Source organism: Pseudomonas sp. GB2N2, from assembly GCF_054897705.1.
The window spans coordinates 1,261,679-1,492,364 of the sequence record NZ_CM142701.1 but is presented as its reverse complement, the minus strand read 5'-3'; the positions used below and the strand labels follow the sequence as shown (position 1 = coordinate 1,492,364).

At 59.5% G+C, this 230,686-nt stretch carries 196 protein-coding genes, 2 tRNA genes, 6 pseudogenes and 2 riboswitches (2 of these 206 cut by a window edge); of the genes and pseudogenes, 94 read left to right on the top strand and 110 right to left on the bottom strand.

Features of this window, described 5'->3' with window-relative positions; genetic code table 11:
• The 5 genes from ACYZT4_RS06850 to ACYZT4_RS06830 all read right to left on the bottom strand — a co-directional run.
• Nucleotides 1-291 carry the 5' portion of an NAD(P)H-dependent flavin oxidoreductase gene (locus tag ACYZT4_RS06850; protein WP_461986346.1) on the bottom strand. 690 nt of this gene lie to the left of the window's left edge, so the window shows 291 of its 981 coding nt (coding positions 1-291); its start codon is at nucleotides 289-291; the stop codon falls past the left edge of the window.
• 153 nt (nucleotides 292-444) lie between these two features.
• Entirely contained in the window at nucleotides 445-1,614 is a 1,170-nt protein-coding gene (locus ACYZT4_RS06845; RefSeq protein WP_461986344.1) for a Gfo/Idh/MocA family protein, read from the bottom strand.
• A 60-nt stretch (nucleotides 1,615-1,674) separates the two neighbouring features.
• On the bottom strand, nucleotides 1,675-2,586 hold the full coding sequence (locus ACYZT4_RS06840; RefSeq protein WP_461986342.1) for an SDR family NAD(P)-dependent oxidoreductase: 912 nt from the start codon (nucleotides 2,584-2,586) through the stop codon (nucleotides 1,675-1,677).
• On the bottom strand, nucleotides 2,583-3,227 hold the full coding sequence (locus ACYZT4_RS06835; protein ID WP_461986340.1) for an EthD domain-containing protein: 645 nt from the start codon (nucleotides 3,225-3,227) through the stop codon (nucleotides 2,583-2,585). Before ACYZT4_RS06835 ends, ACYZT4_RS06840 begins: the two co-directional genes overlap by 4 nt.
• Before the next feature lie 8 nt (nucleotides 3,228-3,235).
• A complete protein-coding gene (locus tag ACYZT4_RS06830) occupies nucleotides 3,236-4,048 on the bottom strand; it encodes an SDR family NAD(P)-dependent oxidoreductase (RefSeq protein WP_461986338.1) in 813 nt (270 codons plus the stop codon).
• A gap of 184 nt (nucleotides 4,049-4,232) precedes the next feature.
• On the opposite strand from ACYZT4_RS06830, the gene ACYZT4_RS06825 reads away from it, so the two are divergent.
• On the top strand, nucleotides 4,233-4,901 hold the full coding sequence (locus tag ACYZT4_RS06825) for a TetR/AcrR family transcriptional regulator (protein ID WP_461986336.1): 669 nt from the start codon (nucleotides 4,233-4,235) through the stop codon (nucleotides 4,899-4,901).
• A gap of 60 nt (nucleotides 4,902-4,961) precedes the next feature.
• Here ACYZT4_RS06825 and ACYZT4_RS06820 read toward each other — a convergent pair whose 3' ends face one another.
• From ACYZT4_RS06820 to ACYZT4_RS06810, 3 genes are read right to left on the bottom strand one after another with little or no spacing between them, the layout of a single operon-like run.
• Nucleotides 4,962-5,762 (bottom strand): enoyl-CoA hydratase/isomerase family protein, encoded by an 801-nt coding sequence (locus tag ACYZT4_RS06820; protein WP_461986334.1) that lies wholly within the window; start codon nucleotides 5,760-5,762, stop codon nucleotides 4,962-4,964.
• 49 nt (nucleotides 5,763-5,811) lie between these two features.
• Nucleotides 5,812-6,726, bottom strand: coding sequence for an NmrA family NAD(P)-binding protein (locus ACYZT4_RS06815; protein ID WP_461986332.1), 915 nt, complete (start codon nucleotides 6,724-6,726; stop codon nucleotides 5,812-5,814).
• Nucleotides 6,727-6,755: 29 nt separating this feature from the next.
• On the bottom strand, nucleotides 6,756-7,520 hold the full coding sequence (locus tag ACYZT4_RS06810; protein ID WP_461986331.1) for an IclR family transcriptional regulator: 765 nt from the start codon (nucleotides 7,518-7,520) through the stop codon (nucleotides 6,756-6,758).
• Between the two features lie 116 nt (nucleotides 7,521-7,636).
• On the opposite strand from ACYZT4_RS06810, the gene ACYZT4_RS06805 reads away from it, so the two are divergent.
• The 4 genes and pseudogenes from ACYZT4_RS06805 to ACYZT4_RS06790 all read left to right on the top strand — a co-directional run.
• Entirely contained in the window at nucleotides 7,637-8,410 is a 774-nt protein-coding gene (locus ACYZT4_RS06805; RefSeq protein WP_461986330.1) for an SDR family NAD(P)-dependent oxidoreductase, read from the top strand.
• A gap of 21 nt (nucleotides 8,411-8,431) precedes the next feature.
• Entirely contained in the window at nucleotides 8,432-9,643 is a 1,212-nt protein-coding gene (locus ACYZT4_RS06800; protein WP_461986328.1) for an acyl-CoA dehydrogenase family protein, read from the top strand.
• Between the two features lie 12 nt (nucleotides 9,644-9,655).
• On the top strand, nucleotides 9,656-10,822 hold the full coding sequence (locus ACYZT4_RS06795; protein ID WP_461986326.1) for an acyl-CoA dehydrogenase family protein: 1,167 nt from the start codon (nucleotides 9,656-9,658) through the stop codon (nucleotides 10,820-10,822).
• A gap of 75 nt (nucleotides 10,823-10,897) precedes the next feature.
• Nucleotides 10,898-11,443: pseudogene (locus ACYZT4_RS06790) on the top strand (Rossmann-fold NAD(P)-binding domain-containing protein); the annotation flags it as partial.
• Nucleotides 11,444-11,623: 180 nt separating this feature from the next.
• On the opposite strand, the gene ACYZT4_RS06785 reads toward ACYZT4_RS06790, so the two are convergent.
• The 3 genes from ACYZT4_RS06785 to ACYZT4_RS06775 all read right to left on the bottom strand — a co-directional run bounded on the left by ACYZT4_RS06785 (nucleotide 11,624) and on the right by ACYZT4_RS06775 (nucleotide 13,689).
• Nucleotides 11,624-12,394 carry a molybdopterin-dependent oxidoreductase gene (locus ACYZT4_RS06785; protein WP_461986324.1) on the bottom strand — a complete coding sequence of 257 codons (771 nt, stop codon included), beginning with the start codon at nucleotides 12,392-12,394 and terminating at the stop codon, nucleotides 11,624-11,626.
• Nucleotides 12,391-13,011 carry a cytochrome b/b6 domain-containing protein gene (locus ACYZT4_RS06780; protein WP_461986322.1) on the bottom strand — a complete coding sequence of 207 codons (621 nt, stop codon included), beginning with the start codon at nucleotides 13,009-13,011 and terminating at the stop codon, nucleotides 12,391-12,393. The genes ACYZT4_RS06785 and ACYZT4_RS06780 overlap by 4 nt, the downstream gene beginning before the upstream one ends.
• A gap of 72 nt (nucleotides 13,012-13,083) precedes the next feature.
• The gene (locus ACYZT4_RS06775) at nucleotides 13,084-13,689 is read right to left on the bottom strand and encodes a hypothetical protein (RefSeq protein WP_461988576.1); all 606 of its coding nucleotides are present in this window, start codon (nucleotides 13,687-13,689) and stop codon (nucleotides 13,084-13,086) included.
• Between the two features lie 224 nt (nucleotides 13,690-13,913).
• Between ACYZT4_RS06775 and ACYZT4_RS06770 the strand changes: the two genes are divergently transcribed.
• The 3 genes from ACYZT4_RS06770 to ACYZT4_RS06760 all read left to right on the top strand — a co-directional run bounded on the left by ACYZT4_RS06770 (nucleotide 13,914) and on the right by ACYZT4_RS06760 (nucleotide 17,244).
• Nucleotides 13,914-14,609 carry a heavy metal response regulator transcription factor gene (locus ACYZT4_RS06770; protein WP_461986320.1) on the top strand — a complete coding sequence of 232 codons (696 nt, stop codon included), beginning with the start codon at nucleotides 13,914-13,916 and terminating at the stop codon, nucleotides 14,607-14,609.
• The gene (locus tag ACYZT4_RS06765) at nucleotides 14,582-15,976 is read left to right on the top strand and encodes a heavy metal sensor histidine kinase (protein WP_461986318.1); all 1,395 of its coding nucleotides are present in this window, start codon (nucleotides 14,582-14,584) and stop codon (nucleotides 15,974-15,976) included. Before ACYZT4_RS06770 ends, ACYZT4_RS06765 begins: the two co-directional genes overlap by 28 nt.
• A 272-nt stretch (nucleotides 15,977-16,248) precedes the next feature.
• Entirely contained in the window at nucleotides 16,249-17,244 is a 996-nt protein-coding gene (locus ACYZT4_RS06760) for a membrane dipeptidase (RefSeq protein ID WP_461986316.1), read from the top strand.
• 501 nt (nucleotides 17,245-17,745) lie between these two features.
• On the opposite strand, the gene ACYZT4_RS06755 is transcribed toward ACYZT4_RS06760, so the two are convergent.
• Together ACYZT4_RS06755 and ACYZT4_RS06750 are read right to left on the bottom strand one after the other, a co-directional pair.
• Nucleotides 17,746-18,300 carry an SDR family NAD(P)-dependent oxidoreductase gene (locus ACYZT4_RS06755; protein ID WP_461986314.1) on the bottom strand — a complete coding sequence of 185 codons (555 nt, stop codon included), beginning with the start codon at nucleotides 18,298-18,300 and terminating at the stop codon, nucleotides 17,746-17,748.
• Nucleotides 18,301-18,513: 213 nt separating this feature from the next.
• Nucleotides 18,514-19,131, bottom strand: a complete 618-nt coding sequence (locus ACYZT4_RS06750) for a dTMP kinase (protein ID WP_461986312.1) — start codon at nucleotides 19,129-19,131, stop codon at nucleotides 18,514-18,516.
• 345 nt (nucleotides 19,132-19,476) lie between these two features.
• On the opposite strand from ACYZT4_RS06750, the gene ACYZT4_RS06745 reads away from it, so the two are divergent.
• Nucleotides 19,477-21,540, top strand: a complete 2,064-nt coding sequence (locus ACYZT4_RS06745; protein WP_461986310.1) for an acyltransferase family protein — start codon at nucleotides 19,477-19,479, stop codon at nucleotides 21,538-21,540.
• 40 nt (nucleotides 21,541-21,580) lie between these two features.
• Here ACYZT4_RS06745 and ACYZT4_RS06740 read toward each other — a convergent pair.
• Nucleotides 21,581-21,928 (bottom strand): annotated as a pseudogene (locus ACYZT4_RS06740) (GMC oxidoreductase); the annotation flags it as partial.
• 56 nt (nucleotides 21,929-21,984) lie between these two features.
• Between ACYZT4_RS06740 and ACYZT4_RS06735 the strand changes: the two are divergent.
• On the top strand, nucleotides 21,985-22,125 hold the full coding sequence (locus ACYZT4_RS06735) for a hypothetical protein (protein WP_461986308.1): 141 nt from the start codon (nucleotides 21,985-21,987) through the stop codon (nucleotides 22,123-22,125).
• A gap of 24 nt (nucleotides 22,126-22,149) precedes the next feature.
• On the opposite strand, the gene ACYZT4_RS06730 is transcribed toward ACYZT4_RS06735, so the two are convergent.
• From ACYZT4_RS06730 to ACYZT4_RS06720, 3 genes are all read right to left on the bottom strand, one after another.
• A complete protein-coding gene (locus ACYZT4_RS06730) occupies nucleotides 22,150-23,088 on the bottom strand; it encodes an aliphatic sulfonate ABC transporter substrate-binding protein (protein WP_461986306.1) in 939 nt (312 codons plus the stop codon).
• Nucleotides 23,089-23,154: 66 nt separating this feature from the next.
• Nucleotides 23,155-24,474, bottom strand: coding sequence for an LLM class flavin-dependent oxidoreductase (locus ACYZT4_RS06725; protein WP_461986304.1), 1,320 nt, complete (start codon nucleotides 24,472-24,474; stop codon nucleotides 23,155-23,157).
• Between the two features lie 2 nt (nucleotides 24,475-24,476).
• Nucleotides 24,477-26,702 (bottom strand): TonB-dependent receptor, encoded by a 2,226-nt coding sequence (locus ACYZT4_RS06720; RefSeq protein WP_461986302.1) that lies wholly within the window; start codon nucleotides 26,700-26,702, stop codon nucleotides 24,477-24,479.
• Between the two features lie 217 nt (nucleotides 26,703-26,919).
• Here ACYZT4_RS06720 and ACYZT4_RS06715 point away from each other — a divergent pair, with 217 nt between their 5' ends.
• Entirely contained in the window at nucleotides 26,920-27,960 is a 1,041-nt protein-coding gene (locus tag ACYZT4_RS06715) for a LacI family DNA-binding transcriptional regulator (RefSeq protein ID WP_461986300.1), read from the top strand.
• 143 nt (nucleotides 27,961-28,103) lie between these two features.
• On the opposite strand, the gene ACYZT4_RS06710 is transcribed toward ACYZT4_RS06715, so the two are convergent.
• Nucleotides 28,104-29,192, bottom strand: coding sequence for an AI-2E family transporter (locus tag ACYZT4_RS06710; protein WP_461986298.1), 1,089 nt, complete (start codon nucleotides 29,190-29,192; stop codon nucleotides 28,104-28,106).
• A gap of 152 nt (nucleotides 29,193-29,344) precedes the next feature.
• Here ACYZT4_RS06710 and ACYZT4_RS06705 point away from each other — a divergent pair, with 152 nt between their 5' ends.
• From ACYZT4_RS06705 to ACYZT4_RS06680, 6 genes are all read left to right on the top strand, one after another.
• Nucleotides 29,345-29,998, top strand: a complete 654-nt coding sequence (locus ACYZT4_RS06705; RefSeq protein ID WP_461986296.1) for a hydrolase — start codon at nucleotides 29,345-29,347, stop codon at nucleotides 29,996-29,998.
• A 146-nt stretch (nucleotides 29,999-30,144) separates the two neighbouring features.
• Nucleotides 30,145-31,458, top strand: a complete 1,314-nt coding sequence (locus ACYZT4_RS06700; protein WP_461986294.1) for an OprD family porin — start codon at nucleotides 30,145-30,147, stop codon at nucleotides 31,456-31,458.
• Between the two features lie 86 nt (nucleotides 31,459-31,544).
• On the top strand, nucleotides 31,545-32,702 hold the full coding sequence (locus tag ACYZT4_RS06695; RefSeq protein WP_461986292.1) for a MalY/PatB family protein: 1,158 nt from the start codon (nucleotides 31,545-31,547) through the stop codon (nucleotides 32,700-32,702).
• Nucleotides 32,703-32,866: 164 nt separating this feature from the next.
• Nucleotides 32,867-34,210 carry a cation:proton antiporter gene (locus ACYZT4_RS06690; RefSeq protein WP_461986290.1) on the top strand — a complete coding sequence of 448 codons (1,344 nt, stop codon included), beginning with the start codon at nucleotides 32,867-32,869 and terminating at the stop codon, nucleotides 34,208-34,210.
• Between the two features lie 160 nt (nucleotides 34,211-34,370).
• Entirely contained in the window at nucleotides 34,371-34,676 is a 306-nt protein-coding gene (locus ACYZT4_RS06685) for a hypothetical protein (protein WP_461986288.1), read from the top strand.
• A 172-nt stretch (nucleotides 34,677-34,848) separates the two neighbouring features.
• Nucleotides 34,849-35,322 carry a hemerythrin domain-containing protein gene (locus ACYZT4_RS06680; RefSeq protein WP_461986286.1) on the top strand — a complete coding sequence of 158 codons (474 nt, stop codon included), beginning with the start codon at nucleotides 34,849-34,851 and terminating at the stop codon, nucleotides 35,320-35,322.
• A gap of 190 nt (nucleotides 35,323-35,512) precedes the next feature.
• On the opposite strand, the gene ACYZT4_RS06675 is transcribed toward ACYZT4_RS06680, so the two are convergent.
• The 4 genes from ACYZT4_RS06675 to ACYZT4_RS06660 form a co-directional block, all read right to left on the bottom strand.
• Complete coding sequence (locus ACYZT4_RS06675; RefSeq protein ID WP_461986284.1) at nucleotides 35,513-36,049, bottom strand: hypothetical protein; 537 nt, start codon at nucleotides 36,047-36,049, stop codon at nucleotides 35,513-35,515.
• An 86-nt stretch (nucleotides 36,050-36,135) separates the two neighbouring features.
• Nucleotides 36,136-37,671 (bottom strand): ATP-binding protein, encoded by a 1,536-nt coding sequence (locus ACYZT4_RS06670; RefSeq protein ID WP_461986281.1) that lies wholly within the window; start codon nucleotides 37,669-37,671, stop codon nucleotides 36,136-36,138.
• Between the two features lie 87 nt (nucleotides 37,672-37,758).
• Nucleotides 37,759-40,047, bottom strand: coding sequence for an ATP-dependent DNA helicase (locus ACYZT4_RS06665; RefSeq protein WP_461986279.1), 2,289 nt, complete (start codon nucleotides 40,045-40,047; stop codon nucleotides 37,759-37,761).
• Nucleotides 40,044-41,648, bottom strand: coding sequence for a VRR-NUC domain-containing protein (locus ACYZT4_RS06660; protein WP_461988574.1), 1,605 nt, complete (start codon nucleotides 41,646-41,648; stop codon nucleotides 40,044-40,046). Before ACYZT4_RS06660 ends, ACYZT4_RS06665 begins: the two co-directional genes overlap by 4 nt.
• Nucleotides 41,649-41,908: 260 nt before the next feature.
• Here ACYZT4_RS06660 and ACYZT4_RS06655 point away from each other — a divergent pair, with 260 nt between their 5' ends.
• On the top strand, nucleotides 41,909-42,133 hold the full coding sequence (locus tag ACYZT4_RS06655) for a YgdI/YgdR family lipoprotein (RefSeq protein ID WP_461986277.1): 225 nt from the start codon (nucleotides 41,909-41,911) through the stop codon (nucleotides 42,131-42,133).
• Nucleotides 42,134-42,255: 122 nt separating this feature from the next.
• Here the strand turns inward: ACYZT4_RS06655 and ACYZT4_RS06650 are convergent.
• The 5 genes and pseudogenes from ACYZT4_RS06650 to ACYZT4_RS06630 form a co-directional block, all read right to left on the bottom strand.
• A pseudogene (locus ACYZT4_RS06650) lies at nucleotides 42,256-42,682 on the bottom strand (REP-associated tyrosine transposase).
• Between the two features lie 119 nt (nucleotides 42,683-42,801).
• Entirely contained in the window at nucleotides 42,802-43,887 is a 1,086-nt protein-coding gene (locus tag ACYZT4_RS06645) for a polyamine ABC transporter substrate-binding protein (RefSeq protein WP_461986275.1), read from the bottom strand.
• 47 nt (nucleotides 43,888-43,934) lie between these two features.
• Nucleotides 43,935-44,276, bottom strand: coding sequence for a cupin domain-containing protein (locus ACYZT4_RS06640; RefSeq protein WP_262166214.1), 342 nt, complete (start codon nucleotides 44,274-44,276; stop codon nucleotides 43,935-43,937).
• A 19-nt stretch (nucleotides 44,277-44,295) separates the two neighbouring features.
• Nucleotides 44,296-45,699: an NAD(P)/FAD-dependent oxidoreductase gene (locus tag ACYZT4_RS06635; RefSeq protein ID WP_461986273.1), complete on the bottom strand. Its 1,404-nt coding sequence runs from the start codon at nucleotides 45,697-45,699 to the stop codon at nucleotides 44,296-44,298.
• Nucleotides 45,700-45,749: 50 nt separating this feature from the next.
• Nucleotides 45,750-46,568, bottom strand: a complete 819-nt coding sequence (locus ACYZT4_RS06630; protein ID WP_461986271.1) for a helix-turn-helix domain-containing protein — start codon at nucleotides 46,566-46,568, stop codon at nucleotides 45,750-45,752.
• Between the two features lie 211 nt (nucleotides 46,569-46,779).
• Between ACYZT4_RS06630 and ACYZT4_RS06625 the strand changes: the two genes are divergently transcribed.
• Nucleotides 46,780-47,052 (top strand): DUF1652 domain-containing protein, encoded by a 273-nt coding sequence (locus tag ACYZT4_RS06625; protein ID WP_150711725.1) that lies wholly within the window; start codon nucleotides 46,780-46,782, stop codon nucleotides 47,050-47,052.
• A 53-nt stretch (nucleotides 47,053-47,105) separates the two neighbouring features.
• On the opposite strand, the gene ACYZT4_RS06620 is transcribed toward ACYZT4_RS06625, so the two are convergent.
• Nucleotides 47,106-49,526, bottom strand: coding sequence for a UvrD-helicase domain-containing protein (locus tag ACYZT4_RS06620; RefSeq protein WP_461988572.1), 2,421 nt, complete (start codon nucleotides 49,524-49,526; stop codon nucleotides 47,106-47,108).
• A 300-nt stretch (nucleotides 49,527-49,826) separates the two neighbouring features.
• Here ACYZT4_RS06620 and ACYZT4_RS06615 point away from each other — a divergent pair, with 300 nt between their 5' ends.
• A complete protein-coding gene (locus ACYZT4_RS06615; protein WP_461986268.1) occupies nucleotides 49,827-50,522 on the top strand; it encodes a pirin family protein in 696 nt (231 codons plus the stop codon).
• A gap of 156 nt (nucleotides 50,523-50,678) precedes the next feature.
• Here ACYZT4_RS06615 and pgm read toward each other — a convergent pair whose 3' ends face one another.
• The 4 genes from pgm to ACYZT4_RS06595 form a co-directional block, all read right to left on the bottom strand.
• Nucleotides 50,679-52,328, bottom strand: coding sequence for a phosphoglucomutase (alpha-D-glucose-1,6-bisphosphate-dependent) (gene pgm / locus ACYZT4_RS06610; RefSeq protein WP_461986266.1), 1,650 nt, complete (start codon nucleotides 52,326-52,328; stop codon nucleotides 50,679-50,681).
• Nucleotides 52,329-52,437: 109 nt separating this feature from the next.
• On the bottom strand, nucleotides 52,438-53,838 hold the full coding sequence (locus ACYZT4_RS06605; protein ID WP_461988570.1) for an aminotransferase-like domain-containing protein: 1,401 nt from the start codon (nucleotides 53,836-53,838) through the stop codon (nucleotides 52,438-52,440).
• Nucleotides 53,835-55,316 (bottom strand): hypothetical protein, encoded by a 1,482-nt coding sequence (locus tag ACYZT4_RS06600; protein WP_461986264.1) that lies wholly within the window; start codon nucleotides 55,314-55,316, stop codon nucleotides 53,835-53,837. The genes ACYZT4_RS06605 and ACYZT4_RS06600 overlap by 4 nt, the downstream gene beginning before the upstream one ends.
• 557 nt (nucleotides 55,317-55,873) lie before the next feature.
• Entirely contained in the window at nucleotides 55,874-56,896 is a 1,023-nt protein-coding gene (locus ACYZT4_RS06595; protein WP_461986262.1) for a zinc-dependent alcohol dehydrogenase family protein, read from the bottom strand.
• A 269-nt stretch (nucleotides 56,897-57,165) separates the two neighbouring features.
• Between ACYZT4_RS06595 and ACYZT4_RS06590 the strand changes: the two genes are divergently transcribed.
• On the top strand, nucleotides 57,166-58,080 hold the full coding sequence (locus ACYZT4_RS06590; protein WP_461986260.1) for a LysR family transcriptional regulator: 915 nt from the start codon (nucleotides 57,166-57,168) through the stop codon (nucleotides 58,078-58,080).
• Nucleotides 58,081-58,122: 42 nt separating this feature from the next.
• Here the strand turns inward: ACYZT4_RS06590 and ACYZT4_RS06585 are convergent, their stop codons facing one another.
• Nucleotides 58,123-59,382 carry a type II toxin-antitoxin system HipA family toxin gene (locus tag ACYZT4_RS06585; protein WP_461986258.1) on the bottom strand — a complete coding sequence of 420 codons (1,260 nt, stop codon included), beginning with the start codon at nucleotides 59,380-59,382 and terminating at the stop codon, nucleotides 58,123-58,125.
• Nucleotides 59,375-59,692 (bottom strand): helix-turn-helix domain-containing protein, encoded by a 318-nt coding sequence (locus tag ACYZT4_RS06580; RefSeq protein WP_461986256.1) that lies wholly within the window; start codon nucleotides 59,690-59,692, stop codon nucleotides 59,375-59,377. Before ACYZT4_RS06580 ends, ACYZT4_RS06585 begins: the two co-directional genes overlap by 8 nt.
• 377 nt (nucleotides 59,693-60,069) lie before the next feature.
• On the opposite strand from ACYZT4_RS06580, the gene mexE reads away from it, so the two are divergent.
• The 3 genes from mexE to ACYZT4_RS06565 are packed head-to-tail and all read left to right on the top strand — an operon-like array spanning nucleotide 60,070 to nucleotide 65,952.
• On the top strand, nucleotides 60,070-61,323 hold the full coding sequence (gene mexE, locus ACYZT4_RS06575) for a multidrug efflux RND transporter periplasmic adaptor subunit MexE (RefSeq protein WP_461986254.1): 1,254 nt from the start codon (nucleotides 60,070-60,072) through the stop codon (nucleotides 61,321-61,323).
• 16 nt (nucleotides 61,324-61,339) lie between these two features.
• A complete protein-coding gene (locus tag ACYZT4_RS06570; protein ID WP_461986252.1) occupies nucleotides 61,340-64,534 on the top strand; it encodes an efflux RND transporter permease subunit in 3,195 nt (1,064 codons plus the stop codon).
• Nucleotides 64,531-65,952, top strand: a complete 1,422-nt coding sequence (locus ACYZT4_RS06565; protein ID WP_461986250.1) for an efflux transporter outer membrane subunit — start codon at nucleotides 64,531-64,533, stop codon at nucleotides 65,950-65,952. Before ACYZT4_RS06570 ends, ACYZT4_RS06565 begins: the two co-directional genes overlap by 4 nt.
• A 210-nt stretch (nucleotides 65,953-66,162) precedes the next feature.
• Here ACYZT4_RS06565 and ACYZT4_RS06560 read toward each other — a convergent pair whose 3' ends face one another.
• The 4 genes from ACYZT4_RS06560 to ACYZT4_RS06545 form a co-directional block, all read right to left on the bottom strand.
• Entirely contained in the window at nucleotides 66,163-67,128 is a 966-nt protein-coding gene (locus ACYZT4_RS06560; protein ID WP_461986248.1) for an HlyD family secretion protein, read from the bottom strand.
• 4 nt (nucleotides 67,129-67,132) lie between these two features.
• Nucleotides 67,133-67,333 (bottom strand): DUF1656 domain-containing protein, encoded by a 201-nt coding sequence (locus ACYZT4_RS06555; RefSeq protein ID WP_461986246.1) that lies wholly within the window; start codon nucleotides 67,331-67,333, stop codon nucleotides 67,133-67,135.
• Nucleotides 67,323-69,458, bottom strand: coding sequence for an FUSC family protein (locus ACYZT4_RS06550; RefSeq protein ID WP_461986244.1), 2,136 nt, complete (start codon nucleotides 69,456-69,458; stop codon nucleotides 67,323-67,325). Before ACYZT4_RS06550 ends, ACYZT4_RS06555 begins: the two co-directional genes overlap by 11 nt.
• 220 nt (nucleotides 69,459-69,678) lie before the next feature.
• Nucleotides 69,679-70,788: a PilT/PilU family type 4a pilus ATPase gene (locus tag ACYZT4_RS06545; protein WP_461986242.1), complete on the bottom strand. Its 1,110-nt coding sequence runs from the start codon at nucleotides 70,786-70,788 to the stop codon at nucleotides 69,679-69,681.
• A gap of 111 nt (nucleotides 70,789-70,899) precedes the next feature.
• On the opposite strand from ACYZT4_RS06545, the gene ACYZT4_RS06540 reads away from it, so the two are divergent.
• Together ACYZT4_RS06540 and ACYZT4_RS06535 are read left to right on the top strand one after the other, a co-directional pair.
• Nucleotides 70,900-73,437 (top strand): PAS domain-containing hybrid sensor histidine kinase/response regulator, encoded by a 2,538-nt coding sequence (locus tag ACYZT4_RS06540; RefSeq protein WP_461986240.1) that lies wholly within the window; start codon nucleotides 70,900-70,902, stop codon nucleotides 73,435-73,437.
• 55 nt (nucleotides 73,438-73,492) lie between these two features.
• A complete protein-coding gene (locus tag ACYZT4_RS06535) occupies nucleotides 73,493-73,768 on the top strand; it encodes a peptidylprolyl isomerase (RefSeq protein ID WP_007898282.1) in 276 nt (91 codons plus the stop codon).
• Nucleotides 73,769-73,817: 49 nt separating this feature from the next.
• Here the strand turns inward: ACYZT4_RS06535 and ACYZT4_RS06530 are convergent, their stop codons facing one another.
• From ACYZT4_RS06530 to ACYZT4_RS06470, 13 genes are all read right to left on the bottom strand, one after another.
• On the bottom strand, nucleotides 73,818-74,750 hold the full coding sequence (locus ACYZT4_RS06530; RefSeq protein ID WP_461988568.1) for a sugar kinase: 933 nt from the start codon (nucleotides 74,748-74,750) through the stop codon (nucleotides 73,818-73,820).
• Nucleotides 74,751-74,820: 70 nt separating this feature from the next.
• Complete coding sequence (locus ACYZT4_RS06525; RefSeq protein ID WP_461986238.1) at nucleotides 74,821-76,038, bottom strand: amino acid deaminase; 1,218 nt, start codon at nucleotides 76,036-76,038, stop codon at nucleotides 74,821-74,823.
• A 39-nt stretch (nucleotides 76,039-76,077) separates the two neighbouring features.
• Nucleotides 76,078-76,842 carry an IclR family transcriptional regulator gene (locus ACYZT4_RS06520; protein WP_461986236.1) on the bottom strand — a complete coding sequence of 255 codons (765 nt, stop codon included), beginning with the start codon at nucleotides 76,840-76,842 and terminating at the stop codon, nucleotides 76,078-76,080.
• Between the two features lie 173 nt (nucleotides 76,843-77,015).
• Nucleotides 77,016-77,405: a RidA family protein gene (locus tag ACYZT4_RS06515; RefSeq protein ID WP_461986234.1), complete on the bottom strand. Its 390-nt coding sequence runs from the start codon at nucleotides 77,403-77,405 to the stop codon at nucleotides 77,016-77,018.
• A 43-nt stretch (nucleotides 77,406-77,448) separates the two neighbouring features.
• A complete protein-coding gene (locus ACYZT4_RS06510; protein ID WP_461986232.1) occupies nucleotides 77,449-78,261 on the bottom strand; it encodes an amino acid ABC transporter ATP-binding protein in 813 nt (270 codons plus the stop codon).
• Nucleotides 78,258-78,920 carry an amino acid ABC transporter permease gene (locus ACYZT4_RS06505; RefSeq protein ID WP_461986230.1) on the bottom strand — a complete coding sequence of 221 codons (663 nt, stop codon included), beginning with the start codon at nucleotides 78,918-78,920 and terminating at the stop codon, nucleotides 78,258-78,260. Before ACYZT4_RS06505 ends, ACYZT4_RS06510 begins: the two co-directional genes overlap by 4 nt.
• 8 nt (nucleotides 78,921-78,928) lie before the next feature.
• Nucleotides 78,929-79,591 carry an amino acid ABC transporter permease gene (locus tag ACYZT4_RS06500; RefSeq protein WP_461986228.1) on the bottom strand — a complete coding sequence of 221 codons (663 nt, stop codon included), beginning with the start codon at nucleotides 79,589-79,591 and terminating at the stop codon, nucleotides 78,929-78,931.
• Between the two features lie 50 nt (nucleotides 79,592-79,641).
• Nucleotides 79,642-80,490 carry a transporter substrate-binding domain-containing protein gene (locus ACYZT4_RS06495; protein WP_461986227.1) on the bottom strand — a complete coding sequence of 283 codons (849 nt, stop codon included), beginning with the start codon at nucleotides 80,488-80,490 and terminating at the stop codon, nucleotides 79,642-79,644.
• 256 nt (nucleotides 80,491-80,746) lie between these two features.
• Nucleotides 80,747-81,586, bottom strand: a complete 840-nt coding sequence (locus ACYZT4_RS06490) for a DUF6216 family protein (protein ID WP_461986226.1) — start codon at nucleotides 81,584-81,586, stop codon at nucleotides 80,747-80,749.
• 51 nt (nucleotides 81,587-81,637) lie between these two features.
• Nucleotides 81,638-81,919 (bottom strand): type II toxin-antitoxin system RelE family toxin, encoded by a 282-nt coding sequence (locus ACYZT4_RS06485; RefSeq protein WP_461986224.1) that lies wholly within the window; start codon nucleotides 81,917-81,919, stop codon nucleotides 81,638-81,640.
• Nucleotides 81,909-82,157 carry a type II toxin-antitoxin system Phd/YefM family antitoxin gene (locus ACYZT4_RS06480; protein WP_461986222.1) on the bottom strand — a complete coding sequence of 83 codons (249 nt, stop codon included), beginning with the start codon at nucleotides 82,155-82,157 and terminating at the stop codon, nucleotides 81,909-81,911. Before ACYZT4_RS06480 ends, ACYZT4_RS06485 begins: the two co-directional genes overlap by 11 nt.
• 234 nt (nucleotides 82,158-82,391) lie before the next feature.
• Entirely contained in the window at nucleotides 82,392-83,981 is a 1,590-nt protein-coding gene (locus tag ACYZT4_RS06475; protein WP_461986220.1) for a TerC family protein, read from the bottom strand.
• Nucleotides 83,982-84,301: 320 nt separating this feature from the next.
• Nucleotides 84,302-85,168, bottom strand: coding sequence for a LysR family transcriptional regulator (locus ACYZT4_RS06470; protein ID WP_461986218.1), 867 nt, complete (start codon nucleotides 85,166-85,168; stop codon nucleotides 84,302-84,304).
• A gap of 163 nt (nucleotides 85,169-85,331) precedes the next feature.
• On the opposite strand from ACYZT4_RS06470, the gene ACYZT4_RS06465 reads away from it, so the two are divergent.
• Nucleotides 85,332-86,873: an MFS transporter gene (locus tag ACYZT4_RS06465; RefSeq protein ID WP_461986216.1), complete on the top strand. Its 1,542-nt coding sequence runs from the start codon at nucleotides 85,332-85,334 to the stop codon at nucleotides 86,871-86,873.
• On the opposite strand, the gene ACYZT4_RS06460 is transcribed toward ACYZT4_RS06465, so the two are convergent.
• Nucleotides 86,857-87,267, bottom strand: a complete 411-nt coding sequence (locus ACYZT4_RS06460; RefSeq protein WP_461986214.1) for a MerR family transcriptional regulator — start codon at nucleotides 87,265-87,267, stop codon at nucleotides 86,857-86,859. The two genes, ACYZT4_RS06465 and ACYZT4_RS06460, sit on opposite strands and share 17 nt — an antisense overlap.
• A 77-nt stretch (nucleotides 87,268-87,344) precedes the next feature.
• On the opposite strand from ACYZT4_RS06460, the gene ACYZT4_RS06455 reads away from it, so the two are divergent.
• Nucleotides 87,345-88,568: an NADH:flavin oxidoreductase/NADH oxidase family protein gene (locus tag ACYZT4_RS06455; RefSeq protein WP_461986212.1), complete on the top strand. Its 1,224-nt coding sequence runs from the start codon at nucleotides 87,345-87,347 to the stop codon at nucleotides 88,566-88,568.
• Nucleotides 88,569-88,651: 83 nt separating this feature from the next.
• On the top strand, nucleotides 88,652-90,376 hold the full coding sequence (gene poxB / locus ACYZT4_RS06450; RefSeq protein ID WP_461986210.1) for a ubiquinone-dependent pyruvate dehydrogenase: 1,725 nt from the start codon (nucleotides 88,652-88,654) through the stop codon (nucleotides 90,374-90,376).
• 106 nt (nucleotides 90,377-90,482) lie between these two features.
• Here the strand turns inward: poxB and ACYZT4_RS06445 are convergent, their stop codons facing one another.
• The 4 genes from ACYZT4_RS06445 to cobW form a co-directional block, all read right to left on the bottom strand.
• The gene (locus ACYZT4_RS06445) at nucleotides 90,483-91,028 is read right to left on the bottom strand and encodes a vWA domain-containing protein (RefSeq protein ID WP_461986208.1); all 546 of its coding nucleotides are present in this window, start codon (nucleotides 91,026-91,028) and stop codon (nucleotides 90,483-90,485) included.
• 119 nt (nucleotides 91,029-91,147) lie between these two features.
• Entirely contained in the window at nucleotides 91,148-92,158 is a 1,011-nt protein-coding gene (locus ACYZT4_RS06440; protein WP_461986206.1) for an ATP-binding protein, read from the bottom strand.
• A gap of 149 nt (nucleotides 92,159-92,307) precedes the next feature.
• Nucleotides 92,308-96,147 carry a cobaltochelatase subunit CobN gene (gene cobN, locus ACYZT4_RS06435; RefSeq protein ID WP_461986204.1) on the bottom strand — a complete coding sequence of 1,280 codons (3,840 nt, stop codon included), beginning with the start codon at nucleotides 96,145-96,147 and terminating at the stop codon, nucleotides 92,308-92,310.
• 3 nt (nucleotides 96,148-96,150) lie between these two features.
• Nucleotides 96,151-97,218: a cobalamin biosynthesis protein CobW gene (cobW, locus tag ACYZT4_RS06430; protein WP_461986202.1), complete on the bottom strand. Its 1,068-nt coding sequence runs from the start codon at nucleotides 97,216-97,218 to the stop codon at nucleotides 96,151-96,153.
• Between the two features lie 96 nt (nucleotides 97,219-97,314).
• A riboswitch (cobalamin riboswitch) is annotated at nucleotides 97,315-97,527 on the bottom strand.
• An 88-nt stretch (nucleotides 97,528-97,615) separates the two neighbouring features.
• A riboswitch (cobalamin riboswitch) is annotated at nucleotides 97,616-97,843 on the top strand.
• A 120-nt stretch (nucleotides 97,844-97,963) separates the two neighbouring features.
• Here cobW and ACYZT4_RS06425 point away from each other — a divergent pair.
• From ACYZT4_RS06425 to cobM, 4 genes are all read left to right on the top strand, one after another.
• Nucleotides 97,964-98,158: a CbtB domain-containing protein gene (locus tag ACYZT4_RS06425; protein ID WP_461986200.1), complete on the top strand. Its 195-nt coding sequence runs from the start codon at nucleotides 97,964-97,966 to the stop codon at nucleotides 98,156-98,158.
• An 11-nt stretch (nucleotides 98,159-98,169) separates the two neighbouring features.
• Complete coding sequence (locus ACYZT4_RS06420) at nucleotides 98,170-98,874, top strand: CbtA family protein (protein ID WP_461986198.1); 705 nt, start codon at nucleotides 98,170-98,172, stop codon at nucleotides 98,872-98,874.
• Entirely contained in the window at nucleotides 98,871-99,296 is a 426-nt protein-coding gene (locus ACYZT4_RS06415) for a cobalamin biosynthesis protein (protein ID WP_461986196.1), read from the top strand. Before ACYZT4_RS06420 ends, ACYZT4_RS06415 begins: the two co-directional genes overlap by 4 nt.
• Before the next feature lie 72 nt (nucleotides 99,297-99,368).
• Entirely contained in the window at nucleotides 99,369-100,115 is a 747-nt protein-coding gene (cobM, locus tag ACYZT4_RS06410) for a precorrin-4 C(11)-methyltransferase (RefSeq protein ID WP_461986194.1), read from the top strand.
• 154 nt (nucleotides 100,116-100,269) lie between these two features.
• Here the strand turns inward: cobM and nfuA are convergent, their stop codons facing one another.
• From nfuA to ACYZT4_RS06395, 3 genes are all read right to left on the bottom strand, one after another.
• Entirely contained in the window at nucleotides 100,270-100,854 is a 585-nt protein-coding gene (gene nfuA, locus ACYZT4_RS06405) for a Fe-S biogenesis protein NfuA (RefSeq protein ID WP_461986192.1), read from the bottom strand.
• 57 nt (nucleotides 100,855-100,911) lie between these two features.
• Nucleotides 100,912-101,946: an acyltransferase family protein gene (locus tag ACYZT4_RS06400; protein ID WP_461986191.1), complete on the bottom strand. Its 1,035-nt coding sequence runs from the start codon at nucleotides 101,944-101,946 to the stop codon at nucleotides 100,912-100,914.
• A 115-nt stretch (nucleotides 101,947-102,061) separates the two neighbouring features.
• On the bottom strand, nucleotides 102,062-104,344 hold the full coding sequence (locus ACYZT4_RS06395) for a fatty acid cis/trans isomerase (RefSeq protein WP_461986189.1): 2,283 nt from the start codon (nucleotides 104,342-104,344) through the stop codon (nucleotides 102,062-102,064).
• 155 nt (nucleotides 104,345-104,499) lie between these two features.
• Between ACYZT4_RS06395 and metH the strand changes: the two genes are divergently transcribed.
• Complete coding sequence (gene metH, locus ACYZT4_RS06390) at nucleotides 104,500-108,210, top strand: methionine synthase (protein WP_461986187.1); 3,711 nt, start codon at nucleotides 104,500-104,502, stop codon at nucleotides 108,208-108,210.
• A gap of 188 nt (nucleotides 108,211-108,398) precedes the next feature.
• Nucleotides 108,399-108,617 (top strand): DUF2970 domain-containing protein, encoded by a 219-nt coding sequence (locus ACYZT4_RS06385; RefSeq protein ID WP_461986185.1) that lies wholly within the window; start codon nucleotides 108,399-108,401, stop codon nucleotides 108,615-108,617.
• Here ACYZT4_RS06385 and ACYZT4_RS06380 read toward each other — a convergent pair.
• Nucleotides 108,614-109,699 (bottom strand): ABC transporter substrate-binding protein, encoded by a 1,086-nt coding sequence (locus ACYZT4_RS06380; protein WP_461986184.1) that lies wholly within the window; start codon nucleotides 109,697-109,699, stop codon nucleotides 108,614-108,616. The genes ACYZT4_RS06385 and ACYZT4_RS06380 overlap by 4 nt on opposite strands.
• Before the next feature lie 521 nt (nucleotides 109,700-110,220).
• Here ACYZT4_RS06380 and ACYZT4_RS06375 point away from each other — a divergent pair.
• Both ACYZT4_RS06375 and ACYZT4_RS06370 read left to right on the top strand, forming a co-directional pair.
• Nucleotides 110,221-111,879 carry a nitrite/sulfite reductase gene (locus ACYZT4_RS06375; RefSeq protein ID WP_461986182.1) on the top strand — a complete coding sequence of 553 codons (1,659 nt, stop codon included), beginning with the start codon at nucleotides 110,221-110,223 and terminating at the stop codon, nucleotides 111,877-111,879.
• A complete protein-coding gene (locus ACYZT4_RS06370; protein WP_461986180.1) occupies nucleotides 111,863-112,357 on the top strand; it encodes a DUF934 domain-containing protein in 495 nt (164 codons plus the stop codon). Before ACYZT4_RS06375 ends, ACYZT4_RS06370 begins: the two co-directional genes overlap by 17 nt.
• Nucleotides 112,358-112,402: 45 nt before the next feature.
• Here ACYZT4_RS06370 and ACYZT4_RS06365 read toward each other — a convergent pair whose 3' ends face one another.
• Complete coding sequence (locus tag ACYZT4_RS06365) at nucleotides 112,403-116,263, bottom strand: leucine-rich repeat domain-containing protein (protein WP_461986178.1); 3,861 nt, start codon at nucleotides 116,261-116,263, stop codon at nucleotides 112,403-112,405.
• A 183-nt stretch (nucleotides 116,264-116,446) separates the two neighbouring features.
• Nucleotides 116,447-117,469, bottom strand: coding sequence for a protease SohB (sohB, locus tag ACYZT4_RS06360; RefSeq protein WP_461986177.1), 1,023 nt, complete (start codon nucleotides 117,467-117,469; stop codon nucleotides 116,447-116,449).
• A gap of 201 nt (nucleotides 117,470-117,670) precedes the next feature.
• Here sohB and ACYZT4_RS06355 point away from each other — a divergent pair, with 201 nt between their 5' ends.
• The 3 genes from ACYZT4_RS06355 (at nucleotide 117,671) to ACYZT4_RS06345 (ending at nucleotide 120,913) form a co-directional block, all read left to right on the top strand.
• Entirely contained in the window at nucleotides 117,671-118,381 is a 711-nt protein-coding gene (locus ACYZT4_RS06355; protein ID WP_461986175.1) for a histidine phosphatase family protein, read from the top strand.
• A 64-nt stretch (nucleotides 118,382-118,445) separates the two neighbouring features.
• On the top strand, nucleotides 118,446-118,760 hold the full coding sequence (locus tag ACYZT4_RS06350) for an SCP2 sterol-binding domain-containing protein (protein WP_007976511.1): 315 nt from the start codon (nucleotides 118,446-118,448) through the stop codon (nucleotides 118,758-118,760).
• Nucleotides 118,761-119,065: 305 nt separating this feature from the next.
• Nucleotides 119,066-120,913, top strand: coding sequence for an amidohydrolase (locus tag ACYZT4_RS06345; RefSeq protein ID WP_461988567.1), 1,848 nt, complete (start codon nucleotides 119,066-119,068; stop codon nucleotides 120,911-120,913).
• A 143-nt stretch (nucleotides 120,914-121,056) separates the two neighbouring features.
• Here ACYZT4_RS06345 and ACYZT4_RS06340 read toward each other — a convergent pair whose 3' ends face one another.
• A complete protein-coding gene (locus tag ACYZT4_RS06340; RefSeq protein ID WP_461986172.1) occupies nucleotides 121,057-123,687 on the bottom strand; it encodes an MGH1-like glycoside hydrolase domain-containing protein in 2,631 nt (876 codons plus the stop codon).
• 221 nt (nucleotides 123,688-123,908) lie between these two features.
• Here ACYZT4_RS06340 and ACYZT4_RS06335 point away from each other — a divergent pair, with 221 nt between their 5' ends.
• The 3 genes from ACYZT4_RS06335 (at nucleotide 123,909) to ACYZT4_RS06325 (ending at nucleotide 127,121) form a co-directional block, all read left to right on the top strand.
• Nucleotides 123,909-124,772: a LysR family transcriptional regulator gene (locus ACYZT4_RS06335; protein WP_461986170.1), complete on the top strand. Its 864-nt coding sequence runs from the start codon at nucleotides 123,909-123,911 to the stop codon at nucleotides 124,770-124,772.
• Between the two features lie 106 nt (nucleotides 124,773-124,878).
• Nucleotides 124,879-126,024 (top strand): SRPBCC family protein, encoded by a 1,146-nt coding sequence (locus tag ACYZT4_RS06330; protein WP_461986168.1) that lies wholly within the window; start codon nucleotides 124,879-124,881, stop codon nucleotides 126,022-126,024.
• Nucleotides 126,021-127,121: an SMP-30/gluconolactonase/LRE family protein gene (locus ACYZT4_RS06325; protein WP_461986166.1), complete on the top strand. Its 1,101-nt coding sequence runs from the start codon at nucleotides 126,021-126,023 to the stop codon at nucleotides 127,119-127,121. The genes ACYZT4_RS06330 and ACYZT4_RS06325 overlap by 4 nt, the downstream gene beginning before the upstream one ends.
• 216 nt (nucleotides 127,122-127,337) lie before the next feature.
• Here ACYZT4_RS06325 and ACYZT4_RS06320 read toward each other — a convergent pair whose 3' ends face one another.
• Nucleotides 127,338-127,571, bottom strand: coding sequence for a DUF465 domain-containing protein (locus ACYZT4_RS06320; RefSeq protein WP_461986164.1), 234 nt, complete (start codon nucleotides 127,569-127,571; stop codon nucleotides 127,338-127,340).
• 217 nt (nucleotides 127,572-127,788) lie between these two features.
• Between ACYZT4_RS06320 and ACYZT4_RS06315 the strand changes: the two genes are divergently transcribed.
• From ACYZT4_RS06315 to ACYZT4_RS06285, 7 genes are all read left to right on the top strand, one after another.
• Nucleotides 127,789-128,310: a DUF4142 domain-containing protein gene (locus tag ACYZT4_RS06315; protein WP_461986162.1), complete on the top strand. Its 522-nt coding sequence runs from the start codon at nucleotides 127,789-127,791 to the stop codon at nucleotides 128,308-128,310.
• Nucleotides 128,311-128,537: 227 nt separating this feature from the next.
• Nucleotides 128,538-129,389, top strand: coding sequence for an STAS domain-containing protein (locus tag ACYZT4_RS06310; protein WP_461986160.1), 852 nt, complete (start codon nucleotides 128,538-128,540; stop codon nucleotides 129,387-129,389).
• Nucleotides 129,390-129,393: 4 nt separating this feature from the next.
• On the top strand, nucleotides 129,394-129,756 hold the full coding sequence (locus ACYZT4_RS06305) for an STAS domain-containing protein (RefSeq protein WP_461986158.1): 363 nt from the start codon (nucleotides 129,394-129,396) through the stop codon (nucleotides 129,754-129,756).
• A complete protein-coding gene (locus ACYZT4_RS06300) occupies nucleotides 129,753-130,157 on the top strand; it encodes an anti-sigma regulatory factor (protein WP_461986156.1) in 405 nt (134 codons plus the stop codon). The genes ACYZT4_RS06305 and ACYZT4_RS06300 overlap by 4 nt, the downstream gene beginning before the upstream one ends.
• The gene (locus ACYZT4_RS06295) at nucleotides 130,154-131,164 is read left to right on the top strand and encodes an ATP-binding protein (RefSeq protein WP_461988565.1); all 1,011 of its coding nucleotides are present in this window, start codon (nucleotides 130,154-130,156) and stop codon (nucleotides 131,162-131,164) included. Before ACYZT4_RS06300 ends, ACYZT4_RS06295 begins: the two co-directional genes overlap by 4 nt.
• Nucleotides 131,157-132,032, top strand: coding sequence for a sensor histidine kinase (locus tag ACYZT4_RS06290; protein WP_461986154.1), 876 nt, complete (start codon nucleotides 131,157-131,159; stop codon nucleotides 132,030-132,032). Before ACYZT4_RS06295 ends, ACYZT4_RS06290 begins: the two co-directional genes overlap by 8 nt.
• Nucleotides 132,022-133,965, top strand: coding sequence for a response regulator (locus ACYZT4_RS06285; protein WP_461986152.1), 1,944 nt, complete (start codon nucleotides 132,022-132,024; stop codon nucleotides 133,963-133,965). Before ACYZT4_RS06290 ends, ACYZT4_RS06285 begins: the two co-directional genes overlap by 11 nt.
• 32 nt (nucleotides 133,966-133,997) lie before the next feature.
• Here ACYZT4_RS06285 and ACYZT4_RS06280 read toward each other — a convergent pair whose 3' ends face one another.
• The 15 genes and pseudogenes from ACYZT4_RS06280 to ACYZT4_RS06210 form a co-directional block, all read right to left on the bottom strand.
• Nucleotides 133,998-136,631, bottom strand: a complete 2,634-nt coding sequence (locus tag ACYZT4_RS06280; RefSeq protein ID WP_461986150.1) for an excinuclease ABC subunit UvrA — start codon at nucleotides 136,629-136,631, stop codon at nucleotides 133,998-134,000.
• 124 nt (nucleotides 136,632-136,755) lie between these two features.
• Nucleotides 136,756-136,956, bottom strand: a pseudogene (locus tag ACYZT4_RS06275) (hypothetical protein); the annotation flags it as partial.
• Between the two features lie 54 nt (nucleotides 136,957-137,010).
• Nucleotides 137,011-140,109 (bottom strand): error-prone DNA polymerase, encoded by a 3,099-nt coding sequence (locus ACYZT4_RS06270; RefSeq protein ID WP_461986149.1) that lies wholly within the window; start codon nucleotides 140,107-140,109, stop codon nucleotides 137,011-137,013.
• Nucleotides 140,085-141,500, bottom strand: a complete 1,416-nt coding sequence (locus ACYZT4_RS06265) for a Y-family DNA polymerase (RefSeq protein ID WP_461986148.1) — start codon at nucleotides 141,498-141,500, stop codon at nucleotides 140,085-140,087. Before ACYZT4_RS06265 ends, ACYZT4_RS06270 begins: the two co-directional genes overlap by 25 nt.
• 7 nt (nucleotides 141,501-141,507) lie before the next feature.
• Nucleotides 141,508-142,125 (bottom strand): translesion DNA synthesis-associated protein ImuA, encoded by a 618-nt coding sequence (imuA, locus tag ACYZT4_RS06260; protein WP_461986146.1) that lies wholly within the window; start codon nucleotides 142,123-142,125, stop codon nucleotides 141,508-141,510.
• Nucleotides 142,125-142,742 (bottom strand): transcriptional repressor LexA, encoded by a 618-nt coding sequence (lexA, locus tag ACYZT4_RS06255; protein WP_461986143.1) that lies wholly within the window; start codon nucleotides 142,740-142,742, stop codon nucleotides 142,125-142,127. Before lexA ends, imuA begins: the two co-directional genes overlap by 1 nt.
• 95 nt (nucleotides 142,743-142,837) lie before the next feature.
• Nucleotides 142,838-143,122, bottom strand: a complete 285-nt coding sequence (locus ACYZT4_RS06250) for a DUF971 domain-containing protein (protein WP_461986141.1) — start codon at nucleotides 143,120-143,122, stop codon at nucleotides 142,838-142,840.
• On the bottom strand, nucleotides 143,119-144,081 hold the full coding sequence (locus tag ACYZT4_RS06245; protein WP_461986139.1) for a HEAT repeat domain-containing protein: 963 nt from the start codon (nucleotides 144,079-144,081) through the stop codon (nucleotides 143,119-143,121). Before ACYZT4_RS06245 ends, ACYZT4_RS06250 begins: the two co-directional genes overlap by 4 nt.
• A complete protein-coding gene (locus ACYZT4_RS06240) occupies nucleotides 144,078-144,926 on the bottom strand; it encodes an ABC transporter ATP-binding protein (RefSeq protein ID WP_461986137.1) in 849 nt (282 codons plus the stop codon). The genes ACYZT4_RS06245 and ACYZT4_RS06240 overlap by 4 nt, the downstream gene beginning before the upstream one ends.
• Complete coding sequence (locus ACYZT4_RS06235) at nucleotides 144,926-145,708, bottom strand: ABC transporter permease (protein ID WP_461986135.1); 783 nt, start codon at nucleotides 145,706-145,708, stop codon at nucleotides 144,926-144,928. Before ACYZT4_RS06235 ends, ACYZT4_RS06240 begins: the two co-directional genes overlap by 1 nt.
• A gap of 24 nt (nucleotides 145,709-145,732) precedes the next feature.
• A complete protein-coding gene (locus ACYZT4_RS06230; RefSeq protein ID WP_461986133.1) occupies nucleotides 145,733-147,139 on the bottom strand; it encodes an ABC transporter substrate-binding protein in 1,407 nt (468 codons plus the stop codon).
• Between the two features lie 231 nt (nucleotides 147,140-147,370).
• Nucleotides 147,371-147,616, bottom strand: coding sequence for a 4Fe-4S dicluster domain-containing protein (locus ACYZT4_RS06225; protein WP_007946457.1), 246 nt, complete (start codon nucleotides 147,614-147,616; stop codon nucleotides 147,371-147,373).
• Between the two features lie 25 nt (nucleotides 147,617-147,641).
• Entirely contained in the window at nucleotides 147,642-149,387 is a 1,746-nt protein-coding gene (locus tag ACYZT4_RS06220) for a fumarate reductase/succinate dehydrogenase flavoprotein subunit (RefSeq protein WP_461986131.1), read from the bottom strand.
• Entirely contained in the window at nucleotides 149,384-150,136 is a 753-nt protein-coding gene (locus ACYZT4_RS06215) for a GntR family transcriptional regulator (protein WP_461986129.1), read from the bottom strand. The genes ACYZT4_RS06220 and ACYZT4_RS06215 overlap by 4 nt, the downstream gene beginning before the upstream one ends.
• Nucleotides 150,137-150,291: 155 nt before the next feature.
• Nucleotides 150,292-151,179 (bottom strand): Dyp-type peroxidase, encoded by an 888-nt coding sequence (locus tag ACYZT4_RS06210; RefSeq protein ID WP_461986128.1) that lies wholly within the window; start codon nucleotides 151,177-151,179, stop codon nucleotides 150,292-150,294.
• Nucleotides 151,180-151,365: 186 nt separating this feature from the next.
• Between ACYZT4_RS06210 and ACYZT4_RS06205 the strand changes: the two genes are divergently transcribed.
• Together ACYZT4_RS06205 and ACYZT4_RS06200 are read left to right on the top strand one after the other, a co-directional pair.
• Nucleotides 151,366-152,991: an NADP-dependent glyceraldehyde-3-phosphate dehydrogenase gene (locus ACYZT4_RS06205; protein ID WP_461986126.1), complete on the top strand. Its 1,626-nt coding sequence runs from the start codon at nucleotides 151,366-151,368 to the stop codon at nucleotides 152,989-152,991.
• Between the two features lie 68 nt (nucleotides 152,992-153,059).
• Complete coding sequence (locus ACYZT4_RS06200; RefSeq protein ID WP_461988563.1) at nucleotides 153,060-154,079, top strand: FUSC family protein; 1,020 nt, start codon at nucleotides 153,060-153,062, stop codon at nucleotides 154,077-154,079.
• Here the strand turns inward: ACYZT4_RS06200 and ACYZT4_RS06195 are convergent, their stop codons facing one another.
• On the bottom strand, nucleotides 154,080-154,973 hold the full coding sequence (locus tag ACYZT4_RS06195; RefSeq protein WP_461988562.1) for a DMT family transporter: 894 nt from the start codon (nucleotides 154,971-154,973) through the stop codon (nucleotides 154,080-154,082).
• A 135-nt stretch (nucleotides 154,974-155,108) separates the two neighbouring features.
• Between ACYZT4_RS06195 and ACYZT4_RS06190 the strand changes: the two genes are divergently transcribed.
• Nucleotides 155,109-155,546 (top strand): Lrp/AsnC family transcriptional regulator, encoded by a 438-nt coding sequence (locus tag ACYZT4_RS06190; protein WP_461986124.1) that lies wholly within the window; start codon nucleotides 155,109-155,111, stop codon nucleotides 155,544-155,546.
• 65 nt (nucleotides 155,547-155,611) lie between these two features.
• On the opposite strand, the gene ACYZT4_RS06185 is transcribed toward ACYZT4_RS06190, so the two are convergent.
• On the bottom strand, nucleotides 155,612-156,283 hold the full coding sequence (locus ACYZT4_RS06185) for a Bax inhibitor-1/YccA family protein (protein WP_461986122.1): 672 nt from the start codon (nucleotides 156,281-156,283) through the stop codon (nucleotides 155,612-155,614).
• A gap of 123 nt (nucleotides 156,284-156,406) precedes the next feature.
• Here ACYZT4_RS06185 and ACYZT4_RS06180 point away from each other — a divergent pair.
• The 6 genes from ACYZT4_RS06180 to ACYZT4_RS06155 all read left to right on the top strand — a co-directional run bounded on the left by ACYZT4_RS06180 (nucleotide 156,407) and on the right by ACYZT4_RS06155 (nucleotide 159,203).
• A tRNA-Ser gene (locus ACYZT4_RS06180) sits at nucleotides 156,407-156,494 on the top strand.
• A gap of 213 nt (nucleotides 156,495-156,707) precedes the next feature.
• A complete protein-coding gene (locus ACYZT4_RS06175; RefSeq protein WP_461986120.1) occupies nucleotides 156,708-157,430 on the top strand; it encodes a zeta toxin family protein in 723 nt (240 codons plus the stop codon).
• A 3-nt stretch (nucleotides 157,431-157,433) separates the two neighbouring features.
• Complete coding sequence (locus ACYZT4_RS06170; RefSeq protein ID WP_461986118.1) at nucleotides 157,434-157,610, top strand: hypothetical protein; 177 nt, start codon at nucleotides 157,434-157,436, stop codon at nucleotides 157,608-157,610.
• A gap of 149 nt (nucleotides 157,611-157,759) precedes the next feature.
• Nucleotides 157,760-157,987: a DUF6555 family protein gene (locus tag ACYZT4_RS06165; protein ID WP_461986117.1), complete on the top strand. Its 228-nt coding sequence runs from the start codon at nucleotides 157,760-157,762 to the stop codon at nucleotides 157,985-157,987.
• 106 nt (nucleotides 157,988-158,093) lie between these two features.
• Entirely contained in the window at nucleotides 158,094-158,714 is a 621-nt protein-coding gene (locus ACYZT4_RS06160; protein ID WP_461986115.1) for a hypothetical protein, read from the top strand.
• A gap of 6 nt (nucleotides 158,715-158,720) precedes the next feature.
• On the top strand, nucleotides 158,721-159,203 hold the full coding sequence (locus ACYZT4_RS06155; protein ID WP_461986113.1) for a hypothetical protein: 483 nt from the start codon (nucleotides 158,721-158,723) through the stop codon (nucleotides 159,201-159,203).
• A gap of 145 nt (nucleotides 159,204-159,348) precedes the next feature.
• Here the strand turns inward: ACYZT4_RS06155 and ACYZT4_RS06150 are convergent, their stop codons facing one another.
• On the bottom strand, nucleotides 159,349-159,546 hold the full coding sequence (locus ACYZT4_RS06150) for a YbdD/YjiX family protein (protein WP_007900300.1): 198 nt from the start codon (nucleotides 159,544-159,546) through the stop codon (nucleotides 159,349-159,351).
• A gap of 15 nt (nucleotides 159,547-159,561) precedes the next feature.
• Nucleotides 159,562-161,619: a carbon starvation CstA family protein gene (locus ACYZT4_RS06145; protein WP_461986111.1), complete on the bottom strand. Its 2,058-nt coding sequence runs from the start codon at nucleotides 161,617-161,619 to the stop codon at nucleotides 159,562-159,564.
• A gap of 348 nt (nucleotides 161,620-161,967) precedes the next feature.
• On the opposite strand from ACYZT4_RS06145, the gene ACYZT4_RS06140 reads away from it, so the two are divergent.
• Entirely contained in the window at nucleotides 161,968-163,329 is a 1,362-nt protein-coding gene (locus ACYZT4_RS06140) for a cache domain-containing protein (RefSeq protein WP_461986109.1), read from the top strand.
• A 26-nt stretch (nucleotides 163,330-163,355) separates the two neighbouring features.
• Nucleotides 163,356-163,988 (top strand): response regulator, encoded by a 633-nt coding sequence (locus tag ACYZT4_RS06135; RefSeq protein WP_461986107.1) that lies wholly within the window; start codon nucleotides 163,356-163,358, stop codon nucleotides 163,986-163,988.
• Nucleotides 163,989-163,994: 6 nt separating this feature from the next.
• Here ACYZT4_RS06135 and nirD read toward each other — a convergent pair whose 3' ends face one another.
• From nirD to ACYZT4_RS06085, 10 genes are all read right to left on the bottom strand, one after another.
• Nucleotides 163,995-164,375, bottom strand: coding sequence for a nitrite reductase small subunit NirD (nirD, locus tag ACYZT4_RS06130; RefSeq protein WP_461986105.1), 381 nt, complete (start codon nucleotides 164,373-164,375; stop codon nucleotides 163,995-163,997).
• Nucleotides 164,375-166,936: a nitrite reductase large subunit NirB gene (gene nirB, locus ACYZT4_RS06125; RefSeq protein WP_461986104.1), complete on the bottom strand. Its 2,562-nt coding sequence runs from the start codon at nucleotides 166,934-166,936 to the stop codon at nucleotides 164,375-164,377. Before nirB ends, nirD begins: the two co-directional genes overlap by 1 nt.
• Before the next feature lie 90 nt (nucleotides 166,937-167,026).
• Complete coding sequence (locus ACYZT4_RS06120; protein ID WP_461986102.1) at nucleotides 167,027-167,239, bottom strand: hypothetical protein; 213 nt, start codon at nucleotides 167,237-167,239, stop codon at nucleotides 167,027-167,029.
• A gap of 137 nt (nucleotides 167,240-167,376) precedes the next feature.
• Entirely contained in the window at nucleotides 167,377-168,987 is a 1,611-nt protein-coding gene (locus tag ACYZT4_RS06115) for a gamma-glutamyltransferase family protein (protein WP_461986100.1), read from the bottom strand.
• Between the two features lie 25 nt (nucleotides 168,988-169,012).
• Nucleotides 169,013-170,104: a polyamine ABC transporter substrate-binding protein gene (locus ACYZT4_RS06110; RefSeq protein ID WP_461986099.1), complete on the bottom strand. Its 1,092-nt coding sequence runs from the start codon at nucleotides 170,102-170,104 to the stop codon at nucleotides 169,013-169,015.
• A 20-nt stretch (nucleotides 170,105-170,124) separates the two neighbouring features.
• Entirely contained in the window at nucleotides 170,125-170,904 is a 780-nt protein-coding gene (locus tag ACYZT4_RS06105; RefSeq protein ID WP_461986097.1) for an amino acid ABC transporter ATP-binding protein, read from the bottom strand.
• 2 nt (nucleotides 170,905-170,906) lie between these two features.
• A complete protein-coding gene (locus tag ACYZT4_RS06100; protein ID WP_461986095.1) occupies nucleotides 170,907-171,683 on the bottom strand; it encodes an amino acid ABC transporter permease in 777 nt (258 codons plus the stop codon).
• Nucleotides 171,684-171,695: 12 nt separating this feature from the next.
• Nucleotides 171,696-172,502 (bottom strand): ABC transporter substrate-binding protein, encoded by an 807-nt coding sequence (locus ACYZT4_RS06095; RefSeq protein ID WP_461986093.1) that lies wholly within the window; start codon nucleotides 172,500-172,502, stop codon nucleotides 171,696-171,698.
• A 79-nt stretch (nucleotides 172,503-172,581) separates the two neighbouring features.
• Entirely contained in the window at nucleotides 172,582-173,250 is a 669-nt protein-coding gene (locus ACYZT4_RS06090; protein ID WP_461986092.1) for a GntR family transcriptional regulator, read from the bottom strand.
• Between the two features lie 252 nt (nucleotides 173,251-173,502).
• Nucleotides 173,503-174,435 carry a helix-turn-helix transcriptional regulator gene (locus ACYZT4_RS06085; protein WP_461986090.1) on the bottom strand — a complete coding sequence of 311 codons (933 nt, stop codon included), beginning with the start codon at nucleotides 174,433-174,435 and terminating at the stop codon, nucleotides 173,503-173,505.
• A 584-nt stretch (nucleotides 174,436-175,019) separates the two neighbouring features.
• Between ACYZT4_RS06085 and ACYZT4_RS06080 the strand changes: the two genes are divergently transcribed.
• The 4 genes from ACYZT4_RS06080 to ACYZT4_RS06065 all read left to right on the top strand — a co-directional run bounded on the left by ACYZT4_RS06080 (nucleotide 175,020) and on the right by ACYZT4_RS06065 (nucleotide 178,965).
• Nucleotides 175,020-176,369, top strand: coding sequence for an MFS transporter (locus ACYZT4_RS06080; RefSeq protein WP_461986089.1), 1,350 nt, complete (start codon nucleotides 175,020-175,022; stop codon nucleotides 176,367-176,369).
• A gap of 114 nt (nucleotides 176,370-176,483) precedes the next feature.
• Nucleotides 176,484-177,176 (top strand): fumarylacetoacetate hydrolase family protein, encoded by a 693-nt coding sequence (locus tag ACYZT4_RS06075; protein WP_461986087.1) that lies wholly within the window; start codon nucleotides 176,484-176,486, stop codon nucleotides 177,174-177,176.
• 43 nt (nucleotides 177,177-177,219) lie between these two features.
• Nucleotides 177,220-177,978 (top strand): SDR family oxidoreductase, encoded by a 759-nt coding sequence (locus tag ACYZT4_RS06070; protein WP_461986085.1) that lies wholly within the window; start codon nucleotides 177,220-177,222, stop codon nucleotides 177,976-177,978.
• A gap of 30 nt (nucleotides 177,979-178,008) precedes the next feature.
• Complete coding sequence (locus ACYZT4_RS06065) at nucleotides 178,009-178,965, top strand: 2-hydroxyacid dehydrogenase (RefSeq protein WP_461986083.1); 957 nt, start codon at nucleotides 178,009-178,011, stop codon at nucleotides 178,963-178,965.
• A gap of 45 nt (nucleotides 178,966-179,010) precedes the next feature.
• Here ACYZT4_RS06065 and ACYZT4_RS06060 read toward each other — a convergent pair whose 3' ends face one another.
• Nucleotides 179,011-180,312: an Nramp family divalent metal transporter gene (locus ACYZT4_RS06060; RefSeq protein WP_461986081.1), complete on the bottom strand. Its 1,302-nt coding sequence runs from the start codon at nucleotides 180,310-180,312 to the stop codon at nucleotides 179,011-179,013.
• A 105-nt stretch (nucleotides 180,313-180,417) separates the two neighbouring features.
• On the opposite strand from ACYZT4_RS06060, the pseudogene ACYZT4_RS06055 reads away from it, so the two are divergent.
• Nucleotides 180,418-180,781, top strand: a pseudogene (locus ACYZT4_RS06055) (lactonase family protein); the annotation flags it as partial.
• 216 nt (nucleotides 180,782-180,997) lie between these two features.
• Here ACYZT4_RS06055 and ACYZT4_RS06050 read toward each other — a convergent pair.
• The 5 genes from ACYZT4_RS06050 to ACYZT4_RS06030 form a co-directional block, all read right to left on the bottom strand.
• A tRNA-Gly gene (locus tag ACYZT4_RS06050) sits at nucleotides 180,998-181,073 on the bottom strand.
• Between the two features lie 63 nt (nucleotides 181,074-181,136).
• Nucleotides 181,137-181,697, bottom strand: coding sequence for a CDP-diacylglycerol--glycerol-3-phosphate 3-phosphatidyltransferase (gene pgsA / locus ACYZT4_RS06045; RefSeq protein ID WP_461986080.1), 561 nt, complete (start codon nucleotides 181,695-181,697; stop codon nucleotides 181,137-181,139).
• 32 nt (nucleotides 181,698-181,729) lie between these two features.
• Nucleotides 181,730-183,553 carry an excinuclease ABC subunit UvrC gene (gene uvrC, locus ACYZT4_RS06040; RefSeq protein WP_461986078.1) on the bottom strand — a complete coding sequence of 608 codons (1,824 nt, stop codon included), beginning with the start codon at nucleotides 183,551-183,553 and terminating at the stop codon, nucleotides 181,730-181,732.
• 2 nt (nucleotides 183,554-183,555) lie between these two features.
• The gene (gacA, locus tag ACYZT4_RS06035; protein ID WP_008015884.1) at nucleotides 183,556-184,197 is read right to left on the bottom strand and encodes a response regulator transcription factor GacA; all 642 of its coding nucleotides are present in this window, start codon (nucleotides 184,195-184,197) and stop codon (nucleotides 183,556-183,558) included.
• Nucleotides 184,198-184,323: 126 nt separating this feature from the next.
• Nucleotides 184,324-184,767 carry a GNAT family N-acetyltransferase gene (locus ACYZT4_RS06030; RefSeq protein WP_461986076.1) on the bottom strand — a complete coding sequence of 148 codons (444 nt, stop codon included), beginning with the start codon at nucleotides 184,765-184,767 and terminating at the stop codon, nucleotides 184,324-184,326.
• A 127-nt stretch (nucleotides 184,768-184,894) separates the two neighbouring features.
• Between ACYZT4_RS06030 and ACYZT4_RS06025 the strand changes: the two genes are divergently transcribed.
• From ACYZT4_RS06025 to ACYZT4_RS05955, 15 genes are all read left to right on the top strand, one after another.
• Nucleotides 184,895-185,023 carry a hypothetical protein gene (locus ACYZT4_RS06025; RefSeq protein ID WP_461986074.1) on the top strand — a complete coding sequence of 43 codons (129 nt, stop codon included), beginning with the start codon at nucleotides 184,895-184,897 and terminating at the stop codon, nucleotides 185,021-185,023.
• A gap of 335 nt (nucleotides 185,024-185,358) precedes the next feature.
• Nucleotides 185,359-186,432, top strand: coding sequence for a 3-deoxy-7-phosphoheptulonate synthase (locus ACYZT4_RS06020; RefSeq protein WP_461986072.1), 1,074 nt, complete (start codon nucleotides 185,359-185,361; stop codon nucleotides 186,430-186,432).
• A gap of 224 nt (nucleotides 186,433-186,656) precedes the next feature.
• Entirely contained in the window at nucleotides 186,657-187,538 is an 882-nt protein-coding gene (locus ACYZT4_RS06015) for an esterase/lipase family protein (protein WP_461986070.1), read from the top strand.
• Between the two features lie 129 nt (nucleotides 187,539-187,667).
• Nucleotides 187,668-187,949, top strand: coding sequence for a peptidylprolyl isomerase (locus ACYZT4_RS06010; protein ID WP_461986069.1), 282 nt, complete (start codon nucleotides 187,668-187,670; stop codon nucleotides 187,947-187,949).
• Between the two features lie 122 nt (nucleotides 187,950-188,071).
• Nucleotides 188,072-189,934 (top strand): extracellular solute-binding protein, encoded by a 1,863-nt coding sequence (locus tag ACYZT4_RS06005; RefSeq protein WP_461986067.1) that lies wholly within the window; start codon nucleotides 188,072-188,074, stop codon nucleotides 189,932-189,934.
• Entirely contained in the window at nucleotides 189,934-191,007 is a 1,074-nt protein-coding gene (locus tag ACYZT4_RS06000) for a microcin C ABC transporter permease YejB (RefSeq protein ID WP_461986065.1), read from the top strand. Before ACYZT4_RS06005 ends, ACYZT4_RS06000 begins: the two co-directional genes overlap by 1 nt.
• Nucleotides 191,007-192,029, top strand: coding sequence for an ABC transporter permease (locus tag ACYZT4_RS05995; RefSeq protein WP_461986063.1), 1,023 nt, complete (start codon nucleotides 191,007-191,009; stop codon nucleotides 192,027-192,029). Before ACYZT4_RS06000 ends, ACYZT4_RS05995 begins: the two co-directional genes overlap by 1 nt.
• Before the next feature lie 29 nt (nucleotides 192,030-192,058).
• On the top strand, nucleotides 192,059-193,630 hold the full coding sequence (locus tag ACYZT4_RS05990) for an ABC transporter ATP-binding protein (RefSeq protein WP_461986061.1): 1,572 nt from the start codon (nucleotides 192,059-192,061) through the stop codon (nucleotides 193,628-193,630).
• A 58-nt stretch (nucleotides 193,631-193,688) separates the two neighbouring features.
• Nucleotides 193,689-195,104, top strand: coding sequence for a sigma-54 interaction domain-containing protein (locus tag ACYZT4_RS05985; protein ID WP_461986059.1), 1,416 nt, complete (start codon nucleotides 193,689-193,691; stop codon nucleotides 195,102-195,104).
• 284 nt (nucleotides 195,105-195,388) lie between these two features.
• The gene (locus tag ACYZT4_RS05980) at nucleotides 195,389-196,780 is read left to right on the top strand and encodes a GntP family permease (protein ID WP_461986057.1); all 1,392 of its coding nucleotides are present in this window, start codon (nucleotides 195,389-195,391) and stop codon (nucleotides 196,778-196,780) included.
• A gap of 7 nt (nucleotides 196,781-196,787) precedes the next feature.
• Nucleotides 196,788-197,573 (top strand): 3-hydroxybutyrate dehydrogenase, encoded by a 786-nt coding sequence (locus tag ACYZT4_RS05975; protein WP_461986055.1) that lies wholly within the window; start codon nucleotides 196,788-196,790, stop codon nucleotides 197,571-197,573.
• A gap of 150 nt (nucleotides 197,574-197,723) precedes the next feature.
• Nucleotides 197,724-199,679 (top strand): acetoacetate--CoA ligase, encoded by a 1,956-nt coding sequence (locus tag ACYZT4_RS05970; protein ID WP_461986053.1) that lies wholly within the window; start codon nucleotides 197,724-197,726, stop codon nucleotides 199,677-199,679.
• A gap of 100 nt (nucleotides 199,680-199,779) precedes the next feature.
• Complete coding sequence (locus tag ACYZT4_RS05965; protein WP_461986052.1) at nucleotides 199,780-200,835, top strand: tetratricopeptide repeat protein; 1,056 nt, start codon at nucleotides 199,780-199,782, stop codon at nucleotides 200,833-200,835.
• Nucleotides 200,836-201,099: 264 nt separating this feature from the next.
• A complete protein-coding gene (locus ACYZT4_RS05960) occupies nucleotides 201,100-202,602 on the top strand; it encodes an ATPase domain-containing protein (RefSeq protein WP_461986050.1) in 1,503 nt (500 codons plus the stop codon).
• A complete protein-coding gene (locus ACYZT4_RS05955; protein WP_461986048.1) occupies nucleotides 202,599-204,269 on the top strand; it encodes an ATP-binding protein in 1,671 nt (556 codons plus the stop codon). The genes ACYZT4_RS05960 and ACYZT4_RS05955 overlap by 4 nt, the downstream gene beginning before the upstream one ends.
• Nucleotides 204,270-204,390: 121 nt before the next feature.
• Here the strand turns inward: ACYZT4_RS05955 and ACYZT4_RS05950 are convergent, their stop codons facing one another.
• The 5 genes from ACYZT4_RS05950 to ACYZT4_RS05930 form a co-directional block, all read right to left on the bottom strand.
• Nucleotides 204,391-204,768 (bottom strand): response regulator, encoded by a 378-nt coding sequence (locus ACYZT4_RS05950; RefSeq protein ID WP_010460444.1) that lies wholly within the window; start codon nucleotides 204,766-204,768, stop codon nucleotides 204,391-204,393.
• Between the two features lie 77 nt (nucleotides 204,769-204,845).
• Nucleotides 204,846-206,027, bottom strand: coding sequence for a hybrid sensor histidine kinase/response regulator (locus tag ACYZT4_RS05945; RefSeq protein WP_461986045.1), 1,182 nt, complete (start codon nucleotides 206,025-206,027; stop codon nucleotides 204,846-204,848).
• On the bottom strand, nucleotides 206,021-206,614 hold the full coding sequence (locus ACYZT4_RS05940; protein WP_461986044.1) for a chemotaxis protein CheB: 594 nt from the start codon (nucleotides 206,612-206,614) through the stop codon (nucleotides 206,021-206,023). Before ACYZT4_RS05940 ends, ACYZT4_RS05945 begins: the two co-directional genes overlap by 7 nt.
• An 18-nt stretch (nucleotides 206,615-206,632) precedes the next feature.
• Nucleotides 206,633-207,466 carry a CheR family methyltransferase gene (locus ACYZT4_RS05935; protein ID WP_461986042.1) on the bottom strand — a complete coding sequence of 278 codons (834 nt, stop codon included), beginning with the start codon at nucleotides 207,464-207,466 and terminating at the stop codon, nucleotides 206,633-206,635.
• Nucleotides 207,466-210,957, bottom strand: coding sequence for a response regulator (locus ACYZT4_RS05930; protein WP_461986040.1), 3,492 nt, complete (start codon nucleotides 210,955-210,957; stop codon nucleotides 207,466-207,468). The genes ACYZT4_RS05935 and ACYZT4_RS05930 overlap by 1 nt, the downstream gene beginning before the upstream one ends.
• Nucleotides 210,958-211,217: 260 nt before the next feature.
• Here ACYZT4_RS05930 and ACYZT4_RS05925 point away from each other — a divergent pair, with 260 nt between their 5' ends.
• The 11 genes from ACYZT4_RS05925 (at nucleotide 211,218) to ACYZT4_RS05875 (ending at nucleotide 223,142) form a co-directional block, all read left to right on the top strand.
• Nucleotides 211,218-211,583, top strand: a complete 366-nt coding sequence (locus tag ACYZT4_RS05925) for a response regulator (protein WP_461986038.1) — start codon at nucleotides 211,218-211,220, stop codon at nucleotides 211,581-211,583.
• Between the two features lie 103 nt (nucleotides 211,584-211,686).
• The gene (locus ACYZT4_RS05920; protein WP_461986036.1) at nucleotides 211,687-212,991 is read left to right on the top strand and encodes a glycosyltransferase; all 1,305 of its coding nucleotides are present in this window, start codon (nucleotides 211,687-211,689) and stop codon (nucleotides 212,989-212,991) included.
• A 78-nt stretch (nucleotides 212,992-213,069) separates the two neighbouring features.
• Complete coding sequence (locus tag ACYZT4_RS05915) at nucleotides 213,070-213,975, top strand: AraC family transcriptional regulator (RefSeq protein WP_461986034.1); 906 nt, start codon at nucleotides 213,070-213,072, stop codon at nucleotides 213,973-213,975.
• Between the two features lie 337 nt (nucleotides 213,976-214,312).
• A complete protein-coding gene (locus ACYZT4_RS05910) occupies nucleotides 214,313-215,623 on the top strand; it encodes an ABC transporter substrate-binding protein (RefSeq protein WP_461986032.1) in 1,311 nt (436 codons plus the stop codon).
• Nucleotides 215,624-215,794: 171 nt separating this feature from the next.
• Nucleotides 215,795-216,721 carry a carbohydrate ABC transporter permease gene (locus ACYZT4_RS05905; RefSeq protein ID WP_461986030.1) on the top strand — a complete coding sequence of 309 codons (927 nt, stop codon included), beginning with the start codon at nucleotides 215,795-215,797 and terminating at the stop codon, nucleotides 216,719-216,721.
• 10 nt (nucleotides 216,722-216,731) lie between these two features.
• Nucleotides 216,732-217,562, top strand: coding sequence for a carbohydrate ABC transporter permease (locus ACYZT4_RS05900; RefSeq protein WP_461986028.1), 831 nt, complete (start codon nucleotides 216,732-216,734; stop codon nucleotides 217,560-217,562).
• A gap of 43 nt (nucleotides 217,563-217,605) precedes the next feature.
• Complete coding sequence (locus ACYZT4_RS05895) at nucleotides 217,606-218,709, top strand: ABC transporter ATP-binding protein (RefSeq protein ID WP_461986027.1); 1,104 nt, start codon at nucleotides 217,606-217,608, stop codon at nucleotides 218,707-218,709.
• 16 nt (nucleotides 218,710-218,725) lie between these two features.
• Nucleotides 218,726-220,198, top strand: coding sequence for a mannitol dehydrogenase family protein (locus tag ACYZT4_RS05890; RefSeq protein ID WP_461986025.1), 1,473 nt, complete (start codon nucleotides 218,726-218,728; stop codon nucleotides 220,196-220,198).
• 51 nt (nucleotides 220,199-220,249) lie between these two features.
• The gene (gene xylB, locus ACYZT4_RS05885) at nucleotides 220,250-221,746 is read left to right on the top strand and encodes a xylulokinase (RefSeq protein WP_461986023.1); all 1,497 of its coding nucleotides are present in this window, start codon (nucleotides 220,250-220,252) and stop codon (nucleotides 221,744-221,746) included.
• Nucleotides 221,747-221,759: 13 nt separating this feature from the next.
• Nucleotides 221,760-222,704, top strand: a complete 945-nt coding sequence (locus ACYZT4_RS05880; protein ID WP_461986022.1) for a carbohydrate kinase family protein — start codon at nucleotides 221,760-221,762, stop codon at nucleotides 222,702-222,704.
• Nucleotides 222,705-222,875: 171 nt separating this feature from the next.
• Nucleotides 222,876-223,142: a DUF2790 domain-containing protein gene (locus ACYZT4_RS05875; RefSeq protein ID WP_461986020.1), complete on the top strand. Its 267-nt coding sequence runs from the start codon at nucleotides 222,876-222,878 to the stop codon at nucleotides 223,140-223,142.
• A gap of 70 nt (nucleotides 223,143-223,212) precedes the next feature.
• Here ACYZT4_RS05875 and ACYZT4_RS05870 read toward each other — a convergent pair whose 3' ends face one another.
• The 4 genes and pseudogenes from ACYZT4_RS05870 to ACYZT4_RS05855 all read right to left on the bottom strand — a co-directional run bounded on the left by ACYZT4_RS05870 (nucleotide 223,213) and on the right by ACYZT4_RS05855 (nucleotide 227,584).
• A complete protein-coding gene (locus tag ACYZT4_RS05870) occupies nucleotides 223,213-223,482 on the bottom strand; it encodes a DUF1652 domain-containing protein (RefSeq protein ID WP_461986018.1) in 270 nt (89 codons plus the stop codon).
• Between the two features lie 329 nt (nucleotides 223,483-223,811).
• Nucleotides 223,812-224,807, bottom strand: a pseudogene (ilvA, locus tag ACYZT4_RS05865) (threonine ammonia-lyase, biosynthetic); the annotation flags it as partial.
• A 364-nt stretch (nucleotides 224,808-225,171) separates the two neighbouring features.
• Entirely contained in the window at nucleotides 225,172-226,095 is a 924-nt protein-coding gene (locus tag ACYZT4_RS05860) for a magnesium transporter CorA family protein (protein ID WP_461986016.1), read from the bottom strand.
• 7 nt (nucleotides 226,096-226,102) lie between these two features.
• Nucleotides 226,103-227,584, bottom strand: coding sequence for a RimK family protein (locus ACYZT4_RS05855; protein WP_461986014.1), 1,482 nt, complete (start codon nucleotides 227,582-227,584; stop codon nucleotides 226,103-226,105).
• Between the two features lie 185 nt (nucleotides 227,585-227,769).
• On the opposite strand from ACYZT4_RS05855, the gene ACYZT4_RS05850 reads away from it, so the two are divergent.
• Entirely contained in the window at nucleotides 227,770-228,873 is a 1,104-nt protein-coding gene (locus ACYZT4_RS05850) for a peptidase C39 family protein (RefSeq protein WP_461986012.1), read from the top strand.
• A gap of 24 nt (nucleotides 228,874-228,897) precedes the next feature.
• Here the strand turns inward: ACYZT4_RS05850 and ACYZT4_RS05845 are convergent, their stop codons facing one another.
• Both ACYZT4_RS05845 and ACYZT4_RS05840 read right to left on the bottom strand, forming a co-directional pair.
• Nucleotides 228,898-230,049 carry a PQQ-dependent sugar dehydrogenase gene (locus ACYZT4_RS05845; protein WP_461986010.1) on the bottom strand — a complete coding sequence of 384 codons (1,152 nt, stop codon included), beginning with the start codon at nucleotides 230,047-230,049 and terminating at the stop codon, nucleotides 228,898-228,900.
• Nucleotides 230,050-230,100: 51 nt separating this feature from the next.
• Nucleotides 230,101-230,451 carry a hypothetical protein gene (locus ACYZT4_RS05840; protein WP_461986008.1) on the bottom strand — a complete coding sequence of 117 codons (351 nt, stop codon included), beginning with the start codon at nucleotides 230,449-230,451 and terminating at the stop codon, nucleotides 230,101-230,103.
• A 190-nt stretch (nucleotides 230,452-230,641) separates the two neighbouring features.
• Between ACYZT4_RS05840 and ku the strand changes: the two genes are divergently transcribed.
• Nucleotides 230,642-230,686, top strand: the start of a protein-coding gene (ku, locus tag ACYZT4_RS05835; RefSeq protein WP_461986006.1) for a non-homologous end joining protein Ku. The gene runs 825 nt beyond the window's last position; the window shows 45 of its 870 coding nt (coding positions 1-45); the start codon lies at nucleotides 230,642-230,644; the stop codon falls past the right edge of the window.

Sequence of the window (230,686 nt, the reverse complement as noted above, 5' to 3'; positions counted from 1 at the left end):
GAACTTGACCTGGCTGCCAACGATTGCACGCACATAACCGTCATAGTCGAGGTCATGAGCATGGGGTAAAAGCGTGAGGTTTATGCCAAAGGGCTTGTCCGTAAGGATACGTACCCTGTCGATCTGCTGTCGCAGGGCGTCACCTGTCGGGGAGCTGTGCGCGGACAGAAAACCAATACCGCCCGCATTGCCGACAGCGGCCACAAGTTCAGGCCGTGCGACCCAACGCATGCCGCCCTGAACGATGGGGTACTTGATGCCAAACAGTTGTGTAATCCGGTTTTCAAGCATGGGGCACTCCTTGAACGATCAATTGTCTGCTGTGCCAGGGCGAAAAGCCGCAATCGCATCAGCTCTGCGCCTTCAGCTTATAGCAGTTGATGCGCTTATGTGAACATCGTTCAGGAAGCCAGTGGCAAATCACGCAGCATATTACTCCCAGGGTTAGTGGATTTCTTCGACACGTACCCAGCGGCGCTCTTCTTGCGAAAGGAGGGCGGCTTCGACGACTCTTTGGGCGTGATAGGCCTCGGTAAAATCAGGCGAACCTTTGCGGCCTTCTTCGATTGACTTGAGCATGTCGTGGAACATCCAGCCCATTGAGACCATATAGGGCGGAGCATTTTCTTTACTAAACGAGGTACCCGGGACCTGGAAATAATGCCCAGGTATATCCAGCCACTGGCCGGCCTCAGAGCCATAGACGAATGGCATTTGGTCTGCACCTCCGGCATAAAGCCGTGCAGAAACGCCATCGCCGAAGCTTGGATCAGCAAGTAGTAGGCGGCCTTTTTCACCCCAGATTTCAACGCGTAAACCCGCTGTGTCCGGTACGGCCCAGCCAGTTTGCAGATTGCCAATAACGCCGTTTTTCAGGCGCAACGTGGCGCAACCGAGATCTTCATTGTCAGCAGTTAGAGTGCTTTCGTCGGGCAGCGTCCACTGTTTGATTCCCGTGCTTTGCATCCCGACGACTTCTTCTACTTCGCCGAGCAGGTGAGTCAGAAATAAAACACTGTGGGTCGCAAAATTACGCCAGCCACCCGCACCGCTGTTCTTGTCGGCCAACCAGCGATATGGACTGATACCATTGCCGGGCCAGACTGAATGCGGATATAGGAACCCGTCGTGATTGCGCAACGGCAGCATGAGTTGAGCGTTGAAACCCAGTGGTTTTCCCAAAAAACCGTCGTCGAGCAGTTGCTTCATGTACATCGCCGCCGGTACCCAGCGGAACTGAGCATCCACCACGCCCACGCGTCCGCTTGCGGCTTGTGCCTCATGCATCTTCTTGGCTTTCTGTGCGTTGACCGCAAAAGGCAGGGCGTTGTAAACGTGTTTACCATTTTTTAGTGCTGCCAGGACCATGTCGTAGCGGAACGATGGCTGACTGCCAACATCGATAATGTCGATATCAGGATCGGCGGCCATTTCATTGACATTCCAATAGGCCTTGCCGATGCCGAACTGCTGGGCTGCGGCTTCTGCAGTTTCGCGATGCGCAGTGCAGATGGCTGCGACTTCGACATTGGGCAACATGCGCCATGCCGTGCCGTGTACTTTAAGGCTCCAGTTGGCGCCGATAATGCCTATCTTGTAGGTTTTGCCGTTCATACATTATCCCTCTGGTCAGGTTCGGTTGCTTAATCCCAAGCGCATCAGTGTTGCTACCAATTACACCTGGTCTGCGGAGTAATCATCACCGGCCAAGATTTTGAGGGGGACCCGATTGCGAAAGCCCAACGCTGGGAACTTGAGCCATCCCGCTGACGCCATTGCCCCGCCATCAACGTGTAGAGTCTGGCCCGTCAAATAGCTGGAAAGGTCCGAGGCGAGGTACAGCACGGCGTTCTCGATATCTTCGACACGCCCCATGCGGCCCATCGGGATGGCGTTACGGGCTTGCTCCTCAACCAGCGCCATTATTTGGGCCAGGTTCAAATCCGCCGGTGGCGGGTCATAGCTCGTAGGGTCCACGCAGCGGATCAGTCCAGGCGTGGGGGTCTGGTCTGGAGCAACGCAATTGATACGGATGCCGTGAGGCGCAAGTTCGACGGCCAGTGACCTTGAGAAATTGGACACTCCAGCTTTGAGTCCGGCATACACACTGAACCCCGGCGCTGCTCTAGAACCTTCAATAGTCGTGAGATTGATAATGCTGCCCGGGCGCTGTGCCGCGGACATACGTCTGGCTGCCTCTTGGCAGCTGTTCACCACATAACCGAAGTTCAGGTTGTATACCTCGTCCCAATCATCCGGTTGGCTGTCGAGGAATGCTTTATGACGAACACCACCCACCACGTTCACCAGGATATCGATGTGCTGGAAGTGGAGGTCCACGTTTTGCCAGAACGTAACCAGCGCACCACGTTGCTGGACGTCGACCTGTTGAGTAAGCACGTCAGGCTGGAAAGGCTTGAGCAGGCGCCGGGTCTCGTCCAATGCTTGCTCATCTATATCGCAAATTGCCAGTTTGACCCCGGCTTCAGCGAGAGCAAGGCTGATGCCACGGCCCATTCCATCTGCACCGCCGACCACCACAGCAACCTTGCCGCATAAACGTGCACGCTCTTCCCAAATGCTCATGAAACGGCCCTCGGCGGATTAAGTACGTGTTCTCGGCATACAAAGACGTCAAAACGTTCGATGAACTCAGAGGTGTCATCTACGATCTGTTGAACGCTCTCAGGACTGTCGAACATGCGATTCTGCAGATCGTCGACTGTAAGGAAGTATTGGAAGGCGATACCCTGGTAGGGCGGGGAAGGGCGCGACGCTGTCATGGATCGGACCCAGTGGCGCACATAACGCATGCAACCAATGTGGACCCGATTGGCCAACGGAACGTGCTCATCCCAGTGCCGCCTGGCTTCGGCGGCATTAATATCCAATCGGCGCTCCCACGCTGCAATCTGCTTGACGGCGGGAGTCAGTAGGCTGCCAGGCACCAGTTTGGTTTTCTCAAGGTGCTCACTGACGGAGTAACACGCCAATTCGCTGATCACGCCTAAAGATTGCGCAAGGTTCAAAGACGCCAGTGACATTTTGTCGTCCAGCCAAATTTCAACGATGGCGTTCCAGCGAGTAACGGGCAGCGCATCGACCAAGTTAACGATGCACCCCGAACATCGTTCAGCCAATGCGGGGCCCGTTTCACGCAGCAATATGCGTTCAAACTGGGGTGTATCCTGTTCGGGATGAGCTGAAATAAAAATGATGTGTTTCACCGTCCCCCCTAATTCACTGACCGGCACTGACCGCCGTCAACTCTATAGTTGGCGCCACTGATATAGCCGGAAAGAGGGCTGGCCAATAGCGCAACCACACGGCCAATGTCTTCAGGCTCGCCAAGGTGATCGACGCAAAGAGGGATGTATTCACTGGTAAAGCGTCGTTCAATTTCCGCACCGTCACCGGCCCAGCCGTTTTGCTGCGCGACATGCGCAAGCCATTGGCTCACCGCTGGCGTGTGGATTGTGCCTGGCGTCACTGTATTGACCGTAATCCCGGTGTGACCAAGGGAGCGTGCAAGCCCGACCGATAAGTTAATCATCGCGGCTTTAGCTGATTGATATTCGCCAAGTCCGGCTTCTGGTTGCACCCCTGAGGCGCTGGCAATCTGAATAATGCGCCCCCACTTTCGGGCTTTCATGAGGGGAGCCAATTGCTGAATCAAACGTACGGCGGCCCCGACGTTTTGTTCGTAGGTGCCTATCCAGTCAGTCCAAGGGACATCGAACCAGTCCGGATTACCCAGAGTGGTTTTGCCTCCGGCGTTGTTCACAAGGATATCGATGACTCCCACCTCGGCCAGAGTCTGTTCGACCACTGCGTTGCATCCGGCAACAGTCAACAAGTCGCCTAGTGCAACGTGTGCGGTGCCACCACTGTCGTTGATTTCTTTCGCCACGGCTTGGGTGCGTTGGACATCACGACCGTGGATTATCACCGTCGCGCCTTCTGCGGCAAGGACCCGGGCAATACCGGCTCCAATGCCTGAGCTGCTGCCGGTAACCAGAGCGCGTTTGCCGTTGAGTTGTAAGTCCACCGCTATTCCTTTTTTGTGGTTTTATCGGAACGGCAACAGTGACAGGAGATTAATACGTCACTAGCGTCGTATTAATATAAGTTTGCAGTGGTGCATGGTCAAGTGCCAAACACTCAAAAGGTATTTAAAATACTGTCGCTTCGACAAGAAGAGACTTAAAACTGGCAGGTTCGGACTGCAATCCATGACGACTGAAAAAATGGTATTCCCTATAGCAACGCCTGCTCGTAATGCGGGTCGGCCCACGCGTGCAGCGGCAGCCGACTTACGTCGCCGAATTCTGGAGGCGGCGTTGCAGGGGTTTATAGAGAAAGGATTCGAAGGGGCGACCATCGACGGGATAGCCCGTGCAGCTAATACTCATCGCGACACTATCTATCGTCAGTTTTCCTCCAAGGAACAGCTCTACCGCGAAACGCTGCTGGCGGGAATGGACCAGCATCGAGAAGATATCAGGGTGGCGTTGAGCATAGGGGGTAGCCCGGAGGTGATTCTGCGCCACTGCCTGCATCAACTTTATCGATCGCTGATGACGCCCATCTCTTTGGCGATCATCCGGTTATCGATCACAGAAGCATCGCGCTTTCCTGACCTCACCGAAGCAGCGCTCCAGGACTCGCAACAGAACCTTGCTGCCTTGGCCAATTACTTGGGCCAGTTGAATGAGCAAGGTGTCCTGACACTCGAAGACGCGCAGGAATCAGCGATGATGTTGGCAACGTGCGCCCACGGTGGATTTCGTCTGGTGCTGGAAAAGCCTATGGCGGGAGAAGTGCTGGATACGTGGCTGGAGCGGGTGTTAAAGCTGTTTCTGCGCGGTTGGAACTATCAGCCGGAACGCCTTTCCTGCTGAAAGCCGGCCAAGCTGCAGATCAAACACGCCTGCAGCTGGGAGCCCAATGGACGTTTTCAATCAGGGTTTATGCTGTTGACGCTTTTGCTGTGCAATAAACTCAGTCGCGATGCTGTGATGCTCTTCACTCAGGGTGGCCGCGAGTTGTCGGCCCAAGGTGGTGTCGAGTACCTGTGCAGCGCTGCGATGCAGATAGCTGTTCATGATTTTTTTGGTTTCACGTAGGGCTTGGCTCGGTTGCTTGAGCAGTTTTTCAGCCAGCGCGCGCGCTTCTTCCATCAACTTATCCGGCGCTACTACGCGATTAGCCAAGCCGTAATCCACGGCCTGCTGTGGGGTAATGCGATCGCCGGTAAAGATTAATTCCTTGGCTCTTAACAGGCTGGTGTACAGCGGCCAGGCCACCGAGATGCCGTCGCCCACCACCAAGCCGATATTGATGTGCGGCTCGGCCATGAACGATTTTTCCGACATCAATACGATGTCGCACAGGGTGGCCATGGTCGCGCCCCAACCCACGGCCGGGCCGTTCACCGCGGCAATAATCGGAATGGGCAAATCGATGAAACTGAGGATCGTGCGACGGGCATTCTCCTGCACCGCCCGCGCAAAATCCGAGTTTTCCAGCGTTTTGACGAAGTGCTGAAAGTCGCCGCCCGCACTGAAGGCACGGCCGGCGCCCGTCAGGATGGCAACACGGGCTTCACTGTCTTCGGCCAACGCGCGAAACAGTTTCGGATAGGCGAATAACATATCGGTGGTTGACGCGTTAAGGTCGTCAGGCCGATTGAGCGTGATCAAGCGTAGGCCGCCTTCGGCGGTTACCTGAATTTCCGGGGGCAAGTCATAAAGATTGGACATGGCATGGCTCCTTGAGTGTGTCGACGCGCACCGACAGGTGTTTTTGCAATCAACCTGGAAACCCACTGGCATGGGTCTCTACCCACTGCTCTAGTGGTGTCAGTGGCACGTCGTAGGCGGCGAGCGCCTGTATGTCGGCGCGATAACCAACTTCGTTGGTCCATTCTTGCGAACGAACCCAGCCTGGAAAGAGCCCTGCCGCGACAGCTTGTTCAGGAGACACCGATTCACTGATGACGGTTCTATGAAGCACTCGGCTCAGCAGTGCGGCAACTTCATCCATCGACAGCGCCTCGTTAGCCAGATCGATGTTCTTTCCTTTGTACAGGTCAGGGTGTTCAAATGCAGCCCGCGCAAAGGCGCCAACGTCATCCGCCGTGGTCAATTGCATACGGGTCTGAGGATGAAACGCGGTGATGATTTTGCCCTCACCCAAATGTGGAAACATGTACTGGGATTTGGGCAGTGTGAAGTTGTCCAGCATGAAAGCCGGCTTGAGCACGGTCCAGATCGGAAAGCCTGCGTGACGCACGCGCTCTTCGATGTCCCACTTATCGGTCCAGTACTTCTGCCACCAATAGCCGCTGTCCCAGCGTGCAAAGTTTGTGTGTTTGCCGGCCTCGCACACGGAGGTGTGCACGAAGTGCTGCACGCCGGCCTGGAGGGCAGCATCCACCAATGCGAAGCCCTGTTTGCGTTCGCTGTCTGTGCCAGAACTATCTGGAACCTGAACCGAAAACACGCCGTAAATACCTTGCAGTGCACCGACCAGAGACGCCGGATCATCCATGTCACCTGCAACAACACTTGCCCCAAGTTTGAGCAGCGCCTGCGCAGCAGGGGATTCAGGCGAGCGAGCCAGAGCCCGCACTGGATACCCGGCCGCCAACAGCGCACGAGCCGTCGCACCACCTTGGGCACCTGTACCGCCAGTGACGAGGATCGGTGAATTATTCTTGTTCATTTCAATACTCCTGGTAGATGTTTACGGGATCAGTTGGAAACGAGAGAGAGTTTTTTCGCCAGCTCAACAAGTTCGCTGCCGATGGCCAGCAGCTTTTCACGGGGCCAATCGCAGGCCAGGCCTGAGGCAGACAAACCGTATATTTTTCCGGCTTCTCGGGTGCGAATGGGGACGGCGACGGCATTGAATTGACTGTGCATGACACCAATACTGAGGATGACCCCATGCGCCTGGTAGTCCTCCATCGCCTGATTGATGCGAGCCTGAATCGTGGACCAATCATCACTATGGGCTGCTTTCAGGCCCTCCATGACGCGCTCGCGCTCATCGGTGTCATAAGCCACAAGACACGCCCAGCCAGTCGGTGCGGCTGCTAAAGGGCGGCGTGCGCCGACGGGGTCGTTGAAGAAAACGAAGTCACCGTGAGTGCGTTGCAGGTAAAGCATGTCCAGGCCATCTCGGACCGACAACGAGGCGCCCATCCGATAACGTTCAGTCAACGACTGCATGTAGGGCAGGGCGATTTTGGGCAATTCTGCTCGCACCAATGCCGCATAACCGAGCGCGAGCGCCGGTAAGCCCAAAGCCATTTTGTTGGTCTCGCCAGCGCACACCAAAAACCCTTCGCGCTCAAGCGTGTAACACAGACGCCAGACCGTAGGTTGCGGCAGCCCTGTCATGCTCAGTAGTTCGCGTGCGGTCAGTTCAGGTCGGTCGTGAGTAAAACACCTCAGAATTTGCAGGCCGCGCGCTAGGGCGGTGACGTACTGGCGGTCTTTATCGGTTTTATCCATCCTGCTATCATCCTGAACATCGTTCGGCATTGTAAACGGCATTCGATTAATCTACATTAATTCGCGTGACGGATTCAACATTCGCTGTGCGAATAAATTCAGAGGATAAAAATAAGATGACCTCCAGTCTTTTTAATCTCCATGGCAAGGTTGCCATTATTACCGGCTCGAGCCGCGGTCTTGGATTCGCCAGTGCCCAAGGCATGGCGGAGCACGGTGCCAAGGTGGTGATTTCTGGCCGAAAAGCGGATGCCTGCGAAACGGCGGCTCAACAGATTCGCGACGCCGGAGGCGACGCAATCGCCGTGCCTTGCAATATTGGCCGCAAGGACGATCTGCAAAATTTGGTCGATATCACCCTTGAAACCTGGGGCCGGATTGACATTGTGATGGCTAATGCCGCCATTCATCCCTGGGGAGGGTCGGTACTGGATCTTCAGGAGGAAACCTTTAACAAGTTCATGCAGGTCAATGTGCAGAGCAGCATCTGGCTGACGCAAATGACCCTGCCGGCCATGCTTGAGCGCGGTTACGGACGTTTTATCGTTGTTGCCTCAATCGTCGGTTTGTTGGGCGACCCGGTCAGTGGAACGTACGGGTTGACCAAGGCTGCAGACATGCAGTTGGTACGCAATATGGCCAATGAATTTGCCAGTCGCGGCGTCACGGCCAATTGCATTGCGCCGGGCACGTTCAAGACCGAGATGGCCCGTTCGCAGTGGGAAGACCCAGCCATGGTCGAGTGGTACGGCGGGCGCAATCCCTCCAAGCGCTTTGGTGAGGCTGACGAAATTGCCGGACTTGCCGTGCTTCTTGCCTCGCCATCGGGTGGCTATATCAACGGCCAGACCATCGCGGTGGACGGCGGGCACACCATCTCCTTTCGCTAAGACCTCCAAGAGGACGACCTGATGGATTTCACTCCCGATCCTTCCAGCGAAAGCTTTCGCGAAGAAGTGCGACAGTTTCTTAAAACCCACCTGCCGCCGGATCTCGCTTGGCGTGGGCAACAAGGCTATCTGCCGGACGATGGCGATTCCTTGCGTTGGACTCGCATCCTGCATGAGGCCGCCGGCTGGTCCGTGCCTTTCTGGCCAGTGGCGCATGGCGGTACCGGCTGGACTGCTGAGCAACGCTATATTTTCGAGGAAGAGTGCTATCTGGCCGGTGCGCCGCTGCAAAATCAGGCGGGCGTTGGTCTGGTCGGTCCCGTGATCTACAAATTTGGCAGCGAAGAGCAGAAAAGGCGCTTCTTGCCGCCGATCCAAGGGGGTGAAACTTTCTGGGTACAAGGTTTTTCTGAGCCGGGTTCTGGCTCAGATCTGGCGTCATTGCGCACTACGGCGATTCGTGATGGTGACCATTATGTGGTCAACGGCCAGAAAATCTGGACCAGTTGGGGCATCTACGGCAACTGGAATTTCGTCCTGGTGCGCACCGACCTGACCGCCAAACCGCAACGTGGCATCTCTTTTCTGCTGGTGGATATGCAATCACCGGGCGTGACCGTGCGGCCGATTCCAAGCCTGGACGGTTGTCATCATCTGGCCGAGGTTTTCTACGACAACGTTCGGGTGCCCGCGGAAAACCTGGTCGGGGAAGAGAACCAGGGGTGGGGGTACACCAAGGCGTTGCTTTTTGATGAGCGCGCATTCCTAGGTGCGGAAGCGCCGGCACTCAAGCGCTACCTGGCGAAGATTCGGCGTTATGCATCCCGCGAGCGCGCAGGCTCTCAGCCTTTGCTCAACGACCCAGCCTTTGCCATGCGCCTGGCTCAATACGAGCTGGAAGTGTTGGCGATTGATATGACGGTCAAAAAGGTCCTGCATGACGGACTCGATGAACAAGGGCAGGGCATGGCCATTGGGTCGATGCTTAAGGTTCGCGGCTCTGAAATGCATCAGAAACTGACTGAAATGCTGGTTGAGGTGCTGGGCGATTATGGCCCAGTGTTCTATGCCGATCCCAACGAGGACCATGCACTGCGAGACCAGGCGTTTGTCGGTCCGGACTTCGCGCCGGGGTTGGCTGCCGAGCTGTTTTATCGCCGGGCGTGCAGCATCTACGGGGGCACTGCGGAAATCCAGCGCAACATTATTGCCAAGGCCCTGTTCGGTCTATAAGCGGAGCACAGCATGAACTTTCAGTTGAATGACGAACAACGGATGTTGCTCGACAGTGCTCAGCGCTACGTCGACAAAAGCTACACCTTCGAAACCCGTAGCCAGTTGGTCAAGGTGGGAGGGGGCTTCTCTCGTGATACATGGAATGCCTTTGCAGAGATGGGCTGGCTGGCCGCGCCGATTGCCGAGGCCTATTCGGGCTTGGGCTTTTCGGCGGTAGAAACAGCCCTGATCGCTGAACAACTGGGTCGTGGTCTGGTGCTGGAGCCCTACACTCAATGTGCAGTGCTACCTGCGGCGGTGGTGAGTCATTGCGCATCTGAGCCGCAAAAAGAACTCATTCTGGCGACCATCGCAAGCGCAGAAAAACTGATTGCCGTGGCCCACAGTGAAGCGCAGTCTCGCGGGAATGTAGCCCAGGTCTCAGCGTCCGCGGTCCGCCAGTCAGATGGCAGCTACCTGCTCAACGGACGCAAGACATTGGTGGTTGGGGCCCCCGTAGCGGATCAGATAATCGTGGTAGCACGCAGTTCGGGTGAAACGAACGCTGAGTCTGGTATTTCAGTGTTTCTGGTTGATGTAGTAACGCCAGGCGTCACCTTGCAGGCCTACAAACTGCTGGATGGCACGCCCGCTGCGGATGTGATTCTCAACGACGTAATCCTTCAAACCAATGCCTTGCTGGGGGAGGAGGGCGCGGGCTACTCCGGTCTGCAGGCGGCTATAGACGAGGCGATTGTCGCGTTGTGCGCTGAGACCGTTGGAGGGATGGACGATGTTATCGCACTCTGTGCTGATTATCTGAAAGTGCGCAAACAGTTTGGCGTTGCGATTGGCAGCTTCCAGGCCTTGCAACATCGCATGGCCGATATGGCGATTGAGGCATCACAGGCTCGGGCCACCTTGCATCGTGCGTTGGCAGCCTTGGCCGATGAGTCACTCAAGGATCGCAGCGTGGTAATTTCCGGCTGCAAAGCACAGGTGACCCGCAGTGCCAGATTCGTAACCGCCCAAGGCATCCAACTACATGGGGGATATGGCATCACCGAGGAGTATAGGGTGGGGCACCATTACCGTCGCATGGTGTTGACCGATGCATTGTTTGGCAACCAGGACCATCACCTCAGCCGTTACGCACGCCACCTTCAATCTCAGCCACGAGATTTCGAAGTCACCTGAATGCATTCATCGAAAGCTCATCAGGAAAAAGATGCGCCGGGTTCCGGCGCAACGGTATTCATTGGAGATTCAAGCGTGCACATTGGTGTTCCTCTCGAAACCCAGACGGGTGAAACGCGGGTTGCTGCAACCCCGGAAACCATCAAGAAGCTGATCGGCCAGGGTCATAAGGTCACTGTTCAAAGCGGCGCCGGTATAAAAGCCAGTGTTGTCGACAGTGCTTACGAAGCGGCGGGCGCAACCATCGGCAGCGCCAACGATGCGTTTGGCGCCGAGCTGATTCTGAAGGTGGTCGCCCCCAGCGACAGCGAACTCGCTCTGATCAAGAGCGGCACTGTTGTGGTCGGCATGCTCAACCCGTTCAGCAATGAAACCATTGCCAAGCTGGCTGAGTGCGGCATCACCGCGTTCGCACTGGAAGCTGCGCCACGCACCTCCCGCGCCCAGAGCCTGGATGTGCTGTCCTCCCAAGCCAACATCGCCGGTTACAAGGCCGTGTTGCTGGCCGCTCACCACTATCCGCGTTTCATGCCGATGCTGATGACGGCGGCGGGCACCGTGAAAGCGGCGCGCGTGCTGATTCTCGGCGCCGGCGTCGCGGGGTTGCAGGGGCGCGCCACGCATGTCGAGTGGCGCGCTCAGGCTTTGTATTGTAGATACGCATAATGTATATTATGTTAAACGACAGGTCATACCATGGATACTGCGCCTATGATTCAACCGGTACGTTGGCGTATTAGCTCAATCGTCCCCATCGCGGCACAGTGATCATCGATGATGACTATCGATGTATTCGCTTCATCAAATCCCGCTAAACCAGTTATAGCCCTGATCTTCCCAGTATCCGCCCGGATTATCATTGCCAACGAAGATCTCAACGATATGCTTTGGATTTTTGAAGCCCAATTTGGTCGGCACTCGAACCCGCAGTGGATAGCCATATTCCGCTGGCAAAGCGACTTCGCCGAAATCCAGTGCCAGCAGTGTTTGCGGATGCAATGCAGTTGGCATGTCGAGGCTTGAGTAGTAGCGGTCAGCACACTTGAAGCCGACAAATTTAGCCGTGGTGTCCGCCCCAATGTGTTCCAGAAAGTTTTTCAGCGGCACGCCGCCCCATTGCCCAATGGCGCTCCAGCCTTCAACACAAATCAGACGCGTAATGTCAGTGCGCTGCGGTAGTTTGCGCAAGCCTTCGAGTGTCCACGGCGCTTTGTCCCGTACCAGTCCGGAAACAGCAAGTGAGTAATTGGGCAGGTCCACTTCAGGGATATCGTCCTGGCCATAGAACGCGTTGAAGGGGAATGGCGTGGTTATGTGCGCTTTGGTGAAGGTCGGTGCCAGTTTCTGCCCGCTGAAAAGCCAGGCCTGAATCCGGTCGTTCCACCGCGACATGGTCCACAACACCTTGTCGACTTGGTCGCCGTCCTGCAAGTTACAGCCGGTCAGCATTGCCATCGCGCCGACGGTCAAGCCACCCCGAAGAAAATTCCGGCGTTGGAGATTTTCCAGCTGAAGTTGCTGCGCAGGCTCAAGCTTGATGCGTTGAATCGCGCGCTTTTTGGTCTCAATCATGTTCGGTTTTTTCCGCTTTCAACGGGCCGCACGCCACCCGTGATCATAGGCAACAAGGTTTTCGGCACCAGCAGCACCAAGGCCAGATGCACAACGATGAAGGCACCAATGACAGCCATCGCCGCGAAATGCACGTACCGCGCAATGTCGTAGCCGCCCAGGAGTGCCACCAGTTCTTGCAGTTGAATGGGTTTCCAGATCGCCAGCCCCGAAATCACGACCATTACACCTGCCGCCAGCACCACCCAATACATCAGGCGCTGTACAGCGTTGTAAACGCCCTTTTCGTGCACCAGTCGAAAACGCAGCGCATCCGTCAAGTCACTCTTCAGCGCTGGAAGGCCGACCGGTAAAAAATCACGTTTGAAGTGACGGCTGATCAACCCATACAGCACATAGATAAGGCCGTTTATGAACAGCAGCCACATAAATGCGAAGTGCCAGGCCAGCGAGCCACCGAGCCACCCTCCTACCGTCAACCCAATTGGAAACCTGAAGGCGAACAGTGGCGAAGCGTTGTAAATCGCCCAACCGCTCATGAACATGCAGATCATGCAGACGGCGTTGAGCCAATGGGTGACGCGAATGGGCCAGGGATGGATTGATGTTTTACTCATGTTTTTGCCCCTCAGAAACCATCCGTGCGCTGGAGCGATACCGGACGGTGTCGCTCCAGCTTTTTCAGGTGATTACATCGGTGGCTGGAAGCCATCCTTACCGATGGCAATACCACGCGCCGTTGTGCCGTCCTGAGCCGGGAACACGACAATTTTGGCGCCTTTGACCAACTCATCGGCTTTGCCTGGCTCGACGTAGGCAATGGGTACATCATCCGGCACGACGAGCTGCTTCTCGCCACCCTTGTAGTTGACGGTTAGCGTGCGGCCGTTCGCTTTGGACAATTTGCCCACAGTACCGTTGGTCATGGTGCCAGTGCTGCCATCCGCATTCTGCCAACCGTAATGACCTTCTCCGCTGCCCTTAAGGCTGGATTCGAACACGGTGACTTCCAGCGCCTTCAATGAACCGTCGGCCTGCGGTGTGGCTGCAGAGCCAACGAAGCTGTCGGCTTTGATCGAATCGATGGTTGTCTTTGATACCCGGTTGATACCGGTCTTGTCAGTCAGACTGATGGTCTGCTGTGCGCCGGAGCGAGTGGTGAACGTCAGCGTATTGTTGCTGATACTTTCGACGGTACCGCGCAGCGGCTTGATCACCGGCATATCGGCCGCACTGGCCATGACAGCGGCACTGAGCATCAACAAACCGAACGTGGTGGACAGAGCAGTCTTCAGCTTCATTGCGACGATTCCTCACTGGTTTAAGTGCTGCCATCTTCGGCCTTCGACCGGGACTTCACGATGACCGCTGGATGACATTTTTGTCATTCGCAACGACGCTTGTGCGAATGACAGAAATGTAACCGACTCATCCGATTCAGCTGGTTACACTGCAAGGCTGTGATACCCGCGCCGCGGGTTGAATCCCGGCATAAAGAGACCCGAGCGCCCCCCTGACGATGCATATTTTGCTGATCGAAGACGACTCCAGAACCGGCGAGTACCTGAAAAAGGGGCTTGGCGAGTCCGGTTACAACGTCGACTGGACCCAACACGGCGCCGATGGCCTGCACATGGCACTGCAAACTCCATACGACTTGATCGTGCTGGATGTGATGCTGCCTGGCATTGATGGCTTTCAGATCATTGAGCTCTTACGTGCGAAGCAAGACGTACCCGTACTGTTCCTCACCGCCCGCGATCAATTGCATGACCGTATTCGCGGCTTGGAACTGGGCGCCGACGATTATCTGATAAAGCCGTTTTCCTTCACCGAGCTGCTGTTGCGCATTCGCACCATCCTGCGTCGTGGCGTGGTCCGCGAAGCCGATCATTTTCACATCGCTGACCTGGAGCTGGACCTGGTGCGTCGCCGTGTGACGCGCCAGCAGCAAGTGATCGTGTTGACCAACAAGGAGTTCGCGCTGCTGCATCTGTTTCTGCGTCGTGAAGGCGATGTCCTGTCCCGGGCGCAGATTGCCTCGGAAGTCTGGGACATGAATTTCGACAGCGACACCAATGTCGTGGACGTGGCCGTCAAACGCCTGCGCAACAAGATCGATCAGCCCTACCCCATCAAGCTGATCCATACCATTCGCGGTATCGGCTATGTATGCGAGGTGCGGCCATGCGGACCCGACGTCAACCATCCCTGACCCTGCGCTCGACCCTGGCGTTCTCGCTGGTAGCCATGCTCGCCGTCGCCGGTGCCGGGTTTTATTTGTACCAGTCGATGAAAGCCTCGGTACTGATCTACAGCGATCACGCGGTCATGGGGCGTCTGGATCACTTTCGCAAACTGCTGCATTACGAACTGGCCATCGAAAAGCTGCGCGACAGCCCGCAGATTTTCAAGAACATGCTCGACAGCGAAGACGACATTTTTATCATCGCGGAGCCCGGCCAGCATCCAGTGATCCTCGTCAATCCGCTGAACGTCACGCTGCCAGATTTACCCGTGATCGGCCAAGAGGCAACGCTGACCGTCAACGACCTGCGCAGCGGCGTGACCGACTCTGGAGCACCGCTGCGCGCCGCTTCCGTAGTAACGACTTCGGGCGGGCGCGAAGTTCGCCTGACTGCCGCGCACATCATGGGCAAGGAAATGGCCATGCTCGCGGCGTTTCGCGAACGTATTTACCTGGCCGTAACCCTGGCCTTTTTGCTCACGGCGTTGCTCGGTTACCTACTGCTTCGTCGCGGTCTGCTCCCGTTGCGCAAAATGGCCGCGCATGCGGCAAACATAACGCCTGAGCGGCTCGACAGCCGGATGGACAACGCTGATACACCGGTTGAACTGCAACAATTGAGTGACGCCTACAACGCCATGCTCGATCGCCTGGCCAAGGGTTATCAACGACTGACGCAGTTCTCCGCCGACCTGGCTCACGAAATACGCACGCCTGTGGGTTCGTTGATGGGTCACTGCCAGGTCGCCCTGCGCCAGCCCCGCAGCGAGGACGACTATCAGGCCCTGATCGCCTCTAACCTTGAGGAGCTGGAGCGTATTTCGCGGATTGTCGAAAGTATTCTGTTCCTCGCCCGCGCCGACGAAGCGCAATCAGTGGTCGACCGCCAGCCGCTGTCGCTGCGCGACGAATCACAGCGCATCGTCGGTTATTTTGAAGGACTGGCTGAAGAACGGCAGATGACCCTCCAGGCCGCCGGCGATGGCACTGTGCACGCGGACCCGTTGCTGCTGCGCCGCGCATTGAGCAATCTAGTGGCGAACGCCGTCCGGTATGCCGACGAAGGCAGCGAAATTCTCATTCGCGCCGTTGCGGTGGACGGCGGATGCCGAATTGAAGTGGATAATCAGGGGCCCGTGCTGAGTGACGAAACTTTGCGCAAGCTGTTCGACCGGTTTTATCGCGGCGATGCTTCCCGTCACCAGAGCTCCGACTCATACGGACTGGGCCTCGCCATCGTCGTGGCGATCATGCAATTGCATGGCGGTGATGTGAGTGTTGGACAGCCCAGGCCCGGGACCATTCGTTTTACGCTATTTTTTCCTACAGCTTGAGCGACGAAACGTTTGCCGGCTGGCGGGGCGATAGTCCGCACCCGCTCCCTTGGCGCCGCCGCGAGGCAACTTGGCGTCAGCCGGCCACCATAGGGCGGCGGCTTGACGTTTTTGAGCACAGCGGGCAGGTTTTTTTCCGGCCGCAACGGGCAAGGCCTTGTATTGACGGACAGAGGTGAAAGAGTTCTGGGTCTGGCCGAGAAAATGGAACGAAGCGTTCTTTCCATTGAGCGGCATCTGGCGGGCGACAGCGGTCAACCTGAGGGACTGATATGACATCCACGCACCCGCAAACCAATAGCTTCGAGCCAATTCAATGGGAAGCCCACGCTTGCCTGCCGTTGCTTCCCGGGCAGGACATGTCTGGCTTGAGGCGCTACCGCGACGCCGGTTTTCATCATGTATCGGTCAATGTGGGCATGGACATGACGCCGTTTTCCGATGTGGTCCGGGTGCTAGCCGGGTTCAGACACTGGCTGGCACAAAACGCAGACGACTACGTACTGGTGGGAACGATCGACGATATCCAGCGCGCCCGACAAGCGCGCAAGCTGGCGGTTTCCTTCGATCTCGAGGGTTCGAACATGCTGCTAAAGGACCCCGCGTTGGTCGGGTTGTTCGCCAGACTTGGGGTTCGCCAGATGTTGCTCGCCTATAACCGCGACAACAGCTGTGCCGGTGGTTGTCACGGCGCGGGCACTGGGTTGACCCCGCTGGGCCGCGAGGTGGTGAGCGAAATAAACAAGTCCGGCATCGTCATGGACTGTTCCCATGCCAGCAAGCGTTCGAGCCTTGAGACAATGGATATCTCGCAGAGGCCGGTCATCTTTTCCCACACCAACGTCAAGGCCATCTTCGACCATCCGCGAACGATCGACGACGAACAGATCATGGCGTGCGCCTCGCAGGGCGGCGTCATTGGCCTTACAGGTCTGGGGATTTTTCTAGGGGACCCGGACGCTTCGGTCGCTGCCTTTGTCCGGCAAATCGATTACCTGGCCGAGCGTATCGGCGCCAGCCATATCGGCTTGGGGCTCGACACCGAACTGCACCCGGAACACAGTGACCTGCCCGACGGCGTCGACGAGAACGACTGGTGGCCTGAGCAATTCTATGGACACATGAACGGCCATCGCCAGTTGCAGCCGGAAGCCCTCGACCAGGTGGCCCGTGAGTTAACGCGAATGGGCTACAGCGACCTCGATATTCGCGGGATCTACGGTGAAAACTTCTTGCGAGTCGCGCGGACGACGTGGCCGACACTCTGAGATCGCCTGTTAGCTGAAATGACGTTTTTCAGGTCCGGAGCATTACACGATTCTGCACATACACAAGCCGGCATTGCGCAGCGAATCCCCCGACGAACAGGCAGAACAGGACCAGCATTGAATGTTCAAAGTGCTGGCCGGCACCTGCCCTGAGTGCCTGGCCGGGCGTGCCGCCGCATGCACTACAGTGCCGCGCCACGCTGCCTATGGTGCCCTCCGACGGTAAGCCCCCCGTGGTCTCGCCCGATGAGATTTCATCTGCCCGGGCGATGATGTAGAGCACCGTGTGATGCACGCGAGGCAGGTCGCGCCCGCCAAAAACTGATCGGCCTGGATGGTCACCCCGCGAAATCCGAAATGCAGTGACTCAAGCACATGATCGAGTGGATGCAGCGACTTCATGCGGACTGATACGGTGTTTATCTTTTTTCAATGACCTTGTGCACGGGCTCCCTAAGCTCCGGCGCAGCCTGAACCGTAGTGGATACTCAGGGCCACTTCTCAGATCACCGGAGAAAGGCCACCATCAATACGTAAATTGACGCCGGTTATGTACCCGGCAACCGGACTTGCCAAAAACGCGACGGCCGCCGCGATCTCATCCAGACGACCGACTCTGCCGAGAGGAACCTGAGCAAAGATCGGCAGGACTGCGCGTTCGATTTCTTCCCATGGCGCGTCTTTACTCGCCAGGCCACGTTCCCCGGCCACCTCCCGAAACTGAGCGTCGAGGGTGGCGCTGTGTATCGTGCCGGGCGAGATCGCGTTGACCGTTATCCCCTCCGCGGCGACAGCTTTCGCCATGGAAGCGGTCATTGCGTTCATAGCGGCTTTAGCCGCGGAATAGTCAGGCGCAGTGGGTGGCGGCATCAATGCAGCCAGACTGGAGATGTTGATGACGCGTCCCCATCGCGCTGCCTGCATCTTGGGCAGTAGGCGCGTAGTAACACGCAGGGCCGCCAGCACATTTCGATCATAGGCAGCCGCCCAGGTCTCAGGTTGTGTGAGACTCCAACTGTCTTTCGTCCCACCTGAGCCGCCGGCATTATTGACCACGATGTCGATAGGACCCGCGAGATTTACCGCGGCAGTACCGATTGGCAGAAATGGGGCGCCAGCTCCTCCCTGTTCTTATTGCGGCGCGCAGATTTTCGACAAGCCATCCACCCGCGGCTGACGATTCGTCAAAGAACGTTTGAGCCTCGGGGCGACGCGAGGAATGATCGCCAGTCATTTAAAGATGTGTGCGGGTGTAACTTTTTCCTTCACCTAAGGGCAGCGAAGGACCCCATAGATCTCAGAAACCACCTGCATCGTCGCGTCTTCGATCGTTCCTTCATTACGGCATAAAACCCAGCCCTGATCTGCAATCGCTCGCTCGAACGCCCGGGTACAAGCGACATGTTCTTCCAGTTTGTGCATCACAGTACTGCTCAGGCCACGCTGCCGTGCCGCTGCCCTCGCCCATGAAATTTCAGGGTCGGTGACAACCCCGACATGCAGGTCTGGCACTCGCACGTTTCGATCAATGTTCAACTGTAGAATCTCTGCAAACGGGATTATTCGGCGAAACGCGGCCTCAGACGGATACCAGCGATCGATCAGGATAATGCTGTCTGGTGGCTGTTTAGTCAGCACGTGCCCGGAAATCCAGGCGCGGCTATCCGCAAATCGCTCACAAACCCGCAACTCCAAATCCCGGGCGGGATGTCTGACGAGTGTGTTAACGAGGGTCATTGTTTCACCCCTGTAGGGATCGCTTTTTTTCTCGCACAGCCGGATTACCTTTTTGTTGTCTGCCCTCAGTACTTTCGTAACGGCCTCCAACAGTGTGGTTTTGCCGGCACCCTTGGGGCCATCCAGAGAAACAAACAGCGGACGATTCATTCTTCACATATCACTTGATGTACTGATAAACACTCTAACCGGGTTTCTGGCTAACGGGCCTATTGAATTTATTCGACTGTCATGAGCGCCGGGGCTGAGTTACCGGACAACGCGATCAGCGCTACGGATTGACGAAAACTCACGAATGCCCGAATCTGGCGCCCGGAGGAATCCCTCCCGAACAACAATTTAGTCTTCGGCTTGATCTCCACTTGCAGTGCGCACTGCATTTGGGGGATGCCAAGATGTGTGGATTTTCAATTAACCAGCCGACGATGAAGCGGTTCAGGGCATTTTCCAGTGTCAGAAAACAGGGGTGTTTCAACCGTTGTTGGCAGAGTCGAATTGAACAATGACTCGCTGACGACACTCGCAAGTGAGCACGGCATTCAGGTGTCCTCCGCAGGAAAACTTTCCATTGCGTACCGGCCCGACATCGATGGCTTGAGAGCTATAGCCGTGTTGTTGGTGTTGATGTTCCACGGCGGGTTGTCACTGTTTCCGTCCGGATTCATCGGCGTAGACATCTTTTTCGTGATCTCCGGTTACCTCACCACTTCAATCATCCTGAAATCAATCGAAAGCAATTCATTCAGTTTGGCGGGTTTTTACGCTCGTCGCATCTGGCGCCTGCAGCCAGCAATGATTGCCCTGATGTTGGCGACATTGACCCTGGCTGCCCTTTTCTATCTGCCTGATGACTTCACTCAATACCTGAAAAGTGCGCGATACACTTCGCTGCTCATTTCTAACCAGTATTTCGAGCGCACTACCACTGCCTATGCCGCTGGCGATACGGCGAATCTACTGTTGTTACACACATGGTCGTTGGCCATTGAATGGCAGTGGTACCTGCTGCTGCCCGTGGGCATGTGGCTGTTGCACCGTTACTGTAAGGGAAATGTATTCAAGGCCGCCGTGCTGTGCCTGACCCTGGCCGCGGCCGCGCTGTCGCTGTACCTCTCGAGCAAGTTCCCGGACAAAAGTTACTACTTCTTCACGGCGCGGATTTTCGAACTGCTGATCGGCTCGTGTGCCGTCGTTTTCAGCGCTGACAAGCTCAAGCTGAATCTAGTATGGATCAACATCCTTGGCGCTGTTGCTGTCGTTGCACTGTTTTACTGCGCCACCCGTGACAATATCCTTCCGGGCTTCCCGAATTACCACGCGGTTATTATTTGCCTGGCAGTCGCGCTGTTGCTCTGGCGCGCAGGCGCTGAAGGAAGCATCACTGCAAAGGTGCTTTCTTTCCCGCCACTGGTGTACATCGGCACCCTGTCGTATTCGCTCTACCTCTGGCACTGGCCTGTTCTTGCGACGACCAGCTATCTGGGCTTTAAACACGGCACGGAACTGACCGCCGCCTATTTCGGTTTGACCTTTGCGTTGGCAGCGCTTTCCTACATCACTATCGAGCGCAAATTTCGCAAGCCGAAGTTCGGACTGGCGATGACCATCGGTGTGCTGATGGTGCTGCCGGCGATCGCGCTCTCCACACTTTATTCCCTGAGTGTTTCCAAAGGCGGATGGCCGCAGCGGTTTGGATCGGATATGTCGGACGTGTTCGACAAGCTCGAGGCGAGTACACCTCCGGCACGTGAGGGTTGTCTAGGGGGAGTCAGTGATGGTTCCGATCCCCGTTGCATGATCGGGGCTCCCCGTTCGGAAGCTCAGGCCATCCTCATGGGAGATTCGTTCTCCAACCACTATTGGGGCTTTGTCGACACCTTGGCCAAGGACGCGAATATTTCGGTCCTGGCCCAGAGTTATTCGGCCTGTCTGGCACTGCCAGGCATTTACTTGTATGACTTTGGAAAGTTCAAAGGGACCATCAACAAGAAATGCCACGACAATGTCGCGAATTACTATGAGCTGATTAAAAAGAACCACTACAACTACGTGCTTATCGGTCAAATCTGGGACAGTTACGCAAATGCGGAGCTCGTGACCAAGCTGGATGATCCGCGCAGCCTTGAACTGTCTCATCAACGATTTGAATCCGCGATTCGGCAAGCACTGGATATCATCAAAGAGTCAGGTGCCGTCCCGATATTCCTGAAAGCAATGCATTCAATGCCTCCAGGGGTGAACGAGTGTTTGTTGCAACGCTATGTCCTGCGAGGACAGATGGGCAGCCTTGAGCGGAGTGAGTCCTGTCAGCAGATGCCCCTAGTTGACGTAGAGAACCCATGGCTTGCTTCGGTCTTTACCCAGCTTAAAGTTGACTATCCAACCCTCGTTCTGATCGACCCGAAGGACATCCAGTGCGACGGCACTTCTTGCGAGACCACCGTGAACGGAATTCCGCTCTATCGCGATATAGGCCACATGACTGATTACGCGTCGTTCCAATTTGGCGAGACCTATCTGCAAAGGTACGGTAACCCATTGAAAGTGGCTCACCCGTAATCGAGCGGGCCCCTTCCCGCCGGCCCTGGTGAGCCAACGTCTAACGCCCGGTTGCGGAGAGACCTTCACGTTTGATCATGTCGGCAGCCCGCTCCCCAATCATGATGCACACCGAGTTAGGGTTGCCTGAAATCAGTGTCGGCATGATCGACGCGTCGGCCACTCGCAGCCCTTCGATGCCATGTACCTTGAGATCCGGAGCGACCACGGCGTTCTCATCCACACCCATGCGGCAGGTGCCGGATGGATGCAACGCTGCGTGGGCTTCTTCGTGGCAGAACTTTTTCATGGCTTCCCGGGATCTGACTGCTGTGTCGGGCACGTGACGCCTCGCGAGGAAAGGTTTGAACGCGGCCTGGGACATGATCTCTTCGCCCACCAGGCAGCCACGGCATCATCGGTTTCGCGCTTTTTGGACTCGGCTTGTCGTGCATCGCCCCCCTGATGATCTCCGCCGTCATCACCGTGATCGTGAGTCATTTCGGCCTGGGTGCACTGATGTTCTTTCCGGCGACATTCGGCCCGCTGCTGATGCGCGCGCCTAAACCGGCAGCGCCTCGGGAGCCGTCAGTGACGAGCGCCTGAGCGCTTCGCCCTTGCGCATTGCGTTCAATCAGACTCTTTCCAGACGGCTTCACGCACATCTACCCTCTTGGGTAGCAGCTTGTTTTGATAAAACAGATCCGCGGTGTATTGCTGCGCCTGGATGATATTTTCATCAATCGGCAGTATCGGTGACGGAGGCCGGTTATCGAGGTAGCTGGCGATCACAGCGTCGGGCAGGCCCATGTATTTTTTCACCACGCTCAGGCTGTCGGCCCGCTGGCTGCGAGTCAGTTCTTCGGCGACAGTGAGCTCGGCGAGCAGCGCGTGTAAAAAGGCGCCGTTGGTGTGAGCGTAAGCGCGACGTGCGGTGTACACCGGGCCAGACAGGTTCAAGCCCTCGCCGTTGGCCAGCACCCGAACCTTGCCCTGACTCAGGGCGAGTGAGGAGTAAGGTTCCCAAATGGCCCAGGCATCGACGCTGCCTTGTTCGAAAGCGGCGCGCGCGTCAGCCGGGGACAGATTCATGGGCTGGATGTCCTGATAGCTCAATCCGGCCTTGTTCAACGCCCTCAGGATCAGGTTGTGCGAACTGGAGCCTCGCTGGAAGGCGACCTTTTTGCCTTTGAGGTCGGCAATGTCGTTCAGCGGACTGTCTGCGTGGACCAGGATGGTTTCCGCTTGTGGCTTTGGCGGCTCGCTGCCGATGTAGACCAGATCGGCGCCCGCTGCCTGCGCGAACAGTGGCGGGATGTCACCGGTGGAACCGACGTCCAGGGCATTGACGTTCATCGCTTCCAGCATCTGCGGCCCGGCAGGGAATTCAATCCACTGCACAGCCGTTTGGGGAAAGCGTTTCTCCAGCAGACCGTGTTCTTTGGCGAGCAATAGACTGATCGAGCCTTTCTGGAAGCCGATTCTCAGGGTGGCGGGGTCGGCGGCCAACACTGGGCTGGTAAGACCGAGCAGGGTCAGGGCTGTTAAAAAAATCTTTTGCAATGTCATTGGTTTCTCTCTGCTCCGATCGTTCCTACGCTCTGCGTGGGAACGATCAGGTGTAAATAGAGGTTTTCAAAAAAATTTATTGGCGGGTGTTGCCAGCCCAAGGTTCTGCCGCAACGTCTGCCCTTCGTACTCGGTCCTGAACAAGCCGCGGCGCTGCAGCTCTGGCACGACCTCGTTGGCAAAGTCTTCAAGGCCGCCGGGAAGGTGCGGCACCAGCACATTGAAGCCATCCGCCGCGCCTTGTTCGAACCATTCCTGCAAGCGATCGGCAATCTGCACCGCGGTGCCCACCAGACTGTAATGCCCTCGCCCACCGGCAATTTTCCGGCCCAGTTCGGCGAGGCTCAGGTTTTCCCGGCCGGCCAATTCCGTGAGCAATTTCTGCCGACTCTGCTGACCGCTGTCGGTGAGCGGCAAGTCCGGCAGCGGCCCGTCCAACGGGTACTTTGAGAGGTCGAAATTGCCCAACATGCGGCCCAGCAAAGCGATGCCCACTTCGGGTTCGACCAGACGCTGAAAGGATTCCAATTTTTCCTGCGCTGCCTCTTCGGTCGACCCGACCACCACGAAAACGCCGGGCATGATTTTCAGCGAATCGGCGCTACGTCCGTACTGCGCAAGGCGCCCCTTGAGATCGGTATAAAACGCCTGCGCATTGGCCAGCGACGTCTGCGCGGTGAACACCACCTCGGCGGTTTGCGCCGCCAGGTTGCGACCCACCTCGGACGATCCCGCCTGGACGATCACCGGCTGGCCTTGCGGCGAGCGCGTCACGTTCAGCGGCCCCCTGACCCGAAAATGTTCGCCGACATGATTCAGCACATGCAACCTGGCCGGGTCGTAATAGGCGCCGTGGGCCTTGTCGCGGACAAACGCATCGTCCTCCCAACTGTCCCAGAGCCCGGTGACCACCTGATAAAACTCGCGTGCGCGACTGTAGCGATCGGCGTGGCCGATGTGTTGATCACGGCCGAAATTCAGCGCCTCGGCGGCGTTGTCCGACGTCACCAGGTTCCACCCCGCTCGCCCGCCAGACAGGTGATCCAGCGAGGCGAATTTACGTGCGACGTGGTACGGCTCGTTGTAGCTGGTGGTGGCCGTGGCGATCAGGCCGATGTGCTCGGTCACCACGCTCAGCGCCGAGAGCAGCGTCAACGGCTCGAAGTAATCCGAGCGCGCCATGTGACTGGCGATTTCATCACTGGGCGCGGCGACGCTATCCGCGAGAAACAGGGCGTCGAACTTCGCCGCTTCGGCAATCTGCGCCAGCCGTTTGTAGGCACTGAAATCCAGCCCGGCGTTGGCCGGCACATCGGGATGTCGCCACGCAGCGACATGGTGCCCGGTGGCCATGAGGAACGCGCCGAGTTTCAGCTGTCGGGCCATGTTCAGAAGTCCTTGCGCAGTTGCACGCCGAAGTAACGCTCGTCATCGCGAGGTACGGCGCGGTAGATGTAGTTGCCGCCACTCGCCAGCAATGGCGAATACGACTTGTCCGTAAGGTTCTTGCCGAGCAGCGCGACGCGCCAGCCATTGCTGTAATCGGCCAGTGCGACGCTGACGTTCCACAGGCCGTAGGCGCCCTGTTTGGTATTGGGGTTTTGCGCGATGTCGTATTGCACTTCGCTCTGCCAGCTGTAGTCGGTGCCCAGTTCGATATCCAGCCCATTGTTCAGCGGGATACTGTAGTCGGCGCGCACGTAACTTTTCCAGTCCGGGGTAAACGGCAGCGGCTTGCCGTCAACGTTGCACGACGTCGCCGCGCCTGGTGGGCAAGCGAATTCGTCGATGCGCGCGCGGGTGTAGGCCAGGGCGCCGGAGAACTTCAGTTGCTGGGTGGCCTGCAAGGCGTAATCGAGTTCGACCCCTTCGGTGCTGACGCTGCCGGCGTTGATCAGGCGCGTCACCACTTGCCCGGCGACGGTGTCGAAGAAGTTGGCCTGGTAGTTGTCGTACTCGCTGTGGAACACCGCAAGGTTGGTGGTCAGGCGATTATTCCAGGAAGAGGCCTTGATCCCCAATTCCCAGGTGTTGGAGGTTTCCGGTTTTAGCGCGTCGGTGTCCCGCGGCTGCATATTGAAGAACACGTTGTAGGCCGGGCCTTTATAGCCACGCGAATAGGTCAGGTAGCTGGTGACCGTATCGCTCAGGTCGTACTGCACCCCGAGGCGCCCGGACCAGCCGTCCTCGTCCACCGAACCGGAGCTGCTGGTGTTCGGCTGAATGCCACTGACGGTAGTGGCCGAAGTCGACACCCGGCGGTGATCGTATTCCAGATCATCGTGGGTCCAGCGCAGACCGGCGATGCCGCGAAAGTCCGAGGTGAAATTCAGCGTACTTTCACCGAACACCGCGTAGCTGTCGTTAGTGGTGCCGTAATCGGCAATGCCACGGTTGACACTGGTTGGAGTAGTCAGCGTGCGCTGATAGGTCTCTTCGTCCTTGCCGTGCATGTAGAACAGGCCGCCGACATACTCCAGAAACTGGCCTTTTGGCGAGGCCAGGCGCAGCTCTTGCGAGTACTGGTCGAACGCCAGGTCGCCCTTGTCCGCTGTGCCGGGGAACGCGGCGGTAATGTTGCCGAGTCGGTCGCCGTCTTGATATTGGGTGTTGTCCCAACCACGCCAAGCGGTGATCGAAGTCAGGGTGTAATCGCCCAGGTACCAATCGAGCTGGCCGGACAGGCCTTTGTTGATGTCATCGACATGGGTGCGCGTGTCGGTGTTGATCTTGCGATTGTCGCTGGAACCGCGAACCGGGTTCAGCGCATTGGCAAAGGCCGGTGTCAGCGACTGGCTGACTACGCCATTGGGGGCATCGTCGTGAGACTGCATGTAGTCGGCGATGAAGGTGAACTTGAAGTCATCGTTGGGGGTGAACTCCAGCTTGCCCCGCGCGCCTTTGTGGTTGTAGCCGTTGACTTCCTGGCCGTTGCGCTCGTTATCGACGTTGCCGTCGTAACTGCCGAACAGTGTGGTGATCGAACCTTTGAGCGTGTCGGGAATCAGGCTGCCGCCGAGGCCGAAACGGGTGCGGCTTTCGTTGCCGCTGTAGTACGACTGATCGATGTAGCCGTGGGTCTCGGCGGTTGGCGCCTTGCTGGTGATATTGAGCACGCCGGCCGAAGCATTCTTGCCGAATAGCGTGCCTTGCGGGCCGCGCAGCACTTCGACGCGGTCCAGGTCCAGCAGGTCCAAAGTGGCTTGGCCGGGACGTGCGTAGACGACGCCGTCGATCACCGTGGCCACGGTCGGCTCGACCCCGGGTGAAGTGGAAATGGTGCCGACGCCACGCACGAACAGCGAAGTGTCTTTGTTCGAGGCGCCGGTGCGGAAATTCAGTGACGGCACTTGCTGGACAATGCTCGCCACGCCATTGCGGTTATCGCGTTCCAGTTGCTCGCCGTCGATCACCGACACCGCAACCGGGACTTTTTGCAGCGACTCTTCGCGGCGCGTGGCGGTGACCGTGACAGATTGCAGCGTCGGCTGCTGTTCGCTGGCGTCGGCGGCGAATGCGTTGGCCATTGGCAACGCGGTCATGCCCGCAAACAACCAGCTCGCGGCGCGAATCGATTGCGCCAGTTTTTGTGTTGCCCCAGGAAAATTGTGCATGGTCTGACCGCTCGAAGGTGTGCCCTGAACCGCTGCCGTTCTACGACGACAGCGCCTTGGATGTGTCTTGGATGTGTCGTGGGCATTCGCTCGAGCGAGTAGCAGACAGAACGCGTTGTTAGCGCTAACATCGCTAGTATCAGCAACTGCTGCATAGATCGTCAAATACTGAAAAATTACTCTTATATGCATTTTGGTTTTAAGTAAGGATCGCCTTTTGAACCAGGACAAACCTCGCAAGCGCCGGGGCGCCGGACGCGTAACGCTTAATACCGTGGCGCGAGAGGCTGGCGTTTCGGCGATTACCGTGTCGCGTTACTTCAATCAGCCGGACCAGGTGTCGCCTGAACGACGCGAACGCATTGCGGCGGTGGTTGCGCAGTTGGGCTATGTGCCCAACCTGGTGGCAGGCGGGCTGGCCTCGGCCCGCGGCAAAATCGTCGGCATGGTGATCCCGAACATTTCCGGACCAATCTTCGCCAATACCATCCAGGGCTTCAGCGACACGCTCAGTCGCCACGGCTACCAACTGCTGCTGGCGTCGAGTTACTTCAGTGTCGATCAGGAAGAAAGCGCGGTGCGGGCGTTTCTGGGGTGGTCGCCGGCGGCGTTGGTACTGACCAGTCATTTCCACAGCGTGGGTACCGAGAAAATGATCGCTGAAGCGGATATCCCGGTGATCGAGACTTGGGACTATCAGACCGAGCGCGAGCCGATGCAGATCGGTTTTTCGCACTTCGAAGTCGGCGTGACCGCTGCGCACTATCTGCATGACAAAGGTTACCGGCGCATTGCCTTCGTTCAGAACAGCGCCGCCGGTGACTTCAGCGCGCTGGAGCGCCGCGATGGCTACGCCGCCGGTGTGCGTGAATTGGGGCTGGAGCCGTGGGTGTTTGCACCAGACGCCGATCGGCCGCCGTTTGAAGCTGGAAAGCAGGCCATGCAAGCCCTGATGAACGCCAACCCGCCCCCGGACGCGATCATTTTCGCCAACGACAACCTCGCCGCCGGCGGCTTGCTGGCCGGGCAGCGTGCCGGGCTGAAAATCCCGGAGGACTGCGCTGTCATCGGGTTTGGCGATTACCCGTTTGCCGAAATGCTGCTGCCGAGTTTGAGCACCATCAAACCGCCGGCGCTGGAGATCGGTGTGCTGGCAGCGACACGGGTGCTGGAAAGCTTGGGGGTACTGGTGGTGGAGGATGAAGTACAACGCTTGAATCTGCTGGAGTGTCAGGTGATCGGGCGGGAAAGCGCTTGAGTGCACAGGGGAAAACCTGGCCACATTAGCGGTGTTGAGTCGCACCGATAGCTTCGCGGGCAAGCCTCGCGCCTACAGGGACCACCTACAACCTGTGGGAGCGTGGCTTGCCCGCGAACCGTGCAATGCGCGGCCATTCAAGGCTAAATCCCACCTCCGTCCTGCGGCCGATCCTGCACCCACTGCCAAAACAATTGATACCCCACCGCCAGCACCACCGGGCCGATGAACAGCCCGATAATGCCGCTGGTGACCATGCCGCCCAGCGCGCCGATCAGGATCACCGGCATTGGCACATCGACTCCGCGCCCCAAAAGCAACGGTTTGAGCACGTTGTCCACCAGCCCGGCGACGAAGACATAAACAGCAAACACAATCGTCGCGGTGTTGGCGCCTTCGGTAGCGAACACAAAGGCAATCACCGGAATCGTGATCAGCGTCACCGGCAACTGCATGATGCCGAGCAGGAGTACCGCGAGGGCCAGCAAACCGGCACCGGGAATGCCCTTGAAGACAAAACCCAGCCCCACCAACAGCATCTGGATGAACGCGATACCGACCACGCCAAGCGCCACGGCACGGATGGTGGCGGTGCAGAGTTGGGCCATTTTCGGACCCTTGGCCGGATCACTGATTCGCGACGCGATCTGCACGGCAGCGCGACTGCCGCCTTCGCCGTGGGCCATGAAAATACCGGCAATGATCAAGGCAAAAATAAAGGTCAGGAAACCCATGCCGACGCCCGCCAGTTTCCCCAGCAAAGCCAGACTGACGTGTTTGATCTGCGGAATGTACTTGGCGGTCAGGTCGGGAAGATTGGTTGACGCTTGCAGCCATACATCCGACAGCGGCCGCCCCACCAGCGGCAGGCTGGCGATGCTGTCGGCAGGCGGTGGAATGTGAAAGTTGCCACCCTTGACCAGTTCCATCGCCCGTTCGACCGAGTCGGCAATTGAGGTGCCGAGAAAGTAAATCGGCAGTACCAGAATGACAATGGCAACGAGGATGATCAGCGTCGCAATCCGCCCGTCTTTTTGCCCCAGAGGACCTTTGAGCCGCGCTTGCAACGGGTAAAGCGTGATCGCCAGGATCAACGCCCACAGCATCAGGTCACGGAACGGGCTGAAGATCTCGAAGCAGAACAGCACCAGCACGAGGATCAGTCCGGCACGGATAAAGACATCGAGCAGCGTGCGCGTGAGCGTTTTTTCGGAGAAAGACGTGGGTTCCATGGATGTCTACCTAATCACCGCAATCGGTCAGCCCAGCATAGACGCTCGATTGAGAACCCGAGCCAAACCTCAACTCAGCACACCCGCTCAATATTTACACGCGAATCCACTCCACCATGACCTCCTCACTCACCCCCCGTAAGGACATCGTCATGGCTATCGCCAAAGCAGTTCCCGGTAAAACCCTGCTGACCCCGACCGACCACACGCTGATCATGATCGACCACCAGTCGCAGATGTCCTTCGCGACCAAGTCGATCGATGCCGTGACCCTGCGCAACAACGCCGCGCTGGTGGCCAAGGCTGCACGTGGCTTCAAAGTGTCGACCATCCTTACCACCGTCGCCGAGAAAAGCTTTTCCGGCCCGATCTTCGACGAAATAAAGTCGGTGTTCCCGGAACACACCATCATCGACCGCACCAGCATGAACACCTGGGAAGACGAGCGCATTGCCGTCGAAGTCAACAAGTTCGGCAAACAGAAGATCGTCCTTGCCGGCCTGTGGACCTCCGTGTGCATCGTTGGCCCGGCGCTGTCGGCCATTGATCAGGGTTTTGAGGTGTATTTCATCGCCGATGCATGCGGCGACGTGTCCATTGAAGCCCATGAAATGGCGATCCAGCGCATGGTCCAGCTCGGTGCTCGTCCGATGACGTCGCTGCAATACCTGCTTGAGCTGCAACGCGACTGGGCACGCGGCGAGACTTACGACGAAACCGTGAAAACTTCGATTGCCAACGGTGGTTCCTACGGCTTGGGCCTGATCTACGCCAAGACCATGTTCGGCGGCTCCGAAGGCCATTAATTCAACACCGCCTCCCCTCGGTAGGAGTGAACCTGCTCGCGAAGCGGTGTTTCAGTCGACACCTGTGTTGCCTGACCCGACGCTTTCGCGAGCAGGCTCACGCCTACAAGAGACCTGCGTCGCCTCCTCTTTGTGGTAATTGATCAATGAAAGACCTCAAGGTCAGGCTGCCGTTGTGCTTGTCAGTTTTGCTGTCGGGCCTGACCGCTCAGGCAGATGAGCCGGCGCAAGGCTTTCTGGACGGTTCAACCGTTGAAGTACTGAGTCGCAATTTCTACCTCAACAGCGACTACCGCACGCCCTCGCCTTCCGGCAAGAGTTACAAGGCCGAATGGGCCCAGGGATTTATCAGCTCGTTCGAATCGGGATTCACCGCCGGCACCTTCGGATTGGGTGTTGACGCCCACGGCTTTGTGGGGTTGAAACTTGATGGCGGCAAGGGCCATTCCGGAACGGGATTGTTGCCCGTGGACAGTGACGGCCGCAGCGAGGACAGCTATTCCAGCGCGGGCGGCGCACTGAAAATCAAGGCTTCGAAAACCACGCTGGCCTTCGGCGAAATGATGGTTGAAACACCGGTCTTCGACACCGCCGACAAACGCCTGCAACCCGAGTACGCCACCGGTTTCTTGTTGAACAGTCGTGAAATAGAGGGCGTCAATCTGGTCGCCGGCCACTTCACCGCCTTCAAGAACCAGGACGGCGCGTCGGGCAAGGACGACTTCTACGGCTACGGCGCGAACACCGCAGCCGGCGGCATTTCATTACTGGGCGCGGACCTGTTTACGCAAAGTCCCTTCGGCGCAGCGCTCTATGCCTCGGAACTGACCGATACCTGGCATCAGTATTACGGCAATTTGCACCTGAAACAGTCCGGCTGGTTTCTCGACGCCAACCTCTATCACACCAAGGACACAGGCCAGGCACTGGCAGGCGCGATCGATAACACCGCGTTCAGCTTGTCGGGCAGATACACGCTCGATGCCCATGCGTTGACGCTGGCCTATCAAAAGGTCAACGGCGACACGCCGTTCGATTTCGTCGGTGGCGACTCGATCTACCTCGCCAACTCGATCAAATACGCCGACTTCAACGGCGCTCACGAACAATCCTGGCAAGCCCGCTACGACCTCGATTTAAGCGCCTATGGCATTCCGGGCCTCAAATTCATGACCCGTTATGTCATGGGCAGCCAGATTGACGGCACCCATGCGCCCAAGGGCGGAGCCTACAACCCGTTCGATGAATCCGTCGGCGATAACGTGCCTCAGCAAGGTGATGGTGGCCGGCACTGGGAGCGTGATATCGATCTGCGTTACATCGTCCAGTCCGGATCGGCCAAGGGCCTGTCGCTGCAACTGTCCCATGTCTCGCACCGGGCCAACAGCGCTCAGGGCGGAGATGATATTGACCGGGTGTATGTGGTCGTCGAGTACCCGCTGACATTCGGTCCTTTCTGACCCTGCAGGAGCGAGCTTGCTCGCTCCTGCAGGGGTTGGCGATTATCATGGCGGGCATTACCCACCCCGCTGTTACGAGACTGAGCATGACCTTCGATTTTGATCAGGTGTTCGACCGCCACGATACCGGCAGTACCAAATGGAGCCGTTACCCGGCCGACGTATTGCCGATGTGGGTTGCCGACATGGATTTCGCGGCGCCGACGGTGATCATCCAGGCCCTGCAAAAACGTCTGGAACACCCGTTGCTCGGTTACAGCGTGGCCCAGGATGACTTGCGCGACGCCATCGTCGCCGATCTGTGGAACAAGTTCGCCTGGCGTGTCGAGCCGCAAGCGTTGATTTTCCTGCCCGGCGTAGAATCGGGTTTCAACATGGCGTTGCACGCCCTGGTGCAGCCACAGCAGAATGTTGTCGTTCAGGTGCCCAACTACCCGCCGCTGCGGCATGCCCCCGTGCATTGGGGTTTGAACAAGGTTGAGCTGAGTTTCGATTCGCTGGCCGACGGCACCTACGCCACGCCACTCGATACCTTGCGCCAGTCCCTGGCAGGTGGCGGTGCATTGCTGCTGAGCAACCCGCACAATCCGTTGGGCAAGGCATTCCTACGGGAAGAATTGCAAGCGGTTGCCGACATCTGCGTGGAACAGGACGCCTGGATCATCTCCGACGAAATCCACGCCGAGCTGTGCTTCGACGGGCACCGGCACATTCCCACCGCATCATTGAGCGCGGAAATCGCCAAACGCACCATCACGCTGATGTCAGCGAGCAAGGCTTACAACATCGCCGGCCTGAAAACGTCGTTCATGATCATTCAGGACCCGGCGCTGCGCGAGCGGGTCAATCACGCCCGTTGCGGGATGGTCGACAGCGTCAACCCGTTGGGCATGGAAGCGACGCGGGTTGCCTACACCGAAGCCGGGCCGTGGCTGACCGAACTCGTGGGCTACCTGCAAGGTAACCGCGATTACCTGGCCGATGCGGTTCGCACCCGATTGCCAGGCATCACTATGAACGTGCCGCAAAGCACCTACCTCGCCTGGCTCGATTGCTCGGCGCTGGGCCTGGAAAATCCACAGCAGTTTTTCCTTGAGCAGGCAAAGGTCGGGCTGAGCCCAGGCCTGGATTTTGGCGATGATTGCCAACAGTTCGTGCGCCTGAACTTCGGCTGCCCGCGTGCATTGCTGGAGGAAGGGATTGCGCGGATGGAGCGCAGCCTGCGTAACCGCAACTCTAACTGACGCAAATCCAACCGAACTCGACCCAGACGCGCAGGGTCCACCCCTTTGATGCTTGCGCCTTGAACACAAAAAAAATCCCGATGACCTTCCGGCCAGGGCTACGGAATCACAGGCGATAAACCGATGCTCTAATTCAACCCACACCCATTCGGCGAGTACAGACCATGACCTTTGTTGTTTGGGTGGCTGTGTTGGGCGCAGTGCTGCTGACGTTAGCGCTGACGTCCTCGTACCTGCGCTGGATGCCGGTGACGACCTCCGCGGTGTGCCTGTTACTGGGCATCGTCATCGGACCGCAAGCGTTGGGGTTGCTGAAACTGGACCTGAAGGATGCCACCCTCTGGATGGAGCACCTGACGGAAGTCGCGGTGCTTTTTTCGCTGTTTGTCTGCGGTTTGAAGTTGCGCTCTCCCTTCAAGGACAAAAACTGGCGTGTGGCCGTCGGCCTCGCCGGCCCGGTGATGGTGCTGACCATTGCCGGTGTTTGTCTGCTGCTGCATTACGGTCTCGAACTGTCCTGGGGGGCCGCCGTGCTGATCGGCTCGATACTGGCGCCCACCGATCCAGTACTCGCCGCGCTGGTGCAAGTCAACGATGCGCGGGATGACGACAGTGTGCGGTTCGGCCTCTCGGGTGAAGCGGGTCTCAACGACGGGATTGCCTTTCCATTCGTCATCCTCGGTCTGCTGCTGTTACAACACGACGGCAATCCCGGCTGGCTGGGCGACTGGGCGTTGCACAACTTGTTATGGGCCGTGCCCGCCGGTCTGCTGATCGGTTACGGCATGGGGCGCGGCATCGGCCGCCTGACGCTGGTGCTGCGGATCAAAAATAACGACAGCACCGTTTCTCCCAATGACTACCTGGCACTCGCGTTGATCGCCCTGGCCTACGTCGGCGCCGAATCGATTCATGGCTACGGCTTCCTGGCAGTCTTTGCCGCAGGCCTCGGCCTGCGCCACGAAGAGGTCAAATCCACCGGTGATGACGAAGTGCCCGCCGAGCATCTGGTACAACCGGTGGTCGGTCACCAGAACCTCGAGCCCCAACATGCCGTGCATGGCGATACCGAAAGCCTCGAAGACACTCAGGTCGCCGCCGGCATCATGATGGGTGACATGCTCGCTTTCGGCAGCCTGGTGGAACGGGCCATGGAGGTTTTTCTGGTGACGTTGCTCGGTGTGGTGCTGATTGCACACTGGGACTGGCGAGCACTGTTGATCAGTGCGGTGCTGTTTTGCCTGATCCGCCCGCTGAGCGTGGTCGCCCTGCCTTGGCGCGGGGTGTTGAACGGTCATCAGCGGATGTTGATCGGCTGGTTTGGCATCCGCGGCATTGGCAGCCTGTACTACCTTTTCTATGCGCTGAACCATGGGCTAGCCCCGTCAATTGCAACGCTGTGTACCGACCTGACGTTGTCGGTGGTGGCCCTGAGCATCCTGGTGCATGGCATCAGTACGCAACCGGTGCTCGCTTGGTATGAACGGCACAAGCAGCTAACAACTTGATTTGATGGCCAAGTATTTGCGCCAGAAACCATCAGTTTTTCACCTTCATAATTTTGAAATCCTTTTGCGAACCAGCAGGTCACACGCTTACTCCCGCCCGGTTTTATCCTCCGTGGCGTCGATCCCCATCCATAGAACCTGGACATTCAAGGTGCTGGTCATGATTCAGTATTCCACTCGCAATGAAATCAAAGCCTGCCGGGCCTTCGCTCTGGAGCGTAACCGTCAGATGTTCGAAGATGCCCAGGCATTGAGCCGCAGTGCCTTTGAAATGCTGGAAGACCGTGATCTTGATGGCGAGTTGTTTGACCGCTATCAGGCGATACGCAGGAAAGCTGATCTGAAGTTCCAGGAAGCAATCGAGCACTTGCAGGTACTGAACGAAGATTTCCCGCCGATTCCGCTGTCGGTGCCTTCACCGACTCAGGCAACCGGCGAGACCGCGAACTGCATGAGTCAAATTTAAGACTCATGCAGCCTGCATGAGTGCATTTGGCCATCAGACTTTTCAAGTTGTTGATTTTCAAGGCGGTTAACGTTGTAACTCATCAGGCACGACAAATGCTCCATGACCAGGAGCGACCTTCGGCCTTGAGACCGTTTGCGCACACCCCCGTGACTACTTGAGAGACTCGACCATGAACGCCATCGAACTGTTAGAAGCTGACCATGTCCGCGTAAAAAGCATCCTGACCCAACTCAGCGAATCCACCGATCGCGGCATCAAGAAACGCACCGAACTGCTGGCGAAGCTGGAAATGGAGATTGCCATCCATACCCGCCTTGAAGAGGAAATCCTCTATCCGGCGTTCAAGGAAGCCGGTGGCAAGGAACAGGACGTCATGTATTACGAGGCAAAGGAAGAGCATCGCACCGTGGATTCGCTGGTGCTGCCAGATTTGAAACTGACCGATCCATCCACCCCGGAATTCTCTGGTCGGGTGAAAGTGGTCAAAGAACTGCTGGAGCATCACATCGAAGAAGAAGAAACGGAGATGTTTCCTCAGGCCAGGAAGCTGTTGGGCAAAGCGACGCTGGACGAGATGGGCGCGCAGATGGAGGCCATGAAGGCTCAGTATAAAAAAGAGATGAGCGCCAATATGGCGGCTTGATCAATTTAGCGGACACAAAAAAGGCCCGGTATTTACTGGGCCCTTTTTTTGCAAGACGCCTGATCCCGGAACCCACGTTGGAGCCTGCTTGCTGGCAATGGCGGTGGTTCAGCCAATAGCTGCATTGGCTGCATAGACGCCATCGCCAGCAAGCAGGTTCCTACAAATGAGGGGGAATTCGTGGGGTCAGTCACCCACCCGGGTTCGTGACCTGAATGTAAACCGCATACATACCCAGCAACACCCAAAAGGTCGCAAAGATCCACGGCGTGCGCACTGAGAACAGCAGCGATTTGCGGTAACCCTTATGGGACGATTCCATTTCGCTAAACAACGGCGACTCGTCGTAAGCCAGTCCCATGAACGGTTCGCTGCGCAGCAACTCACTCTGCTTGAAATGCCAGTGATCAATAATGTCGTACGCCGCGCGGATACCCGGCCAGGCGTTAAGCGAGCTGAGCAGTCCCAACAACGCCAGAAACGGCGGCACCACCAGCGTGAAGAGCTTGCCCCACTCGGGATTGAGATTGGACATGCACGACGCAAAGGCAATCACCAGAAACGATTGCGCCGCCAGGTAGGCGTCCGTGCGGTTGGCCAGAATGCTGGTTTCGTACTGGATTTCCCGGCGGTAGAAATCCAGGCGTTCCTTGGGCGAACCGAACATCTTGGCGTTGTGTTCGGTCAGGGTCTCCTCGGCAGGGGCTTCAGTCAGTATTCTTGGCACGGGCATCACACAGTGGTCTAAAGCGTTTAGAAGAAACGCTCGCCGACAAGTTCAGCCGGATTAACCCCGCTAGAAGCTCGTGCGATTCACTTCATCGTCGACGCAATGATGTCCACCAGGTTGAGTTGGGTGAACGGTTTGGACAGGCGTGGCAGCCTCGTCGCAAAGCCTTCCAGCCGTTCGGCGTAACCCGTGGCAAGGATAATCGGCAGGTTCGGCTTGAGCGTCCTGATGGCCTGCGCCAGTTGCGCGCCGTCCATCTGTGGCATCGCCATGTCGGTAATGACCAGATCGATCACCTTGTCACTGTCGAACACGGCCAGCGCTTGGTCACCGGACACCGCACTGATCACTCGATGCCCCAGGTCTTCGAGCAGCAGGCAGGTACTGGTCAGCACCAGGCTATCGTCATCGACCACCAGCACACACAAGCGCGGCACCGGCGGCGCTGCGTCCTCCTCAACAGGCTTGGCCACCGCCCCATGCGTCGCGACAGGAATCCACAATTGCGCCGTGGTGCCCTCGCCTTTCTGGCTTTTGAGAATGAACCGCCCACCCAGTTGCTCGATGAAGCCGTGCACCATCGACAGTCCCAGCCCCGTGCCTTTACCGACCCCTTTGGTGGTGAAGAACGGGTCCATCGCCACGGCAAGGGTGGCGTCGTCCATGCCTTCCCCAAAATCTTCAATGCTCAGGCAAACGTAGCGGCCGGACATTGGCGTGAGCGAAGCATGATCGCGGGCGTCTTCGGACCTCGCACTGATGAGGATCTTTCCGCCATGGGGCATCGCGTCGCGGGCGTTGGTCACCAGGTTCAGGACTGCCAGTTCGAGCTGGTTAATGTCGGCAATAACCGGTTCGACCGCTTCCGTGAACACGGTTTCCAATACCACCGACGGCCCGAGGGAACTGCGCAGCAGCCCGGTAATGCCTTCCACCAGCGTCGGTAGCTCGACGGATTCGGTCTTCAGTTCCTGGCGCCGGGCAAACGCCAGCATACGCTGGGTCAGCGAGACCCCGCGCATGGCGCCCTGGGTAGCGTTATCCAGCAACCGGGTGATTTTCGGGTCCTCGCCCACGCGCTTGCGCACGATCTCCAGATTGCCAAGAATCACCGTCAGAAGGTTGTTGAAATCGTGGGCAATCCCGCCGCTAAGTTGCCCGATGGCCTGCATTTTTTGCGCCTGGAACAGCGCTTCGCGGGTTTGTTCAAGGGTCTGCTGGGCGATCGTCGCGTCGGTGATATCCCGGGTGATCTTGGCGAAACCGAGCAACGTGCCGGTGTCGCTCCAGATCGGATCGACCACGACATGCGCCATGAATCGTGTGCCGTCCTTGCGCAGCCGCCAGCCCTTGTTTTCGAAGCGCCCGTCGCGCACGGCAATGCTCAGTGTGCGTTGTGGTTCGCCGGCCTCGCGATCTTCCGGGGTATAAAAACGCGAAAAGTGCTGGCCGATAATCTCGGCTTCCTCATAGCCTTTGAAACGCTTGGCACCCGCGTTCCAGCTGGAAACGATGCCGTCCGGATCAATCATGTAGATCGCATAGTCAATCACCGCATCGATCAACAGGCGAAAGCGCCCGTCGTCCATGGCGTTGGCTTTGGTTCGATCTCCGCTCATTGAGCCCTCACGGCAAGACTGTTTTCATGAAGTATGGGACAAAGCGAAAAATTCGACAGCACGAAAACGCTCCCTCGCGCGCGTGGGTCAGGTTGCCTCCAGGGTCGTTGCACCGGCGTGAGTTCCGATTGCCCACCAGCGTGGCAGCAGTTGCTTGACCTTGCTGTCGCCAAACCGGTCATCGATGAGCATCACAACGCCTTGATCCTGTTGGGTACGAATCACCCGCCCCGCCGCCTGAACCACTTTCTGCACGCCGGGATAAAGGTAGGTGTAGTCGTAGCCGGCGCCGAAAATCGCCGCCATACGGTGTTTCAACTGTTCATTGACCGGGTTGAGTTGCGCCAGGCCGAGGGTGGCGATAAAGGCGCCGATCAGGCGGGCTCCGGGTAAATCGATGCCCTCGCCAAACGCCCCGCCAAGGACCGCGAAGCCGACGCCCTGACTGTACGCGGTAAATTGATCGAGAAAGTCCTGACGCTGCCCTTCACCCATGCCCCGCGATTGCGACCACAGCGGGATGTGTGGATGCGTCTTGGCCAGTAACTGCGCCACTTGCTGCAAGTAATCGAAGCTGCTGAAAAACGCCAGGTAGTTGCCGGGACGCTCATTGAACTGACGGGCAATCAGCTCGACGATGGGCGCGAGGGACGACTGTCGATGCACAAACCGCGTCGAAATCTGGCTGACGATCTGCACCTGCAACTGGTCTGCATGAAACGGTGATTCAACATCGATCCAGACAGTATTCGCCGGCGTCCCGAGCAGGTCCGCGTAGTAATGACGCGGGCTCAAGGTCGCGGAAAACAGTACGGTGCTGCGTGCTGCCGTCAGCCGTGGGCGGATGAACCCGGCGGGCACCACGTTGCGCAGGCACAGTTGTGAGAGGTTGCGCTGGCGGTCGAGGTCGCGCTTGCTGATATCAAACAGGAACTGCTCATCGAAGAGTTCCGCAACCCGGCAAAATTGCAGCATCTCGAAATAGAAGTTCTGCAAAGCGCTGTCCAGGCCTTGCGGGTGATCGTTGAGGTAGTCGCCGATACTGGCGGTGCATGACGACACGGCCTGGAGCAGTTTTTCCGGGGGCCTGTCGTAGGCCTGATACGGCGCAAGTTGCAGGTTGTGCAGGGCGTTCCATTCACGATTGACCCGCTGCAGGGCTTTCTTCAACGGCTCGGGAGCGGTTTTGCGCACGCCGTTGAGGGCCGCCTGGTCAAGGCTGGCGCTATACATTTGACGCCCGCGCTCCACCAGATTGTGCGCTTCATCCACCAGCACCGCGACGTTCCAGCTATTGGCCTGGGCCAGCCCGAACAGCAGCGCACTGAAGTCGAAATAGTAGTTGTAGTCGGCGACCACCACATCGGCCCAGCGGGCCATTTCCTGGCTCAGGTAGTACGGACAGACCTCGTGTTCAAGTGCCACCTCGCGCAAGGCGCTCTGGCTCAACAGCGTCAACTCGCTGGCGGCCTGACGCGCCGCCGGCAAGCGGTCGTAGAAACCCTGGGCCAACGGGCAGGATTCGCCGTGGCAGGCTTTGTCCGGGTATTCGCAAGCCTTGTCCCGGGCAATCATCTCCAGCACGCGCAACGGTGGCGCGGCGCTGCTGTCGAGAATGACCTGCATCGCATCGAGCGCCAGTTTGCGCCCCGGAGTTTTCGCCGTGAGGAAGAACACCTTGTCCAGCTGCTGCGGCGCCAGGGCCTTGAGCATCGGGAACAGCGTGCCGACGGTCTTGCCGATCCCTGTCGGCGCTTGCGCCATCAGGCAGCGGCCGGTACTGGCGGCTTTGAACGCCGACTCAGCCAGGTGACGCTGGCCGGGACGAAAGTCAGCATGTGGAAACGCTAACGCCTGCGCCCCCTGATTGCGCGCCTCGCGATGGGCCATTTCCTGTTCCGCCCAATGCAGAAACAGCCGGCAATGGTGCTCGAAGAACACCTGCAGTTCTTCAGCATTGAACGCTTCGACCAGACAGGTTTCCTTTTCGCTGACGATGTCGAAGTACACCAGCGCAACGTTGATCTGCGCCAGGTCCAGTTTCTGGCACATCAACCATCCGTAGACCTTGGCCTGCGCCCAGTGCAGTTGACGATGGTTGGCCGGCTGCCTGGTCAAGTCCCCGCGATAGGTTTTGACTTCTTCCAGGCAGTTTTGCGCCGGGTCGTAGCCGTCCGCCCTGCCCCTGACCTTTAACGTTTGATACAGACCTTCGAGTGCAACTTCACTCTGGTAACCCTCGCTGCGCCGGGACGCCACCGTGCGGTGACCGACAATGCCTTCCAGCGCTGTCGGCGACGGTGTGAAACGCAGGTCGAGATCGCCGACCTTGGCGGTAAACTCACACAACGCCCGCACCGCAATGCTATAGCTCAAGCGCTCTGCTCCGCCCATTGCACGTAGCAGACCGCAACGGGCATCTGGTGTTCATGGCAGAACTCGAGCCAGCGCAACTGGTTGTCCTGCAGGCGATCGCCAGGGCCTTTGACTTCAATCATGCGATAGGTTTTATCCTGCGGCCAAAACTGGATCAGGTCCGGCATGCCGGCGCGGTTGGCCTTGATGTCCAGCAGCAGGCGGTTGAACCAGTGCTTGAGATGCTCGGCCGGAAGGCAATCGAGTGCCTGTTCGAGCAGTTCCTCGTTCAGCGCGCCCCAGAACACGAAGGGTGATTGCACGCCCCACTTGGCGACATAGCGTTCCCGGATCGTGTGCCGGTAACGCCCGTCTTCGAGTTCGGCGAGGCAGGTTTGGAACAACTCCGCCCGGCGCGCATGGAAGTCTTCATTGTGCAGGTCCACCGGCCCACGCTGGAACGGGTGGAAAAACGCCCCCGGCAAAGGCGCGAAAATCGCCGGCCAGCACAGCAAGCCGAACAACGAGTTGATCAGGCTGTTTTCGACGTAATGCACCGGGGCGCAATCCTCCGCCAGATGTGCCTGGACGTAAAACTCCACCGACAGCGCGGGATCGGTTCTGGGCAAGTGCAGGTCGAGGCGATACAGGCCCTTGGCCGAAGATCGTTTCACCGGCGGCCCACCGAGTTTGCGTCGCAGCCTCGGCATAACCCGCAGCAAATGCTGTTGTTCCGCCGCGCTTTCCGGCATTTGCCCGGCAACGGTGGCCAGGTCCATGGCCAGTCGATACTCGCCGCAGCGCTCCAATACTCGAATCATCCGCTGCCGCGCACCGGGCCAGGCACAAGCGCGGTAAATGCTCAGCGCATTGGCGAAATCCGCCATGCGCTCGCAGTGCTGACCCATTTGGAACAGCAGCTTGCCGCGCCGTTTCTGCAACCAGGGATTGTCCAGCGTCAGGCCGTTGATCTGCTCCACGACCTCGGCCACCACTTCACCACCCTCGAAACGCTGCTGGCACGTGTGAAGAAACAGGCAGGCATCCACGTCCGCGCGACTGCGCAGCCCTCGGGACTCCGCACAGAACTCGACTTTTTCGTAGGTGAAGATGCCGAGGTCCGCCAGCACGAACTCCGACCAGTCCTGATACAGATTGCCGAAAAACATCAGGCGCAGACGGTCACACAGGCTCATGATGGTCAGGCTGAACAGTCGGTCTTCCAGTGGCGCACACCACTGGGAAAAACGCTGGGGTTGGGGAAACTGCTCGCTCAGGATCGGCAGCCAATCGACCTTTTTACCTTTGGGCTGATCGATGGCGGTACTGAAGCACTGGAGGATTTCTGCCTTGAGCAATACCTCGAACAGCGTTTCGAGCGGCAGCGGCGCCTGCTCATCAATCCAGCCCAGTTCCAGCAACGGCACGGCAGCGTTGGCGATGTCGCCAATTTCGAGGTAGTGCAATTTACTCGAGCGAAAATGTATGCCCTTGCGCATGACCATCCGCACCAGCAAAGCCCTGGATTCTAGGGGGACCTGATTGAAGTCACGGATGAACGCCTGCTCCTCGGCAATCAGTACATCGGCATAGCGATGTTCAAGCCAATCAAGCACTTGCATGAAGTTGTTCAAGTAATAGAACGGATCGTCGAGCGGTTTTTGAGTCACAGGAAAACAGGGCCATGGCGAGGGAGTACTGGTTATGCGTACAGATACCAGTAACGCCCTGTCCGGTGCAAACGGAAAAGGATCAGCGGCGACGCATTCCATGAAATTTTCGCGGCCCGTCGAACTTTCTGCCGATCCGTCGCACCAACCGCGTTAGAGGTGCAGTGGCGATTGAAGCCGTCGCACTGCTTTTTTGTGGATGAGAGGTGGTTATGAATATCAAGACGCTGGGTTTGCCGCTGGCAGTGGCGACCCTGTTAGCCCTGGCCGGATGCTCCACGCCAACGGTCGTGACGCTGCAGAACGGCACCCAATATTTGACCCAGGACATGCCGAAAGCCAGTTCGAAGGATGGCTTTTACGAATTCAGAGATATTTCCGGGGCGAAGGTGAAGGTCAAGTTCGATGACGTGGCGACAGTGCGCAAGGAAGATTGAGCCGACGACTGCTGCGCAGCCGAACGCAGGCTGCGTCAGCTGCTACAACAATATGCGGCGTACGATGTACCTGTAGCAGTTGCCGAAGGCTGCGTCCGGCTGCGCAGCAGTCGTGAAAAACGTTATAACCAACACGCATCCCAACGCGGATAATCGTGTACACGCGTCACCAACCCTCCCCTGATCGGATTGGCCACTACATAACGTGCAAGATCTTTCACGTCCTCCTCCCGCCGAACCGTTCGATCGTGACAGCCCTTCTGCCACAGCCGCCCTCGCCGTCCTAATGCCTGATTAACCGCCTGGCTACTTCGCGATTTTATCCGGCACATCAGCTCGCCCAAGGTTTTCTCGCGCAACTGCACCGGGCAATGCATGTGATCCGGCATCACCACCCCCATCAAGAACTCGCCCCAGCCCTCTTCCTGGGCTTGACGTAACTGATGAACAACCAACCTGCCCTATCGCTAATCAGCAAAAAACGGCTGCCGTTGGTCAACGACAGCCGTTAGTAGAGAGTCCAGTCTCATAAAACCGACCAACTCGCAGTTGACCCGCATGTGTATAGGTTGGGCATTCCCTTGCCCCTTATCCCTCAAAAGGAACCCTGGAATCTACAGCGTTAACCGCCAGCCCATCTTTCAACTATGGCTACAAATTATGAACCCTCAACTGCCGGTACGAATCTTGTTCCACACCCGCGTACGAATCCGGTCGATGTTCAGCGGCATCGCTTCGAGGGCAAACAATTTCCCCATCATTTCCGGGCTTGGATAGACCTTGGTGTCGTTCCTGATCGTCGGATCGATCAGGCTGTCAGCCTGCTCGTTGCCGTTAGCGTAATGCACGTAGTTGCTGATGCTGGCCATGACGTCCGGGCGCAGCAGGTAGTTCATGAAGGCGTAACCGGCTTTTACATCCGGGGCATCGGCGGGCATGGCGACCATGTCGAACCAGATCGCGGCGCCTTCCTTGGGAATTGCATAACCGATGTCCACGCCGTTCTTGGCTTCCTTGGCGCGGTTTTCCGCTTGAAGGATGTCGCCGGAGAAACCGACCGCCACGCAGATATCACCGTTGGCAAGGTCGCTGGTGTACTTCGATGAGTGGAAATAGCTGACGTAAGGTCGGACCTTCATCAGCAACACTTCGGCCTTTTTATAGTCTTCCGGGTTCTTGCTGTGGTGCGGCAGGCCCAAGTAGTTCAGGGCGGCCGGAAGCAGCTCCGGGCCGTTGTCGAGGATCGCCACACCGCACTTTTGCAGTTTGGCCATGTTCTCGGGTTTGAAGATCAGGTCCCAGGAATCCACGGGCGCGTTATCGCCCAAAACGGCTTTGACCTTGGCGATGTTGTAGCCAATCCCGGTACTGCCCCACAGGTACGGGAAACCGTGCTCGTTGCCCGGGTCGTTGGTCTGCAGGGCTTTGAGCAACACCGGATTGAGATTCTTCCAGTTCGGTAATTGGCTCTTGTCGAGCTTCTTCAGCGCCCCGCCCTGAATCTGCCGGGCCATGAAGTGGTTGGACGGAAACACCACGTCGTAACCGGATTTGCCGGTCATCAACTTGCCATCAAGGGTTTCGTTGCTGTCGTAGACGTCGTAGCTGAAGCCGATGCCGGTTTCTGCCTTAAAGTTTTTCGTGGTGTCCGGTGCGATGTAGTCCGACCAGTTGTAGATTTTCACAGTGTCAGCGGCGTGGCTGAGGCTCACGACGAGCGCCAACGGGGCCAGTGCCAGGGTCTTTCGGATCATGAGTGGATTCCTGTAGGGGTTATTTTTGTTGGCAGGCAATCAGAGGATCAAAAAATCAAAACGTAGGTCTTGCGCACGGTTTCCTGAATGTCCCAGATACCGAGGCTGTTCGCTGGCAACATCAGTGCATCGCCAGCTTCTATGTGGAGTGTTTCGCCGTCGTCCGGGGTGAACGTGCAGCGGCCCTGGATGAAATGACAAAACTCCTGGGCGACGATCTGCCGCCGCCAGCGACCGGGCGTGCATTCCCAGACGCCGGTCTCGACGCCATCGTCGCGCTCGACGCTGGTGGTGGATGCCACGGCCACCGGGGTGCCCAACGGCACGGCGACCGGGTTCGACTCGTCCAGTTTCAGGGTTGCGGTGTTCTTGAATTGCGTGATGCTCATGGGCGTACCTGTCGATGTTTTACTGCATGAAACTTTCCATGAACCCGGCGACCCCGCTGGCCACCTTGCGCCGCCAGGGCGCGGTCGCCGGGTTGGCCAGGGTCTGGTCTTCGTGGACGAAGCTGCGGATGATCGCGTTGTAACCGAGCCAGCGGCAGGGTTCTGGTTCCCAGGCTTTAAGCGCCCCGAGACCGCCCCGAATGACCCAGGGCTGATGAACCAGTTCGGTATCGCGCTGCAGAATCAGATCGGCCAAGGTCCGCCCGCCGAGGTTGCTGGCGCCAACGCCCTCCCCGCCATAACCGCCGGAGAAGGCGATACCGCTGGCCTGATCGCACAACATGTGGGGCTTGAAGCGCCGGGACATGCCCAGGTTGCCGCCCCAGCCGTGAGTGATGCGCACGTTCTTGAGTTGCGGGAACAGCTCGCCGAAGAGGTAGCGGCGCAATTCCACTTCGTTGGTCGTCAGGTCGAAGTCGTGACGCAGCTTGCCGGCGAACTGATAGCCGCCCCGAGCGCCGAACACCAAGCGGTTATCCGCCGTTCGTTGACCGTAGGTGACTTGGCGGCTGCTTTCGCCAAATGCCTGGCCGCGACTCAGGCCGATTTCGTCCCACGTCGCGGTCGACAGTGGCTCAGTGGCGACGATCAGGCTTTGCACCGGCAACTGATAGCGCCCCAGCGGCGGCAGTGTGGTCGCGTAACCTTCCACTGCCGGCACGATCCAGCGGCTGCGCACCGAGGCTTTCGCCGTGCGCAGGCTGCCCGACTGCCAGTGGCTGACCGCACTGTTCTCGTAGATTCGCACGCCCATGCGCTCCACCGTCCGGGCCAGGGCTCGAACCAGTTTGGCCGGGTGCAGGGTCGCGACGTGCGGCGCATAGATGCCGCCGTAAGGCTTGGCGATCCGGATCTGCTGCGCCAACTGTTCCGGGCTGAGCCAGCGGTAATGGCGTTCGTTCAGGCCCTGTTTATAGAGCTTGTCCAGGTAATGCCGGAGGCTAGCTTCCTGTTCGGGATAGCGCGCGGCGCAATACAGTGCCCCACCCTTGCGGTAATCGCAGTCAATGCCCTCACGTTCGAGGACAATCTCGACTTCATCCGGAATGCTGTGCAGGAGATCGTAGGAGGCGCGACGCTGTTCAAAAGGCAGATCGGCCAGCAAGCGGTCTTCGCCCAGAATGTTGCCCATCAGCCAGCCGCCGTTGCGGCCCGACGCACCAAAACCGGCGGTCTGCGCTTCAACGATGGCGATGTTAAGGCCCGGCGCCAGACGCTTGAGGTAGTACGCGGTCCAAAGTCCGGTGTACCCCGCGCCAATGATGGCGACGTCGACCTCCAAGTCATGTTCCAGTGCCGGACGCGCCAGCAACGGCTCGTCGAGCTGATCCATCCACAAACTGATACTGCGCCACGCCGGCATGCAAGACTCCGCCACTCAAACTTCGATGGCGTTGATCCTAGTGTGTGGCCTCAGGGGCTGTCTTGCGCGCGTGCACGCAAAGAAATTTGTTTGGCATAGGCCTTCGGTGACTGGCCGGTGTGCTGGCGAAAACAGCTGTAGAACGCCGACAGCGAATTGAAGCCGGCGGCAAACGCCAGATCGTCGATCCGCAGCGGCGGTGTGGCACTGTCCAGTGCCGCGAGCAAGTGCTGCAAGCGGGCCTGGTTCACGTAGCGATAAAAAGTCTGGCCCAGCACCTGGTTCAACAGGTAGGAAATCTGATTGCGGCTGTACCCGCATTCCCTCGCCACCCGCTGCAGATCGAGTTCGGGATCGAGATAGGGTTGCTGACGCTCGAAATACTGTTGCAGGTCCTGCGCCATGAAGCTCAACTGACGCGGCGACAACCCGAGCCGACTGGCCGCCGGGCGCTGCGGATGGCTCGAGGTTTTGCTGACAGGTTGCTCATGCACCAGCGAGGCGTATTCGTTGACGCGCCAGATCAGCCCGTCGCGGACGGTAATCGCCTCACTGGCGCGAAACGACACCAGGCCTTCGCCGCCGCGCAGGGTGATGCGGTATTGAATGAACGCCGTGTCGCCGTCGAGGCGGATTCGATCGGAATGCTCCAGTGCTTCGTCGGGGGCGCGCGGCATACTGCTGCGCACGTACTCGCGCAACTCATCCAAGCCCATCGCGCGGTTCTGGAAAAAGTCGTGGTACTTCACGTCCGGGTGATACAGCGCCATGACCCCATCCAGATCCCGGTGCTTCCAGCGCAGGTGATAACGCATGACCGTTTCGCTCGTGGCCTGGGTTTGCAGCGGACCATCATCATCGGAAGGCATAGCGGTCTCGACGGGAAAACTGCGAGCTTGCCACGATGGCGCTTTGACCTGAATCAAAAAAAACGCAATCAATCGCTAAACGGCCTGAAAACTCCACCTTATGTTCACACGCGGATGCTACTTTTAAGAGCAGTCACCGGTTGAGCCAACGAAGGCTCTTCCCTCCTAACATGAGCTAAAGGAAGCGCTCGATGAAGAAGGCGGGCAACATATGAATAAAGGTTTCAGTAAGGTCACCTTTCCAAACGCCTGCCAGCTGATGCGCTGGCATTTTCATCCCATGGGCTTCGAGGCGAGCATGGACGCACCGGGCAGCATGATTGCCCGTCTGTTTGACCGGGCCAGTGGCGAGACCATGATCGCGATCGCCGGTATTCCGTGTGCAACTGTCATGAATGCCGCGGATGTAGAACGAATCATTGAAGCGGTGGAGGATGAGCTTGAGTCGTTCATTCCACCGGTGGCCCTCAGGAGTTATGCCTGACGGCCCAACAGCAATAAAAAGCCCACGTTATGTGGGCTTTTTATTGCCTGGTTTTAACCGGTCTTTCCCGCGCGATGATCGGCAAAATACGCCTTGCCCCTGCCGATCCGGTCAGAAGCCTTCGGCATGTTCGCCGCCTGGGTGTCCAGACCGTCGACGTACCAATAGCAATGGCTCACGGCTCGGGTGATCCCGACATAGGCCAGGCGCAGAATCTCGTCTTTCTGTGCCGTGTCATACGCCTCGTTGTCGCCAGCCTTGCCCAGACCGGCCATACGGTAAACCTGGTTCTTGTAAGGTGAGCTGGTCAGGTGCTGACAATCCCCCAGCAAGAAAACGGCATCGGCCTGAAGGCCTTTGGCGCTGTGGTACGTCAGCTGCTTCAACCGGCGCGCTTCATACGGCAAACTAGAATCAACATTAACAACTGGCTGAATATGCTTTTCTATCAATAGCTTATCGCTGCTTTTTCGATAGAGCATCAAGATTGAATCGCCCTGGCGGTAATGCTCCATCAAGCGCTTGGCCATGCCTTGGTCGTCTCGATCCAGGACATTGACCGCTTGCAGTGGCTTGGGCTCGCCGCTGGCCTTGGCTTTTTTGCCCGCGATAGCCGGTGCCGCGCGAACAATGTGCTCGGCAGCATCGATGATGTGCTGGTGGCTGCGGTAGTTGTCGCTGAGCATGACTTTGATGGTACTCGGCGACGGGAATTCTTTGTTGAACTCCATGAAATAAGTCGGAGAACTGCCACGCCAGCCGTAAATGGATTGCCAGTCATCACCCACGCACAACAACGAAGAGCGCTGTGCCGCACGCCCCACGTGCATGGCCGGGCCACGACTGCGAATTTCCGTCAGGCTGGCGCGTATCCAGGAAACGATCTGCGGCGATACATCCTGAAATTCGTCGATCATCAGGTGCGACAGCGGTCGCAGCAAATCATCGCTGAGCAGTTTCTGGTTTTCCGGAGAGTGTTCGCTGAACAGGGCAAACATGCGGTTGTAGGTCATGACCGGCGGCTTCTGGTCCAGCAGATGATCCTCCAATGCGCGCCAGTAAAGGCTCAGTGCCTCAAAGAAATACCGGTCCGGGTCGTCCTTGGCGAGACTCATCTGGCCGACGGCATTCGGCACATCCAGGCCCAGGTTTTCGATAAACCCGGCCGCCGCGACAAAACAGTCGAGCAACGGCGCAGAACTCAACTCACCCTTGACCTTGTAATCAAATCCTGGCCCGGCACTGGCATCCCCTGCCAGTGATGCCAAAACGCGCTTTGATGAATCGTAACTATCGATCCATATCAAAGGCTTACGACAGAAAGCTTGAAACAGGGTGCGCTTCACTGCCCACTCAGCGCGGACACCGAGCTTGGCATTCGGTCGGCTTATCTGGGGGTTTTCCCGCGGATCGAAACCCAGCACGACCCAGGCGTCCAGACTGGGAATGTAGCCATGGCAGTGAAACGTCGCGCCATTGATATCAAACGTCTGACGTTTAGGCTCGATCCCCTTGATCGGCCATGCACCCGCGCGAAACCACAAATCCTCGATGAAATCGCACAGTTCTTCGTCACGTTTGGCCGCCAATTCGGTCACGGCCATGCGCTTTTGCACGTCCGGGTGATCACGCTCCAGCTCCTTGAGCTGCAAGGCATGACGCGACAATGGCTTGATCAGTTCGCGAAAGCGTTCGTCCCGTGTATGCAGACGGTGATAACAGGCGTTGAGTTGCTGGCGCTGGGCGTCGTTGATACGCAGGTCAAAAGGATTGCTGTCGCCCTCGTCGTCGCTGTTTTGCGGACGATTGCTCAGGTTTTCGAAAGCCTGCAGCCGCTCGAAACCTGGAAGGCTGCGCACCATTGGCAGGATTCGCGAGTGAAAGGTGCGCACCAGAGCGCGCGCTTCTTTAAAGCTCAGTGCCCGTCCCCACAGTGCAAACAGGTCGATCAGCTTCTTGATGAAATCCTTGCGCGATTCCCGGGTGAAGGTCACCACAGTCATCGAATCGAGTTCGAAGCCCAGGTACTGGGTGAGCAGTACCAGACGCAGCACCAGGGTGGTCGACTTGCCCGCGCCCGCGCCGGCGATCACTGATGTGGATGGCGTGTCGCTGAAAATCATCTTCCACTGTGCAGTGCTCGGCTGGCCATGGGCTGGCAGCAACCGGGCGACATCGGCCTTCATACGCTTCTTCAGTTCGGCGCTCAAGGGCAGGCGCCAGTCATCGAACAGGTTGTCGTCAACGTTGGGCGGACGGTGCTCGGTCGAACGCGAGTCACGAATCAGCAACACCTGTCGACCTTCCTCCAACCCTTCGAGCTTGCCTTCCTTATAGCCGTAATCCACTCCGGCGCTGTGGCCACTGCGAAAACCGTCCGCCTGGCCATGCAGCCAGGACGCCCGGTGCTGTGCGCGCAATCGGGTCAGGCCGTGGCCGAAGAACCGCGCTGCCAGACGCTTGAGCATCGGCATCTCGGCCAGGGGACGAAGTTCAGGCGGGAGGTCGGGGGGAAGGTTGGGAAATTTGTGCGACACGCGGGCTGACTCCAGGGTGTGAGGCTGTTGCGGGCTATGGTGTCTGCATTTGCCGTTCAGTTCTAGTCAAATGCTTACAGGTCATTGGCTTATACGATGAATTGAAAGTTGGGTGAGAACGTTTCGAGGTGGTTTTATATCAATTTATTCGATGGTATTGAGGCACTTTTTACGCTTTTTTTCGATCACTGCCTGAAAGATGATGCTCGCCATTACTACCCCATTCAGGAGACGATCATGCTCGAACTCAGACCCTTCAACTCCCTGGGCGGCGCCCATCATGGCTGGTTGGATGCTCATCACCACTTTTCGTTCGCCGAGTATCACGACTCCAAACGCATGAACTGGGGCAACCTGCGGGTGTGGAACGATGACGTGATTGCCTCCGGAACCGGCTTCCCGAAACACCCGCACCGGGACATGGAAATCATCACGTACGTCCGTGAAGGCGCGATTACCCACGAAGACAACCTGGGCAACAAGGGCCGCACCGAAGCGGGCGACGTTCAGGTCATGAGCGCCGGCACCGGGATCGCCCACAGCGAGTACAACCTGGAAGCCACTGAAACCAAAATCTTCCAGATCTGGATCATCCCCAACGAAAGCGGCCTGGCACCGTCGTGGGGCGCCAAACCGTTCCCTAAAGGTCAACGTGAAGGGTTCGTGACCCTGGCCAGCGGCAAGGCCGGCGACGATCAAAGCCTGCGGATTCGAGCGGATGCGCGTCTGGTGGCGGCAAACCTGAAGGCAGGCGAATCGGCTGAATATCACTTGGACAGCGGTCGTCGTGCCTATCTGGTTCCGGCCACGGGTGTGATTGAAGTCAATGGCTTGCGTGCACAAGCTCGAGACGGTATCGCGGTGGCGGATGAGCAGGTGTTGCGCGTGACTGCGGTTGAGGACAGTGAGATCGTGTTGGTCGATTTGGCTTGATTGATTAAATGCAGGGCAAAAAAAGGGGCGAACCGTGAGGGTCGCCCTTTTTTTGATTTGCGGTCGGTGTGCTGACGCTTTCGCTGGCAATCCAGGGTCCTACAGGGGAAATGCCCAACCCTGTGGAAGCTGGCTTGCCAGCGATGAGGCCCTCAACTATTTTTTTGCAGAAATCGCGCCATCCACCAATGCCTGCGCTTCAGCAACCAGCTGTTTCAGATGCTCGTCCCCGACAAAACTCTCGGCATAGATCTTGTAGATGTCTTCAGTCCCCGACGGGCGTGCCGCGAACCAGCCGTTTTCGGTCATGACTTTCAGGCCGCCGATGGCCTGGTCATTGCCCGGCGCGTGGCTGAGGATGCTCTGGATGGCTTCGCCTGCCAATTGAGTCGAGGTCACCTGATCCGGCGCCAACTTGCTCAGCAGCGCTTTCTGCTGCGGATTCGCCTTGGCGTCTACGCGCACCGAGAACGGTTCGCCCAGTTCATCGGTCAACGCGCGGTAAGCCTGGCTTGGATCGCGGCCAGTACGAGCGGTCATTTCTGCCGCCAGCAACGCAGGGATCAAACCGTCCTTGTCGGTACTCCAGACACCGCCGTCCTTGCGCAGGAACGATGCGCCGGCGCTTTCTTCGCCACCAAAACCCAGCGAACCGTCGAACAGACCGTCCGCGAACCATTTGAAACCGACCGGTACTTCATACAGGCGACGACCCAGACGCTTGGCCACGCGATCGATCAAGCCACTGCTGACCACGGTTTTGCCCACGCCCGCATCGGCACGCCATTGCGGGCGGTTCTGGAACAGGTAGTCAATCGACACCGCCAGGTAGCTGTTCGGCGCAAGCAAACCACCGGACGGGGTCACGATGCCGTGGCGGTCGTGATCAGGATCGCAGGCAAACGCCACGTCGAAGCGATTTTTCAGGCCGATCAGGCCCTGCATGGCGTGGCTTGACGATGGGTCCATGCGGATCTGACCGTCCCAATCGACCGTCATGAAGCGAAAGGTCGGATCGACGTGCTTGTTCACCACCTCGAGATCCAGCTTGTAATGCTCGGCAATTGCCGACCAGTAACGCACCCCGGCGCCGCCCAGCGGATCGACACCCAGATGCAGCTTCGCATCACGAATGGCGTCAAAATCGATGACGTTGATCAGGTCGGCGACATAGGTGTTGAGGTAGTCGTGGCGATGGGTCGTGCTGGCCTTCAGCGCCTGTTCGTAGCTGATGCGCTTGACGCCGGCCAGTTTGTTGCCCAACAGCTCATTGGCTTTGGCTTCGATCCACTTGGTGATGTGGGTATCGGCCGGGCCACCGTTGGTAGGATTGTATTTGTAGCCTCCGCTTTGCGGCGGATTGTGCGACGGCGTGATGACGATGCCATCCGCCAACCCGGAGGTGCGGCCGCGGTTGTAGCAAAGGATCGCGTGGGAAATCGCCGGTGTCGGGGTGTACTCGTCATTCTCGGCAATCATCACCGTGACGCCATTGGCGGCGAGCACTTCAAGGGCGCTGGCACCGGCCGGGGTGGACAGCGCGTGGGTATCGATGCCGACGAACAGCGGACCGTCGATGCCCTGGGCTTCGCGGTACAGACAGATCGCCTGACTGATCGCCAGGACGTGCCATTCGTTGAAACTCAGGTCGAACGAGCTGCCCCGGTGCCCGGACGTGCCGAACGCCACGCACTGGGTGGAGACGGCAGCATCGGGCTGGCCGGTGTAATAGGCCGTGACCAGTCGCGGGATATCGACCAACAATTCTGCCGGTGCCGGTTTGCCCGCAAAAGGACTGAGTGTCATGCAAAACCTCTGGAATCGAGTGGTCAGGAATAGGGTCGCAGTTTACTGGCAGTTCGACCGCAACGCGATGGGATCGATCCATGGACGCAAAGGCTGTGTTTGCCCTAGTTCAGTCGGTCGACTCCAGCCGCAAGGCATCCCCCAGCAAACTCAATACGGCAGCGAGGTCATGTTCCCCGTCAAAGGCATGGCTCAAGCGCAGGTGCTGCGAGTGTAGCCCCTGCAGACTGAACAGTTCTCCGGGCGCAATCACGACGTGATGCTTGAGCAAACGCTGGAACACGCGTCGCATATCTACCTGGCGTAGCGAGCGTGCCCAGGTGGTCGCCCCACCTTGTGGCTCGACGACCTGCAAGGCGTCGCCCAGGCGTTCCTGCAACAGTAGCGTCATCTGCACTTTGCGATCCTTGAGCAACCTGCGTAGCACTTGGAGATGCTGATCAATCCGGCCGTTGCCGTACAAACGGGCGATGGCTTTCTGGCGAATCGGCGACAGGCGAAATGCGCGTAGCAGAAAATGTCGCTGCAATTGCTCGCTGAAATGCCGCGACAGCAGATAGCCGTAAGGAGCTTCCGGACCGATGATTTTCTCAAACGTAGAGAATACGATCAGTCGCTCAGGATCGAGCAGGTCGCGAAACCGCAGGGCTCCGGGCTCGAATTCGAGCTCGCCGTAACAGTCGTTTTCCAGCACCCAGCTGCCATGCTGCTCCAGCAACTGTGCGATGGCCTGCCGATTGTTGTCGGGCGGCAGACTGCCCCGCGGCACGCTCAATCCCGACGACAGCATCACCAACTGCACCGACCGGGTTTCCAGCAGCGTCTTGAGCAGGTCCAAATCCAGGCTGCCGTTGTCTCGCACCGGCCACTCGATCACTTGAACGTCCGCGGCTTGCAGCAAGCGCAAAATCGTCCAGTCGCACGGCGACTCGACGACCACCGCAGCGTCCTTCAGGCCCAATACGGCAATCAGTATTTCCAGGACACCGCGCAAGTCAGCGCCGATATAGACGTCATCGGCATGCCAGCAACGCACTGGCGAGGTGGTATAGCGTGCCGCAATGGCGGTACGCAGTTCGAGTTCGCCGCAAGGTTGTGCAGGCGGTTGTGGCAGGCGCGGGTATTGGCGCAGCAATTCTCGCTCCAGCAACAGCAACGGACTGTCCAGAGGCAGCAGCAGCGCCGGTTCATCGGCGCTGAAGACCAACATGCCCGGGCGCCTTGCGTTGACATAGACCGTTTCTAACAGGTCGTTGCTGTTGCCGGGCAGGCTGATTGAAGACACGGGTAACGCGTAATAACCGGACTTTGCCACCGAATAGACACGCCCTTCCTTCTCCAGCAACGAATACGCATACTGAATCGTCGAAATCGATACGTTCAGACGGATCGCCAACTGGCGTAACGATGGCAAGCGCACATTCGTGTCGCTGACCGGCTCGTTGATTAGCTGAGTCAAGTATCGGTAAACCGCCTGATAGGCAAAGTCAGTCTCGCGCGGTGCTTTCAATGTCCCGCTGACCATTCACCCGCCATCGCCGCATCTTCGTCATGCTCAGCGTCATATGTAGCGATAGCGGATTCCGCGTCAGCCAGAGGGCCCTCGACGCCGGGCACCGGCCCCATGTGGTACAGCTTGCCGATGAGGCTGACCGGCAACCCGCTGACGTCGACCATCCAGTGCGCAACCTGTTCCGACACCGGATGGCCCTTCATTGCCCGGTGTAAGTCAGGTATCGCGACCAGCATGCCCGGGTGGCACTGACGCAGGAAGCGCTCGAGACCGGCTGCGTTTTCAACAAAAGGCGCGTAGATCAAACACACCAGTTGCGCCTCGTTCAATCCGAGGTATTGCTGTGCCTCAGCCGCGCCCCGTGCACGTTGGTCCGACATTCTTGCCGGGTTGCCAAAAGCCTCCACCGCCTGTTCGCACAGGCGTTCCGGCAATTGCTTGCGGCGCATCATCACCAAGGCTCGCTGCAAGTATTCGGCGACGCCCGACTCATAGCTGTGACCGTGAAGGAAGCACGCTTGCAAACCCCGGACATGGGCTGAGATCAAGGGGCTGACAAATTCGTTATCGCTGAGCTGGGCAGCCAGTTCGTCCGGCTGGAAACCCAGAAACTCGGTGAGCAGCGGCCATCGCTCTTCCCGATTGCTGACCAGCATGTCGTGAATATCGATGAACGTGGTGCGACGACAGGCTTCGAAATTTTCGGCGGGACGCCATTGTGCCGGGCCCTCCCCGGCATGAAAATGGCGATAACAATCGCTGCCGAGCTCGTCGAGCAGTGCATACAGTTGATCAAAGCTGGTTCCTGGAAAAGTCGACGACTCGAGTCCGGCCTTCCACGCCGCGCGCTTCAGCCCCTCCAGAAACTGTTTCTGCTGACGCGGTGTGTCGCTGCTGACCAACGCATCGACGCCGCCGTTCCAACGGGCAATTTGCCCATAGAACTCGCCGGTGGCCAGATAACCGGCGTCCCACAGGTCGATCGGCCCGTCCAGGGGTCGACGATGTCCCACCATCAACTGATTGAGTCGACCGGCTTCGTGCCCCTCGTCCGAGATCGGTGCCAGATGCTTGAACGGCAAAACCTCCCGGTTATCGACCATCACGACTTCGACCCGGGGGTCGTCGTAAAGGAACAACGCACTGTAGCTGCGATGAATGTTGTCCTGGGCCGCCGAGCTGACGCCGTTCATGCGCAACGACGCCACACGCAGCCGGAACGTGGAAGGCGCCCTGCCGGCAATACTCAACTGCGCGGCGCGCAGCATTGCCAAGGTGTAACAACTGTCCCGGGACCCGGACTGAATCGCCAGCACCTTGTATTCGCCAATGCGTTCCATGCCGCCTGCGGTGACCACTAGCCGCTGAATCAGTAATTGCAATGCCGTGCGTTCCGCTCTGGAAAAGAAACTCAGCAAACGTTGTAACATTTGCTGGTAGACATAATTCATCGCCTGGTCATGGATAAGGGTCATTTTTAGTTACCTGGTGCTCGTAAGTTCAATAGTGCGCAAACAACGCGGTGCAGTGCGCAAACGGATTGCCTGCCACAAATCAAGTGCTGGATGTTATTGCCAAATGCTAGCACTTAAGCTTTGAGTCGTTATTTGTGAGGCGGGGGCCGCGGTACCGTGCGTGCTAAAGAAAGGACGCCGAAAAGCCAGGTAATACGGGAACTTACGGGCTTCGAGGGAGTTCCTAGGAAATGTCCGACAGCGTCCCACAGACATTTAGCACAAGAAATAGAGAAAGAAGACGCACAGGATAGTTGGGCAGCTGCGCAACGATCGGCGCTTTGTCGGAAAAACATTAACGATATGCATTTAAAAGTATCAAACCGATACCCAGCCATGACTCTTTCCTTGAGATGAAAGTAATCATTCAATTATCAGGGCTTAAATGGCGATTAGAAGATACAGATCAAGAACAAAAACCAGTTCAGTTGCTGAATGGGTTCTTTCGGCAGGAGCGTTCTGTTTTCATCGGGCCATAAAAAAGTCCGTGCAGGCACGGACTTTTTCAGGGGTGGGTGTTACGCAGGCTCAACCTGCAGGGCGACTCGCTCGCCGCATGGGCATTCGTCCATGTAGCGGTGTGCTTCGACAAACTCGGAAAACGGGTAGACCCGAGTCTTGAGCGGTAGCAGAACGCGGTCAGCAGTCAGCTGGTTGATGTCGCGCAACGCTCGTTGCAGTGCAACCTGGTCCTGGACGATGCCCAATTCCGGCTTGCCTGTGAAGTTGCCGATGCAGTGCACGAAGAACTGAATGTTCTTCTGGAACGCTGCGCACGCCGGGAATGGAGTCTGGTTCCCGCCTTGCAGGCCATACAACACCAGGCTGCCGCGCGGTGCCAGCACATCACCGAGCAACGACATCTGCGGACCACCCAAACCGTCGAAGACTACGTCCACACCGCGGTTGTCGGTGATTTTGTTGATCCGCAACAGCAGATCTTCTTCTTCGGTGACGATGACTTTTTCAGCACCCAGCGCCAGCAGATTCTCGCGTTCTTGCGCATTCCTGGTAGCGGCAATCACTCGAACGCCCAAAGCTTTGCCCAATTGGACGAACGACGGGCCGGCACAGTGACTGGCATCGGTGACCAAGGCAAATTGCCCGGGTTTGACCCGCGCCAGATCGGCATAGGCAAAGTAGGCAATCAACAGTGGCGTGTAATGCACCGCCGCTTCGATTGGGCTCAGCACGTCCGGATAACGGGTCAGTGCCGAACGTGGCAGAACGATCTGCTCGCCGTACACCGGATAGTCGTTAGGGCTTTGTGCCGGGAAGCTGGCGACCTTGTCACCGACGGCCAGGTCTTCGACGCCATCGCCGACCGCCGTCACCACGCCCGACATTTCATGACCAAGGCCTGAAGGCAGACGAGCATGGGAAGACGCCAGGTTCTGACGCCAGAGAATGTCGTACCAGCTGATGCCAATGGCTTCGACGCGCACCTGCACTTCACCCGGTGCAGGGAGAGCGGCCACATGCTCTTCGCATTTGAGCACCTCGGCTGGACCAAACTTGTGAAAACGGATCGTGCGGGACATCGCAAACCTCGCCAAAGAAACCTCTAATGCCCTGAACTCTATCTGGGCTTTCTACCCAAGACTATCAGTGGCTATTAATAGTCGACATGCCTGTCATTGATTCCACGGCGCCGGCGACATCTTCAAATGTCGTAAGAAACCGATGCAGCCTTTGTAGGAAATCTGAATTACTCGGTGCAGAGTAGCAGCCTTTCCCCGTAATATTCCTGCTGGCCATTGTTCCCATATGGCTGCTCCCGTCAAGCTTGATGACTCTGCCAGGACTCCAGATGAATCGTAATGACCTGCGTCGTGTGGACCTGAACCTGTTGATTGTTTTCGAAACATTGATGCACGAACGCAGTGTGACCCGTGCTGCAGAGAAATTGTTCCTTGGCCAGCCAGCCATCAGCGCGGCACTTTCACGCCTTCGCGGGCTGTTCGATGATCCACTGTTCGTGCGCACGGGGCGCAGCATGGAGCCGTCCGCCCGGGCGGTGGAAATCTTCGCCCTGCTCTCCCCGGCCCTGGACTCAATTTCCACGGCCGTCAGCCGTGCGGCGGAATTTGATCCAGCGACCAGCACCGCGGTGTTCCGCATCGGGCTGTCGGACGATGTCGAGTTCGCGCTGTTGCCAATGCTGCTCAAGCGCCTGCGCGCCGAATCACCGGGGATTGTGCTGGTGGTCCGCCGCGCCAACTACATCCTGATGCCGAGCCTGCTGGCCTCAGGCGAGATTTCGATCGGCGTCAGCTACACCGCTGACTTGCCCGCAAACGCCAAACGCAAGGTGCTGCGGCGCAGCTCGCCGAAGTTGTTGCGCGCCGACAGCGTGCCGGGACCGCTGAGCCTGGACGACTTCTGCGCGCGGCCCCATGCACTGGTGTCGTTCGCCGGCGACCTGAGCGGTTTTATCGATGAAGAACTGGAAAAGCTCGGGCGCAAACGGCACGTGGTGCTCGCGGTGCCGCAGTTCAATGGGCTCAGCACACTCATCAGCGGCACTGATATCGTCGCGACGGTGCCTGATTACACGGCTGAAACGCTGACGGCGGCCGGCGGTGTGCGGGCTGAAGACCCTCCGTTGCCGGTGCCCAGCTTTGAGTTGCACATGGCATGGCGCGGGTCGCAGGACAACGACCCGGGGGAGCGCTGGTTGAGGTCGCGGATTCAGATGTTTTTTGGCGATCCGGACAGCCTCTAAAAAGCCCGGTCACCCGTCGAATCGACTTCTCCGAAAGTACTCCTAGCGAAGCAAGGCAACGTTCTCGTCGATTCGGTCTTGGATGCTGCGTCGGGTTTCCGGGGTGATCAGCTGTGGATACAGCCGCTCAGCGAGGGAGGCAAACTGGCTGGCGGCCTCGCAAATACTGTCGATAGTGCCTATTGCGGCCTCCATCGAAACCTCTGCCTCATTGGCGAGGCTGATTATCGCTGCTCGATCGATCGCCAAGGCCTCGCCCATCACGTCCATCTGGTGGTACCCGCCCGGCCCCTCGCAGAACGTCACGTCGTAGGCCGGTGCCAGTTTCCATGCACCGGACGGCAGCATGACATAGGCGAAATTCTTGGGATGGTCGTCTCGGTTGTTGAAGGCGATATTGAAGACGGCGCGCTCGAACGCCAGTGCTTTCTGTCGCACATCGTTGGTACACAGCTGCGTTGCACGCAAGAAGGTGACGTAGTCCAACCCCCCTGGCGTCTTGAAATCGGCGCTGGTAAAGGCCGCGAGACTCTGCATCGGTACGCGCAGTCCGTCTTGTCGATCAAAGCGCTTGGTGGCGAAAGCGGCGAGTCCGTTGGGCAGACTGAAATACCGAGTGTCCGGGGTCTGGATGCCGCACTTGCGCAAGCACGCGGCGTAGACCATTTCGATCGCACACACTTCAGGGTGTTCGTCTTTGGCCGGAAACTTGACCAGCCAGGCTTCACAACCCGGAGTGAAGACGGTGGAAAGGACGCCGGTTCGGGGATCGAGATAGAGCAAGGCCTTGGGTCTGGCGCCTTGAGGCGAGCCGCCCACCAACAGCAATTGTTGCAGGAACTCCCCACCCTCTCCCCTGAGAACGTCCTGCACCTCTGCCGCCAGCAGCTCAATGGAAATCGGTTGTTGCGACTCCAGCCTCTCGGGCGCTACCGGCTCGAATGACAATGCGCCCATGGCGTTGTCACCAATGTAGGTCAGCCGTTCCAGGGGTCCTATGCGTGCAGGGTTCAGGCGGCGGCGCCTGAACAGGCGGTCCATCAGCAGCATGCCCCAGCCATCAGGCAGCGAATCATACACAGGCCCCGGCAAGCCTAACTGGTGCGGCGGGAAGCTTCTGCGTAACTTCTCGCCGGCCAAAGGAAGTGCGTACGACGACAGTTCCAGCCCTTTGCGCTTAGCCTCATCGCTGTACTCAAACACAATCTGCGGACGACCGGTGATGGCCGTCGTGGAAACCAGTGTGCCCCACAGCCAGCGCTCACCCCAGCCATCGTAATAGACGTTGACCTGTTCAAGCATGGTCCGGCTTCCCCTTGATGCGCTGGCGCTTGGCACTGTTCTCGTAGCGACGAATGTCGTCCAGGCTGTCCAGTCGAGGCAAGAACAGTGCTTCAAGCTCCTTACTGCGTCCCAGGACCATGGCCACGCGGATCACATTCTCGAACCCGACGTTGCGCCCGGCTTCCAGATTGGACACAGTGTTGGTACCGATACCGGCGCGGCCGGCCACTTCCGCTTGCGTCATTTGTTGGGCCAGCCGCTCCGTGCGAAGCCGCTCGCAAAGCCGTTGGAGGATTTCGGTCGGTTTGCTGAAGCTTAAATCCAACATAATGTGTTTTCCGCCCCGATGAGCTGCGTAATGTCCAAAATTATAGGATGACGGCTGAATAAGCTCAATCAACTTAATTCCATAATTTTGTGGCTTATTCGCTTATATTACGTTTAATACACAATTTATTGGAATTATATCGGTGAACATCAACAGAGGGTTGGTTGCAATCAGTCTCCTTCCGGTCCTTTGCACGCAGTGCAATACAGAATTGCCACCAACCACGTTGATCGCTTTCTGACCCGAGGCGCATGCTAGAGGGCTTGCTTCGAACTTATATCATTCCGAATGATAGTTACCTTCGGTTCATTCGATTCGTGCGTGACCACCCCGCCGAGCATCATCCGTCCATTCTCAATACATTGGCGGATGCATCCATGGAACAATCACTCAAACATTTGCGCTTCCCCCTGGCCTTGCTGGCAGTGCTGGTGATGAGCGCTTGCGGCAAGGCGCCAGAGTCTGCCGCGACCATGCCTGCGGCGAAAGTCAGTGTCGCCAAGGTGCTGGAACAACCGGTCAACGAGTGGGACGAATTCACCGGGCGCCTTGAAGCGCCGGAAACGGTAGAAATTCGTCCTCGGGTCTCTGGCCAAATCGATGAAGTGGCTTTCACCGAAGGCGCGCTGGTCAAGAAAGGCGACTTGCTGTTCCAGATCGATCCGCGCCCGTTCCAGGCTGAAGTCCGCCGCCTCGAAGCACTGGTTGCCCAGTCCCGCGCCAACGCCACCCGCAGCGAAAATGAAGCACAACGCGGTGAACGCCTGCGTACCAGCAACGCGATTTCCGCGGAACTGGCCGATTCGCGCACCAGCGCTTCGCAAGAAGCCCGCGCCGCTGTCGGCGCCCTGCAGGCGCAACTCGACCTGGCAAAACTGAACCTGAGCTTTACCCGCGTCACGTCGCCGATCAGCGGCCGTGTCAGCCGTGCGGAAATCACCGCCGGCAACTTGGTGACCGCCGACACCACCGCGCTGACCAGCGTGGTCTCCACCGACAAGGTTTACGCGTACTTCGACGCTGACGAGCGTGTGTTCCTCAAGTACACCCAACTCGCCCGCCAGGGCAAACGCGGCGCTACCACCCCGGTTTACCTCGGCTTGTCCAACGAAGACGGCAACCCGCACCAGGGCGTGATGAACTTCGTGGACAACCAGGTGAACCCGAAAACCGGCACCATCCGTGGTCGCGCCGTGTTCGACAACGCCGATGGCACCTACACCCCAGGCCTGTATGCGCGTCTGAAACTGGTCGGCAGCGGCACTTACTCCGCCGTGCTGATCAACGATGAAGCGGTCGGTACCGATCTGGGTAAAAAGTTCGTGCTGGTGATGGATGCCGACAACAAGACGGTCTACCGCTCAGTTGAGCTGGGTCCGAAAATCGAAGGCTTGCGCATCGTGCGCAGCGGCCTGACCAAAGATGACACCGTCATCGTCAAAGGTCTGCAACGGGTTCGCCCTGGTTCGCCGGTCACGCCTGAAGTGATCCCGATGGCCAGTGCACAAACCCTCGCGGCACTCGCACAACAACGCCAAGCGCTGGAAGCCAGCAACCTGCCCCAAGTCGCACCTGCCAAGGTCGCGCCGGGTTCGGTTGTGAAACTGGCTGCCGCGACTCCACGCGGTTAAGGGACGACATACTCCGATGAATTTTTCCCAATTCTTCATTTCACGACCGATCTTTGCGGCGGTGCTGTCGCTGCTGATCCTGATCGCCGGGGCCATCTCGCTGTTCCAGTTGCCGATCAGCGAGTACCCGGAAGTCGTGCCGCCGACCGTTGTGGTCCGTGCCAACTTCCCGGGCGCCAACCCGAAAGTCATCGGTGAAACCGTGGCCGCTCCTCTGGAGCAAGCCATCACCGGCGTCGAGAACATGCTGTACATGTCCTCGCAATCCACCGCTGACGGCAAGATCACCCTGACCATCACCTTCGCGCTGGGCACGGACCTGGACAACGCGCAGGTGCAGGTGCAGAACCGCGTAACCCGGACCGAGCCGAAACTTCCAGAAGAAGTGACGCGCATCGGTATCACCGTGGACAAGGCCTCGCCCGACCTGACCATGGTTGTGCACTTGACCTCGCCGGACAAACGCTACGACATGCTGTACCTGTCCAACTACGCCTTGCTCAACATCAAGGATGAGTTGGCGCGTCTGGGCGGTGTCGGCGATGTGCAGCTGTTCGGCATGGGCGACTACTCCCTGCGGGTGTGGCTCGATCCGAACAAGACCGCTTCGCGCAACCTGACGGCCACCGATGTCGTGACCGCCATTCGTGAGCAGAATCGTCAAGTCGCGGCCGGTGCACTGGGCGCCCCGCCTGCGCCGAATGCCACCGCATTCCAGCTGTCGGTCAACACCCAAGGTCGACTGGTTTCCGAGGAAGAGTTCGAGAACATCATTGTTCGCTCCGGCGACAACGGTGAAATCACTCGCCTGAAAGACATTGCCCGCATCGAACTGGGCTCCAGCCAATACGCCCTGCGCTCCTTGCTCAACAACCAACCGGCTGTGGCGATTCCAATCTTCCAGCGCCCGGGTTCCAACGCGATCCAGATCTCCAACGAAGTGCGCGACAAGATGGCGGAGCTGAAAAAGAGCTTCCCCGAAGGCATGGACTTCAGCATTGTCTATGACCCGACGATCTTCGTGCGCGGTTCCATCGAAGCCGTGGTTCACACCCTGTTCGAAGCACTGATCCTGGTGGTTCTGGTGGTGATTCTGTTCCTGCAAACCTGGCGTGCCTCGATCATTCCATTGGTGGCAGTCCCGGTTTCGCTGATCGGTACGTTCGCGGTGATGCACCTGTTCGGCTTCTCGCTGAACGCCTTGTCACTGTTCGGCTTGGTGCTGGCCATCGGTATCGTGGTGGATGACGCCATCGTGGTGGTGGAGAACGTCGAGCGAAACATTGGACTCGGACTAACGCCCGTCGAAGCCACCAAGCGCGCCATGCGTGAAGTGACGGGGCCGATCATCGCCACGGCCCTCGTGCTGTGTGCTGTGTTTATCCCGGCGGCGTTCATTTCCGGACTGACCGGGCAGTTCTACAAACAGTTCGCCCTGACCATTGCGATCTCGACGGTGATTTCTGCCTTCAATTCGCTGACCCTGTCGCCGGCACTGGCGGCGGTACTGCTGAAAAGCCATGACGCGCCGAAAGACCGTTTCTCCAAGGTGCTCGACAAGATTTTCGGCGGCTGGTTGTTCCGTCCGTTCAACCGCTTCTTTGACAAGGCCAGCCACGGTTATGTCGGCACAGTCGCCCGGGTTATCCGCAGCAGCGGCATTGCCTTGGTGTTGTACGCAGGCTTGATGGTCCTGACGTTCTTCGGTTTCTCCAGCACCCCGAGCGGTTTCGTACCGGGCCAGGACAAGCAATACCTGGTGGCCTTCGCCCAACTGCCGGACGCTTCGAGCCTGGACCGTACCGAAGACGTGATCAAACGCATGTCCGACCTCGCGCTGAAACAGCCCGGCGTGGACAGTGCGGTGGCGTTCCCGGGCCTGTCGATCAACGGTTTCACCAACAGTCCTAACTCCGGCATCGTGTTTGTGACCCTCAAACCGTTCGACGAGCGCAAAGACCCGAGCATGTCCGCCGGCGCGATTGCCGGGGCATTGAACGGCCAGTTCGCCGGGATTCAAGAAGCCTACATGGCGATCTTCCCGCCGCCGCCGGTACAAGGCCTGGGCACCATCGGTGGTTTCCGCCTGCAGATCGAAGACCGGGGCAACCTCGGTTACGACGAGCTGTACAAAGAAACCATGAACATCATCACTAAGAGCCACAACGTACCGGAACTGGCCGCACTGTTCACCAGCTACACAGTGAACGTGCCGCAGGTCGATGCCGCCATTGACCGCGAAAAAGCCAAGACCCACGGCGTCGCCGTCAGCGACATCTTCGACACCCTGCAGATCTACCTGGGTTCGCTGTATGCCAACGACTTCAACCGCTTCGGTCGCACCTATCAGGTCAACGTTCAGGCCGAGCAACAGTTCCGCCTCGAACCGGATCAGATCGGTCAGCTGAAAGTGCGTAACAACAAAGGCGAGATGATCCCGCTGGCGACCTTCATCAAGGTCAGCGACACCTCGGGCCCGGACCGCGTGATGCACTACAACGGCTTCATCACCGCAGAAATCAACGGTGCGGCAGCCCCCGGCTACAGCTCCGGCCAGGCCGAAAAAGCCATCGAGAAACTGCTCAAGGAAGAACTTCCAAACGGCATGACCTACGAATGGACCGACCTGACCTACCAGCAGATTCTGTCCGGCAACACCGCGCTGTTCGTATTCCCGCTCTGCGTATTGCTGGCGTTCCTGGTACTCGCGGCACAGTACGAAAGCTGGAGCCTGCCACTGGCGGTGATCCTGATTGTTCCGATGACCCTGCTGTCGGCCATCGTCGGCGTTATTGCTTCGGGAGGCGACAACAACATCTTCACCCAGATCGGTTTGATCGTACTGGTGGGGCTTGCGTGTAAGAACGCGATTCTGATCGTCGAGTTTGCCAAGGACAAACAGCAGGACGAAGGTCTCAGCCCGCTCGCCGCGGTACTGGAAGCCTGCCGTCTGCGTCTGCGTCCGATCCTGATGACCTCTTTCGCGTTCATCATGGGTGTGGTGCCTCTGGTGTTCTCCAGCGGTGCCGGTGCCGAAATGCGTCACGCCATGGGTGTGGCGGTGTTCTCCGGGATGCTCGGGGTGACCTTCTTCGGTCTGTTGCTGACGCCGGTGTTCTACGTGTTGATTCGTAACTTTGTAGAGCGCGGTGAGAAACGCAAAGCGGCCAAGGCTCTTAAACTGGACAAGCCATTGGAGGCGCAGCAATGAGCCTGAAAGCCTTCCTGCCGAGCCTGCTGGTACTGGCCCTGAGTGCCTGCGCCGTCGGCCCCGACTACAAGACCCCGGCCACTGAACCGGCCGATATCACCGCCGCTACCGATGGCGCAGCCGGCCAGAAAAACTTCGACCGCTCGCGTTTCGAAGGCATCTGGTGGCAGCAGTTTGAAGACCCGCCCCTTAACCAGTTGGTCACTCAATCGCTGCAAGGCAACCGTGACTTGCGCGTCGCTTTCGCCCGCTGGAAAGCAGCCCGGGCGATTCGCGATGACGCCAGCAATGACGCCATGCCGACCATCACCAGCCGCGCCAGCAGCGACCTGGGCAAAGGTCAGATTCCGGGCCAGACCACCAAACGGGTGAATAGCGAACGTTATGACCTGGGTCTGGACATGGCGTGGGAACTGGACTTGTTCGGCCGGATTCAGCGCAATCTGGAATCCAGTGACGCCGAGCAGCAAGCGGCAGAAGCCGATCTGTACCAACTGCAAGTCAGCATGATTGCCGAACTGGTGGACGCCTACGGTCAACTGCGCGGTGCGCAACTGCGGGAAAAGATTGCCCTGGCCAACCTGAACAACCAGCAGGAATCGCGCAAGATTACCGAAAGCCTGCGCGATGCCGGCGTCGGCGATCAGCTCGATGTGGTCCGCGCCGATGCGCGCCTGGCCGCTGTCGAAGCCAGCGTCCCGCAATTGCAGGCCGAGCAGGTTCGTCAGAAAAACCGCATCGCCACCCTGCTGGGTGAACGGCCGGACAAACTGACCGTGGACCTCAGTCCGAAAGACTTGCCGGCGATTGCCAAGGCACTGCCGATCGGTGATCCGGGCGAATTGCTGCAACGTCGTCCGGACATTCTCAGCGCTGAGCGCAAACTGGCGTCGGCCACGGCGCGGATCGGCGTGGCCAAGGCGGATCTGTTTCCACGGGTCAGCCTCAGTGGCTTCCTCGGCTTTACCGCCGGGCGTGGTTCGCAGATCGGTTCCTCGGCGGCCAACGCCTGGGCGCTGGGCCCGAGCATTACCTGGGCCGCCTTCGATCTGGGCAGTGTCCGTGCCCGCTTGCGCGGCGCTGATGCCGATGCCGAAGGCGCCTTGGCGACCTACGAGCAGCAAGTGTTGCTGGCCCTCGAAGAATCCGAGAACGCTTTCAGCGATTACGGCAAACGCCAGCAACGCCTGATTTCGCTGATTCGTCAGAGTGAATCGAGCCGCGCGGCTGCCAACCTGGCGGAAATTCGCTACCGCGAAGGCTCGTCGGACTTCCTCGTTCTGCTCGACGCGCAACGCGAGCGTCTGGCGGCCGAAGACTCACAGGCCTTGGCTGAAACCGATCTGTACCGCGGCATCGTCGCGATCTACAAAGCCCTTGGTGGCGGCTGGCAACCGGAGACGGTCGCTAGCAAGTAACGCTTTATCGAGCTCTTTTGGTTGGCTCCAACCGACCAAATTTTTAGCCCCGCGCCTCATTCGGTCGTGGGGTTTTTTTTGCTGTCGAATCCACCGCCAATCCCCTGTAGGAGCGAGCCTGCTCGCGATGTACCTGAGAGCGCCGTGGAGTGTCAGGCTACTAGCGTTATCGTTGACTTCCATCGCGAGCAGGCTCGCTCCTACAGGGGTTTAGTGTTGGTTTTGATTTTTGTGAGTTTCCTCGACGGTCACGGTGGCCGTCGTTCCCGCCCGCAATTTGTTTTTGCCGGCATAGTCGTCATCAATCTTGATCCGCACCGGCACCCGTTGTGCCAGTTTCACCCAGGTGTAGCTCGGGTTGATGTTGGCAAGCAGGCGGCCGCCAGGGAGGTTTTCCCGGTCGGCGATGGCGAAAGCGATGCTTTGTACGGTGCCGCCAAAGCGTTCGCCACTCATCAATTCGATATCGACCCGGTCGCCCTCACCGATCCGCGGCAACTTGGTTTCTTCGAAGTAGCCGCTGATATAAAACGAATCGCTATCCACCAGCGCCAATAGCGGACCACCCGCAGTCGCGTAGTCGCCCTGGCGGGTCAGCAGATTGGTGACAAAACCGGTGACGGGCGATTCGACGCGGGTGCGTTGCAAGTCGAGTTCAGATTGAGTCAACGCGGCTGTGGCCAACTGCACATTGGCCTGCGCCAGAATCAGATTGGCCTGGTTACGTAGCAAATCGGCCTCGGCCACCGCGACATCGGTGTTGGATTTTTCCCACTCTTCGCCGGAAATCGCCGCGCGGTCCTTGAGCGTGCGGCGCCGACGCTCCTCGCTCTGACGCTGCTTGAGCAACGCCTGGCTGGCGACGATGGTCGCTTGCGATTGGCCGAGTGATGCTTTCGCCACTTCGACGGAACGCTTGGCATGTTCCACCGCCAGGGCGTAGCGCGCGGGGTCGATTTCCAGTAGCAACTGGCCCTTCTCCACATGCTGGTTATCCTGCACGCCGAGGCTGACGATGCGCCCCCCGACATCGGCGGACAAGGTCACCACATCCGCCCGCACCCGGGCGTCGCGGGTCCACGGCGCGCGGGTGTAGTGTTCCCAGGCAAACCAGCCGAGGACAAAGGCCAGCAGGACTATCGCCAGCGTCGTGAGTCGGGCAAGGATCTTCTTCAATGCATCAGGCTCCCATCAGCAGAATCAAGGTCGCGCATACACAGATGTACAACGCGCCCTCGAACAAGGCTTCATGCCACACCAATTGCAGCACGCCGACGCGTCGCAGAATCCAGTCGAGCGCGAGAAAAACCGGCAAGCCCAGCAGCAGCGCCTGAGCGATGGGGGGCAAGTACACACCGCCAATTTCCAGATCAATGGGCAAGGGCGGGCTCTCCTTCCAGTTGAGCGGGTTGAAAGCAGGCGCGGTAGCGCTCGAGGAACGACACCACGATCAACAGCGCCACGCGCATCCTGAAGACCGACCACAGGTGTTCGTGAACATCCAGATGCAAGTCGTCCATTTCATCGCCCAAGGCACGCAGGTTGTCGAGCAGCGGTTCAAGCTCAACGCCAGGCCGCCCGGCTACCCATCGTCCGGTTTCACGCACCGCGGCCAGTAAACGATTCGTTTGCTCCGAACTCAATAACGCGTTGGACTGGCCCTGTTGACGCAATTGATTCAACGCCACGCCAAGGGCCATGCAGCCGAGGCTGACTTCATACAGTTCCTTGGACTGCTTGTCCTGAGTGGCCGGCAACAAGCCCAACATCATGGTCAGTCGATCGACCATGCGACTTTCGAAGGCGAACTGTTGTTGATCGTTGGGGGGATTTTTCAGCAACGCGTTGACCTGCTCGCGATTCTCATTGAACAACCGGCGCATCCTCAAATCGGGGCGGAACGGGAAGATCAGCGAGTAAACACTGAGTGCCAATACGGCGGCGCAGATGTATGCACCGGCAAACTCGAACCACGCACCCGCCGAGTTTTGACCGACGCCGACGTTTTGTGGTCCTAGCAGCAACATCGTCGTTAGCCCGAGGCCAATGCCCGTGCCCGTGGTGGGCGGACTGGACAGCCCCACCGCGACCGCATACAGCAGCGGCACGAGCAGCAAGGCCAGCAGTTCGAAGTCACTGATCATCGGCACCAGCAGGAACAGGTAAAGCGCCGACGCCACCAGCGCCAACCCTAATCCTCTGGCGAAGCTTTGCGCCGCCAGTAAGGGGCGCGGAAATGTCGCCATCAGAGAACAGAGGATTCCCAGCACGATCATCCCGCCCCGGGCGCCGTCCCAAGCGGTTTCGATCCAGATAAGCCCCGCCACCATCAACGCCGTGAAGGCGCGGAAGGCGTTCATCGCCGCCAGCGTGTAATCCAGATGCAACGGATTTTCCTGGCCACGGAACATGCTACTGGCTGGACGTTCTTGCTGGATCGCGTCACTCAACTCGAGCATCTGCCCCAGTTGTTCGAGCATCCGCGCCTGCTCCCAACGCAGCGCCCAGGCCAGCGAGCGTAATGTGGCCGGCATGGTTTCGGTCAGTTGTTCAGCCTTGTAGGCCTGGTCATCGAAACGTTGTTGCAGCGCGGAAAAATCCTGGCGTGCCTCGCTCGACAGCGAACGGCCTTGCACGGCCAGTTGATCGAGAAAAGCCAATTCTTCGGCGCGCAGCAGCTGGATGTCCTCGGGAAGAGCACCCTTCCAGCGTTCCTTCAAAAGTTCTCGCTGGTGACGCAGGGCCGTTAGCCGCGAGGTCAACAGCACGAGCTGATTACCCAATAACTGCACCAGACCATTGGAGCGACGCAGACGTGGCGCGTCGTAATACAAATGCCGGCGCACGCCTTCCAGGGCACTGATCGCTCCCAACAATTGCATCTGCCGGCGCTGGAAATCCGCCTCGCTTTCTTCGGTGCGAATGACCGCAGCGGCATGGGTCGCCAGGAGCTTGATGACCTGGTCGATTTTGCGGAAATAGTCCCGCGCCACGGTTTCCGGGCGGGCGGTCAGCAGACTGACGACGCAGACGCACGCCACCGCCAGCAGGGTTTCGGTTACGCGGGTCACGGCCAGCAGAAACGTTCCGTCCTGATCGGGCACCGCCAGCAACGCCACGACCACCGCCGTATAGCCGCTCAAGACAAAGGCCTGGGAACTGGTGTAACGCAGCAAGGTGCCGCCGGCGGTACACAACGCCAGCCACAGGGCCAGGGTGGTTATGAACGGCAGCGGCGCCTGGGGGAAAATCGCCATGGTCAGCACCGCCACAATCGCCCCCACCGTCGTGCCGATGACCTGACCGAAGCTGCGTGCCAGCACCATGCCGCCCAACGGCTGGCTGATGATGACCACCGCCATGATCGACCATTTGGGCTGGTCGAGGTCGAACAGGAACGCCAGGTACAGCGTCAGCAGGCCGGCGGTGATGGTCCGCAAGGCAAACAACAACACCCCGGGACCGGGATGGAGGATTGCCTTGAAGTATTGCAGCAACGCTTGCATGGGAATGCTCGTCGACGTGTCTTCAGCAAGCGTAGCCACAGGATTGACGCCACGCATTGCCCTTGTAGAAGCGAGCTTGCTCACGATGGACGTGAGCGATTACGCGTGCTGCCGAATGAACGCATTGCCGCGGCGTTTTTGCCGAGCAAGCTCGCTTCTACAGGGGCGCGTACAAATCCCCGGTCGCGGTTCAACATATCCGAGACATTGAGGTGTTCGATTAATCCATCAAACCCCACTCACCCGGGTGCGCGAGAGGGACGGGCGATGCTTCAGCATGCAACTTCAGCCGCAAGCGCAAATTGTTCACCGAGTCCGCATATTTCAGCGCTTCCTCCTCATCAATCGCCCCTTCCACCACCAACCCATACAGCGCGTTATCGAACGTCTGCATACCCTGTTCAGTGGACTTGTCCATGATCCCCTTGAGTTCATCCAGCTCATTGCGCCGAATCAGGTCAGCGATGGTCGGCGTTCCCAGCATCACTTCCACCGCCGCCCTTCTTTGCCCGTCACGGGTGCGCACCAGGCGTTGGGACACGAACGCTTTCAGGTTGTTGGCCAAATCATGCAGCAGCTGCGCGCGCCGTTCCTCCGGGAAAAAGTTGATGATGCGGTCCAGCGCCTGATGGGCGTTGTGCGCATGCAACGTGGAAATCACCAGGTGCCCGGTGTCGGCAAAGGCCAGCGCATGTTCCATGGTTTCGCGATCGCGAATCTCGCCGATCAGCACCACGTCCGGCGCCTGGCGCAGGGTGTTCTTCAACGCCGCATGGAAACTGCGGGTGTCCACGCCGACCTCGCGCTGATTGATGATCGATTTTTTGTGGCGGTGGATGTACTCGACCGGGTCTTCGATGGTGATGATGTGACCGCTGCTGTGCTGGTTCCGGTAATCGATCAGCGCCGCCAGTGAGGTAGACTTGCCCGAATCGGTGGCACCGACAAAAAGCATCAGTCCTTGTTTGAGCATGACCATTTCCTGCAGTACTGCCGGCAGCTTGAGGTCTTCGAAACGCGGGATGTCGAGTTTAATGTTGCGCGCCACGATCGACACGTCGTTGCGCTGCTTGAAAATATTGACCCGAAAGCGTCCGATACCCGCCAACGAGATCGCCAGGTTCATCTCCAGTTCCCGATCGAACTCCAGCCGCTGCTCGGCGTCCATGATGGACGAGGCTATCGCGGCGATTGCACCCGGCTTGAACGGTTGGTCGCTCAAGGCTTTGAGCACGCCGTCGAACCGCGCGCTGGGTGGCGCACCGGTGGACAGGTACAGATCGGAGCCATTCTGGCTGGCCAGAACCTTCAACAGTGCATCGATTTCCATGGCAAAAAGTACCCGCGAAGCATTCAATGAACGACCGAAAACCGGTTATACAGCGTTTACCGCTCCAGCATAGTAGACGCCGCCACACTGACTGAGATGCAGGACACCTTGATGAACGCCACACCCTCCGGCAGCGATGCCCAGGCCTTGATTGCCCGACTGGACTGGACGCGCACCCCGCTCGGCGCCGCCAGTGCCTGGCCGCAGAGCCTGCGTACGGCGGTCGACATCGTGATTCATTCACCGATGCCGATGCTGTTGTTGTGGGGGCCGGAACTCACACAGATCTACAACGACGGCTTCGCCCTGCTCGCGGGCAGCAAGCATCCGCACGCTTTCGGACAACCGACACACCAGATTTGGCCAGAACTCAGAGACTTTACCGACCCGATTTACAGCGCCGTCCTACAGGGCCAGGTGCGGACTTACAGCGAACAGCGCTTCACCCTGCAACGCGAAGATGAAGATTCCGACTTCTGGCTGGATTTGACCTACAGCCCGATCCGCGATGAAAGCGCCGAGGTCGCTGGAATCCTGGTCACCGCCATCGAAACCAACGAGCGACGCCGCATCGCCCTCGAACTCGAGCAACGTTCTGCCGCGAGCCTGAAGGCCCAGCGCGAAACCGAGGAACGCCTGCAACTGGCGCTGGCCGCCACCGACGCCGTCGGCACCTGGGACTGGGACATCAGCGAGGACCGTTTCATCGCCGACGCGCATTTCGCCCAACTGCACGGCATCGACCCGCAACTCGCCAGCCAGTTACCGATCAGTGCTTACCTCGAGGCGGTGCACCCGGAAGACCGCTCGATGGTCACCCGCAGCATCAAGCATTGCATCACCCACGGCACCGAATACGCCGAGGAATATCGCCTGCTGCAAGCCGACGGCCAGTTGCGCTGGGTGTTTGCCCGGGGCCGCTGCTATAAGGATCACCATGGCCGGCCGATCCGCTTTCTCGGTGCTGCCCTCGACCTCACCGAGCGCAAACACACTGAACAGGCGTTGCGCCAGAGCCAGACCGAGCTGCAACTGATCATCAACGCCATGCCGATCCTGATCAGTTACGTCGACCGCGAGGAACGCTTTCGCCTGAACAATGCGGCGTATCTCGACTGGTACGGCTTGACGCCGCAGGAGCTCTACGGTCGGACCATTCTCGATGTGCTGGGTGAAGAGGCCTACGCCTTGCGTGCTGAATACATCGTCGAGGCGCTGGCGGGTAAAACCTGTTGTTTCAGCGTCCGTGCGCAGCACCGGGACGGCACCATCCGCCAGGCTTTAATGAATTATCTGCCGCGTTTCGGCCCGGATGGCGCGGTCAACGGCTTCTACATCTTTGTCATCGACGAGACCGAGCGCAAGCAGACCGAGGAAGCGCTGCGCAACCTCAACGACACCCTCGAAGAGCGCGTTGGCGCGCGCACCCAGCAATTGGCCGAAGCCAACCAGCGCCTGCAAAACGAGATGTTCGAGCGTGAACGTGCCGAAGACGCGCTACGCCACGCGCAAAAAATGGAAGCGGTCGGCCAGCTCACCGGCGGCATCGCCCATGACTTCAACAACATGCTCACCGGGATCATCGGCAGCCTCGACCTGATGCAGCGCTATATCGCCGAGGGGCGCGCCGCCGAGATCGGTCGGTTCACCGACGCAGCGGTGTCGTCCGCCAACCGCGCGGCCGCCCTGACCCATCGACTGCTGGCGTTTTCCCGGCGCCAGTCGCTGGATCGCAAACCGCTGAACGCCAACGAGCTGATTCATTCACTCGAAGACCTGCTCAGCCGCACCAAGGGCGACCACATCCAGTTGAAACTGCAACTGATCGATGACGTCTGGCCGGTCAGCACCGATCTCAGCCAACTGGAAAACGCGCTACTCAACCTGGTGATCAACGCCCGTGACGCCATGCCCGACGGCGGCGAACTGTTGATCGAAACCGCCAACGTCTACCTCGACAGCGAAAACCTCGTGCCCCTGGAATCGGTCAAGTCCGGGGATTACATGATGATTGCCGTCAGCGACAACGGCACGGGCATGACGCCTTCGGTGCTGGCGAAGGCTTTCGATCCGTTTTTCACCACCAAACCCATCGGCCAGGGCACCGGGCTTGGTTTGTCGATGATTTATGGCTTCGCCCAGCAATCGGGCGGCCACGTCAGCCTCGACAGCGTGCCGGGCCAAGGCACCTGCGTTCGCCTGTACCTGCCGCGGCTGCATGACGTGGAACCGGAAAACACCCTGATGCCCTTCAGCGGTGCGGCGCCCGCAGCGATTGCCGGTGAAACCGTGGTGCTGGTGGAAGATGATCCGGCGGTGCGCATGCTGGTGCTCGACCTGCTCAACGAGCTGGGGTATCACGCCCACGAAGCCGAAGACGCGAAGACCGCCCTGCCCTTGCTCGAGTCCGATTTGCGGGTTGATCTGCTGGTGACTGATGTCGGGCTGCCGGGTATGAACGGTCGGCAACTGGCAGAAATTGCCCGCCAGCACCGGCCGCATCTCAAAGTACTGTTCATGACCGGTTACGCGGAGAATGCGACGGAGCGTCAGGTATTCCTCGAGGAAGGCATGGACATGGTGGCCAAACCGTTTTCCATTGACCTGCTGGCCAACAAGATTCGCGCGATGATCGGCCAACCCGAGTGAGTTGAGGCATAATCGCGCGCCCTGACGTCACCACCGTTACAAGGTACTTGCCGCAATGAAAGCTCAAGCCCGCCATATTCTGGTGAAAACCTCGGAAGAAGCCGAGCAGCTCAAACAACGCATCGCCAAGGGTGAAGCCTTCGATGTGCTGGCCAAGAAATACTCCACCTGCCCCTCCGGAAAACGCGGCGGTGACTTGGGTGAAGTGCGGCCGGGGCAGATGGTCGGTGTCATTGACGCGGTGATCTTCAAGAAACCGTTGCGGGTGGTGCATGGGCCGATCAAGAGCAAATTTGGCTATCACCTGGTGCAGGTGTTTTACCGGGATTAATTGGTTGGCTTAATGGCCCCATCGCGAGCAGCAGGCGGCCATCCAACACCTATCGGGGAATCAACGCCCCCGGCACCTGAATCACCTGACTCGCCAACCGATGCCCCGCCTCTGCGGCTTCCACCGGGCTCCCGCCCTTCAGTCGACTGGCCAAATACGCCGCACTGAACGAATCCCCCGCCGCCGTCGTGTCGATAACATGCTCGACCTTCTGCGCCGGCACCTCGAACGCCTCCCCGGCACAACGAATCAGGCATGCCTCGGCCCCCCGCTTGAGCACCACTTCCGGCGTCCCGATCTGTTCATAAGCGGCAAACACCGCCTCGCAATCGGAAAAATGGAACAGCGCCTGCTCGTCATCCACCGTCAGCAACGCCAGATCGACATACGGGAGCACACTGCGGTACGCCGCCCGCGCTTCTTCGATCGATGCCCACAAGCGTGGCCGGTAATTGTTGTCGAAAACAATCCGCGCATCTCGCTGCCGTGCCTCGATCAAGGTTTCCAGCAGCTTTTCCCGCCCCTGTACGCCCAGCACCGCGAGGGTGATGCCACTGAAATAGAGCACGTCGTAATCCGGCAGCGCCTTCAGAATCGGCGCTGCCGCCGGGGTGGTGAAGCAATCGCGGACCGCCGCTTCGTTGCGCCAGTAGAGAAAGCGCCGTTCGCCAGCGGCGTCGGTCTGGATGCAGTACAAACCGGGCAAACGCCCAGGCAAACGCTGGACCCTGTCCAGGCCGATATTTTCGTTGGCCCAGCTCTGGCACATGGCGTCGCTGAAACTGTCATCGCCCAGGGCGGTGACGTAATCCACCGAACCGCCTCCGCCGAGTTCACGGGACAGATAGACCGCGGTATTCAAGGTGTCGCCGCCGAAGCTTTGTTGCAGGCTGCCGTCGGCGCGCTGCTGCAGCTCGATCATGCATTCGCCGATCAGGGCGATGCGCGGGGTGTTGGGGCCGAGGGTGCTGATGGTGCTGATGGTGTTCATGAGTGTGGTGTCTCTGGGCGTTCGGTGGTGTCTGGGCGATGGCCGCACCTAGGTCTAAACCTTAGAAACAGGTTTCCATGGTTTCGATGACATTCAACTGCTCATCCACCAGGCACCCGGTGCGCCACTTGTCGAACGTCAGGCACGGGTGCGAAGTGCCGAACGAAATAATATCGCCCACCCGCAATTCAATCCCCGGCGCCACGGTCATGAACGCATGCTGGTCCATCACCGCCGTCACCTTGCACGCGCCGACATCATCGCCGGTCGCTGGCACCACGCCGGCCTTGTAACGCAGCAATGGCACCGGCATGCCGGCGTCATAAGCGACGTCGCGTTTGCCCAGTGCGATCACCGCGAAGCCCGGCTCCGGAAGCGATTGCACATGCGCCCAGACTTCCAGCGCCGGGCGCAGACCTTCGTGCAAATCACTGCGACGATCCAGTACGCAGCATTGCGCCTCTTTATAGATGCCATGGTCGTGCGCCACGTAGCTGCCGGGGCGCAATACGCTGAGGAAGCGTCCAGCGGCGTTCTGCGCTTCGAACGATTCGGCGATCAGGTCGTACCAGGCTGAACCCGACGCGGTAACGATCGGCTTGGCGATGGCGAACGCGCCACTGTCCTGCAACTGCACGGCCAGACGCACCAGCGAGGCAGCAAATTCACGGATACCGCTGACGGCATGATCGCCGTGAATCACGCCCTCGTAGCCTTCGATCCCGGTCAGCGCGAGTGCCGGTTGCGCATTGATGGCCTTGGCCAAGGCCACCACCTCGGCCTCGCTGCGGCAACCGCAACGACCGCCGACCACACCGTACTCGATCATCACGTTCAGGCGCACCCCACGCGAGGCGAAGTACGCACCGAGGTCAGCAACGTTGTCCGGGTGATCGACCATGCAATGAAAATCGAACGTCGGGTCCGCCAGCAGATCGGCGATCAGTGCCATGTTCGGCGTGCCGACCAATTGGTTGGCCATCAGCACCCGACGCACGCCATGGGCATACGCCGCGCGGGTTTGCGTGGCGCTGGCCAGCGTGATGCCCCAGGCGCCGGCATCGAGTTGGCGGCGAAACAGTGCCGGGGTCATGCTGGTCTTGCCGTGGGGCGCGAGTTCGGCGCCGCTGTTGCTGACGAACGCCTGCATCCAGCGAATGTTGTGCTCCAGGGCTTCGCGGTGCAGCACCAGGGCCGGCAGGCTGACGTCGCGGACCAGATGGGCGCCGGTCTGGGCAAAACCCTTTTCCACGGCGGCAGTATTTTGGGCGGTAGACATGGTCGAACTCCTCACATTCGCGGCCGCAGGCAGCCGCGGTTACTCGTTGATACGCCGGGCAAGGCTGTTGGCGCTGTCGATCAGCACCCGGCGATAGTCGTTGTAATTGTTCTTCGCATCGGCACGTGGCGCGACGATGCACAGGGTCGCAATGGCAATGCCGTTCGGGTCTTTGACCGGCGCGGCGAAGCAGTGGGTAAAGGTGTCGGCGACGCTATCGAAGGAGAAAAAACCGTCGGTACCGGCCTGACGGATTTCACCCAGGAACTGCTCAAGCGGCAGGCGTTCGCCGTTGGGCAGAATGAAGTCATCGTGGTCGATCAGGTCGATGATGGCCTGGTCGCTCAGGTGCGACAGGAGCAGGCGTCCGGACGCGGTCCACGGGATCGGGGCGTTTTCGCCGATGTCCGAGGAAATACGAAAATGCCGCTCACCCTCTTTCATTAAAGCCACTGTGTATTTGCGCCCGTTGAGCAGGCACATCTGCGCGGTTTCACGGGTCTGGCTGACGATTTCCTGCAAGGCATGATCGGCTTCGCGGGTCAGGTCGAAGTGACGCAAGTGCGCCTGCCCGAGGAAGTACAACTGACGGCCGAGGTAAACGTGACCTTCCTTGCCCACGGGTTCGAGGATGCGCCGTTCCAGCAGCGAGGCCACCAATTCGTAGACCGTGGATTTCGGGCTGCCGATGCCGCTGGCAATATCGTTCGGACGCAGGGGTTGCCCGATTTCCTTGAGAAAATCGAGGATATCGAACGCCCGGTCCAGACCGCGTGCCCGGCGCTTGATGGTGTCTTCGGTCATGTCAGTGTTTCCCAATCAAATTCGCCGGGGAGTTTAACCAGAGTGCAGCGGTGACCGTTAGGCCGCCATCGCCGGCAAGCCGGCGCCCACAGGTTTTGTAGTTGCCGCCCATTGCGCATACGACACCCATCCTGTGGAAGCGTGGCTTGCCCGCGCGATGGGGCCGACTCGGTTCAGGCCTTTTTCTTGTACGCGATGCAGTCGATCTCGACCTTGCAATCCACCATCATGTTCGCCTGCACGCACGCGCGGGCCGGGGCGTGCTCGGGTTTGAAGTACTCGGAGAAGACCTTGTTGAAACTGGTGAAATCCCGTGGATCTTCCAGCCACACCCCGGCACGCACCACGTCTTCGAGGCCATAACCAGCCTCTTCGAGAATCGCGATCAGGTTCTTCATGGTCTGGTGGGTCTGCTCGACGATTCCGCCAGCAATGATCTCGCCATCCAACGCCGGCACCTGGCCGGACACGTGTAGCCAGCCATCGGCTTCAACGGCGCGGGCGAAAGGACGAGGCGTACCGCCAGCGGCGTTACTGCCGGTGCCGAAACGAGTAATGCTCATGGGTGTTTCTCCTGTTTTAAAGTGAAAACTGCTTTTGAAAAAATCAGAACCGCGTGTTCTTGAGAAACTCAGCCAAACGCGGTGATTGCGGGCGTTCGAACAGCTCCTTGGGTGGCCCCTGCTCTTCGATACGCCCCTGATTCATGAAAACGATCTTGTCTGAAACCTCGAAAGCGAAACGCATTTCGTGGGTCACCAGCAACATGGTCATGCCTTCGTCCGCCAGGCCCTTGATCACGTTCAGCACTTCGCCAACCAGTTCGGGGTCGAGGGCCGAGGTGACTTCGTCGAACAGCATCAGGCTCGGGTTCATCGCAATCGCCCGGGCAATGGCTACGCGCTGTTGCTGGCCGCCGGACAACTGACCCGGATAGTGATCACGGCGCTCCAGCAGGCCGACGCGATCCAGCCATTTTTCGGCCAGGACCACGGCTTCGTCCTTGTGCAGCTTCTTGACCTTCAGCAGCCCCAGCGTGACGTTCTGCAGCGCTGTGAGGTGCGGAAACAGATTGAACTGCTGGAACGCCATGCCGGTCATCGCACGATGCCGGGCAATGACTTTCTCAGCATGCCGTACGCGTTTGCCGTTGACGTCGTCATAGCCGATGGATTCGCCATCGAGCACGATCTGCCCGCCCTGGAATTCTTCGAGCATGTTCACGCAACGCAGCAGCGTGGTCTTGCCCGAACCGCTGGAACCGATCAGCGTCACGACGTTGCCGCGCTGCATGCTCAGGTCGACGCCTTTGAGCACTTCGAGCTTGCCGTACTGCTTGTGCAGGCCGCGAATGTCCAGCAGGGCCTGGGCGTTTTGCGCGTTCGCGTCTTTTGAATTTGAGAGCTGAGGTTGAGTCATGGCAAGGCCACCCGCTTTTCTATGTGCCGGCCGAGTAATTCGATGGCGTAGTTGATGACGAAAAACAGAAATCCGGCGAACAGGTAAAACTCGAGCGTCATGAACGTCCGGGCAATGATCTGCTGGGTGCTGAGCAGCAACTCCGCCACGCCGATCACCGACAACAGCGTCGAGGCCTTGACGATCTCGGTGGACGAGTTGACCCAGGTCGGCAGGATCTGCCGCAGCGCCTGGGGCAATAGCACGTAGGCAAGGGATTGGTAAAACGTCAGGCCAATCGCCTTGCTCGCTTCCATCTGCCCGCTGGGCAAGGCTTGCAACGCACCGCGCACAATCTCGGCGACGTGGGAGCCGCAAAACAGCGTCAGACCCAACGCACCGGCCTGGAACGCACTGATCTGCCAGCCCAGTGCCGGCGCCATATAAAAGCAGGCGAGCACCAATACAAACACCGGCGTCCCGCGAATGATGTCGACGTAGAAACGGAACGGCGCGCGCATCCAGAAATTGCCGTAGGTCAGTACCAGACCGGTGACAATACCGACCAGCGTACCGAGCAAAATCGCCAGTGCCGACACTTGCACACTGGTCAGAAAGCCTTGGCACAACACGTCGCGGGCAACCCACAACTCATGCAACCAACTGGGTGATTCGTACATGGGGCCTCCTATCGGCGGATCGCCAGACGCTGCTCGAGGTGACGCAGCAGCATGGCAATGAGGTAACAGGCCGCAACATAGAGCGCTGTGGTCACCATCCAGGTTTCAATCACCCGGTAGCTCTCCACATTGATCTTGCGCGCGTAATAGGTCAGCTCCGGCACGGCAATCGCCGCCGCCAGCGAGGTGTCCTTGAACAGCGAAATGAAGTTGTTCGACAGCGCCGGCAGCACATTGCGCAGCATTACCGGCACGGTGACGTACGCCTTGACCTGCCATTCGCCGAGGCCAATGGCCAGGCCGGCTTCACGCTGGCCCTTCGGAATGCTCAACAATCCGCCACGGAACACTTCGGTCAGATACGCCCCGGCGTACAGCGACAGCGTGATGATGAACGACGGAATCTTGTCCAGACGAATCCCGAGGCTCGGCAAGGCGAAGTAAATCAACAGAATCAACACCAGAATCGGCGTGTTACGCACCACCGTCACATACACCGACGCCAGCACCCGCAACGCGCGATGCTTGGAGAGCAAAGCAAACGCCATCATCAGGCCGATCACGCAACCGATGGCGATCGACACCAGCGCCAATTCAAGGCCCAGGCCGAGCCCCGCCAGCAAGGTGTCGAAATCGCGCCACACGGCGGCAAAGTTCAACTGATAGTTCATGGTCAGCAGTACCTTGAACGGGGCGCGTTGGGCGCCCCACTCTCACAGGGTCATTTGAATTCGACGGGAAAACCGATGGCTGGGGTAGGCAGGTCTACGCCGAACCATTGCTTGAAGGACGCCGCGTAAGCCGGGAACTCAACGCCAGTCATGGCTTCATGCAAAGCGGTGTTGACGAAGTTCAGCCAGTCCTGATCGCCACGCTTGACCGCGCACGCATAGGTTTGCGGGCTCCAGGCGTAGGTCGGGCTGCGATACCGGCCAGGGTTCTGCACCATCAGGTACTTGACCGAAGATTGGTCAGTGGCCGCAGCGTCGGCACGACTGGAGTTCACGGCCTGATACATCAAGTCCACGCTGTCGTACTGATCGACTTTGGCGCTGGGCAACGCCTGATGCACCAGTTCTTCGGCGTACACGTTCTGCAATACCGCCACAGTCACCTTGTCGCCCGCCGCTTTCAGGTCTTCGATTTCCTTGTACTTGCTATTCGCCGGCAGCAGCAGGCCAACGCCTTCGCGGTAGTACGGCAGCGTGAACGCTACTTGCTGCGCGCGGCTGGCGGTCACGGTGATGAATTGGCAACTGATGTCGACCTTGTCCGTCAGCAGGTTAGGAATCCGCGCATCGGAGGACTGCACTACGTACTCGACCTTGGCCGGGTCGTTGAACAAACCCTTGGCGATCATGTGCCCGATATCGATATCAAAACCCTGCAACTTGCCGTCCGCGCCCTGAAAGTGCCACGGCGCATTGGTGCTGCCCGTACCCACAATCAGTTTCCCGCGGGCCAGCACGCTATCGAGCTTGCTGTCCGCCGCCTGGGCCACGCCCACGGCAGCAGCCGAAGCTGCAAAGAGAAAAACACACGCTTTAAAAAAGGAAGGTCGGCGATGCATGGCAATCACTCCAGGAGGACGTTCATTCCGCTATACCGGAACATAGTATGTAACAGCGGAATAGACAGCAGAAAGTGTGCCACAGGTTGTGAGGGGAATGGAGGGGAAATTGAAAAGTGTTTTGAATCAGTGGGATGCGCGAAAGTGAAGAATTGGTGTTACGGAAGCAGCCATGTGCAACCGCTACCGTTGTCTACGTCAACGGGTAGCGAGTTCACAATTGGTGCGTCTTGGGAGCTAAGAGGGTGCTACCGATCTATTGATTGCGCATCCATGGATTCAGGCGCGCGGACGATTCAATTACTCTTGGGTTCATTTGCTCGAACACTCGCCGAGCGGCGTGCGCTTTACTGCCAGCAACGAGCGCTGAGATGAAGCCCCAAAAGCCTAAAACTAAAAAAACCAGGGATAACGCGCGTTGCTCCGCGATGATATTCCTGACATACCGCCCATCCGCTTCGCTGGAGAACACTTCGCAAACAATTTGTCTTATCTCCTCTTCTGGCTTGTCCGCTGGTTTGAGGCAGCTCTCAGGTTTGAGTACCCACTCATTTGAAAGGAATGATCTCGCTACGTCCTCTCGGACCATGAAGGTAATTCCACTGGTTTTCATGGTCAAAACCGCATAGTCGGGCATCATGGGCACCGTGCACACGATCATAAAAATCAATGTCAACAAGAGGCCAATTCCGTGGCGAGATTTCCACAGTTTTCCGTCGGGATCTCGCATAACCAAGCGTTCGGCATCAAAGTATTTTCTACCGTGAATCAATTGGGCAACATTGACGTCATGTCGATTGATCCTTGCAAGCAACTCAAGCATTTGCCTATAGCTATCCAGTCGAATGCCTGTCTTGAAACGGAAACTTTCGAGATCTTTTACAGCCGACCATTGCTCATTCAGGAATTCGCTTGAAAACTCCTTGCTCCCGCCGATCAATCTCCAGATTCGCTCAATAAGAAAAAAACCAGAAGCTGCACGTACGTAGCCGTACGCAGTAAGTGCCAAAACCAACAGAAGAGGCAGGCAATATTTAAGGACCTCAAGGATCGATGCCAAATGGGGCAAAATGGGTTCTACATTGGTCACGGCCATTACATTTCCTTATGAATACCAGTCCTGGTCAAAGTGGTGGCGAAAAAGCGATTAACGCTCACTAGCTTCTTTATAGACGTCGCCACGCTCCCTCTTCCCCACTGCAAGCACCGTTACGATCAGCACTTCGTTGTACACGCGGTACACCAGCCTGTATCCGGCACTGCGCAGCTTGATCTTGTAGGCATTGTCCAATCCACTCAAACGATCAGCGCTCACATGTGGACGAACGAGGCGCTCCTGAAGCTTTTTCTTAAACTGATCCTTCAACGTTGCGCCAAGCTTTTGCCACTCCTTCCACGCTTTGTCGGAAAATTCCAGCTCATAGGTCATCGACCGAGACCTTGACCGTTGGGTCATTTTCACGCTCGCGGCAGAGAGCAATCAGTTCCATATCTTCAAGGCGGTCCATCATCGCTTCATACTGCCTGGCAGGAACGCAGTAAAAAGCGGGCTCATTTCGATTGAGAATGGCAACGGACATGCCACCACCAGCGGCTACCGTGCCCATGGGGTTTTTTTTCAGTTCCGAGATACTCGCTACAACATGCGAAAGCACGATATGTGGCATGAAGGTATTCCTGAGAGTGCTTTTAGAAGTGCTAAAAATAGCACTCTGAAGCACATTTGACCTTATAGCTTTTGACATGAGAGCCGTGACCATGAGCTGAAAGTGAGGTAATCAAGTTAGCACTTCACTTGCTTCTCGATTTCCGCGTTTTCTATCGGTCGGTTCCTGTACAAAAGTGAGTTTTATCCGTACTTGCGTAGGAAAACCCTTACCGCTCCTCAGCACAGGGAAACTCTAATCGGAGCCTGTGTCGTCACGGAGATTGCATTCGCCGAGCCGCGTCAGCAACACCCGCGTCACCCGCCGCTCTTCGACCGCGACCACGGTCATGCGCCAGCCTTCGCATTCATGGCTATCGCCAATCATCGGCAACCGGTCCATCAAACTCATCACCAATCCGCCCAGCGTTTGATAGTCGTCGGTCGGCTCTGCCGAAAACTCCGTTCGCTGGCGAACCCGCATCAGGTTCAACGCGCCGCTGACCAGGAACCCGCCATTCTCCTCGACCACTTCCGGGCCTTCGATTTCGCTGGCGTCCGGCAACTCGCCGGCAATCGATTCGAGAATGTCGGTCATGGTCAACACACCGACGAAGTCGCCGAATTCGTTGACCACAAACGCAATGTGCGTCGAGGCTTTGCGCATCTGTTCCAGTGCGTTGAGGATGGAATAGCTGTCGACCAGGTTGAGGGTCTTGCGCGCCAGGTGTTCGAGATTGGGCTCGTTACCGGCCAGGTATTCCTTGAGCAGTTCCTTCTTGTGGATGAAGCCCAACGGCTCATCGACTGCACCGTCGCGGATCAGCGGCAAGCGCGAGTAGGACGATTGCATCAGTCGTGTACGAATGGTCTCGGCATCGTCGGACAGGTCGATGTGATCGACATCAGCGCGCACGGTCATGAGGGTGCGGATCGGTCGCTCGGCCAGTTGCAATACGCCGCTGATCATCACCCGTTCGCGTCGATCGAACAGCACTTCACCCACAGCCTCGCCGTTGTCCAGCAGGTCGGCAATCTCCTCGCCGACTTCTTCCACCGCCAACGTGCGCCCACCCAGAAGACGCAGCACCGCATGGGCGGTGCGTTCGCGCATAGGTTTGAGTCCCTGCGCGGATTTCTTGCGGCGCGCCCGGGCGATCTGGTTGAACACTTCGATCAGGATCGAGAAACCGATCGCCGCGTACAGATAACCTTTCGGAATGTGGAAACCCAGGCCTTCGGCGGTCAGCGCAAAGCCGATCATCATCAGGAAGCCCAGACACAGCATGATCACCGTCGGGTGCGCGTTGACGAACCGGGTCAGCGGTTTGCTGGCGATGATCATCAGGCCGATGGAAATGATCACGGCGATCATCATCACCGCCAATTCATCGACCATGCCGACAGCGGTAATCACCGCGTCCAGGGAGAACACCGCGTCGAGCACGACGATCTGCGCGACGATCGGCCAGAACAGCGCGTACGTCGTATTCGACGAGCGCTCGCCGACATGGCCTTCGAGTCGCTCGTGCAACTCCATGGTCGCCTTGAACAGCAGGAACACACCACCGAACAGCATGATCAGGTCGCGTCCGGAGAAACTCTTGTCGAACACTTCTAACAGCGGCTGCGTCAGCGTCACCAACCAGGAAATACTCGCCAGCAGGCCCAGGCGCATCAGCAAGGCCAGGGACAAACCGATAAGTCGCGCGCGGTCGCGTTGCTCGGGCGGCAGTTTGTCCGCCAGGATCGCGATGAACACCAGGTTGTCGATACCGAGCACCAGTTCCAGCACGATCAACGTCAACAGGCCCAGCCATGCGGTGGGATCAGCTATCCATTCCATAAAATTGTCTCGATCTCTTTAGTGAATTCAGACTGCCGAACACGGCAAAGCGCGGCGCATAGGCCGTGGAGTTGCAATGAAAAAGGAGTTCGGAAGTCGAAAGACCGGGTGTTTCGCGTGCGTCAAGCGAGCGCTGGGGCGCAGAGAGGAAGGATAACCGGGAGGCTCCAAGAGGGTGTTCATGCAAGTCCTGAGCGGAAAAAGGCCTTGGAGAGTACAGGTTGGAGCGACTTTTCCTACAGATGGAAATCATTACAAAATCTGTAATCCCCTGGATTTCTTCTGTCTGGGCAGCCGCCTTCGCGAGCAAGTCGAAGCTTTTAGCTGTTTCGGACCCGTTCGATATACCTGACAACCGCCGCCGATTTCTCGAACCGCCGATACACCAGCGACAACCACGAACTCGCCTCACACCCCCTGATCGTCCGGTAAACCACCCCCGGCAACCCGACATGCCCAACCACCGATTCCGGCACCACCGCCACGCCCTGCCCCAGCGACACCAGCGCCAGTACCGCCACCAGTCCTCCGGGTTGCGCGCCGAGTGTCGGTGCAAATCCGCCTTCGGCAGCGACTTGCAAGGTGCCGCTGATTTGCTCCGGCAGAATGAACGTCTCACCCCGCAGGTGCTCCGGGCCGATCTCGCCCGCGCGGCACAGCCAGGATTCGGTCGACAGCGCCAGCACAAAGCCTTCCGCGTCCAGGCGAATCGCGTCCAGGCCTTCCGGCAACGTCATCGGAGAACGGACATACCCAATGTCGAACCGACCTTCAAGGACCATCGCCGGCAATGTCGCCATCGGGCTTTCCCGCACGTTCAGGCTGACGTCCGGGCACTCGCGACTGAACGCCTGAACCTGTTTTTGCAGTAACCCCGAATACACCGCCGAGGCCACGTAACCGAGCTCGATGTGCCCGATATCCCCACGCCCGGCGCGCTGGGCACTGCGCTGGGCGGATTCGAACTGGCGAACGGTGGCTTCGGCTTCGACGACCAACGCTGCGCCGGCCTCGGTCAGGCGAACTTCGCGGGTTTCGCGCACGAACAGTCGCGTGCCGAGTTCACTTTCCATGTCCTGAATCTGCCGGGTCAGGGTCGGCGGTGCGATACCTAGCTGCTCGGCAGCGCGGGTGAAGTGGCCATGACGGGCAACGGCAAGGAAGTAGCGAAAATGACGGATGTCCATGGGCATTAGCTCAAAGGTAATGAAGTGCCGGTTGCCGGCTAACAAATTCCGCAAACGGCCAAAGTAAACTGGTCCGGCATTCACAGTAGAGAGCCCCAGCCATGTACGTCAAACCTCTGTACACACTTGCGACGACAGTCCTTGCGCAAAAGGCAATCAATCCATGAGCCGCGTCGATCCGCGCTTGACCCTGCTGACCGCGTCCGGCGTCTGCTCGCTGATCGTCCTCGACACCAACATCGTCGCCGTCACCCTGCCGACGATAGCCCGTGACCTCGGTGCCAACTTCGCCGACATCGAATGGGTGGTCAGCGCCTACATGCTGGCCTTCGCCGCCCTGCTATTGCCCGCTGGCAGCATCGCCGACCGCTTTGGCCGGCAGAAAACCCTGCTGTGTGGCCTGGGCATTTTCATCCTCGCGTCCATCGGTTGCGGCGCCGCGCCCAATGCGTTGTTCCTCGACATTGCCCGGGCGATCAAAGGTGTCGGCGCCGCATTGCTGCTGACCTCGGCCCTGGCCTCCATCGGCCACACCTTTCACGATGAAGTCGAACGGGCCAAAGCCTGGGCGTTCTGGGGGGCGTGCATGGGCGTGGCGATGACCGCTGCGCCCACCGTCGGCGGGCTGATCACCGAATACATCGGTTGGCGTTGGATTTTCTACCTCAACTTGCCGGTGGGCCTGTTCCTCATGGCCATGGTCTGGCGTACGGTGCCGGAATCCCGCGATCCGCAATCCGCCCGTCTCGATCCTTGGGGCAGCCTGGCCTTCAGCGCCAGCCTGCTGTGCCTGATGTGGGGATTGATCGAAGTCAACCGGATCGGCTGGAACAACTCGGCCACCTACGCCCGACTGATCGGCGGCGCGCTGTTACTGGGCGCGTTCGTGGTGATCGAGCGGATGCAGCAACGGCCGATGGTCGACCTGAAACTGTTTCGGCACCCGCGTTTCATCGGCGCCCTGCTCGGCATGTTTGCCTACGCCGGATGCGCTCAGGTGATGATGACGCTGCTGCCGTTTTACCTGCAAAACGGCCTGGGTTTCTCGGCCATTGCTTCGGGCCTGGGCATGTTGCCGTTTGCCCTGACCATGCTGATTTGCCCGCGCATCGGCGTGCGCCTGTCCCGCCGATTTGCTCCGGCGACGTTGATGGCCGCCGGTTTGACCCTAGTCGGCAGCGGCAATCTGCTCAGTGCCTGGGCGGTCAACAGCGGCGGTTACCTGGCCTTCGCCCTGGCGATTTCCGTGACCGGCGCCGGTGCCGGGCTGCTCAATGGCGATACGCAGAAAAACATCATGGCTTGCGTGCCTCGGGAGCGCACCGGCATGGCGTCGGGCATGAGCACCACCATGCGTTTCAGTGCCATCGTGCTGGCGATTGGCGTGTACGGCGCCTTGCTGTCCAGCCATACCGAGCAACTGCTGCGCGCCAGTCTGTCGATACAGGGCACGCAATGGCTGGGCCAGGCTCAGGGCATCGCCTCGCGGGCGGTGGCCGGAGACATGACGGCGGCGATGAGCCTGCTGCCGGACAGCGCACGCACGCTGGTTGAACCGCTGGCCCGCCAGGCGTTTGTCGGTGGTTTCAGTCTGTTGCTGTGGGTCGCCGGTCTGCTCGCCTTGTTGGGCGCGCTGGTGGTGGGCACGTTGATGCGCAGTCCGATCCCCGCGCCATCGGCTGCCACGCTTACTGCGAATGCTTGAATGACGCCAACACCCGCTCGGCATTGGCATCGCAGCTCATGCCGTCGGGTTTTGCCTGAATATCCGCGATCACTGCCAGCAGCTTCGCCTTGCTCTGCGCCAGGTGCTGCTGCATTTCCTCGATCTGGTCTATTTTGCGCCGCAGACCTGCCACCAGTTCGTCGTGCTTGAACTCACCGATCGCGGTGTGGGGTAACAATTGCTTCAACTCTTCAAGACTGAAGCCGGCCTGCTGCGCGCAATGGATGAGGTACAGCGTTTGCACCACCTGCTCGGGATAATGCCGGTAACCGTTCGCCCGGCGTTCGACCTTCTGGATGAGGCCCTGGGCCTCGTAAAAACGGATACGCGAGGCGTTGAACCCGCTTAACTGCGCCAATTCACCAATCTTCATCTCGACCTCGTTTGCCTGCTTGACATTAAAGTTGACTTTAAGCTTAGCCTCCACGCTTCACTGATGAGGAGTCAAGCATGTCGCCCTTTCAAACGTTGAATTTGCCCAACGGCCAGATCATCGGTAACCGCATCGCCAAAGCGGCGATGGAAGAAAACCTCGCCGATATCGGGCAGGCGCCTTCCGATGCACTCCTGCGCTTGTATCAAGCCTGGTCCGAGGGCGAAGCCGGCCTGTTGTTGACCGGCAACGTGATGATCGACCGCCGCGCCATGACCGGCCCCGGCGGCGTGGTGCTTGAAGATGAGCGAGATATGCAAGGCTTCCAACAGTGGGCGACGATTGGCCGCTCCGGCGGTGCGCAATTCTGGATGCAGCTCAATCACCCTGGGCGTCAGACCATGGCCAATCTCGGCCAGCAGGCGTTGGCGCCCTCGTCGGTGGCACTGGATCTGGGTGGATTTTCCAAGCTGTTTGCCCAACCCAAACCGATGTCCGAGGGCGATATCAGCGAGGTGATCACCCGCTTCGCGACCAGTGCGGCGCTCGCCGAAAAGGCCGGCTTCAGCGGCGTGCAGATTCATGCCGCGCACGGTTATCTGATCAGCCAATTCCTCTCGCCGTTGACTAACCGACGTGACGACCGCTGGGGCGGAACACTGGAAAACCGCGCGCGCCTGCTGATGGAAGTCCTCGGCGCAGTGCGCCAGGCCGTTTCGCCGCAGTTTTGTGTGTCGGTGAAGCTCAACTCGGCCGACTTCCAGCGCGGCGGCTTTGATGCCGACGACGCCCGGCAGGTGATTCAGTGGCTCAACGATCAGCAGATCGACCTGCTGGAACTCTCCGGCGGCAGCTACGAAGCCCCGGCCATGCAAGGCGAAGCCCGCGATGGCCGCACTCTTGCGCGGGAGGCGTACTTTCTGGAAATGGCGGGCGAACTGGCCAGCGTGGCGCGCATGCCAGTGATGGTGACGGGCGGGATCCGGCGCCTGGCGGTCGTTGAGCAAGTCCTCGCCAGCGGCATCGCCATGGCCGGCATCGGCACGGCGCTGGCGATCGAACCGCACTTGGTCAAACACTGGCGAGAAGGCAAGGACAGCCATCCGCAATTGCCGCCGATCGATTGGAGGCGCAAGCCGCTGGCGTCGCTGGCGAACCAGGCGGTGGTGAAATTCCAGCTGCGGCGCCTGAGCCGCGGGCGTAAAACCCGGCCGCAAGTGTCGGCGGTCTGGGCACTGATTCTTGACCAGTTGTTCCTGAGCCGCCGTACGCGGCAGTATCGTCAGGCAATGGCCAAGTAATCACGAACCGGCGGGAGTCATGGTCGTCACGGCGTTGTCCTCTTTTAACCCCAAGGACAACTCATTGATCACTGGAGCACCCCATGGCGAAAATCACCCTTGCCCAGCAACTGGCAACCACCCTTGAACAGGCCGGCGTCAAACGTATCTGGGGCCTGACCGGCGACAGCCTTAACGGTCTGACCGAAGCGTTGCGCACGATGGACAGCATCGAATGGATGCACGTGCGCCACGAGGAGGTCGCGGCGTTTGCCGCCGGGGCCGACGCCGCGATGACCGGTGAACTGGCGGTATGTGCCGGCAGTTGCGGGCCGGGCAATCTGCATTTGATCAACGGGCTGTTCGATTGCCACCGAAATCATGTGCCGGTGCTGGCCATCGCCGCGCAGATTCCGTCCTCGGAAGTGGGCCTGAATTACTTTCAGGAAACCCATCCTCAAGAATTGTTCAAGGAGTGCAGTCACTTCATCGAACTGGTGAGCAACCCCGCGCAAATGCCGCAGGTGCTGCATCGCGCGATGCGCAGTGCAATCCTCAACCGGGGCGTGGCGGTGGTGGTGATTCCGGGTGACGTGGCGTTACAGGAGGTCGAAGACAACCTCAAGCCGTGGCCGCTGCTGTCAAAGCCGCGCACCCTGCCCTCGCCCGACGATCTGCAGCGTCTGGTCGACCTGTTGAGCGACAGTAAAGCCGTGACGCTGATGTGCGGCGCCGGTTGCGCCGGCGCTCATGATCAGGTGGTGGCGTTGGCCGATGCCCTCGGCGCACCGGTGGTGCATGCGCTACGCGGCAAGGAACACGTGGAATGGGACAACCCGTTCGACGTCGGCATGACCGGCTTGATCGGCTTCAGCTCGGGTTACCACGCCATGCTCAACTGCGACACGCTGGTGCTGCTGGGCACTGACTTTCCCTATCGCCAGTTCTACCCCACCGACGCGACCGTCATTCAGATCGATCATGATCCGCAAGCCCTTGGCCGCCGTACCACGCTGGACCTGGGCATCGCCGCGGACGTCAGAGAAACACTTGCCGCGCTCTTGCCGCGCCTGCCCTACCGCGCTGACCGTAGCTTTCTGGAATCGTCGCTCAAGCATTACCAGAAAGCCCGTCAGGGCCTGGATGACCTGGCCCAACCTTCGCCTGCCGGCCGGCCGATTCATCCGCAATACCTCACTCGCTTGCTGAGCGAGCTGGCCGATGACGATGCGATCTTCACCGCCGATGTGGGCACACCCACGGTGTGGGCGGCGCGCTACCTGAAAATGAACGGCAAGCGTCGGCTACTCGGCTCGTTCAACCACGGTTCGATGGCCAACGCCATGCCTCAGGCGATTGGCGCGCAAGCCGCATTTCCCGACCGCCAGGTGATTTCGCTCTCGGGCGACGGTGGGTTCAGTATGTTGATGGGCGATTTCATTTCGCTGGCGCAGTTGAAGTTGCCGGTAAAAATTATCGTCTACGACAACGCGTCGCTGGGGTTTGTCGCCATGGAGATGAAATCCAGCGGGCTGCTGGACACCGGCACGGACCTGCACAATCCGGATTTCGCGGCGATGGCCAATGCCATGGGCATTCTGGGGATTCGGGTTGAAGAATCCGAAGCGCTGGAACCGTCCTTGCGTCGCGCGCTGGCGCACGACGGCCCGGTGCTGGTGGATGTGGTGACCGCGACCCAGGAACTGGCAATGCCGCCGACCATCAAGCTGGAACAGGCCAAGGGGTTCAGTTTGTACATGCTCAAAGCGGTGATGAGCGGGCGTGGGGATGAGGTGATCGAGTTGGCGCGGACCAACTGGTTTCGCTGAAAAATGAGTCGCCTCCATCGCGAGCAGGCTCACTCCTACAAGGGAAATGCATTCCAATGTAGGAGCGAGCCTGCTCGCGAAGACTCCAGCGCAGGCAACACACGGTTCAATCTGGAATCAGCTCATCAATGTGCCGATAATCCGCTTGCAACTCCGCCGCCAATTGCCGCGCCCGCCCCAATCGAATTGGCCCACGCTCAATGTCAATCAGCAGCCCCGGGCACTCCAGCGCCGGCAACATCGACCACTCCTTCAGCCGCCCATCCGTCACCAGCAATAACCGCTGCTGCTCCGCCGGGAAGCGTTTTTGCCGCACCGCAAGCCAGCGTCCCGCCTCGCCCAATGCTGCCAGCAACGGCGTGCCACCGCCCGCGCCAAGCCCCTCGAGCCAATGGCCCAATCCGCTGGACGCTTTCAGGCCTTGCACTTGCCACGTTGGCGCATGCCCGCTCGCGGTCATTAACGCCAGTCGCGCACGCTGGCGGTAAGCGTCGTCGAACAGTTGCGCCAGCAATCCCTTGGCATCGCTCAACGCCTGATGACGACGGGTCGAGGCCGAGGCATCGACGATCACCATCCACAGTTCATGGGGCGAACGGGTGCGCAATTGAAACAACACATCCTGACGTTGACGCGGCCGGCCATTGAGCAAGGTGCCGGGCCAGTTGATCGAGCCACTGCGAGAAGCGTGACGCTGGCCCTGTTTGCCGTGGTCGAGTTGTCCGGCGCGGGGTCTGGCATTCGCCCCCGCATCAGATCGAGGGCGAATGCCTAGGGCTTTTTTGGCCAGCTCGGCACTTCACGTCGGGCCCCGACCGGCAGCGACTGCGCGGGCATTTCACCCCACTGGCCCTGGCCTTCGCTCGGGGTGGATGGCTGGGGTGAAGGTTGCTGCCCCTGTTGCTGAACCTGTTGCGGCGCGGGCGAAGAGGATTCCCGACGACGATGACGCAGGGCGAATTCGGCGACGGCTTCGATATCTTCTTCGGCAATCGCGCTCGCCCCGCGCCATGCCGCGTGGGCACGGGCGGCGCGCAGCCAGACCAGGTCGGCGCGCAAGCCGTCGACGCCGGCCGCGAAACAACGCTCGGTAATCTGCGTCAGCGCCTGATCGTCGAGGGGGATGCTCGCCAGCGTGCTGCGCGCGCGCTCGCAACGTTCGCGCAGGGACTGCTGCTGATTTTCCCACTCGGCGCAGAAGCGTTGCGGGTCGCTGTCGAAATCCAGCCGGCGACGGATGATCTGGCCGCGCTCGGCGGGCGCTGTGTGACCACCAAGGGCGACGTTCAGGCCAAAACGATCGAGCAATTGCGGGCGCAGTTCGCCCTCTTCCGGGTTCATCGTGCCGATCAGCACGAACTTCGCAGAATGCCGATGGGAAATGCCGTCGCGCTCGATCAGGTTGGTGCCACTGGCGGCAACGTCGAGCAGCAGGTCGACGAGGTGATCGGGCAGCAGATTGACCTCGTCGACGTAGAGCACGCCGCCGTCTGCCTTCGCCAGCACGCCGGGGGAAAACTGCGCACGCCCCTCGCTCAGGGCAGCGTCGAGGTCGAGGGTGCCGACCAGGCGTTCCTCGGTGGCACCGAGCGGCAAGGTGACGAATTGACCGCTGGCGAGCAGGTCCGCGAGGCCTCGGGCCAAGGTCGACTTGGCCATGCCGCGCGGGCCTTCGATCAGCACGCCGCCGATTTTCGGGTCAATGGCAGTCAGGCACAGGGCGAGTTTCAAATCGTCGGCGCCGACCACGGCGGATAGGGGAAAATGCGGGGTGTCGGTCATTATTAACTCTCGGTCATGGTCGGTCATTCCAAAAACACCTCAACCCTGTAGGAGTGAGCCTGCTCGCGATGGCGCTGGGTCAGGTGAATAAATGTCGACTGACACACCGCCATCGCGAGCAGGCTCACTCCTACAAGGGTTGCGGGGTGTCAGCTGTCTTCTTCTATGTCCAGCAGCAGGTTTTCCAGCGCTTTTTTATAAGCGCCCGGCTCCTGCCACATCCCGCGCTGCTGCGCTTCCAGCATCCGTTCGGTCATGTCCCGCAGCGCCTGCGGATTATGTTCGCGAACAAATTCGCGGGTCGCCGGGTCCAGCAGGTACGCGTCCGCCAGCAACGCGTATTGGTGATCGTCGATCAACTGCGTCGTCGCGTCGAAGGCGAACAGGTTATCGACCGTGGCCGCCAGTTCGAACGCGCCTTTGTAGCCGTGGCGTTTCACGCCATCGATCCATTTCGGATTCGCTGCCCGGGAACGAATCACCCGGTTCAGCTCTTCCTTCAAGGTGCGGATCTTCGGCAAGTCCGGCTGACTGTGATCGCCATGGTAGCTGGCCGCCGCTTCGCCGCTGAGGCTTTCGACGGCGGCGAGCATGCCGCCCTGAAACTGGTAATAGTCGTTGGAATCGAGCACGTCATGCTCGCGGTTGTCCTGATTTTGCAGCACCGCCTGCACTTGGCTCAGGCGTTGGGCAAACTGTTCGCGCGCTGCCGTGCCTTCGTCGGAACCGCCGTAAGCGTAGCCGCCCCAGTTCAGATACACCTCGGCTAAATCCTCGCGGCTCTGCCACAAGCGCCCGTCGATGGCGCCCTGCACGCCTGCGCCGTAAGCGCCGGGCTTGGCCCCGAAGATGCGCCAACCGGCCTGACGTTGCGCCGCATCCTGATCAAGGCCCGATTGCACCAGGGTTTCACGTTCGGCGCGGACCTTGGCCGCCAAGGGGTTGAGGTCGTCCGGCTCGTCCAGCGCGGCGACCGCTTGCACGGCGGCGTCGAACAGGCGGATCAGATTGGCAAAGGCATCACGGAAGAACCCCGAGACGCGCAACGTCACGTCGACGCGCGGACGGTCGAGCAGGCTCAAGGGCAGAATCTCGAAATCGTCGACCCGCTGGCTGCCCGTGGCCCAGACCGGACGCACGCCCATCAGCGCCATGGCTTGCGCGATGTCATCGCCACCGGTGCGCATGGTCGCGGTGCCCCAAACCGACAGGCCGAGCTGACGCAAATGATCGCCGTGGTCCTGCAAGTGCCGTTCGAGAATCAGGTTCGCCGACTGAAAGCCAATGCGCCACGCGGTGGTGGTTGGCAGGTTCCGCACGTCGACCGAGTAGAAGTTGCGGCCGGTAGGCAGCACGTCCAGCCGCCCGCGACTCGGCGCGCCGCTCGGGCCGGCGGGGACAAAGCGACCGCTGAGGGCGTCGAGCAGGCCGCGCATTTCTGCGGGTCCGCAGGCGTCCAACCGTGGCGCGACCACCTCAAGCAGGTTGTCGAGGATGGCGTTCACTTCAACCCACCCCGCCCCTTGTAGGAGTGAGCCTGCTCGCGATGGTGTGTCAGTCGACACCGATGTGGCTGACACACCATCGCGAGCAGGCTCACTCCTACAGGTATCGAGTGTCTGGGAGATCAGTTGCGCGGCAAACAGTTCCAGGCGTTCGCGGGTATCGCCGGCTGTTCGCCAGGCTTCTTCACTGACAGATTGCAAGGCATCCGGACGCGGCCCGATCCACGGCTCGGCCAACGCACAATCCAGCGGATCAAACCCCAACTCGAACGCCTTGGCCAACGCCCGCAACAAACTCGACTGCGCCCCGCGACCATCGCCCCGGGGAATGCGCAGCAACGCCAGCAATGTATCAATGCGCAAACGCCCGGTCGGCGATTCGCCGAAGATGTGCAGGCCATCGCGGATTTGCGACTCCTTCAAATCGCACAGGTAAGTGTCGAGGCGCGGCAGCCAGATCGCGGCGTCTGCATCGCTGTCGAGCTTCGCGTCCAGTTGCAGCTCGCGGTCGATGTGCGTGTCGCGCACCAGTTGCAGGATGTCGCGCTGCAATTCCCGGGCGCGACGTGGATCGAGCAATTGCGCTTCATAATATTCGTCGGCGAGCAATTCAAGGTTACGCAGCGGCCCGTAGGTCTCGGCGCGAGTCAGCGGTGGCATCAGGTGATCAATGATCACCGCTTGCGTGCGACGCTTGGCCTGGGCGCCCTCGCCCGGATCGTTGACGATGAACGGATAGATATTCGGCAGCGGCCCGAGCAACGCGTCCGGCCAGCAGTTTTCCGACAGCCCGACGCCCTTGCCCGGCAGCCATTCGAGGTTGCCGTGCTTGCCGACATGGATCACGCCGTGGGCGCCGTAGGTGTTGCGCAACCAGAAATAGAACGCCAGATAACCGTGGGGTGGCACCAGGTCCGGGTCGTGATACACCGCGCTCGGATCGACCTGATAACCCCGCGCCGGTTGAATGCCGACGAAGGTCAGACCAAAACGCAACCCGGCGATCATCATCCGCCCGCCACGGCACATCGGGTCGCTGTCCGGCGCGCCCCAGCGTTCCAGCACGGCGTGGCGATTGGCTTCGGGCAACGCGTTGAACATCCGCTGGTAGTCATCCAGCGCCAAGCTTTGATGGCACGGACGCTGGTCGAGGGTGTCGAGGTCGTTGCTGACGCCGCCGAGCAATTGCTGGATCAACGCGGTGCCGCTTTCAGGCAGCTCTGCCGGCAACGGATAACCTTCCTGATGCAACGCACGCAGGATGTTCAGCGCCGCAGCCGGGGTATCGAGGCCGACGCCATTGCCAATGCGCCCGTCGCGGGTCGGGTAGTTGGCGAGGATCAGCGCGATGCGCTTTTCGCTGTTCGGCACCCGCGCCAGATCGATCCAGCGCCGCGCCAGTTCTGCGACAAAATCCATGCGTTCCGGTTGTGGCCGGTAACACACCACATCCGATTGACTGCGCTCGCTGCGCCACGCCAGGTCCTTGAAGCTGATCGGCCGACTGATAATTCGACCGTCGAGTTCCGGAAGCGCGATGTGCATCGCCAGATCGCGCGGCCCGAGGCCTTGCTCGCTGGCGCGCCAGCCGGGTTCGTTGTCTTGGGCGCAGATGGCCTGGATCACCGGAATATTGCGGCGGAACGGCCGCAAATGCGGGGCTTCCGGGCTGGACTGGGCGAAGCCGGTGGTGTTGAGAATCACCCCGGCTTCGACTTCATCCAGCCAGTCCTCGACCACCGTCAGGCAGCCGGGTTCTTTCAGACTGGCCACGGCAATCGGCAACGGGTTCAAGCCCGCCGCTTGCAAGCGCCGGCAGAACACATCAATGAACGCGGTGTTCGCCGCCTGCAAATGCGAGCGGTAAAACAGCACCGCTGCGACCGGCTGACCGCCTTGCCAGTCGGCTTGCCAATCCTTCAGTTCCGCAGGACTTTTTTGTGGGTGGTAGAGCGCGGTGCGCGGCAGGGTTTGCGGTTCGGCCCAGGCGTAGTCGCGATCCAGCCAGCGATTGGCCAGGCAGCGAAAAAAATCGAGGGCGTTGGCCATGCCGCCCTGGCGCAGGTAATGCCAGAGCCGGTCGCGATCTTCGGCAACCACGCTGCTGAGGTCGCTGAGCTCCGGGTCCGGACGGTCGTCACCGGGCACCAGAATCAGTTGCACGCCGCGCTGCGACAACTCGACCAGACGTTCGACCCCGTAACGCCAATAAGCAATGCCGCCATGCAGCGAAATCAGGATCACCTTGGCGTGACGCAGCACTTCGTCGACATACAAATCGACCGACGCGTGATTTTGCACCTGCATCGGATTGGCCAGGCGAACGCTCGGGTAATCGTCCGGCAACTGCTGCGCGGCCTCGGCGAGCAACGCCAGGCTGGAATCGCCGCTGCACAGGATCACCAGTTCGGCGGGGGTTTGCCCAAGGTCGGCAATATTGTCATCCGAGACGAAACCGCCGGGCTGGGTCCTGAGCAAGTGCATGGGTTAAACGCTGAGCGCGGCGCGCAATTGCGCTTCGAGTTGTGCGGCGTCCAGCGCCTGACCGATCAACACCAGACGCGTGGTACGCGCTTCATCGGCACCCCACTGACGGTCGAAATGCTTGTCGAAACGCGTGCCCACGCCCTGAATCAGCAGGCGCATCGGTTTGTTCGGGATCGCGGCGAAGCCCTTGACGCGGAGGATGCCGTGCTTGACCACCAGTTGGGTCAGCGCGTCCATCAGCAGGCTTTCGTCGGCCTGCGGCAATTCGATGGAAATCGAATCGAACGCGTCGTGATCGTGGTCGTCAGGGTCAGCGCCGTCGTGGTGATGATCGTGATGGCTGTGACGGCTGTCGATGTGCTCTTCGGAACCAGCGCCGAGGCCGATCAATACGTCCAGTGGCACGCGACCGCTGCAGGCTTCGATGACTTTCACCGCCGGCGGCAGTTCTTCGGCGACTTCCAGGCGCACACGGGCCAGGTCTTCAGGGCTGATCAGGTCGGCCTTGTTGAGGATCACCAGGTCGGCACTGGCCAGTTGATCGGCGAACAGTTCGTGCAGCGGCGATTCGTGGTCCAGGTTCGGGTCAAGTTTGCGCTGGGCGTCGACCTGATCCGGGAAAGCGGCGAAGGTACCGGCGGCCACGGCCGGGCTGTCGACCACGGTGATCACCGCGTCAACCGTGCAGGCGCTGCGGATTTCCGGCCATTGGAAGGCTTGGACCAGAGGTTTTGGCAAGGCCAGGCCCGACGTTTCGATGAGGATGTGATCGAGGTCACCGCGACGGGCAACCAGTTCGCGCATCACCGGGAAAAATTCTTCCTGGACGGTGCAACACAGGCAGCCGTTGGCCAGTTCGTAGACCCGGCCGTTGGCTTCTTCCTCAGTGCAGCCGATGGAACACTGCTTGAGGATGTCGCCGTCGATGCCCAGCTCGCCGAATTCATTGACGATCACCGCGATGCGCCGGCCCTGGGCATTGTCGAGCATATGACGCAGCAACGTGGTTTTGCCCGAGCCGAGAAAGCCGGTAACGATGGTGACGGGGAGTTTGGCCAGTGTTTTCATCGGATGCCCTTTGGCAAGGTGGCGGGCAAACGGGACGACGACCGCAGCGACAGACGCGCGGAAGATTTCGCCACCGGATCACCCCGCCCGGTTGTAGTGAGAATTCGTGTCGAGGCAGGTCTCCTGGCTGACGGTGTGCCGGTCGAAAGACCGGCGTTCACTGCGCCTTCCCGCGGGCTCCATGGCTGGAGCGTGCAGTGGCGTGGCAGCGAACATCACCGTTCACAGTTGCGGGGGCAGCCGCGGCATCGACCGCGTTCCCTTCTTAGCTTCGGCAAACGCCGAAGAACCTCGAATGCGCAAGGCTACGCATCGTCTTGGGGCGGGTCAATGTTCACCGGTTGATCAGCTAAACGAGAACCCTTGCCAATTGACGCCCAACCCCCGCCCATGCTCTCCTACACGCCTTGTTACGGGTGCCCTTCACAGGGTGAAACGGGAAACCGGTGAATCATGTGCTTTACTCAAAGCCATGTCAGTCCGGTGCTGCCCCCGCAACGGTAAGCGAGCGAAGGATCAGATCCACTGTGCCAGCAGTTCGGCATGGGAAGGTGATTCTTGCAGGTTTCGGCTGGCGCCCAAGCCCCTCGCGAGCCCGGAGACCGGCCCGCAACACAAAGTGACTTTGACGTTCACTGAACAACAAACCCGCGGTGGGCGGGCGCTGTTTGAATTTCTGCGAGCCCGGTTCGCAGGGGTCTTTCATGCGCTCTATCCACCCGCTGACAGACCAGAGGGAAGCGCCATGTCGATCATCAGCAGCACCGGCCACGCATCAGCCGGCACCACCACGACCACTTTGGCACAACGCCTGACCGCCGCCGTCTGCGCGTCGATCCTCGGCGCGTGCCTGGTCTACTTCGCCGGTTTCTCGCACATCGAAGCGGTGCACAACGCTGCCCACGACACCCGTCACAGCTCCGCGTTTCCGTGCCATTGAGACCTGCCGATATGATCAAGCGTATTGCGCAAACCGCAGGTTTCACCGGGCTACTGGCCGCCCTGCTGCTGACCCTGCTGCAGAGCTTCTGGGTTGCTCCGCTGATTCTGCAGGCGGAAACCTATGAAAAATCCGAGCCGGCTGTGGTTGAAATGCACGAACACGCCACCGGTGCCGCCGCTCACACCCACGATGCCGACGCCTGGGAGCCGCAAGACGGCTGGCAGCGCGTGCTGTCGACAACCGGCGGCAACCTGGTCGTGGCAGTCGGTTTCGCCCTGATGCTGGCCGGTCTCTACACCTTGCGTGCGCCGACCAAAACGTCCCAAGGCCTGCTGTGGGGCCTGGCCGGTTACGCGACGTTCGTCCTGGCGCCGACCCTCGGCCTGCCGCCGGAACTGCCGGGCACTGCCGCAGCTGATCTGGCGCAACGGCAAATCTGGTGGATCGGCACCGCCGCGTCTACCGCGGTGGGCATTGCCCTCATCGTATTCAGCCGTCACTGGTTGATGAAGATTCTCGGCGTGGCAATCCTCGCGGTTCCCCATGTGATCGGCGCGCCACAACCGGAAGTGCACTCGATGCTCGCTCCGGAAGCTCTGGACGTTCAGTTCAAAATCGCTTCGCAGCTGACCAACATGGGATTCTGGCTTGCTTTGGGCCTGATCAGCGCTTGGTTGTTCCGCCGCAAAAGCGACGGCCAATACCACGCATGACGGAAAACAGTGCGGCGCTGACGCTAGTCGTCGGCCTGGGCTGCCAGCGCGGCTGCCCCGTCAGCACGCTGCGGGCGCTATTCGATCAGGCATTACAGATGCATAACATCGGACTTCAGCAGGTCACGGCCCTGGCCAGCATCGACCTGAAGCGCGACGAGCCGGGCCTGATCGAACTCGCCGCACAACTTGAACTGCCGTTGCTATATTTCAGCAGCGAGCAGTTGCAAGGTTACAAATCGCGACTCAGCCATCTTTCGGACATCGCCTTCGAACGCACCGGATGCTACGGCGTGGCAGAAAGTACCGCCCTCGCCCTCGCAGAACAGTTGGCTCAGGCCCCGGCAACCCTGCTGATTTCGCGGCAAAAATACGCCCAGGCGACCCTGGCAGTGGCGCAGGCCACACAAAACCCCCGATAATCTGCACCCCCGATCATGAGCAATCTTCATCTGAAGCCTTGCCAAGCCCCCCTTTTCTGACAGGAAACGACGATGACCGTCTACTTCATTGGCGCGGGTCCCGGTGACCCGGAGCTGATCACCGTCAAGGGCCAGCGGTTGATCCGCAGCTGCCCAGTGATCATCTACGCCGGCTCCTTGGTACCCGCCGCAGTGCTTGAAGGCCATTGCGCAGAAGTTGTGGTCAACAGCGCCGAACTGCACCTGGAACAGATCATCGACCTGATCAAGACCGCTCACGTTAATGGCCAGGATGTGGCGCGGGTGCATTCCGGCGATCCGAGTCTATATGGCGCTATCGGCGAGCAGATCCGCTACCTGCGCGAACTCGATATTGCGTTTGAAATTATCCCGGGTGTGACGGCCACGGCGGCCTGCGCGGCACTGCTGGGTGCGGAGTTGACGCTGCCGGACGTGTCACAGAGCGTGATTCTGACCCGCTACGCCGACAAGACGGCGATGCCGGCCGGCGAAGAGTTGGCGAGCCTGGCGCAGCATGGGGCGACCATGGCGATTCATCTGGGGGTGAATCACCTGGAGAAAATTCTTGTGGAGTTGCTGCCGCACTACGGCGTGGACTGCCCGATTGCAGTGATTCACCGGGCGACCTGGCCGGATCAGGATTGGGTGGTCGGGACGATTGCGGACATTGCCGGGAAGGTCGAGGCGAAGGGGTTTCGCCGCACCGCATTGATTCTGGTGGGTCGGGTGTTGGGCAGTGATCAATTCAGCGAGTCATCGCTGTATCGCGCCGGACATGCGCATTTGTACAGACCTTAGGGCCTCATCGCGAGCAGGCTCACCCCACAGGGAGTTGTGTGCGACACCGATTCAATGTAGGAGCGAGCCTGCTCGCGATGGCGTCATTGAATTTTCCGCATAAAAAAACGGCGCTCACGGGGCGCCGTTTTTCATGTCGCAGCGAACACCTTAATCAGTAGTAGGCATTTTCTTTCTGCGTGTGGTCAGTCACATCGCGCACACCCTTGAGCTCGGGAACACGCTCGAGCAAGGTGCGCTCGATGCCTTCACGCAAGGTGACGTCGGCCTGGCCGCAGCCCTGGCAACCGCCACCAAACTTCAGCACGGCGATGCCGTCGTCGACCACATCGATCAGGCTGACCTGACCGCCGTGGCTGGCGAGCCCCGGGTTGATTTCGGTTTGCAGGTAATAGTTGATGCGCTCGTTAACCGGGCTGTCGGCGTTGACCATCGGCACTTTGGCGTTTGGCGCCTTGATGGTCAGTTGTCCGCCCATGCGGTCGGTGGCGTAATCGACTACCGCATCGTCCAGAAAAGCTTCGCTGAACGCGTCGATGTAAGCGGTGAAGCTTTTCAGCCCCAGTGCCGTGTCTTCGGGTTTTTCTTCGCCCGGCTTGCAATACGCAATGCAGGTTTCGGCGTACTGGGTGCCAGGCTGGGTAATAAAGACGCGGATCCCGATGTTCGGGGTGTTCTGCTTCGAGAGCAGATCAGCCAGGTAATCGTGGGCGGCGTCGGTGATGGTAATAGCGGTCATGGAAACTCCTCGCAGGCTTGGGCGCAGTTTACGCCAATCATCGCGCCGTACAAAGTCCTAGTATTTTTGTCGGGAAAGCGCCAACTCCCCAGCAGCCGACGGTTCGCCGTCAATCCAGTCTTTAAGCCACCGATAGCTGCATTTTTCCACCCATTCATAACTTGCCCACGAAGCCACGGCGATGGTGGCGACGCAAACGGCGAACATCACGTAGGGATTTACGCCATAACGTTGTGCGATAAATCCACCGGCAGACAGCACCAGCACATGCATCAGGTATACCGAGTAGGAACAATCGCCGAGCAGCTTGAACACCCGTTTGTTCTCGAAAAAACGCTCCAGCGCCATGCAGGCCATCACCAGCACCGCACTCGGCAAGCCCCAGGCGAGGACGCGCGGCTGCGGCGGCAGGTGATAAATCGCCAGCAGTGCACCGCCAATGCCCAGCAGTGGCAGCCATAAGCCGGGCTTGACCCAGCCGCGGCGGTAGATCATGCCAATGGCGATCCCCAGCAAAAACTCGTAGACGATGTCCGAACGGTAGAACTCACTGATCCAGCCATAACCGGTCCACGCTTGGCACACCGCAAACAACAATGCCGCAACGATCAGCAGGCGAACCTGTAAGCGGAACAGCAGCGCCCAGGCAAACAGCACGTAGAAGAGCATTTCGTAATTCAAAGTCCAACCGACATTCAGCGTCGGATAAATCCCGTAACCGCCGGGGTTTTGCGCAGGAATAAATAGCAGTGACATAAGGAAGTTTGACCAACTGACCGTCTGATCCGGCAACACTGGCCGGGCGAAAACCACGACCAACGCCATCAGCACCGTGTACAGCCAATACGCCGGAACGATGCGAAACAGCCGATACAGCAGAAAACGTGTCGGCGGCAGCGATTTGCCCTCGGTGGACAGGAAAATTACCAGGCCACTGATGACGAAGAAGATATCGACGCCGACCGCGCCCTTGTCGATGAACATCTGCCCAATCGGGCCGCGGGCCTTGAAGTCGAAGAAAATCTGCATGAAATGGTGGCAAACCACCGCCCAGGCGGCGAGCGCGCGCAGTGCCTGCACTGAAATCAACATCAATCGCCCTCCCGCTCCACTCTCCAAACCATCACAATTCCCTGTAGAAGCTGGCCAGCTCCTACAGGGGATCTGCGGCGTCTAACAAATCCGACACCGGCCCGCCGTTAAAAGATCAAAGATTCTCGTAGCGGTTCATGTCCAGCACGCCCTCTTCCACCGGATCGGTTTCGTGGACGTAGGTGCTCAGGTCATGGAAGTAAAACCAGAACTGCGGATGACTGCGGCGAATGCCCCAGCGCTCGACGATTTTCCCGAAACGGTTGGCGTCCTTGGCGTTTTCCATCGCATCGACGAACGCCGGCACTTGTTCCGCCGGTACGTTGAAGATGAAATTCGGGTAGCTGCTAAGCACGCCGGGGAAAATCGTCAAGGTGTCGAGCCCCGGCTGATAACGCAGCGACTCGCCAAGAATGAACGCCACATTGCTGTGGGCACGGTTGCGCAACAGGCTATAAACCTCGCGTTTGCCACTGGCGGTTGCAACCCGCAGCATCGTCGCTTCCGGCAATTGATCGATCACCCTCAGCCCGGCAGCAGGACGCGAAGTAAGACGGCTCAGCGCCTGCTCGGCATTCTGCAGGGCCGGATCGATGTTCGGCCGCGAGCAGTAAGCGCCGTCGCAGCGGTTGATCGGATCGGGCCTGGCATCCAGTTCACCGTAACGCGCCAGCAATTGCAGGGCGAAGTCGCGCTTGGGCTCTTTCTCGTCGAGTTTCAGCGCTGTCGGCTTGTCGTCGTTGATGGACTCGTAATCCAGCCACATCTTGAATTGGCCGCTGCTCTGGTACCAGTCATCGAGAAAGCCGTCCCGTGAATCGGCGGGCATCAGGCGCAGGAAGTTCTGCTCGGCGCCATTGCGGATCAGGTCGAAATACAGGCGCGTCTGCGCTTGATGGGAGACGTTGCCGAACACGTCAAAGTTGACCGCCAACTGATAATAGGTCCGCTCCAGCAGCGGAAAGTCGAACAGCCACATCGTCTGCGGCACGTCGCCGATCAGGCCCTTGTTCACCGAGGCGCTGTCGAAATGGCGGAAAATGCTCAGCAACGCGTTGTCGTTGCCAGCCCACAAGGTCGACCAACTCGGCGCCGGCGCGCCCGCATAGTTGTCGCGGCGCAACGCCTCGTACTCGTTACGTTTGTCGCGGTAGTCATGCCACAGGCTGAGCACGCTGCCAACTTCATCGTCCTGCCCCGGCATGGCCAGCAACGGCGTGGCCTGGCCGCGATAGTTGGGGTCGGTAATATAGAGGTCGTATTCCGGCGCCTGGAACAGGGCCCAGAAGTTGTCGCGAATCACGTCCGTGGCAATCTGGCCACGGCACACCGGGCCGCGAATAAAGGTGCGGACGAAGTATTCAGCGTTATCGAGCATGAACTGATAACGCGCCTGCGCCGGGATCGCTTCGAAGGTGGCAAACGGATTGGCCCGGCGCACCGGCCCATAGCCTGGCAAGGCATTCACCTGCCAGTTGCCGCTGTAGAACAGGCTTTTGATCCGCGCCATCTTCGCCGCGCTCAGCGGATAAGTGATGTGCGTCTTCTGCACGATCACGCCCTGCACCGGCCACAAGCGGTAATACACCCGCGTGCCCGGGTCGTCATTTGGTCGACGGGTGCTGATCAGGTCGATCGGCTGCCCGGTCGGCGTGCGCGAACGCACCCACTGGAAGAAATGCCCCGGCTCGCTGTCCTTGAAGTAGATATGCGCGAGAAACCAGTGCTCGAACAACCAGCGCCCTACCAGACTCTGGCGGGCACCCGGCGCGTTGAGCAGGTTTTCCCACTGCACCACTTGCAGGGCTTCTTGCGCCGAAGGCACCCGCCCCTGCTCATCGATCGGCGCGCCGGAGGCCAGCCAACGCTGCAGGGTCTTGTATTGCTGATCGGTCAGGCCGGTGACGGCCAGCGGCATGCCTTCCTTCGGATGAGTGTTGGCGTAGCCGTCAAACTCGGCCGGCATCGCGCACATGTTTTCACGGTTGAGGCCCAGGACAATATCTTCCGGCAATTTGGCGTTGGGCGTCACCGGCATTCGGTGACCCAGCTCCAGCATTCGCGCCATTAACGCGGCCTGACTGCCTTGGGCGTCGAGCACTGGATAGAAGCCTTTCTGCTGCCAGGCGTGCTGGCCGAAGGCGTCGAAAAACAACCGGGTCGGCACGGCTGCCTGACTGCGTTCACCGTCGTAGACCGGGACTTTCGACGCGCCCCGCGCCGCCCCTTCTCCGCTGCCCAGGTTGAGCTGACAGGCGGCATCGTTGCAGGCATGGCACGCCACGCACTTTTCGGTGAAGATCGGCTGGATGTCGCGGCTGTAGGAGATGGCCGCCTCCTGCGCGACGGCCCCCCAGCTTATAAACAGCAACACACTGCTGATGAGGCGAAAAGACATGTCGCTGGCCCTGATCGTGAAAAAACGTCGCGATTCTACCGGTAAGGCCCTTGGACCAACATGAGCGATATTCATGCAAATGCCCGACATGCTCTAAAAGCGCACAGGTTTGCTATGATCCCGCCCCTTCGTCATGGTCTTTCCGAGTAGTCCCAATGTCCGATCGCAGTGTTCGCCTTCAAGCCCTCAAGCACGCCCTCAAAGAGCGCATCCTGATACTCGATGGCGGCATGGGCACGATGATCCAGAGTTACAAGCTCGAAGAACAGGATTACCGAGGCAAACGCTTCGCCGACTGGCCGAGCGATGTCAAAGGCAACAACGACCTGTTGGTGCTGACCCGGCCCGACGTGATTGGCTCGATCGAGAAGGCTTACCTGGATGCCGGCGCCGACATTCTTGAAACCAACACCTTCAACGCCACCCAGGTGTCCCTGGCGGACTACGGCATGCAGGCGCTGGCGTACGAGTTGAACGTAGAAGGTGCACGCCTCGCGCGCAAGGTCGCCGACGCCAAGACCCTGGAAACCCCGGACAAACCGCGTTTCGTTGCCGGCGTGATCGGCCCGACCAGCCGCACCTGTTCGCTGTCACCGGACGTGAACAACCCCGGCTACCGCAACGTGACCTTCGATGAACTGGTGGAAAACTACACCGAGGCCACCAAAGGCCTGATCGAGGGCGGCGCCGACCTGATCCTGATCGAAACCATTTTCGACACCTTGAACGCCAAGGCTGCGATCTTCGCCGTGCAAGGGGTGTTCGAAGCGTTGGGCATCGAACTGCCGATCATGATTTCCGGGACCATCACCGACGCCTCCGGCCGCACGCTGTCCGGCCAGACCACCGAAGCGTTCTGGAACTCCGTGGCCCACGCCAAGCCGATCTCGGTTGGCTTGAACTGCGCCCTCGGCGCCAGCGAATTGCGTCCGTACCTGGAAGAACTGTCGAACAAGGCCGGCACCCACGTTTCAGCGCACCCGAACGCCGGCCTGCCGAACGAATTCGGCGAGTACGACGAACTGCCGTCGGAAACCGCCAAGGTCATCGAAGAGTTCGCCCAAAGCGGTTTCCTCAACATCGTCGGCGGTTGCTGCGGCACCACGCCGGGCCACATCGAAGCCATCGCCAAAGCCGTGGCCGGTTACGCACCGCGGGTAATTCCGGAGATTGCAAAGGCGTGCCGCCTGTCGGGCCTGGAGCCGTTCACCATTGATCGCAGCTCGCTGTTCGTCAACGTCGGCGAGCGCACCAACATCACCGGCTCGGCCAAATTCGCCCGCCTGATCCGTGAAGACAACTACACCGAAGCCCTCGAAGTCGCCCTGCAGCAGGTCGAAGCCGGCGCGCAGGTGATCGACATCAACATGGACGAAGGGATGCTCGATTCGAAGAAGGCCATGGTGACCTTCCTCAATCTGATTGCCGGCGAACCGGACATCTCCCGCGTGCCGATCATGATCGACTCCTCGAAGTGGGAAGTGATCGAAGCCGGCCTGAAGTGCATTCAGGGCAAGGGCATCGTCAACTCGATCAGCATGAAAGAAGGCGTCGAGCAGTTCATCCATCACGCCAAACTGTGCAAGCGCTACGGCGCCGCCGTGGTGGTGATGGCGTTCGACGAAGCCGGCCAGGCCGACACCGAAGCGCGCAAAAAGGAAATCTGCAAACGCTCCTACGACATTCTGGTGAACGAAGTCGGCTTCCCACCGGAAGACATCATTTTTGACCCGAACATCTTCGCCGTCGCCACCGGCATCGAAGAACACAACAACTATGCCGTTGACTTCATCAATGCCTGCGCCTACATCCGCGACGAGCTGCCGTATGCGCTGACCTCCGGTGGCGTGTCCAACGTGTCGTTCTCGTTCCGTGGCAACAACCCGGTGCGCGAGGCGATTCACTCGGTGTTCCTGCTGTACGCGATCCGCAACGGTCTGACCATGGGTATCGTCAACGCCGGTCAGCTGGAGATCTACGACCAGATCCCGGCCGAACTGCGTGACGCCGTGGAAGACGTGGTGCTCAACCGCACCCCGCACGGCACCGACGCCCTCCTCGCCATCGCCGACAAGTACAAGGGCGACGGCAGCGTCAAGGAAGCCGAGACCGAAGAATGGCGTAGCTGGGAGGTCAACAAGCGCCTGGAACACGCGCTGGTCAAGGGCATCACCACCCATATTGTCGAAGACACCGAAGAATCCCGTCAGTCGTTCACCCGGCCGATCGAAGTCATCGAAGGCCCGCTGATGTCGGGCATGAACATCGTCGGCGACCTGTTCGGCGCCGGCAAAATGTTCCTGCCTCAAGTAGTGAAATCCGCCCGCGTGATGAAACAGGCCGTGGCCCACTTGATCCCGTTCATCGAACTGGAAAAAGGCGACAAGCCGGAAGCCAAGGGCAAGATCCTGATGGCCACGGTGAAGGGCGACGTGCACGACATCGGCAAGAACATCGTCGGCGTGGTACTCGGCTGTAACGGCTACGACATCGTCGACCTCGGCGTGATGGTGCCGGCCGAGAAGATCCTGCAAGTGGCCAAGGAGCAGAAGTGCGACATCATCGGCCTGTCCGGCCTGATCACGCCGTCGCTGGATGAAATGGTCCACGTTGCCCGCGAAATGCAGCGTCAGAACTTTTACCTGCCGTTGATGATCGGCGGGGCGACGACTTCGAAAGCGCACACGGCGGTGAAGATCGAGCCGAAGTACAGCAACGATGCGGTGATCTACGTCACCGACGCCTCTCGCGCCGTGGGCGTGGCGACGCAGTTGCTGTCGAAGGAACTGAAACCGGCGTTTGTCGAGAAAACCCGCCTGGACTACATCGACGTTCGCGAACGCACCGCCAACCGCAGTGCCCGCACCGAACGCCTGAGCTACCCGGCGGCCATCGCCAAGAAGCCGCAGTTCGACTGGAGCAACTACGCGCCGGTCAAACCGACCTTCACCGGCTCACGAGTGCTGGACAATATCGACCTCAAAGTCCTGGCCGAATACATCGACTGGACCCCGTTCTTTATCTCCTGGGACCTGGCCGGCAAATTCCCGCGCATCCTCACCGATGAAGTGGTCGGTGAAGCCGCCACCTCGCTGTACGCCGACGCCCGGGAAATGCTCGACAAGCTGATCAACGAAAAACTGATCAGCGCCCGGGCGGTGTTCGGTTTCTGGCCGGCGAATCAGGTGCGTGACGATGACATTGAAGTCTACGGCGATGACGGCAAGCCACTGGCCAAGCTGCATCACCTGCGTCAGCAGATCATCAAGACCGACGGCAAACCGAACTTCTCCCTCGCCGACTTCGTGGCGCCGAAGGACAGTGAAGTGACGGACTACGTCGGTGGTTTTATCACCACCGCCGGCATCGGTGCCGAAGCAGTGGCGAAGGCGTATCAGGACGCGGGCGACGATTACAACTCAATCATGGTCAAGGCCCTCGCCGACCGTCTCGCCGAGGCCTGTGCCGAGTGGCTGCACCAGCAGGTGCGGAAAGAGCACTGGGGTTACGCCAAGGACGAGACGCTGGACAATGACGCGCTGATCAAAGAGCAATACACCGGCATCCGCCCTGCCCCGGGCTATCCAGCGTGCCCGGATCACACCGAGAAATCGCAGCTGTTCGCCTTGCTCGACCCTGAAGCCCGCGAAATGAAAGCCGGCCGCAGTGGCGTGTTCCTCACCGAACACTACGCGATGTTTCCGGCGGCGGCGGTCAGCGGCTGGTACTTCGCTCATCCGCAGGCGCAATACTTTGCCGTGGGCAAGGTCGACAAGGATCAGGTGCAGAGCTACACGTCGCGCAAAGGTCAGGATTTGAGTGTGACCGAACGCTGGCTGGCGCCTAACCTGGGTTACGACAACTAACCTTCCTGTTGGCTACAACGCTGTGGCCAACACACATTCCTTGTAGGAGCGAGCGTGCTCGCGAAAAACGCCGAGGCAACGCGTTCATTCAGGCAGTACGCGTTAGCGTTGTCGTCCATCGCGAGCGAGCTCGCTCCTACAGAGGGATTGTCTATGCTTACGGCTCACAACCAAGTGACGAGGGGTTTATGGACGATCCAGTCGACAACAAGCCGCCGAACTTTTGGCAGATGCTGCACAGCGTCATGGCGGCGGCGTTCGGGGTGCAAAGCGGAAAAAACCGGGCGCGGGATTTCACTCACGGCAAGCCCAGCCATTTTGTGATGTTGGGGATTCTGTTCACGGCGGTGTTCGCCCTGACACTGTTCGGTGTCGTGAAACTGGTGCTGTTACTGGCAGGCGTCTAGTGCATCAAGGTTTGCAGGCTGAACGGGTAACGATACGTCGTGGGCTTGCCCTTGGCCGATAGCGTGTGAAAATCCACGCCGAAATCCTGTACAGCGCCCATTGCCAGCAAGCGCTTGGCTTGCGCCCGGTCAATCAACTGCAGCAGTGGAATCTGTCTGTCACGACCGCCGTACTGGCTGATATCGACACCGCCGTCGTCGTCATGCAACTGCACCATGGCCCAGCCACCCAGGCTGAAATGCCCGCCCAGCAATACGCTCAGGCGCTTGTCGAGCAGTGCGCGTAACGCGGTGGGTGAATTGTTGATGGTGCCAAACAACGCGTCCTTGCCGGGTTTGCCTCCCGATTCTTCATAGGCCTGCATCACGCCAAAGCCCATTTCATCATTGGCCGTCCAGACCAGAGACGTCTGCGGGTAGCGCTTGAACAGCAGCCGGGCTTGATCATAAGCCCGTTCCCGTGTCCAGCCGCCGTACACCAATTGACGCAAACGCACTTCAGGGTGCTCGGCCAGGGCCCGGCGCATGCCCTTCTCGCGAAGCTGCGCCGACGGTGTGATTTTCAGGCCGGAGAATGCCAGCAGATCAATGAACTGGCCGGGGGCGACCGGAGGATGCAAACGAATCAGCTCCTTGAGCATCAGGTAGCCGCCCTCCTCATCGTTGGGCACCAGGCTACCCAACCAATCGGGGTACTTGTCAGGTTGCGAAGCGAGCAAGTGCATCTGATCCGCGGTCAACGCGTTATTGACCATAAACAGCTTCACGCCGCTGCCCTTCGCCAGGCGCAGGATTTCAGGGGCCACATACTGTTCGTTGACGAAGACCAGGTAGTCAGGCCGATGCGGCCCTTGCAAGGCTTCGCGCGCCTGCTTGACGGTGAGTTCAGAGTTGCGGTCGGAATACACGACGCGCAAATCCATGCCAAGGTTGGTGGCCGCAGCCTGCATGAATTGTGAATAGCTGACCCAGAACCCTTCCCTGGGGGTGCCCGGATTCAGAAACACCACCGACGCCGCGTGCGCGCAGGTTCCCATGACCGTCACGAGCGTCAGCAGCACCGCGCAGAAAAACTTCAACATAGATTGTCCGAGCCCGGAAATTCGCCGCGCATTATAACCAGCGAACACTCGTGAAACGGCGTTTATTACAGATCTTGTCCGACAATCGTCGGCTCCAGGCCCGGACGGGGTCGGTTATTGATGGCTAACCCAGAAAACTGCCGTCCCCACGACCAGAATGATCAGAAACAGAATGGCCCAAGCATCGACCGTACTGTCAGGCTTTGAAACTTTGATAGGGTTGCTCATTGCATCGCCTCTTGTCGGTTTTATCGGTGATTGCATAAAGACTCGACCACAGTAAAGACGACGATTGCCCACACCACAAATACGGGTTTTGTAATAACAATTCTCGATAGTCGATTTGGTTCTTTGCATATATTCAAACATCACTTTTGCGCATAACTCCAAACTGGTATCTTGCCCCGGCTCCGTAGGGAGTGCGCGGCCGTGCGCGCAGAATTGCCGAGGCAGTATCGAGACTTCAGCAAGCCAAAATCGCAGCTGGATCCGACCGGCCCAAGCCTGAGAACAGGACTTATATGTACGTATACGACGATTACGATCAGCGGATCATCGAGGACCGCGTCAAGCAGTTCCGTGATCAGACCCGACGCTATCTGGCAGGCGAGCTGAGCGAAGAAGAATTCCGCCCCCTGCGTCTGCAAAACGGGCTGTATGTCCAGCGCTTCGCCCCCATGTTGCGAGTCGCTGTGCCTTACGGCCAACTGACCTCGCGCCAGACGCGAATGATGGCCAAGGTTGCACGCGACTACGACAAGGGCTATGCCCATATCAGTACCCGCCAGAACGTGCAGTTCAACTGGCCGGCGCTGGAAGACATCCCGGACATCCTCGCTGAACTGGCCACCGTGCAGATGCACGCGATCCAGACCAGCGGCAACTGCTTGCGCAACGTCACCACCGACCAGTTCGCTGGTGTCGCTGCCGACGAATTGGTCGACCCGCGCCCATGGTGCGAGATCGTGCGTCAGTGGACGACGTTCCACCCGGAATTTGCCTACCTGCCGCGTAAATTCAAGATCGCGATCAACGGCTCGACTTCCGACCGTGCCGCCATCGAAGTCCATGACATCGGCCTCGAGCCGGTGCACAACGCGGCCGGCGAACTGGGTTTCCGCGTGCTGGTCGGCGGTGGCCTGGGCCGCACCCCGGTGGTGGGCGCATTCATCAATGAATTCCTTCCGTGGCAAGACCTGTTGAGCTACCTCGACGCCATCCTGCGTGTTTATAACCGCTATGGCCGTCGCGACAACAAGTACAAGGCGCGGATCAAGATTCTGGTCAAGGCCCTGACACCTGAAGTGTTCGCGCAAAAAGTCGATGCGGAAATGGAACACCTTCGCGGTGGCCAGACCACGTTGACCGAAGCCGAAGTGCATCGCGTCGCCAAACACTTCGTTGACCCGGACTACAAGTTGCTGGATAACCAGACCGCCGAACTGGCCGCGCTCGACCAGCAACACCCGGGCTTCGCCCGCTGGCGTACGCGCAATACCCTGGCGCACAAGAAGCCGGGATATGTAGCCGTCACCCTGTCCCTGAAGCCAACCGGCGTTGCGCCGGGCGACATCACCGACAAGCAGCTGGACGCCGTCGCCGACCTCGCCGACCGCTACAGCTATGGGCAACTGCGCACCTCCCACGAGCAGAACATCATCCTGGCGGACGTCGAGCAGTCTCAACTGTTCGCGATGTGGGGCGAGTTGCGCGAGCAAGGTTTCGCCACGCCGAACGTGGGCTTGCTGACCGACATCATCTGCTGCCCTGGTGGTGATTTCTGTTCGCTGGCCAACGCCAAGTCGATCCCGATCGCCGAATCGATCCAGCGCCGTTTCGACGACCTGGACTACCTGTTCGACATCGGTGAACTGGACCTGAACATCTCCGGTTGCATGAACGCCTGTGGTCACCACCACGTCGGCCACATCGGCATCCTCGGGGTGGACAAGAAAGGCGAAGAGTTCTACCAGGTATCGTTGGGTGGCAGCGCCAGCCGTGATGCAAGCCTGGGCAAGATCCTCGGCCCGTCCTTTGCCCAGGAAGTCATGCCTGACGTGATCGAGAAGCTGATCGACGTGTACATCGAACAACGTACCGAAGACGAGCGTTTCATCGACACCTACCAGCGTATTGGCATCGACCTCTTCAAGGAACGCGTCTATGCAGCGAATCATTAAGAACAACGAAGTCGTCGACGAAACCTGGCACTTGCTGCCCAAGGATTTCAACATCGACGAGATCAGCAACTGCGACGACCTGATTGTGCCGCTGACGCTGTGGCGTGAACACGGCCGTATGCTCAAGGCTCGCGACGGTGGCCTGGGCGTCTGGCTCGACGCTGACGAAGAAGCCGAGGAGATCGGTGAAGACGTGGCGAGTTTCCAGGTGATTGCCTTGAATTTCCCGGCCTTCACCGATGGCCGCAATTACTCCAACGCCCGTCTGCTGCGTGACCGTTACGGTTTCAAAGGCGAACTGCGGGCGATTGGCGATGTGCTGCGCGACCAGTTGTTTTACCTGCATCGCTGCGGGTTCGATGCGTTTGCCTTGCGCGCCGATAAAGACCCGTATGAAGCCCTGGAAAGCCTCAAGGACTTCTCGGTGACCTATCAGGCCGCCACCGACGAACCGCTGCCGCTGTTCCGTCGCCGTTGATCGTGAGGCCTTGAACTCCTTGCGGGGTTCAAGGCTCATGGGATGTTACGACGCCTCCCCTCCTGCCGGAAACGGCCGCCCCAATGCCACCCAGTCGTTGTAAAGCCGCGCCCGGTCTTCCAGCGCCGTGAAGGCCGCAAACGGGTTGTCGAAAGCGCCTGCTGGCAACCGCACATCCTGGGACAATCGCCCCCACAGCTCATCCGAAGCGTCTGCTTCAGTCAGTAAGCGCCACATCCGAGTCTGAAGATCCAGATAATTGACCTGAAAATCCGGGGTCAGTGTCAGAGCACTCATGGTCCCTAAAAACCGTGGGCCACGGTGCTTGAGGGCGAGTCTTTGCCAGGCCTGTAAATGAGCGTCCGCCGGCCCTGGTTGAATGCCGCTCAACCAGACCGCTGGATCTGAACGGTCATTACCGGGTGAGTTCACCCACAGGTTAACGCCCGTCTTCTCCCGGTGCTGGACCAACCGGCGCAAGGTGTCCTCGTCGGTAATCGGGTTGTGCCACAGCAGCACTCGATCCCTGCTGATCGCCTGGTTCAATATCGCCTGCGGCACTCGACTGATCTGGTTGTCACGCAAATCCAGCAGGGTCAAATACGGCTGGTCAGCGATGCCGACCGGGCATGTCGTGATCCCTGTATTGTTCAAATTCAACGAGTGCAACCGGTTCATTCCCAACACCACCGGTGGAACGCCCAATGGGTTATCGCTCATGTCCAGTACTTGAAGTCGGGTCAGTTCACTCAGCTTTCCGGCAGTGAGCTCGCTCAAGGTCAGGTGAGTGTCACGCAAGATCAACGAAGTGAGGCTGCGCAGGTCGGGAATCGTGACGGGCAATTCACCTGCCTGTGGCACGTTTGCAATGTCAAACCGCAAGTCGACGCCCTCAAGATTCAACGTCTGCACATTGGGAAAGGCCTCAAGAAATTCATCCAGGCTGGAAACCACGTTCATTTGGAAGTTGTGCATATTCAAACCGACCACATCGTTCAGGCGGACGCTGAGCGCGGGCAATCGGTGAAAATTTTCATGGTCCAGGTTCATCGTAAAGCCGACTGTATGGTTTCCCGAGTAACGGCTGTGTGCCTGCGGTGGACGCTTTCGCCACACGGAGACAAGTTCGTCAGCCAGTTCCATCCGGGTGTTCACTTCGGTGGTCATCGCGTCTTGTATCAGCGCTGCGTTGTGCGCCGCCAATTGCGCCGGACTCATGCCCGCGGCTTCCTGATCGCCAATATCAAGGAGCGGCACACCCATATCGTTGATGTCCACCGCCACCCGCCCTACCCAGTCGTTCATATCAACCGTCAACTGTCGAAGCTGGACTTTCAACCGATCGATATGGGCAATGTAATGGCTGCCCACTCGTGCCAGTACCCCATCGGCATCGGCATCAGTGAGTTCGGGATAGACCTCCCTGAGTTGTATCCTTTTTATCGCCTGTGTCAGCGCTTCGTCCTGAGGTGTAGCCGGGAAGCCACCACCTTTGAGTCCTTGTGGTTCAAAGGCCAGTCGCGAATCCATTCTGCCCAGCCCGCTCACGAACTCGGAGCGAGACAGAGCGTGATCGCTGATTTTCAGCTTCAGCTCGGCGCCGGGATTCGCAGACAGCAACTGCAAGGCTGAACGCTCGTCACTGGACAGGACAGTGGCGATTGCCTCGTACACGTTTGTCGCAGCGGCAGCCGGAATGGACTGATACCGCTCCTGAACCTTGATCAGGCGCAGGCAATCGGGTGAGTCGATGGGACCGACACGATCAAGCACTCGACCGCCAAGCGAACCTTCCAGCACTTCGATTCGCAGCCCCTTGGGCCATCCCGGCAGGTTGCGCAGGGAGTGCAAGGCCAGTGTGTCCGATTCAGCACGGCTGACCGAGCGAAGATACAGGCCTTCATAGGCGCGATTCAGGCGCACATGCTGCTGATATTGGCGGGCCTTGCCGTCCAGTTGTTTGAACAACTCCCTGGCCTGTTCAGGGGCTGGTGTCGCCTTGAAATCAACACCGTAGCGATCGAGCATCTGCTCCACCGCAGTTTTGGGCAGGTCGGGATACGTCTTTTGAAACAGCCGGACCCATGGGTGATCCGATTGCTGCACGACCTGGTATCGACGGTTGAACTCGGCTTGCGCGGTCAACGGATCACCGAGCGCCGCGACTTCCTGATCGATCCTGAAGCGAACGATGGTGTCTTTCAGCAACGGCGTCGGCGCGCGGCCGGCCTGCATCAGCCGCAGCATGTCGTCATCGACAGCGCTGACCTTGCCGATCTGCGCCAGGACCTCGTCAGTGAAAGTACCCGCCGGGGCGCCCACGCCCCGCAGGAGATCCACACGCGTTGGCATCGGCAATACCGCGTGCGGAGGCCTTTGGGTCAGGGCTGTTTCCTCGATGGGTTCGACTGTGCCTTTGTCGCGCGGCGCATCGGTCAATGCGGCCAACGCATCCCCGTCTCGGCTGAGCGAACCCACGCCGTTCGCCAACGGCAGCGCATTGAGCAAACCGAACACGATTCGAGTCACGCCCTCCGAGCGTTGGCTGGCAGTCTTGCCGTCAAGAGCCTGGTCGACGCCATACCCAGCGTCAATCAGGCCGGCAAGCACCAACAACCCTTCACCCCCGGGCACAAACAGCGCCAACGGACCGAACTGATTGACCCACTGGACAATGGGCTCGACGAAAGCACTGAGATTGGCGCGATTGACATCAGCATCGTCGCGAATGGTCTGGGTGCTGGCGGTAGCCGCCTGCTTCATGGTCAGCACCAACTGCGCAAACGGATCAGTGTTCGAGGACACAAAGTCGGCGTCGATGTAGTCGGCCGGGTCCCAATAACCGTCGTTGTTGAAGAAGCCCGATTCTTTGGTCAGGTGATACTGTCGCGGGAAAATCGCCATGCCCTCCAGCGTCGTAAGCACCCCAGCGTGAAAGGTCCCGTCTTCGCGATCGTCTTCGGCGAAGTGCGCAGCCAGTGCCTGTTTCTTTTCGGCAGACTTGCCCTGTTCGACTATCCAGTGGCGCAACCGTCCTCTATCGGCGAACTCATGCAGCGGTGAAGAGTTGCCGGGGATATACAGCAGCACTCGACCGCTGGATCGGTCCCTGTAGCACCAGATATCCCTCGCTGTGTACCGATAGAGCTTTAACCGCCCCGCCTCGATGTTCGCGGACAGCCGCGTCGACCCTTGCAGCTGTCCAATCGTCAGACCGTCCCAGGCTTGATCGGACGGCAGCCCCGCCGCACCCATGGCCAGCTCCAGGCCCTTTTGGGACACGCTGTTTTCATGGTGCTGCAGCCATGCCGTCATGACGAAAGCGGCTTTGACTGAGGTTCTCAATGGGTAAGGTCTGGGCGCAACCAGTACCTCGTCCGACGGCCAGGCATTGTCGAGATAGTTTTCATACCGATATTTCAGATCCAGTTCCCAGACCCATTTCTTGAAATCGGCTGGGCGCAGCGTTAGCTGTGTTTCGGGTCCGTAGACTTGCGGGGTGGTCTGGCGATAGATGCCTTCGTAGGTTCGGTGATTGCCACTGCCGTGGTCAGCGAACTCATCGACCTTTTCAACAAGGCGAACAGCTGGCCCGACATCCAGCGGCGTGTATAAACCAAAGGCGGTCTCACCGAAGCGGCCGTCGCCGACAGTCTGGTCGTTGGAAAGCAGTGTTTGCACCAGCGTGCGCGAACTGCCGATTTGCCCTTGATGAATGCCGTTCTGTTCCGGGTGACCTCTGTAGTCGTAATCGAGGGTTACCAGCAAAGCTGTCTGCGGATCGAGGTTTGCGCCCCACTTGTCCTTGATCAGTTGTTCGCCAAACTGGCTTGGGGTTTTCGGCAGTGCGGTGTCGACCGCCGCTTTCAGTTCATCGCGCATTCGAAGGGGGGGTGCCGTATTCATGGTGCATTCCATTGCAGTCAATTCAGGCACACCACCCTACCCAATCCCGCCTCGGTACACCGTCGGAGCGATCGACAGCAACGTAGGGAAAGTTCGCTGCGGGTGGACGGACGTTTTGCAGACGAAAAAAAACCGTGGGAGGGTCCACGGTTTTTATAGGTAAGGCCGTTCAGGCTTGGAGGGTTACCAGAAGCGTTGCTGCGTCAGACGGCTCCACCAGGTCAGCAACATACGGTCGACCGAACCACTGGCCGCCATGCCGATGCGCTCCTGCAGGCTTTTGCGTTCGGCATAGTGCAGGTGGTAAAGCTCCGACTTCTTCGCGCGCTCGGAGAGGTATTCATCGCTGGTCTTGAGTTCGTCCACCAGTTGCAGGTCCAGTGCGGCAACGCCGAGCCAGATTTCGCCAGTGGCGACGTCGTCGATGGCCAGTTGCGGGCGATAGCGGGCAACGAAGTTCTTGAACAGCTGATGGGTGACGTCGAGGTCTTCCTGAAATTTCTCGCGGCCCTTTTCAGTGTTTTCGCCAAACACGGTTAAGGTGCGTTTGTACTCGCCGGCGGTAAGGACTTCAAAGTCGATATCGTGCTTTCTCAGCAACCGGTTGACGTTGGGCAACTGCGCCACCACGCCAATCGAGCCGAGAATGGCGAACGGTGCGCTGATGATCTTCTGGCCGATGCACGCCATCATGTAACCACCGCTGGCCGCGACCTTGTCGATGCACACCGTCAGCGGCACGCCGGCGTCACGGATGCGCGCCAGTTGCGAGGACGCCAGGCCGTAGCTGTGGACCATGCCGCCGCCGCTTTCCAGGCGCAGCACCACTTCATCCTTGGGTGTAGCCAGGGTCAGCAGCGCGGTGATTTCGTGGCGCAGGCTTTCAGTGGCCGAGGCCTTGATATCGCCGTCGAAATCCAGCACGAACACCCGGGATTTCACCTCGGGTTTTTTCTTTTGCTTCTTGTCGGTTTTGGCTTCGACCTTGCGCAAGGCCTTGAGCTGGTCCTTGTCGAGCAAGGTCTGCTCCAGGCGTTCACGCAGCCCTTTGTAGAAATCATTGAGCTTGCTGACTTGCAACTGACCGGCCGACTTGCGCCGACCTTTGCTGCGCAGCGCCGCGAAACTGGCGAGGACCACCAGAATGGCGATCACCAGTGTCACGGTTTTAGCCAGGAAGCTGGCGTATTCGGACAAAAACTCCACAGTGACTCCTTCAGTTCAATGCGCGGCCTAATCTGCGCGGATGCCACCAGCATACTCATGCGTCGGCCCCGCGACCAGCCGTGAAACCTCTGGCAACAGGCCTGTCATGCGCTTTTCAAACAAGCGTATGTTTTTTCATTGACAGCTCACCGCCATCCTCATAACCTCGCCGAACCTTCAACGTACCGGGATGACGCGGACGTGGGCAGTATCTACTTGATTCGACATGGCCAGGCCTCCTTTGGTGCAGACGACTATGACGTCCTGTCGCCGACCGGTATTCGCCAGGCAGAAATCCTCGGCCAGCACCTCGCCGGATTGGGCGTCAGCTTTGATCGCTGCCTCTCGGGCGACCTGCGCCGTCAGCAGCATACCGCCAGCAGCGCGCTGCAACAGTTCGTCGCCGCAGGCTTACCGGTGCCGGTGGTGGAAACCGATCCCGCCTTCAACGAGTTCGATGCCGATGCAGTGATTCGCGCGTTGCTACCGACCATGCTGGACGACGAACCCGAAGCGCTGGACATCCTGCGCAACGCTGCGCAAAACCGTGCCGAGTTCCAGCGTATTTTCGCCCTGATCATCGAGCGCTGGCTGGCCGGCACCTATGACACCCCGGGGCTGGAAAGCTGGCCAGGCTTTGTCGAGCGGGTTCAGGGTGGCCTGAACCGCATCCTCGACAGCGCTGACAACCAGCAGAAAATCGCCGTGTTCACCTCCGGCGGCACCATCACGGCCCTGCTCCATCTTATTACCCAAATGCCTGCCCGGCAGGCATTTGAGCTGAACTGGCAAATCGTCAACACCTCGCTCAACCAATTGAAGTTTCGTGGTCGCGAGGTGGCACTGGCTTCTTTCAACACTCATGCGCACCTACAACTGTTGAAAGCCCCGGAACTCATCACGTTTCGCTGAGTCCGGACTATTGTGACCCTGGCTGTAATCACCCAGCTCTTATTACCCAAGAAAGGATCGAACCATGACCTCCGTAGCTGATGCCGTACAAGCAATGAAAGCCAAGTTCAACCCAGCCGCTGCCGCCGGCCTGGACCTGGTCTTCGGTTTCCGCATCGACGACACCAAGAACTTCTCGCTGATCGTCAAAAACAGCACCTGCGAACTGCAGGAGGGCGAAAACCCGGACGCTCAGGTGACTCTGGTGATGGACGGCGAAACCCTGGAAGGCATCGTTGACGGTTCGACCGACGGCATGCAGGCGTTCATGGGCGGCAAACTGCGCGCTGAAGGCGACATGATGCTGGCAATGAAACTGTCCGAGCTGTTCCCAAGCTAAGACAAAGGTTTCCGCACTCGGGAACCGCTCTGGCTGCACACGAATCCCGCCCCTTGTGGCGGGATTCGTCGTTTTCCACCTGCGCAAAAGCGCCCACTCGGGATTTGCGGTCTATATTCCTTCTGGCCGCATGCGTCAGACATCGGCTGTTCCAGCGCCTTTTCTTCCATGAAAACCGAGCGGAGAACACTGCCATGAGTCCACCTGACGAGCACGACGGCATCAATCGCCGACGCGTACTGCATGGCCTGACGGCCGGTGCCGTCGGTGCCTGGATCAGCCCGCTATTCGCAGGGAGTAAAACCATGCCCGATACTCCGGCCGACCTCATTCTCTACAACGGACGCCTGCACACGGTCGATCGCAAGAAACCCCAGGCCAGCGCCGTCGCCATCAAGGACGGCCGCTTCGTGGTGGTCGGCAGCGATGCCCAGGCCATGGCGCTGCAAGGCCCCGGCACACAAATCATCGACCTGCACGGTCGCACGGTGATCCCCGGTCTCAACGACTCACACTTGCACCTGATCCGTGGCGGCTTGAATTACAACCTGGAACTGCGCTGGGAAGGTGTGCCGTCGCTGGTGGATGCCTTGCGCTTGCTTAAGGACCAGGCGGACCGCACACCGACGCCACAATGGGTGCGCGTGGTCGGCGGCTGGAACGAATTCCAGTTCGCCGAAAAACGTCTGCCAACGATTGATGAGCTGAACAAAGCCGCGCCGGACACCCCGGTGTTCGTGTTGCACCTCTACGACCGCGCCCTGCTCAACCGCGCCGCTTTGAAAGTGGTCGGCTACACCCGCGACACGCCTAATCCACCCGGCGGTGAAATCCAGCGTGACGCCAACGGCGATCCGACCGGCATGCTGATCGCCCGCCCCAACGCGATGATTCTTTATTCCACTCTGGCCAAGGGCCCGAAACTGCCGCTGGAGTATCAGGTCAACTCGACGCGGCAGTTCATGCGCGAACTCAATCGCCTCGGTGTCACCAGCGCCATTGATGCCGGTGGTGGCTATCAGAATTATCCGGACGACTACCAGGTCATCCAGCAACTGGCCAAGGACCAACAGCTGACGGTGCGCATTGCCTACAACCTGTTCACCCAGAAACCCAAGGAAGAACTGAGCGACTTCAAGAATTGGACCAGCACCTCGCATTACGGTCAGGGCGGTGACTTCCTGCGCCACAACGGTGCCGGGGAAATGCTGGTGTTCTCGGCGGCGGATTTTGAAGACTTCCTCGAGCCTCGCCCGGATCTGCCGCAAACCATGGAGCAGGAGCTGGAGCCGGTGGTCCGGCATCTGGTGGAACAGCGCTGGCCATTCCGTCTGCACGCCACCTACAACGAATCCATCAGCCGCATGCTCGATGTGTTCGAAAAGGTCAATCGCGACATCCCGTTCGACGGCTTGCCCTGGTTTTTCGATCACGCCGAAACCATCACCCCGCAGAACATTGAACGGGTCAAAGCCCTGGGTGGCGGTATCGCGATCCAGGACCGCATGGCTTTTCAGGGCGAGTATTTCGTCGATCGTTACGGCGCCAAGGCGGCCGAGCACACCCCGCCGATCGCGCGCATGCTCGCCGAAGCCATTCCCGTCGGCGCCGGCACAGACGCCACGCGGGTCTCCAGTTACAACCCCTGGACCTCAATGTACTGGCTGGTCAGCGGGCGCACGGTCGGTGGTCTGGAGTTGTACCCGCAAGGCTTGAGCCGCGACACCGCACTGGAACTGTTCACCCACGGCAGCGCCTGGTTTTCCTCAGAGCAAGGCAAGAAAGGCCAGATCAAGGTCGGGCAATTGGCTGACCTGATTGCCCTGTCGGCGGACTATTTCCACATCGAGGATGAAGCGGTCAAATGGATCGAGTCGGTGCTGACCATCGTCGATGGCAAGATCGTCTACGGCACCGCCGAGTTCGAAAAACTCGGCCCGCCGCCCTTGCCGGTGGTGCCGGAATGGTCACCCGTGGTGAAAGTGCCCGGCCATTGGAAACCGCTGGCGCCGATGACGGCTCAGGTTCATCAGTGTGTCGGGGCGTGCGCGGTGCATGCTCATAGCCATGAGCGCGCGCGGTTGTCGTCGGCGCCGGTCAGTGATTTTCAGGGATTCTGGGGTGCGTTTGGCTGCTCGTGTTTTGCGTTCTGAACACGTGCTCCCCAAACACCGCAAATCCCCCGTAGGAGTGAGCCTGCTCGCGATAGCGTCGTAACATTCAACATTGATATCGACTGACAAGACGCTATCGCGAGCAGGCTCACTCCTACAGGGGTTCTGTGTTGATTCATGAATCAGGGTTGTAGCAGCAACGCCACCAGCGCGGTCCACCCCGTCTGGTGACTGGCCCCCAGACCGCGTCCGGTCTCTCCATGAAAATACTCATGAAACAACACCAGGTCGCGGCTCTCGGGGTCGGCTTGCAGTTGCGCATAGGCCGCCATCGACGGTCTTTTGCCCTCCTCGTCCTTGAGAAAAAGCCGCGTCAGACGCGTGCTTAAACTGTCCGCCACCTCTTCCAGCGACGCCCGGAAACCTGATCCGGTCGGGTATTCCACCGAAAAGTTTTTATCGTAATACAGGTGAAACTCGCGCAAGGACTCGATCAGCATGTAATTGATCGGCATCCACACCGGCCCGCGCCAGTTGGAGTTACCACCGTATAGCCGCGACTCCGACTCCCCCGGCTCATACCGGGCACACAATTGATTACCGTTGATTAGCAGGCCGAAGGGTTGGACGGCGAAACCTTTGGAGAGTGATCGAATCCCGAACTCGGATAGAAACTCGGCCTCGTCCAGCATGCGCCGGAGCAAGTCCTTGGTGCGCTCACCGCGCAATAACGCCAGCAGCATCCGGTTGCCCTCACCCGGTTCGGTCCAGCGTGAAACCAGGCTCGCCAGGTCGGGCCGATGGCGCATGAAACCGAGCAAGCGTTCACGCAAACCCGGCAACCCTTCATGTTCGTGCTGCTCCAGCACTTGCACGGCGAACAGCGGCATCAGGCCGACAATCGAGCGCAACCGCAGCGGTTCGTTGACGCCGTCGGGACGGTGCAGCACGTCGTAGAAAAAATGGTCTTTTTCGTCCCACAGGCCCTCAGCCTCGGAGTCGACCCGGTTGATCGCCCCGGCAATGTAGAGAAAATGCTCGAAGAACTTCACCGCGATGTCGACGTACACGCTATTGCGCTTGGCCAGTTCCAGTGCGATGCGCATCAGGTCCAGCGCATACGCGGCCACCCACGCCGTACCGTCGGCCTGATCGAGTTGATAGCCGGTGGGCAGCAGCGCCGAGCGGTCGAACAACGCAATGTTGTCGAGCCCGAGGAAACCACCTTGAAACAGGTTGCGGCCCTCGGCGTCCTTACGGTTGACCCACCAGGAAAAATTCAACAGCAATTTATGGAAAATCCGTTCGAGGAAGTCCATGTCGCCGATACCGGTCAGCGCCTTGTCCTGCTGATACACGCGCCAACTGGCCCAGGCGTGAACCGGCGGATTGGCGTCGTCGAAGCGCCATTCATAGGCCGGCAGCTGACCGTTCGGGTGCATGAAACGATCTTTCACCAGCAGCAACAATTGGTGTTTGGCGAAACCCGGATCGATCAGCGCGAAGGCCACGGCCTGGAAACCCAGGTCCCACGAGGCGTACCACGGGTATTCCCAGGTGTCGGGCATCGAGACGATGTCGGCATTCGACAGATGCCGCCAATGGGTATTGCGCATGTGGCGCCGCTCGGGCGGCGGTGAGGGTTGCGCCGGATCGCCATCGAGCCATTGATTGACGTCGAAGTAATACAGCTGTTTCGACCAGAGCAACCCGGCCAGTGCCTGGCGCTGGACATTACGCGCATCGGCATCGGCAATTCCGTATTGCAGCTGCGCATAAAACTCGTCGGCTTCTGCGCGACGTTGCTCGAAAACGGTTTTGGCGCTGACCTGCGGCGCACCGGCCGGGGCGAATCGCAAATAGACGCTGCGGCTTTGGCCCGCGTCGAACGACAAATCAAAATGCGCTGCCACTCGCGTGCCCGCGTCACGGCGAATCGCACCGTCGTGCCCATCGACAACGAAGTCGTTGATCCCGTCCTTGAACGGGCCGCTCGCCGCCACGCCATCCAGTTTGGGAAAGTTGCTTTCGTTGTTGCAGAACAGCCATTGGCCGGGCCCTTCACCCCAGGCACTGACCTGTCGATCACTCAGTTGCGGGTGCATCGCGAGGACCTGATCACCGTTCAGCGTCAGGCTTGGCTTGTGCTCGTCCTCCGCCCAGCTCCAGAAATTACGTGCCCACAGGTGCGGCAACACGTGCAGGCGCGCCGGTTGATCGGCGCGGTTGTGCACGGTGATGCGCATAAACAGATCGTCGGCGGTGTACTTGGCGTACTCCACTGTCACGTCGAAGTAGCGGTCATCCTCGAACACGCCGCTGTCGAGAATTTCGTATTCGGCATCGGCCAGGCCGCGACGGGCATTCTCGGCCACCAGGTCGGCATAGGGAAATTCGGCCTGCGGGTATTTGTAGAGCATGCGCATGTAGGCATGACTGGGCACGCCATCGACATAGAAATACAGCTCTTTGACGTCCTCGCCGTGATTTCCCTCGGCGTTGTTCAGGCCAAACAGGCGTTCCTTGAGAATCGGGTCGCGCCCATTCCACAACGCCAATCCCAGGCACCAGCGCTGAGCCCGGTCGGAGAATCCGGCGAGCCCGTCTTCTCCCCAGCGATAGGCCCGACTGCGCGCGTGATCGTGGGGAAAGTAGCGCCAGGGGTCGCCATCGGCGCTGTAGTCCTCGCGCACCGTGCCCCATTGGCGTTCGCTGACGTACGGCCCCCATTCGCGCCAGGCCTCGGCGTCGCTGCCGGTGAGGCGCTGGCCTTCCGGGGTATCGAGGATGTTCGTCGCGCGTTTGGCCGTCATGGATGAGTCCGATGGGCAAGAGTCGGTTTGCAGTGTAGTGCGTCGGCCTGTCGGAAGGCTGAACGTCCGCTGCATTCCGGCTCTTGCCAGTGCGACCGTTAGAAAGCGCTCAGGGCGAAACCCATAGAAGCCGTTACCCCTGGAATGGATCTGTACCCGACCCGGGAACGGTTGCAGCCATATCTGTTTACAATGCCAGCACTCCAAACACCGGCCACCCCATGGACATCGATCTCGCCCGCACCTTTCTGGAAATCGTCCGCCACGGCAGCCTCGCCGCCGCGGCAGAAAAACTCCATGTCACCCAAACCGCAATCACCGCGCGGGTGCAGAAACTCGAAAGCCAATTGGGCAGCACACTGTTCGTGCGCAACCGCGCCGGCGCCCGTCTGACGCCCAACGGTGAAGCCTTCGTGGTGTACGCCAATCAACTGGTCGAAACCTGGGAAGCCGCGCGCCGCGACCTGCCATTGCCCGAGGGTTACCATGACGTACTGCACATCGGCGGCGAGGTCAGTCTGTGCAACCCGTTGATGCTCAGTTGGGCCGGCGAACTGCGTGAAAAAATCCCCAGCCACGCCCTGCGCATGGAGATCCGTGACGGCGAAAACCTGCTGCGCCAACTGGAACTGGGCGTGCTGGATGCAGCGCTGGTCTATCAGCCGGAATATTGGCCGCGCCTGCAAGTCGAGCAGGTGCTGGAAGAAAAACTGGTCCTGGTTCGGCTGCCCGGAAAACCCGACCCCTATGTCTACATCGACTGGGGCCCGGATTTTCGCCGCCAGCACGATGCCGCCCTGCCAGAAAAAGCCAAAGCCGCATTGAGCTTCAACCTCGGTCCGCTGGGCTTGCAGTACATCCTTGAAAACGGCGGCAGCGGCTATTTCCGCACCCGGGTGGTGCAGAGTTACCTGGAAAACGGCGTGCTGGAACACGTACCGAAAGCCCCGGAATTCAGTTACCCGACCTATCTGGTTTACTCCCGTGACCGCGACTCCGCGACCCTGCAACGGGCGTTCGACCTGCTGCGCGAAGTCATCCAGTCCGACGAGGACTGGTCACAGCGCTGGAACCCGCTGACCTGAGGGCGACTCACACCGGACACTGGCAGTTGTGCCCTGTGGGTTCGTTCCGCCGAAAATGGCGTAATCGTCTAATCTGCTGGGACGACAACGAACACAGGTGAATGCAGTGAGGCAGACCACCGAAGCATTTCGCAGCCGCTATCGCGCTGACATCCACCCTTACTACAATCCCTGGCTGCATGGCGCCTTCGTCCTGCTGTTTGGCGTGCTCGCCATCTCAGCGTTCTGGAGCAGCGTGCATTCGGTTCGGCCCACGGAATGGCTGGCGGTGCCACTGACATTGTTGTCCTTCAACGTCGGCGTCTACCTGGTGCATCGCCATTTGGGGCATCACAAAAAAAGCGTCGCGAGGATGTTCTACGCACGCCACGCCGGTGACCATCACAGCTTTTTCGCCCCCGGCAGCATGTCCTGTGACAGCGCCCGCGATTGGCGGGTGATCCTGTTTCCGGCCTGGCTGATTGTGGTCCACACGCTGGTCATTACCGTCCCCGTTTGGTGGCTGTTGCATCAATTCGATGCCAACGTCGCCGGTCTGGTTGGTGGTTGCCTGGTCCTTGGTTACCTGACTTATGAAGTGTTCCATGCCTGTGAGCACCTGCCGCCCTCGAACCCGGTGACACGCTGGCCGTGGATCCGCCAGATGCGCCGTCTGCATGAATTGCATCACCGGCGCGAGTTGATGCAGGAGCGCAACTTCAACATCGTTTTTCCGCTGACGGACTTTCTGTTCGGCACCCTGTATTGGGAGCCCGAGCCGACCTACCTGAACCCGACGAGAATGCCCATGACCCGCATGCAGCATCGAATCAACATTGCCGGCAACCCGATTGACGTACTCGCCTACGCCAGCACCGTGACCCGCTGGCCGGAGTGGCACCCGTCGTCGCTCAAGGTCGACGGCCCGGCCGGTCCGCTGCATGCCGGCTCACGTTTCGAAGAGGACATTCGGGCTGGCGGACGCGATGGGCATTTGAGCTGGGGGGTCAACGAATACCTGCCCGGCCGGCGCTGGAGCGCTCGGGCTCAAGGCGACCATGGCCTGTCACTGGAGGTGACTTACGAATGCGAGGCCGACGGCGATGGAACGCGTTTTGTCCGCACCCTGGAGTACCAATTCAGTGGCCTGGGAATGCGCATTGCCAACAAACTGTTGCTGAAACGACGTATCGACCATGAATCAGCCGCGTCGATGCTCGCCTTGCGCGACATGGCGCAGAAACACCTGTCACCGGCAGGAGTCACCGTGTGAGTCGAGCCGTCAGGTTGCGCCATGTCGTGTTGCTGGTGATCGTGGCCATTGCCGCTTTCCTGTTGTTGCTGCCGACCAAGGTCCGACCGGTCGCCTGGGCACCTGCTCCAGCGCCGTCGCTGGCCAACGGCCCCTACGCCGACAATCAGCGCCTCAAAGGCGTTCAGCGTGTCGGTGCTGCCGATATCGACGGCCCGGAAGCGTTGCTGCTGGAGGACAACGTTCTTATCACCGGCTTGCATGACGGTCGACTGATTCGCACCAGCCTCGACGGCAAGGTCACCAAGGTGCTGGCCGATACCGGCGGCAGACCGTTGGGCCTCGCACGGCACCCCAATGGTTTGCTGGTGATCGCCGACGGGGTCAAGGGTTTGCTCTCGCTCGACGCCCAAGGGCGGTTGATTGCGCTGACCACGACTGCGAATGGCGTGGACTTCGGATTCACCGACGACGTGGCCATCGACAAGGCCGGGCACTACGCCTATTTCAGTGATGCTTCCAGCCGCTTCGGCTACGGACATGACGGCGAGGCGATCATCGAGCACGGCGGCGATGGTCGTCTGTTGCGTTATGACTTCCAGAGCGGCAAAACCGACGTGCTGCTGGATAAGCTGGAGTTCGCCAATGGCGTGACCCTGGGGCCGGACGAGGCCTTTGTGCTAGTCAATGAAACCGGCGCTTATCGGATCAGTCGCTATTGGCTGAGCGGGCCCAAAGCAGGCACTCACGACCTGTTCATCGACAACTTGCCGGGATTGCCGGACAACCTTTCCTTTAATGGCCGGGACCGTTTCTGGGTGGCACTGTATGCGCCGCGCAACGCATTGCTCGACGCCACGGCCGGGCATCCGTTCGTGCGCAGGATGATTGTGCGGGCGATGACCGTGTTGCCTAAACAGGTGGAGAAACGCGCGATTGCCTTGGGACTGGATGTCGAGGGCAAGGTGATTGCCAATCTGCAGGACGGCAGTAGCGACAACTATTCGCCGATCACCACGGTGCGTGAATATGGGGAGTGGCTGTATTTCGGGTCGTTGAAGGCCAGGCACATGGTGCGGTTGCCGCTCGGCACCGCTTTATCACAGACGCCAAATTAACCTGTAGGAGCCCGGCTTGCCGGCGACGGCGATCTCACGAACGCCATCGCCGGCAAGCCGGGCTCCTGCAGATTTGGTGTCGTTCAGACGTTATCGGGGATCGGCTTCACCATCACTTACCGCATTGTCGGTGTCGGACTCTGATCATTCTAGGTGCCGATATTTATCGCCGTTCCAATTACTCAGTCACCAGTGGTCGGTGGCTGCAGCGACAGGTCAGGACGGTGCCTGGAGTTGTTTGACAATCTTGTCTTTGACCTGCAAGCGCGTCTCCTTGAGCTTTCTCACTGCGTCATCGCTGGATTTGGCTTGCTCTGCCTTCACCACTTCGGCATCGGCCTGGGAATACTTGTTGATCAGCGAATCCAGTAACGGATCCTTGGTGCGTTTTTGCTGGATCTCTTCCTTTGAAAGTTTCAGGTCCTGGTACAGATCGTGGGTCACCGGCATGGAACACCTCCGTTTGTTGATCGGCAGCAAACGCGATCAATTGCGTTCGCCAACTAGCAGAATGGCCTCGGTTGACGGGTTCTGTCGACCGCCTATCAGACCAGCGGTGTCCGTTCGTCGCCGAGAGACAAACCTGATCAAACCTTTATCCGTCCGTCGGCCTCCACTGCATAACGATCACCTGATCGCCCATGAACACCTGTGTGGAGAATGACCAATGGACGGATTCACCCTGCGCCACCTCACGTTGGCCGTAGCCTTGAGCACCAGCATGGGCGCGGCATTCGCTGCCACTTCCAATGATTTTGTCGATAACGCGGCGGCTGGCGGCATTGCCGAAGTCGAAACCAGCAAGCTGGCCGTTGAAAAAAGCGCCTCGGCGGATATCAAGACGTTTGCCAACATGATGATCACCGATCACACCAAGGCTAACGATGAACTGGCGGCCATCGCCAGGAAACACGATATCGAAGTGCCGGACAGCACAACGCTGGTCAAGCAGGCGAAAGAAAAGATCCTCGACCTGCGCGACGAATCGTTCGATGCGGCCTACGCCAACAACCAGGTGAAGGCGCATGAGGAAACCATCGCGCTGTTCAAGAAAGAAGCCAACACGGTGACTGACGACAAGGTCGCCGGCGCCACGGAGCTGAAAGGCTTTGCACAAAAAATGTTGCCGGGATTGGAAAAACATCTGGATATGGCGAAAAAACTCCAGGCTGCGCACCCCAGCAAATAACCCGCCGAACTCAAGAAGCCGCATCCTGTGATGCGGCTTTTTTATGCCTGGGATTTTCTGATCAAGCTCATAAAACCGCAGCCTTTGGCAGCGCCTACTAAAGTGCATGAGTGCAGGATGAAAATATCCTGCGCGCAACGAACAACTATTTCATACGAGAAATGTCACTGACTTGCGCCGATCGTTTCTTGGGGAATCGGCGCGCACTTTTCAGGGAGTCTAGGAACATGGCAGCACTGCAAACCACCACGCTCGACGCGATCAAGAAAAACCAGCCGCAGCTGCTCGCCCACTGGACCAGCAGCCTCGAAGCCAGCGGCGCCACGCGCAATATCAAAGAGCAGGAGCTGAAGCAGCAAACGGCCGAATTTATCCAGTTGATTGTCTCGGGTATCGAGCAAGGCAACGGCCAGAATGTGGCGGCGCCAGGTTGGGACGAAATCCGCCTGTTCCTTGAAAAACTCTCCCATAGCCGTGCGCTGCTCGGCCAGGATTCGCACCAGACCGCCAGCTTCATCTTCTCCCTGAAAGGCCCGCTGTTCAAACTGCTGCAGAACAATTACCAGGACAACCCTGCGTTGTTGGCCGAGCAAATCTGGGAAGTCTCCGAGTTGCTCGATGCGTTGGGCATGCACACCATCCGTACCTTCCAAAAATCCCGCGAGGCTGTGATCAAGCGTCAGCAGGAAGAGTTGCTGGAGCTGTCGACCCCGGTGGTCAAGCTCTGGGATGGTGTCCTGGCGCTGCCGATGATCGGCACACTGGATTCGCAACGCACCCAGGTGGTGATGGAATCGCTGTTGCAGCGCATCGTCGATACCGGTTCGGAAATCGCCATCATCGATATCACTGGCGTACCGACGGTCGACACCCTGGTGGCGCAGCACCTGCTGAAAACCGTGACCGCGATTCGCCTGATGGGTGCCGATTGCATCATCAGCGGCGTGCGTCCGCAAATCGCCCAGACCATCGTGCACCTTGGCCTGGACCTGCAAGGCGTCGTCACTAAAGCCAACCTCGCCGATGCATTGAAGCTGGCCCTGACGCGTTTGGGCGTTACCGTCAGCAAGTCGGTATAAGCCGATGGAACGCATTCCAATTCTGAAAATGGGCGACTTCCTGCTGGTGACCATTCAGGTCGACATGCACGATCAGTTGGCCCTGACGCTGCAGGACGACCTGTCCGAACGCATCAGTAACACGTCGGCACGCGGCGTGTTGATCGACATTTCCGCACTGGACATGGTCGATTCATTCATCGGCCGGATGATCGGGACGATTTCCGGTCTGTCAAAAATCATGGACGCAGAGACCGTGCTGGTGGGCATGCAACCCGCCGTTGCCATCACTCTGGTGGAACTCGGCCTGACCTTGCCTGGCGTCAGTACCGCACTGAACGTTGAACGGGGGATGAAACTGCTGCAGGACCGGGTGCGCGACCAATGACCGTAATCAGCAGCGGCAGCCAACCCATTCGTATCGAACAGGACGTCGTGCTGGCGCGCCAGACCGCACGCAAACTGGCCACCGAATGCGGCATGCGCCTGATCGACCTGACCAAAATGGTCACCGCCGTCAGCGAACTGGCCCGCAACACCATGGTGTATGGCGGTGGCGGCGACATGGACTGGGAGATCCTCGACGAAAACGCGCGCACCGGTTTGCGCCTGGTGTTCCGCGATGAAGGCCCGGGCATTCCCGACCTCAAACTGGCCATGACCGATGGCTGGACCTCCGGCGGCGGCCTGGGGTTGGGCCTCACCGGCGCCAAGCGGCTGGTGGAAGAATTCGAGCTCGAGACCGAGCCCGGTAAAGGCACTCGCATAACGATCACCCGATGGACATGAACATTGGCGGTTCGATGACGCAAGTGTTAACCATCGAAGACAGCAGTCAGGTCGGTCACGCACGCCGCACTGCGCAGCAACTGGCGGAACGAAACGGCTTCGACGCCACGGACGCCGGGCGTGTGGCGCTGGTGGCCACCGAGCTGGCGAGCAACATCCTCAAGCACGCCACCCGTGGCGAACTGCACTTGAGGCTATTGCCACGCCAATCGGGTGCCGGCATCGAAATGATTGCCATTGATCGCGGCAAGGGTTTCGATCTGCACGCGTGCCTGGCCGACGGTTTTTCCACTCGCGGCACTCAAGGCATTGGCCTGGGGGCGATGTCCCGCCAGGCCGACGTGTTCGACGCCTATACCGACGCACGCGGCGCCGTGCTGTTGACGCGGTTTTATCAACGCAGCGACAAGGCTGCGGATCGACGGTTCGGCGTCAGTCAGCATTCGTTGGGCGACGACCCGGCCTGCGGCGATGTCTGGCATCTGGCGTTCGACGGGCAATGCATCAGTGCACTGGTGATTGACGGGCTGGGACATGGCGAAGAGGCCGAACGTGGCGCCCGCGCCGGCGAAAAAACCTTCTCCCTGGCACCGTTCGATACGCCGGTGCTGTTGCTGGAAGACATCCATCGGTCGATGATCGGATCACGTGGCGGCGCCTTGGCCATTGCGCAGTTCGACGGCAGCGCCGATGCGTTAAAATTCGTTGGCATCGGCAACATCGGTGCGTGCATTATCGCCCCAGGCAAATCCCGCGGTCTGGCCTCCCATCCGGGCATCGTCGGCGGGCAATACCGCAAAGCGCAACCCTTTGATTATGCTCAAGTGAATGGACACCTGTTGATCATGTACAGCGACGGCTTGCAGTCCCGTTGGAACCTGCACGATTACCCCGGCCTGGTGCACCGCCATCCCGCCGTGATCGCCGCACTTCTGCACCGCGATTTCTGCCGTGGACGCGACGACGTCACGGTGTTGGTCATTGCTCTGGAGACAGCCCATGGCTGAGACGACCATGAGTCAGAATGACGAACAGGCAGCGCTGATAGTGCGGTTGCAAAGCGAAGCGAATGCGCTGCGCGAAGAGTTGGACGAAACCAACCAGGGCGTCCTTGCGCTGTACGCCGAGCTCGATAATCAGGCCGAAGAGTTGCGCCAGGCGTCGGACCTCAAAAGCCGTTTCCTGTCGTACATGAGCCACGAGTTCCGCACGCCTCTGGGCTCGATCCTCAGCATCGCCAGCCTGTTGAGCGATGAACTCGACGGCCCTCTAAGCCCGGAACAGCACAAACAGGTGGCGTTTGTCAGCACCGCGGCGCGTGAACTGAGCGACATGGTCGACGACTTGCTCGACCTGGCGAAAATCGAAGCCGGGCGCATCACCATCTCGCCGGCCTGGTTCGACATGTTCGATCTGTTCGCCGCCCTGCGTGGCATGTTCCGTCCGATTGTCGACGCCAGCGCCGTGGACCTGATCTTCGAGGAACCGGTCGGTTTGCCGAAGTTGTTTACCGATGATAAAAAACTCGCGCAGATCCTGCGCAACTTCATTTCCAACTCGCTGAAGTTCACTACCCGCGGTGAAGTACGCGTTTCCACGCGGCTGGAGGGTGGTGACCGGGTGCGCTTCGCCGTGACCGATACCGGAATAGGTATCGCTGCGGAACTACATGGCGCATTGTTCGAGGACTTTTCCCAAGTCGATTCGCCCCTGCAGAAGCGTCTGCGCGGAACCGGTCTGGGGTTGTCCTTGTGCAAACGCTTCGCCGAACTGCTGGGCGGTGAAGTCGGGGTCGAGAGCACACCGGGGGTCGGTTCGACCTTTTTCGTGATCATCCCGCTGGCCATCGCCATGGAGCCCGTTGATGAAACGTGATATCCGCCTGCTGATCGTTGATGACAACGTCGCCACGCGCTATGCCCTGCGTAGACGCCTGGAACCGCATGGCTATGTCGTGCTTGAAGCCGGTACCGGCGGCGACGGTCTTGCGCTTATCGACAGCGAATCGATCGACGCGCTGATCCTCGACGTCAACCTGCCGGACATGAGCGGCTTCGACATCGTGCGCAAACTGCGCTCCGAAGCCGCTACCGCCCTGCTCCCGGTGATCCATGTCTCCGCCGCGTCGATCCAGACCGGCGACATCATCACCGGCCTCGATGCCGGGGCCGATGCCTACCTGATTCACCCCGTGGACCCGGATGTATTACTCGCGACCCTGCGCACGTTGCTGCGGGTGCGCGATACCGAAAATGCCCTGCGTGAAAGCGAGGCGCGCTTTCGCGAGATTTTCGTCAACGTCTCGGCGCCCATCGCTGTGCTGGATGCGCAGCTCAAGGTGCACGAATGCAACCATGCATTCGCCCGGCTGATCCAGGACAATCGCGACCTGAACGCGCTGCGTGAGTGTTTCGGCGAACAGCAGGAAGCGATCCTCGATGAACTGCGCTTGCGCCTGAGCGCCGGCGAGCGCTGGAAGGGCACGCTGAACATGCGCGTCGAGGGTGAGCAGCGGGAAACCGAATGGCAGATCTCGCCCTACCGCACCCCGGAGTTGAGCCTGGTGTTCGTCGAGGACGTTACCGAACACCGCCACCGCGAACGCTCGCACCTGGCCAGGCTCGACGATGCGACCTCGCAGCTGGAACATGAGATCGCCGAACGGGTGCGCACCGAGGCTCAGTTGCTGCAAGCGCAAAAAATGGACGCGCTGGGCAAACTCACCGGTGGCATCGCCCATGACTTCAACAACCTGCTGACCGGCATCATTACCAGCCTGGAACTGATCCAGAAACGCATCGCCGACGGGCGCACCGACAAGGTCGGGTTTTACGCCGAAGCGGCACAGAACTCAGCGTTGAGCGCCGCCTCGCTGACCCATCGCCTGCTCGCATTCGCCCGCCAGCAGCCGCTCGACACACGGCCCGTGGACATCAACGAACACATCCGTTCGCTGGAAGAATTGCTCGCACGCACCATCGGCGAACATATCGCGCTGAAACTCGAACTGACGTCGAAAGCGGCCATCGCGCTGGTTGATCCGATTCAGCTGGAAAGCGCCGTGCTGAACCTGGTGATCAACGCCCGCGATGCGCTGCCCCAAGGCGGCAATATCTGGGTCAGCACCTATGCGGCGTATTCACACGGCGACCTGAAACTGGCGGACGGCGCCTACGTCGCTCTGTCGGTACGCGATGACGGTACCGGCATCGAACACAACGTGATCGACAAGGTGTTCGACCCGTTTTTCACCACCAAGCCACTCGGCCAGGGCACCGGGCTTGGGTTGTCGAGCATATACGGGTTCGCCCGGCAATCGGGGGGCGATGCGCACATCCGCAGCGTGGCCCGACGCGGCACCGAAGTGACCATCATGCTGCCCGCCAGCGGCGATCCAACCAGTGTGGTCGTGGAACCTGACACCGTGGACCCGCAAGGCTCAGGCGAACATGTGTTGATTGTCGAAGACATGCCGTCGGTGCGCATGTTCGTCGCCGAAGTGCTGGCAGACGCCGGTTATCGGTGCACGCAGGTGGGTGATATCGAAGGGGCGCTGGACCGCCTGCAGAATGATCCGTCCATCAATCTGATGCTGACTGACGTCGGTCTGCCACGCATGAACGGCCGCGAACTGGCGGACGTCGCCCGCGGGTGGCGCGAGGGTTTGCCGATCCTGTTCATGACGGGCTATGCGGAGAACGCGCTGAACCGGCAAGTGTTCCTTGGTGATGGCATGGACATGCTGATCAAACCATTCCAGATCAGCGAGCTGCTGGACAAGGTCCGCCGCACCCTCGATTACGCCTGATCGCCATCGCCAGCAAGCAAGCAAGCAGGCTCCTACAGATTGAGGGTTTTGGCGAGGAACGGCGCGGTCCGGCTCTGTTTGCTCTTGGCGACTTTCTGCGGCGTGCCCGCCACCACAATCCTGCCGCCCTGATCCCCGGCGCCCGGGCCGATGTCGATCACCCAGTCACTCTGCGCGACCACGCGCATTTCGTGTTCGACGACGATCACCGTATGCCCCGCTATCACCAGCGTGTTCAATTGCTCAAGCAGGCGATCGACATCCCGCGGGTGCAGCCCGGTGGTGGGCTCATCGAGTACGTACAAGGTCGCCCCACGCTGATTGCGTTGCAACTCGGTGGCCAGTTTGATCCGCTGCGCTTCGCCGCCGGACAATTCGGTCGCCGGTTGACCGAGTCGAAGATAACCGAGGCCAATATCGCGCAGCACTTCCAGGGAACGGCGAATCCCCGGTTGCTCGACGAACACCTCGACCGCTTCGTCCACCGTCAACTGCAACACCTGAGCAATGTTCAAACCCTGCCAGGTAATCGCCAGCGTGTCGGGGTTGTAGCGCGCGCCGTGGCAGGTCGGGCATGGTGCGTAGACGCTGGGCATAAACAGCAATTCGACGCTGACAAAGCCTTCGCCTTCGCAGGTCGGACAACGCCCCTTCGCGACGTTGAACGAGAACTGGCCGGCATCGTAGCCCGCGGCTTGCGCCTCGGCTGTCGCGGCGTAGAGCTTGCGCACGTTGTCGAACAGCCCGGTGTAGGTCGCCAGGTTTGAGCGCGGTGTGCGGCCGATGGGTTTCTGGTCCACTTGCACCAGACGCTTGATCGACGCCAAGCCTGAACTGACCTGACCGCCACTGACCTGCGGCGCATCGTCCTCAAGGCTCAATTCCTGCGTTTCGTTGTCGCTGGCCGAGCGCCCGAGATGTGCGCCCACCAGTTCCAGCAACGCCTGGCTGACCAGACTGGATTTACCCGAACCCGAGACGCCGGTGACCGCAGTGAAACAACCCAGCGGAAACTCGACATTGAGGTTATTCAGGTTGTTGCGGGTGATGCCTTCCAGGCGCAACCAATTGCTCGGCTTGCGGCTATCTCGCGGCGCAGTCACCTGATCGGCGAACAGGTAAGCGCGAGTCTGTGAGTCCTTCACTTCGGACAGGCCTTGAGGCGGTCCACTGTAGAGAATCTGCCCGCCGTGCTCGCCCGCTGCCGGCCCGACGTCGATCAGCCAGTCGGCGCGGCGCATGGTTTCCAGGTCGTGCTCGACCACGAACAACGTGTTGCCTGCGGCTTTCAAACGTTGCAAGGCTTCGAACAGCGCTTCGCCATCCGCCGGGTGCAGACCGGCCGAGGGCTCATCCAGCACGTAAATCACCCCGAACAACTGCGAACCCAATTGCGTGGCCAGACGCAGGCGCTGCAACTCGCCGGACGACAGCGTCGGCGTGCTGCGCTCCAGTGCCAGGTAACCGAGGCCGAGGTCGGTCAAGGTGCTGACCCGCTCCAGCAAATCCTCGGCTATCCGTTGCGCGGCCAGGCGTTTTTCCACCGACAGGTTGGGTGTGTGACGCACGTCCGGGGCGTTGGCGTGACCGCTGGCGCCGTGGGCCACGCGTTGCTCACGGGCTTCACGGGTCTGGTCGTGGGTGAGGGTTTCGCCTGCCTCATCAGCCTGTTCGAGGTAACTCCGCGCAGCCACTGGCTTCAGCACTTCGGCCACTTGCAGCAACGGCATTTGCGACAATTCGCCGATGTCGTAACCGGCGAACGTTACAGAGAGCGCCTCGCGCTTCAGGCGTTTGCCATCGCACAACGGGCACGGACTGCCAAGCATGAATTGCGAGACACGCCTCTTCATCAGCGCACTTTGCGAATGGCTGAAGGTGTGCAGGATGTAGCGCCGCGCGCCGGTGAAGGTGCCCTGGTAACTCGGCTCCATTTTACGTTTGAGCGCGACGCGGGTTTCTTCCGGCGTGAGCCCGGCATACACCGGAACGGTTGGGGTTTCTTCGGTAAAGAGAATCCATTCCCGCAGCTTTTTCGGCAGATCGCGCCACGGTTTATCGACGTCGTAACCCAGGGTCACGAGAATGTCCCGCAGGTTCTGGCCCTGCCACGCCGTGGGCCAGGAGGCGACGGCGCGCTGGCGAATGGTCAGGCTCGGGTCCGGGACCATCAGCGCTTCGGTGACTTCGTAAACCCGGCCCAGGCCATGACATTCCGGGCAGGCGCCTTGCGGCGTGTTCGGCGAAAAATCTTCGGCGTACAGCATCGGCTGCCCCGACGGATAGCTGCCGGCACGGGAATACAGCATGCGGATCAGGCTCGACAACGTGGTCACGCTGCCCACCGAAGAACGCGTGCTCGGCGTGCCCCGCTGCTGCTGCAAGGCGACGGCGGGCGGCAGGCCTTCGATGGAATCGACGTCCGGCACCCCGACCTGATCGATCAGACGCCGCGCATACGGCGCGACGGATTCGAAATAGCGCCGTTGCGCTTCGGCGTACAGGGTCGAAAACGCCAGGGACGACTTGCCCGAACCGGAGACGCCAGTGAACACCACCAGGGCATCGCGCGGGATATCGACGTCGACATTCTTGAGATTGTGTTCACGGGCACCGCGCACCCTGACCATGCCGGAAGGAGGATTGAAGGTGCGTTTTGAAGTCATCAGGTGGCCTTGATCAGAAAGTTCGAAGGATGAACGCATTATCGGGAATTTGCGTAAATCCCTGGGAGCTGGCTTGCCAGCTCCCAAGGATTGAGCTAGCCGTTGACAGTGCGTCGGGGCTGTAGGGTTTGCTCAGTAAAAAGGTCTCGGCGCTGAGTAGGTTCCCCAACTCGGTGCTGCTCCAGTCGAACGCCCGGATACGTCCGGCCATTTCGCCGTTCCACCCGGCACACCCGCGGCTATTGTCTAGAGCTGGATCGACTGACTCGGTGTCCTGTGATTGGCGCCCGATGGTTTCGAGCACGGTGCGCGCCAATGGTTTCATAGAGGTATAGCTGAGTCTTGTGGGGCACGGGTATGCGCGCGGGTCGACAAGGGATCAGTGGAAGTCCCGGCTACGCACGCTGATGCCGTCGAGCAATTCGCTCAGGTCGCTCAACCGTCCGGCAATCAAATGCCGTACCTCGCCCTGCTTTTCCCAGCGCCCATCGACCTTGAGCAACTGTGAGCCCACCAACACCTGACGTTGCCGCTCGGCCAGGTCGCGCCAGACCACCACGTTGACGTTGCCGAACTCGTCTTCGAGGGTGACGAACGTCACGCCGCTAGCGGTTCCCGGACGTTGGCGACCGGTCACCAGCCCGGCGATGCTGACGGGCCGGCCGTGCTCGACGTCGAGCAACTCCTTCGAACTGCGGCAGCGCCGGGCTTTCAATTCACCCCGCAGCAGGGCCAGTGGATGCGGGCCAAGGGTCGTGCCCACGCTGTTGTAATCGGCCAGCAGGTCTTCGCCGACTGTGGGTTTTGGCAACGCCACCACGTCTTCTTCCTGGCTCGGCAAACCGGCGAACAAACCCAGTTGCTTCTGCACCCCCGCCACCTCCCAGCGCGCTCGATGCCGATCACCGGCCAGTCCACGCAAGGCGCCGGCATCGGCCAGTTGCTCCTGCGCACGGGCATCCAGTCGCGCCCGTTCACCGAGGTCGGCGATGTCGATAAACCCGCCGCTCGACCTGGCGGCTTCGATACGCCGCGCATCGTCCTCGCGAAAACCTTTGATCATCCGCAGCCCCATGCGAATCGCCGGCTGCGCGCCGATGATCGGTTCGAGGCTGCAATCCCAGTCGCTGGCGCGAACGTCCACCGGGCGAATCTGCAAATGATGCCGGCGGGCGTCCTGGAGAATCTGGTCCGGGCTGTAGAAACCCATCGGCCAGCTGTTGATCAGTGCGCAGGCGAAGGCCGCCGGCTCGTGGCATTTCAACCAGCAACTGGCGTAGGTCAGCAAGGCAAAACTGGCGGCGTGGGACTCGGGGAAACCGTAGCTGCCGAAACCTTTGATCTGCTCGAAAATCTGCGCGGCGAACTCGGGCGTGTAGCCTTTTTTTTTCATTCCGGCGGCGAGGCGATCCTTGTGCGGTTCCAGTCCGCCGTGACGTTTCCACGCGGCCATCGAGCGGCGTAATTGATCCGCTTCGCCGGGGCTGTAATCGGCGGCGACGATGGCGATTTGCATGACCTGTTCCTGAAACAGCGGCACGCCGAGGGTCCGTTTCAACACGTCCCGCAACTCTTCGGAGGGATAGCTTTCCAGTTCTTCCTTGTTTCGTCGCCGCAGGTACGGGTGCACCATCCCGCCCTGAATCGGTCCGGGGCGAACGATGGCCACTTCGATCACCAAGTCATAGAACGTGCGGGGCTTGAGCCTGGGCAGCATCGACATTTGGGCGCGGGATTCGATCTGGAACACGCCGACGGTGTCGGCCCGGCTGATCATGTCGTAGGTTTGCGGGTCTTCCGGGGGCACCGAGGCCAGGCTCAGGTCCAGGTCGCGATGGCGGCGCAGCAAATCGAAGCAACGCCGAATCGCGCTGAGCATGCCCAAGGCCAGAATATCCACTTTGAGCAGCCCGACCGCATCCAGATCATCCTTGTCCCACTGAATGATGGTGCGTTCGGCCATCGCCGCGTTTTCTACCGGCACGAGGCTGTCCAAAGGTTGCTCGGAAATGACAAAGCCGCCGGGGTGCTGGGACAGGTGCCGGGGGAAGCCGATCAACTGCTGCGTCAAGCTCAACACCCGGCGCAGCACCGGGCTCTCGGGATCAAAGCCGCTTTCCAGCAGGCGCTCGACCGGCGGCGTGTTGTCACTCCAGTGCCCGCAACAATCGGCCAGCGCATTGATCTGATCCGGTGGCAGACCGAGGGCCTTGGCCACATCGCGCACCGCCCCGGCTGCGTGATAAGTGCTGACCACTGCGGTCAACGCTGCGCGGCTGCGGCCATAGCGCTGGAACACGTACTGCAGGACTTCTTCGCGGCGCTCATGCTCGAAGTCCACGTCAATGTCCGGCGGCTCGTTGCGCTCCCTGGAGAGAAAACGTTCGAACAGCATGTTCATCCGGTCCGGATCGATCTCGGTGATGCCCAAGGCAAAACACACCGCCGAGTTGGCCGCCGAGCCCCGGCCCTGACAAAGGATTTTCTCGCGCCGGGCGAAGGCGACAATGTCCTGAACCGTCAGGAAGTAGCTTTCATAACCCAGCTCGGCGATCAGCCCCAGCTCCTTGTCGATCAGCCCGCGTACCTTGTCGCTCGCCCCGGCGGGCCAGCGCTCGCGGATACCACGTTCGGTCAGCTCGCTGAGCCAGGACGCGGCGCTGTGACCTTCCGGCACCAACTCGCGGGGATACTGATAACGCAACTGGCCCAGGTCAAAGGTGCAGCGCCGGGCGATGACCAGCGTTTCATCAAGCAACGCTGGCGGGTAGATCGATTCCAGGGCATCAAGGCTGCGCAGGTGCCGCTCGCCATTGGGGTGCAGGCGCAACCCGGCCTCGGCCACCGGCAGGTGATGACGGATTGCGGTCATGGTGTCCTGCAGGGCACGGCGTCCACGGATGTGCATGTGCACATCCCCACTGGCCACTGGCGCAATCCCCAGCTCCGTCGCCAGCGTCAGCAAGGCGCTCAATCGCCCGCTGTCGTCCTGGCCGCGATGCAACTGGACCGCCAGCCACAGGCGTTCGGCGAACGTCTGTTGCAGCCAGTGGCCACTGGCAAAATCATCCACGGAGTCCGGCACCCACAACGCCAGCAACCCCGGCAACGGTTCACTGAAGTCCTCGCGCAGTACTTGGTACTGGCCTTTCTGCGTGCGCCGCCGCGCGAGGGTAATCAGCCGGCAGAGGTTTTGGTAGCCCTCAAGGTTTTCCACCAGCAGCACCAGTTTCGGACCGTTTTCAATGCGCATTTCGCTGCCGATAATCAGCGGCAGCTCCACCGACTTGGCCGCTTGCCAGGCACGGACGATGCCCGACAAGGTGCATTCATCGGTGATCGCCAGCGCCTGATAGCCGTGTTTTTTTGCCCGCTGAAACAGTTCAAGAGCGCTGGAGGCACCGCGCTGGAAACTGAAGTTCGACAGGCAATGCAACTCGGCATAGTCGATGCTCATGCGAACCAGCCCTGCAACCACAACGGGCCACCCTCACCGACCGCACGATAGGCCCAGCCCTGTTGACCGGAGCGGGTTTCGACCAGGTAGTAATCTCGGCGCACGTCATCGCCGTCCCACCAGCCGGACTCGATGCGCTCCGGCCCCATGAGAATGCGCGTCGAACCTTCGTGAACCGACTGCGGTTCCATCAGCAACCAGCCCGGACGCTGCACGCCCGGCATGCCCCCAAAGCGCTGGCTGTCAGCACTGGCCTGCCACGCGCACTCCGGCCGGTGATCGGCCTGGAACCGCAAGCCCTGCACCGCTTCATCCCCCAGCCGCGCGCGCAGGCGTTCGCGCAGTTGCTCCCACGGCAGGGATTGCTGCGGACGATCGTCGAACAGCTCCTGATACTGCGGAACGAAGGCCGGCAAGTCTTCGGCGCGCAAACGGAAACCGCGCACCGGCGCCTCGACCTGGACGTGTTCCAGGCGCCCGCGGGCCAATTCGAAGAGCATCGCCGGCTCACGCTCGGCGCTGAGCAGGCCGACCTTGATCACGCTGTCGGGCAACCCGGCGTGTTCGAGGTGCAGGTCGAAACGCTGCACGCCACTGTCGCGACCGCACAGAAACGCCGACAGGTCGCCGGTCAGGCGGCGTAACGGAAACAGCAGCGCCTGATGGGATTGCACGTCGAAATTGAGCTCGATGCGCACATCGAAGCGGTCCGGCGGCAGGTAGAACGCCAGTGCCAGCCGACGTACGCCCAGCAAAGCATCCAGGTGCTTGAGCACCTGCGACTCGAAACGCCGGGCCAGGCTGTTCCGGGGCAACGCCTGCACTTGGTTCAAGGTGCGCAGCCCCATGCGCGACAAGGCCGTGGCGACGCTGGCCTCCAGCCCGATCCGGTCGACGGGCAATTGCCCCAGATGATGCTGCAAGGCTTGCTCGTCGGGCACTACCAAGCCGTCATAGGCATTGGCCAGAATCCGCGCCGCCACCGGGTTGGGTGCGGCAACGATACGGTGACGAAACCCCAGCTCGCCGAGTTCGGCGCGCAGTCGCGCTTCGAGTTGCGGCCAGTCGCCGAACAGGCCCAGGCTGGACTCGATTTCGAATACCACCGCACGCGGGTAATGCACGCTGACCTGGGAGCTGAAGCGGTAGGCCCACGCGGCGAGAAACTGCTGCCAGTGTTCGATCTCGGCCGCGTCGTATTCGGCGGTGACAAAACCTTTGCTCAAGGCCTGGGCGGCGGTCATCGACTGGCCGGGGCGCAAGCCCAGCGCCCGCGCCGAGGCGTTGACCGCCTGCAATACCCGACGCTGCGCCGGGCCGGTCAGTAGCGCCAGCGGCTCCTCGGGGTCGGCGCGCTGACGCAGTACTGCGTCCAGCGCCAATTGCGGAAAGAGAATACAGACCCAGCGCATGGCAACCTCAATGCCCCATCGGGAAGGGAATCGGCGCCGAACGGGCCAGGCCGCCGCGGCACTTGAGCACGCGCAACTGCGCAGGCCTGGCATCGATGGCGATGCGCAGCGCGGCCGGTGACGGGTTAATCGCCTCATTGAGCGAGCGGTAGGCAAACGCCAGAGTCGAACCGGTTTCCGCCGCCACCTGCAAGCGCCGCAACGCGCGGTCATCGGCCTTGTGCGGCCAGCACAGCACCGCGCCGCAACTGCCCGAGCGCAGGCATTGCTCCGCCGCCCACAGCGCATCGCGTTCGCTGGCCTGGATGATCGACAACTGGCGCAGATCGACCCCGGCGTTCTGCCACGCATGCGGATAGGGCACGTACGGCGGCGCCACCAGCACAATGCGCTCGCCCGCTGCCGACAACCGCGCCAGTGTCGGCCACACCAGTTGCAACTCGCCGACGCCCTGCCCGGCCAGAAGAATTTCGCTCAGCGCCGCTTCCGGCCAGCCACCGCTGGGCAACGCCGCATCCAGCGCGGTGTGCCCGGTGGGTTGCGGGCTGGCGGTCGGTGGCGCAGGCCGGCCCTTCCAGACCTGGCCGCCATTGAACAGCGTATCCAGCGCAACGACGGCGCCCATCACCCTTGCCTCACCAGACCGCAGAACACCCCTTCGATGGCGAGGTCCTGATCGGCTTGAACGATGATCGGCTGGTACGCCGGGTTACGCGGCAACAGGCGCACCGCATCGCCGACCCGTTCGAAGCGTTTGATCGTAACTTCACCGTCAAGCCGCGCCACGACGATCTGGCCGTTGAGCGCTTCGGGGTTGCGGTGCACGCCCACAAGGTCGCCGTCGAGAATGCCGTCCTCGATCATCGAATCGCCTTTTACCCGCAGCATGTAATCCGGCACACGGGAGAAAATTGACGGATCGAGCAGCAAACGGCTGTGTATTTCGGCATCGGCCCCGATCGGCGCACCTGCCGCGACCCGGCCGAGCACCGGAATGTCCAGCAACTCGGGCCGCACGGGTTGCCCGAGCAGGCGAATGCCCCGGGCCTGATGCGCATTGACCTCGATAAAACCGGCGTCGGTCAGCGCCAGCACATGCTTGCGCGCCACGCTGCGGGAGGCGAAACCAAAGGCCTCGCTGATTTCAGCGAGGCTCGGGGACTGGCCGTGCTCCGCGATTCGATCGCGGATAAAGGTCAGGATGGCGGTACGGCGGGGAGTTAAAGTCGTCATGGAGTACATTTGTACTCTTCTGATGTTTTTCTGGCAAGGACTTGTAAGAGTCCGCTTGTTGGCGATGGCGATTCCGAAGCCGCCATCGCCGGCAAGCCGGGCGCCTACGGGGGTGAGGTCAATCCTGCCAGGTAGGCCCACGGGTAGATTCCGCGTTCGTGACCGTCGCTGAAGACCAGTTGCAGGCCGTAGCCCTGGGCGTTCAGTTCGATGATACGGACCCGGTCATCGACCCTTGACGTCATGCCTTGCAGACGAAAAGCCCGGCATTGCGAACACGGGCACTGGCGGCGCAATTCGGCATGATCGAGCAACTGCTCGCGCCCGTCCGGCCAGTTCAAGCGCAGCTGCCGTTTGCCTTGGGAATTGCCCACCGCCACCGGGTTCATTGCAACTGACTCAAGGCAATGCGTACCGCTTTGCGCACCTCCGGATCGCCATCGTCCTGCGCCGCCAGCAAGGGTGCGATGGCGCCTTTATCGTTCAACTCGCCAAGGGCCAGCGCCGCTTCCTTGCGCAGATTGCTGATGCGATGACCGAGGGTTTCGATCAGCGCGTCCAGCGCCGGGGCAAAGCGCAAACGCCCGAGGCTGCGAGTCGCACGCAGGCGCACTTGCCAGTAGTCGTCGCCCAGAGCTTCGACCAACGCGGGGCCGGCGTCGCTGTGCCCGACTTTGCCCAGCGTGGTGGCGGCTTCTTCGCGCACTTGCCAGGCCTGGTCTTGCAAGGCCTGACGCAGCGCCGGCAACACTTGAGCGTCGGACGCCAGCCCAAGCGCCCCGGTAGCAGCGCGGCGGACTTCGGTGTCCGGGTCGTCGCTGGCCAAACGCGCCAACGCGGGCAGCGCGTCGAGCTGCTTGAGCCAGCCAAGCACGCCAACCGCCTCGCGGCGAACACTCGCGTCGGCATCGTTCAACGCGACGCCGGCCGGTGCGGCGGCACCGGGAAAGCGCAACTCGCGCAAGGCCCGGAACGCGGCGATGCGTACGCTGATGTCGGCATGCCCCGTCCACGGCAGAATCACCCGTCCGGCCGCTTCAGTCTTGAGCAGGCTCAAGCTCTGCGCAGCGGCCGCTTGCACCGTCAGCGACGGATCGGTCAGGGCCTGGCACAGCGCCTCGACCACCGGTTCATCCTCCCAGGCCTCCAGCAACCGCGCGGCTTCAGCGCGGACTTCTTCGGTCGGGTCTTCGACCAGCCGATTGACCAGCCAGAGCAAGCCGTCCGGTTCCTCAAGGTCGGCCAGTTCGATCAGGGCAATCCTGCGCACGCCAGCGTCTTCATCGGTCAGACGCGGTTGCAGGGCGAGGATGTCGTCGTTGTCGGTTACATCGAATAGAGAGGTCATAGGGCAAATCGCGGCAGTTTGTTTTCAGGAGGCAGTCCGAGAGGGTTCAGGCGCGGTAGCTGCCGACCGTCTTCGTGGCGCAGCAAGTCGAGGCAATGGCGCTTCAGCCGGGTGAACTCGTGGCGGGTGACCAGTTCGGTGGTGCGCGGCCGGGGGAAGTCCAGGCGCAGGTCTTCGATGATCCGGCCGGGGCGCGTACTCATCACCAGCAACCGGTCGGCGAGAAACAGCGCTTCGTCGATGTCATGGGTAACGAAGACTACGGTGGTGCGAATCCGCGTCCAGATGTCCAGCAACAGTTCTTGCATGTTCAGGCGAGTCAGCGCATCGAGAGCGCCGAACGGTTCGTCCATCAGCAACAGGCGCGGGCGATTGACCAGCACCCGCGCGATCTCCACCCGCTGCTGCATGCCGCCGGAGAGCTGGTCCGGCCAGCGCTCGGCGAATCCTTCGAGGCCGACCAGCGCGAGGATTTCGTCGGCGGCCTTGTGCCGTTCGGCCTTGCCGATGCCACGCATTTTCAGGCCGAACGCAACGTTGTCGCGCACCGTGCGCCAAGGGAACAGCGTGTGATGCTGGAACACCATGCCGCGTTGCGGCGAGGGGCCTGAGACGGCGGCACCGTCGACGTTCAGGGTTCCGGCGGTGGCCTGCAGGTGTCCGGCCAGCGCGCCCAGCAAAGTGGATTTGCCACACCCCGAAGGGCCGAGAATGCACACGAACTGCCCCGGTTCGATCTGGCAATCGAGGCCTTGCACGGCTTCGAACGCAGCACTGCCCTCCCCCAGGCTGATCGACAAGCCGCGAATGTCTATTCGCCCTTCAGGGTGTTGAAACACGCTCATCAGGTTTTTCCTCGTGGTCGGTGCCACGGCGTGAACAACCCGCCGAGGCGTTTGATCAGCAGGCTGCTGCCCATCCCCAATACGCCGATCAGCAACATGCCGACGACGATGTCGGCGTAGTTCTGGATGGTGTAGGACTCCCAGGTGTAATAGCCGATGCCGTACTGGCCGGAGATCATTTCCGCGGTCACCAGGCAGAACCATGAGGTGCCCATGCCGATGGCCAGACCGGTGATGATGCTCGGCGCCGCGCCTGGCAGAATCACCTCGAGCAGAATCGCCCGACGTTCGGCGCCAAGGCTTTTCGCCGACGCGATCAGGCGTGGGTCGACGCCTTCGACGCCGTGCACGGTGTTGAGCAGGATCGGGAACAGCGCGCCGGTGAAGGTGATGAAGACCATCGACAACTCGGACGACGGGAACATCAGGATCGCCAGGGGAATCCACGCGACTGCAGGGATTGGGCGCAGCACTTCCAGCGGCGGCAGCAACAGGTCTTCGGCCCATTTCGACCGGCCGATCGCCAGGCCGAGCGCGATGCCGATGATCAGCGCCGCGAGGTAACCGGCAAATATGCGGCTGAGACTGCTGCTCAGGTGCCGGGCGAGTTTGCCGGAGTCGCCAAGGCCCATCGCGGCTTCGATCACCGCTACCGGCGTCGGGACGTTGGCGAAGGTGACCAGACCGAGGTTCCAGTGGTGGCTGGCGGCGAGTTGCCAGAACAGCAGGCAGAGCAGAATTGAAGCGGCTCGCGGAATCCAGCGTAAGTAGGATCGGTACACAATGCTTCCTCTCAACCCTGGGGTTTATCGGGCGGCAATTGCCTGAGTCGTGGCGTCGGTGAAGTCGAGGACTTTGCCGCCCTGGGCCGTGGCGAATTGCTGGGCCTGGCCCTTGAGCAGGAACGCGCTCAAGCGCCCTTTCGCATCACTGGCAAACCACGCCTGATCCGCCAGCAGCTTGATCCCGCTGTCACTCGCCTGGGCATACACCGCGCGGATGTTTTTGCCTTCGGCTTTCAAGCTGGCCAATGCCGTGAACGCCGACTCCGCCGAAGCGTACTGACGAACTTTCGGCTCGCCGCGCACCCAGATTTCGGCCACATGGCTGACGTCGGTGATGGCTTTGCCGCTCACTGCATCCACGCCTTTGAGCGGAGTCGGTGCGTAGTTGGCCAGTTGCGCGGTGTAATCGAGGTTCGACGCCTTGAATGCGGCTCGGATGTATTGGTCGTCGATGAACGTGTTGAGGTCGAGGCCGCGATCAGCTTTCTTCAGCAACTTGAGGGTGTCGATGGCAGTGCCGACAGCCTGGCGGTATTCCGGTTTCCAGCTGAGGTCGCGGGTTTGCACGCCGAGCGGGCCGTAGAACAGGTAATTGACCTCGGCGTCGACGCCGGTGACCTTGGCGATCAGCTCGCTGTATTTCTCCGGTTCGGCGGTCAGCAACTGGTTGGCTTCGAGACTGGCGCGCAGGTAGGCGACGACGATTTCCGGGTACTTTTTCGCGTAGGCCTGATCGACCAGCGCGCCATGGAACGTCGGCGCGTTCGCCTGGGAACCGTCATAAATCTTGCGGGCGAAACCGCGGCTCGGGAACAGTTCGGCGAACGGCACAAAGTCGGCGTGGGCGTCGATCTTCCCGGCCTGCAACGCCGAACCGGCGACTTCCGGTGGCTGGGCGATGATGTTCACGTCCTTGAGCGGGTCCCAACCTTGCGCGGCCACGGCACGCAGCAACATGCCATGCGCGGTGGAGGCGAACGGCACGGAGATGGTCTTGCCCTTGAGTTCGGCCAGCGACTGCACGCCCGAGGCGCTCGGCACCACGATGCCGTTGCCGCTGCCCTTGATACTGCCCGACAGCACGCTGATGAACAGGCTGTGCTTGCCCGCAGTTTCGAACGCGACGCCGTTGAACGAACCGGGAAAATCGGCCATGGCGCCAAAGTCGAGTTTGCCGGCGACCATCTCGTTGGTCAGGGGCGCGCCGCTGGTGAAGTTCTTCCATTCCACCTCGTATTGCGCGTCCTTGTACTGACCGTCATGAGGCAGGTATTTGTCCAGCAGACCCAACTCGCGAATCAACAAGCCGCCGGCGGCGCAATTGATCGTGGTGTCCTGGGTGCCGATGGCAATGCGGATGGTTTCGGCGGAGGCCGACAGGGTGAATGACGCCAGTACCAGACCGGCGAATGCTGCACGCAAAAACATAATGGTGTCCCCTCGAATCATTTATAGGATGTTCGTCTCCGCCACGATCAGGGCGCGGTGGGAAACGAGGGGTGTTTGAAGCATGCGTCCGGAGGTGCCGGATGGCCTTTTTTGGGTTGTCACAAAACCAATGTAGGAGTGAGCCTGCTCGCGATGGCGATGGCACATCCAACATCTCATTGCCTGACCCACTGCTATCGCGAGCAGGCTCACTCCTACAGAGAAGGTGTTTCAACGCAGGAGGTAAGGGATTTCGACTTTCACGGCCCCGGTCGGGCAGTCTTTTTCACAGGGCATGCAGTACCAGCATTCGTCGAACGCCATGTAGGCCTTTTGCGTGGCCGGGTTGATCGCCAGCAGGTCCATCGGACAGACGTCGACGCACACGGTGCAGCCTTTATGAGCGATGCAGAGGTCCTCATCCACGGTGACCGGTGCGTTGGAGCGGAAGAAGATTTCCTGGGGTTGATAGGCCATTTCGTGGTCTCTCTTATAGTCAGGCTCAGGCGGCAAAGGCACCGACACGCAGGCGGTCGTAGGCCTGCATTTCTTCGGCATCCAGCGGGATGATGTAAGGCTCGACGGCTTTTTTGAAACTGCTCATCTGGCCGTTTTCATCCTTCTTCAGGTGGCAGTGGCAGAACCAGTCGCTGTCGTTGCGCTGCGGATGGTCGACCCGATAGTGGTAAAGCCCCCAGCGACTTTCGGCGCGGAACAACGACGCGCGGGCGGCCATTTCGGCGCAGTCGCGGATCATGCTGACTTCCATCGCACGCATCAGTTCGTGAGCGTTGTGCGCTTTGATCTGATCGAGATCGCGCTGGATATCGCTGAAGCGTTGCAGACCGATTTGCATCTTCTTGGTCACTTTCGGCGGTTGCAGATAGTCGTTCACAAATCGCCGCAACTTGTACTCGACCTGAGCCGGTGGCAGACCGTGTTCGCGGTCCAGCGGCGCATAAACCCGAGCCTTTTCTATTTCAATCTGCCGGGCATCGATCGCTGAAAACTCACGACCGGCGACAAAATCCGCCGCGTTGGTGCCGGCAAACCAGCCGTAGGTAAATGCGCCGAGCATATAGTTGTGCGGCACGGCGGCCATGTCACCCGCCGAGTACAAACCCTTGACCGAGGTCTCGGCCTTCTCGTTGACCCACACGCCGGACGCCGAATGCCCGCTGCAAAAACCGATCTCCGAGATGTGCATCTCGACCATCTGTGTGCGGTAGTCGGTGCCTCGATTGGCGTGGAACTGGCCGCGACTCGGGCGTTCATTGCTGTGCAGGATCTCTTCGATGTTCTGGATGGTTTCCTCGGCCAGGTGATCGAGCTTGAGGAACACCGGACCGTTGCCGCTTTCGAGTTCCTGGTGGAACTCCCACATCATCTGGCCGCTCCAGTAATCGCACTCGATGAAGCGCTCGCCCTTGTTGTTGGCGGTGTAGCCGCCCAGCGGACCGGTGACGTAGGCGCAGGCCGGGCCGTTGTAATCCTTGATCAGCGGGTTGATCTGGAAGCATTCGAGGTTCGCCAGTTCGGCCCCGGCGTGGTAGGCCATGGCGTAACCGTCGCCGGCGTTGGTCGGGTTTTCGTAGGTGCCCATCAGGTAACCCGAGGACGGCAAACCGAGGCGCCCGGCGGCACCGCACGCGAGAATCACTGCTTTGGCCTTGATCACGTGGAAGTCGGCGGTGCGGCAATCGAAGCCCATCAGGCCGTTGACCGTGCCCTCTTCGTCCGTCAGCAAGCGTGTGCACACCACGCGATTGGTGATGCTGACCCGCGCCCTTTTCAGTTGGCGGTACAGGACCTTTTTGATGTCGTGTCCTTCCGGCATCGGCAACACGTAAGCGCCCATGTGGTGGACTTTTTTCACCGCGTAGTCGCCGGTTTCGTCCTTCTCGAACTTCACGCCCCAACGATCCAGTTGCGAAAGGGTTTCGAAGCTGTGTGTCGCGTAGGCGTAGACCGCTGCCTGATTGACGATGCCGTCGTTGGCAATGGTGATTTCCTTGGTGTACTGCTCCGGTGTCGAGTGCCCGGGAATGATCGCGTTGTTCAGGCCGTCCATGCCCATGCTGATCGCGCCGCTGCGCTTGACGTTGGCCTTGTCGATCAGCAGCACGCGCAGATCGCGGTTGCGTTCCTTGGCCTTGATCGCCGCCATCGGCCCGGCCGTGCCGCCGCCGATCACGACGATGTCGTATTCCTGTTCGAGGGTTTTTCTATTCGCGCAACTGTGGGTCATGCCTGCGCCCCTTTTTGCCGGTCGATCCGCAAGCGGTACTGGAACGCATCGCCGCGGTAGTAAAGGTGTTCGAAGTCTACGGGTTGCCCACTGGCGTCGTGGGTCAGGCGCTCGATGCGCATGATGGGCGAACCGGTTTCAACGTTCAGCGCCTGGGTCAGGTCGCTGTCGGCGAGCACCGCATCAATGGCCAGGTCGGCGTGCCCGAGGGCCAGGCCGCAGTCGTTTTCGAGGATCAGGAAAATGTCGCGAGTGACCAGATCGGCCTTCTCCAGCCGCTCGCCAATGGCTTTGGGCAGGTAGGTGATTTCCAGTGAAATCGGCTCACGATTGATCAGACGCACCCGTTTAATCTGCGCCACGGTCTCGCCTTCCGCCACCTGTAAACGCTCGGCGACCAGTGTGTCGGCGGCAATGAATTTGAAGCTGCGCAGGCGGTTGATCACCTCGTAGCCGCGACCGGTCATGGACTCGGCCAGACCTTGCAGAGTGCTGACGTTCTGGAAGGTTTTCGGCTTGGCGACGAAGGTGCCCTTGCCGTGAATCTTGAAGATCAGCCCTTCTTTTTGCAGATCACCCAAGGCCTGGCGCACGGTGATGCGGCTGACTTTGAACAGCGCACCGAGTTCGCTTTCGGACGGCATCTGGCTGTCTTGCGGGTATTCGCCGTCGAGAATGCGAGCGCGCAGCACGTCACGCAGTTGGGTGTGCAGTGGAATGCTGCTGAGGGAGAGAACGTTATCGGTCATCACAGATCACTTGTTATAACGAGTTATGACGTGATCTTAGAGTTCTAATGACAAGGTTGAGAAATACTATTTGAGAATAAGGTTAGATTCGAAGGATGGCGGCGATCCCGACGCACCGCGTGGCATTGATCGCCGGCAAGCCGGGCTCCTACAGATCAGCCGATGCGCAGCGCGCGCAAGTCCAAATGACCGTCCTTCAAGGGTGGGCACCAGTAGTAACCGCCGGTGATAGGCCGGCTCATACGGTACAAACCGTCGGTGATGCCGTCTTCGAGGCCGCTCATGCGCCGCAGTTGGGCTTCGAACGCGTCGAGGGAAAAACCGAACGCGAGGAACATCAGACCGGCGCGATCACCTTCGATCCACGGCATCGAACGGCGCACCACAAACGCCTCGGGTGCGAAGCTTTCCTGGGCCGTGCGTTTGACGTGGGCGGAGATCGGCGCGTCGTCGATTTCTTCGTTATCGATCAAGCGACGGCCCATGATGTTGTCCTTTTCATGGGACGGCATGGCGTGGAAACTTTTCAGATCATGCTGCCACTGCTGGATCGCGGCGAAGCTGCCGCCCACCAGGCCTTCTGCGCCTTCGCTCAGCAAAGCGGCGGCCACGGCGGCTTCGTCGTGGGGGTTTTCAGTGCCGTCTTCGTACCCGGTCAGGTCGTGGCCGGTCAGGTGGCGAAAGGTTTCGTTCATCTGCACCAGACGCAGGGCCGGGGCCAGAGCGGCTTCGATGGCGTTGCTGCGATTGAGCAACTCGCCACGGTCGACGCCGTGCAACCAGCACCACAGCGCGTGCTGGGTCGACGGGTTGTCGACGCCGACGCCGGTCAGCGCCGGAAACGCTCGCAGGCCGTCGATTTCCCCGTGGAGCGCCTTGACCAAAGATTCACCAAAACCAACCACCACCGACTTGCCATCCACCAGCGACATCAACTTGTCGAGCGCGGCCGGCAATGCATCGACAGATTCCAGCGCGAAGAACATATGACGGGCTTGAGGAGGAACGGGGGTGGCGAGAATGCCCGGCTGGTAGTCACTCATATGAACTCCTTGAAAAAGTGCGCGAAGTTTACCCGCAGCGTTGGCCGTTGTGTGTTCTCAGCTCAAAAGATCGTATTTTCCTGCGCGGCGGCACTTAAAAAGTCGGGGCAATAAGGCGTATAACCTGTGAAGTGAATCTGAACGGCAAGCCGCCAGCGCATGGCTTACATCACATGGAGTAGCGACATGACCACCGCACATATCCTTGGCAACCTGTTTCCCGACTCCAGCGACATCCCGGAAAAATACCGCCTCGACGGCCCCACCGAGCAGCGTGAATACCTGGTCGATGGCGAGCTGAAAACCTGGCCAGGCCCTCTCGCCCAGGTCCGCAGCCCGGTGTACCTGACCGGCGAGAACGGCGACGAACAAGTGATCCTCGGCAGCACGCCGCTGCTCGATGCCGACACCGCCCTCACCGCCCTCGACGCCGCCGTGCGCGCCTATGACCGCGGCCAGGGGTTGTGGCCGACCATGCGCGTGGCCGAACGCATCCAGCACGTCGAAACCTTCCTGCGGCACATGCGCGAACAGCGTGAAGCGGTGGTCAAGTTGCTGATGTGGGAGATTGGCAAAAACCTCAAGGACTCGGAAAAAGAGTTCGACCGCACCTGCGACTACATCGTCGACACCATCAATGCCCTCAAGGAACTCGACCGCCGCTCCAGCCGTTTCGAGCTGGAACAGGACACCCTCGGCCAGATTCGTCGCGTCCCGCTGGGCGTGGCGTTGTGCATGGGGCCTTATAACTATCCGTTGAACGAAACCTTCACCACGCTGATTCCGGCATTGATCATGGGCAACACCGTGGTGTTCAAGCCGGCCAAACTCGGTGTGCTGCTGATCCGTCCGCTGCTGGAAGCGTTCCGCGTCAGCTTCCCGGCCGGGGTGATTAACGTGATCTACGGCAGCGGTCGCGAGACGGTCAGCGCGCTGATGGCCAGCGGTAAAATCGATATCTTCGCGTTCATCGGCACCAACAAGGCCGCCAGCGACCTGAAAAAACTTCACCCGAAACCGCACCGTTTGCGCGCCGCGCTGGGGCTGGATGCAAAGAATCCCGGCATCGTCTTGCCCGAAGTCGATCTCGACAACGCCGTGAATGAAGCGGTCACCGGATCGTTGTCCTTCAATGGCCAACGCTGTACTGCGCTGAAAATCCTCTTCGTCCACGAAGACGTGGTTGAGGCGTTCATCGAGAAATTCAACGCCAAACTCGCCAGCCTCAAACCAGGCATGCCCTGGGAAAATGGCGTAGCCCTGACCCCGTTGCCGGAGTCGACCAAGGTCGATTATCTGCACGGGCTGGTAGAGGATGCCGTGAGCAAAGGCGCCCGCGTGGTCAACCGCAACGGTGGCGAATCCCGCGCGTCGTTCTTCTATCCTGCCGTGCTGTACCCGGTGACGCCGCAGATGCGTGTTTATCAAGAGGAGCAGTTTGGCCCGGTGGTGCCGATCGTGCCTTATCGGCATCTGGATACGGTGATCGATTACGTCCTCGAATCGGACTTCGGCCAGCAACTGAGCATCTTCGGCACCAACCCGGTGGCGGTCGGCCGGCTGGTGGACACCTTCGCCAACCAGGTTGGGCGGATCAACCTCAACGCCCAGTGCCAGCGCGGTCCGGACACTTACCCGTTCAATGGCCGCAAGAACTCGGCCGAAGGGACGTTGTCGGTACATGATGCGCTGCGGGTGTTTTCAATCAGGACACTGGTCGCGACCAAATTTCAGGAAAGCAACAAGGCCCTCATCAGCGAGATTATTCGCGGTCGGGATTCGAGCTTCCTGACCACCGATTACATCTTCTGAGGACACCGAGCCTGAGCACCTTCAGAGCCCAACGATTGCCACCCCTGCTGCGCCGGGTACTGCGTCCATTGCTGGACCCATACCGGCGCTATCGCCACGCCAAACTGATCCACGCGGTGCGCGTATCGGTGGGGTTGCTGGCGACCATACTGCTGACCACCGGCATCAACCTGCCCCACGGTGAGTGGGCGTCGGTGACGATGCTGGTGGTGATCGGCGGTTTGCAGCACCACGGCAACATCGGCAAAAAAGCCACGGAACGGGCCATTGGTACGCTGCTCGGCGCCAGCATCGGTTTGCTGCTGATCGCGCAACAGGCGTGGCTCGGAATGCCGTGGCTGACCTATTTTGTAATGTCGGTGGTGTGCGGGTACTTCTCATATCACGCCATCGGCAAGGGCGGTTACACCGCGCTGTTGGCGGGAATTACCGTGTCCATCGTCGCGGGACATGGCGACAACCCGATCAGCGACGGGCTGTGGCGCGGCGTGGACATCTTGATCGGGATTGCCCTGGCCCTGGCATTTTCCTTCGCCCTGCCGTCCTACGCGGTCTACTCCTGGCGCTACAACCTGGCCGATGCCTTGCGCGATTGCGCAACGATTTACGGGCGCATCATCAATGGCCAACCGGTGACCGATGACGAACACATCAAGGTGATGAATCGTTTGAACACGGTGATGGTGCAACTGCGTTCGCTGATGCCGTCCGTGTCCAAGGAAGTGAAAATCTCCATGACCGAACTCGATGCCATCCAGCGCCATTTGCGCATGTGCGTCAGCACCCTGGAAATTCTTGGGAACACTCGACCGGATGCCAATGCGCCCGACGCCATGGCGCACCTGCAAACAGCGCTGAAAGCAGAACATCGGCTGATTCGCGTGCAATTGGTGGGGATGGCGCGAGCGCTGAAATCCGGCGCGACCCAACGGCTGAGCCGGCCTGTCGAATTGCCCGCCGAATCGAACCTGGACGCGCCGGTTTACACGCCTCCAGATGGCTATCGATTATTGATCCGGCAGATGGTCAGCAATATCGGGGAGATGCGCCAAAGACTGGCCAAGACGGCGCCGCGCTGGAACATCTGATTATTGTGCAATTGTGCGCCGAAACTTCAGGCTCCAGCCTTGCTGCATGCCGGCGGCGGCCAGCAAAATCGCCGCGACACCAACCCATTGCAGCGTTTCCAGACGATGACCGAAGGCAAACCAGTCGACGAAAATCGCCGCAATCGGGTAGATGAACGACAGCGCGCCGGTCAGCGCGGTCGGCAGCTTTTGAATCGCGCCGTAAAGCAACACGTACATCACGCCGGTGTGAACCATCCCAAGCGTCACCAGGCTGGCCCACGCGCTCGGTGCCTGCGGCAGTGCCGAAAAGTGCGCGAAAGGCGCGAGCAACAATATGCCCGTGCTGACCTGAACCAATGCGATCAGATGCGGCGGTGTGCCGGTGAGGCGCTTGATGATCAACGCGGCAATTGCATACAGAAACGCAGCGCCCAGTGCCAGCGCGATCCCTACCAGATAATCGTTGCCACCTGCGCCCTGTTCACCGTGCGCACTGACAATCGCCAGCATCCCGAGAAAGGAAACGCCCAACCAAAATAGCTTCTGCAGGGTGATTTTTTCGTTGAGGAACAACGCGGCCAGGCCCACCAGCATGAACGGCTGAACGTTGTACACCGCGGTGCCGATGGCAATCGAGGCACGGGAATAAGAGCCAAATAGCAGCACCCAGTTACCGACAATCGCCACGCCGCTAAGGACCGCCAGCAGAAACGTGGTGCGAGTCAGGATGCCCGGGCGCAGCAAGCCAAATGCCGCGCAGATCAGCAACAAGGTGCCGGCGCCAAACGCGCAACGCCAGAACACTACGTCCAGCACCGGTTGCCCGGAGCCCAGGACGAACCAGCCGATGGTCCCTGAAATCAGCATGGCGGCGGTCATTTCAAATGACCCGCGACGAATTGTTTTGTCCATCATCCGACTCCTGTGTTTGAGCGCAAAGTATGTCTATCCAACCGGAGGCTTCTCCAGCGCAAAAAGCAGGCTAAACTCGGTTTATGCCTTTCTTATCAAGGCTTTTTTGAATAATTGCCTAATCGGGGTTTAGCCATGACTGACGACATTGATCAAGTGCTGATTACGGCATTGATGGAAGACTCACGGCGTTCACTCAAGGCCCTGGCGAGCCTCAGCGGGCTGTCCTCGCCCAGCGTCGCCGAACGTTTGCGCCGCCTCGAAGAACGCGGTGTTCTCAAGGGCTACACCGTCGAGATCGACCCGAAATGCTTCGGCTATCAACTCCAGGCCATCGTGCGCATCCGCCCGCTGCCGGGGCAGTTACAGGAGGTGGAGCGGCAGATCCAGGCCATTCCCGAATTCACCGAATGCGACAAGGTCACCGGCGATGACTGCTTCATCGCCCGCCTGCATGTGCGCTCGATGGAGCAGCTGGACACCCTGCTCGACCGCCTCAATACCCATGCCGAAACCAACACCGCCATCGTCAAGAAAAGCCCGGTCAAACGGCGCTTGCCACCGATGGCGTAACGCCTCACTCAAATCGCAGGCAAGAAAAAACCCGCCGAAGCGGGTTTTTTACTCAGTGCCGACGATCAATCGTCGCGGCTCATGATGCCGAAGATCTGCAACAAGCTGATGAACAGGTTGTAGATCGATACATACAGGCTGATGGTCGCCATGATGTAGTTACGCTCGCCGCCCTGAATGATGGCGCTGGTCTGGAACAAAATGCAGACCGAAGAGAACAGCACGAAACCTGCGCTGATCGCCAGTTGCAGACCGCTGATCTGGAAGAACATGCCCGCCAGTGTCGCACCCAGCAACACGAAGAAACCTGCGGTGATGAAGCCGCCAAGGAAACTCATGTCCTTGCGAGTGATCAGCACGTAGGCCGACAGACCGCCGAATACCAGCGCCGTCATGGCGAAGGCCGAGCTCACGACTTCAGCGCCGCCCTGCATGCCCAGGTAACGGTTGAGGATCGGGCCGAGCAGGAAACCCATGAAACCGGTCAGGGCAAACGCCGACACCAGGCCCCACGCGGAATCACGGAGCTTGTTGGTAAGGAAGAAAAGGCCGTAGAAGCCGATCAGCACGACGAAAATGTTCGGGTAGCCGACACGCATCTGCTGAGCAACGAACGCCATCACGCCGCTGAATGCGAGGGTGAGAGCGAGCAAGCCGTATGTGTTGCGCAGGACGCGGCTAACCTCTAGCTGCTCAACCTGCACGCCGTTATTAACTGCGTAATCCTGTTCGCGCATGGCGACACTCCTGTTGGTTTGAAACGTTCAGTCGCAAAGATCATAACAGACGCTCTGTAACAAGCTATGCAGAGAGTTTGACAGTGTGTTTCATTCAGGTATTATGGCGCCCGCAACGCAAACGGAGGTGTGGCCGAGTGGTTTAAGGCAACGGTCTTGAAAACCGTCGACTGTAACAGGTCCATGAGTTCGAATCCCATCGCCTCCGCCATCTTTATACGACAAAGCCCTGATTATTCAGGGCTTTGTCGTTTCTAAGCCTTTACACCGGCAACGATGATTTGTTCAATCGCTACCGCCGATGTTTGGCCCTTTGCGCAACGACCTTCATTCTCCTGCGCCTTGCAGATAAGCACCCGCCTGCCCAAAAATTATTCTTGAGCCCCGCCCCTGCTCTAAACTCGCGCCTTTACTGGAGGTGTGAATGACCGAAGAGGAATTGGCAATCGAGGCGCGTGCGATAACCTACGCCAAGGCGAACAGGACTCGTGTAGCCAGGGAGTTGGCATGCGTGCAGATTTTTCCGGGTGAGGCGCACCCGGTTTCGATTTTTATGGCCGGTTCTCCTGGTGCAGGAAAGACTGAGGTTTCAAAAGCCCTGATCGCCGGACTGGACAATATGGGGGCCAAAGCACTCCGCATTGATCCAGATGATCTGAGGGGATATTTCGCCGAATACTGTGGGAATAACTCCCGCCTGTTCCAGCGAGCAGTGAACACCATTGTGGAGCGACTGCATGACCTGGTGCTTTCTCAGTGCCAATCGTTCTTGCTTGATGGGACGCTCTCCAATCCGGCGGTTGCGATACGCAACGTGGAGCGTTCATTGAGGCACAATCGCCTCGTAGGTATCGTTTACGTTTATCAGCAACCGTTGCTCGCCTGGGAGTTTGTGAAAGCCAGGGAGTTGACCGAAGGCCGGAGCATTCCGAAAGCAGAGTTCATCCGACAATTGTTCGCTGCGAGAGAGGTCGTTCTGGAACTGAAAAGAAAGTTTCGGCTACAAATCCGTGTCGACGTCATTATCAAAAACACTGATGGGACCAATGAACACGTCGAATTGAACGCAGACGTTGCCGCAATTGACGCTCTCGTCACCATTGGATACTCTTCAAATCAGCTTGATCAAATTTTAACCGAGGCATAGGTCATGAAAAACAACTCAACGGCCGCCGCCAGTCCTCTCTCGAGCTTTTTCAGGGATAACTCTGAAGCTGACAAGCGGGCGGCTTACAGTTCGGCGTCTTCTAAAGCGATCGATAGCCAGCGCAAAGTGCTTGAAGAGGCGAAGAGCATCAAAGAAGCCAGGAATAACGCCTGCGCCTGACTTTTCTTTTATACAAAAACCCGCCGATGGCGGGTTTTTTATTCTGTAAAACCTGTGCACTCCACTGCCGCAGAGAAAAAACCCGAAAAACAAAAGGAACTGGCACTAAGCCACTAATGTCGGAGCGGCATCACCTGGAGAATTGGCTGATGCACGCTCGGCATTTTGAAATTACCTACAGCTTTAAAGACTCGCGTCGAATGTTCGTCCAGCCGGACTCGCACATGACGGATGAAGACGCGTGGTACTACGCGTGCCTGCATGCGGGCGTAGGCCTGCTGTATGGAGTCGATGACGCCCGGCAAAACGAGGCGCAGCTGCGCGAGTATGCTGAACAGTCCGGTGTGACCCAGGTTGCCTGGGAAGAGTTGCCCTGACTTCCCTGTTGAATGCCCTTCCCGCCTCAGGCAAAAGGTTCAACCTCCCGCTACGCTCAACACAACGAAAAGAATCTTCCTCTACAACAAAGAGGTGGACCTGCCCATGCCTCTACACCCGAAATTAACCGCGCTGGCCCTGAGCGTGCTCCTTGCTGTTGCATTGCCCGCAAGCAGCGCTCAACCCAATGTCAAAACCTGTGAATGTGAATTCAGCAGCCGCGACTATCGTGCCTACGGTACGAGTGGTGCCTGCGGTGTGTTCATGTATGCAAAAGCCAGCATCTGTGAAATCTCTTTCGTGGGCATCGGCGCCAGTTCCAATGTGCTTGATCCGATGCTCGGCGCCCACACTCTGCAGGCCCAGTTAGAAATCGCGCCGGATATTTTCAGCCGTTATCTCGAGTTCGTGAAAACCGGCGAAGTGGCGCAGCTTAGCGAACATGATTTCATCGCGCGCAGTCTTCCGGTCATGGCCCGCGCCAGCCTGTTTCGTGAAGCCCCGCACACGGCGGAGGCGCCGATCAAGCGATTGGATGCGGTGATTCAAGAGGTGGCACAAAAATACAGCGACGAACTGGAAGCGATTTTCCTCGGCAAACAACCGCCGCACACCCTCCAATGGGATGCCGAGAGTGACGTTGAACTCGGGCGCGGTTATGTGCAGATCAACTACAGAAAAGACATTCAATTGCGTGTCCTTTACTTCTCGCCAACACAGAGGTAAAGGCGCATGAACTTCACTTGCCTTGAAGAATTGTCGGACCTTGATCGAATGGGTTTGCTGGCGGCCCTGGTCATCGCCGCGATTCTACTGATCGTTGGGCTTTTTTTGTCGATTCGCCTGAAGCTCTGGCAGGCACTCACGGAGGTCAACTATGACAAGATCAAGTTGAAGCTGCCGCCTCCCCTGCTTTGCCTGCTGGCCTGTTTCGCTGTGTTGGGAGGCATTTATTGGTGGCTGAACACAAACTACCCGGCCGACAGCATTGTGTTCAGTTCCAAGGCCTGGACACTTGGCGAGATCAAGCAGCGACTGGAAACGGTATCGGGTGTGGATGTTCAACTGAAGGGGGATGTGGCGGGTTTTGCTGTGGAGAGACGGGTCAGCGGGGCCTGTGCCAGCGATGTATTGAAATCACTGTGCGGCTATTACCAGGACACGCTGGTTTGCCACAGTGAACCCGGCCGAACCATTATCGAGCGTAGACCCTGAACGTTGCTTCGCCAAACCAAATGTGCGAGCGAGCCTGCTCGCGAAGGCGTCGTCTCAGTCAAGATTAAGCTCAACTGAGACAGCGCTTTCGTGAGCAGGCTCGCTCCCACAGGTTTTTGCTTTAGATCATGACCCGCTCAGCGAATCAACAGCACTTCGGACCGGCCTTGCTCCCATATCGAGCTTCCTGGCGCTCCCGAAAGAACACCTCATAACTCATCACAGGTTTGTCCGGGTGCTTGGTCTGCATGTGCTCGACGTAAGTGTCGTAGTCGGGCATGCCGACCATCAGGCGCGCGGCCTGACCGAGGTATTTACCGAGGCGACTCAGGTCATTGAACATGCTGAAAATCCTCGATCAAGCTTGCGGAATGGCCTGGAATGGCGCTTCTTTATCCGTACGTTCCTTGGTACCCCAAGCGGCGATGCCGACCTTGAGGGCAAAGAACAGAATGCTGAAGACCACCAGCAGGAACAGCGCGGTCAGCGTTGCGTTGGTGTAGGCGTTGTAGATCACATGCTGCATCTGATCGATGCTCTTGGCCGGCGCCAGCACTTGGCCGTTGGCCAGAGCGTCACTGTATTTCTTCGCCAGGGCGAGGAAACCGATGGCCGGGTTGGCGTCGAACAGCTTGATGAAACCGGCAGTCGTAGTGCAGATCAGCAGCCATACCGCAGGCAGCATGGTCACCCAGACGTAGCGCTGGCGTTTCATTTTGATCAGCACAACGGTCGCCAGCATCAGCGCAATCCCGGCCAGCATCTGGTTGGAGATACCGAACAGCGGCCACAGGGTGTTGATGCCACCCAACGGGTCGATCACGCCTTGGTACAGCAAGTAACCCCACATCGCCACGCAACCCGCTGTTGCGATCAGGTTGGCGGTCCAGGATTCAGTGCGTTTCAGCGACGGCACGAACGAGCCAAGCAAATCCTGGAGCATGAAGCGACCGGCACGGGTGCCCGCGTCGACAGCGGTCAGGATGAACAGCGCTTCAAACAGGATCGCGAAGTGGTACCAGAACGCCATGGTGTTTTCACCCGGCAGGATGTTGTGCAGGATCTGCGCAATACCCACCGCCAAGGTTGGCGCACCACCGGCGCGAGCCAGAATGGTGGTTTCACCGATGTCCTTGGCCACCGCTTGCAGGGCTTCCGGGGTAATCAGGAAACCCCAGCTGCTGACGGTCTGCGCAACCGACACAGCGTCGGCGCCGACAATCGCCGCCGGGCTGTTCATGGCAAAGTACACGCCCGGCTCGATCACCGACGCCGCAACCATCGCCATGATCGCGACGAAGGACTCCATCAACATGCCGCCGTAACCGATGTAGCGGGCATGACCTTCGCTGGCGAGCAACTTCGGCGTGGTGCCGGAAGCGATCAGTGCGTGGAAACCCGAGACCGCGCCACAGGCAATAGTGATGAACAGGAACGGGAACAGACCGCCCTTCCACACTGGGCCGGTGCCGTCGATGAACTGGGTCAGCGCCGGCATTTTCAGGTCGGGCATGGTGACCAGAATGCCGATTGCCAAGGCAATGATGGTGCCGATTTTCAGGAATGTGGAAAGGTAATCACGCGGTGCCAGGATCAGCCACACCGGCAAGACTGCGGCAACAAAACCGTAGCCGATCAGCATCCAGGTGATCTGGATACCGGTGAAGGTGAACGCCTTGGCCCAGACCGGGTCCGCGGCAATCTGCCCGCCGAGCCAGATCGAACCGAGCAGCAGCAACACGCCGATCACCGAGATTTCGCCAATGCGACCCGGGCGGATGTAGCGCATGTAGATGCCCATGAACATCGCGATCGGAATGGTCGCCATCACCGTGAAAATGCCCCACGGACTCTCGGCCAGGGCTTTCACCACGATCAGCGCCAGCACCGCGAGGATGATGATCATGATCAGGAAGCAGCCGAACAGCGCGATGGTGCCGGGGATGCGACCCATTTCTTCACGGACCATATCGCCCAGTGAACGACCGTTGCGGCGAGTGGACATGAACAGGACCATGAAGTCCTGAACCGCACCGGCCAGCACTACGCCGGCAATCAGCCACAGCGTGCCGGGCAAATAGCCCATCTGCGCCGCCAAAACCGGGCCGACCAGCGGACCTGCGCCGGCGATGGCGGCGAAGTGGTGACCGAACAGCACGTGTTTGTTGGTCGGTACGTAGTCCAGACCATCGTTGTTGAGCACAGCAGGTGTGGCTCGATTGGGATCGAGTTGCATCACTTTGTTGGCGATGAACAGGCTGTAGTAGCGGTATGCGACAAGGTAGATAGCGACGGCTGCGACGACAATCCAGAGGGCGTTGATCGCTTCGCCGCGGCGCAGGGCCACGACACTCAGCGCAAACGCTCCCAGAACAGCCACGGCAAACCAGGCAAGGTGTTTAGCCAGACGGGGCATAGCGTGTCTCCTGCCGACAGCGTGTGACTGCGGCGGTAATTTTTATAATTGTGTCCGCTGTGCGGAGCTGGCCCAATATCCCCGCATGCCGTCTACAAATAAATCCGCGTTACTACGTACGCCGGCTCTACGTAGTTCTACGTAGACAAAACAAACCAAGGAGCCTGCTTGCTGGCTGTGGCGGTGTGACTGCTACCCCGCGCTGCCTGGATCGCCAGCAAGCAGGCTCCTACAAGTTTGCATTTCATCAGCGCCGCCAGTCATTCCGTCCAGCACCGCTACTGGACGCGCGTATCTTTGGCATATGATGCCGGCCTTCGCCTTACCCCGGTCCGGACTGGAGCCCAGATGCAGCTCAAACACAAAATCGTCGCACTCGGGATACTGCCGCTGGTGTTGGCGATCGCCGTCATTTGTGCGCTGGTGATTTCCCTGAACCGGCAGCTGGGTGACCAGCAGGCGCAACTGATCGAAGACAGCATCCTGGCCAGCAAGCGCGCCGAGTTGAAAAACTACGTGGAAATGGCCAAGAGCCTGATCGCGCCGCTGTATGACGACGGCCACGGTGACGCGCACGCCCAGCAGCAAGTGTTGGAGGAACTGCGCAAGCTCAGTTTTGGCATCAATGGGTATTTCTTCGTCTACGACCGCGAAGGCCGCAGCCTGATGCACGCGCGGCAATCGGACCTGGTGGGCCAATACCTGTGGGACATGAAAGACCCGCACGGTCTGCCGGTCATCCAGGCCTTGCTCAAAAGCGCGCAATCCGGCGAAGGCTTTCAGCGTTACGCCTGGAACAAACCCTCCACTGGCCAGGTGACCGACAAACTCGCCTACGTGGTGATGCTTGATCGCTGGGGCTGGATGCTCGGCACCGGGATTTACCTGGAGGACGTTGAACGCGCCACCCAGCAAGCGCGTGACGAGGTGGCCCACGGCATCCGCAAAACCATGCTGGCGATTGCCGCCGTGGCGCTCGTGGCGGTGCTGTTTGTGTTCGCAAGCGGCATGACTCTGAACGTTAGCGAGCACCGTCTGGCCGACAAGAAACTGCAACGGCTGACCCAACGCATCGTCAGTCTGCAAGAGGAAGAACGCTCGCGGGTTTCCCGAGAGTTGCACGACGGCATCAGTCAGGTCCTGGTCTCGATCAAGTTCCAGTTCGAACTCGCCAGCCATGTGCTGGAGAACGGACAGGACAAAGGCCTGAGCATTTTAAGAGAAGCCACGACACGCCTCGGCGACGCGATCGGCGAAGTCCGCAGCCTCTCTCACGACTTGCGCTCATCCCTGCTCGACACGCTCGGCTTGTCCGCGGCCATCGGCCAACTGGCCGAGGAGTTCGAGCAACGCAGCGGCCTGACGGTGACTTACAACGACAACGAATTCGACTGCCATCTGGTCGATGGCGCAGCGGTCTCGCTGTTTCGCATCGTGCAAGAAGGCTTGACCAACATTGAGCGCCATGCAGAAGCAAAAAACGTTTCCATCAACCTGCACGGCTCTGAAGAATCCATTCGACTGACGGTGATCGATGACGGTGTAGGCTTCAACGTCGCCCAGGTCGAACGCCGTCAGGCCGGCATCGGCTTGCGTAATATCCGCGAACGCGTCGAGCATTTCGGTGGCCGGTTCGAGCTCATTTCAGTCCCCGGAAGAAGTGAACTGGACGTGCTGCTGCCGATGAAAACCCCCGGCGCAAAACGCTGACCCGACAATAAGAGTGAATGCCCGTGATGAACCTGCCCTCCCCGATCCGCGTCGCCCTGGTCGACGATCACTCTCTGGTCCGCGACGGGATCAGGGCGCTGCTGTCCGTAATGGCGCCACTGGAAGTGGTCGGTGAAGCCGAGAATGGCGCGGACGCCATCGAGATGGTCGGCCGCTGTCAGCCGGACCTGTTGCTGGTCGATATCAGCCTCAAGGACATCAACGGCCTGGAGCTGACCCGGTTGCTGCGCAGCCAGTACCCGGCGCTGAAAGTGCTGGTGTTGAGCATGTACGACAATTACGAATACGTCAGCGAATCCGTCCGCTCGGGCGCCAGCGGCTATGTGCTGAAGAATGCGCCGTCACGGGAAATCATTGCCGCCATCGAAGCGATTGCCAGCGGCGGCACGTTCTACAGCGCCGAAATCGCCCAGCGGCTGATCGCCGATAAAAGCACCGACAGTGAGCTGACGCCGCGCGAAAGCCAAGTGCTATACAAAATGGCCCAAGGCATGAACAACAAGGAAATGGCCCGCGACCTCGACATCAGCGTGCGCACCGTAGAAACCCATCGCCTGAGCATCCGCCGCAAGCTCAACATTGACAAACCGGCGGCGCTGGTCAAATACGCGATCGATCACGGGATCATTTCCAGATAATCCGCCTCAATTCATTCCGATTTCCACCACATCACCGTTCAAGCGCACCGGCCACACCCGCAAGCGCTGGTGCGGGAATTCCAGGCAACTGCCGTCCGCCAGCCGGAAGTGCTGCTTGTAGATCGGCGAAGCCACCACCAGATCACCCTTGATGCTGCCGATCAAACCGCGGCCAATCACGTTCGCCCCGGATTGCGGGTCGTGGTTATCGATGGCGTAGAGGGTTCGGCCCTCGGCGCCCGGCAGGTAAAACAGCGCCACTTGCGCGCCGTCGAGCCACACGACGACACCCGAATCGCAGACCAGATCCTGCTGCCCGCACACCGATTGCCACACTTCAGTCTGGGTCAGGGCATTGATGTTGCGTTGGGTATTAGACGGGCTCATCAGGCAATCTCCTCGGTAACCGAAATCAGGTTGAGTGCTGCGGCCATGATCGGGCGCCGCTGACCGCGCTCCTGGATAAAATGGATGTCCGGGTCCGGGCGCTTGTCGTTGACGAAGGTGCGGAAGCGTTTGAGTTTTTCCGGGTCTTTGAGCGCATTCGCCCATTCGCATTCGTAGCGGTCGACGACCAGTTGCATTTGCGATTCAAGTTCCGCGCCAAGTCCAAGGCTGTCGTGGATGATCACGTCCTTGAGGAAGTCGAGGCCGCCCTCCAGCGTCTCGCGCCACACCGAGGTGCGCTGCAACTTGTCAGCCGTGCGGATGTAGAACATCAGGAAGCGGTCGATGTAGCGGATCAGGGTGTCATCGTCGAGGTCAGTGGCGAACAGTTCGGCATGACGCGGGCGCATGCCGCCGTTGCCGGCGATGTAGAGGTTCCAGCCTTTTTCCGTGGCGATCACGCCGACGTCCTTGCTTTGAGCCTCGGCGCATTCGCGGGTGCAACCGGACACGGCGAATTTGAGCTTGTGCGGCGAGCGCAATCCCTTGTAACGATCCTCGATAGTCAGGGCCATTTGCACGCTGTCCTGCACGCCGTAACGGCACCAGGTGCTGCCGACGCACGACTTCACTGTGCGGGTGGATTTGCCGTAGGCGTGCCCGGTTTCGAAACCGGCTGCGATCAACTCGGCCCAGATGTCCGGCAGTTCATGCAACTGCGCACCAAACAGGTCGATGCGCTGGCCGCCGGTGATTTTGGTGTAGAGGTCGTATTTTTTTGCGACCACGCCGATCGCAATGAGCTTGTCAGCGGTGATCTCACCACCGGGGATACGCGGCACCACCGAGTAGGTACCGTTTTTCTGCATGTTAGCCATGAAGGTGTCGTTGGTGTCCTGCAACGGCACCAGCGACGCGTCCATGATTGGCTGGTTCCAGCACGACGCGAGGATCGAACCCACGGCCGGCTTGCAGACGTCGCAACCGGTGTGGCCACGGCCATGTTTGGCCAGCAGTTCTTCGAAGGTGATCAGCCCTTCTACTCGCACCAGCGCATACAACTCCTGACGGGTGTAGGCGAAGTGTTCGCACAGACTTTTGTCGACACTGACGCCACGGGCAATCAACTCATGTTCGAACACTTGCTTGAGCAAACCGGCGCAACCGCCGCAGCCTGTACCGGCCTTGGTCTGCGACTTGAGCACACCGAGATCGGTGCAGCCGCCGTCGATGGCCGAGCAGATGGACCCCTTGTTGACGTTGTGGCAGGAGCAAACGGTGGCTGTTTGAGGCAACGCGCCCGGGCCAAGCGTCGGCGCGCCTTCGGACGAGGGCAGGATCAGGGAGGCCGGCTCAGACGGCAGCGCAATCGCGTTCTGCATGTATTGCAGCAGCGTGTCGTAATAGCTGTTGTCGCCGACCAGCACCGCGCCGATGACGTGTTTGCCCGAGGCATCCACCACCAGGCGACGGTAGCTGGCCGTGGTCTCGTCGATGAACTGGTAACTGCGCGAGCCCGGCGTGTGGCCATGGGCGTCGCCGATGGAACCGACGTCGACGCCGAGCAGTTTGAGTTTGGTCGACATGTCGGCGCCCATAAAAGGCTCGGAGTCACCTTTGCTCAAACGTGCCGCCACACCGCGCGCCATCTGGTAGCCCGGTGCGACCAGGCCGAACAGGCTGCCATTCCACGAAGCGCACTCGCCGATCGCGTAAATGTGCGGATCGCTGCTCAGGCATTCGTCGTTGATCACCACGCCACCGCGCGGCCCAATGTCCAGCGCGCATTGACGGGCCAGCGCATCTTGCGCGCGGATTCCGGCGGAAAACACGATCAGGTCGGCTTCGAGAAATTCGTCATTGGCGAAATTCATCCGATAGCGATAGTCCTCGCCCGCACTGATCGATTGAGTCGCGCGGGACAGGTGCACACCGACGCCCAGCCTTTCGATCTGCGACTTGAGCGCCAGCCCACCCCTTTCATCCAGCTGCACCGGCATCAGCCGTGGAGCGAATTCCACCACGTGCGCTTCCAGGCCCAGGCTCTTCAACGCATTCGCCGCTTCAAGGCCCAAGAGGCCACCGCCAACCACCACGCCACGTCGGGCGTTAGCAGCGGCGGCGCGGATGGCGTCGAGGTCTTCGAGGGTTCGGTACACCAGGCGCGAATCGCCCTGCGCGCCTTCGACCGGTGGCACAAACGGGTACGACCCGGTGGCCAGGATCAATGTGTCGTAAGGCACGCAGCCTTGCGCGGTAATGACCTCGCGTCGGGCGCGGTCGATCTCCAGCACCGGCACGCCCAAATGCAGGGTGACGCCCGGCGTCTGGTACAGCGACGCATCACCCAGTGCCAAAGATTCGGCATCACGCCCGGTGAAGTATTCGGACAAATGCACACGGTCGTAGGCACGCATCGGCTCTTCGCTGAACACGTGCAAACGGTAGTGGTCAAGCGCACCGCGCTCGATCAACTGCTCGACACAATGATGTCCGACCATGCCATTGCCGATCACGATCAGCGTTTGCAATTTGTTCAACGCGGCAACAGTGGAGTTCATAAAAAGCACCCGGCCAATACGATTCAAAAAGCAAAAAAAAACGCCTGAAACCTTGCGGCTCCAGGCGTCTTTGCCTGTTCTTTTACGGTGTCAGCACCAGACGTCTATGCCTGAGCCACCGATGTTGCCCACGAATCGATCGTCGTTGACCGAGGGGCTGCCCACTCGACTGTAATCGGGGTGGGCCTGATGGGTGTGTTGCAGTGTTTGTGCCAGATTGGGGAAGTGCTGTGGTTGCTGCGTGCACAGGCCGAAACCGCGAGCCTCGACCCGACGTTTTGCCTTCGCATAGTGCAAAGGCACGCATCATGGCGTCATAAAAGTGCACGCAAAAGACTGGAACGCGGACACAGATCCCCTGTGCCGGTGACACCAGAGAACTGGGTCCTGAAAGACGGCACGCGCCAAAAAGAACGCCGAAGTCCACACCCCCACCGTGTTTACCAAGCCGCGATATGAGAATCCGCCCTGGGTTCGGTGCCACCACAGAGCACGCCACTCACCGGGTCGCGCAGGATGATCTGCCCTCGTCCGTAATCGGTCAGGTCGCTGGCAATCTGCACCTCATGCCCTCGCCGCGCCAAGGCATTGGCCAAATCCCGGGAAGCGCCCTGTTCGATACCGACCTTCATCCCTCCGAGCCATTGCCAGCGGGGAGCATCCAGAGCCGCTTGCGGGTTGAGGCCAAAATCCACCAGGTTCATGACCATCTGTACATGGCCTTGAGGCTGCATGTAGCCGCCCATGACACCGAAGGGGCCGAGCGCCTGGCCGTCCTTGGTGAGGAAGCCAGGGATGATGGTGTGGAAGGTCTTCTTGCCCGGAGCCAGGCAGTTGGCGTGCGCCGGATCGAGGCTGAATTCCTGCCCGCGGTTCTGCAGGGCGATGCCGCTGTCGGGCAGCACCACGCCGGAGCCGAAGCCGTGGTAATTGCTCTGGATGAACGAAACCATATTGCCTTGCGCGTCGGCCGTCGCCAGGTACACGGTGCCGCTGGCGTGGGGGTCGCCGGGCTTCGGTGGCCGGGCCTGGTCCTCAATCTGCCTGCGGCGCCGAGCGCTGTAGTCATCACTCAATAATTCGGCCACTGCCACCCGCATGTGCAACGGGTCAGTGATGTAGTGCAGACCGTCGCTGTAGGCCAGCTTCATGGCTTCCAACTGGCGATGCCACGTCTGTTGACTGTCGCGGTGATCGAAATCGAAGCCTTCGAGAATCTTCAATGCCATCAGCGCGACCAGGCCCTGCCCGCTCGGCGGGATTTCCCAGACATCGACCCCACGGTAGTTGACGTGGATCGGGTCCACCCATTGGGCCCGGAAATGCGCCAGGTCCGTGGCTCGCAAATAGCCGCCAGTGGCCCGGGAATGGGCATCCAGGCGTTGGGCCAAGGCTCCGCGATATAAGCTCTCGCAGCGGCTGGCGGCGAGTTCTTCGAGCGTCCGCGCCTGAGCCGGGTTGCGGAAAATCTCCCCCGCCTCTGGTGCGCGACCGTCAATCAGGAAGGTCTCGAACCAGGCGTCCAACACTGGATTGCGATGGGGTGTGAACTCATCCAGAGCGATCTGCCATTGATGGGCGACCACCGGCGACAGCGGAAAACCGTCCCTCGCCAGGCTGATGGCCGGTTGCAGTAAATCGGCGAACGGCAGTGCACCGAAGCGTTCCGACAGTTCCGCCCAGGCTGAAGGACAACCGGGCACGGTCACCGGGGTCCAGCCATAGAGCGGCATCTGCTCATGGCCGGCAGCCTTGACCGCTTCGATGCTCAGGCCGGCCGGAGCATGGCCGTTGGCGTTGAGACCATGCAACTGGCCCTTGCACCAGACCAAGGCAAAGGCATCGCCACCCAGGCCGCAGCCAGTGGGCTCAACCACTGTGAGTGCCGCTGCTGTGGCGATGGCGGCGTCTATCGCATTGCCGCCCTTTTGCATGATTTCGATACCAGCCTGAGCGGCCAGGGGCTGGGACGCGGCGATCATGCCCCGACGGGCGAAGACGCTTTGGCGTTGCGACGGATAAGGGTACTCATGAGCAGAGAATTTCAGCATGGCAAAGGCTCTTCAAAACGGGGATTCATTGGCCGGATTTGACGCGGTTCCACTCGCGGGTCATCAGGCGCTGGATGTTTTCCGGCAGGCCGGCGGAGACGAAGGTATGACTGATCACTTCGTCACCGGGGTAGATTCCCGGATTGCCGCTGACCTTGGGGTCCATCAGGGCGGTGGCGTCTTTGTTGGGGTTGGCGTAGCCCACATAGTCGCTGACCGGCGCAATCACTTCGGGGCGCAGCAAGTAGTTGATCAGGGCATGCGCGTTGGCAACGTTACCGGCGTCCTTGGGAATCGCCAGCATGTCGAACCAGAGGTTCACCCCCTCTTTGGGAATCAGGTAGCGGATGTCGATGTTTTTCCCCGCTTCCCGCGCCCGGCTCTGGGCCTGCATCACATCGCCGGAATAACCGATGGCCACGCAGATATCCCCGTTGGCCAGGTCGGCGGTGTATTTCGATGAGTTAAAGTAGGTCACCGAGGGCCGCAAGGTCATCAGCAGTTTCGAGGCCTGCTTGTAGTCGTCGGGCTTGACGCTGTTGGGGTCCAGACCGAGGTAGAGCATGGCTTGTGGAATGATCTTCACCGGTGCATCAAGAAACGCCACGCCGCAGCTTTTCAGCTTGGCCAGGTTGTCTGGATCGAAGACCAAGGACCATGAATCCAGCGGCATCTCTTTACCCAACACAGCCCGGACTTTTTCCTCGTTATAGCCGATGCCCACGGTGCCCCACATGTAAGGCACGGCGTAGTGGTTGCCAGGGTCGGCGGCTTCCAGGCGCTGCATCAGGCGCGGGTCCAGATGCTTCCAGTTATCCAGCAACTCCCGTTGCAGCGGCTGATAGGCGCCCGCGCGAATCTGCTTGGAAAGAAACTGGCTGGAAGGCACCACCACGTCATAGCCCGAGTGCCCCGAGAGCAACTTGGCTTCGAGCATTTCGTTGGTGTCAAAGATGTCGTACTGAACCTTGATGGCGCTGCTTTTTTCGAAGTTCTTAAGCGTGTCGGGGCCGATATAGTCGGACCAGTTGTAAACCTTCACCACCGGGTCGGCGGCGTGGCTCGCGGACACTATCGCGGCACAGCACAGGGCCGTGAACAAGCTCGATATACGCATCGTGAATATCCTTGTGAGTCTCACAGCACGCGGCTGAGAAAGGCTTGAGTACGGGGATGACTGGGGCGACTGAAAATCTGTTCCGGCGGTCCCTGTTCGATAAGTTCGCCCTGATCGAGGACCACCACGCGGTCGGCCACTTCGCGGGCGAACCCCATTTCATGGGTGACCACCACCATCGTCATGCCGTCCTCGGCAAGTTCCTTCATTACCTGCAAGACCTCGCCGACGGTTTCCGGGTCGAGGGCGCTGGTGGGTTCGTCGAACAGCATCGCCTGGGGTTTCATGGCCAGGGCTCGGGCGATGGCCACCCGCTGCTGCTGGCCGCCGGATAACATGGATGGAAAATGGTTGGCCTTCTCCGCCAGTCCGACACGTTTGAGCAGCGCCTGCGCTTGTTCCACGGCAGCCTTTCGCGGCACACCCAACACCTGCATCGGCGCTTCTATGATGTTTTCCAGCGCGGTCATGTGCGGGAACAGATTGAAGCGCTGGAACACCATGCCGATATCCCGACGCTGACGGGCGATGTTGCGCTCCGAATCGCGCACCAGGCTGCCGTCAGTGCGCGTGCGATAACCCATGGGCTGACCGCTGACACGGATCTGACCGGACTGAATCTCTTCCAGCAAATTGATACAGCGGATAAAAGTGGTCTTGCCCGAGCCCGAGGCTCCGATCAGCACCACCACTTCGCCTCGTCGTACTTGCAGGGAAATCCCCTTGAGAATCTGCAGATCGCCGAAGGACTTGTGAATGTCCAGCGCCTCGATGATCAGCTCGTCACTTTTGTGCGCCATGGTTAACGTCCCCTCAGCAGTTTCAATGTGCTGCGACCGAACATCCGGCTGGCGGCCGGCGGCGGCGACGAAGGTCGATCCGATTGGCCGAAACGCGTCTCCAGCCAGCGCTGGAAGAAGCCCCACAGCGTTGTGAGCAACAGGAAATAGATCGCCACCACGAGGTACAACTCGAACACCCGGAAGGTCGCCGAGGTGACCATCTGAGTGCTGAGCAGCAGTTCCTGCACACCGATCACGCTGACCAGGGTGGTGTTCTTGAGCATCACGTTGAACTCGTTGCCGAGCGGCGGAACAATGACCCTAAACGCCTGCGGCAGAACGATACGGCGCATCAGCTTGGCGAAGGTCATGCCAAGAGAACGTCCCGCCTCGTACTGGCCCTTGTCCACGGCGCCGATGCCGGCGCGAATGATCTCGGCCATGTACGCGCCTTCGTTGAGGCCCAGGGCAATGATCGCAGCCTGGATATTGCCGGGGATCACCAGCCCGAACAGGTCGATGTCTTCGAAGCGGAAAATCCCGCCCGCCGCCAGTGCGGTGTAGAGAAAGACGATCTGTACCAGTAACGGCGTGCCGCGCATCAGCCACACATAAAAACGCACCGGCAGATGCAGCAAGGGGTTCTTCGACAACCGCAGCAACGCCGCGGCCAGCCCCAAAGCACAACCCAACACCATCGCCAGCACACTGATCAGACAGGTCAGCCACAACCCTGTGAGATACACCCCACTGGGCTGCAACAGGTACTGCCAGAACACATCCCAATTGAAATTCATCAACGCCTTACCTCAATCGAGAGTGTCGCTGTCGACGTGCCATTTACCCAGAAGCTGGCTGTAGCTGCCATCGCTGCGCATGTCGGTCATCACCTGCTGCACCGCGGCACCCAGTTGCGGATCATCCTTGCGGATGCCCAGCCCGGTGAGGATCCGGCTGAAGGCGGGAACACCTTCCTCGAACAGGTCCGGAGCCATGGCGGCGTAATAACCGGCGGTTTCCACGGTGGTGCCGTAAGCGTCAACCTGGCTGATGCGCAGGGCCTGGAATGCATCGGTGTCGGTGTTGTAGACCACCAGTTTCATGGGGGGCTTGCCGGCTTTGCCCAGGGTGTCATTTTCGGCGTCGAGCAGGGTTTTGATGGTCGAACCGTTGAGCACCGCGATCTTGTGCCCGGACAGGTCCGGCAGTGTCTTGAGGGCCTTTGGATTGCCCTTGGGCACCACGACCGCCTGGCTGGAATACATGTAGTTGACGATGTCGATCACTTCGCGGCGCTCGGGCTTGTCGAACAGCTGGTCGACGATCATGTCGCACTGTCTGGCCAACAGGGCCGGCAGCAAGCCGGAGAAAGGAATCACCCGCCACTCGACTTTCTTGTCGCCCAGGCGCTTGGCGATTTCCAGGCCCAGGTCGACGGTCAGGCCCTTGGGTTTTTGTGCTTCATCGAAGGACACCAGGGGCGGTGAATCCATCCCGGAGCAGTAGGTGAGCTTGTCGACTTCAAGCAAACGCTCCGGCACCGTGGGCGCGGCAATCGCCCACGGTGTACAGAGTCCCAAGGAGATTGCAGCGATTAAAATGCGAGACTTATGCATGACCAGACACTCCAGTTCGATTAGTAACGCGGCAGTACTCAAAGTCAAAACACCGGCGGGCTAGAGACCCGCTCTATCGTTATTTTTCTGATGTCAGAAACTTGATCAACTCAGGGACAGTGCCTTCGATGTGTTCGCGCACGACCGTCTCGGCGTGGTCGGCATCGCCGGCGCGAATCGCATCAAGGATCACCGCGTGTTCCTGGCGTGCACTCAAGGGCTTTTCCACATGTTGCAACCAGAGGCGCATCGGGGCTTCGATCAGCGAGTAGAGGGCGCTGATCTGCTTCACCAACCGCGGGCGGCCGCTGAGGCTGCACAGGTATTCATGGAACTTGCGGTGCCGACTGACCCACGCCGCACTTTCGTCGCGGTAGTCGTCCATTTCATCGAGCAATCGCTCCAGGGCCGCCAATTGGCGGTCGCCGATCTTCGGCACGGCGATGCGAATCGCCAGGCCTTCCAGGGCGCTACGCATCTCGAAGACTTCGTGCATTTCTTCGATATCCAGACCGCTGACAATCGCCCCCCGATTAGGCCGCAGCGTCACCAGGCCCTGAGCATCGAGACGGCGAAAGGCTTCGCGCACGGGCATTCGACTCATGCCGATTTCACTGGCGATGTCCTCGGCAATCAGGCGGTCGCCTTTGCGAAAACGACCGCCACAAATGCCTTCCAGAAGAAAGTTGTAGGCCTCTTCCTCGGCGGTGACTGGCTGGCGGTCGGCGTAGTCGGGAGCGAACTGCATGGCAAGGCCTCTGTATTTTTGTATCCAATTATCCAAAGAGAGCACAGCCCGTGCCAAATCGCGCTTGAACGATTCAAGCACTTGAATTGGATGGTTTAAATCAGAGGTGGGCGGTGTGCAGCGCTGTGGATTCCCGACATCGGCAGGAAAAAATTGCTACCTATTGGCTCATTGCGAGGCCCATAAAGGTGCAAAACGGTAGCCGGGTAACACTTGTCGACAATAGAACCAGCAGTCAACTACAGCTTTCGATCACGCGTTGGACGGTGATTGCGGCGTATCGGGATTAAGTTGCTGACGTCTGAATTGCCCGGGTGGCTGGCCATGTATCTGGCGAAAGCGTCGCGAAAAATAGGCTTCGTCGGCGAAGCCGCACAACCTCGCCACCTCCCCCACCGGCCGCGTGCCATTGAGCAGATAATTGCGCGCCGCGTGCATCCGGCGCTCGAGTACCAGCTCAGTGAAGGTCTTGCCAATTTCCTTGCGCAACCAGTGCGTCAGGTATGTCGGAGACAGGTAAGTCGCGGCGGCCACCTTGATCAGGTTGAGGTCGGGGTCGGCAATGTTTTTGCGCAAATATTCCGACATCCGGCTCAAAGCGTCGCGCCGACTGACTTCAGCGGCGTTCTCTTCGGCCAACCGTTTCAGCGGCTCGGCATACAAGGCACAGACACTCCCCACCAATTGCAGCAACAGGCCCTTGAGCATCTCGCGGGTGCCGAACTGGCGGTTTTCATCGAGCACGCGCATCTGTTCGATCAAGCCACAGACTTTGTTGAAATCCTCGTCGGCCAGAATGAAATCCAGATGTTCCTGGAAGCGGAACGGTGACAACTCCGGCGCCAGCAGAATCGAGACTTCCTCCAGATCCATGGGGTCGCACTGCAAGTGCGGCAGCAGAAAGGTCTGGGAAAAATTGATCACCATGAAATTGCTGTCGTCCGGGTGCGGAATCACGTGCACGCGATGCGGCAGGATGAAGGCCAGCGTGTTGCGCGGGAACGGTCGTTCCACGTTGCCGATGTGCTGCACGGTATCGCCACCGAGGTTGATCTGGATCTGAAAGTACTCGTGGCGATGCGGACTGGTTTCGGCGCGCCGACCCTTTTTGTCGCGGATATAGAAATCCGTTAACTCGCTGCGTTGCTGCATGACGTAGGTGGGCACTCGACTGGCTGACGACATCACCTGAGAATCCTCGGCAGGTACATGGACAGGTTTTCATCACGCCGTGAAGCCCGGCGACGACGTGGTGATTGTGTAGGCGGACACGGTTCATATCAACACGTCATAGGATGACGCTGATAATTCTGAAATTAATTGTATCCGTGTGTGCTTCGTTAACTGTCCAAAAAAGCGATGCTCAAGAAAAATTAATTAACTTATATAAAACATATAGTTATTAATAATATCGAATAGAAAAATGGAAATTTGGCCAAGCGATTTTTCTTGGACACCTGCATTAACGGCTGTTTTCAGGAGAAAAAACGATCTAACGCCTCCGTTGATTTCAAGAGGTTGTACGACCACATTGACAACCAATGCAGCCCGACCTTCCAAAAACAATCAAAAGGTGCGCACTCATGAACCCGCTATTCCCCCTCGCCACTCCTCCCCCAGCCGCCCTTGCCCGAAGGCGTATCTGAGCGCCTGACAGCGGCTGTCCGCGCCTTTCGTTCACGTAGCAATTGCACTGCCCCGGCACTGGCGGCAACGGTTCCGGCTGCGCGCAACTCTCTCGATGCTTCCAATAATAAAAAGGTCTACTCATGTCGAACTCGCAAACCTCCCCGTCCACCGCGTCGTCGGTGAGCGTCGGCGCCCGGGACGCCGTTCTGCCCCAGCGCCTGCCCACCCGTCGGCGGTGGTTCATGCTGTCATTGCTGCTGATTGCGACCATCATCAACTACATCGACCGCGTGAACATCTCGATTGCTGCGCCGTTCATGGCCAAGGATCTGGGCCTGGACAAGATCGAAATGGGCCTGATTTTTTCCGCGTTCGCCTGGACCTATGCCCTTGCTTTGGTGCCCGCCGGATTCATCGCCGATCGCTTCGGTTCTCGATTCACTTACGGGGTGTCGCTGATCAGTTGGTCGACCGTCACCGTGTGCCAGGGCTTCGCCACCGGTTTCGCCTCTTTGTTCGGACTGCGACTGGCCGTCGGCGCCATGGAAGCACCGGCCTTTCCGGCCAATAGCCGGGCGGTGACCGTTTGGTTCCCGGCTCGGGAGCGCGGCATGGCGAGCAGCATTTACGTGTGCGGCCAATACCTGGGCACGGCGCTGTTTACCGGTGTGCTGTTATGGCTGGCGACGACCTATGACTGGCGCCACGTGTTCTACAGCACCGGGATACTCGGCATCGTATTCGGCGTGATCTGGCTCTGCCTGTACCGCGATCCGCTGAGCTGCAAGAAGGTCAGCCAGGAAGAACTGAAATACATCGAATCCGGTGGCGGCCTGGTCAAGAGCAGTCAGGAACGGACCAGATTCAACTGGCGGCAGATCGCCGAGCTGTTCAGCTATCGGCAAATCTGGGCGATTTGCATCGGCAAGTTTGCCAGCACCTCGGCGCTGTACTTTTTCCTGACCTGGTTCCCGACGTACCTGATCGAAGAACGCAAGCTGACCATGATCAAGGCCGGAATCTTCGCTGTGATGCCGTTTGTGGGCGCGACCATCGGCATTCTGCTGGCCGGCATCGTCTCTGACCTGCTGATCCGCCGCGGCTATTCAATGTCCTTCGCTCGCAAGTTGCCATTAGTGGTCGGATCGATGCTGGGCATGTCGATTGTCCTGGTGAATTTCACCGACTCGAACGTGATCTGCATTGCCGTGCTGACCATTGCCTTCTTCGCCCAAGGGATTGCCTCATCATCGTGGGCAGCGGTATCGGAAGTCGCGCCCAAGGAACTGATCGGTCTGACCGGCGGGATCACCAGCCTCGCCGCCAACATCGGCGGGATCGTGACCCCGATCGTGATCGGCGCCATCGTCCACGCGACGGGCTCGTTTGCCTACGCCTTCTGGTTCATTGGTGGCGTGGCGCTGATCGGCACCCTGTCCTATTCGTTGCTGCTCGGTCGCTTGTATCGCATCGAGCTCAAGGCGCGCTGAGCCCGCTGAACAGGCGCGCAGAAAAGCGTTTTTCTCCAACACGAGGCGGCTTTCGTCCAACTTCGCAAAACGAAGCCGCCGTAGGCTGATGCTTCCAACAGGACCACGATAAAAATGACCATGACCGAATACGTTTTCACTCCGGATTTACCCGTTACCTTGCCCGTTGCCGGCAGCCAGCAACGTTTCCCCGTTGGCCGGGTATTTTGCGTCGGCCGCAACTATCCGTGGCCAGACACCCAGGGCCAGTCCCGCCAGCCGCCAGTGTTTTTCATGAAACCGGCGAGCAACGTGGTGGATGCACTGGGTGAAGTGGCGTTCCCGCCGTTGACCGAAGAGTTTGCCCACGAAATCGAATTAGTCGTGGCGATTGGCGAAGGTGGCGCCAATATTCCGGAGAGTCAGGCGCTGGCCTATGTCTGGGGCTACGCCGCCGGGCTTGACCTGACTCGTCGTGATGTCCAGCGCGCAGCCAAAAGCAATGGCTTACCGTGGGAAGGCGCCAAGGTGTTCGACGGTGCCGCGCCGATGACCGCTATCGTACCGGTCACTCGCGCCGGACACCCGGACGGCGACTTGTGGCTGAACGTCAACGGCGATGAGCGCCAGCGCGACAGCCTCGACAGCCAGATCTGGTCGGTCAGTGAAATCATCAGCCGCATCTCGCAATCGGTCGCGCTGCGGGCCGGTGACCTGATCATGACCGGCAGCCCGGCAGGCGTCGACGTGCTGCAACCCGGCGACATCATCAACGCCGGGATCGACGGCATCGGCCAACTGGAAATGCGCGTCAGTCAGCGGCCTTGAGCCCGGCAAACGCCCCTCTCGAATTGAACAAGGCGATAACCCCATGAACAGTCCTTTGAAAGTGGCCCTGGTGACCGGCGCTGGCAGCGGAATCGGTCGCGCCGTGGCTCTGGCGCTGATGGCCGACGGCTTCACCCTGATACTGGCGGGACGCCGGCCGGAACCGTTGCAGGCATTGGTCGACCTGGCACTCGGCGAGGGCCGCGAAGCCTTGGCGGTGCCCACGGATGTGCGCGACCCGGCCAGTGTCGATGCACTGTTTGCAACCATCACCGAGGTCTACGGACGCCTCGATGTGGTGTTCAACAACGCCGGGGTCAACGCCCCTGCGGTGCCGCTGGATGAACTGACGTTCGAGCAGTGGCGCAACGTGATCGACACCAACCTCCACGGCGTTTTCCTCTGTGCCCGCGGCGCCTTCGGCCTGATGCGCCGACAACAGCCACAGGGCGGGCGCATCATCAACAACGGCTCGATCTCGGCCCACACCCCACGCCCATTCAGCAGCGCCTACACCGCCAGCAAACATGCAGTGCTGGGACTGACCAAATCCCTTGCCCTCGACGGGCGCGAATTCAACATCGCTTGCAGCCAGATCGACATCGGCAACGCCCTGACCGAGATGTCGGTGCGCATGACCAAAGGCGTGCGCCAGGCCAACGGCAGCATCGCCGTGGAGCCAATGGTCGACGTCAGGCATGTCGCCGATGCCGTGCGCTACATCGCCGGCCTGCCGCTGGAGGCGAACGTCCTGAACATGACCGTCATGGCCAGCGCCATGCCCTTTGCCGGTCGCGGTTGACCGGCCTTTTTATTCCGTTATGAGGTTCACATGAAGCCAGAAGTCCTGCAGCTCAGCCCGATCCTGATTCCTGAAATCAACGCGCGACTCGATGAGTTGTTTACCGTCAGGCGTTACTTCCAGCAGGCCGACAAGCCGGCTTATTTGCAGGAACACGGCGCGAACATTCGCGGGGTGATCACCGGCGGGCACACCGGCATCACCCAGGCGGTGATGGCGCAATTACCCAGACTGGAAGTAGTGGCAGTCAACGGCGTGGGCACCGATGCGGTGGACCTGGCGTACGCCCGGGATCGCGGAATTCGCGTCACCGCGACCATCGGCGCGCTGACCGAAGATGTCGCGGACCTCGCGATCGGCTTGTTGATTGCCGTGTGCCGGGGCCTGTGCACCAGTGATCGTTACGTGCGTTCAGGGCACTGGCCCAATAGCCCGACGCCGTTGGCGCCTTTGCCGTTGGCGCGTCAAGTGTCCGGCATGCGCATCGGTATCGTCGGCATGGGCCGGGTCGGCCGTGCCGTGGCGATTCGAGCCGCAGCGTTCGGCTGCCCGATCAGTTACACCGATCTGCAACCGATCAGCGATGTGAACCACACCTTCATTGCCGATCTGAAGCAACTGGCGGCCACCAGTGATGCGCTGATTCTCGCGGCTGCCGCCGACAAAGGTGAAGCCATCATCAATGCCGAAGTACTGCACGCGCTGGGCAAGGACGGGTATCTGGTCAACGTCGCTCGGGGCAAGCTGGTCAATGAAGCTGATCTGGTGGCAGCACTTGCAGCCGGTGAGATCGCGGGCGCGGCGCTGGATGTGTTTGTCGATGAACCGAACGTGCCGCAGGTACTGTTCGACAACGAGAACGTGGTGCTGCAACCCCATCGCGCCAGTGCGACGTTGCAGACCCGCACGCGAATGGGCGAGATGGTGGTGGCAAGCCTGGTGGACAGTTTTGCCGGAAGAATACCGCAGGGTTCAGTGACTGACTGAACATAGGCTACCGAGGGGACATTGCATCCCCTCAGTGGCTCGATGTCAGGTAAACAGATCGACGCCCAACTGGAAGGCGACCCACAGCGCAAGGCCAGTGGCAAACAGCAGCGCGACGTTTTCAAACAGGTTGTTACGGTATTTCTTGTCCAGCAACGATTTCTGGTTGGACATGATGAGCAGCCCCAGAGAAATGACCGGCAAGCCAATGATGTTCAGCGCGCTGACACCGATGGTTAGCGTCACGAAATCCGGCATGCCTGGCAATGACCAAACCAACGGCGTCACGAGGATGAACAGCATGAACCACTTGTGCATCGGATCATGATGAAACTCTTTGCCGTACTTCTCGCGACGTTCAGGACGAACGTGCTGGAAGGCATCGGTAATCAGCATCGGGAACGCGGTGGTCTTGCCTGAAATACTGGCAAACAGTGTCGCGAATACGCCGATGAAGAACACGTACCAACCGATCGGGCCGAAGAAAATTTCCAGCGCCTTGCCCAGGTCGCCCAGGGTCTTCACCTCGATACCGTTGGGCCGCAGGATTTCCGCGCCGACGATCCAGATGGCCAGGTTGATGACGATCCCGACAAACACTGCGAACAGCAAATCGTTACGTTGCACACGCTTGTGTTGCGGCCCTACCCAGCCTTTTTGGCGCATAACGTAAGGATGGACGAAGTTGGCAATCGAACCGGCCACGGCGCCGATCACCGAGACCGCCACCAGCAGCGCGCCATGCACGCCTTCATCCGGCGGGATGCTGAAACCGATAGTGCCTTTGACGATGCCGACGACATCCGGTCCGGACATCACGGCCAGGGCAATGAATGCCAGGGTCATGATCGCCAGCAGCACCTTCATCACGCCTTCGATCATCGAATAAATATTACGACCCACCAGCATCCACACCGCGAGTACCACCGCCAGTGAGCACAGCAGGGGCTGGTCGATTTTCAACAGCATTGCCAACGACTCACCCGCCCCCTTGATCATGTAGGCGTTCATCAAGTGCCCCATCAGCAGGGCGTAGACGAGCATGAACCAGGCGAAAAACGGATTGAGCTGGGCATAGCCCTGCAGGATGGTCATGCCCTGGTTATTGCACAGCTGGAAGCGAGCGATGATGTTGACGATCAGGTATCTCAAGAGCAGAGAGACCGCCAACACCCACATCATCGCGTAACCGTAATTGGCACCGGCCACGGATGAGGTAATCAGGTCACCCGCGCCCAGCCAGGACAGTACCGCGATGATGCCGGGGCCCAGCAGCTTGAGCGCTCGTGAAAATCGATTTTGTGCGGGCGCCGCAGCGTTGCCTTCGACCGAAGGAATGCTCGTCATAGAGGGTATCTCCGTTTATTTTTTTTGTGAGAACGGACGCAGTCGAACACAATAGATAAGACGTCGTACAACCATTATCGAGCGAGAGTATGTTGAAATGTTTCCCTCTCCTCTATCGGCAGCGGCCACGTCAGCGTCCCGGTCGATACCGGGCCCCCACACCCGGCCTTCTCCCCGAATGGAAAATTCCTGTACGTGGTCGGTGATATGAGCGGCACGGGGCACCGCGTTCTCAATCAAAGACAGCACGGGTGAATCGACGCAGATTGCGCTAGCCAATGGCATTCCCAAGCGTTTGAAACTGGCGCACGGCGAAGTCCGTGACGCACGCAACAACGACCTGAAGGACGACCCGACTCCACGCATCTGGGCAGCGGACCTGCGAATCTCGCCCGATGCCAAGTTGCTGTTGATGACCGAGCGCACCAGCAGTTCGGTGTCGGCCTTCGCGGTTGACCCTGCGAAAGGCGGGTGAAGCGGCTTCGGGGAAAGGTGCGTTGTGGATCGAGATGTTGCAGACGTCGAAGGAGTAAATCTCGGGCGGGGGAAATCCGGCGCATGGAGGTCGGGGGTTGGCTAACCCCGACCCGCTGGATTTCAGTTTTTCCGCCGCAACGAAAAAAGGACCCGAAGGTCCTTATTTCAATCGCTTACAAAATTCTGATGAATTCTGAAGCGCTATGTTTGGAGCGGGAAACGAGACTCGAACTCGCGACCCCGACCTTGGCAAGGTCGTGCTCTACCAACTGAGCTATTCCCGCGTCTTGGTGAGGCGCATTCTATAGAATCCAGATGCCTCGTCAACCCTTTGATTCAAAAATGTTTTATTTCTTTTCCACATCGGTCTTCAGATGCGGCCAGGCAGCCCGCAGGTATTGGACCATCGACCACAACGTCAGCCCTGCCGAGATCAGCAACAGCGCATAACCCAACAAAACCCAGAAGGTGAAGGATGACGGATTGGCCAGCAGGATGACCAGCGCGAGCATTTGCGCGGCGGTTTTCCATTTGCCCAGGTTCGACACGGCGACGTGAGCACGCGCACCGAGCTCGGCCATCCACTCGCGCAGTGCCGATACAACAATTTCGCGACCGATGATCACGGCGGCCGGCAGCGTCAGCCACAGGTTGCCATGTTCCTGCACCAGCAAGACCAGCGCCACGGCGACCATCAACTTGTCCGCCACCGGGTCGAGAAACGCGCCGAATGGCGTGCTTTGCTCCAGACGACGAGCGAGATAACCGTCCAGCCAGTCGGTGGCAGCGGCAAACGCGAAGACCGAAGCTGACGCCAGGTAGCTCCACTGATACGGCAGGTAAAACAGCAAAATGAAGATCGGGATGAGCAGGACGCGTAGAACGGTAATCAGATTAGGGATATTCATCGGCACAACTGGCTACGAGGTGAGGTGGCATTCTACTCGCTGTGCAGATTTGCATAAATCAACTCTGCGAGCTTTTTACTGATTCCGGGTGCTTTGGCGATCTCTTCGATGCTGGCACGAGACAGCTCCTGCAATCCACCAAAATGTTTCAACAAATCACGCCGGCGTGTCGGCCCAACGCCGGCAACGCCCTCCAGTGTAGACGTGCGTCGTGTTTTGCCACGCCGGGCGCGGTGCCCGGTGATTGCAAAACGGTGAGCTTCGTCGCGGATCTGCTGGATCAAATGCAGCGCCGGGGAATCGCCGCGCAAGGTGAATTCGTGCGCAGCGTCATTAAGGTACAAGGTTTCAAAACCGGCCTTGCGCGTCGCACCCTTGGCCACGCCCAGCAAAATCAGGTCGGGCACCGCCAGTTCATTGAGCACGTCGCGCGCCATAGACAGCTGCCCCTTGCCGCCGTCCACCAGCAAAATGTCCGGCAGCTTGCCCTCCCCGTCCTTGAGCTTGCTGAAGCGTCGGGTCAGGGCCTGGTGCATCGCGGCGTAGTCATCGCCCGGCGTAACGCCTTCGATGTTGTAGCGGCGGTAATCAGACTTGATCGGGCCTTCCGGACCAAACACCACACAGGAAGCAACGGTCGCTTCGCCGCTGGAGTGGCTGATGTCGTAACACTCCAGGCGCTGCGGTGGCTCATCCAGTTTCAGCACGTCAGCCAGCGCTTCGAAACGCGCGGCGACGTGTTGGCGATTGGCCAGGCGCGCGCTCAGGGCCTGCTCGGCATTGGTCACCGCCAATTGCTGCCAGCGGGCCCGCGTGCCACGAACCCGATGGCTGATGGACAGTTCGCGACCGCGCAATTCGTCGATGGCCGCGATCAACGTTGGAAAATCTTCGTGGACCACGTTGACGATGAATTCACTCGGCAAGTCGCGTTCGGGGCTGCTGACGTAGTACTGACCGAGAAACGCCGCCATGACTTCCGAAACGTCTTCTTCAATACCCACCTGCGGGAAGAAGTTCTTGCTCCCCAACACCCGGCCACCGCGCACGCTGATCAAGTGAACGCAGGCACCGCCCGGGTTGACGAACGCCGCGATTACGTCGACATCGCCGGTCCCGCCTTCCATGCTTTGCTGATCCTGAACCCGGCGCAGCAACGAGATCTGGTCGCGATATTCGGCGGCACGCTCGAATTCGAGGTTGACCGCGGCGTCTTCCATGCCGGCGGACAACTCGTCAGTCAGCGCATTGCTGCGCCCCTCGAGGAACATCACGGAGTGCCGCACATCTTCGGCGTACACCTCGGGCTCAACCAGGCCGACACAAGGCGCCTTGCAGCGTTTGATCTGGTATTGCAGGCACGGCCGCGTGCGGTTCTTGTAGTAACTCTCTTCACACTGGCGAACGAAAAAGGTCTTTTGCAGCAGGCTCAGACTCTCGCGAATCGCACCGGCGCTGGGATAAGGGCCGAAATATTTGCCCTTGGCCTTCTTCGCCCCGCGATGAATGCTCAAACGCGGGAACTGGCCGTCCGAGAGAAACACGTAGGGGTAGGATTTGTCGTCGCGCAGCAGAATGTTGTAGGGCGGACGCCATTCCTTGATCAGCGTCTGCTCAAGCAACAGGGCTTCAGTTTCATTGGCCGTGATCGTCGTTTCGACCTGGGCAATCCGCGCCACCAGCGCAGCGGTCTTCGGCGCGTGGCCGGACTTGCGGAAATAGCTCGACAACCGATTCTTGAGGTTCTTGGCCTTGCCGACGTAGAGGAGGCGCGCCTCGCTGTCGAACATGCGGTAGACGCCGGGGCGTCCACTGACCGTCGACAGGAAAGCGCTGGGATCGAAGGTGTCTGTCATTATCAGAGGCTGGCATCAACCATGCCGTGACGAACTGCCAACAGCGTCAACTCGACATCGCTGCTGATCGAAAGCTTTTCGAAAATTCGGTAACGGTAGGTGTTCACGGTTTTGGGTGACAGGCACAACTTGTCGGAAATGATCTGGACCTTCTGGCAGCCGACAATCATCAGCGCGATCTGGATTTCCCGTTCCGACAGTGCGTCGAACGGCGAATCGTTGGTCGGCTGGAAGGATTTGATCGCCAGTTGCTGGGCGATCTGCGGGCTGATGTAGCGTTGCCCGGCAAACACCAGGCGGATGGCCTGGACCATTTCCGGCAACCCGGCGCCCTTGGTCAGATAACCCGCAGCGCCCGCTTGCAGCAACCGGGTAGGGAACGGATCTTCTTCGCACACGGTGACCGCGACAACCTTGATATCCGGATGACTGCGCAACAGTTTGCGGGTGGCCTCAAGGCCGCCGATGCCGGGCATCTTGACATCCATCAACACCACATCGGGTTTCAACTCACGCGCCTTGAGCAGGGATTCCTCACCTGACTCAGCCTGGCCGACCACTTGCAGGCCATCGATGTCAGCCAGCATTCGTGTAATGCCTGTACGAACGAGATCATGGTCATCGACTACTAGCACCCTAATCAAGCAGACACCTCGCGATATGGTCTTAGTGGGTTGGCGCCACCTTAGCAAAAAGCGACTGGCAGACCTAGCGGCAAGCGTCATATAAAAAGTTTCAATACATCTTGAAAGGCTTGTCTCAAGCGTGTTTCAGCGATACGAGGCATCGACATCGCGCTGCATTCTCAGGAAACACTCGTCGGCGCCGACCACCTTCAGGCCCTTGCGCTCATACAACGCTTTCGCCGGATTGTTTGCAAAAACCGTCAAGCGTAAAGCCGGGCGTCGCTCCCTGGCCGCCATTGCGAAAACCTGATCGATCGCCCAGGAACCGGCGCCCTGCCCCTGGAACGTCTCCAGCACATGCAATTCGCGTATATACAAAGCCTTGGCATCGCGACTCAGGCTCACATAACCGATTGGCACTCCATCACGAACCATCAGCCAGTTTTCTCGACCCGCCCAGGCAACATCAAACGCTTCATCCTGCCACAGCAAATCGTGCTGAAGGTAATAGCGGAGCATGGTTGTGCAGGTCAGCTCGCGCGCGAACGGCAAGTCGGGCGGAGTCGCCAGGCATAGTTCAAAGTTCATACACGTTCTCTGCTGTCTACAGCGAGCATTCTAGCGATAGAAAACGCCGACGGTCATCGATAGCATTTTCTGATTGAAACCGCGTACCCGCCTCTAGTAAGCTCGGCGCATCCATCGGAGACCGACCATGTTCAACGCCATCTCGCAGCTTCGTACCGACAGCGCCCCGCGCTCGGTGGCGGCTGCCCGGGCGAACAGTGCTTGTGCTCCTGTCAGCTTTTATTTTGGGTATTGGTTTAGCCACTGGCGCGCCTGATACCCACACGGCGCCCACTTTAAACGGGTCGCCACCAGAGATTTATCAACCCCCGGTCGGCTTCCCGACCGGGGGTTTTGTTTTTCAGCGCCACCACATTTTTGCAACACACCCTACAACTGAGGATTCGCCCCATGAACTACGCCACTTATTACCGTTACGACAGTTTTACCGCCTGGCGATTTAGCAGCCTCCGCTCGGGACAGCCTGCCGCCTCCGATCGGTCACCCACAGGTGGCAAGCACACACACGCAGCCAATCCGGCCAATTGTCGAACACCCCAGTAGGGCCGAGCACGCGGGAACGAACCCGCCGCCCGCCCAGGAAGCCTGACCATGAACTCGTCCGTCTCTGCTCTGCCACTGTCCACCCTGAGCCCTGCCAATGAGGCGCTGACCCGGCGTTTGCCCAGCTCGTTGCAACTCAAACAGCAACTGCCCCTCAGCAACGCCCTGAACCGGCAAGTCGCCGAACATCGCGACGCGGTTCGCGCGATCCTCAACGGTGAAGACGCCCGTTTGCTGGTGATCGTCGGGCCTTGCTCGATCCACGACCCCCGCTCCGCCCTCGAATACGCCAGCAACCTCGCCCGCCTCGCCGCCGAAGTCAGCGATGAAATGCTCCTGGTGATGCGCGCCTACGTCGAAAAACCCCGCACTACCGTCGGCTGGAAAGGCCTGGCCTACGATCCGCAACTGGATGGCAGCGATAACATGGCCGCTGGCCTGATCCTGTCCCGCGAGCTGATGCGCGAGATGCTGCAACTGGGCCTGCCGGTTGCCACCGAACTGCTGCAACCGATGGCTGCCGGTTACTTCGACGACTTGCTGAGCTGGGTGGCGATTGGCGCCCGTACCACTGAATCGCAGATCCACCGGGAAATGGCCAGCGGTCTGAACATGCCCGTTGGCTTCAAGAACGGCACCGATGGCGGCGTCGGCGTGGCCAGCGACGCCATGCGCTCGGCCGCCCACCCGCATCGGCATTTCGGTGTCGACAGCCAAGGGCATCCAGCAATCATTCAGACCCCGGGTAATCCTGACACTCATCTGGTACTGCGGGGCGGCCATCGCGGTCCGAACTACGACCGCGACAGCGTTGCCCAGGTGAACAACGATCTGGCCAAACTGAAGATCCCTACGCGGATCATGGTCGATTGCAGCCACGCCAACAGTGGCAAAGACCCACTGCGTCAACCGGCGGTGTTCAACGATGTGCTGGAGCAGCGCTTACAGGGTGATCGGTCGTTGATCGGAATGATGATCGAAAGTCATATATTCGAAGGCTGCCAACCGTTGAGTCCGACGTTGCGATATGGCGTCTCGGTCACCGATGGTTGCCTTGGGTGGGACGCAACGCAGGCGTTGTTGCGGCAAGCGGCGCAGCGGTTGCGGGCGGCACACGGTTGAGAGGTAAATGACCTTCCGGAGGTAGGCCATTGCAGGACTCTGCGCTACCTCCGAATAAAGGATGTCGGGACATTCCGAAAAGGCCCTGGTGCAAAATCGAAAATTCGTACTTTATCTATTCCGTTTTCACCCAATCACAGCGGCTGTTTCATACATCGCCCGCACGTCGGAGTGCTTTAGAGTGAAGCCAGCTCACTCACAAACTCCCTCGAAAAGGTATGAACATGCAACGGAATGCAAGCACTCTCCATCCTATCCTGCTGGTTCACGGCCTGTTCGGTTTCGACCGGATCGGCCCCTTCGGACTCTTCGATGACATCAAGCATGCACTGCGCAGCAACGGCGCCAGGGTGTTCATACCTCAGCTGTCCGCTACCCATACCAACGAAGCACGCGGTGAACAGCTTTTGGCGCAGATCGAACGAGTGCTGGAGGGCACCGGCGCAGACAAGGTCAACCTGATCGGACACAGCCAAGGGGCATTGGCCGCCCGGTACGCCGCGGCGATTGCGCCGCAAGTCGTGGCGTCGGTGACGTCGGTCAGCGGGCCGAACCATGGTTCGGAACTGGCCGATTTCCTGCGTAAGGCGCTGACGGCCGGACGACTTCCGGAGCGGGCGGCAGAAGCGGTGGCCACGTTGTTTGCCGATTTCCTGTCGTTGCTGAGCGGCCATCCCGAACTGCCACAAAACGCCGTTGCCGCACTGGATGCGTTGACCACCAAAGGCGTTCACGCCTTCAATGAAAAATACCCCCAAGGATTGCCAAAAAACTGGGGAGGCAAGGGTTCCGATCAGGTCAACGGCGTTCGTTACTATTCCTGGAGCGGCACGTTGCAGGGGACGATCCTCGGTGAAGGCGGGAATGCGCTCGATCCCCTGCACGGATTCTCCCGCGCGTTTTCCCGCTATTTCACCACTGAAGCCGAGCAGAACGACGGTATGGTCGGGCGCTTCAGCTCCCATCTGGGCAAAGTGATCCGATCCGATTATCCGCTGGATCATCTGGACAGCATCAATCAAACCGCCGGTCGGGTTCGCAAAGGCGTCGACCCGGTTGATCTCTATGTGCAGCACGCCGAACGCCTGCGCAAGGCCGGCCTGTAAGCATTCGCAGGAACTTAGAGAGGAAATGGAGCACTGAATCCGGTAGGCTCAGCACTTTACAGAACATTGCCTGCACATTGATTGAACATTGACCGAACATTGACCGAACATCAAAAGGAGCATTTACCCATGCCTAAAGCCACTGCCCGTCACATCCTGGTTGCCAGCGAAGACAAGTGCAACGAACTCAAGACCCAGATTGAAGGCGGTGCCGATTTCGCCGAAGTTGCCAAGGCCAACTCCACCTGCCCGTCCAGCCGTCAAGGCGGCGACCTGGGTTCGTTCGGTCCTGGCCAGATGGTCAAGGAATTTGACACCGTGGTCTTCAGCGCACCGATCAACGTCGTGCAAGGCCCGGTCAAGACCCAGTTCGGCTTCCACCTGCTGGAAGTGACCAGTCGTCAGGACTGATCAGTTCGCGACGCTTCCCGCACAACGGCCCGCCTTTTGGTGGGCCGTCGTGTTTCGGTGGCAAGGGACGCACCGCTAGCGTACAAACAGCGGTTATCGACCATACGGCTCTAAGGCTGACAATGCGACTGGCTTTCCCTACTTTGTTGTTCGTGGCCCTGCTGTTGGGCGCCGCTGGTGTGAATGCAGCACCCCAACAGGCGCTCACTGTCTACGGTGAACCGGCGAAATACCCTGCCGGCTTCAGTCATTTTGCCTACACCAATTCTCAAGCACCCAAGGGCGGGACGATGCGGCGTTCGGCGATCGAAATCGGCCACTTCGACCATATCCTGCCTTATATAGACAAAGGCATCGGCGTGACGCAGATCGACGGTCTGATCTACTCGCCCCTTGCCCAGCGTTCGCTGGATGAACCTTACACCGTGTACGGCCTGGTGGCGCAGAAGATGGAACGCTCGGACGACGGTTTGTCGCTGCGGTTCTACCTCAATCCCAAAGCCCGTTTCGCCGATGGCAAGCCAATCACCGCCGACGACGTGCGTTACACCTTCAACCTGCTGATGACTCAGGGGAGCCTGCGCTACCGCACGCAATTTGCTGACGTCAAAGGCGTAGAAGTGGAATCGCCACAAACGGTGCGTTTCGACTTCAAGAGCAACGAAAACCGCACCCTGCCCCTCGACATCGCGACGTTGCCGGTGTTTCCCGAACACTGGTGGACATCCCGTGACTTCGCCGGCGGCGGCGGTTACGAGCCGCCACTGGGCAGCGGCCCGTACAAGGTGAGCAAGGTCGACTCCGGGCGGAGCATCACGTTCGAGCGCAACGCCGATTGGTGGGGCAAGGATTTGCCCGTCAGCCGTGGCTTGTACAATTTCGACCATTTCAGCATCGAGTATTTCGGCGATACCGACGTGGCGCGCCAGGTTCTGCGTGGCGGCGCCTACGACTACAACCGCGAATTCTCCGCCACCGGCTATTCCATCGGTTATGACAGCCCGGCCCTGAGTGACGGTCGCTTGCAGAAAGCGCATCTGGCGCAAGACGCACCACAATCGGCACAAGGTTTCGTGTTCAACCTGCAAAATCCGATGTTCCAGGATCGCCGCGTCCGCCAGGCCTTGGTGATGCTCTGGGATTTCGAATGGAGCAACCGGCAGATGATGCGCAATCTCTATATTCGCCAGCAGAGTTTCTTTTCCAACACCGACCTCGCCGCCCGCAGCTTGCCGGATGCTGCCGAGTTGGCAATTCTTGAACCTTTGCGCGGGCAGATTCCCGACGAGGTGTTCACCAAGGTCTTCGAAGCACCGAAAACCGATGGAAGCGGCGTGATCCGCGACAAACAGCTGCAAGCGCTGGAGCTGCTCGAACAAGCCGGGTGGAAGCCCGATGGCGACCAACTGGTGAATGCCGAAGGCACGCCGCTGAGCTTTACCTTTCTGGTCAGCCAGAACGGCATGGACCGTTTGCTGCTGCCATACAAGCGCACGCTGAAGCAGATCGGCATCGACCTGAACATTCGCCGCATCGACTCGTCCCAATACGTCAACCGGCTGATGTCCCGGGATTACGACATGATCGTCACCGGCTATCCGGTCACCACGTCGCCGGGCAATGAACTGAACAACTACTTCGGTTCGGCAGCGGCCAACGACCCGGGCTCCAACAACTACATGGTGTTGAAAAACCCGGCGGTCGATACGCTGGTCAACGGCTTGGTGCGCGCCACCACCAAGGCCGACATGTTGCGCTACGCACATGCCCTGGACCGGGTGCTGCAGTGGAACTACTACTGGATTCCCAACTATTACCCGCCTGGCAGTTCGACCGTGTGGTGGAACCGCTTCGGCATTCCCACTGTGCAAGCCGCGAATGACGAAGCCATCGAGAGTTGGTGGGAAGTGAGCTCCACGCCCCTGACCAACCAACAGATGACCGACGAACTGATCAAGCGCGGCAGACCCGGAGGACCGCGCTGATGTGGGCTTATATTCTGCGGCGCCTGCTGCTGATCATTCCGACGCTGGTGATCATTCTTCTGGTCAACTTCGTCATCGTCCAGGCAGCGCCCGGCGGTCCGGTGGAACAAGCGATTGCGCACCTGCAAGGCATCGGCGGCGCCAGTGTCGGCGCCAGTCTGGGCGGCGGCTCCAGCGAAGTCATGAGCGGCAGTTCGCGGGCCAGCCGTGGCCTCGATCCGCAATTGATCAAGGAAATCGAAAAACAATACGGCTTCGACAAACCGGCCCACGAGCGTCTGTGGCTGATGCTCACCAGCTACGCGCGCCTGGATTTCGGCAAGAGCTTTTTCCGCGGCGCGACGGTCACCGACCTGATCCTGGAAAAAATGCCGGTGACCATCTCCCTCGGGCTCTGGGCGACGCTGATCACCTATCTGGTGTCGATCCCGCTGGGCATCCGCAAGGCGGTGCATCACGGCAGCCACTTCGATATCTGGACCAGCACTGCGATCATCATCGGCTACGCGATGCCGGCGTTCCTGTTCGCGATGTTCCTGATCGTGGTGTTCGCCGGCGGCACCTCGTTGAACTGGTTCCCGGTACGCGGGCTGGTCTCGGACAACTTTGGATCGCTGTCCACTATCGGCAAGATCGCCGATTACTTCTGGCACCTGGTGTTGCCGGTGACGGCACTCGTTATCGGCGGGTTCGCCACGCTGACGATCCTGACCAAAAATTCTTTTCTCAATGAAATCACCCGCCAGTACGTGGTCACCGCCCGGGCCAAGGGCATGAGCGAACGCCGCGTGCTGTACGGACACGTGTTCCGCAACGCCATGCTGTTGGTGGTGTCGGGCATTCCCCAGGCATTCATCAGCGTGTTTTTCGCTGGCTCGTTGCTGATCGAGGTGATCTTTTCCCTCGATGGCCTCGGCCGCATGAGTTACGAAGCGGCGGTGTCGCGGGATTACCCGGTGGTGTTCGGCTCGCTGTTCATCTTCACGCTGTTCGGCCTGCTGATAAAACTGGTGGGCGATCTCTGTTACACGCTCGTCGACCCGCGTATCGACTTCGCCGCGAGGAACGCCTGATGTTCAAGCTTTCACCGCTGGCGCGGCGTCGCTTCGATCGGTTCAAGAAAAACCGCCGTGGCTGGTGGTCGCTGTGGTTGTTCATCGGCCTGTTTTTGCTGACCCTCGGCGGCGAGCTGATCGCCAATGACAAACCGCTGGTGGTCAGTTACCAAGGCTCGTTGTACTTCCCGGTCTTGAAGCGCTACACCGAGCAGGCATTCGGTGGGCAATTGCCGTTCCAGGCCGACTACCGCAGCGACTATGTGCAGCAGCTGATCAAGAAGGATGGCGGCTGGCTGCTGTTTCCGCCGATCCCGTTCAGCGACGACACGCCCAATTACGACCTGAACAAACCGGCGCCGAGCCCACCTTCGAGCGTCAATTGGCTGGGCACCGACGACCAGGCGCGCGATGTGATGGCGCGGGTGATTTTCGGTGCGCGGGTGTCGATTCTGTTTGCGTTGATGCTGACCTTTGTCAGCGCGCTGATCGGTATTGCCGCCGGCGCGCTGCAAGGCTATTACGGCGGCTGGGTCGATCTGATCGGCCAGCGTTTGCTGGAGGTCTGGTCGGGCTTGCCGGTGCTGTACCTGCTGATCATCCTGTCGGGTTTTGTCGAGCCGAATTTCTGGTGGCTGCTGGGGATCATGGCGCTGTTTTCCTGGCTCGCCCTGGTGGACGTGGTGCGCGCCGAGTTCCTGCGCGGGCGCAACCTCGAATACGTCAAAGCCGCACGGGCGCTGGGTCTGACGGACAGCAAAGTCATCGTCCGGCACATCCTGCCCAACGCGATGAACGCGACCCTGAGTTACCTGCCGTTCATTCTGACCGGGGCGATCTCGACGCTGACAGCGCTGGATTTCCTCGGTTTCGGCATGCCCGCCGGCAGCGCTTCGCTGGGCGAGTTGATCGGTCAGGGCAAGCAGAATCTGCAAGCGCCGTGGCTGGGGTTGACGGCGTTTTTTACCCTGGCGCTGATTCTTTCTTTACTGGTCTTTATCGGTGAGGCGTTGCGAGACGCTTTCGACCCACGGTCTTGACCCACGTTCATGAATATGCGGACATTGATATGAGTAACCTGATCGAAATCCGTGACCTCTGCGTGGCCTTCAACGGCCAGACCGTGGTGCGCAACCTGTGCCTGGACATCCGCCCCGGTGAATGCCTGGCGCTGGTCGGCGAGTCGGGTTCCGGAAAATCCGTGACAGCACACTCGATCCTGCAACTGCTGCCCGAGACCGGCACTGAATCTACCGGCAGCATTCGCTATCGCGGCAAGGAACTGCTCGGCGCTTCGTCGAAGGTGCTGCGGGAGTTGCGCGGCAACCGCATCGCGATGATCTTCCAGGAGCCGATGACCTCGCTCAACCCGCTGCACAGCATTGAAAAACAGATCGGCGAAACCCTGCTGCTTCACAAAGGCCTGACCGGCAAACCCGCGCGGGCACGAATTCTGGAACTGCTGCACCTGGTGGGCATCCAGAAGCCCAAAGAGCGGCTCAAGGCCTATCCCCATCAACTGTCCGGCGGCCAGCGGCAACGGGTGATGATCGCCATGGCCCTGGCCTGCGAGCCGGAATTGCTGATCGCTGACGAACCGACCACAGCGCTCGATGTGACGGTGCAGCGCAAGATCCTGCTGCTGCTCAAGTCTCTGCAACAGCGGCTCGGCATGTCACTGCTGCTGATCAGCCACGACCTTAATCTGGTGCGCAGCATCGCCCAGCGCGTGTGCGTAATGAAGGGCGGGGAAATCGTCGAGCAGGCGCCATGCGAGACGTTGTTCACCGAGCCGAAACACCCTTACAGCTGCGTGCTGCTCAACGCCGAACCGGAAGGCGAAGCACTGGCCCGGGACGAGCGCGAGAACGTGCTGGAAGTGGACAATCTAAGCGTGCGCTTCCCCCTCAGCGGCGGGCTTTTTCAGCGCAAGACGTATCTGCACGCCGTGGACGGCATCAGCCTGAATGTGCAGCGCGGCAAGACCTTGGGCATCGTCGGTGAATCCGGCTCGGGCAAGTCGACGCTGGGTCAGGCGATCCTGCGCCTGCTCGAATCCGAAGGCGGCATTCGCTTCCAGGGCGCGGCGCTGGACGGCCTGACGCAAAAACAACTGCGGCCGTGGCGCAAGAAAATGCAGGTGGTGTTCCAGGACCCGTTCGGCAGCCTCAGCCCGCGGATGTCCGTGGCGCAGATCATCAGTGAAGGCCTGGAAGTGCACAGCCAGTTGACGGCGGACGAGTGCAAGGCTGAAGTGATTCGCGCCTTGCAGGAAGTCGGCCTCGACCCGCAAAGCCGCGATCGCTACCCCCACGAATTTTCCGGCGGCCAGCGCCAGCGCATCGCGATTGCCCGGGCGCTGGTGCTGAAACCGGCACTGATTCTGCTGGACGAACCGACCTCGGCGCTGGACCGCACGGTGCAAAAACAAGTCGTCGCCCTGCTGCGTCAGCTTCAGGAAAAACATGGCCTGACGTACCTGTTCATCAGCCACGACCTGGCGGTAGTACGCGCCCTCGCTCACGACATGATCGTGATCAAGGATGGCAAAGTGGTGGAAAGCGGTGCCAGCCACGACGTGTTCGAATCGCCGCAGCATCCGTACACCAAAGAGTTGTTGGCAGCGGCGCATCAGCGGTAGGCGTGACACCGCGTCGCCGCCTTCGCGCGCAAGCAACACACAATCAGGATCAGCCCACATGAACACCACCGAAAGCCTCAAGGATTACCAGCGCGTTCGTCTGTTGGCGATCCGCTCGCTGTTCGAAATCATCGAGCAGTCGAGCGAAGGCACGGTGATTGTCGATCGCGATGCCAATATCGTCTGGATGAACGAGCGCTATGCCCGGCGTTTCGGCCTGGAATCGGCTGAAGTGGCGATCGGCAAGGCCTGCGAAAGCGTGATCCCCGGCAGCCTGCTGCGCGAAGTGGTGCGCACCGGCCGCCCGATTCTGCTGGACATGCAGGACACCCCGAAGGAACCGCTGGTGGTCATGCGCCTGCCAATTCACGACGATGCCGGCGTGGTCATCGGCGCCATCGGTTTTGCCCTGTTCGACGAGTTGCGCAGCCTGTCGCCGATGCTCAAGCGCTACATGAGCATGCAGGAAGAACTCGCTTCCACCCGCTCGCTGCTGCGGGCGCGGCAGACCAAATACAACTTCGCCCACTTCATTGGCACCAGCGCCGCCAGCCTGGAAGTCAAACGCCGTGCCCGACGCAGTGCCAGCGCGGATTCCCCTGTGTTATTGCTGGGCGAAACCGGCACCGGCAAAGAGCTGTTGGCGCAGGCAATTCATGGCGCATCGCCGCGCGCCCACAAAGCTTTCGTCAGCATCAACAGCGCGGCGATTCCCGAAGCGCTGCTGGAAGCCGAATTCTTCGGCACCGCCCCCGGCGCGTTCACCGGCGCGGATCGCAAGGGCCGCGTCGGCAAATTGCAGATCGCCCAGGGTGGCACGCTGTTTCTCGATGAGATCGGTGACATGCCCCTGCCCTTGCAGAGCAAACTGCTGCGGGTGTTGCAGGAAAAGGAGTTTGAACCGGTGGGCTCCAACGAAGTGATCCAGAGCGATGTGCGAGTCATCGCCGCCACCTCCACTGACCTCGAAGCGGCAATCAAGCGCGGCGAGTTTCGTGCGGATCTGTATTACCGCCTCAACGTGCTGCCGATCCAGGTGCCGCCACTGCGGGATCGCCTCGATGATCTGCCGGCGCTCAGTGAAGCCATTCTTGAAGAACTGCGCAGCCAGCATGAACTGAACCGTGAAGCACTGGCACTGCTGGGCCAACATGCCTGGCCGGGGAATATTCGGGAACTGCGCAACGTGCTGGAGCGGGCGGCGTTGCTCAGTGATGATTTGCGGTTGAACGCAGAGGATATCCGCGCGGCGATTGGTACGGTTACGCCCGTGGAGCGCGTTGGACCGGTTGCGTTCGAAGCGACTGCGCAGGAGACATTCAGCGAGGCGCGGGAACGGTTTGACCGGCAGTTCATTCAGTCCGCCCTCGCGCAATGCGGGGGCAAGGTCATTGACGCGGCGGCGCGTTTGGGGCTGGGGCGATCGACGTTGTACAAGAAGATGGTGGCGTTGGGGATTGCAGAATCTCTTTAAAGAGACATGCATCTCTATTGGTAGATAGACCATCGCGAGCAGGCTCACTCTTACAGGGATGCGGTTGGGCGTGAAAACTCGATCTACTGTAGGAGTGAGCCTGCTCGCGAAAGCTATAAAACCGGCAATGCACATCTCAAAATTGAGATACCCAACCTAAAACCCGCACACCCATACTGAATATCCCTATATATATCAACATGTTGCCGCTTTGGCACAAATCTCGCTAAAGCCCTCCTCCACAACGTTCCACCCCACAAAAATAACAATTCTGGAGACACACCATGAGTGTGATCATTGCCTTGGCAGCCCTCGCGCTGCTGATGCTCGCGGCTTACCGTGGCTATAGCGTTATCCTCTTCGCACCGATTGCCGCCCTCGGCGCCGTGCTGCTCACCGACCCTTCCGCTGTCGCCCCCGCTTTCACTGGGGTGTTCATGGAAAAAATGGTCGGCTTTATCAAACTGTATTTCCCGGTATTCCTGCTCGGCGCCGTGTTCGGCAAGCTGATCGAGCTATCGGGTTTCTCGCGCTCCATCGTCGCCGCGGCGATTCGGCTGCTCGGCACTCGCCAGGCGATGCTGGTCATCGTGCTGGTCTGCGCCCTGCTGACGTACGGCGGCGTCTCGCTGTTTGTGGTGGTGTTTGCGGTCTACCCGTTCGCCGCGGAAATGTTCCGCCAGAGCGACATTCCCAAGCGACTGATCCCGGCGACCATCGCCCTCGGCGCGTTTTCGTTCACCATGGACGCCCTGCCCGGCACCCCGCAAATCCAGAACATCATCCCCAGCACCTTCTTCAACACCACCGCCTGGGCGGCGCCGTGGCTGGGTGTGATCGGGACGATTTTCGTCTTCTGCACCGGCATGCTGTTTCTTCAACGCCAGCGCAACAAGGCGCAGCGCGCCGGTGAAGGGTATGGCACCGAACTGCGCAACGAACCGGAAACCTCGGCTGACATCAAGCTGCCCAATCCTTGGATTGCCCTGTCGCCGCTGCTGGCGGTAGGCATCATGAACCTGCTGTTCACCCAGTGGATTCCCCAGTGGTACGGCAAGACCCACAGCCTCGCGCTGCCGGGCATGACCACACCGGTGACTACCGAAATTGCCAAGCTGACCGCCATCTGGGCGGTTCAGGCAGCGTTGCTGGTCGGCATCATCATGGTGCTGGCATTCGGTTTTCAGGCGATTCGCAGCAAACTCGCGGAAGGCAGTAAAAGTGCGGTCAGCGGCGCGTTGCTCGCGGCGATGAATACCGCCTCGGAATACGGTTTTGGTGCGGTGATTGCGTCATTACCGGGCTTTCTGGTGCTGGCCGACTGGCTCAAGAGCATCCCCAATCCGCTGGTCAACGAAGCGATCACCGTGACCCTGCTGGCCGGCATCACCGGTTCGGCATCAGGCGGCATGAGCATTGCGCTGGCCGCCATGGCGAATGACTTCATCGCCGCGGCCCATGCCGCCAACATCCCGCTGGAAGTGCTGCACCGGGTGGCCGCGATGGCCAGCGGCGGCATGGACACCCTGCCGCACAACGGCGCAGTGATCACTTTGCTCGCGGTGACCGGCCTGACCCACCGCGAAGCCTATAAAGACATTTTCTGTATTACGCTGATCAAGACCCTGGCGGTTTTTGTGGTGATCGGTACTTTCTACGCCACTGGCATTGTGTGAGGTATTCATGACGACTCTTTCCGGCAAGACTGCACTGGTTACCGGTTCCACCAGCGGCATCGGCCTGGGCATCGCCCTCAGCCTGGCCAAGGCCGGCGCGAACCTGATTCTTAACGGTTTCGGCGATGCCTCCAAGGTGATTGCCGAGGTTGAGCTGCTCAATAAAGAAAGCGGCGGCAAGGTCGGCCATCACCCGGCTGATGTCAGCGACCCAGCGCAGATTGCCGAGATGATCGCCTACGCCGAACGCGAATTCGGCGGCGTCGACATTCTGGTCAACAATGCCGGGATTCAACACGTCGCGTCGGTGGAAGACTTTCCGGTGGAGCGCTGGGATTCGATCATTGCGATCAACCTGTCGTCGGTGTTCCACAGTACCCGTTTGAGCCTGCCGGGTATGCGCGAGAAAGGCTGGGGGCGAATCATCAATATTGCCTCGGTACACGGCCAGGTCGGCTCGGTGGGCAAGGCAGCCTACGTGGCAGCGAAGCACGGGGTGATCGGCCTGACTAAAGTCGTCGGCCTCGAAACCGCCACCACCAACGTCACCTGCAACGCCATTTGCCCGGGCTGGGTGTTGACGCCGCTGGTGCAGAAGCAGATCGATGACCGCATCGCCGCCGGGACCGATCCGCAGCAGGCGCAACATGATTTGCTGGCCGAGAAGCAGCCTTCGCTGGAGTTCGTTACGCCGCCGCAATTGGGTGAGTTGGTGCTGTTTTTGTGCAGCGAGGCCGGTAGCCAGGTGCGGGGCGCGGCGTGGAATATTGATGGTGGGTGGTTGGCGCAGTGATTGGCCGGTAGACCGCGTTATCGTTCATCGCGGGCAAGCTCACTCCCACAGGTGTTTGTTGTGGATGCCGAATTTTGGCTCGGCGCGCAACCTCTGTAGGAGTGAGCCTGCTCGCGATTGGATCTGAAGATCGAAAAAAGAGGCCAAGCCATGTCCCAAATCCTCTGGCAACCCGACGCCAAGCGCATCGCCGAGACGCGCATGGAAGCCTTCCGGCGCGCCATCAATCAGCGGCACCACCTCGCTATCGCCGACTTCGCCGACCTGCACCAATGGTCCATTGATCAACGGCCAGACTTCTGGCAAGCCATCGTCGACTTCTTCGACATTCGCTTCCACACACAACCGGACGAAGTGCTGATCGAAGGCGATCACATGCCCAGCGCCCAGTGGTTCCCTGGCGCGACCCTGAACTTCGCCGAACATTTACTGCGCCGTCGTGACGATGCCGTCGCCGTCATCGCGATCGGCGAAAACGGCCAGCGCGAACAATTCACCTGGGGCGAACTGGCCGAGCATGTCGCCGGTTTCCAGAACAGCTTGAAAGTCGCCGGTGTCCGCCTCGGCGACCGCGTCGCCGCGTGCATGCCCAACACCTGGCAAACCCTGGTCGCCATGCTCGCCACCACCAGCCTCGGGGCGATCTGGTCGTGTTCGTCGCCAGACTTCGGCACCCAAGGGGTGATCGACCGTTTCGGCCAGATCGAACCGAAAGTGCTGATCACCTGCGCCGGTTACCGCTACGCCGGCAAGGACATCGACCAACGCGCCAAGATCAACGAAATCCTCGAACGCCTGCCGTCGCTGCAACAACTGATCGTCGTGCCGTACGCACGTCCAGAGGCGCACATCGCCGACTTCCGCACCCACGCAGAAGTGGCGATGTGGGAGACGTTCTACGAACCGGGAGGCGAGCCGGATTTTGTCGCCGTGCCCTTCGCGCATCCGCTGTACATCCTCTATTCCAGCGGCACCACCGGCGTGCCCAAATGCATCATTCACAGCACCGGCGGCGTGCTGCTGCAACACGTCAAGGAACACGGCCTGCATAGCGACCTGGGCCCCGGCGACCGCATGTTCTACTACACAACGTGCGGTTGGATGATGTGGAACTGGCTGGTGTCGGCCCTGGCGGTGAACAGCGCCGTGGTGCTGTACGACGGCTCGCCGTTTCATCCTGGCCCCGAACGCCTGATCGACCTGATCGACGACGAGCGCGTCAGCGTGTTCGGTATCAGCCCCAAATACCTTGCGACACTCGAAGACGCTGGCGTGAAGCCCAGACACACTCACGATCTCGGCAGCCTGAAAACCTTGCTGTGCACCGGTTCTGCCCTGTCGCCGCAAAGTTACGACTACGTTTACCGCGACCTCAAGACTGACGTGTGCCTGGCCTCAATGTCCGGCGGTACTGACATCGTGTCCTGCTTCGTCAACGGCAATCCGTGGCTGCCGGTGCGTCGCGGGGAAATCCAGGGCAAGAGCCTGGGCATGGCCGTCGAGGTCTGGAATGACGCGGGCACGCCGGTGATCGGCGAAAAAGGCGAACTGGTCTGCGCCCGGCACTTCCCGGCGATGCCCATCGGACTTTGGAACGACCCGACCGGCGAAAAACTGCGCGCGTCCTATTTCAGCCAGTTCCCCGGCGTCTGGGCCCAAGGCGATTATGCCGAGCAATTGGTGCATGGCGGGATGATGATCCACGGTCGTTCGGACGCGGTGCTCAACCCCGGCGGTGTGCGCATCGGCACTGCAGAGATCTACCGTCAGGTGGAGAAAGTCCCGCAAGTGATCGACAGCGTGGCCATAGGGCAGCAGTGGCAGGATGACGTTCGGGTGGTGTTGTTTGTGCGTTTGAGCGAGGGCGTCGAACTCGACGAAGCGCTGCAACAGCAGATCCGCCAAGTGATCCGCGCCAACACCACGCCTCGGCATGTGCCGGCGAAAATTGTCGCGGTGACGGACATTCCGCGAACCATCAGCGGCAAGGTGGTCGAGCTGGCGGTCAGGCACGTGGTGCATGGAGAAAAAGTCAAAAACACCGATGCGCTGGCCAATCCGCAGGCCCTGGAGCAATTCCGCAACCGACCGGAACTGGCTGTTTGACCGTGATCTAACGCCTTTTGGAGAAGGCCGGTTTGACTCACGGCTTCGCCTGACCGAAGCTGGCAGCCTTGCAAAAGCCTGCCAGCTCCCGGATTCCTGCATGCCCCAGTCCCGCCGCTACCTGATTATCAGCCTCTGCATCCTGTGTGCGATCGGGGCTGCCTGGCTGTTCCTGCGCGGCACCACGCCGGTGGTGCCTGAAGCGATCCGGCGCGGTTACAGCGAAGCATTGACGGCGGCGCGGGCCGGTCAACCGGGTGCGGCACGGGTGCTTTATCAGCAGCTCGGCCGCCCCGACATTTCTCCCAAGCGACGCATCTGGTTGCACGCCGAACTGCCCAACTACCCCAGCCCCCAAGCGTTGAAACTGGCGAGCGCCGACCTGCAACACCCTTCGGCCGACGTGCGCATCGCCGCCATCAGGAGCGTCAGCGGACTGGTCCCCAGCGGCCAGCGCAGCCTGTTGCTGGGTCCGCTGCTCGATGACAGCGAAGAAAGTGTCCGGCTGGCGGCGGTCAACGCGCTACTGGGGTTGTCGCCGGACGACCTGGGTTTGTACTTCGGACCGTTACAGCAAGCCATCGATACCTGGGAACAGGTGCTGACACAGGCGCCGGAAAGCGCTGACATCCAGTACCAATTGGCCCGACTGCATCTGCACAACGGCGAGTACAAAGCTGCGCAACAGGCGCTGGAAAACACCTTGCGGCTGACCCCGGACAATCTGCCGGCACTGGTGATGCAGATCGACGTGCTGGACAGACAGGGTCAGAGCGAAGCCGCCCGGCTGCTGCTGGCCAAACGATTGAAGGCCCAACCTGATTCCGCCTACCTGCAACATGCGTTGGGGTTGTGGTTGCTGCATCACGATCAAAGTGAATTCGCCCTACTCGGCCTGTCCAAAGCCGTGGAGCTGGAACCGGACAACAAGGATTACCGCTACGACCTGGCGACCACGTTGCACGGCGAGCAAGAGCTGGAAGCGGCACAGAAACAGTTGCAGGAAATCGTCCAGCGCCACCCTTCCGACCGCAAGGCCCGCGTACTGCTGATCAACTACTGGACGGAAAGCGGCCAATTGCAGAACGTACAGATTCTGCTGGCCCAACTCGAACAGCTCAACCCCGACGACCCGGCGCTGCAGCAAGGGCTATAGGCGAAGGCGAAGGCGAAGGCGCACATGAAACTGCTATCGCTGGCAAGCCAAGCGCCTACACGTTTTGCGCGAACCCCCAACTCTGAACACACCACGGATCCGTAGGAGCCCGGCTTGTCGATTCGTCGCACCGCGGCGCTGAGACCCGCGCGATCTGTGCAAAACGTTGGAACCCCCGTCGCGGCCAATGGTCAAGTGATCAGGCAGTCCACTGGGCACTTCAGGCCTGCTGCCTCGCTTCCCCTAGTCATGAGAGGGTATTTTTTGTCTACATCTAACGAGTTGTTCAGTGCTAAAGCCGCTACCGGCATCGAAGGTCTGGATGACATCCTGGCCGGCGGGTTGTCCCGCGGTCATGTGTTTTTGCTGGAAGGCGAGCCGGGCACTGGCAAAACCACTGTTGCGCTGCAGTTCCTGTTGGCCGGTGCCAGAGCCGGCGAGCGCTCGTTGTACATCACTCTGTCCGAAACCGAGCACGAACTCCGGCAAGGGGCAAGGTCCCACGGTTGGGAGCTGGATGAGAACATTCACATCTTCGAGCTGACGCCGCCGGAAAGCATTCTCAATGCCGAGCAACAACAGAGTCTCCTGTACTCTTCGGACCTCGAATTGGGTGAAGCCACTCGACAGATTTTCGAAGTGGTCGAGCGAATCAAGCCGACGCGCGTGGTGCTCGACAGCCTGTCGGAGATCCGTCTGCTCGCGCAAAGCTCCCTGCGTTATCGCCGCCAGATCCTCGCGATCAAACATTACTTCGTGCGCTACGACGCCACGGTCGTGCTGCTGGATGACCTGACCACCGAAGCCCTCGACAAAACCGTGCACAGCGTCGCGCATGGGGTGATTCGTCTTGAGGAATTGACGCCGAACTATGGCGCCGAGCGTCGACGTGTCCGCGTGGTGAAATACCGCGGACAAAAGTACCGCGGCGGCTTTCACGACTTCACCATCATGGGCGACGGCGTGCACGTTTTCCCGCGCCTGGTGGCCGCCGAACATCGCGGCAAATATGTCCGCACACAACTTACCAGCGGCATACGGGAAATGGACGCGCTGCTCGGTGGTGGCATCGAGACGGGGTCCAGCACTTTGATTCTTGGCCCGGCCGGTACCGGCAAATCACTGATCTCGATGATTTTCGCCGCTGCGGCGGTGGCTCGCGGCGAAAAAGCCGCGCTGTTCATCTTCGATGAAGAACTTGGCTTGCTGTTCGAGCGCATGAACAACATGGGCATCGATCTGCAGGCGCTACAAGACACGGGCAATTTGCAGATCGAACAAGTGGATGCCGCGGAACTGTCGCCTGGCGAGTTTTCCCACCGGGTACGGCGGTGCGTCGACAAGAGCGATATCAAGACCGTGGTCATCGACAGCATCAACGGCTATCAGGCAGCCATGCCGGAAGAAAACGCCCTGGTGCTGCACATGCACGAACTGCTGCTCTACCTCAACCGCCAAGGCGCCGCGACCTTCATGACGGTCGCCCAACACGGGCTGGTCGGCGACATGAAAGCCCCGGTCGACATTACTTACCTGGCGGACACGGTGATTTTGTTGCGTTACTTCGAAGCGTTGGGTCAAGTTCGCCGGGCGATCTCGGTGATCAAGAAACGCACCGGCAGCCATGAAACGACGATCCGCGAATACCTTATCACTCCGACGGGCATGACCATCGGCGTACCACTGGACGCATTCCAAGGTGTGTTGAGCGGCGTGCCAAATTACGTAGGCGGAAACAAACCGTTGCTCTCGGACAAAAACACATGACGGTGCAGCAGGCGACGTCCGAGCGCGCGATCATTCTTGCGCCGCTGGGACGCGACAGCCAGATTGCCCTGAAAATGCTCAATGAAGCCGGTTACGACGGTGTAATCACTCGGGATCTGAGCGGTCTGTGTCTGGAACTGGAACAAGGCGCCGGCCTGTTGTTGATCTCCTCCGAGGCATTGCTCGGCACGGATCTCGCCCCGCTGTTCGGGCTGATCGAGCAGCAACCGGCGTGGTCGGATTTACCCATCGTATTGATGACGTATCACGGCGGCCCGGAACAAAACCCGGCTTCACGCTTCGGTCCGCAATTGGGCAACATCACTTTTCTTGAGCGGCCGTTTCATCCGGTAACGCTGATCAGCCTGGTGACTACCGCCTTGCGCGGGCGCCGACGACAGTACGAAGCCAGAGACCGACTGATCGATCTCAGCCAAAGCGAACAGCGCCTGCAAACCACCCTCGAAACCCTGGAGCAACAGGTCGAGGAACGCACCGCGCAGTTACGCCACAACGAAGAAGCCTTGCGCCAATCGCAGAAAATGGAGGCGGTCGGGCAACTTACCGGCGGGATTGCCCACGACTTCAACAACATGCTGACCGGGATCATTGGCAGCCTCGAGTTGTTGCGTCGGCGCCTGGCGCGGGGTCGCACGGATGATCTCGACAGCCTGATCGATCTGGGCGTGACTTCGGCCAATCGCGCGGCGGGCCTGACCCATCGCCTGCTGGCCTTTTCACGACGCCAGTCGCTGGATTCCAAACCCGTGGAGATGAACACACTGGTGACGTCGATGGGGGAATTGCTGCAGCGCAGCATCAACGAAAGCATTCGCCTGGACATGCAGCTGCACGAGCCGCTGTGGGTAGCGGAAGCTGACCCCAATCAACTGGAAAGCGCCCTGCTCAACCTCGTTATCAATGCCCGGGATGCGATGCCCGATGGCGGAAAACTGATGGTGAACACCCGCAATCAGCACCTGGATGCCAGCGTCATCGAGGCACATGGCAATCTCGCCCCCGGCGATTACGTGGTGCTCAGTGTCACGGATAACGGGTGTGGAATGCCGCAAAGCACGATCAATCGTGCCTTCGACCCGTTCTTTACCACCAAACCGATCGGTCAGGGCACCGGCCTCGGATTGTCGATGATCTATGGTTTCAGCAAACAATCGCGCGGCCATGTCGCCATTCAAAGCCAGGTGGGAGAAGGCACGACGGTGAGCCTGTACCTGCCACGCTTCGGTGGTGATCTACCAGAAGAAAACCCCGCAGACATTCAACATCCCCTGTTCGCGCAAAAAGGCGAAACCGTGCTGATCGTCGAGGACGATCCGGCGGTGCGCGTGCTGGTCAGTACGGTGCTGAGTGAGTTGGGCTATGCCTTCGTCGAGGCTGGCGATGCCGACGGTGCGGTGCCGATTCTGGATTCCGCGCAGCGCATTGACCTGATGATCAGCGACGTCGGGTTACCTGGTATGAACGGCCGGCAACTGGCAGAGATAGGCCGACAATACCGGCCTGAACTCAAAGTGCTGTTCATCACCGGCTATGCGGAACACGCGGCGGTGCGTGGCGGCTTCCTCGACCCGGGCATGCAGATGATCACCAAGCCGTTCACCTTCGATCTGCTGACCGCGAAGGTGCGGGAGATGATCCGGATTTGACACCAACTCTCAATCTGCGGGATGACACAATCCGTGTAGGAGCTGCCGAAGGCTGCGTCCGGCGACGAAGTCCTCGCCAGAGACTTGTGCATTCGACAGCTGCTACAGGGAACGCGGCAAACTACGAGAGCATGTCCTGCATCAGTTCCTGCAACACATCCAGATCGAACGGCTTGCCCAGAATCGGCGCCTTGCGCGTGATCGGGCTGTCGGTCTCGCGGATCTCCTGCGGGTAACCGCTGATGAAAATCACCTTGAGTTCCGGTCGCAGTTTCACCGCGGGTTCGGCGATTTGCACGCCTGAGATACCGCCCGGCAGACGGAAGTCGGTGATCATCATGTCCAGGTGCGGTTTGCTCGCCAGAATCTCGAAGGCCTGCTCGCCGTTTTCGGCCTGCAACACCCGGTAGCCCTCACCCGACAGATAGGCCGACAGCACCATCAGAATCGAGGGGTCATCTTCGACGATCAAAACGACGTCTTGTGCATCTTCACTCATGGGAAGCCTTTGTTCGGTCATTAGCTGCTGATACGACCCCGGGGTCGATCAGAGGTTGCGTTTATCTGGCTGTTTTCCTACAGCGGCAGACAAACGCGAAACAAGGCGCCTTCGCCAATCCGGCTCTCGACGGTAATGGAACCGCCATGGGCGGTCACAATCTGTTCTGAAATAAACAACCCCAGGCCCAGCCCGGCCACGGCGTACTTGGCCGTCACGCGCTCGAACTGCTGGAAAATACGCTTCTGGTTTTCCTGATCAATGCCGATCCCCTGATCGCGCACTTCTACCCGCGCCTGGTTGCCCTCACTGTACACCTTCACGCTGATCGGGCTCTTGGCGCCGTAACGCAAAGCATTGGTCAACAGGTTGGAAATCACCTGTTCAATGCGAAATTCATCCCAGCTACCCGGCACCGGTTGTTCTGCATCGAGGCTGACCGAGGATTCGGCGGCATCAATCTGCGATGCGAAATTCTGCAACAAACTGCGCACCAGCGCCGCCAGATCAAAGTGTGACGGGCGGATCGACAACTTGCCGGTGCGAATCCGCGATACATCCAGCATGTCCTCAATCAGACGAATCAGGCTTTTGATCTGCCGCTCATCGCGGTCAACCATCGCCTGCATCTTGTCCAGGGTGAACGCTGCAGCGTTATCCCGGGCCAGGTGCATTTTGCGCAATTGGGTTTCGAGGATCAGGCCGTTGAGCGGCGTGCGCACCTCGTGGGCGACGATCGACATGAAGTCATCGCGCATGCGCACCGCCTGCTCCAGTTCTCGCTGGGTGCTCTGCAATTGTTGCAGCAGCGCTTCCTGCTCCCGACGGCTCTGTTCCAGCGCTTCGACCTGCTGCTTCATGGCCTTGCTCTGGCGGTACAGATCGACGAACACGTTGACCTTGCTCTTGACCGCGTGAATGTCCAGCGGCTTGTGCAAAAAGTCCACGGCGCCGCTTTCGTAGCCCTTGAACGCGTAGTTCAGTTCACGGCCGGCGGCACTGACAAACACAATCGGGATGTTCTTGGTTTTCTCGGTGCCACGCATCAATTCGGCGAGCTCGAAGCCGTTCATGCCGGGCATCTGCACGTCGAGAATGGCCATGGCGAATTCGTGTTGCAGCAGCAACGACAGGGCTTCGTCGGCGGACAAGGCTTTATAGACCGCGCGGTCTTCACGCTTGATCAACGCTTCAAGCGCCAACAGGTTCTCCGGCAGATCGTCGACGATCAGCAGTTTGGCTTGGATGTTACTTAGCATGCTATTTGTTCCAGCTCGACAAGCAGACGGCCGATGCCGCGTATGGAGAGAATATGGTCCGGCTGGTGGCTAGCCAGCGCCGCCAGGGGCATGGTTGCAACCTGGGCTTCTTCAGGGTCCTGCACGATGGTCAGGCCGCCACGATGCTTCACTTGGGCGATGCCGCTCGCGCCATCGCGGTTGGCGCCGGTCAGCAGCACGGCGGCCAGCGAAGCACCGTAAACGTCGGCCGCCGACTCGAACAGGAAATCGATCGCCGGCCGCGAATAATGCACGCGTTCTTCCAGGCTTAGGGACAAGCTGCGGTCCTGCTCCACCGACAAGTGATAGCCCGGTGTCGCGAAATACAGCGTTCCGGCTTCGATCAGCGTTTTGTCATGCGCCTCGACAACGCGCATCGCCACTCTTCGCGCAAACACTTCAGCGAGGTGACTGCGACGTTCGTCCGGCAAGTGCAACACGACGATGATCGGCAGCACAAAGCCTTCGCGCAGCGGGCTGAGAATACTCAGCAACGCTTCCACGCCACCGGCTGAAGCACCGATCACGATCGCCTCCACAGACGGCAAATCCACTGCACTATTCATGAATTAGCCATGATTCAGTCATGATTTACGGTAGATCCGTTCTTGTTTGACCAACGGCTCGAACTGATTACCGAAGGCCGAGAAATCCGGGGTTTCCTTGCTGCCCAGCACCAGGAAACCACGGTGACACAGGGATTCGTGGAACAAGCCAAAGGCCCTGTCTTGGAGTTTTTTATTGAAATAAATCAATACGTTGCGGCACGAAATTAATTGAGTTTCTGAAAAGACACTGTCGGTCGCCAGGCTGTGGTCGGCGAAGGTAACGTTCTCGCACAAGCTTTTGTCGAAAATCGCGTAACCGTAGCCCGCCGTATAGTAGTCGGCGAACGAGCGCTGGCCACCGGCCTGCTGGTAGTTATGAGTGTAGGCACGGACATTTTCCATGGAAAAAATCCCCTGCTTGGCCTTTTCCAGCGAGCGCGGATTGATGTCAGTGGCGTAGATGATGGTGCGATCGAGCAGCCCCTCCTCGCGCAGCAAAATCGCCATCGAGTAGACCTCTTCACCGGTGCTGCAACCGGCGATCCAGATCTTGATCGAGGGATAGGTCTTGAGCAGTGGCACCACTTCCTGACGGATGGCCAGGAAATGCGACGGGTCACGGAACATCTCGCTGACCGGGATCGTCAGCAATTGCAAGAGCTGCATGAACGCCGTCGGGTCGTGCAGCACCTTTTCTTGCAGGGCGGAAATAGTCGCGCACTCGAACTGACTCAACGCATGATTGACCCGACGCTTGATCGACGCACCGGAGTAATCGCGAAAGTCGTAGCTGTATTTGAGGTAGATCGCCTCGATCAACAGCCGCAGTTCAATTTCACTGTTTCGCTCTGCCGGGTAATTGCGTTCCACTAAATGCGTTCCATCTTCGGTAACCACACGCGAATCAGCGAGAACAGTCGGTCCAGGTCAATGGGCTTGGCCAGGTAATCGTTGGAACCGGCCTGCAGGCAGCGCTCCTGATCATCCTTCATGGCCTTGGCCGTCACCGCAATGATCGGCAGCTTGCGCCAGCGCGGGTCTTTTCGGATCTCGATGGTGGCTTCAAAACCGTCCATCTCCGGCATCATCACGTCCATCAACACCAAATCGATGTCCTCGACTTCATTGAGTCTTTCAATCGCTTCACGACCGTTCCGGCCAATGACCACGACTGCGCCTTTTTGCTCAAGCGCGCTAGTGAGGGCGAAAATATTGCGTACATCGTCATCCACCAGCAGCACTTTACGACCCTCGAAGACTTTGTCGCGGCTGCGCGCGGTCTTGAGCATCGTCTGCCGTTCATGGGACAACCGCGATTCGACTTTGTGCAGAAAGAGTGTGACCTCATCCAGCAAACGTTCCGGCGAGCGTGCGCCCTTGATGATGATCGAGCGCGAATACTTGCGCAGCTCGGCCTCTTCGTCGCGGGTCAGGTTGCGCCCGGTGTAGACGATTACCGGCGGGAACGAACAGATGTCCTCGGTGGACATGCGCTTGAGCAGGTCGTTGCCGAGCATGTCCGGCAACTTCAGATCGATGATCATGCAGTCGAAAATCGTCGTGCGCAGCAGGTCCAGGGCTTCCTGGGCGAAACCGACCGCGGTGATTTCGATGTCTTCATCGCCGATCAACCGGGCAATGCTGTCGCGCTGCAAATCGTCGTCCTCGACCAGCAGCACGCGCTTGACCTTCTGGGTCAGCTTGGCTTCGAGGCGAGCAAACACGTCCTTGAGTTCCTCGCGGGTGGTCGGTTTGACTGCGTATCCGATCGCGCCCATGTGCATTGCGGCTTCGACGCGGTCTTCGACCGAAATCACATGCACCGGGATGTGCCGGGTTTCCGCGTGCTCCTTGAGGCGTTGCAGCACGGTCAGGCCCGAGTGATCCGGCAGGCGCATGTCCAGCAGGATCGCGTCGGGAATGTATTGCCTGGCCAGGTCGTAACCTTCGTCGGCGCCGTGGGCCACCAGGCACTGATAACCCAGTTCATGTGCGAGATCGTAGAGGATGTGCGCAAAGTTCGGCTCATCCTCCACTACCAGAATGCAGCGCGTGGTGAACGGAGCCTTGGCGCGGTCGTCGGCGAAACGCGGGATGTCCACTTCGGCAATCAATGGCACCAGCGCAGCGCTGGCCGCTCGCGGCACGATTGCCACCGGGGTGACCTGCATCGGCTCGGCCGGCACTTCGCCGGGCTCAACGTATTGCTGCGGCATGACCAGGGTAAACGCACTGCCTTGCCCCGGTTCGCTGGTGACGCTGATGGAACCGCCAAGCAACGCCGCCAGGTCGCGGGAGATCGAGAGGCCCAGGCCGGTGCCGCCGTAGCGCCGATTGGTGGTGCCATCGGCCTGGCGGAACGCTTCGAAAATACTTTCCTGCTGATTGGCGGCAATGCCAATCCCGGAATCGCGAACGATGAACGCAATGCCGTCGTTGGGCTGGCTGACCACCGTCAGGCTCACCGAACCACGCTCGGTGAACTTCACCGCGTTGGACAGCAGGTTCTTGATCACCTGCTCCAGACGCTGGCGGTCGGTGTAGATCATCATCGGCGCGCCGGGTTGCAGGTCGACCTGGAAGTCGAGCTTCTTGTCCAAGGCCATCGGTTGGAACATGCCGCGCAGGCCGTCCACCAGACGCGCAACGCTGGTGTTCTCAGGGCGCATTTCGAGCTTGCCGGCCTCGACCTTGGAAATATCGAGGATATCGTTGATCAGGTTCAGCAGATCGTTGCCGGCCGAATAGATCGACTCGGCGAACTTGACCTGCTCGGCGCTGAGGTTTTCCTGCGGATTTTCCGCCAGCAGCTTGGCCAGGATCAGCGAACTGTTCAGCGGCGTGCGCAGTTCGTGGGACATGTTGGCGAGGAATTCCGACTTGTACTTGCTTGAGCGCTGCAACTCTTCGGCGCGCTCTTCAAGTTGAGTCTGGGCCTGATTCAGTTCGGTGTTCTTCAGGTCCATCGCGTCGCGCTGATCCTCAAGAATCTGCGCCTGCTCGGCAAGCTGCTCGTTGGTCTGTTCCAGCTCGACCTGCTGGGTTTCCAGATTGGCCTGGGATTCCTTGAGAATCCGCGATTGCTCTTCGAGCTCTTCATTGGCGGTCTTGAGTTCTTCTTGCTGAACTTGCAGTTCTTCGTTGAGTTGCTGGGTTTCGGCGAGCACTTCCTGCAAGCGCTGGCGATAGCGCGCGGCTTCGATGGACGTGCCGATGTTGCCGCCAATCAGTTCCAGCAATTCGATGTCGCGATCGTCCAGCGGGCGCAGAAAGCCCAACTCGATTACGCCGTTGACCCGTTCGTCGTCGCTGGTCGGCACCACCAGAACGCTGTGCGGCAAACCTTGGCCCAGCCCGGAAGTGACCTTGAAGTAGTCATTCGGGACCTTGTCGAGGCGGATCAGGCGTGCCTGTTGTGCGACTTGCCCGACAATGCCTTCATCGCTGTAGATCTGTTGGCCGCGCTCCTCCTGTTCGCGGGAAAAACCGTAAGACGCCACGCGCTTGAGACCGCCGTGCTCTTCGCGCACATAAACAGCCGCAACGGCCGTGCCCAGGTATTGCGCGCAAAACTGCAAAATATTGCGACCGAGCATATTCAGTGACAACTGCCCCAGCACCTGCTCGGCCAGTTCGGTCTGACCGTTACGCAGCCAGGCTTGCTGCTCCAGGCGCAGGGCGCTGGCGTGTTGCGCGGCAAGCGTGGCGCTGTAGCTTTGCGAGAGGTTGACCAGATCACGGCGGCCGATGTAGGCCAGCATTGCACTGATGCTGGCGATAAACAGCAGATACAGGCTGATGCTCCAGATCGTGGTACGGCGCACGTCTTCATTGCGCGTGGTGCGCAACTGCTGCTCCATGTCGATCACGTCTTCGAATTGCTTGCGGATTTCGTCAGTCAGGCGCTTGCCGCGCCCGGTCTTGACCGCGGCGCGGTAATCGCCGCTCGCCCGTTGCAGGTCAATCATGCTTTGCGCGTAGGTGGCCCATTCGGTCTGCAAGGCCTGAAGGCGGTTCAAACGATCGGTTTGCACCGGATTGTCCGCGGTCAGTTCGAGCAGGGTTTTGAGGGCTACGGCAATTCTTGGCCGGGCGGTCTCGTAGGGTTCGAGAAATTTCTCGTCGCCACTGAGCAGAAAGCCGCGCATGCCGGTTTCCAGATCAACGGTCAGCTTCACCGCTTCATTGGCGTTATTGATCACCCGGTCGGTGTGCTCGACCCACTGGATCACCGACAGCAGATAAGTGATCAGCGAGACAAAGAACACCGCACTGAGCACGCCAACACCCAACGGCAGGCTGACGTTGCGGCTCAGGAGTTTGCGGAATCGTTGCTCATCAACCGAAGACGCAGTGGTCATGGGGAAGCCTTGTCGAACTGTTGAAAACCACGGAGTTTGCCCCAAATGGGCCGTATTGATCCAATTTTCTGACGTGTTTTCATGCAAAATCCTACATTCAGCTGCTCCAGCACAAGGGACCGGTTATCCTTGCCCGCGGTTAAGCAGCTATTCTTTTTCCAAGTGACCGGGAACTTGTCGGGTTCCGTCACTTACTCATGCTACAACCCGGCGTTTTTGATCGACCGGCCCCTGCGAATTCATCTTTTGGGAACCCTATTATGTCCGCCGAACAATCCATCATCCTGGTCGTCGAAGACGACGACATCGTGCGCATGCTGATTGTCGATGTCCTCGAGGAGCTGGAATTCAAGGTGCTTGAGGCTGACGGCTGCGAGCAGGCGCTGGCGTTTCTCAACGACGAAGATCAATACATCGACCTGATGATGACCGACGTCGGGCTGCCGGTGATGGATGGCCGTGAACTGGCGACGCAGGGACGCATGGTTCGCCCTGAACTGCCGATCCTGTTCGCCAGCGGTTATGCCGAGAGCATTGATGTGCCGCCAGGCATGCACGTGATCGGCAAGCCCTTCTCGATTGACCAGTTGCGGGACAAAGTCCGGGGCATTCTCGCTAAAGGCTAGGGTTTAGGTGAGCGTTGGTTGAGCGGGTTCGGGAATTGCCCACCGCTATGGTTTAATTGCGCCCCGCCGCCGTCCCCGCCTTCGCTTCAAGGAATGTCCCCGCATGAGCCAATCCCGCGCAACCAAAGTCCTGGTCATTGGTTATGTCTGGCCCGAGCCAGCTTCGTCGGCGGCCGGCGGGCACATGATGCAGATCCTCGAGACTTTTTTGCTGCAGGGTTGGGACATCACCTTCAGCAGCCCGGCGCGTAGCGGCGAACATCGCGCAGACTTGGCGACGCTGGGGATTGCCGAAGTACCGATCGAGCTGAACAACAGCACTTTCGACACCTTCATCAGCGAATTGGCCCCGGATGTTGTGTTGTTTGATCGCTTCATGATGGAAGAGCAGTTTGGCTGGCGCGTCGAGCAGCAGTGTCCCGATGCGCTGCGCGTGCTTGAGACCTCGGACCTGCAAAGCCTGCGCGATGCCCGGCATCAGCGGCTCAAGCAGCGTTTGAAGGACAGCGATGACGCCAATGACTTCAGCGCACTGTTCGCCCCCGCGCTGCGGGAAGAATTCGAGTTGATGGCCGACACCGATCTGGCCAAGCGGGAAATCGCGGCGATTTATCGCTGCGACTTGAACCTGATGATCTCCGAAGTGGAAATCGAGTTGCTGGTCGAGCAGTTCAAACTGCCTCGGGATTTGTTGCACTGGTGCCCGCTGATGGTCGATTTACCGAGTCAGGCACCCTTACCGTTCGAAGATCGTGCGCACTTTCTGCACATCGGCAACTTCCGCCATGCGCCTAACTGGGACGCGGTGCTCTGGCTGAAAACCGCCATTTGGCCGCTGATTCGTGACCAACTGCCCAGCGCTCAATTGCACATCTATGGCGCCTACACACCACCCAAGGCCACTGCCCTGCATAACGCGGCCCAGGGTTTTCATGTGATGAACTGGGCCGAGGACGCGCTGCAAGTCATGTCCGCCGCACGGGTGTGCATGGCGCCGCTGCGTTTCGGTGCCGGGATCAAAGGCAAGATCGTCGATGCGATGCTCTGCGGCACCCCGAGTGTCACGACGCCGATCGGTGCCGAAGCGATGCACGGCGAGGCGCCGTGGCCGGGTGCGGTGACCTGCACCGCACGGGCGTTCGCCGACCACGCCGTGCGTCTTCATCAAGACAAGCGCCTATGGCTTGAGGCCCAGGCACAGGGGCAGCAACTGCTCGCCAATCGTTACCGGCAACAGGTTCATGGTCCGGCGTTGATTGCCCGAATCGAGCATTGCCGCCAGTATCTGCCCGCGATCAGACGGGACAACTTCACTGGCAGCATGCTGCGCCATCACCAGCACAAAAGTACCCAGTACATGGCGCAATGGATTGAAGCGAAGAACCGCAATCCAACGGCCGCTCCGTAACCGGCAAGTCAGACCGCTGGCATCCATCGCCCGGAAGGAGGCATGATCTGCGAGCGATAACAACAAAAGCGCCCAGCCATGACCCGATCCGCCCGAGTAACCGACCCCTCCTATGAACTGATGGATGACCACAACGGGTTGTCCATCATTTATCGTCAGCACGGTTTCCCGTGCCCGCTGGTGCGCTGGCATTTCCACAAGGAATACGAACTGCACCTGATCGTCGCCAGTTCCGGCAAGGTGTTCATCGGCGACTACATTGGTAATTTCTACCCGGAAACCCTGTTCCTCACCGGTCCCAACCTGCCCCATAACTGGATCAGCCAGGTGGCCGAAGACGAAGTGGTGCCCAAGCGCGACATGCTGGTCAATTTCACCGACGAGTTGTTCGAGAGCGGCCACCTGGTGTTTGCCGAGCTGAAGACGCTGGCCCCGTTGCTGGAACGCGCGCAGTACGGCATTGAGTTTCGCTGCAAACGCACGATCCGCCAGGCCATGACCTTGATGCAACGCATCGCCGACTCCAAGGGCGTGACCCGCCTCGGGCACTTTTTCATTTTGCTGGAGCTGCTGGCCGCCTCCGACGACTTTCAGTTGCTGTCCGGCGCGACCACTCCGCAACTGGCGGACGAACACAACATCGACCGCACCAACCGCGCGGTGGATTACATTTTTACCCACTACGCACGTGAACTGCCGCTGGAAGAAGTCGCCGAGCATCTGGGCATGAAACCGACGTATTTCAGCCGCGTGTTCAAGCAAGCCACCGGGCGCTGCTTCATCGAATTCGTCAACCGGCTGCGCATCAGCAAATCCTGTGAACTGCTGGCGGATGGCGACAAACCGGTGACGGATGTGTGTTTCGAGTCGGGCTTCAACAATATTTCCAATTTCAACCGGCGGTTTCAGCAATTGAAAGGCATGACACCGTCGCACTATCGGCGGCTGGCGGTGCAGCGGTTGACCGAACAAAACCTCGGGTAAACACAGAACCCTGTAGGAGTGAGCCTGCTCGCGATAGCGGTGTGTCAGTAAAACTTCCTTGGCTGACACACCACTATCGCGAGCAGGCTCACTCCCACATTGACTGTGTTTACAGCGCGAAACCTGTACAAAACCGAAGCCCGTTCACCGCTACAATCCCCTTCCCCGCATCTCTGCGCCGCATCCCCAGTGCAAAATAGTATCAATTCAAGTGCGACGAATGATTTGTCTCTTCGTCAATTGAAGGCTGTAATCAGTGCACATTCTTCCTTCGCCGGAAGACACAAAAACAATAACCGTCCTTCTGCCCCCACCGGGCGCAGAAAAGGAGTGCTCGATGCAACCTTCTGTAAAAGCTCTGCTAGCCCTCACCTGCATGACCCTCAGCAGCGTCAGCTTCGCCGACCAGACCCTGACCATCGCCACCGTCAACAACAGCGACATGATCCGCATGCAGAAGCTCTCGAAAACCTTCGAGACCAAGCATCCGGACATCAAGCTCAATTGGGTGGTGCTGGAAGAAAACGTCCTGCGTCAACGCCTGACCACCGACATCGCCACTCAGGGCGGTCAGTTCGATGTGCTGACCATCGGCATGTACGAAGCTGCACTCTGGGGTGCCAAGGGCTGGCTGGAACCGATGAAGGATTTGCCCGCCTCGTATGCACTCGACGACGTTTTCCCTTCGGTGCGTGAAGGGCTGTCGGTCAAGGGCTCGCTGTACGCCCTGCCGTTCTACGCCGAAAGCTCCATCACTTATTACCGCACCGACCTGTTCAAGGAAGCCGGGCTGACCATGCCCGAGCGCCCGACCTGGGAACAGATCGGCGAATTCGCCAGCAAACTCACCAACAAGGATAAAGAACAGTACGGTATCTGCCTGCGGGGCAAAGCCGGCTGGGGCGAGAACATGGCGCTGATCACCACAGTCGCCAACGCCTATGGCGCACGCTGGTTCGATGAGAAGTGGCAGCCTGAATTCACCGGTCCTGAGTGGAAAAACGCGCTGAACTTCTACGTCGACACCATGAAGAAATCCGGCCCGCCCGGTGCATCGAGCAACGGCTTCAACGAAAACCTGGCGTTGTTCAACAGCGGCAAGTGTGCGATCTGGGTCGATGCCAGCGTCGCCGGTTCGTTCGTCACCGACAAATCCCAGAGCAAGGTCAGCGAACACGTCGGCTTTACCTATGCGCCGCACCAGGTCACCGACAAAGGTTCGGCGTGGCTCTATTCCTGGGCACTGGCGATTCCAACCAGTTCCAAGGCGAAGGACGCCGCGAAAACCTTCAGTGCCTGGGCCACCTCCAAGGAATACGGTGCGCTGGTCGCGGAAAAAGACGGTATCGCCAACGTACCGCCAGGCACTCGGGCGTCGACCTACAGCGAGGCCTACATGAGCGCCGCGCCATTCGCCAAGGTGACACTGGAATCGCTGAAAACCGCGGACCCGAGCAAGCCGACCCTCAAGCCTGTGCCGTACATCGGCATTCAGTTGGTGACCATTCCTGAATTCCAGGGCATTGGCACCCAGGTGGGCAAATCGTTCTCGGCGGCCCTGATCGGCCAGACCACGGTCGACCAGGCCCTCGCCGCGGCCCAGCAAACCACCGAACGTGAAATGAAGCGCGCGGGTTATCCGAAATAACCGCCACTTCCCCCTGTGGGAGCGGGCTTGCCCGCGATGAGGCCATCACATTCACCAGTGATGTCGGCGTCTCAATCGCCCTCGCGGGCAAGCCCGCTCCCACAGGGTCCGTATAAATGTCAGGGATAGTCGTCCTGAACATGTAATTGCATTCAACCGGTTCTGATCACCATGAATATCTCAACTGCCAAAGCTCAATTGGACATCCCCCAGCCTGTGCGTAAAAGCCGGCTGGCCAACCCCGGCTGGTTTCTGGTCAGTCCCTCGGTGGCATTGTTGCTGCTGTGGATGATCGTGCCGCTGGGCATGACTGTTTACTTCTCGATGATTCGCTACAACCTGCTCAACCCCGGAGAAAACGAGTTCATCGGCCTGGAGAACTTTACCTACTTCCTGACCGATTCCGGGTTCATGCCCGGCGCCACCAACACGCTGTTGCTGGTGGGCAGCGTGCTGCTGATCAGCGTGGTACTCGGGGTGTTGATCAGTGCGCTGCTGGAGGCCAGTGATTTTCTCGGTCGCGGCATCGTGCGGGTGATGCTGATTTCGCCGTTCTTCATCATGCCCACGGTCGGTGCGCTGATCTGGAAGAACCTGATTTTTCATCCGGTCTCGGGGATTCTCGCCTACGTCTGGAAGCTGTTCGGCGCGCAACCGGTGGACTGGCTGGCGCATTACCCGCTGCTGTCGATCATCATCATTGTCTCGTGGCAATGGCTGCCCTTCGCGATCCTGATCCTGATGACCGCCATGCAGTCCCTCGACCAAGAACAGAAAGAAGCCGCACGCCTCGACGGTGCCGGGCCAGTCGCGATTTTCTGGCACCTGACGCTGCCGCACCTGGCCCGGCCGATTGCCGTGGTGGTGATGATCGAAACCATCTTCCTGCTCTCGGTCTTCGCCGAAATCTTCACCACCACCAACGGCGGTCCCGGCTACGCCTCGACCAACCTCGCGTACCTGATCTACAACCAGGCGCTGGTGCAGTTCGACGTCGGCATGGCGTCCGCTGGCGGCTTGATTGCGGTGGTGATAGCCAACATCGCGGCCATCGTGCTGGTGCGGATGATCGGCAAAAACCTGACAGACAAAGCCTGAGGCCCGCGCCATGACTCTTCAACAATCCCGCCGCCTGCAAAGCCTGCTGCTAGGCACCCTGGCCTGGGCGATCGCGATCCTGATCTTCTTCCCGATCTTCTGGATGGTGCTGACCAGTTTCAAAACCGAAATCGACGCGTTCGCCACGCCGCCGCAGTTCATCTTCACGCCGACACTGGAAAACTACCTGCACATCAACGAGCGCAGCGACTACTTCAGTTTTGCCTGGAACTCGGTGGTGGTGTCCTTCAGCGCCACGGCCCTGTGCCTGCTGATCGCGGTGCCGGCCGCCTACTCGATGGCGTTCTACGAAACCAAGCGCACCAAAGGCACGCTGCTGTGGATGCTCTCCACCAAAATGCTGCCGCCAGTGGGCGTGCTGATGCCGATCTACCTGCTGGCCAAGAGCTTTGGCCTGCTCGATACACGGATTGCGCTGATCGTGATCTACACGCTGATCAACCTGCCGATCGTGGTCTGGATGATTTACACCTACTTCAAAGACATCCCCAAGGACATCCTCGAAGCCGCGCGTCTGGACGGCGCCACGCTGTGGCAGGAAATGGTCCGGGTGCTGCTGCCGATTGCCAAGGGCGGTTTGGCGTCGACGGTGTTGCTGTCGCTGATCCTGTGCTGGAACGAGGCGTTCTGGTCGCTGAACCTGACCTCGTCGAAAGCTGCGCCACTGACTGCACTGATCGCTTCGTACTCAAGCCCTGAGGGACTGTTCTGGGCCAAGTTGTCGGCCGTATCCACGCTGGCTTGCGCACCGATCCTGATCTTCGGCTGGATCAGCCAGAAACAACTGGTCCGCGGTTTGTCGTTTGGTGCCGTCAAGTAACGCGCAGCCTATCTCGAATAACGCAATACGGAGGCCCACCACCATGGCCAACCTGAAAATCAAGAATCTGCAAAAAGGCTTCGAAGGCTTTTCCATCATCAAGGGCATCGACCTGGAAGTGAACGACAAGGAGTTCGTGGTCTTCGTCGGCCCGTCGGGCTGCGGCAAATCCACACTCCTGCGCCTGATCGCCGGGCTGGAAGAAGTCAGCGGCGGCACCATCGAACTGGATGGCCGCGACATTACCGAAGTCAGCCCGGCCAAGCGCGACCTGGCGATGGTGTTCCAGACCTACGCCCTGTACCCGCACATGACCGTGAAAAAGAACATGTCGTTCGCCCTCGACCTCGCCGGCGTTCCGAAAGCCGAAGTCGAGAAAAAAGTCGGCGAAGCGGCGCGCATCCTCGAACTCGGGCCGATGCTGGACCGCAAGCCCAAGCAACTGTCCGGCGGCCAGCGTCAACGTGTAGCGATCGGTCGCGCGATCGTGCGTAACCCGAAAATTTTCCTGTTCGACGAACCGCTGTCCAACCTCGACGCCGCGCTGCGGGTACAGATGCGCCTGGAACTGTTGCGCCTGCACAAAGAGCTGCAAGCCACGATGATTTACGTGACCCACGACCAAGTGGAAGCCATGACCATGGCCGACAAAGTGGTCGTGCTCAATGGCGGCAAAATCGAACAGGTCGGTTCGCCGCTGGACCTGTATCACCAGCCGGCCAACCTGTTCGTCGCCGGTTTTCTCGGCACGCCGAAAATGGGTTTCCTCAAGGGCAAGGTCACCCGCGTCGACGGCCAAAGCTGCGAAGTCGCACTCGATGCCGGCGCGCGCATCACCTTGCCGCTGACCGGTGCCAATTTGAGTGTCGGCGGCGCGGTGACGCTGGGCATCCGCCCGGAACACCTGGAGCTGGCGCAAGCCGGTGACTGCACCTTGCAAGTCACCGCCGACGTCAGCGAACGCCTGGGCAGCGACACCTTCTGCCACATGCTGACCTCTTCCGGTGAAGCGTTGACCATGCGCGTTCGCGGCGACCTGGCCAGCCGTTACGGCGAAACCCTGAGCCTGCACTTGAACGCCGAGCACTGCCATTTATTCGATGCCGACGGCGTGGCGCTGATCCGCCCACTGCGCGTTGCGGCCTGATTTCAGAGAGCCTGTGATGAAACTCAATAACCAGAACCTGCACCGCCTCGCGTCCGAAGTGGTCCTGCCCGCCTACGCCCTGAGCGAGACCCGCCAAGGCATCGCGCACATTGGCGTCGGCGGCTTCCACCGCGCCCACCAGGCGTATTACACCGACGCCTTGATGAACACCGGCGAAGGCCTCGAGTGGGCAATTTGTGGCGTCGGCCTGCGCGCCGAAGACCGCCGTGCCCGCGACGACCTGAAGGAACAAGACTACCTGTTCACCTTGTTCGAACTCGGCGATACCGATGAGATTGAAGTCCGGGTTATCGGCGCGATCCGCGACATGCTGCTGGCCGAGGACGGCGCACCAACGCTGATCGACAAACTGGCGAACCCCGAGATCCGCATCGTCTCGCTGACCATCACCGAGGGCGGTTACTGCATCGACGACAGCAACGGCGAATTCATGGCCCACCTGCCGCAGATCCAGCACGACCTCGCGCATCCTGATTCGCCAAAAACCGTGTTCGGTTTCCTCTGCGCTGCATTGGGCAAGCGCCGCGCCGCCGGCACCCCAGCGTTCACTCTGATGTCCTGCGATAACCTGCCGCATAACGGCGCCGTAACGCGCAAAGCGCTGCTCGCCTTCGCCGCGTTACGCGACGTAGACCTGCACGACTGGATCGCCGAAAACGTCAGTTTTCCGAACGCCATGGTCGATCGCATCACACCGATGACCAGCACTGCGCATCGCCTGCAACTGGCTGACAAACATGCCGTCGACGATGCCTGGCCGGTGGTCTGCGAACCGTTCGTGCAGTGGGTGCTGGAGGACAAGTTCGTCAACGGTCGCCCGGCGTGGGAGAAGGTCGGCGTGCAGTTCACCGACGACGTCACGCCTTATGAAGAGATGAAAATCAAGCTGCTCAACGGCAGTCACCTGGCGCTGACCTACCTGGGGTTTCTGAAGGGCTACCGCTTCGTTCACGACACCATGAACGACCCGCTGTTTGTGCGTTACATGCGCACCTACATGGACCTCGACGTCACGCCGCAACTGTCCGCCGTGCCGGGGATCGACCTGAGCGATTACAAGAACACACTGGTCGAACGTTTCTCCAATCAGGCGATTGCCGATCAGCTGGAACGGGTGTGTTCCGACGGTTCATCGAAGTTTCCAAAGTTCACTGTGCCGACGATCAACCGTTTGATCGCCGATGGCCAGGAAACCAAACGCGCGGCGCTGGTGGTGGCGGCGTGGGCGTTGTATCTGAAAGGCGTGGACGAGAATGGCGACACCTACTCGATTCCCGATCCGCGCGCGGCGTTTTGCCAGGCGCTGGTCGCCGATGACGCGCTGATTACCCAGAGGTTGTTGGCGGTGGAAGAGATTTTTGGTACAGCGATTCCACGCTCGCCGGAATTTGTCGCGGCGTTCGAGTGGTGCTGTAACAGCTTGCGCGAGGTGGGTGTGACGCGGACGTTGGAGCGCGTGTTGGCCTGAATTCGGAGTTGAATCTGCACCGATATCGATCTGACGCTTTAAGGATTTACCATGGCAAACCCACAACTCTTCCTCGGCATCGATTGCGGTACCCAAGGCACCAAAGCCATCATCCTCGATGCCGCCAGCGGTCAGGTCCTCGGCCAGGGCGCCGCCGCGCACACGCTGATCAGCGCCGCCAACGGCCGCCGCGAGCAAGACACCTGTCAGTGGCTAGAAGCGTTCGTGACCGCCGCCCGCCGGGCACTAATCGCCGCCAACGTTAATGGCCAGGACATCCTCGGCGTCGGCGTTTCCGGCCAGCAACACGGCCTGGTTCTGCTCGACGAGCAGAACCGCGTACTGCGCCCCGCCAAGCTCTGGTGCGACACTGAATCCACCCCGGAAAACGACCGGCTGCTCGCCCATCTGGGCGGCGAAACAGGTTCGCTCGAGCGCCTCGGCGTGGTCATCGCGCCGGGCTACACCGTGTCCAAACTGCTCTGGACCAAAGAACAGCACCCCGAGATTTTTTCGCGGATCGCGCGCATCCTGCTGCCCCACGACTACCTCAACTTCTGGCTCACCGGCCGCAGTTGCAGCGAGTACGGCGACGCCTCGGGCACCGGTTATTTCAACGTGCGCACGCGCCAGTGGGACTTGCAACTGCTGCGCGACATCGACCCCAGCGGACGCCTGCAAGCGGCACTGCCGGAGCTGATCGACGCCCATCAAGCGGTCGGCACGATCCTGCCAGGCATCGCCGAACAGCTGGGCGTCAATCCGCAAGCGCTGGTCTCCAGCGGTGGTGGCGACAACATGATGGGCGCCCTTGGCACCGGTAATATCCAGCCCGGCGCGATCACCATGAGCCTCGGTTCCTCGGGCACGGTTTACGCCTATTCCGATCAACCCAACGTCAGCCCGGACGCCTCGGTCGCCACGTTCTGTTCCTCCAGCGGCGGCTGGATGCCGCTGGTCTGCACCATGAACCTGACCAACGCCACCGGGGCCATTCGCGATCTGTTCGCGCTGGACATCGCGCAGTTCAATGACCTCGTCGCGCAAGCCCCGATCGGCGCCGAAGGTGTGAGCATGTTGCCGTTTCTCAACGGCGAGCGCGTCCCCGCCCTGCCCCATGCCACCGGCAGCCTGCTCGGCTTGAGCATGACCAACCTGACGCAAGCCAATCTGTGCCGCGCCGTGGTCGAAGGCACCACCTTCGGTTTGCGCTACGGGCTGGACCTGTTGCGCCAGAATGGCTTACAAAGCCTGCGCATCTGCCTGATCGGCGGCGGCTCGAAAAGTCCGGTGTGGCGGCAGATCGTCGCCGACATCATGAACACCCCGGTGATCTGCACCGAGCAGGGTGAAGCCGCCGCCCTTGGCGCGGCGATTCAGGCCGCGTGGTGCAAGTCCTGGGCAAACGGGCAGGAAGACAGCCTGGCGGACCTGTGCGAGCGTTGCGTGAAACTCGACCTGGCCAGCGAAACCCTGCCGATCGCAGAGAATGTGGCGGCCTGTCAGCAGGCCTATGAACGCTATCGACAGCATGTCGCAACCCTTTAAAGAGCGAACAACTATGTATCTGGTGTGTGGCGAAGCGCTGTTCGATTTCTTCAGTGAAGACGACGCTAGCGGCCTGGCGTCAAAAGTGAATTTCAAGGCGATTGCCGGCGGGTCGCCGTTCAACGTCGCCGTCGGTTTGCGCCGCCTGGGCGTGGACGCGGCATTGTTTGCCGGACTGTCGACCGACTACCTCGGCCGGCGTTTGCAGCAGGTCCTGCAGCACGAGGGCGTTAGCCAGGATTACCTGGTGGATTTCGCCGCACCGACCACACTGGCGATGGTCGCGGTCGGCGCCAACGGTTCGCCGCATTACAGCTTTCGTGGCGAAGGCTGCGCGGATCGGCAGTTGAAACCGGAGCATGTGCCGGAATTGGGCGCTGAAGTGCGCGGCTTGCACATCGGCTCGTTTTCGCTGGTGGTGCAGCCGATTGCCGACACGTTGCTCGCGTTGGTGCAGCGCGAAAGCGGCAAGCGTCTGATCAGCCTTGATCCGAACGTGCGGCTCAATCCTGAACCGAACATCGAGCTATGGCGTTCGCGGGTGGCCGAGTTGGTGACCCACGCTGATTTGATAAAGGTCAGCGATGAGGATTTGGGCTTGTTGTACCCCGAGCAGGACCCGCAGCGGGTGATTGAAGGCTGGTTGCGGCATCGCTGTCAGTTGGTGTTTTTGACCCGGGGTGGCGAGGGTGCGACAGTGTTCAGCCGCATTCATGGTTCGTGGTCAGTGCCGGCGTGTTCGGTGAAGATTGCCGACACCGTGGGGGCTGGCGATACGTTTCAAGCGGCGTTGATCACCTGGCTGACCGAGCAGCAGCTGGATTCGGTGCAAGGTGTGCAATCACTTGCGCGCGAGCAGATCGACGGCATGTTGAAGTTTGCAGTGCAGGCCGCAGCGTTGACGTGCAGCAAGAGCGGGCCGGATTTGCCGTATCGGCATCAGCTGGGTTTGCGCTGAGGCTGACGTAGCCTTCCGCGACAGGCGGCATTCAGCCGGATTAACCATCGCTTAACTTTGCGGTCCAAGACTTTACTGGACCGCACGCCCTCAGATTCCTCTGACGCCCAGTGCGGCAGGTTCGACGACGCTTTCGTCGAGCTCACTGACTGTCCGCATTGGAGATCGCTCATGAAAACCCGCACCTTGCTGGTGACCGCCGCCCTCGCCTTCAGCGCTATTGCCGGGCTCGCCCAGGCCAATGATACCGATTCATCGAAAGCCGTGCCGTATCAGTACGGAATGCCGCTGCATGTGGGCAAGGTGGTCGCATTGACCGAGCCTTCGACCATGGACTGCAAAGTCATTACCGCAGCCATGAAATATATCGATACGTCCGGCCAACCCTCAGAGATCACGTACCGCAAGTTGTCGGACGCGTGCAGTTATCAGAATTAATTGAGTGAAACGGGTGCCGGGTCTGAAATTTTTTCAGACCCGGACAACGTTGCTGGAGGCGGGAGTCGGGTTACAGCGCTTTCCTGTCCATATGCAGAAGCTGGAAGCTGGCTCGTTGATCCATGTCTGAGCGCAATCCGGCGATCAGGTCATTGATTTCACGACAGCCATTGAGCTTTTTCGCATCGATACCGGTCACCAACAGATCAAGGTGGTCGGTTCGTCCGTCTGCATATACCTTTACAGTCATCGACAGGTCTGGCGACAGCGCGCATTCACAACGTTTCGGCAAAAAACTGCTTTCAATAATATTGCGGAGTTCCAAGGCAGATAAAAACATGGCGACCCTCTCCTTACTGTGAGATTGCCAATCAACGATCAACGCTGACTCAAATGAGATCCATGGTCAGCTCAAGAAACTAGAGCATAAAACATGCCTTGAATTTCGCCGTGCAGTTCATCGGCGAATCAAGGGTTTAGTGTTTCTTCAAGTAAATGGCCTCATGCAATATGCAAGAAAGGTGCTTTCAAGCCCTGCAATTTGCCCGTTTCTGTAAAAGTGTGAAGCGAACTCGCCAAATCAGTATCCGCCGACACCGACGGTATAGAACTACCGCCGGGCCGAATGTGGCGCCGGCTATCGACCTTCATTTACGCCGGGTTACCGCTCAACGCGGCGCGTTCGGCGACATGCCGCAGACTATCGAAGTTGATGTTGGCTCCGGAGTCGATGGCCACAAAGGTTTGACCACGAACGCCGTTTTGTTTTACGTATTTCTTGATTCCCGCTACGGCCAATGCGCCGGAAGGTTCGGTGATCGAGCGGGTATCGTCGTAAATATTCTTGATTGCCGCACAGAGTTCATCGTTGCTGACGGTGATCACTTCATCGACGCAAAACCGGCAAACTTCAAAACCATAGGCGCCGATCTGGGCGACGGCGACGCCATCGGCGAACGTGCCGACGTTGGGCAGGACTACACGCTCATCGGCATGTAAGGCGGCGCCCAGACAGGCGGAATGTTCTGACTCGACGCCGATGATGCGAACTTCAGGCCGCAGGTATTTGACGTACGCCGCGATGCCCGCGATCAGCCCGCCACCGCCCACCGGGACAAAGATCGCGTCGAGCGAGCCTTGATGCTGGCGCAGGATTTCCATGGCAACGGTGCCCTGCCCCGCGATCACGTCAGGATCATCGAAAGGCGAAACGAAGGTACGACCGGTTTGGCCCGCCAGGTCCAGGGCATGCGCCAAGGCAAACGGAAAGCTTTCCCCGTGCAGCAACCCCTCGGCACCCCGGCTGCGCACCCCCATCACCTTCAATTCTGGCGTGGTGGCGGGCATGACGATGGTCGCGGCAATCCCCAACTCCCGCGCCGCCAACGCCACGCCTTGCGCATGATTGCCGGCCGAAGCGGTGATCACGCCGCGGGCCTTTTGCTCATCGCTCAATTGCACGAGCTTGTTGTAGGCCCCGCGGATCTTGAAGGAAAAGGTCGGTTGCAGATCTTCGCGCTTGAGCAAAATCTGATTGCCCAAGGCTTCGGACAAGGCCGGCGCGGCTTGCAACGGCGTACGCACCGCCAGCTCGTAGACCGGCGCGGCGAGGATCTTCTTTACGTAGTGCTCAAGCAGGGCCTGCTGGGTGGGCGTGCTGTTCATGGGGTCTCCTGACGTTGATCAGAGCCCAGGAGACAGAAAGTAAAAACCCGCCTCTAGGGCGGGTTGGGTGCTGCAGTCGTGAGCTAGCCCGCCAGAAAAGGAACGGCGGTAATAATGCTTGGCTGGCAGCGCAATACGGTGGAAGTCATGGCTGGAAATTAGCCGGGCTCCGTGGGCAAGTCAATGGGCAATCAATCAGGACGCAGTTGTATCTGGTGGTTCGGGGTTTGCAGGATTGGAAGTTGCGCGCTTGAGATAGCTATCGCGAGCAGGCTCACTCCTACATTTGACCGAGTTTTCCTGAACAACTCGGTCAAATGTAGGAGTGAGCCTGCTCGCGAAGGCGGCGTGCCATCCAACCCATCTATCTGGCCAACCGCCGCAGCCCCACCACCATCACCCCCGCCCCTGCCATCATCGCGCTCAAAAACAACGGATACGACACCCACCAGGGCGTGCCCGCCGTCATCATGCTGAACTCGGACATGCCGCCAATGCTCGCAATCAGGTTTAGCGGCAGAAACACCACGTTGATCAACGTCAGCTTGCGCAGCAGGTTGTTCATGCTGTTGTTCATCAGGTTGCCCCGGGCGTCGATCAGCCCGGAGAACACCGTGGAATAGATTTCCGCCTGTTTGTAGCACTGGTTGTTTTCAATGATCAGGTCGTCAATCAGACCAATGGCCTCGGCGCTGAAATGCTGCTTTTCCGCGTGGTTGCGCAGGCGGGTCAGGACTGCGCCGTTGCTGTGGATGGCGTTGATGTAATAGATCAGGCTTTCGCTAAGGTTGAACATCTGGATCAGGTGCTGGTTCTGCATCGACGCGTTGAATTTCTGCTGCAACTCCCGCGCGACCAGCTTGATCACCTTGAGGTGGCCGAGGTAGTGATGGATGTTGTTGAACAGCAGGTCGAGCAGTACATCCAGCGGCGTGTTCAACTTCTGCCGTGTGCCGAGCCCGTGCAGCGGCGAATCATCGGTGGCGATCACCAGCAACCGCTGGGCACAGAACAGCAAACCGCAGGATGACACTTCAAAGGCCAGGCTGCCGGCGCCGGAATAGTTTTCCGGACGTTTCCAGATCAGGAACAGGTTGTCGGGATGGAACTCGATGCGCGACACCTCGTCCGGGTCGAGCGCCGAGGCCAGCGCATGTTCATCGAGCTTGAAATGGCTGTGCAGCAGTTCCCTTTCGGCCGCGTCGGGGTTGCTGAACAGCATCACCTCGGCGTCCAGCCGCTCGACCGCGTGCAACGCGCCGTGGGTCAGTTGAAAGCTTTTGATCATCGGCCGTTCACCAGGCCTGGCCGCGGCGCTTGAGTTCCAGGCGGCGCACAAACTCTTCTAGCACCAGCGAGTACAAATCGTCCTGCAAATAGGCGTCTTCGATGCCCGCGTCCATGTTCGGGTTGTCGTTGACTTCGATCACCACGACTTTGTCGCCGGACTGCTTGAGGTCGACGCCGTACAGCCCGTCGCCGATCAGATTGGCGGTTTTCACTGCCAGTTCGACCACGGCACGCGGGGCTTCGTGAACCGCCAGAGTGCGGCATTCACCGTTGACGTCCTGTCCCATGGCTTTGTGGTTGTAGATCTGCCAGTGGCCCTTGGACATGAAGTATTGGCAGGCAAAGATCGGTTTGCGGTTGAGCACGCCGATCCGCCAGTCGTATTCGGTGTAGAAGAATTCCTGCGCCAGCAACAGCACTGAGTGTTCGAACAATTCAGCGGTCGCTTCGAGCAAGGCTTGCTGGCTTTCGACTTTGATCACACCACGGGAAAAGCAACCGTCGGGGATTTTCAGTACCAGTGGAAAACCCAGGCGCTCGCCCACCCGTTCAAAGTCTTCCGGTCGCTCCTTATAGAGTATTTCGGTGGCGGGCATCCCGAGTTGATGGCTTTTCAGCAGGTCCGTCAGGTAAACCTTGTTGGTGCAGCGCAGGATTGATGCCGGGTCGTCCATCACCACCAGCCCTTCGCTCTCGGCTTTCTTGGCAAAACGGTAAGTGTGGTTGTCGACACTGGTGGTCTCGCGGATCAGCAGGCCGTCGTATTCGGCGAGGCGCGCATAGTCCTTGCGCTCGATCAACTCCACGTCTATGCCCAATGTCTTGCCGACACGTACGAAATTGTCCAGCGCCTTGGGGTTGGACGGTGGCAGGGCTTCCTGTGGATCGTGCAGGATTGCCAGGTCGTAACGGGCCAGGCGCCGCGAACGGGGTAGGCGCCAGATCTTTCGACTGAAACTGTCCAGAGCGTTGGCGAATTGATCTTCCTGATCTTCGCGCAACTTATGCAGCGCACCTGATTTAACGCCTTCAATGTGCCAGCCATTAGTTCGACGAAACTCAACTAACAGTATTGGACACGGGAATACTTCAAATAGCTGTCGCGCCAGATCCTGCAAGGGTTCGATATTAGTCTTGCCAAAGTAGAGTGTCAGGGTGAAACCTTCGGTATCGCTGTAAAGATGATTACTCAGGGCTTTCTCCAGCGGTTTCTCCAGATCGTCAAGCGCCAGGCCATACAGGGATTTTTTGGTTAACTCGCTGATGGTTCGCACCGATGGAATGACCTTGTGCCCCCGAGCCTCTGCTAGCAGCGAACAATAATAGCCGTGCCCCAGGTACTTGTAGCTACGGCACAGGTTGATCACCTGGACGCGTTTACCCTGCTCGTTGTCACGGGTCTGCTCAAGGTATTCCTGAGCCGTGACGACGTCTTCGCTGGGGAAGTAGGACGCCCAGTCTTCCTTGCGCTCGACGATGATAATCATCTGGCTGGAAGTTCTAATCGTGTCATTTAAATAAGTTGCCGCCGGCAAAGTTTGCTCGGATACTTCGCGCCAATGACCCTGTACCGCTGACATAGTGATCGATCCGTTGGAGAACAAGACCTTTCCTATTAAGCACGAACTTTTTCGAAAGTCTCGTTTCGTTACGCAACTTTTACGGCGGTCATATGCATCCTTTATTCCGCTTGGCGGTAGTTGAAGATTTACCCGCGTTGCTGGCACTCGAACAGCAGTGTTTCACCACGGACCGGCTCACCAGTCGCAGCTTTCAATGGATGATCAATAGAGCCCATGGACAGTTGCTGGTGGCAGAACGCGATGGACAATTGTCGGGCTACGCCGTGGTGCTTTTTCACCGCGGCACCTCTCTGGCGCGGCTGTACTCGATTGCCATTGCCGAACCGGCACGCGGCAGTGGGCTGGGCAAGCAATTGCTCGAACGCATGGAGGCCTGCGCCCTTGAACACGACTGCGCGTACTTGAGACTGGAAGTGCGCATCGATAACCCTGCAGCGATTGCCCTGTATGAGCGCAATGGCTATCGACGTTTCGCCCTGATCCACGATTACTACGAGGACCACGCTGATGCGCTGCGTCTTGAAAAACGCATAGTGCAGCACCGTGATTCCCGCAACTTCAAAGTCCCTTGGTATGCGCAGACAACGGAGTTCACCTGCGGCCCGGCGTGCCTGTTGATGGCCATGGGCGCCTTGCACCCGGACCGTATGCTGGAGCGCCGCGAAGAATTGCAGATCTGGCGCGAGGCGACCACCGTGTTCATGACCTCCGGCCATGGCGGCTGCAGCCCTCAGGGCCTGGCGCTGGCGGCAGCACGACGCGGGTTTCGCGTACGCCTGCAAGTGAGTAGAACCGGGCCGTTGTTTCTCGATGGCGTGCGCGATGAGCATAAAAAAGACGTCATGCGCCTGGTGCACGATGACTTCGCCGCACAGCTGAAGGCCACTGACGTGGAGCAAGTGATCGGCGGATCGCTGGACCTTCCACGATTACTGGCCGAGGGCGGGCAGCCGCTGGTGTTAATCAGCAGTTATCGGCTGACCCGTTCCAAATCGCCGCATTGGGTGATCGTCACTGATTGCGATGAAGAATTTGTGTACCTGCACGATCCGGATGTCGATCACAGTCAGCATCGTCAGCCGATGGATTGCCAGCATTTGCCGGTCAGCCACGGGGAGTTCGAGAAGATGTGCAGCTTCGGGCGCGGCAAGTTGCGGGCGGCGGTGATTCTCTACCGCCGGGTCGTGGCTTGATCAACCTTTTTAGCCGTGATTGGATTATTTGAGGCCGACTTTGTACAGCACGCCGTCATCCTCATCGGTCAGCACATACAAATACCCATCCGGTCCCTGCCGCACATCGCGAATGCGTTTGTTGAGTTCGCCCATCAGGCGCTCTTCGTGAACCACCCGGTCGCCGTCGAACTGCAGGCGAATCAGCTCCTGACTCACCAGCGCGCCGATAAACACGTTGTGCTGCCAGGGCTTGAAGCGATCCGCGTCGTAGAACGCCATGCCGCTCAAGCCGGGAGATTTTTCCCAGACGTGATGCGGCGCGACAGTGCCTTCGGCAATCTTGCCGTTGGATTCCGGAATCGGCTGGCCCGAGTAATTGATCCCATGGGTCGCCAGCGGCCAGCCGTAATTCTTGCCGCGTTCGATGATGTTGATTTCGTCCCCGCCTTTGGGTCCGTGTTCGTTTTCCCAAAGCACGCCGGTCCAAGGATTAAGCGCCGCGCCTTGCGGATTGCGCTGGCCATAGGACCAGATTTCCGGGCGCACGCCGGACTGACCGACAAAGGGGTTGTCGTCGGGCACCCTGCCATCGGGGTAGATTCGCACGACTTTGCCTTGCAACTTGTCCAGGTCCTGGGCAGTGGACCGGTCGTTATTCTCGCCGAGGGTGATGAACAGGTAACCGTCTCGGTCAAAGACCAGCCGCGAACCGAAGTGATTACCGACCGACAGCTTGGGCTCCTGACGGAAGATCACCTTGAAGTTGTTGATCGCCGTCAGGTCTGTCGACAGCTGGCCGCGACCGACTGCCGTACCCGCCCTTTCTCCTTCGCCACCGCCTTCGGCATACGACAGATACACCGTGCGATCCTGCTCGAAGTCCGGCGACAGCACCACATCGAGCAAACCGCCCTGGCCCTTGGCCCAGACTGTCGGCACGCCAGTGATCGGCGCCGAGAGCTTGCCATCGACGGCTACCATGCGCAGGTTGCCGGAGCGCTCAGTCACCAGCATGCCTTGCCGATCGGGCAGAAAGGCCAGGGCCCAGGGATGATCCAGCCCCTCGACAATGGGCGTGACCTCAAGAATGCCCTGCTCGCTTCTCAGCTCCTGAACCGGCGCCGCAAAAACTCCGGAGGAAGTGGTGATCAGCGCGCTCGCACACAAGGTGACCAGGAGGGTTTTACGCAACATGCACGATTCCTTTTGTCGTTTGACTGGCGGACAGAACGGGTGTAATGCCGCTCAACGGTTGTTGGTATCCGCATCGCGACGGGGCGGATTGGGGATGAATTTCGGTGGGCTGGCGGGTGCCGTCCGGTCCTGAGGATAGCGATTGCCGATGCCGCCGTTATCCAGTGTCGGCGGACGTGGAACGGGCACGGTGTTCGGCCCGCGAATGGCCGGCGCGCTGGGCTGCGTGCCTTGCATGCTGTTGGGGTTGGCCCGGCGAATCGGGCTGTTGTATGGGTTGCTGGTGCTGCCCGTCGGACTCTGGGCCAGCAGCAACGGAGTGGATGGCAAGTCGGCGTGAGCCAGGTTGCTCAGCACGCCACTCAAAGCCAACGCCGTGACGCCCAGCACAAATCGGTTCATTGGCAGCCTCTCTAGATAACGTGATACAGCCTTCGATAGCACGCTACGCCCAGGGTTCGGATTTGTTAACCAAAACCTCCCCGGCAACATGTAACACGAAGTTGAACCCCCGCCCGGACTGGGCTGCACATCGCTGAAACTTTTGCTTCAGGGCACAGGTCACCTATTCATCACTCGCGAGGAGACGACCATGGCACGGGCAATCTGGAAAGGCGCAATCAGTTTCGGGCTGGTG

Coding starts and splice junctions, on each gene's coding strand:
- ACYZT4_RS06440 (WP_461986206.1), bottom strand. CDS start 92,158: ATGACCGACACCCCGCATTTTCCCCTATCCGCCGTGGTCGGCGCCGAC.
- mexE (WP_461986254.1), top strand. CDS start 60,070: ATGGAACAATCACTCAAACATTTGCGCTTCCCCCTGGCCTTGCTGGCA.
- ACYZT4_RS06820 (WP_461986334.1), bottom strand. CDS start 5,762: ATGTCCAATCTTTATGACTTGCCCCCGGAAATTCAGGTAACCGCCGAA.
- ACYZT4_RS06075 (WP_461986087.1), top strand. CDS start 176,484: ATGACCATGACCGAATACGTTTTCACTCCGGATTTACCCGTTACCTTG.
- ACYZT4_RS06280 (WP_461986150.1), bottom strand. CDS start 136,631: ATGACTTCAAAACGCACCTTCAATCCTCCTTCCGGCATGGTCAGGGTG.
- nirD (WP_461986105.1), bottom strand. CDS start 164,375: ATGAGCCCGTCTAATACCCAACGCAACATCAATGCCCTGACCCAGACT.
- ACYZT4_RS06005 (WP_461986067.1), top strand. CDS start 188,072: ATGCGACTGGCTTTCCCTACTTTGTTGTTCGTGGCCCTGCTGTTGGGC.
- ACYZT4_RS06420 (WP_461986198.1), top strand. CDS start 98,170: ATGATCAAGCGTATTGCGCAAACCGCAGGTTTCACCGGGCTACTGGCC.
- ACYZT4_RS06065 (WP_461986083.1), top strand. CDS start 178,009: ATGAAGCCAGAAGTCCTGCAGCTCAGCCCGATCCTGATTCCTGAAATC.
- ACYZT4_RS06695 (WP_461986292.1), top strand. CDS start 31,545: ATGACCTTCGATTTTGATCAGGTGTTCGACCGCCACGATACCGGCAGT.
- ACYZT4_RS05840 (WP_461986008.1), bottom strand. CDS start 230,451: ATGAACCGATTTGTGCTGGGCGTCACGGCGTTGGCTTTGAGTGGCGTG.
- ACYZT4_RS06570 (WP_461986252.1), top strand. CDS start 61,340: ATGAATTTTTCCCAATTCTTCATTTCACGACCGATCTTTGCGGCGGTG.
- ACYZT4_RS06685 (WP_461986288.1), top strand. CDS start 34,371: ATGATTCAGTATTCCACTCGCAATGAAATCAAAGCCTGCCGGGCCTTC.
- ACYZT4_RS05970 (WP_461986053.1), top strand. CDS start 197,724: ATGTCCCAAATCCTCTGGCAACCCGACGCCAAGCGCATCGCCGAGACG.
- ACYZT4_RS05910 (WP_461986032.1), top strand. CDS start 214,313: ATGCAACCTTCTGTAAAAGCTCTGCTAGCCCTCACCTGCATGACCCTC.
- ACYZT4_RS06690 (WP_461986290.1), top strand. CDS start 32,867: ATGACCTTTGTTGTTTGGGTGGCTGTGTTGGGCGCAGTGCTGCTGACG.
- ACYZT4_RS06535 (WP_007898282.1), top strand. CDS start 73,493: ATGAAAGCTCAAGCCCGCCATATTCTGGTGAAAACCTCGGAAGAAGCC.
- ACYZT4_RS06020 (WP_461986072.1), top strand. CDS start 185,359: ATGAACTCGTCCGTCTCTGCTCTGCCACTGTCCACCCTGAGCCCTGCC.
- nfuA (WP_461986192.1), bottom strand. CDS start 100,854: ATGACCGCTATTACCATCACCGACGCCGCCCACGATTACCTGGCTGAT.
- ACYZT4_RS05895 (WP_461986027.1), top strand. CDS start 217,606: ATGGCCAACCTGAAAATCAAGAATCTGCAAAAAGGCTTCGAAGGCTTT.
- ACYZT4_RS05975 (WP_461986055.1), top strand. CDS start 196,788: ATGACGACTCTTTCCGGCAAGACTGCACTGGTTACCGGTTCCACCAGC.
- metH (WP_461986187.1), top strand. CDS start 104,500: ATGTCCGATCGCAGTGTTCGCCTTCAAGCCCTCAAGCACGCCCTCAAA.
- ACYZT4_RS05985 (WP_461986059.1), top strand. CDS start 193,689: ATGAACACCACCGAAAGCCTCAAGGATTACCAGCGCGTTCGTCTGTTG.
- ACYZT4_RS06660 (WP_461988574.1), bottom strand. CDS start 41,648: ATGCAAGTGCTTGATTGGCTTGAACATCGCTATGCCGATGTACTGATT.
- cobN (WP_461986204.1), bottom strand. CDS start 96,147: ATGCACTTGCTCAGGACCCAGCCCGGCGGTTTCGTCTCGGATGACAAT.
- ACYZT4_RS06295 (WP_461988565.1), top strand. CDS start 130,154: ATGAACATTGGCGGTTCGATGACGCAAGTGTTAACCATCGAAGACAGC.
- ACYZT4_RS06795 (WP_461986326.1), top strand. CDS start 9,656: ATGAACTTTCAGTTGAATGACGAACAACGGATGTTGCTCGACAGTGCT.
- ACYZT4_RS06470 (WP_461986218.1), bottom strand. CDS start 85,168: ATGGACATCCGTCATTTTCGCTACTTCCTTGCCGTTGCCCGTCATGGC.
- ACYZT4_RS05845 (WP_461986010.1), bottom strand. CDS start 230,049: ATGTTGCGTAAAACCCTCCTGGTCACCTTGTGTGCGAGCGCGCTGATC.
- ACYZT4_RS06585 (WP_461986258.1), bottom strand. CDS start 59,382: ATGCTTGAACAGGTCAACGTCTATTACGATGGCTGGGGTGAGCGCTGG.
- ACYZT4_RS05850 (WP_461986012.1), top strand. CDS start 227,770: ATGCATCCTTTATTCCGCTTGGCGGTAGTTGAAGATTTACCCGCGTTG.
- ACYZT4_RS06550 (WP_461986244.1), bottom strand. CDS start 69,458: ATGCAAGCGTTGCTGCAATACTTCAAGGCAATCCTCCATCCCGGTCCC.
- ACYZT4_RS06210 (WP_461986128.1), bottom strand. CDS start 151,179: ATGAGTGACTACCAGCCGGGCATTCTCGCCACCCCCGTTCCTCCTCAA.
- ACYZT4_RS05860 (WP_461986016.1), bottom strand. CDS start 226,095: ATGATCAAAAGCTTTCAACTGACCCACGGCGCGTTGCACGCGGTCGAG.
- ACYZT4_RS06490 (WP_461986226.1), bottom strand. CDS start 81,586: ATGGCCGTGACCAATGTAGAACCCATTTTGCCCCATTTGGCATCGATC.
- ACYZT4_RS06095 (WP_461986093.1), bottom strand. CDS start 172,502: ATGCATAAGTCTCGCATTTTAATCGCTGCAATCTCCTTGGGACTCTGT.
- ACYZT4_RS06720 (WP_461986302.1), bottom strand. CDS start 26,702: ATGCACAATTTTCCTGGGGCAACACAAAAACTGGCGCAATCGATTCGC.
- ACYZT4_RS06300 (WP_461986156.1), top strand. CDS start 129,753: ATGACCGTAATCAGCAGCGGCAGCCAACCCATTCGTATCGAACAGGAC.
- ACYZT4_RS06500 (WP_461986228.1), bottom strand. CDS start 79,591: ATGAACTATCAGTTGAACTTTGCCGCCGTGTGGCGCGATTTCGACACC.
- ACYZT4_RS06505 (WP_461986230.1), bottom strand. CDS start 78,920: ATGTACGAATCACCCAGTTGGTTGCATGAGTTGTGGGTTGCCCGCGAC.
- ACYZT4_RS06475 (WP_461986220.1), bottom strand. CDS start 83,981: ATGGAATGGATAGCTGATCCCACCGCATGGCTGGGCCTGTTGACGTTG.
- ACYZT4_RS06150 (WP_007900300.1), bottom strand. CDS start 159,546: ATGTTCAATGACCTGAGTCGCCTCGGTAAATACCTCGGTCAGGCCGCG.
- ACYZT4_RS06395 (WP_461986189.1), bottom strand. CDS start 104,344: ATGTCTTTTCGCCTCATCAGCAGTGTGTTGCTGTTTATAAGCTGGGGG.
- ACYZT4_RS06760 (WP_461986316.1), top strand. CDS start 16,249: ATGACATCCACGCACCCGCAAACCAATAGCTTCGAGCCAATTCAATGG.
- ACYZT4_RS06705 (WP_461986296.1), top strand. CDS start 29,345: ATGGCTATCGCCAAAGCAGTTCCCGGTAAAACCCTGCTGACCCCGACC.
- ACYZT4_RS06205 (WP_461986126.1), top strand. CDS start 151,366: ATGACCACCGCACATATCCTTGGCAACCTGTTTCCCGACTCCAGCGAC.
- ACYZT4_RS06310 (WP_461986160.1), top strand. CDS start 128,538: ATGGCAGCACTGCAAACCACCACGCTCGACGCGATCAAGAAAAACCAG.
- ACYZT4_RS06350 (WP_007976511.1), top strand. CDS start 118,446: ATGACCTCCGTAGCTGATGCCGTACAAGCAATGAAAGCCAAGTTCAAC.
- ACYZT4_RS06750 (WP_461986312.1), bottom strand. CDS start 19,131: ATGAATCGTCCGCTGTTTGTTTCTCTGGATGGCCCCAAGGGTGCCGGC.
- lexA (WP_461986143.1), bottom strand. CDS start 142,742: ATGTACTCCATGACGACTTTAACTCCCCGCCGTACCGCCATCCTGACC.
- ACYZT4_RS06155 (WP_461986113.1), top strand. CDS start 158,721: ATGAACTTCACTTGCCTTGAAGAATTGTCGGACCTTGATCGAATGGGT.
- ACYZT4_RS06615 (WP_461986268.1), top strand. CDS start 49,827: ATGCTCGAACTCAGACCCTTCAACTCCCTGGGCGGCGCCCATCATGGC.
- ACYZT4_RS06085 (WP_461986090.1), bottom strand. CDS start 174,435: ATGTCGTCAGCCAGTCGAGTGCCCACCTACGTCATGCAGCAACGCAGC.
- ACYZT4_RS06495 (WP_461986227.1), bottom strand. CDS start 80,490: ATGCATCGCCGACCTTCCTTTTTTAAAGCGTGTGTTTTTCTCTTTGCA.
- ACYZT4_RS06245 (WP_461986139.1), bottom strand. CDS start 144,081: ATGACCTCTCTATTCGATGTAACCGACAACGACGACATCCTCGCCCTG.
- ACYZT4_RS06600 (WP_461986264.1), bottom strand. CDS start 55,316: ATGACCCTTATCCATGACCAGGCGATGAATTATGTCTACCAGCAAATG.
- ACYZT4_RS06635 (WP_461986273.1), bottom strand. CDS start 45,699: ATGCCGGCGTGGCGCAGTATCAGTTTGTGGATGGATCAGCTCGACGAG.
- ACYZT4_RS06630 (WP_461986271.1), bottom strand. CDS start 46,568: ATGCCTTCCGATGATGATGGTCCGCTGCAAACCCAGGCCACGAGCGAA.
- ACYZT4_RS06380 (WP_461986184.1), bottom strand. CDS start 109,699: ATGTTGAAGTTTTTCTGCGCGGTGCTGCTGACGCTCGTGACGGTCATG.
- ACYZT4_RS06800 (WP_461986328.1), top strand. CDS start 8,432: ATGGATTTCACTCCCGATCCTTCCAGCGAAAGCTTTCGCGAAGAAGTG.
- ACYZT4_RS06195 (WP_461988562.1), bottom strand. CDS start 154,973: ATGGACAAAACAATTCGTCGCGGGTCATTTGAAATGACCGCCGCCATG.
- ACYZT4_RS06400 (WP_461986191.1), bottom strand. CDS start 101,946: ATGTTGATTTCAGTGCAGGCACTGCGCGCGCTCGCCGCCTGGGCGGTG.
- ACYZT4_RS06105 (WP_461986097.1), bottom strand. CDS start 170,904: ATGGCGCACAAAAGTGACGAGCTGATCATCGAGGCGCTGGACATTCAC.
- ACYZT4_RS05940 (WP_461986044.1), bottom strand. CDS start 206,614: ATGAATAGTGCAGTGGATTTGCCGTCTGTGGAGGCGATCGTGATCGGT.
- ACYZT4_RS06710 (WP_461986298.1), bottom strand. CDS start 29,192: ATGGAACCCACGTCTTTCTCCGAAAAAACGCTCACGCGCACGCTGCTC.
- pgm (WP_461986266.1), bottom strand. CDS start 52,328: ATGACACTCAGTCCTTTTGCGGGCAAACCGGCACCGGCAGAATTGTTG.
- ACYZT4_RS06595 (WP_461986262.1), bottom strand. CDS start 56,896: ATGTCCCGCACGATCCGTTTTCACAAGTTTGGTCCAGCCGAGGTGCTC.
- ACYZT4_RS06175 (WP_461986120.1), top strand. CDS start 156,708: ATGACCGAAGAGGAATTGGCAATCGAGGCGCGTGCGATAACCTACGCC.
- ACYZT4_RS06025 (WP_461986074.1), top strand. CDS start 184,895: ATGTTCAACGCCATCTCGCAGCTTCGTACCGACAGCGCCCCGCGCTCG.
- ACYZT4_RS06080 (WP_461986089.1), top strand. CDS start 175,020: ATGTCGAACTCGCAAACCTCCCCGTCCACCGCGTCGTCGGTGAGCGTC.
- xylB (WP_461986023.1), top strand. CDS start 220,250: ATGGCAAACCCACAACTCTTCCTCGGCATCGATTGCGGTACCCAAGGC.
- ACYZT4_RS05995 (WP_461986063.1), top strand. CDS start 191,007: ATGTTCAAGCTTTCACCGCTGGCGCGGCGTCGCTTCGATCGGTTCAAG.
- ACYZT4_RS05925 (WP_461986038.1), top strand. CDS start 211,218: ATGTCCGCCGAACAATCCATCATCCTGGTCGTCGAAGACGACGACATC.
- ACYZT4_RS06545 (WP_461986242.1), bottom strand. CDS start 70,788: ATGGAAATCGATGCACTGTTGAAGGTTCTGGCCAGCCAGAATGGCTCC.
- ACYZT4_RS06315 (WP_461986162.1), top strand. CDS start 127,789: ATGGACGGATTCACCCTGCGCCACCTCACGTTGGCCGTAGCCTTGAGC.
- ACYZT4_RS06565 (WP_461986250.1), top strand. CDS start 64,531: ATGAGCCTGAAAGCCTTCCTGCCGAGCCTGCTGGTACTGGCCCTGAGT.
- ACYZT4_RS06215 (WP_461986129.1), bottom strand. CDS start 150,136: ATGACCGATAACGTTCTCTCCCTCAGCAGCATTCCACTGCACACCCAA.
- ACYZT4_RS06515 (WP_461986234.1), bottom strand. CDS start 77,405: ATGAGCATTACTCGTTTCGGCACCGGCAGTAACGCCGCTGGCGGTACG.
- ACYZT4_RS06460 (WP_461986214.1), bottom strand. CDS start 87,267: ATGAAGATTGGTGAATTGGCGCAGTTAAGCGGGTTCAACGCCTCGCGT.
- ACYZT4_RS06465 (WP_461986216.1), top strand. CDS start 85,332: ATGAGCCGCGTCGATCCGCGCTTGACCCTGCTGACCGCGTCCGGCGTC.
- ACYZT4_RS06815 (WP_461986332.1), bottom strand. CDS start 6,726: ATGAACAAGAATAATTCACCGATCCTCGTCACTGGCGGTACAGGTGCC.
- ACYZT4_RS05905 (WP_461986030.1), top strand. CDS start 215,795: ATGAATATCTCAACTGCCAAAGCTCAATTGGACATCCCCCAGCCTGTG.
- ACYZT4_RS06170 (WP_461986118.1), top strand. CDS start 157,434: ATGAAAAACAACTCAACGGCCGCCGCCAGTCCTCTCTCGAGCTTTTTC.
- ACYZT4_RS06115 (WP_461986100.1), bottom strand. CDS start 168,987: ATGCTGAAATTCTCTGCTCATGAGTACCCTTATCCGTCGCAACGCCAA.
- ACYZT4_RS06365 (WP_461986178.1), bottom strand. CDS start 116,263: ATGAATACGGCACCCCCCCTTCGAATGCGCGATGAACTGAAAGCGGCG.
- nirB (WP_461986104.1), bottom strand. CDS start 166,936: ATGAACTCCACTGTTGCCGCGTTGAACAAATTGCAAACGCTGATCGTG.
- ACYZT4_RS05875 (WP_461986020.1), top strand. CDS start 222,876: ATGAAAACCCGCACCTTGCTGGTGACCGCCGCCCTCGCCTTCAGCGCT.
- ACYZT4_RS06770 (WP_461986320.1), top strand. CDS start 13,914: ATGCATATTTTGCTGATCGAAGACGACTCCAGAACCGGCGAGTACCTG.
- ACYZT4_RS05855 (WP_461986014.1), bottom strand. CDS start 227,584: ATGATTATCATCGTCGAGCGCAAGGAAGACTGGGCGTCCTACTTCCCC.
- ACYZT4_RS06780 (WP_461986322.1), bottom strand. CDS start 13,011: ATGAGTAAAACATCAATCCATCCCTGGCCCATTCGCGTCACCCATTGG.
- ACYZT4_RS06030 (WP_461986076.1), bottom strand. CDS start 184,767: ATGAACTTTGAACTATGCCTGGCGACTCCGCCCGACTTGCCGTTCGCG.
- ACYZT4_RS06375 (WP_461986182.1), top strand. CDS start 110,221: ATGTACGTATACGACGATTACGATCAGCGGATCATCGAGGACCGCGTC.
- ACYZT4_RS06655 (WP_461986277.1), top strand. CDS start 41,909: ATGAATATCAAGACGCTGGGTTTGCCGCTGGCAGTGGCGACCCTGTTA.
- ACYZT4_RS06100 (WP_461986095.1), bottom strand. CDS start 171,683: ATGAATTTCAATTGGGATGTGTTCTGGCAGTACCTGTTGCAGCCCAGT.
- ACYZT4_RS06240 (WP_461986137.1), bottom strand. CDS start 144,926: ATGAGCGTGTTTCAACACCCTGAAGGGCGAATAGACATTCGCGGCTTG.
- ACYZT4_RS06345 (WP_461988567.1), top strand. CDS start 119,066: ATGCCCGATACTCCGGCCGACCTCATTCTCTACAACGGACGCCTGCAC.
- ACYZT4_RS06285 (WP_461986152.1), top strand. CDS start 132,022: ATGAAACGTGATATCCGCCTGCTGATCGTTGATGACAACGTCGCCACG.
- ACYZT4_RS05955 (WP_461986048.1), top strand. CDS start 202,599: ATGACGGTGCAGCAGGCGACGTCCGAGCGCGCGATCATTCTTGCGCCG.
- ACYZT4_RS06415 (WP_461986196.1), top strand. CDS start 98,871: ATGACGGAAAACAGTGCGGCGCTGACGCTAGTCGTCGGCCTGGGCTGC.
- ACYZT4_RS06725 (WP_461986304.1), bottom strand. CDS start 24,474: ATGGCCCGACAGCTGAAACTCGGCGCGTTCCTCATGGCCACCGGGCAC.
- ACYZT4_RS06785 (WP_461986324.1), bottom strand. CDS start 12,394: ATGATTGAGACCAAAAAGCGCGCGATTCAACGCATCAAGCTTGAGCCT.
- ACYZT4_RS05965 (WP_461986052.1), top strand. CDS start 199,780: ATGCCCCAGTCCCGCCGCTACCTGATTATCAGCCTCTGCATCCTGTGT.
- ACYZT4_RS06640 (WP_262166214.1), bottom strand. CDS start 44,276: ATGAGCATCACGCAATTCAAGAACACCGCAACCCTGAAACTGGACGAG.
- ACYZT4_RS06425 (WP_461986200.1), top strand. CDS start 97,964: ATGTCGATCATCAGCAGCACCGGCCACGCATCAGCCGGCACCACCACG.
- uvrC (WP_461986078.1), bottom strand. CDS start 183,553: ATGACAGACACCTTCGATCCCAGCGCTTTCCTGTCGACGGTCAGTGGA.
- ACYZT4_RS06670 (WP_461986281.1), bottom strand. CDS start 37,671: ATGAGCGGAGATCGAACCAAAGCCAACGCCATGGACGACGGGCGCTTT.
- ACYZT4_RS06735 (WP_461986308.1), top strand. CDS start 21,985: ATGATCTCCGCCGTCATCACCGTGATCGTGAGTCATTTCGGCCTGGGT.
- ACYZT4_RS06165 (WP_461986117.1), top strand. CDS start 157,760: ATGCACGCTCGGCATTTTGAAATTACCTACAGCTTTAAAGACTCGCGT.
- ACYZT4_RS06845 (WP_461986344.1), bottom strand. CDS start 1,614: ATGAACGGCAAAACCTACAAGATAGGCATTATCGGCGCCAACTGGAGC.
- ACYZT4_RS06340 (WP_461986172.1), bottom strand. CDS start 123,687: ATGACGGCCAAACGCGCGACGAACATCCTCGATACCCCGGAAGGCCAG.
- ACYZT4_RS06485 (WP_461986224.1), bottom strand. CDS start 81,919: ATGACCTATGAGCTGGAATTTTCCGACAAAGCGTGGAAGGAGTGGCAA.
- ACYZT4_RS06110 (WP_461986099.1), bottom strand. CDS start 170,104: ATGCGTATATCGAGCTTGTTCACGGCCCTGTGCTGTGCCGCGATAGTG.
- ACYZT4_RS06230 (WP_461986133.1), bottom strand. CDS start 147,139: ATGTTTTTGCGTGCAGCATTCGCCGGTCTGGTACTGGCGTCATTCACC.
- ACYZT4_RS06015 (WP_461986070.1), top strand. CDS start 186,657: ATGCAACGGAATGCAAGCACTCTCCATCCTATCCTGCTGGTTCACGGC.
- ACYZT4_RS05950 (WP_010460444.1), bottom strand. CDS start 204,768: ATGAGTGAAGATGCACAAGACGTCGTTTTGATCGTCGAAGATGACCCC.
- ACYZT4_RS06510 (WP_461986232.1), bottom strand. CDS start 78,261: ATGACTCAACCTCAGCTCTCAAATTCAAAAGACGCGAACGCGCAAAAC.
- poxB (WP_461986210.1), top strand. CDS start 88,652: ATGGCGAAAATCACCCTTGCCCAGCAACTGGCAACCACCCTTGAACAG.
- ACYZT4_RS06220 (WP_461986131.1), bottom strand. CDS start 149,387: ATGACCCACAGTTGCGCGAATAGAAAAACCCTCGAACAGGAATACGAC.
- ACYZT4_RS06010 (WP_461986069.1), top strand. CDS start 187,668: ATGCCTAAAGCCACTGCCCGTCACATCCTGGTTGCCAGCGAAGACAAG.
- ACYZT4_RS06335 (WP_461986170.1), top strand. CDS start 123,909: ATGGACATCGATCTCGCCCGCACCTTTCTGGAAATCGTCCGCCACGGC.
- ACYZT4_RS06730 (WP_461986306.1), bottom strand. CDS start 23,088: ATGACATTGCAAAAGATTTTTTTAACAGCCCTGACCCTGCTCGGTCTT.
- ACYZT4_RS06090 (WP_461986092.1), bottom strand. CDS start 173,250: ATGCAGTTCGCTCCCGACTACGCCGACCGCCAGCCAGTCACCGCCGAG.
- ACYZT4_RS06840 (WP_461986342.1), bottom strand. CDS start 2,586: ATGAGCATTTGGGAAGAGCGTGCACGTTTATGCGGCAAGGTTGCTGTG.
- ACYZT4_RS05930 (WP_461986040.1), bottom strand. CDS start 210,957: ATGACCACTGCGTCTTCGGTTGATGAGCAACGATTCCGCAAACTCCTG.
- ACYZT4_RS06805 (WP_461986330.1), top strand. CDS start 7,637: ATGACCTCCAGTCTTTTTAATCTCCATGGCAAGGTTGCCATTATTACC.
- ACYZT4_RS06825 (WP_461986336.1), top strand. CDS start 4,233: ATGACGACTGAAAAAATGGTATTCCCTATAGCAACGCCTGCTCGTAAT.
- ACYZT4_RS06540 (WP_461986240.1), top strand. CDS start 70,900: ATGAACGCCACACCCTCCGGCAGCGATGCCCAGGCCTTGATTGCCCGA.
- ACYZT4_RS06305 (WP_461986158.1), top strand. CDS start 129,394: ATGGAACGCATTCCAATTCTGAAAATGGGCGACTTCCTGCTGGTGACC.
- imuA (WP_461986146.1), bottom strand. CDS start 142,125: ATGGGCGCCGTCGTTGCGCTGGATACGCTGTTCAATGGCGGCCAGGTC.
- ACYZT4_RS06765 (WP_461986318.1), top strand. CDS start 14,582: ATGCGGACCCGACGTCAACCATCCCTGACCCTGCGCTCGACCCTGGCG.
- ACYZT4_RS05890 (WP_461986025.1), top strand. CDS start 218,726: ATGAAACTCAATAACCAGAACCTGCACCGCCTCGCGTCCGAAGTGGTC.
- ACYZT4_RS05990 (WP_461986061.1), top strand. CDS start 192,059: ATGAGTAACCTGATCGAAATCCGTGACCTCTGCGTGGCCTTCAACGGC.
- ACYZT4_RS06810 (WP_461986331.1), bottom strand. CDS start 7,520: ATGGATAAAACCGATAAAGACCGCCAGTACGTCACCGCCCTAGCGCGC.
- ACYZT4_RS06190 (WP_461986124.1), top strand. CDS start 155,109: ATGACTGACGACATTGATCAAGTGCTGATTACGGCATTGATGGAAGAC.
- ACYZT4_RS06370 (WP_461986180.1), top strand. CDS start 111,863: ATGCAGCGAATCATTAAGAACAACGAAGTCGTCGACGAAACCTGGCAC.
- ACYZT4_RS06140 (WP_461986109.1), top strand. CDS start 161,968: ATGCAGCTCAAACACAAAATCGTCGCACTCGGGATACTGCCGCTGGTG.
- pgsA (WP_461986080.1), bottom strand. CDS start 181,697: ATGAATATCCCTAATCTGATTACCGTTCTACGCGTCCTGCTCATCCCG.
- ACYZT4_RS06455 (WP_461986212.1), top strand. CDS start 87,345: ATGTCGCCCTTTCAAACGTTGAATTTGCCCAACGGCCAGATCATCGGT.
- cobW (WP_461986202.1), bottom strand. CDS start 97,218: ATGAAAACACTGGCCAAACTCCCCGTCACCATCGTTACCGGCTTTCTC.
- ACYZT4_RS06385 (WP_461986185.1), top strand. CDS start 108,399: ATGGACGATCCAGTCGACAACAAGCCGCCGAACTTTTGGCAGATGCTG.
- ACYZT4_RS06135 (WP_461986107.1), top strand. CDS start 163,356: ATGAACCTGCCCTCCCCGATCCGCGTCGCCCTGGTCGACGATCACTCT.
- ACYZT4_RS06185 (WP_461986122.1), bottom strand. CDS start 156,283: ATGCGCGAACAGGATTACGCAGTTAATAACGGCGTGCAGGTTGAGCAG.
- ACYZT4_RS05945 (WP_461986045.1), bottom strand. CDS start 206,027: ATGCTAAGTAACATCCAAGCCAAACTGCTGATCGTCGACGATCTGCCG.
- ACYZT4_RS06070 (WP_461986085.1), top strand. CDS start 177,220: ATGAACAGTCCTTTGAAAGTGGCCCTGGTGACCGGCGCTGGCAGCGGA.
- ACYZT4_RS06250 (WP_461986141.1), bottom strand. CDS start 143,122: ATGAACCCGGTGGCGGTGGGCAATTCCCAAGGCAAACGGCAGCTGCGC.
- ACYZT4_RS05920 (WP_461986036.1), top strand. CDS start 211,687: ATGAGCCAATCCCGCGCAACCAAAGTCCTGGTCATTGGTTATGTCTGG.
- ACYZT4_RS06320 (WP_461986164.1), bottom strand. CDS start 127,571: ATGCCGGTGACCCACGATCTGTACCAGGACCTGAAACTTTCAAAGGAA.
- ACYZT4_RS05980 (WP_461986057.1), top strand. CDS start 195,389: ATGAGTGTGATCATTGCCTTGGCAGCCCTCGCGCTGCTGATGCTCGCG.
- ACYZT4_RS06580 (WP_461986256.1), bottom strand. CDS start 59,692: ATGTTGGATTTAAGCTTCAGCAAACCGACCGAAATCCTCCAACGGCTT.
- ACYZT4_RS06700 (WP_461986294.1), top strand. CDS start 30,145: ATGAAAGACCTCAAGGTCAGGCTGCCGTTGTGCTTGTCAGTTTTGCTG.
- ACYZT4_RS06145 (WP_461986111.1), bottom strand. CDS start 161,619: ATGCCCCGTCTGGCTAAACACCTTGCCTGGTTTGCCGTGGCTGTTCTG.
- ACYZT4_RS06525 (WP_461986238.1), bottom strand. CDS start 76,038: ATGTCTACCGCCCAAAATACTGCCGCCGTGGAAAAGGGTTTTGCCCAG.
- ACYZT4_RS06520 (WP_461986236.1), bottom strand. CDS start 76,842: ATGACCGAAGACACCATCAAGCGCCGGGCACGCGGTCTGGACCGGGCG.
- ACYZT4_RS05880 (WP_461986022.1), top strand. CDS start 221,760: ATGTATCTGGTGTGTGGCGAAGCGCTGTTCGATTTCTTCAGTGAAGAC.
- ACYZT4_RS06060 (WP_461986081.1), bottom strand. CDS start 180,312: ATGACGAGCATTCCTTCGGTCGAAGGCAACGCTGCGGCGCCCGCACAA.
- ACYZT4_RS06290 (WP_461986154.1), top strand. CDS start 131,157: ATGGCTGAGACGACCATGAGTCAGAATGACGAACAGGCAGCGCTGATA.
- ACYZT4_RS06265 (WP_461986148.1), bottom strand. CDS start 141,500: ATGCGCTGGGTCTGTATTCTCTTTCCGCAATTGGCGCTGGACGCAGTA.
- ACYZT4_RS06680 (WP_461986286.1), top strand. CDS start 34,849: ATGAACGCCATCGAACTGTTAGAAGCTGACCATGTCCGCGTAAAAAGC.
- ACYZT4_RS06225 (WP_007946457.1), bottom strand. CDS start 147,616: ATGGCCTATCAACCCCAGGAAATCTTCTTCCGCTCCAACGCACCGGTC.
- ACYZT4_RS06160 (WP_461986115.1), top strand. CDS start 158,094: ATGCCTCTACACCCGAAATTAACCGCGCTGGCCCTGAGCGTGCTCCTT.
- ACYZT4_RS05900 (WP_461986028.1), top strand. CDS start 216,732: ATGACTCTTCAACAATCCCGCCGCCTGCAAAGCCTGCTGCTAGGCACC.
- ACYZT4_RS05870 (WP_461986018.1), bottom strand. CDS start 223,482: ATGTTTTTATCTGCCTTGGAACTCCGCAATATTATTGAAAGCAGTTTT.
- ACYZT4_RS06620 (WP_461988572.1), bottom strand. CDS start 49,526: ATGCCGATGCTCAAGCGTCTGGCAGCGCGGTTCTTCGGCCACGGCCTG.
- ACYZT4_RS06645 (WP_461986275.1), bottom strand. CDS start 43,887: ATGATCCGAAAGACCCTGGCACTGGCCCCGTTGGCGCTCGTCGTGAGC.
- ACYZT4_RS06000 (WP_461986065.1), top strand. CDS start 189,934: ATGTGGGCTTATATTCTGCGGCGCCTGCTGCTGATCATTCCGACGCTG.
- ACYZT4_RS06590 (WP_461986260.1), top strand. CDS start 57,166: ATGAATCGTAATGACCTGCGTCGTGTGGACCTGAACCTGTTGATTGTT.
- ACYZT4_RS06625 (WP_150711725.1), top strand. CDS start 46,780: ATGAATAAAGGTTTCAGTAAGGTCACCTTTCCAAACGCCTGCCAGCTG.
- ACYZT4_RS06480 (WP_461986222.1), bottom strand. CDS start 82,157: ATGCCACATATCGTGCTTTCGCATGTTGTAGCGAGTATCTCGGAACTG.
- ACYZT4_RS05915 (WP_461986034.1), top strand. CDS start 213,070: ATGACCCGATCCGCCCGAGTAACCGACCCCTCCTATGAACTGATGGAT.
- cobM (WP_461986194.1), top strand. CDS start 99,369: ATGACCGTCTACTTCATTGGCGCGGGTCCCGGTGACCCGGAGCTGATC.